Origin of the sequence: Bradyrhizobium sp. SZCCHNS3052, assembly GCF_032484495.1 — a bacterium.
Taxonomy (GTDB): domain Bacteria; phylum Pseudomonadota; class Alphaproteobacteria; order Rhizobiales; family Xanthobacteraceae; genus Bradyrhizobium.
This window is the reverse complement of the sequence record NZ_JAUETB010000016.1, coordinates 1-169,818: the sequence shown is the minus strand read 5'-3', so window position 1 is coordinate 169,818 and position 169,818 is coordinate 1. Positions and strand designations below refer to the sequence as shown.

129 protein-coding genes, 1 tRNA gene and 4 pseudogenes are annotated in these 169,818 nt (G+C 64.4%); 68 read left to right on the top strand and 66 right to left on the bottom strand.

Going from position 1 to position 169,818, the window contains the following annotated elements:
* Positions 1-234: 234 nt before the first annotated feature.
* Together QX073_RS31810 and QX073_RS31805 are read right to left on the bottom strand one after the other, a co-directional pair.
* Positions 235-3,387: an efflux RND transporter permease subunit gene (locus QX073_RS31810; protein WP_316226937.1), complete on the bottom strand. Its 3,153-nt coding sequence runs from the start codon at positions 3,385-3,387 to the stop codon at positions 235-237.
* Positions 3,380-4,387 carry an efflux RND transporter periplasmic adaptor subunit gene (locus tag QX073_RS31805; RefSeq protein ID WP_315828447.1) on the bottom strand — a complete coding sequence of 336 codons (1,008 nt, stop codon included), beginning with the start codon at positions 4,385-4,387 and terminating at the stop codon, positions 3,380-3,382. The genes QX073_RS31810 and QX073_RS31805 overlap by 8 nt, the downstream gene beginning before the upstream one ends.
* Positions 4,388-5,109: 722 nt before the next feature.
* Here QX073_RS31805 and QX073_RS31800 point away from each other — a divergent pair.
* The 8 genes from QX073_RS31800 (at position 5,110) to QX073_RS31765 (ending at position 17,475) form a co-directional block, all read left to right on the top strand.
* Positions 5,110-10,410, top strand: a complete 5,301-nt coding sequence (locus QX073_RS31800) for an AAA family ATPase (protein WP_316226936.1) — start codon at positions 5,110-5,112, stop codon at positions 10,408-10,410.
* A 32-nt stretch (positions 10,411-10,442) separates the two neighbouring features.
* The gene (locus QX073_RS31795; protein WP_316226935.1) at positions 10,443-11,912 is read left to right on the top strand and encodes a formylglycine-generating enzyme family protein; all 1,470 of its coding nucleotides are present in this window, start codon (positions 10,443-10,445) and stop codon (positions 11,910-11,912) included.
* A 9-nt stretch (positions 11,913-11,921) separates the two neighbouring features.
* Positions 11,922-12,530 (top strand): DUF4399 domain-containing protein, encoded by a 609-nt coding sequence (locus tag QX073_RS31790; protein ID WP_315716490.1) that lies wholly within the window; start codon positions 11,922-11,924, stop codon positions 12,528-12,530.
* Positions 12,531-12,801: 271 nt separating this feature from the next.
* The gene (locus QX073_RS31785; RefSeq protein ID WP_315716491.1) at positions 12,802-13,065 is read left to right on the top strand and encodes a hypothetical protein; all 264 of its coding nucleotides are present in this window, start codon (positions 12,802-12,804) and stop codon (positions 13,063-13,065) included.
* A gap of 439 nt (positions 13,066-13,504) precedes the next feature.
* Entirely contained in the window at positions 13,505-13,783 is a 279-nt protein-coding gene (locus QX073_RS31780; RefSeq protein WP_315716492.1) for a PepSY domain-containing protein, read from the top strand.
* 10 nt (positions 13,784-13,793) lie between these two features.
* A complete protein-coding gene (locus QX073_RS31775) occupies positions 13,794-14,573 on the top strand; it encodes a cytochrome b/b6 domain-containing protein (RefSeq protein ID WP_315716493.1) in 780 nt (259 codons plus the stop codon).
* A 615-nt stretch (positions 14,574-15,188) separates the two neighbouring features.
* Entirely contained in the window at positions 15,189-15,530 is a 342-nt protein-coding gene (locus QX073_RS31770) for a cupredoxin domain-containing protein (RefSeq protein ID WP_315716494.1), read from the top strand.
* Between the two features lie 88 nt (positions 15,531-15,618).
* Complete coding sequence (locus QX073_RS31765; RefSeq protein ID WP_316226934.1) at positions 15,619-17,475, top strand: outer membrane beta-barrel protein; 1,857 nt, start codon at positions 15,619-15,621, stop codon at positions 17,473-17,475.
* A gap of 354 nt (positions 17,476-17,829) precedes the next feature.
* Here QX073_RS31765 and QX073_RS31760 read toward each other — a convergent pair whose 3' ends face one another.
* The 6 genes from QX073_RS31760 to QX073_RS31735 form a co-directional block, all read right to left on the bottom strand.
* On the bottom strand, positions 17,830-18,618 hold the full coding sequence (locus tag QX073_RS31760; RefSeq protein ID WP_315753745.1) for a TonB family protein: 789 nt from the start codon (positions 18,616-18,618) through the stop codon (positions 17,830-17,832).
* Between the two features lie 26 nt (positions 18,619-18,644).
* Entirely contained in the window at positions 18,645-19,094 is a 450-nt protein-coding gene (exbD, locus tag QX073_RS31755; RefSeq protein ID WP_315736414.1) for a TonB system transport protein ExbD, read from the bottom strand.
* Between the two features lie 4 nt (positions 19,095-19,098).
* Complete coding sequence (gene exbB / locus QX073_RS31750; RefSeq protein WP_409977998.1) at positions 19,099-20,106, bottom strand: tonB-system energizer ExbB; 1,008 nt, start codon at positions 20,104-20,106, stop codon at positions 19,099-19,101.
* Positions 20,107-21,341: 1,235 nt separating this feature from the next.
* Complete coding sequence (locus QX073_RS31745) at positions 21,342-22,031, bottom strand: Fe2+-dependent dioxygenase (RefSeq protein ID WP_315716500.1); 690 nt, start codon at positions 22,029-22,031, stop codon at positions 21,342-21,344.
* Positions 22,032-22,071: 40 nt separating this feature from the next.
* On the bottom strand, positions 22,072-24,603 hold the full coding sequence (locus QX073_RS31740) for a TonB-dependent receptor (protein ID WP_316186071.1): 2,532 nt from the start codon (positions 24,601-24,603) through the stop codon (positions 22,072-22,074).
* A 564-nt stretch (positions 24,604-25,167) separates the two neighbouring features.
* A complete protein-coding gene (locus QX073_RS31735; protein ID WP_316226933.1) occupies positions 25,168-26,286 on the bottom strand; it encodes a ring-opening amidohydrolase in 1,119 nt (372 codons plus the stop codon).
* Between the two features lie 118 nt (positions 26,287-26,404).
* Here QX073_RS31735 and QX073_RS31730 point away from each other — a divergent pair, with 118 nt between their 5' ends.
* The 4 genes from QX073_RS31730 (at position 26,405) to QX073_RS31715 (ending at position 30,280) form a co-directional block, all read left to right on the top strand.
* On the top strand, positions 26,405-27,208 hold the full coding sequence (locus QX073_RS31730; RefSeq protein ID WP_316226932.1) for an MBL fold metallo-hydrolase: 804 nt from the start codon (positions 26,405-26,407) through the stop codon (positions 27,206-27,208).
* A gap of 127 nt (positions 27,209-27,335) precedes the next feature.
* Positions 27,336-29,036, top strand: a complete 1,701-nt coding sequence (locus tag QX073_RS31725; protein WP_315753734.1) for a hypothetical protein — start codon at positions 27,336-27,338, stop codon at positions 29,034-29,036.
* Positions 29,037-29,156: 120 nt separating this feature from the next.
* The gene (locus QX073_RS31720; RefSeq protein WP_316195311.1) at positions 29,157-29,645 is read left to right on the top strand and encodes a DUF427 domain-containing protein; all 489 of its coding nucleotides are present in this window, start codon (positions 29,157-29,159) and stop codon (positions 29,643-29,645) included.
* A 152-nt stretch (positions 29,646-29,797) separates the two neighbouring features.
* Positions 29,798-30,280: a hypothetical protein gene (locus QX073_RS31715; RefSeq protein ID WP_316226931.1), complete on the top strand. Its 483-nt coding sequence runs from the start codon at positions 29,798-29,800 to the stop codon at positions 30,278-30,280.
* A gap of 25 nt (positions 30,281-30,305) precedes the next feature.
* Here QX073_RS31715 and QX073_RS31710 read toward each other — a convergent pair whose 3' ends face one another.
* The 7 genes from QX073_RS31710 to QX073_RS31680 form a co-directional block, all read right to left on the bottom strand.
* Positions 30,306-30,959, bottom strand: a complete 654-nt coding sequence (locus QX073_RS31710; protein ID WP_315753728.1) for an HAD-IA family hydrolase — start codon at positions 30,957-30,959, stop codon at positions 30,306-30,308.
* 56 nt (positions 30,960-31,015) lie between these two features.
* Positions 31,016-31,450, bottom strand: coding sequence for a VOC family protein (locus QX073_RS31705; RefSeq protein ID WP_315753726.1), 435 nt, complete (start codon positions 31,448-31,450; stop codon positions 31,016-31,018).
* A 750-nt stretch (positions 31,451-32,200) separates the two neighbouring features.
* Complete coding sequence (locus tag QX073_RS31700; RefSeq protein ID WP_315753724.1) at positions 32,201-32,611, bottom strand: hypothetical protein; 411 nt, start codon at positions 32,609-32,611, stop codon at positions 32,201-32,203.
* A 126-nt stretch (positions 32,612-32,737) separates the two neighbouring features.
* On the bottom strand, positions 32,738-33,388 hold the full coding sequence (locus QX073_RS31695; RefSeq protein ID WP_316171297.1) for an Mpo1-like protein: 651 nt from the start codon (positions 33,386-33,388) through the stop codon (positions 32,738-32,740).
* 246 nt (positions 33,389-33,634) lie between these two features.
* Positions 33,635-33,829 (bottom strand): DUF2783 domain-containing protein, encoded by a 195-nt coding sequence (locus QX073_RS31690; RefSeq protein ID WP_315716512.1) that lies wholly within the window; start codon positions 33,827-33,829, stop codon positions 33,635-33,637.
* Positions 33,826-35,463, bottom strand: coding sequence for an FAD-dependent oxidoreductase (locus QX073_RS31685; RefSeq protein ID WP_316226930.1), 1,638 nt, complete (start codon positions 35,461-35,463; stop codon positions 33,826-33,828). The genes QX073_RS31690 and QX073_RS31685 overlap by 4 nt, the downstream gene beginning before the upstream one ends.
* Before the next feature lie 51 nt (positions 35,464-35,514).
* Positions 35,515-36,057, bottom strand: coding sequence for a VOC family protein (locus tag QX073_RS31680; RefSeq protein WP_315716514.1), 543 nt, complete (start codon positions 36,055-36,057; stop codon positions 35,515-35,517).
* A gap of 124 nt (positions 36,058-36,181) precedes the next feature.
* Here QX073_RS31680 and QX073_RS31675 point away from each other — a divergent pair, with 124 nt between their 5' ends.
* Complete coding sequence (locus tag QX073_RS31675; protein ID WP_316167899.1) at positions 36,182-36,700, top strand: MarR family transcriptional regulator; 519 nt, start codon at positions 36,182-36,184, stop codon at positions 36,698-36,700.
* A gap of 68 nt (positions 36,701-36,768) precedes the next feature.
* Complete coding sequence (htpG, locus tag QX073_RS31670; RefSeq protein WP_316226929.1) at positions 36,769-38,640, top strand: molecular chaperone HtpG; 1,872 nt, start codon at positions 36,769-36,771, stop codon at positions 38,638-38,640.
* 26 nt (positions 38,641-38,666) lie between these two features.
* Here the strand turns inward: htpG and QX073_RS31665 are convergent, their stop codons facing one another.
* Positions 38,667-39,653 carry a tripartite tricarboxylate transporter substrate binding protein gene (locus QX073_RS31665; protein ID WP_316226928.1) on the bottom strand — a complete coding sequence of 329 codons (987 nt, stop codon included), beginning with the start codon at positions 39,651-39,653 and terminating at the stop codon, positions 38,667-38,669.
* 176 nt (positions 39,654-39,829) lie between these two features.
* Between QX073_RS31665 and QX073_RS31660 the strand changes: the two genes are divergently transcribed.
* The 5 genes from QX073_RS31660 to QX073_RS31640 all read left to right on the top strand — a co-directional run bounded on the left by QX073_RS31660 (position 39,830) and on the right by QX073_RS31640 (position 46,501).
* Positions 39,830-41,635 carry a long-chain-acyl-CoA synthetase gene (locus tag QX073_RS31660; protein ID WP_316226927.1) on the top strand — a complete coding sequence of 602 codons (1,806 nt, stop codon included), beginning with the start codon at positions 39,830-39,832 and terminating at the stop codon, positions 41,633-41,635.
* 127 nt (positions 41,636-41,762) lie between these two features.
* Entirely contained in the window at positions 41,763-42,008 is a 246-nt protein-coding gene (locus tag QX073_RS31655) for an acyl carrier protein (protein ID WP_315716519.1), read from the top strand.
* Positions 41,995-43,383, top strand: a complete 1,389-nt coding sequence (locus tag QX073_RS31650) for an AMP-binding protein (protein WP_316226926.1) — start codon at positions 41,995-41,997, stop codon at positions 43,381-43,383. Before QX073_RS31655 ends, QX073_RS31650 begins: the two co-directional genes overlap by 14 nt.
* A complete protein-coding gene (locus QX073_RS31645) occupies positions 43,376-44,107 on the top strand; it encodes an SDR family NAD(P)-dependent oxidoreductase (RefSeq protein WP_316226925.1) in 732 nt (243 codons plus the stop codon). Before QX073_RS31650 ends, QX073_RS31645 begins: the two co-directional genes overlap by 8 nt.
* Before the next feature lie 99 nt (positions 44,108-44,206).
* Positions 44,207-46,501 carry a heavy metal translocating P-type ATPase gene (locus tag QX073_RS31640; RefSeq protein WP_315828459.1) on the top strand — a complete coding sequence of 765 codons (2,295 nt, stop codon included), beginning with the start codon at positions 44,207-44,209 and terminating at the stop codon, positions 46,499-46,501.
* Positions 46,502-46,511: 10 nt separating this feature from the next.
* On the opposite strand, the gene QX073_RS31635 is transcribed toward QX073_RS31640, so the two are convergent.
* The gene (locus tag QX073_RS31635; RefSeq protein WP_315716524.1) at positions 46,512-46,919 is read right to left on the bottom strand and encodes a hypothetical protein; all 408 of its coding nucleotides are present in this window, start codon (positions 46,917-46,919) and stop codon (positions 46,512-46,514) included.
* A gap of 156 nt (positions 46,920-47,075) precedes the next feature.
* Between QX073_RS31635 and QX073_RS31630 the strand changes: the two genes are divergently transcribed.
* Positions 47,076-47,792: an MgtC/SapB family protein gene (locus tag QX073_RS31630; protein ID WP_315772367.1), complete on the top strand. Its 717-nt coding sequence runs from the start codon at positions 47,076-47,078 to the stop codon at positions 47,790-47,792.
* Between the two features lie 213 nt (positions 47,793-48,005).
* On the opposite strand, the gene QX073_RS31625 is transcribed toward QX073_RS31630, so the two are convergent.
* A complete protein-coding gene (locus QX073_RS31625) occupies positions 48,006-48,806 on the bottom strand; it encodes an RMD1 family protein (protein ID WP_409977997.1) in 801 nt (266 codons plus the stop codon).
* A gap of 152 nt (positions 48,807-48,958) precedes the next feature.
* On the opposite strand from QX073_RS31625, the gene QX073_RS31620 reads away from it, so the two are divergent.
* The gene (locus tag QX073_RS31620) at positions 48,959-50,107 is read left to right on the top strand and encodes a DUF3095 domain-containing protein (RefSeq protein ID WP_315716526.1); all 1,149 of its coding nucleotides are present in this window, start codon (positions 48,959-48,961) and stop codon (positions 50,105-50,107) included.
* A 6-nt stretch (positions 50,108-50,113) separates the two neighbouring features.
* Here QX073_RS31620 and QX073_RS31615 read toward each other — a convergent pair whose 3' ends face one another.
* Together QX073_RS31615 and QX073_RS31610 are read right to left on the bottom strand one after the other, a co-directional pair.
* The gene (locus QX073_RS31615; protein ID WP_315716527.1) at positions 50,114-50,548 is read right to left on the bottom strand and encodes a DUF2147 domain-containing protein; all 435 of its coding nucleotides are present in this window, start codon (positions 50,546-50,548) and stop codon (positions 50,114-50,116) included.
* Positions 50,549-51,583: 1,035 nt separating this feature from the next.
* Positions 51,584-52,117 (bottom strand): GNAT family N-acetyltransferase, encoded by a 534-nt coding sequence (locus QX073_RS31610; RefSeq protein ID WP_315716528.1) that lies wholly within the window; start codon positions 52,115-52,117, stop codon positions 51,584-51,586.
* Between the two features lie 104 nt (positions 52,118-52,221).
* On the opposite strand from QX073_RS31610, the gene QX073_RS31605 reads away from it, so the two are divergent.
* The 9 genes from QX073_RS31605 (at position 52,222) to QX073_RS31565 (ending at position 58,837) form a co-directional block, all read left to right on the top strand.
* Positions 52,222-52,821, top strand: a complete 600-nt coding sequence (locus QX073_RS31605) for a superoxide dismutase (protein WP_315753699.1) — start codon at positions 52,222-52,224, stop codon at positions 52,819-52,821.
* A gap of 176 nt (positions 52,822-52,997) precedes the next feature.
* Complete coding sequence (gene crcB / locus QX073_RS31600) at positions 52,998-53,384, top strand: fluoride efflux transporter CrcB (RefSeq protein ID WP_315716530.1); 387 nt, start codon at positions 52,998-53,000, stop codon at positions 53,382-53,384.
* 189 nt (positions 53,385-53,573) lie between these two features.
* Complete coding sequence (locus tag QX073_RS31595; protein ID WP_315716531.1) at positions 53,574-53,786, top strand: hypothetical protein; 213 nt, start codon at positions 53,574-53,576, stop codon at positions 53,784-53,786.
* Entirely contained in the window at positions 53,786-54,547 is a 762-nt protein-coding gene (locus QX073_RS31590; protein WP_315753694.1) for an ABC transporter ATP-binding protein, read from the top strand. Before QX073_RS31595 ends, QX073_RS31590 begins: the two co-directional genes overlap by 1 nt.
* Positions 54,544-55,416 carry a metal ABC transporter permease gene (locus QX073_RS31585; RefSeq protein ID WP_409977973.1) on the top strand — a complete coding sequence of 291 codons (873 nt, stop codon included), beginning with the start codon at positions 54,544-54,546 and terminating at the stop codon, positions 55,414-55,416. Before QX073_RS31590 ends, QX073_RS31585 begins: the two co-directional genes overlap by 4 nt.
* An 11-nt stretch (positions 55,417-55,427) precedes the next feature.
* On the top strand, positions 55,428-56,303 hold the full coding sequence (locus tag QX073_RS31580; RefSeq protein WP_316226924.1) for a metal ABC transporter substrate-binding protein: 876 nt from the start codon (positions 55,428-55,430) through the stop codon (positions 56,301-56,303).
* A 70-nt stretch (positions 56,304-56,373) separates the two neighbouring features.
* Positions 56,374-57,414, top strand: coding sequence for a CobW family GTP-binding protein (locus QX073_RS31575; RefSeq protein WP_409977974.1), 1,041 nt, complete (start codon positions 56,374-56,376; stop codon positions 57,412-57,414).
* Positions 57,414-58,433 carry a WD40 repeat domain-containing protein gene (locus tag QX073_RS31570; RefSeq protein WP_315716535.1) on the top strand — a complete coding sequence of 340 codons (1,020 nt, stop codon included), beginning with the start codon at positions 57,414-57,416 and terminating at the stop codon, positions 58,431-58,433. Before QX073_RS31575 ends, QX073_RS31570 begins: the two co-directional genes overlap by 1 nt.
* A gap of 83 nt (positions 58,434-58,516) precedes the next feature.
* Positions 58,517-58,837, top strand: a complete 321-nt coding sequence (locus QX073_RS31565) for a hypothetical protein (RefSeq protein ID WP_315716536.1) — start codon at positions 58,517-58,519, stop codon at positions 58,835-58,837.
* A 158-nt stretch (positions 58,838-58,995) separates the two neighbouring features.
* Here QX073_RS31565 and QX073_RS31560 read toward each other — a convergent pair whose 3' ends face one another.
* The 6 genes from QX073_RS31560 to QX073_RS31535 all read right to left on the bottom strand — a co-directional run bounded on the left by QX073_RS31560 (position 58,996) and on the right by QX073_RS31535 (position 63,978).
* The gene (locus QX073_RS31560; protein ID WP_316226923.1) at positions 58,996-60,420 is read right to left on the bottom strand and encodes a homospermidine synthase; all 1,425 of its coding nucleotides are present in this window, start codon (positions 60,418-60,420) and stop codon (positions 58,996-58,998) included.
* 73 nt (positions 60,421-60,493) lie between these two features.
* Positions 60,494-60,883 (bottom strand): RidA family protein, encoded by a 390-nt coding sequence (locus QX073_RS31555; protein ID WP_315716538.1) that lies wholly within the window; start codon positions 60,881-60,883, stop codon positions 60,494-60,496.
* Between the two features lie 96 nt (positions 60,884-60,979).
* Entirely contained in the window at positions 60,980-61,141 is a 162-nt protein-coding gene (locus QX073_RS31550) for a hypothetical protein (protein ID WP_315753684.1), read from the bottom strand.
* Positions 61,129-61,722 (bottom strand): N-acetyltransferase, encoded by a 594-nt coding sequence (locus QX073_RS31545; protein ID WP_315769277.1) that lies wholly within the window; start codon positions 61,720-61,722, stop codon positions 61,129-61,131. Before QX073_RS31545 ends, QX073_RS31550 begins: the two co-directional genes overlap by 13 nt.
* A 178-nt stretch (positions 61,723-61,900) precedes the next feature.
* Complete coding sequence (locus QX073_RS31540) at positions 61,901-63,043, bottom strand: type III PLP-dependent enzyme (protein WP_316226922.1); 1,143 nt, start codon at positions 63,041-63,043, stop codon at positions 61,901-61,903.
* Between the two features lie 674 nt (positions 63,044-63,717).
* Positions 63,718-63,978, bottom strand: coding sequence for a hypothetical protein (locus QX073_RS31535; RefSeq protein WP_315716541.1), 261 nt, complete (start codon positions 63,976-63,978; stop codon positions 63,718-63,720).
* A gap of 132 nt (positions 63,979-64,110) precedes the next feature.
* On the opposite strand from QX073_RS31535, the gene QX073_RS31530 reads away from it, so the two are divergent.
* From QX073_RS31530 to QX073_RS31520, 3 genes are read left to right on the top strand one after another with little or no spacing between them, the layout of a single operon-like run.
* Positions 64,111-66,192, top strand: a complete 2,082-nt coding sequence (locus QX073_RS31530) for a M3 family metallopeptidase (RefSeq protein ID WP_316171307.1) — start codon at positions 64,111-64,113, stop codon at positions 66,190-66,192.
* A 10-nt stretch (positions 66,193-66,202) separates the two neighbouring features.
* A complete protein-coding gene (locus tag QX073_RS31525; RefSeq protein ID WP_315716708.1) occupies positions 66,203-66,838 on the top strand; it encodes a DUF1007 family protein in 636 nt (211 codons plus the stop codon).
* Positions 66,835-68,028 carry a nickel/cobalt transporter gene (locus QX073_RS31520; RefSeq protein WP_316193589.1) on the top strand — a complete coding sequence of 398 codons (1,194 nt, stop codon included), beginning with the start codon at positions 66,835-66,837 and terminating at the stop codon, positions 68,026-68,028. Before QX073_RS31525 ends, QX073_RS31520 begins: the two co-directional genes overlap by 4 nt.
* 141 nt (positions 68,029-68,169) lie before the next feature.
* On the opposite strand, the gene shc is transcribed toward QX073_RS31520, so the two are convergent.
* Together shc and QX073_RS31510 are read right to left on the bottom strand one after the other, a co-directional pair.
* Complete coding sequence (gene shc, locus QX073_RS31515) at positions 68,170-70,221, bottom strand: squalene--hopene cyclase (RefSeq protein WP_316187071.1); 2,052 nt, start codon at positions 70,219-70,221, stop codon at positions 68,170-68,172.
* A 214-nt stretch (positions 70,222-70,435) separates the two neighbouring features.
* On the bottom strand, positions 70,436-70,843 hold the full coding sequence (locus QX073_RS31510; protein WP_315716545.1) for an MAPEG family protein: 408 nt from the start codon (positions 70,841-70,843) through the stop codon (positions 70,436-70,438).
* A gap of 95 nt (positions 70,844-70,938) precedes the next feature.
* Between QX073_RS31510 and hemH the strand changes: the two genes are divergently transcribed.
* The 3 genes from hemH (at position 70,939) to QX073_RS31495 (ending at position 73,663) form a co-directional block, all read left to right on the top strand.
* Positions 70,939-71,991 (top strand): ferrochelatase, encoded by a 1,053-nt coding sequence (hemH, locus tag QX073_RS31505; protein ID WP_315716546.1) that lies wholly within the window; start codon positions 70,939-70,941, stop codon positions 71,989-71,991.
* A 203-nt stretch (positions 71,992-72,194) separates the two neighbouring features.
* The gene (locus tag QX073_RS31500; RefSeq protein ID WP_316226921.1) at positions 72,195-73,199 is read left to right on the top strand and encodes an SPFH domain-containing protein; all 1,005 of its coding nucleotides are present in this window, start codon (positions 72,195-72,197) and stop codon (positions 73,197-73,199) included.
* A gap of 17 nt (positions 73,200-73,216) precedes the next feature.
* Positions 73,217-73,663, top strand: a complete 447-nt coding sequence (locus QX073_RS31495; protein WP_316167876.1) for an NfeD family protein — start codon at positions 73,217-73,219, stop codon at positions 73,661-73,663.
* 139 nt (positions 73,664-73,802) lie between these two features.
* Here the strand turns inward: QX073_RS31495 and QX073_RS31490 are convergent, their stop codons facing one another.
* Positions 73,803-75,521: an outer membrane beta-barrel protein gene (locus QX073_RS31490; protein WP_316193590.1), complete on the bottom strand. Its 1,719-nt coding sequence runs from the start codon at positions 75,519-75,521 to the stop codon at positions 73,803-73,805.
* Positions 75,522-75,691: 170 nt separating this feature from the next.
* On the opposite strand from QX073_RS31490, the gene QX073_RS31485 reads away from it, so the two are divergent.
* Positions 75,692-76,693 carry a KpsF/GutQ family sugar-phosphate isomerase gene (locus QX073_RS31485; protein ID WP_316174985.1) on the top strand — a complete coding sequence of 334 codons (1,002 nt, stop codon included), beginning with the start codon at positions 75,692-75,694 and terminating at the stop codon, positions 76,691-76,693.
* 51 nt (positions 76,694-76,744) lie between these two features.
* Here the strand turns inward: QX073_RS31485 and QX073_RS31480 are convergent, their stop codons facing one another.
* On the bottom strand, positions 76,745-77,287 hold the full coding sequence (locus tag QX073_RS31480) for a carboxymuconolactone decarboxylase family protein (RefSeq protein ID WP_315769287.1): 543 nt from the start codon (positions 77,285-77,287) through the stop codon (positions 76,745-76,747).
* A 142-nt stretch (positions 77,288-77,429) separates the two neighbouring features.
* Here QX073_RS31480 and QX073_RS31475 point away from each other — a divergent pair, with 142 nt between their 5' ends.
* From QX073_RS31475 to QX073_RS31465, 3 genes are all read left to right on the top strand, one after another.
* The gene (locus tag QX073_RS31475; protein ID WP_315716709.1) at positions 77,430-77,699 is read left to right on the top strand and encodes a winged helix-turn-helix transcriptional regulator; all 270 of its coding nucleotides are present in this window, start codon (positions 77,430-77,432) and stop codon (positions 77,697-77,699) included.
* Between the two features lie 87 nt (positions 77,700-77,786).
* Positions 77,787-78,602: an arylamine N-acetyltransferase gene (locus QX073_RS31470; RefSeq protein ID WP_316226920.1), complete on the top strand. Its 816-nt coding sequence runs from the start codon at positions 77,787-77,789 to the stop codon at positions 78,600-78,602.
* Positions 78,603-78,617: 15 nt separating this feature from the next.
* Positions 78,618-79,433, top strand: a complete 816-nt coding sequence (locus tag QX073_RS31465) for an arylamine N-acetyltransferase (protein WP_316171313.1) — start codon at positions 78,618-78,620, stop codon at positions 79,431-79,433.
* 557 nt (positions 79,434-79,990) lie between these two features.
* Here QX073_RS31465 and QX073_RS31460 read toward each other — a convergent pair.
* Both QX073_RS31460 and gltB read right to left on the bottom strand, forming a co-directional pair.
* Positions 79,991-81,439 (bottom strand): glutamate synthase subunit beta, encoded by a 1,449-nt coding sequence (locus QX073_RS31460; RefSeq protein WP_315716554.1) that lies wholly within the window; start codon positions 81,437-81,439, stop codon positions 79,991-79,993.
* Positions 81,440-81,714: 275 nt separating this feature from the next.
* Positions 81,715-86,451: a glutamate synthase large subunit gene (gene gltB / locus QX073_RS31455; protein WP_316226919.1), complete on the bottom strand. Its 4,737-nt coding sequence runs from the start codon at positions 86,449-86,451 to the stop codon at positions 81,715-81,717.
* Positions 86,452-87,000: 549 nt separating this feature from the next.
* Here gltB and QX073_RS31450 point away from each other — a divergent pair.
* Entirely contained in the window at positions 87,001-87,954 is a 954-nt protein-coding gene (locus QX073_RS31450) for a hypothetical protein (protein ID WP_316226918.1), read from the top strand.
* Between the two features lie 186 nt (positions 87,955-88,140).
* Here QX073_RS31450 and QX073_RS31445 read toward each other — a convergent pair whose 3' ends face one another.
* Positions 88,141-88,905: an alpha/beta hydrolase gene (locus QX073_RS31445; RefSeq protein ID WP_316226917.1), complete on the bottom strand. Its 765-nt coding sequence runs from the start codon at positions 88,903-88,905 to the stop codon at positions 88,141-88,143.
* Between the two features lie 161 nt (positions 88,906-89,066).
* Positions 89,067-89,546 (bottom strand): Hsp20 family protein, encoded by a 480-nt coding sequence (locus QX073_RS31440; protein WP_315716558.1) that lies wholly within the window; start codon positions 89,544-89,546, stop codon positions 89,067-89,069.
* A 193-nt stretch (positions 89,547-89,739) separates the two neighbouring features.
* Here QX073_RS31440 and QX073_RS31435 point away from each other — a divergent pair, with 193 nt between their 5' ends.
* Positions 89,740-90,687, top strand: coding sequence for an alpha/beta hydrolase (locus QX073_RS31435; protein ID WP_315769296.1), 948 nt, complete (start codon positions 89,740-89,742; stop codon positions 90,685-90,687).
* A gap of 82 nt (positions 90,688-90,769) precedes the next feature.
* Positions 90,770-91,618 (top strand): tetratricopeptide repeat protein, encoded by an 849-nt coding sequence (locus tag QX073_RS31430; RefSeq protein ID WP_316226916.1) that lies wholly within the window; start codon positions 90,770-90,772, stop codon positions 91,616-91,618.
* Here the strand turns inward: QX073_RS31430 and QX073_RS31425 are convergent.
* The 3 genes from QX073_RS31425 to QX073_RS31415 all read right to left on the bottom strand — a co-directional run bounded on the left by QX073_RS31425 (position 91,608) and on the right by QX073_RS31415 (position 95,539).
* Positions 91,608-92,318 carry a hypothetical protein gene (locus QX073_RS31425; protein ID WP_316174976.1) on the bottom strand — a complete coding sequence of 237 codons (711 nt, stop codon included), beginning with the start codon at positions 92,316-92,318 and terminating at the stop codon, positions 91,608-91,610. The two genes, QX073_RS31430 and QX073_RS31425, sit on opposite strands and share 11 nt — an antisense overlap.
* A gap of 88 nt (positions 92,319-92,406) precedes the next feature.
* Positions 92,407-93,969 carry a TadE/TadG family type IV pilus assembly protein gene (locus QX073_RS31420; protein WP_316226915.1) on the bottom strand — a complete coding sequence of 521 codons (1,563 nt, stop codon included), beginning with the start codon at positions 93,967-93,969 and terminating at the stop codon, positions 92,407-92,409.
* 367 nt (positions 93,970-94,336) lie between these two features.
* Complete coding sequence (locus QX073_RS31415) at positions 94,337-95,539, bottom strand: ABC transporter substrate-binding protein (RefSeq protein ID WP_316167859.1); 1,203 nt, start codon at positions 95,537-95,539, stop codon at positions 94,337-94,339.
* A 151-nt stretch (positions 95,540-95,690) separates the two neighbouring features.
* Here QX073_RS31415 and QX073_RS31410 point away from each other — a divergent pair, with 151 nt between their 5' ends.
* Positions 95,691-96,365 carry a GntR family transcriptional regulator gene (locus tag QX073_RS31410; protein WP_316226914.1) on the top strand — a complete coding sequence of 225 codons (675 nt, stop codon included), beginning with the start codon at positions 95,691-95,693 and terminating at the stop codon, positions 96,363-96,365.
* Positions 96,366-96,835: 470 nt separating this feature from the next.
* A complete protein-coding gene (locus QX073_RS31405; RefSeq protein ID WP_315716719.1) occupies positions 96,836-96,982 on the top strand; it encodes a hypothetical protein in 147 nt (48 codons plus the stop codon).
* A 129-nt stretch (positions 96,983-97,111) separates the two neighbouring features.
* On the opposite strand, the gene QX073_RS31400 is transcribed toward QX073_RS31405, so the two are convergent.
* Positions 97,112-98,011 (bottom strand): LysR family transcriptional regulator, encoded by a 900-nt coding sequence (locus QX073_RS31400; protein ID WP_316167855.1) that lies wholly within the window; start codon positions 98,009-98,011, stop codon positions 97,112-97,114.
* 116 nt (positions 98,012-98,127) lie between these two features.
* On the opposite strand from QX073_RS31400, the gene QX073_RS31395 reads away from it, so the two are divergent.
* On the top strand, positions 98,128-99,717 hold the full coding sequence (locus QX073_RS31395; protein ID WP_316226913.1) for an NADH-quinone oxidoreductase subunit L: 1,590 nt from the start codon (positions 98,128-98,130) through the stop codon (positions 99,715-99,717).
* A 13-nt stretch (positions 99,718-99,730) separates the two neighbouring features.
* Entirely contained in the window at positions 99,731-102,256 is a 2,526-nt protein-coding gene (locus QX073_RS31390; protein ID WP_316226912.1) for a DUF2309 domain-containing protein, read from the top strand.
* A 47-nt stretch (positions 102,257-102,303) separates the two neighbouring features.
* Here the strand turns inward: QX073_RS31390 and QX073_RS31385 are convergent, their stop codons facing one another.
* The 3 genes from QX073_RS31385 to QX073_RS31375 all read right to left on the bottom strand — a co-directional run bounded on the left by QX073_RS31385 (position 102,304) and on the right by QX073_RS31375 (position 108,930).
* Positions 102,304-105,102 carry a di-heme-cytochrome C peroxidase gene (locus QX073_RS31385; protein ID WP_315825436.1) on the bottom strand — a complete coding sequence of 933 codons (2,799 nt, stop codon included), beginning with the start codon at positions 105,100-105,102 and terminating at the stop codon, positions 102,304-102,306.
* A gap of 174 nt (positions 105,103-105,276) precedes the next feature.
* A complete protein-coding gene (locus tag QX073_RS31380) occupies positions 105,277-107,070 on the bottom strand; it encodes an adenylate/guanylate cyclase domain-containing protein (RefSeq protein WP_315716569.1) in 1,794 nt (597 codons plus the stop codon).
* Positions 107,071-107,184: 114 nt separating this feature from the next.
* Positions 107,185-108,930: an adenylate/guanylate cyclase domain-containing protein gene (locus QX073_RS31375; protein ID WP_315716570.1), complete on the bottom strand. Its 1,746-nt coding sequence runs from the start codon at positions 108,928-108,930 to the stop codon at positions 107,185-107,187.
* A 171-nt stretch (positions 108,931-109,101) separates the two neighbouring features.
* On the opposite strand from QX073_RS31375, the gene QX073_RS31370 reads away from it, so the two are divergent.
* Entirely contained in the window at positions 109,102-109,743 is a 642-nt protein-coding gene (locus tag QX073_RS31370) for a LysE family translocator (RefSeq protein ID WP_316167848.1), read from the top strand.
* Between the two features lies 1 nt (position 109,744).
* On the opposite strand, the gene QX073_RS31365 is transcribed toward QX073_RS31370, so the two are convergent.
* Positions 109,745-110,497, bottom strand: a complete 753-nt coding sequence (locus QX073_RS31365; RefSeq protein ID WP_315825434.1) for a sulfite exporter TauE/SafE family protein — start codon at positions 110,495-110,497, stop codon at positions 109,745-109,747.
* An 85-nt stretch (positions 110,498-110,582) separates the two neighbouring features.
* Here QX073_RS31365 and QX073_RS31360 point away from each other — a divergent pair, with 85 nt between their 5' ends.
* A complete protein-coding gene (locus tag QX073_RS31360) occupies positions 110,583-111,473 on the top strand; it encodes a LysR substrate-binding domain-containing protein (protein ID WP_316226938.1) in 891 nt (296 codons plus the stop codon).
* Positions 111,474-111,543: 70 nt separating this feature from the next.
* On the opposite strand, the gene hisN is transcribed toward QX073_RS31360, so the two are convergent.
* Both hisN and QX073_RS31350 read right to left on the bottom strand, forming a co-directional pair.
* On the bottom strand, positions 111,544-112,329 hold the full coding sequence (hisN, locus tag QX073_RS31355) for a histidinol-phosphatase (RefSeq protein WP_315716573.1): 786 nt from the start codon (positions 112,327-112,329) through the stop codon (positions 111,544-111,546).
* A gap of 483 nt (positions 112,330-112,812) precedes the next feature.
* On the bottom strand, positions 112,813-113,697 hold the full coding sequence (locus tag QX073_RS31350; RefSeq protein ID WP_315716574.1) for an N-formylglutamate amidohydrolase: 885 nt from the start codon (positions 113,695-113,697) through the stop codon (positions 112,813-112,815).
* Between the two features lie 344 nt (positions 113,698-114,041).
* On the opposite strand from QX073_RS31350, the gene cpdR reads away from it, so the two are divergent.
* Positions 114,042-114,401: a cell cycle two-component system response regulator CpdR gene (gene cpdR / locus QX073_RS31345; RefSeq protein ID WP_006610087.1), complete on the top strand. Its 360-nt coding sequence runs from the start codon at positions 114,042-114,044 to the stop codon at positions 114,399-114,401.
* Between the two features lie 117 nt (positions 114,402-114,518).
* Positions 114,519-114,593, top strand: a tRNA-Val gene (locus QX073_RS31340).
* A 209-nt stretch (positions 114,594-114,802) separates the two neighbouring features.
* Here QX073_RS31340 and QX073_RS34505 read toward each other — a convergent pair.
* The 4 genes and pseudogenes from QX073_RS34505 to traA (QX073_RS31320) all read right to left on the bottom strand — a co-directional run.
* Positions 114,803-115,528 (bottom strand): annotated as a pseudogene (locus QX073_RS34505) (tyrosine-type recombinase/integrase); the annotation flags it as partial.
* A 287-nt stretch (positions 115,529-115,815) separates the two neighbouring features.
* The gene (locus tag QX073_RS31330; RefSeq protein ID WP_315716576.1) at positions 115,816-116,001 is read right to left on the bottom strand and encodes a hypothetical protein; all 186 of its coding nucleotides are present in this window, start codon (positions 115,999-116,001) and stop codon (positions 115,816-115,818) included.
* A gap of 187 nt (positions 116,002-116,188) precedes the next feature.
* The gene (locus QX073_RS31325; protein ID WP_315716577.1) at positions 116,189-116,404 is read right to left on the bottom strand and encodes an AlpA family transcriptional regulator; all 216 of its coding nucleotides are present in this window, start codon (positions 116,402-116,404) and stop codon (positions 116,189-116,191) included.
* A gap of 126 nt (positions 116,405-116,530) precedes the next feature.
* On the bottom strand, positions 116,531-119,542 hold the full coding sequence (gene traA, locus QX073_RS31320; protein ID WP_316172818.1) for a Ti-type conjugative transfer relaxase TraA: 3,012 nt from the start codon (positions 119,540-119,542) through the stop codon (positions 116,531-116,533).
* Between the two features lie 171 nt (positions 119,543-119,713).
* Here traA (QX073_RS31320) and QX073_RS31315 point away from each other — a divergent pair, with 171 nt between their 5' ends.
* Positions 119,714-120,040 carry a conjugal transfer protein TraD gene (locus tag QX073_RS31315; RefSeq protein ID WP_315716579.1) on the top strand — a complete coding sequence of 109 codons (327 nt, stop codon included), beginning with the start codon at positions 119,714-119,716 and terminating at the stop codon, positions 120,038-120,040.
* A gap of 1 nt (position 120,041) precedes the next feature.
* A pseudogene (locus QX073_RS31310) lies at positions 120,042-120,315 on the top strand (conjugal transfer protein TraD).
* Between the two features lie 180 nt (positions 120,316-120,495).
* On the opposite strand, the gene QX073_RS31305 reads toward QX073_RS31310, so the two are convergent.
* The 3 genes from QX073_RS31305 to QX073_RS31295 form a co-directional block, all read right to left on the bottom strand.
* Positions 120,496-121,629 carry an acyltransferase gene (locus QX073_RS31305; protein ID WP_315716580.1) on the bottom strand — a complete coding sequence of 378 codons (1,134 nt, stop codon included), beginning with the start codon at positions 121,627-121,629 and terminating at the stop codon, positions 120,496-120,498.
* A gap of 1,094 nt (positions 121,630-122,723) precedes the next feature.
* Complete coding sequence (locus QX073_RS31300) at positions 122,724-122,888, bottom strand: Flp family type IVb pilin (protein WP_315716581.1); 165 nt, start codon at positions 122,886-122,888, stop codon at positions 122,724-122,726.
* Positions 122,889-123,112: 224 nt separating this feature from the next.
* Positions 123,113-124,297 carry a phosphatase PAP2 family protein gene (locus QX073_RS31295; protein ID WP_315810643.1) on the bottom strand — a complete coding sequence of 395 codons (1,185 nt, stop codon included), beginning with the start codon at positions 124,295-124,297 and terminating at the stop codon, positions 123,113-123,115.
* A gap of 693 nt (positions 124,298-124,990) precedes the next feature.
* Between QX073_RS31295 and QX073_RS31290 the strand changes: the two genes are divergently transcribed.
* The 10 genes from QX073_RS31290 to QX073_RS31245 all read left to right on the top strand — a co-directional run bounded on the left by QX073_RS31290 (position 124,991) and on the right by QX073_RS31245 (position 150,310).
* A complete protein-coding gene (locus QX073_RS31290) occupies positions 124,991-127,117 on the top strand; it encodes a type I secretion system permease/ATPase (protein ID WP_315716583.1) in 2,127 nt (708 codons plus the stop codon).
* Positions 127,104-128,558, top strand: coding sequence for an HlyD family type I secretion periplasmic adaptor subunit (locus tag QX073_RS31285; protein WP_315716584.1), 1,455 nt, complete (start codon positions 127,104-127,106; stop codon positions 128,556-128,558). The genes QX073_RS31290 and QX073_RS31285 overlap by 14 nt, the downstream gene beginning before the upstream one ends.
* A gap of 113 nt (positions 128,559-128,671) precedes the next feature.
* Positions 128,672-133,216, top strand: a complete 4,545-nt coding sequence (locus QX073_RS31280) for an RHS repeat-associated core domain-containing protein (protein WP_315716585.1) — start codon at positions 128,672-128,674, stop codon at positions 133,214-133,216.
* The gene (locus tag QX073_RS31275) at positions 133,216-133,581 is read left to right on the top strand and encodes a hypothetical protein (protein WP_315716586.1); all 366 of its coding nucleotides are present in this window, start codon (positions 133,216-133,218) and stop codon (positions 133,579-133,581) included. Before QX073_RS31280 ends, QX073_RS31275 begins: the two co-directional genes overlap by 1 nt.
* Before the next feature lie 244 nt (positions 133,582-133,825).
* On the top strand, positions 133,826-134,050 hold the full coding sequence (locus QX073_RS31270; protein WP_315716587.1) for a hypothetical protein: 225 nt from the start codon (positions 133,826-133,828) through the stop codon (positions 134,048-134,050).
* 231 nt (positions 134,051-134,281) lie between these two features.
* Positions 134,282-143,314: a calcium-binding protein gene (locus tag QX073_RS31265; RefSeq protein ID WP_316172819.1), complete on the top strand. Its 9,033-nt coding sequence runs from the start codon at positions 134,282-134,284 to the stop codon at positions 143,312-143,314.
* A gap of 483 nt (positions 143,315-143,797) precedes the next feature.
* On the top strand, positions 143,798-145,300 hold the full coding sequence (locus QX073_RS31260; RefSeq protein ID WP_315716589.1) for a hypothetical protein: 1,503 nt from the start codon (positions 143,798-143,800) through the stop codon (positions 145,298-145,300).
* Between the two features lie 576 nt (positions 145,301-145,876).
* Positions 145,877-146,875, top strand: coding sequence for a phosphatase PAP2 family protein (locus tag QX073_RS31255; protein WP_315716590.1), 999 nt, complete (start codon positions 145,877-145,879; stop codon positions 146,873-146,875).
* A 146-nt stretch (positions 146,876-147,021) separates the two neighbouring features.
* Entirely contained in the window at positions 147,022-148,878 is a 1,857-nt protein-coding gene (locus QX073_RS31250; protein ID WP_315729359.1) for a hypothetical protein, read from the top strand.
* 1,075 nt (positions 148,879-149,953) lie between these two features.
* Positions 149,954-150,310, top strand: coding sequence for a group II intron maturase-specific domain-containing protein (locus QX073_RS31245; RefSeq protein ID WP_315718070.1), 357 nt, complete (start codon positions 149,954-149,956; stop codon positions 150,308-150,310).
* On the opposite strand, the gene QX073_RS31240 is transcribed toward QX073_RS31245, so the two are convergent.
* From QX073_RS31240 to QX073_RS31185, 13 genes and pseudogenes are all read right to left on the bottom strand, one after another.
* On the bottom strand, positions 150,291-150,554 hold the full coding sequence (locus QX073_RS31240) for a phage integrase N-terminal SAM-like domain-containing protein (RefSeq protein ID WP_315769830.1): 264 nt from the start codon (positions 150,552-150,554) through the stop codon (positions 150,291-150,293). The genes QX073_RS31245 and QX073_RS31240 overlap by 20 nt on opposite strands.
* Positions 150,555-151,036: 482 nt before the next feature.
* Complete coding sequence (locus QX073_RS31235; protein ID WP_315718612.1) at positions 151,037-151,336, bottom strand: helix-turn-helix domain-containing protein; 300 nt, start codon at positions 151,334-151,336, stop codon at positions 151,037-151,039.
* Between the two features lie 97 nt (positions 151,337-151,433).
* Positions 151,434-152,636: a Bcr/CflA family efflux MFS transporter gene (locus tag QX073_RS31230; protein WP_315718613.1), complete on the bottom strand. Its 1,203-nt coding sequence runs from the start codon at positions 152,634-152,636 to the stop codon at positions 151,434-151,436.
* A gap of 29 nt (positions 152,637-152,665) precedes the next feature.
* On the bottom strand, positions 152,666-153,943 hold the full coding sequence (gene ectB / locus QX073_RS31225) for a diaminobutyrate--2-oxoglutarate transaminase (RefSeq protein ID WP_315718614.1): 1,278 nt from the start codon (positions 153,941-153,943) through the stop codon (positions 152,666-152,668).
* A 37-nt stretch (positions 153,944-153,980) separates the two neighbouring features.
* On the bottom strand, positions 153,981-154,706 hold the full coding sequence (locus QX073_RS31220; protein ID WP_315718615.1) for a hypothetical protein: 726 nt from the start codon (positions 154,704-154,706) through the stop codon (positions 153,981-153,983).
* A gap of 28 nt (positions 154,707-154,734) precedes the next feature.
* Positions 154,735-155,922 carry a class I adenylate-forming enzyme family protein gene (locus QX073_RS31215; protein ID WP_315718624.1) on the bottom strand — a complete coding sequence of 396 codons (1,188 nt, stop codon included), beginning with the start codon at positions 155,920-155,922 and terminating at the stop codon, positions 154,735-154,737.
* 28 nt (positions 155,923-155,950) lie between these two features.
* Complete coding sequence (locus QX073_RS31210; RefSeq protein ID WP_315718616.1) at positions 155,951-156,235, bottom strand: acyl carrier protein; 285 nt, start codon at positions 156,233-156,235, stop codon at positions 155,951-155,953.
* Positions 156,213-156,632: a hypothetical protein gene (locus QX073_RS31205; RefSeq protein ID WP_315718617.1), complete on the bottom strand. Its 420-nt coding sequence runs from the start codon at positions 156,630-156,632 to the stop codon at positions 156,213-156,215. Before QX073_RS31205 ends, QX073_RS31210 begins: the two co-directional genes overlap by 23 nt.
* 3 nt (positions 156,633-156,635) lie before the next feature.
* Positions 156,636-157,412, bottom strand: coding sequence for a prenyltransferase/squalene oxidase repeat-containing protein (locus QX073_RS31200; protein WP_316226911.1), 777 nt, complete (start codon positions 157,410-157,412; stop codon positions 156,636-156,638).
* A gap of 195 nt (positions 157,413-157,607) precedes the next feature.
* Positions 157,608-158,096, bottom strand: coding sequence for a prenyltransferase/squalene oxidase repeat-containing protein (locus tag QX073_RS31195; protein WP_316226910.1), 489 nt, complete (start codon positions 158,094-158,096; stop codon positions 157,608-157,610).
* A 45-nt stretch (positions 158,097-158,141) separates the two neighbouring features.
* Positions 158,142-158,408: pseudogene (locus QX073_RS34500) on the bottom strand (hypothetical protein); the annotation flags it as partial.
* Positions 158,392-159,684 carry a phenylacetate--CoA ligase family protein gene (locus QX073_RS31190; RefSeq protein WP_315718619.1) on the bottom strand — a complete coding sequence of 431 codons (1,293 nt, stop codon included), beginning with the start codon at positions 159,682-159,684 and terminating at the stop codon, positions 158,392-158,394. The pseudogene QX073_RS34500 and the gene QX073_RS31190, both read right to left, overlap by 17 nt.
* Positions 159,685-159,736: 52 nt before the next feature.
* On the bottom strand, positions 159,737-160,774 hold the full coding sequence (locus QX073_RS31185; RefSeq protein ID WP_315718620.1) for an AMP-binding protein: 1,038 nt from the start codon (positions 160,772-160,774) through the stop codon (positions 159,737-159,739).
* A gap of 257 nt (positions 160,775-161,031) precedes the next feature.
* Between QX073_RS31185 and QX073_RS31180 the strand changes: the two genes are divergently transcribed.
* The 4 genes and pseudogenes from QX073_RS31180 to QX073_RS31165 all read left to right on the top strand — a co-directional run.
* Positions 161,032-162,009, top strand: coding sequence for a LysR family transcriptional regulator (locus QX073_RS31180; RefSeq protein ID WP_315718621.1), 978 nt, complete (start codon positions 161,032-161,034; stop codon positions 162,007-162,009).
* Positions 162,010-162,389: 380 nt separating this feature from the next.
* On the top strand, positions 162,390-163,520 hold the full coding sequence (locus QX073_RS31175) for an amidase (RefSeq protein ID WP_316172821.1): 1,131 nt from the start codon (positions 162,390-162,392) through the stop codon (positions 163,518-163,520).
* A gap of 53 nt (positions 163,521-163,573) precedes the next feature.
* Positions 163,574-164,335, top strand: a complete 762-nt coding sequence (locus QX073_RS31170; RefSeq protein WP_316226909.1) for an SDR family oxidoreductase — start codon at positions 163,574-163,576, stop codon at positions 164,333-164,335.
* A 633-nt stretch (positions 164,336-164,968) separates the two neighbouring features.
* Positions 164,969-166,036, top strand: a pseudogene (locus tag QX073_RS31165) (IS91 family transposase); the annotation flags it as partial.
* A gap of 655 nt (positions 166,037-166,691) precedes the next feature.
* Here the strand turns inward: QX073_RS31165 and QX073_RS31160 are convergent.
* Positions 166,692-166,958 (bottom strand): conjugal transfer protein TraD, encoded by a 267-nt coding sequence (locus QX073_RS31160; RefSeq protein WP_315718659.1) that lies wholly within the window; start codon positions 166,956-166,958, stop codon positions 166,692-166,694.
* 1 nt (position 166,959) lies between these two features.
* Positions 166,960-167,286 carry a conjugal transfer protein TraD gene (locus QX073_RS31155; protein ID WP_315718660.1) on the bottom strand — a complete coding sequence of 109 codons (327 nt, stop codon included), beginning with the start codon at positions 167,284-167,286 and terminating at the stop codon, positions 166,960-166,962.
* Positions 167,287-167,457: 171 nt separating this feature from the next.
* Between QX073_RS31155 and traA (QX073_RS31150) the strand changes: the two genes are divergently transcribed.
* A partial coding sequence (gene traA, locus QX073_RS31150; RefSeq protein WP_316226908.1) for a Ti-type conjugative transfer relaxase TraA occupies positions 167,458-169,818 on the top strand: 2,361 nt, incomplete at its 3' end.

Here is a 169,818-nt window from a genome sequence, read left to right as displayed (position 1 = left end):
TTCAGTCCTGCCCACTAGACAGACTGAATCACCGATATCTCTGCGTCGCAACTGCTGACTTTTTCAACGAAATCGGCTGAATGCGGACGCCTGTAACTCGGTCGCGAAGGTCTGCAGTTGACCAGTGGCAAGCTCGTCAACACGGGTCGGAATTTAATCCCCTTCATCCGGTCCGCACGGTGAAGCGCCGAGCAGCCACGTGCGGCGAACGTCGCGGACGTCTAACGCCCAAGATCAGCTCGCCGCGACATCTCCGCGGGCGTGCACGCCGCGCGCGAACCGGCCGAAGCGCAGCGCCAGCGTCGGCAGCACCAGCAGGTTGAGCGCCATCGAGGTCAGGAGTCCGCCGAGGATGACCACGGCCATCGGTCCCTCGATCTCGCGGCCCGGCTCGCCGGCGCCAAGCGCGAGCGGCAGCAGGCCGAGGCCGGTCACCAGCGAGGTCATCAGGATCGGCACCAGGCGGTCGGCGGCTCCGGCGATCGCGGTCTCCAGATTCCAGGCGCGGCCTTCGGCGACGACCAGATGCTCATAATGCGAGATCATCAGGATCGAGTTGCGCAGCGCGATCCCGAACAGCGTCACGAAGCCCACCATCGAGCCCAGCGACAGCACGCCGCCGGTCAATGCGACGGCGATGACGCCGCCGACGAAGGCGAACGGCAGGTTGATCAGCACCAGCACCAGGTTGCGCCAGTGCCCGGTGACGAAGGACAGCAGCAGCACGATGCCGATCGTCGCCAGCAGCGAATTCACCAGCAGGTCGCGCCGCGACTTGGCCTGCGCCTCGGCCGCGCCGGTGAACTCGATATGCGCGCCCGGCGGCAGCTTGACCTCCTTGGCGATCTTCCGTTTGGCCGCGGCCACGAAGGATTCGAGATCGCGCTCGGCGACATTGGCGGTGACGGTCTGGACGCGCTGCCCATTGCGATGAAGCACGACGTAGCGCCCCGCGGTGCCGTACACGTCCGCGACCTGCTTCAGGAGAATGTAGGCGCCGCTCGGCGTCCGGATCGGCATGTTGCCGATCTCGGTCGGGCGGGCGCTCGCATCGGGGTCGAGCTTGACGATGACGTTGAAGACCACGTTGCCTTCATAGGCCTGGCCGACCACGTCGCCCTGATAGGCGGTGCGGATCAATTCCAGCACCTCGACCGCGTCCAGGCCCCAGGATTGCAGATCGGTCGGGCGCAGGGTCACGTTGACCTGCGGCATGCCCGGCGGCGACTGCTGCTGGATGTCGATCGCGCCCCAGACCTCGCCGAGCTCGCGCGCGATGTCGCGCGCCGCACGCTCGAGATCGTCGAGATCGGGGCCGAACACGTTGATGACCACGGCGGCGTTGAAGCCGGACAGCGTCTCCTCGATGCGCTCGGTCAGGTAGGTCTTGATCGACAGGTTGATGCCGGCGAAGTTGGCGAGCGCGGCGCGGATGCGCTGTTGCGCCAGCTCCTGCTGTTCGCCGGACAGGCCCGGCTTCAGGTCGACCTCGATCTCGCTCGAATGCGTGCCCGCGGTATCGACGCCGGCTTCGGCGCGGCCGGCATGCTGCGCCACGCTGCGGACCTCCGGCACGCCCTGCAGGGCTCCGGCGATCAGTGTGCCCAGCCGCAGCGATTCGTCGAGCGAGGTGCCCGGCAGCGTCGAGACGTGGAGGATCAGGTGACCTTCCTTCAGGTCGGGCAGGAAGGTGCCGCCGAAGAACGGAACCAGGCTTGCGCCGCCGGCGGTCACCAGCACGGCCGTCAACATGACGGATTTGGGAAAGCGGCCGAGCCGCCGCAACAGCATCTCGTAGGAGCCGCGCGACCAGCGCACCAGCGGCGGCTCGCGTTCCTCGCGCGGCTTCCGGCCGGCCAGCAGCAGCATCGACAGCGCCGGTGTGACCGTCAGCGCGACGATCAGCGAGGCCACCACGGCGAGGATGTAGGCGATGCCGAGCGGTCCGAACAGCCGGCCGGCGAGGCCCGGCAGCGCAAGTATCGGCACGAACACCAGGAGCACGGCGAAAGTCGCATAGGCGACCGCGCTGCGCACCTCGAGCATGGCATCGTAGACCACGCGCGCTTCGCTGCGCGGCGACGGCAGGCCGCGGTTCTCGCGCAGCCGGCGCACCACGTTCTCGACGCCGATGACGGCATCGTCGACGACCTCGCCGATCGCGATGGCGAGGCCGCCAAGGGTCATCGTGTCCAGGCTCTGTCCCATCCACTGCAGGGCCAGCACGGCCGACAACAGCGACAGCGGGATCGCGGTGCAACTGATGACGGAGGTGCGCCAGTCGTAGAGGAACAGCAACAGCACGATGATGACCAGGGCGCCGCCGATCAGCAGGGCGAACAGCACGTTCTCCGTTGCCGCATCGATGAAGGTCGCCGGACGGAACAGATCAGCGTGCAGCCTGACCTTCTCGCTGTCGAGCGCCGGGCGCAGCTCCCGCAGCGCGGCCTCGACGCGCGCCGCGACGGTGCGCGTGTTGGCGCCGAATTGCTGGCTGATCATCATCATGATGCCGGGCCGGCCGTTGATCAGCGCGCCGCCGATCGGCGGCTCCGGCGCGTTCACGACCGTCGCGACGTCGCCGAGCACCACGCTGGCGCCGCCCTGGTGCAGCAGGACGGTGCGCGCCAGCTGCTCGGGTGTGAGCGACTGGCCCTGCGTCTGCAGGATGACCCGTTGATTGGCGGTGTCGACGAAGCCGGCGCCGCGCACGCCGGTGGCCTTGCGCGCGGCGGCGACGACGTCGTTCATGCCGACGCCGAAGCGGACAAGGTCGTCGGATCTCACCTGCACCTGCAGCGACCGGATGTCCCGGCCATAGGTCGTGACCTGCGCCACGCCCGCGACGGCCAGCAGCCGCCGGCTCACGGTCCAATCGGCGATCGTGCGCAGATCCATCAGCGAGCGCTGCTCGGAGGTCAGCCCGATCGCCAGCACGGTGCCGGCCGCCGGCACCAGTGGCGTCATCGATGGCGCCCGCACGCCCTGTGGCAGGCTGCCGGCGACGACCGCGAGTCGCTCGGTCACCAATTGCCGCGCCCGGAACACCTCGGTGCCGGGCTGGAAGATAACCGAAATGACGGACAGGCCCTGGATCGACGACGACCTCATGCTCTCGACGCCGGCGAGACCGTTGATCGCGATTTCGATCGGCTGCGTGACCAGCACCTCGACCTGTTCCGGACTGAGCCCGGGGGCCTCGGTCTGGATCGAGACCTGCGGCGGCGCGAATTCGGGAAACACCGCGTAATTGGCGCTGCCTAGCGAGAAGATGCCGTAGCCGAGAATGGTGCAGGCCACCCCCAGCACGATGCCGCGGAAGCGGATGGCAAACGAGATCAGCGCCGCCTGGGGGCCGGTCGCGGCGCCGCGAACGCCGTCAATCATCGTCGCCGCCGCCGCGCAGCTCGCTCTTGGCCTCCTCCGACAACAGCACCTGCGCGCCGCGCAGGACGATCTCGGAGCCCGACGGAATGTCCTGCACGACATAGTCGTCGTCGGACACTGGCTGGTCGGTGCGGATCGGGTGGCGCTTGAAGATCTCGGGACCGGCGCGCAAATAGACCCACGAGCGGCCCTGCCATTGCACGATCGCGGTGTCCTCGATGAAGACGCCGTCGAACGACTTGCCCGAGGGCACGTAGGCGGTGGTGTTCATCCCCGGCAGCAGCCCGCTGTCGCCGGCGGCGACGAAGTAATAGCTCACTCCCTGGATGCGCGGATCGGTTCGCGGCGCAGCCGACAGATAGCGCAGATCGATGTTGGCGCTGCGGGTGGGCGCCTGCGCCAGCGCGCCGCGCGGCGGCCCGGCCAGAGTCACGCCGGGCGGCAGCGTGACCTGCACCAGCAGCTGCTCGCGTTCGATCAGTTGCACGACCTGCGGCGAGCGCTCGATGATGCCCTTGCCGATGACGGCGCCCCATTCCTGCCGCGCCGTCGCCATCAGGGTCTTCACTTGCGATTCGGCGGCAGCCAGGCTGGCTTGATCGGTCCGGAACGTGCCCTCCGCCGCCTCCGCATCCTTCCGCGGCATCGCCGCCGACTGCACGAGGTCGCGGGCGCGCTCGAATGCGAGTCTTGCGACGTCGAGTTTCGCTTGTGCCGTCTGCAGCTGCGCCTGGGCATTGGCATAGTTGTTGGTCAGGTCGGTCAGCCTGGCGACGTCCAGCACCGTGCCGTAGGCGCGAAACTGCTCGGGATGGGATTCCGCCGCCAGGACGGCGGTCTGGAGTCCGATCTGCTTCTGTTGCGTTGCGGAAAGCTTGACCGTCGCCGGCTCCCGGCCTGCCGCGCCGTCAGACTGCGCCTGCGCGCGCGACGACAGGGAAACCACCGTGAACAGCACGGCACCGCATGCGGCCGCAGCTCTCGTCCGTTGCCTCACCATGCAGTCCCGGCCCCATCGATCGGGGAAACGTCTGGATGACGTTGATGTCTCTACAACAACAGCTACTTCAGCTTCGAGGGTGTTTCAAGCAGCACCGGCTGCGGGGCCATCGCGGACGTCCTGCCCACGCGGCTTCCGTCGGATGCGATCCCGGTACTTGCGGAGGGGAGCGCGCAGCGCGATGCACGCAGGCGCCAATGCTTGTGGCGCCTGCCTTGCAAGCGAGCCGCATCCGCGGCGGGTTCGTGGCCGAACATGGACCGCAGCCGCGCTGCGGCGTGGAGATCGGGCGTTCGGCATGCGTCGGGATATTTCTTCTTGAGTGTTAGAAGTATTCTTAGACACATTCCAGCGTATTCGTCCGCAACCCAAGCTTGTTGCCGGCCACGCGCGCCGCGCTACACAAAAAGCCCAGACTAACAAACTTGTTAGGCACGATTTTCCTCATCGAATGACCCGGGATTTTTTCCCGATTCCCCGACAGGGGCGAGAATCGTCACATTCATCTACCTGTCGGGTCATTGATGTGACCTCACTTCGCCATACCCCTCCGCAACGAGTCGGGAGTTCCGTCGACGTTGCAGCGAGGCAAGCTTGTCCACTCTGAACCCACCCTTCGATCGCCCGGCGCACCGCGATCACGCGCAGGGCCATCCTTGTCGGTCAGCCTCTCGCCGAGCTCCCGCCGACGTCGCGGCCGACTTCAGAGAAGGATCTGTGCGATGAGCCAGCTGGTGAATGTGCGGCCCAACGAGGCCGGCGCGGGCGATCGCAAGGCGCAGAGCAGTGCAGCCGATCACGGCATGCGGCTGCTTGGTGCTATCGGTGCGGCGGCCCTGGAGTCGCAGTCGCCGACCGACGCCTGGGCGTTCTCGACGAGCGAAGCGCTCGGCACGGGATCGGTCGTCGAGCCGTTGCAGGACGTGCTCGGCAGTCTGACCGAGATCATTCGTGCCGAGGGCTCCCCGGCGGAGCGGCAGCCGGATCATCCATTCGCCGACGATCATGGCTTCGCGCTCGACCAGGAGGAGCTGGCGGGTCTGCCGGGCGTGGTGCTCAATACCTTCGATGTTGACGGCCCGGTGTGGCTCGCCGTCGAGGCGCTTGCTGCGACGCAGCCTCCCGCCATCGACTACGATCTCAAGATCTGGGTCGAGCCGTCGTCCGAGCCCGACCGTCGTCCATCGCCGCACGAGAGCATCGTCGTCACGGTCGATGAGATCGAGAAGAACCGCCTCACCTTCGCCCGCCACGCACGGCCCGAGGATTTTTCGCCCGCCCCGGCGCTGGGCGCCTGGACCGGACGGCTGCGTCTGGAGCAGCGTCCTGACCTCGTGCAGCGGATCGAGCGCTATATCAGCGGGCCATGGACCGCCTGGGCCGACACCGAGCGCATGCGCCGCCGGACCATGGCGATCCATCAGCGGCTGCGCGACATGGCGGCCACGGCCCGCGACGATCAGGCGATCGAGGTCATGTGGGGCATCGCGCTGTCATCGTGGCGGCAGGGCGGGCGCGAATTCGAGTTGCCGCTGTTCGAGCGCGCGGTCGAGATCGAGATCATTGCGCGTCCGGATGCCGAGGTCAGGGTCCGGCCGCGCTTCGTCGGCGCAACCGTCAATTTGAGGGCGCTCGATGCCGTGGCGCCGGACGTGGCGCTTGCTGTGCGCGACAAGCCGGATCGCCTGGTCGAGGCGCTCGAGCAGCGCGCAGAGCTGTCGCCGTTCACGCCGATCGGCCTCGATCAGATCCTGAGCGCCGCAGGCGCGCAATCCGGTTACAAGACGTCGCGCAAATTCGCGTCTTCGGACGATGCGCCGGCCATGGAGGCCTCGGAGGCCGCGCTCACGTCGGGACGCTGGGTCATATCCGCGCGGCGGCGGCCGGAGAGCCTCGCCCTGCGCGACATCGACCGTCTCAAGAACGCGATCGAGCATGCGCCGCAGAGTGAGTGCTGCCTGTCGGGAGCCGTGAGCGCGCTGCTCTCGCAGCCGGATGGACGTGGCCACGCCAATGCGCGCCGGCACCTGTCCGGCATCGTCGGCGGCCCGATCGACCTTGCGCCTGCGCCCAAGCCTGCTGCGGTCGAGCAGGGCGATCTGTTCTTCCCGCTGCCCGCTGTCGCGGAGGATGTCGAGGTCGTACGCGAACTGTCGCGGTCGGATGGCCTGATGGTCCAGTCTGTCGAACGCGACGATCGGATTACGGCGCTCGTCAACGTCGTCTGCCATCACCTCGCGCTCGGCTCGCGCGTCCTCGTCGTGTCCAGGGACGAGGCTGCACTTTCGCTGCTGCATCAGAAGCTGCCGCCGGCCATTCGCGAGCTGACCGTCAGCTCGACCGGCTCCGACAAGGACGTGCTCAGGAAGGCCGAAGCCCTGGCGGGCCGGCTGCAATCGATCCTGGATACGCCAAATCTGCGCGATCAGGTCGGTCAGATCGGCCGGCTCGAACGCGACATCATCTCGAAGCGCACGCAGATCGCATCGCTCGACGACGAGATCGCCGAGATCGTCCGGCGCAATCTGCGGCTCGCCGGCGGCTTGCCGGAGCTGCCGTTCGATCTGTTCAAGGCGCTGATCGGCGAGCAGGACGCGCATGCCTGGTTCACCGACCGGCCGAAGCACCTGCTCGCGGCCACCGACTCGCTCGTGACGGCGATCGACAAGGCACGCGAGGCGCGGCTGCGGCTTGCCGCTGATCTCAAGCACATCGATGTCGAGTTGCCGGAGCTCGCGGCGCTTCCCGACACCGCCGCTATCCTGCGTCTGCACGCGGAGCTGCAGCACCAGGCAGGGCTGACGTCGGACGCTGGCCGCGACGAGGATCTCGCGCTCGACGCCATCGCGACCTTCGGGCTCGACGCAACCAACCGTCTGGCGGCCGATCTCGATGCGCTGGTGGCTGGCCATCGCGCCATCGCCGAGGAGACCTGGCTTGCACGGCTGTCGCCGCTCGGCACCGCCAAGGCCGACGCTCCCGCGGGTCTCGACAAGGTCGTGGGGTGGGCGCGTGATGCGTCGTTCCAGCTGTCCCGAAGCGCCGAATTCACGAGGCGCCAGGTGCAGGCGCCGGCCGAGGCGTTCACCAGGAGGGACGCGATCCGCGTGGTCGAGCGGCTTGCGGCCGGCGAGAAGCCGTTCGCGCGGTTCTCGCCTTCGCGCCGCGCGCTGAAGGCCGCCGTCGAGGCCATCACGGTGGAGGGGGCCGAGCCGTCGAAGCCGGCGGATTGGCAATATGTCGGGCGCTTCCTGCTGTGGCGTCACGACCTGCATGCATTGCGCGCGCGCTGGACGTCGATCGCAACGCAGATCGATGCACCCGCGCTTCCATTGGAATCGGCGCGGGCGTTCGATGACCTCGAGCACATCGTCAAGAGCGTCGAGGCCGCCATCGTGACGGCCGCGCTCGCCGTCCGCAACGTGGCCGATGCCTGCTCCAAGCTGTCCATGCCGGACGGTGACGTCAGGGCGATGCTGGCCGATGCACAGCGGCTGGCCGCGTTCGGCGCGGCGATTCGGACCGTCATGACGCGCGTATCGGGACCGCTGATCGAACTCGCTCGCCTCGGCGAATTGTTCGCCCGGGCGGGAGAACTCGCCGTCTCCGTTCAGGATGACGTGCTGTCGCGGGTCGGTGACGCCGAGACGGAGCCGCAGGAGCTCGAAACGCGGTGGACAGGCATTCTCGCGACCATGGAGAAGATCCGCGAGGCCAGCCCGGACTACGAACTCGTCAGGACCGCCTGCCGGATGGTGACTGCAGCGGGCGCGCCGAGTCTGGCGCAGCGGCTGCGGTCCGCGCCGGGCGCGGGCGAGGCGAAGGATGCGGCGACGCTCGCGGAATGGGTGGCGGCCTGGAATTGGGCCGTGCTGATGCGGATCGAAAGTCCGGAGGAGCGGCAGCTGCTGCATGACCTCGCGGCTCAGCGCGCGCGGCTGGAGACGCGGTCGCTGGCCTTGTTCGAAGCGGTGATCGGCGCCCGCATGTCGCTGGGCATCGCGCAGAATGCGGGCGTCGCCGTCAGGCAAGCGGTAAAGCGGTTCAGGGACTCGATGCAGAAGATGGCGTCGGCCTGCTCCGGTCCGACCGCACGCCGACTTCGGCTTGCTGCGCGCAGGTCTCTCGACGGCTGGCTCGAGGAGATTCCCTGTCACGTGATGCCGGCCTGGCGTGTCGCCGAGTTGCTGCCGGCCCGGATCGGCACCTTCGATCTTCTGGTCGTCGACCACGCCTCCCGCTCCGATCTGCGCGAACTGACGGCGATGCTGCGGGCCCGCAAGGTTCTGATCAGCGACGAGCGTCACGACGACGGAGCCTTGGTCGGAGCCGGCCGCAACGATCCTGTTGTCAAACGCACCGAGACGAACACGCTGCGCCGCGTTCCACCAGCGCTGCGGCGGCTGCTGATGCCGGGTGCCTCGCTGCGCGATCTCGCCGCGATCCTGTTTCCCGATCGCATGATCGAGCTGCGCGCGCGCCCTGCCGGCGTCGAGACAGCCTCGGTCACAGCTGCGCTGCTGCCCGCCGATACGTCCAGACCAGCCGATGCACCAGCCGCCGAGCTGCCGCGGCCGGCCCGCGCGGCAGCGCCCGCGCCGAAGCAGCGGCCGCAGCCACGGCAGGTCTTCACGACGCACTCGCTCGAAGAGGAGATCGCCACCGTCGCGAAATATCTCTCGATGGCTCGCCGCTCGGGGACGGACATCGTCACGGCTGCCGCCGGCAAGCCGGGCGCGCCCGCTATAGCGCAGCGTGCCGAGAGCCGCGTGGCTGCGCCCAAGCCCGCGCCGGAGATTCGCGTGCTGCGCCGGCGTCCGCCGCGCCAGCCGGCCGCGGACATCGTGGCGCCGGTTGTGACTGCGGCTCCGCCTGAGCTGCCGACCGTCGCGCAGCCGGCCACGGTCGAGCCGACCCAGCCGAGCGCCGCCGCCGTCACTGAAGCGCCGGTCATCGTCGCCGATCGGTTTGCGGTGCCGCAGCGCCCTGCCGAAAAGATGGTGGTCACGGCGGAGATCGAGGCGGAGTCCACGAGCGCCGCGCCGGCAGAGCCCGTGAAGCCTGGCGTCGTTGCGACACCCGCTGCGGCAGCGGCTTCTGCCACCACTGAGCCCGCCGCCGCTGCTGCGGCTCCAGCCGCTGCTGCGACTTCTGCAGCGCCGGCGACAGAGATCAAGATTCATCCCTCCCTCGTCGAGATGGCGTTCAAGTCGACGGAGAACGCCGCGGCACCACGCCGCCGTCTGCCGAGCCGGCGGGTGATGGCATTTGCCGCGGCCGGACTGCTGGCAGTCGTCGGTGCGGCGGTGTCCTGGGAGCGCGCGTCGGAATGGGTCCAGCTGTCCCTGAGCGGTGCGACGGCAGCGTCGGCTCTGCCGAGCGAACCGGGCGCCCATAAGGTCAATGCGGAGCGGATCATGCCGGAGGCCAAGCCGGTGGTTGTCGCCGCGGCAGAGGAGCATGCCACGGTCGGCATGAGCGTGCCGGTCAGCACGCCGGCGCAGGCGTTCCTCTATCATGAGGATCCGCAGGATCCGAAGGGCAAGCGTTATCCTGGCAAGGTCACCTGGTCGATCGAGCAGACCAAGGGGCCGCGACTCGATACGGCGCCGGCGATCAAGGGTGAGATCGAGATCGAGAACGGCACCAAGGCCACGATCTCGCTGCGGCGGAACGCCGACATGGAGATGCCGGCGAGTCACATCATGGAGCTCAAGTTCGACTGGCCGGATCAGTCGGTCAGCGGCCTGACCAGCCTGAGGGGCATCGGCCTGAAGGGCGAGGAGGCCGAGCGCGGGACGGCGCTGGTGACCCAGACCGCCCGGGTGACACCGAAATACTTCATGGTCGCGCTGTCGGCCAACGAGGTCGATACCAAGCGCAACCTGATGCTTCTCAAGGGCAAGCAGTGGTTCGACATTCCGATCGTCTACGAGGGCGGCAACCGGGCGCTGCTGTCGATCGAGAAGGGATCCGACGGCGACCGCGTGTTCAAGGACGTGTTCGCCAGCTGGGGTCAGTGACGGGGTTGGCGGGCATCACGAGCGAGGACAGCATGAGCGAGAGTTCAGCGTTGCAATGGCTGCGGGCTCCCAAGCTCGCCGAGGATGCGCTGCCGGAGGATTCCCGCGCGGTGGCCTGCCGGCGCTGCGGCCGCACGGTGCAGGTCTCGCTCAGCCCGATGCGTCCGCCGAGCTTCCTGCGCGTCGAGGATCAGGTCGAGTGTCCCGAGGTGCAGGAGCGCTGGACCGGCAAGAGCGAAGGCGGGCTGTTGCTGATGATGTGCGGCGCGCTCGAGCAGTCGCTCGATGCCGAATGGGAGATCGCAGAGCCGGAGAGTGCGGCTCGACGAGAACCTGCACCAGTCTCTCCGGTGCGCCCGTCACCCGCGCCGGCGGCGTCCCTTCCAGACAGATGGGACGACGGCAGCGACGGTGATCAGGAGGAGGCGGGTGAGGGCGGCCGGCTGAAGGCCGTGTTCGCACCGGCGGCAGGTGCGCGCAAGAAGCTGATCCGCGGAGCGCTCGGCGTCGTGGTCCTCGGCATCGTCTTCCTCGGCGGCGTGCTGTTGCCGTTACGCGAGATCAGGCTGCTGATTCAGGCGCCGCCTGGGTCGGCCGGATCGTCGAGCTCGCAGCAGGAGGCGCAGTCCGCCGCGCCGCTGCCTCCGCCGCGCCGGATCCTGCTGGAAGCCGCCGGCGCGCGCCAGGACGCCGCGCGATCGCCGTCCAGCGCCTTCATCGCGCCGCGCCAGGATGCTCCGGCACTCGAGGCGACGCTGGCGCGATCATCCGACACGGCAGCCATTCCGCGGCCCGCGCCGGCGCCGGAAGCCGGGCCGAAGCTGCGCGTTCCTGAGCTGGTTGCGATCGCCGGTGGCAGTTTTGCGATGGGCGGCGACGACGAGTCCGAGCAGCCGGCGCATCAGGTCAGCGTGCGACCGTTCTCGCTCGGCAAGCATCCCGTGACGATCGGCGAGTGGAAGCAGTGTGTCGCCGCGGCAAGCTGCGCCGACATCGCGGCCGGTGCGGATGATCGTCCGGTCACCAACCTGAGCTACGACGACACGCAGGCCTATCTCGCCTGGCTGTCGAAGGCGACCGGCAAGTCGTTCCGGCTGCCGACCGAGGCCGAGTGGGAATATGCCGCGCGCGGCGGCCAGCGCACCCGCTATTGGTGGGGCGATCGCATGCGCCCCGGCATGGCCAGTTGCAAGGGCTGCAACGGCACGGGCGACGCCGAGACCGACCAGCCGCCGAAGATCGGCAGCGTCCAGGCCAATCCTTACGGCCTGTTCGACATGGGCGGCGGCGTCGGCCAGTGGGTCGCCGACAGCTGGCACAAGAACTACAAGGGCGCGCCGGCGGACGGATCGGCCTGGCTCGAGGAAGGTAGCTATGCCCGCGTCATCCGCTCGGGATCGTGGAAGAACGGCGCCGCCGATGCGCGGGCCGGCAGCCGCGACCGCTATGACGGCCGCATCCGGCATCCGACCCTGGGTTTCCGCATCGCGCTCTCACCATAGGGGATTTGCATGCTGCCGAGGTCTGCGCGACTCTGCCTCATCCTGACCGCATCGCTCGTGCTCGCGCCGTCATTGGCGCCGGCCAAGGGGACGAAGGCTGCGAAGGATGCCCGCGTCTATTTCATCTCTCCTGCGGACGGGGAGACGGTGACCGGGCCCTTCATCGCTCGCTTCGGACTGCGCAACATGGGCGTTACCCATGCGGGCGACGATTTCGCCGGCAGTGGCCATCATCATCTTCTGGTCGACGTCGACGAGACGATGCAGGCCGGCGAGGAGATTCCGCGCGACAAGAAACACGTTCATTACGCAGCGGGGGAGACGGAGGCGCGGATCGAATTGTCGCCCGGCAAGCACACGCTGCAGCTCGTGCTGGGCGACACCAGGCATCTCAACTTCGATCCGCCCGTGATCTCCGAGAAGATCATGATCACGGTGAGCAAGCCGAACGGAGGCGAGCAGGAGGCGCGCGCGACGCGCAGCGTCACCGTCCGAAGCCGACCGCAGATCCGATCCGTACCAACCGAGCCGCCGGCCCAGCCCGAGCCGTCGCCGGAGATGACGAAGTCGCCCGAGAGCTCCGACTTCATCAGCCGCGTCTTCTCCGGAACGAAGTGACGAGCCTTCCATTCCCGACGGCCGGGCGCGTGATGCGCGTCGCCTTGCGCGCGACCGTGGGACGCAAGCTCGCTCGCTCCTCGAGGATCCATCGCTGAGGGCGGCGCTTGTCGCGCGATGGCGGCAAGGACGATCCATCATCATCCTGCCCCTGCCGCAGCGATGGAGTGACGCATGTCGAAATCCGCGCCAGGGCTCGCGAGGCATGCGCCGCACTGGGCGGCGCAAGCGCAGCTCACCCGGCAATGGCCGCTCGTCCTGGCGCGCGTCCATGGCAGATCCCGACGCAAGCGGGGACGTCGTTGCCGAGGCATCCGACACGTCGTTTTCCTGCAACGACTCGCCATCCTGGTCGGCAGTCAGTGTCGGCAAGGGCATCGCCCGCGCCCAGGATCAGGATGGCTGCGCCGCTGTCCGCACGGATGTGCGTTTGACGGCCGGACGATGCGTGCGCAAGCAGCCGCATCGTCATCATCCACCATCGATCTCGATCCGGTCGTGCGAACGATGGCGACGCTCAAAAAAAAATTTCTGAGGCTTAAGGTCGCAGCCTTGTAGCTGTCGGTTCCTTTCTCGCCTCACCATGGTCACAGCGGCAATCGGGCAGGAGTGTGGTCCCGCACACAGCGCCGTCCACGCCTTGTGCGGGAGCAAAGCGCATGCGCCTCGCGATGATGCTGCTACATCCTTGCGAATCAATATCAGTTGCAATGCGCGGGGAACCGCGCGCGTTGTCGAGTCCTGAAAAGATCAGCAGTCTGCCGACACGGTTCGATCCTGACGGGACCGCATGTGAGTTCGCATCTCAGCGACATTGCGGCCGGATGCGGAACGTTTCGAACCGCGCCTGCGTGATCGAGGCCATCCGCCGCGGATGATGATGTCCAAGTTTCGTTGAAATCTCCTCCCCTTTGTAGCCTGCGCATCGAGCGCTGTTGGCGCCGATGGCGCAGTCTTCGAGGAGGGATTTGATTATGAAGGTCATCAAGCTGATGGGCGTGGTCTTGGCTGCGGGTCTGGCGTCGGGCTCCGCGGCGCTCGCCGACGGCTACAAGGATTGCACCAAGCTCGACAAGGCGTCGTGGAAGACCACCGCCGAGGCCGAGGCAAAGGCGAAGGCCGCGGGCTACGAGGTTCGGCAGACCAAGATCGAGGGCACCTGCTACGAGGTCTACGGCGTCAAGGGCGGCAAGCTCTATGAGCTGTTCTACAGCCCCGAGGACCTCGCGCTGAAGCACACCAAGGCGAAGTGATCTGATGGTCATGCGTGACGCAGGCCAGGCACAGCGGAGCGTCTTCTCCGAGACGCCGGCGAACTCGGGTTCGGGGACCGTAGCGGTCTGGGATTTTCCGCTGCGCGTCTGGCACTGGTCGCTCGCGGCCTTCGTGCTCGTCGCCTGCGTCACGCCCAACACGTTCGATCGCCTGCATCGCCTGGCGGGCTATGCCGTCATCGGTCTTCTCGCCTTCAGGCTGATCTGGGGACTGATCGGCAGCCGTCATTCGCTGTTTGCGCGGATCAGCCTCAAGCTGCGGGCGGCGCCTCAGTACATCGTGGGCATGTTGCGCGGAGAGACGGGACGCTATCTGGGCCTGAACCCGGCAGGGGCCGCGATGCTGGTCGTGATGCTTGCGCTTCTGATCGTCTCGACCATCAGCGGCGTCATGCAGGTCTCGATCCGGTTCTTCGGCGTCGGCTGGATCGAGCAGGCGCATGCGCTGTCGTCCAATGCCATCATCGCCCTGATCGCCGTGCATGTGCTCGGCACGGTGTGGATGAGCGTGCTGCAGCGGGAGAATTTGATGCGCGCGATGGTGACGGGACGCAAGCGCGTGCCTGGCATCATGCGCGCCGCGCCTGCGGTGGCGCGCAGCGTCGCACGCCAGAGCCCGGAGCCCGAGCCGATGGCGGACGAAGAGCACGTATCCGTTGTACCCGATCTGCCGCCCCTGCGCGTGAATCCGGCCCCCGGCGCCGCGAAGCCTGCGCGTATGCCGCGATCCCTCAGCATTCACGACAGGCGGCTGGGGGTCGGCAGGTGAGACGGCGGGCATCGGTCGTGTGCGCTCGCCGGCGATATGTGCGTGCAGGCCCGCGCCTGATTTCATTTCTAGTGCGCGCAAGGCTTGTCCGCGCACGGCTCGAACTGGATGGACGCACACGCATATTGCGGTCCATGCCGCGTGAGACCAGCACGAGCGTGTCCCTTCGTGCATCTCGCTCGCACTCGTCTCGATGAGCGGGCGCATGAGGATCATGCATGTGCTGTGCGCAGCGTAGGCGGTCGATCGTGAGTCTCGTGTGGTTCGCGGCGCGCGACGGCGCTGCATGACCTGTCGTGTCTCATATCAGCACAGATGCGAACTAAGGCGATTGTGCTGCTACCGACCGCAGTGACCGCCGATTTTCGTCGTTGTCATTCGGCGCTGTGCATCGGCGATGATCGAGCCCACGCGTCTGCGCGGCGACTTGACGCCGTACAACTAATAAATTCGCGCGCTTTGTCGCACACACAGATGTTGTCAAATTTCGACACGGCAAATTGCCGCATTCGGGACTTTATAGTCGTTCTATGAAGTGTCGAAGACTCGTCGAAACAGGCGAGCGCGGGAAGACGTTCGGCACATTCGGGTGAATTCGGGACAGGGACATACAGCATGAATCTCTTTGGGAAGGTACAGGCAGCAGGAGCCGCCGTGCTGTTGATCGCGGCGTTCGCGCTGCCGGCAGGGGCGGCTGAGACGACCATCGAGATATCGGTCAAGGACAACAAGTTTCAGCCGGCGGAGATGAAGGCGCCGGCCAACACGCCGATCGTGTTCAAGGTCAAGAATCTGGATGGCGCGCCGGTCGAGTTCGAGAGCGAGCCCCTGGAGTTCGAGACGGTGATCAAGCCCAACATGGAAGGCGTCGTGAAGGTCAAGGCGCAGAAGCCGGGACGCTACGAATTCTTCGACGACTTCCATCAGGGCAACAAGGGCGCGCTGATCATCGAGTGATCCGACCTTCGACGCCGTGATGCCGGGATGCGTCACGCCGCGGGCGCCGCGCTTCGCGGGTTGCCGAACTCGACGGAGACGAGGCTCTTTGGAACGGGCAGCACGAGAGACGGTCGCTTCCAGACGTGGCATCGGTCGCGACGTCTCACGGTGCCAGCAGGAGACGGTTGCGATCACCGTGCTGCTCGTGACGCTGTTCGGAGTCGCGCCGTCCTACGGTCAGACCGTCACGCCGGGGAGCCAGGTCAGGGCCTATGCAGATCCGGGGACCAACGACGCCGGACCGGTGGTGGTCGTACCCAATCGCCGCCGCCAGCCGGTGAGGCCGGCGAACAGCAATGGACCGCTGGTCATTCCGCAGGTGATCGTTTCGCCGGGCGGGGTCGAGCCGGAGCCGAAGGCGGCCACGCAGGTGGAGGAGGCTCCACCGCCGCGGCCGCGGTCTCCGATCGATGCGGGCGCGGGCGCGCTCCCGCAGGCCGCGCGCCGCGAGCCGGCGCCGCGTCTGGCTCCGGTTCGAAACGGCTTTTTCGGTGCACCGTCCGCCGGCCTCCTGGTCGGCGGCTGCCTGTCGACGCCAGGCCGGCTGTCGGTCACGAACGTGCCCAATCGCTGCCTGGACGCGCTGGCGTTCGCCGTCAGTCCGCCGCCGGCGACGCGTGGCGTGCTGCCGCGTAACCTGCCGCCGATTCCGCGACAGGATGCGCAGCCGATTCCGCCCGTTCTGGCGGACAAGCCCAAGATGCGGCTGCCGCCGGTGAACAAGGGGCAGAAGCCGCAGGAGCAGCCGCAGCCGCCGATGATGGCGGAAGACCCCTATGAGCCCAAGGGCATCACGGTGGGAAACTTCATCCTGAAGCCTGCGTTCGAAATGTCCTCAGGCTTCGACAGCAATCCCGGCCGTGTGCCGCAAGGCAAGGGCTCGGCCTTCGTCAGCGTTGCGCCGGTCCTGCTCGTGCGCTCTCAGTTCGAGCGGCATCTGCTCAACGCCGATGTGCGCGTCGGCTACATCGACTATGCGAAGCTCCGGCAGCTCAGCAGGCCTACCGTCGACGCCAAGGTGAATGGGCGCTACGACATCACCGATACGTTTGCGCTCAACGGCGAGGGCCACGTTGCCGTCGATGCCGATGATCCCGGCACGCCGCGCTTCGCCGGCCGGTTCGCCAGGATTCCGCTCGCCTCCACCGTCGGCGGCTCGGCGGGCGTCACCAAGCGGTTCGAGGAGGTCGAGGTCTCGACCAAGGCCGCCATCGACCGCGTCGCGTTCCAGAACGCGCCGCTCGTCGACGGCCAGATCGTCAGCAATGCCGATCGCAACTTCGTCCAATACGGCTCGCAGAGCCGCATCACCTACAATCTGACGCCGGAGATCCGTCCCTTCGTCGACGTCGCCGTCGATCGCCGCGTTCACGACATCGCGGTCGATGCCGAAGGCTTCCGCCGCGACTCCACCGGGACGGCGGTCGAGGCCGGCGTGACCTTCAACTACGCCGACAAGCTGACAGGCGACGTCGCCGTCGGCTATCTGACGCGCCGCTATCAGGATCCGATGCTCAAGCCGGTCAACGGCTTCATTGCCGACGCCAATCTGACATGGCAGTTCGCCAAGGAGACGGCGATCGCGCTGGGGGCCAAGTCGCAGGTGGTGGAGATCACCGAGCCCGGCATTTCCGGCGTGCTCAAGCGCGACGTCACCGTCGGCATCGAGCATCAGTTCGAGCCCTGGCTCGTCGGCACGTTCCTCGCCGGCTATGGCGAGGACGCGTTCACCGGCACGACGCGGGTCGACAACCGCTATCTGGTCGAGCTCGGCATGCTCTACAAATTCTCACGCCTGCTGCAGCTCAGGGCCAGCGTCCGGCGCGAGGAGACGCGCTCCAACTTCCGCGAGAACAATCTGTCGGCGACCGTGGTGCAGGTCGGCGCGCGGGTACAGTACTAGACGAACGTTTCCATCCAATCGGCACGCGCGGTGGGCTGAGCCCTACAGTCTCCAACGCTGTCATGCTCCGCGAAAGCGGGGCATCCAATACTCCACGGCAGCAGATGCCGAACCGAAACGTCACGGCGTGCTGGATCGTCCGCCTTCGGACGATGACGGCGAGGATACCCGTCTTCGTATGAATATGAGAGGAGACGTTGGAAAAGGTCGTCCCGCGGGAATTCCGGCCGGATATGGAAAGGTCTCGGGTTCCTTCGTCCGCGCGACCTCGGCCCAGCAGACGCAAAAAGCAGCGCTCGCGCCATTGCGAGCGCTGCCAAGTCTTCAAGATACACGCGTCGAACGACGCACGGTCTACTTCTTCTGGTTGAAGTTCACGTCGAGGCTGAAGCTGAACTGATCGTCCGTCAGTCCGGACGGCGGCGCAGGCACAGGGTCGGAGCGGCGGATCATCGCCAGCGCGGCATCGTCGAACATCGAGTCGCCGGACGACTGCATGACGGACGCAGACACCACCTTGCCGGCCCGGCTCAGCACCAGCGCCACCTTGACCGTGCCATTGTGCTTCTTGCCTTCCGGATAGCGCTTGTGCAGCTCGAAATAGGCGCTGATCTTTCGGCCCCAATCGTTGGTCAGCTTCTGCTTGTCCTTGCCCATTCCCGGATTGGGGGCCTTGGCCGTCTCGGCCGGCGGCGCGGCCTCGTCCAGCGCCTTGCGGGCCGATTCTTCCTGCGCAGCAGATGCGACCGACGCCTCGGCCTGCTGGGTCGCCTGCTGCTGTTCCTCCTTCTCCGGCTTCTTGGGATCGTTCTGCGTGACGACCCGATCGGCCTCCTCCTCTGTCTCAGTCGGCTTGTCCTTGACGGCGTCGGACTCCTTGACTTCGGCGGTCTGCTGCATCTGCTCCGGCGCAGCTTCGGCCGCGTCGCTGTCGGGACCCGGCGGAAGATCGTTGTCCTCGACCTGGGGCGAGGCGATCTCGAGCGCGAATTCGGCGCCAGCCGCGCCGAGACCGCCGTCCGCGTCATTGCCGCTGAGATGGACGACCGCGAGCGCGGCGCCGCCACCGTGCAGCATGAGGGCGCCGATCGCGGCTGAGATCCACAAGCGGCGCGACGCTCCCTGATACTTGTGTTCGACCATTCTTCAGTTCCGTCGTTTCACTGGTTTCAATGTGCAGCCTGGGCGGCGGCCTGTGAGACGCCTTCGACAGTCACGAGCTTGATCTTCGGATAGCCGCCGGTCCGCAGCAGCTCCATCACGTCCATCAGCTCTCCATACGCCACGCCCCGGTCGGCGCGCAGGAAGATGAACTTGTCCTTCGCCGCCTCGGGGATGTGCTCGAGCGTGCTCACCAGGCTCGCCCGTTTCACCTGCTCCTCGCCGACGAACAGTGTCAGATCCGGCTTGATGCTGACATAGATCGGCTTGTCCGGCTTCTTCTGCGGCGTGGCCGTCGATGTCGGGAGATCGACCGGCACGTCGACCGTCGACAGCGGCGCCGCCACCATGAAGATGATCAGCAGCACCAGGATCACGTCGATGAAGGGCGTGACGTTGATGTCGCTCGTCTCACCGAGATCATCGTCGCCATCGCCTTCCGAGAGAGAGACGGCCATGGAGCTACTCCGCCGCCAGCGCCATCGGAGGCGCAGAGTGGACGTGGATGGGCTCGAAGCGCTCGCCGTGATGACTGCTGTGGTGGCTCTGGCCGCGATCCAGATCGCGCGACAACATCCGGGCGGTGGCGCCGGAGGACCGGTTCACGAGCTCCATGTAGCCCTTCGTCACCCGTGTGAAGTGATTGTAGATGATCACGGCCGGGATCGCGGCGACGAGGCCGATGGCGGTTGCGAGAAGCGCTTCGGCGATGCCGGGCGCGACGACCGCGAGGTTCGTGGTCTGCGACTTCGAGATGCCGATGAAGCTGTTCATGATGCCCCAGACCGTGCCGAACAGGCCGACGAAGGGCGAGATCGAGCCGATCGTGGCGAGCAGGCCCATGCCGGTCCGGCAACGCCGGCCCTCGGCACGTACGATCTCGGAGAAGCTCGACGCGGCGCGCTCGTTGACGCCGTGAGACGGCAGTTCGGACGACATTCTGATCTCGTGCATGGCGGCGTCGATCAGAGCCGTCAGCACGTTCTGGCGTGATCCCAGCGCGAGCTTGGCTTCCGACAGCCAGCGTACGTCGTCGACCTTGCGCAGCGCGCCGCTCAGCTTCCGGCGCAGGATGGAGAACTCGATGGTCTTGGCGATGAAGACGGTCCAGGTCGCAAGCGAGGCGAGCGCGAGCCCCATCATGACCGACTTCACGAGAATGTCGGCGGCCAGGAACATCGACCATGGCGACAGATCATGCGGCACGTGTGATGCCGCTTGCGCACCGCCTTGTGCCGCGCCCTGGGCCGGCTTCTCTGCCTGGTCCTTCGCCTTGTCGCCCGCTGCCGTGTCCGTGACGGCTTCGGTCGCGGTCGACGGTTGGGTGTCGTTCGTTGCGGCGGCCGGTGCCGGGTTCGTTGCACCAGCTTGCGGCGTGGTCGCGGCCGGAGCCGGCGAAGGCGCGGCCGCCTGCGCCGTGGGCGCGGGCTGGGCAACGGCGGGGGCTGTCTGCGCCTGTCCGACGGTCATCGGCTTCGGAGCCGCGCCCTGAGCTTGAGCTGCGTGCGCGACGGGAGCCGGCGCACTGGCGGCGTTGGCGAGCGCAGCTGCAGGCGCCTGCGTGGCGGCCGCCGTCGTCGGAGCCTGAACGGATTTCGCGCCGGTCGGAGTCGTGGGACTCGGTGCTGTGGTCTGCGGGGCGGTGGCAGCCTGGCCAGGTCTCGGCGACGTGGCCGGCTGCTCGGCATGCGCCATGGCGCCGGCCGAAACGGCTGCGATCACCGCTCCTACATGAAGAACGATCCTGAACATGTTGCTGCGTACCCCTTGGTAGTTATCTTCTCTGTAATGCTTCTAGTCGTAACCCGGCTGTTTTGAGACGGCGCGTTGACTCAAAGCGGGAACATCAATGTCGGCAGTCACTCCGGTGAGTGCGATGCCAGATGAAAAATCGAATCGTGTGATCTGCGTAAGAGCTCGCGATGCTGCCCATCGCGTCATAACTCCCTGAAAGTCCTGACCTGGGGCGCGACGAGCCGTGCACGGTTCCGCCAACGCGGCTGCCTGTCACGCAAATGCCGCCGTTCGGTCTTCCATCAATTCTAATTAGTCGGCGCCGGCGTGATGGTCCCGTTCGGTGGGAGCGAGGGCATCACGCGCGTTCTTCGAGACGTGATGCCGCCGGAAACGGCTCGAAAGCGTCGAGATCCGAATCAGGGTGCGGTGGAATCAGGTTTGTTTGAAAAAACGGGCCCCGCGCGATCTGGTCAAGCCGCGAGCGGTGGCTGAAGTTCGCGAATCGCACACGCTTGCCGGCGTAGAAAGATCGTGCTGCTCGCAAGCGGCGGTCTGCCGGCAGTCAAGGACGTGTGACAGCTCAAGGAAGAGACAGGCGGCCGCTTGTGAGATTGGACGGTGGTCCATCGCGAAGGCTGAGAACGGCTCCGCAGCGATGTGGTCATCGTCCGAACGAATGAGCCGGGCTGCATGTGTGCAACCCGGCTCGTAGACGATCGAAAACAACGTGAGCATGGCGACCGAAGGCGGATATTGAGACGCGCGTTTCCTTGGAAGCAGCGGTCGATGCCGGGTCTATCGCTTGCCATCTCGACCGCTGTCATGCTCCGCGAAGGCAGTGCATCCAGCAATCCGCGAAGATGATGAACCGAGATGTCACGGCGTACCAGATCGTCCGCGCTCGCGGACGATGACAGTGAGGGTCTACATATCTGCATCAATAGGGCTGGAACGTTGAAAACGGTCGTCTAGTTCTCGGCCCAGTAGCGGATCAGGTTGTGATAGAGGCCGGTCAGCCGCACCATCTCCGGATCGTCGCGTCCCATCCGCTGCGACAATCCCTGGATCGTCGTGTCGAGATCGAAGATCATGCTGCGCGCGAGGGGATCGCGGATCATGCTCTGCAGCCAGAAGAACGAGGCGACGCGGACGCCGCGCGTCACCGGGGTGACCATGTGCAGGCTCGAGGCGGGATACAGCACGAGGTCGCCGGCCGGCAGCTTGACCTCGTGCGAGCCGTACAGATCCTCGATGACCAGCTCGCCGCCGTCGTAATCCTCCGGCTCGGACAGAAACAGCGTGACCGAAAGGTCGGTGCGAATGCGCAGGCCGGTGAGCTTGTCGCCGCGGACCGCGTTGTCGACGTGGATGCCGAAATGGTGGCCCGACTCCGCGCTGTAGCGGTTGAACAGCGGCGGGAAGATCTGCTGCGGGATGGCGGCGGCGAGAAAGCGCGGATTGGCGGTCATCGCCGAAATGATGCGGTGGCCGAGCTTGCGCGCCACCTCGCTGTCGGGCGGCAACTGCTCGTTGCGCTTGACCATGGCCGACTGGGCGCCGGCCGTCGAGCGGCCGTCCTCCCAGTCGCTGTCGTCCATGATGTGGCGGAAGTCCGCCACATCGTCTTTGCTCAAAACTCCGGGGACACAGATCAGCATGAACTCATCACTTGATGTATGCCCAGGTTTGGGTGTGCGATCAGAACCGCCCGGACAGGACGATCGACGCGCTTCGTCCCGGACCGACGAGCACGAACGGGGTGGCACTCTGATAGAGAGCGTCGTAGTAGAGCTTGTCGAAGATGTTGGCAACAAACAGCTTCGCCGTCCAGTTCTTGTCGAGCTTGGCTTCCGCGAACGCATCGAAGCGCCAGTAGCTCGGCAGCTCCGTGCCCTGGTTGGCCGCCAGCCAGGTGCCGCCGAAGATCTTCGAGCGGTACACCGCCTGGCCGCCGATCTCCCAGGTGTCGTTGATCTGGTACTTCGTCAGCAGGCTGAACGACTGGTGCGCGGTGTTGGCGAGTTGCAGGCCGACATTGCTGGTGAACAGCGCGGTGTTGGCTGGCGGGATGTTCGACTTCGTCACCTCCGACTGCATCAGCACGATGCCGCCGAAGATGCTCCATTTGTCGGTCAGCTTGCCGCCCGCCTGCAGGTCGATGCCGCGGATGCGGTAGGCGGCACCGGCCGAGAGACACGGCACGGAGCCGATGGTGCCTGCCGGATACGGGCAGTCCGCGGTGGCCTGCGCGGCGCTGGTGATGTTGCGTGACTCGCGGGCGTTCTCCTTCTCGGTCTGGAACAGCGCTCCGGTGACCAGCAGGCGACCGTCGAGCAGCTCCCACTTGGTGCCGATCTCGATCGAGGTGTTCTTCTCGGGCCCGAAGATCTGGTTGGCGCCGCCATTGGTGACCGCCGACAGGCCGCCATATTGCGGGCTGAGGCCGTCGAACTCCGCGCCGACCGGATTCGACGAGGTGGCGTAGGCCGCATAGAAGCTGGCGTAGGGCACCGGCTTCAAGGTCATGCCGACGTTGAAGTTCGGCATGCCGCTGGAGGCCGCCGTCGAACCCGGCGTGTTGGCGACGCCGTTGACGGTGCCGAAGCCGTCGACCCGGACGTCGTATTTGTCGTAGCGCACGCCGCCGTTGAGGATGACGAGATCGCGGTAGTTGACGCTGTCGAGCGCGTAGACGCTCGCCGAGTCGATCTTCACGTTCGTCGGGAATTGTCCCAGCGACGGAATGCCGAACGGTAGGTTGGTGAACTGCGGGTTGAACACGCTCACGCCCGAGAGCGAGCCGCTGCCCGCGAACGCCAGGCCCTGCTGCTCGGATGTCAACCCGGTGTAGCTGTTGATGCGCGCCTTTTCCTGCGAGACTTCGAGCCCCGCGAGCACGGTGTGCCTGAAGTTGCCGGTATCGAACTTGTAGGTCGCCTCGAGCTGGTTGGCGAGCACGTCGGTCTGCTGGAAGCGGCTCTGCGGATTGGCCCGGATCGTCGAATTCGACAGCGGGTTGGTGAGCGTCGGGCCTTCCGGCAGCGTGCCGATGTAGTTCAGGGTCGAGCGCGACACCCGGATCTTGTCGGAGATAGTCAGGTCTGGGGTGACCTTCACCTCGGCATTGAACGTACCGATGTCCTGTCCGACACGCGAGAAGTCGCGGTTGACGAAGCCGTACCAGGCGTTGCGCGGCGAGCCGACCTCGGGGAACGGCGCGCCGGCGGTGAGCGTGCTCGGCCGATAGTAGGGAACGCCGAAGTCCGGACGGCCGGTCACCTCGTTGTGGATGTAGTTGGCGGACAGGGTCACGGTGTCCAGCGGCGTCCACTTGGTGGCGACGAAGCCGCCGTTGCGGTTGTCGGTGACGTAGTCGCGGCCGGCCACGCCGGCATCCTGGAACAGGCCGCCGACGCGGGCAGCGAAGGTCGGCGTGATCTTCTGGTTGACGTCGATCACCACGCGCTTGGTCCTGTCGGTGCCGAGCGTGGTGTCCATGTTGTAGAAGCTGTTCTCGGTCGTGGCCTGCTTGGTCACGATGTTGATCGCGCCGCCGGTGGTGCCGCGGCCGGCGAAGGACGACGCCGGGCCGCGCAGGATCTCGACCTGCTCGGTGAAGAAGTTCTCACGCACGGAGACGCCGGCGTCACGCACGCCGTCGATGAAGACGTCGTTGCGGGCGTCGAAGCCGCGGATGAAGAAGCGGTCGCCGAACGCGTTGCCGCCTTCGCCGGTGCCGAGCGTCACGCCGGCGGTGGAAAGCACCGCGGATTTGAGGCTGGTGGAGTTCTTGTCCGCCAGGATCTCCTTGCTCAGGACGGTGACGGTCTTCGGCGTGTTGAGCAGCTTCTCCGGAAACTTGCCGGAGGCCTGCAGCCGCTCGCCCTTGTAGTCGGAGGCGGGGCTGGAATAGGGGTTGCGGTCGGGCGGCAGATTGCTCTTCGGCGCCGCGGCCTGTTGCTGTTGTTGCTGGCGGGCGGCGCGGCGCATCGCGTCGCGGGCGCGGACCTGGTCCGCGGTCGGGCGCGAGGCGGCCGGCTTGGGGCGCGCCACCGGGGCTTCGACGGTGACGGACGGCAGCGGCGCCTGTTGGGCTTCGGCACCGGAGAACGAGGCAACCGCGATTAGGCTCGCGACTGCCGAGACTTTCACACCGGAAATCTCGGGAGATGGATCCCACTCGTGTCCGCTTGCCCCTCGCAAGCTCCTTGGAAAGACTGCCTTACCCATACTCGACCACCCCATTCGTTACGCAGAACTTTGACTTGGGTTCGTTTCAACGCCCGCAACCGGCGCGCGCTTGTTGCGAATGCAAGTCAAGAAGCGGGGGAAAGCGGCCCAAAGCTGGTTCCGCCGGTGGCCGGAATGCGAAAAGTTTCCATCCATTTCTGAGAATGAGAGTTGTTTGCAGACTGTCGCCCCGTAGCAACAGTTGAAACCTCCTGGTTGAACCGATCTCCGTCATTCAATTGCTGATGAGAGAATTGGTGGTCTTTCACGTCGTCTCGCGAGGTGGATCGTTCGCTTGACGATCACTTCGGTCGATCTTCGGTTCGAGCTGCTCCCCGCCGCGTCGCGAGATGCGGCGGGAATCTGGCGAATCTGTTGCCTGATCGGGACGCGTGTGCGGCTCGGAACTTCGCCGTGGTGATCAGGTAGAACGCGGCGCCCGGAGCGATCTGGGTGAACGGGACGTTGCCGCGGTGGCAGGTGTCGGAATGGAGCGGTCGGTGAGGTTCCGAGCGTAGACCTTCATGCCAGGGGCCGGCATCTGCAGCGGTGTCGACCGTGAGATCAGCGGCGCTCGGCGATGATCGCGACCGGCCCGCCGCCGTCGGGGCCCTGATGCTCGGCGCCGCCCGAGACGAACAGGTCGGTGAAGCCGAACAGCCCGGCCAGCGCGCCGCCGACGAAGGCGCGGGCATGGCGGGTGGAGGAGACGTCGCTGTCATCCAGCATGGTATGCCGCTGGCCGCGCAGCCGGCCGCTCTGCGCCGCCTCCGCCTTCGCGAGCACCGCGGCGATGCGGCTGCGATCGGCCGCCGCCACCTGGCCCGGCACGTTCAGGCCGAGCCGGGCGAGCGCCTGCCGGGCCGGCTCGATGTCGATGGCATCGCCCATGACGGCATGATCGATCGCGAGCGGCCCGCTCCAGGTGGCCGACATGCCGGCCACCATGATCTCGTGGTCGAGCAGCTCGACGCCGCCCGAGGTGGCCGCACGCGCGCTGTAGCGCGAGACGTCGGCGCAGATCGTCGCGTCGGAGACATCGGCGGCGGCGAGCTCGCCGAGCGCGATCGCGACACCCAGCGCCGAGGCGCCGCGCGAGAAGCCCATCGATTTCAGCGTATCGCGCACGGCGGTGCGCTGTCCCCGGGCCTCGACCGCCTCGATGCGCTCCATCGTCAGCAGCGGGCATTTCACCTGCACATAATGGACGTCGGCGGGATCGCTGATGCCGGCGTCGGTCATGGCCGCGCGCACGCCGGCGGCCACGAGCTCGACCTGCGGCATGCGGCCGAGATGCTCGCCCGGCAGCGCCGGCGTGCGCGCGCGCCCGAGCGCCAGCGATGCCGGGAAAGCGCGCGGCGCCGCGGCGTCACCCCCGTCGCGTGCCTCGAACACGATCATGTGCGGCGACAGCGCGCCCTCGGTGCCGCCGGACATCACCATCGCGATCTGCCGCACGGCGTCGGCTGCGAGATATCGGCCGAGCAGCGTCTCCAGCGAGCGCACGGCGAAGGCGCGGGTGAAGTCGTTGACGCAGCCATTGCCTTCGGTCTTGCCGAGAATGGCGACGATGCCGGCGGGATCGATGGCGCTTTGCGCGATTCCGGCCTCGAGCGCGCCGACATCGTCCGGGCTCCGCATCGGCAGGCGGTGAACGTAGGCGCGGCGCAGCGTGGTCGGCATGTCGAGAACTCCTGTCGGGCGTCCGGCGACACTAGGCAATCACGAAGCCGCGCGCGACGGTGTTCCGGGATGGTCCGCGTGCTATCCTTCGCAATCCCATCTCGACGACTGGTGCTCCATGCCTCTCTGGACCTGCTTTCAATGCGGCGCGCAGTTTCCCGATACGGTAGCGCCGCCCGGCCATTGCGTCGTCTGCGAGGACGAGCGGCAATATGTGAATTGGAAGGGACAGAGCTTCCTCAGCCGCGACGACCTTGCTGGCCGGCATCAGGTCATCTGGCGCGAGGATGACGGCCTGACCGGCCTCGCTCTGGACCCGAGCTTTGCGATCGGCCAGCGCGCGCTGCTCGTTCCCGAGCCGGACGGCTGCGTGATGTGGGACTGCATTCCCTTGGCGACCGATGCGGCCATCTCCCGCGTCCGCTCATTGGGCGGCCTGAAGGCCATCGCGGTGTCGCATCCGCACTACTATGGCGCGGTCGCCGATTGGAGCGCAGCGTTCGGCAACGCGCCGGTCTATCTCCATGGCGACGACCGCGCCTTCGTCACCCGGCCGCATCCGGCGATCGTGCCATGGACGGGCGATCGCCTCGCCATCTCGGATGACGTCGTGCTGCTGCGGATCGGCGGGCATTTTGCCGGCGCCACCATCCTGCATTGGCGCAAAGGTGCCGGTGGCAAGGGCGCGCTGTTGACCGGTGACATCGCGATGGTGGCGATGGATCGCCGCCACGTCAGCTTCATGTATTCCTATCCGAACTACATCCCGCTCGGCGCCGCCGCCGTGCGCCGCATCGCCGATGCGGTCGCGCCGCTGGCCTTCGACCGCATCTACGGCGCGTGGTGGCAGAAGAACATCGGCGACGATGCGAAGGCGGCGTTCGATCGCTCGGTGCGGCGTTATCTCCAGGCGATCGCCTGAGCCGCCGGCTTTGCGGAATCCCCGTAAAGTAACGGGGCATTAGGCACAACCAGAAGGTTGTTTCAGGGCATCTTGCAGTCTTTGGTCGGATGGTATCGAAGTATCCCGGGCGGAATGGGGTACCTCAATGCATTTGCCATCGTGCTCGTCGGCGACCGGCGCCATCGTGCCGGCCGGGCTCCTCGTGCATTCAGACCTCCGATCAGCTCCCCATCATCCGGTGTCCGCCTCCAGCGCCGGCGACCTGTCCTGGCGCTGGATTCTGTTGGCGCTGGTGCTCGCCATCGTGCTCGCGGTGCCGTTCCTGCTGGTCGATGTCCCGCCGGTGCTCGACTATCCCAACCACCTCGCGCGGCTGTTCGTGCTGGCGCATCCCGACGATCCCGTGCTGTCGCAGATATACGCGCCGAATTGGCGCATCCTGCCCAATCTCGGCATGGACGTGATCGGCGTCGCGCTGCTGCGCGTCACCGACGTTCATGTCGGCGGCCGCATCCTGCTCGCGCTCAGCCTGTTCGCGCCGCTCGTCGGCGTCATCACCTATCACCGCGCGGTGTTCGGCCGGCTGTCGTTGTGGCCGCTGGCGGCCGGCATCGTCGCCTATGACGGCGTCTTCCTGCTCGGCTTCATGAATTTCCAGCTCTCGCTCGGCCTGGCCCTCGGCGGCGCCGCCGGCTGGGTGGCGCTGCGCCGTCGGGGCGGCTGGCTGCCCGCGATCGCCTGGGGCGCCATCGCCGCGGCGGCCGCCTTCCTCTGCCACATCTTCGGCCTGCTGTTCTTCGCGGTCCTGATCGGCGCCGGAGAGGCCGACCGGCTGTGGCGGCTGCGCCGGTCGCCGGTCCTGGCGCGGGAGTTCGCTGTCGCTGCCTGTGCGCTCGGAGTCACGCTCAGCCCGGCCGTGCTGCTCTATGGGCTCTGTCCGCTGGGCGAGGGTGGATTGCAACTCGGCGACTGGGACGGACCGCCGAAGCTGTGGCGCATCATGACGCCGTTCCTGACAACCAGCGCCGAGCTGACGATCATCACGACGGTCGTGGTGATGTCTGTGTTGGTCCTCGTCCGGCGCCAGCTCGTCGTCGCGCCGGGCGTTCCGCTGGCGCTGGCGGCGCTGTTCGTCGCCTTCGTCGCCGCGCCGTGGACGGCGCTGGGAGGAACGTTGATCGACATGCGCTTTGCCGCGATGTGCGGCCTGCTGCTGTTCGCCGGCTTGCAGCCGGTCGTGTCCGGCAGGAAGGCGGTGCTCGTCGGCATCGTCCTCTCGGGGCTGATGTTGATTCGGACCGCGGATATCGCATCGGCATGGATCGATCACAGGGTGGACCTCGCCGAACTGCGCGCGGCGATCGCGCATGTGCAGCCCGGCGCGCGCGTCATCGCCGCGCATGGCCACGAGCAGCCCGTCTCCAGCCGGCGCGAGCGGATCCTGCCCGGATTCCGCTACGTCGATTCCCATATGGCGGCGCTGCTCGTGATCGAGCGGCGGGCGTTCTGGCCGCTGATGTTCGCCCATCCGAACCAGCAGCCCATCACGGTCCGTCCCTCTTTCGCTCGTCTTGCGCAGCCGCTGGCCGAGCCCGCCGCGTGGCGCTGGCTGCAACCTGACACGCCGCCCGCCGACGTGTTGCCGCTCGCGCGCTATCTGGCCGGCTGGCGGTCGAACTTCGATGCTGTCCTGTTGCTCGACCCGCCAGTCCCTGAGCAGCCGGTCGCCGGACTCACGCCGCTCTATCTCGGCAGCTACATCCAACTGTTCCGCATCGGGCAGGGCACCGGCACCACCGCTGTGCAGGAGCCTCAGCCCGCTCCGCCGGCGGCCTCACCTTCGTGAAGCCGGAACGACGGCCGCCGCTCCCCATCCGTCTCCAGTGATCCCTTGTCTCCGTTCGGCCGTTGCCTTGCGCTGGCCGGGCGCTAGGCGCGCTCGGTGGCGCCACAACGGAGAAGCGACATGCGACGCATCGTGCCGGGGCCGGGCCAGGAATCGGTGTGGGACTATCCGCGGCCGCCGCGGCTGGAGCGCTGCACGGCGCGGCTGCGCGTCGCATTTGCCGGCGTCACCATCGCCGACACGCAGGATGGCCATCGCGTGCTCGAGACCAGCCATCCTCCGGTCTACTACATCCCGCCGCAGCATGTCGCGATGCAGTGGCTGCGGTGCGCGCCCGGCCGGTCGTTCTGCGAGTTCAAGGGCGTCGCCGGCTACTGGACGCTGGAGGTCGGCGGCCGCGTGTCCGAGCAGGCCGCCTGGAGCTACGAGCAGCCGACGGCGCCATTCGCACCGATCGCGGGCCATCTGGCGTTCTATGCCTCGCGGGTCGAGGCCTGCTTCGTCGGCGACGAGCGCGTTGCCGCGCAACAGGGCGATTTCTACGGCGGCTGGATCACCTCTCGTGTCGTCGGACCGTTCAAGGGCGGGCCGGGTACGCGGCACTGGTAGACAGGCTCCCGTCCCGATGCATGATCCGGTCGCCGATCCTGATCGTAGGGATGAATGGTGACGGCAGCCTGCGCATGCAGCGCGGCCTGACTTGGCTGGGGCCGCAATCCCTGCCGGACCAGATCTCATCTTCACGACGCCGGGGGAATGCCATGCGACGGTTGATGAAGTTTCTGCACACGATGGGCGCGATCGGCATGATGGGCGCGATGGCCTGCCTCGTCGTGCTGCTCGGCCTCATCCCGCAGCCGTCGGTGTCGCTTGCGCACTATGCCGAGATGCGCGCGGCGATGGGCGCCATCGTGCGCTACGTGTTCTTCCCCTCGCTCGGCCTGACCCTGGTCGCCGGCCTGCTGGCGATCGCGATCAACCGCGCGCTGCACAGCGCCGGCTGGGCGCTCGCCAAGCTCGCTTCCGGCATCCTCGTCTTCGAATGGGGCTTTGCCGCCGTGCAGGGACCGATGCAGGAAGCCGCCGAGGAGGCCGCGCGCGCCGTCGCCGGCCAGATCGATCCGGCGACGCTTGCGCCCAACTTCGGCACCGAGCAGGGCGCCATCTGGGTCATGCTCGGCGTCGCCACCGTGAACGTCATCCTGGGCGTCTGGCGGCCGACGTTTACCAACCTGCCTGATTGAGGAGACTGGGCGCTGGAGGCTGGTGCTACAGTGCGTCGTCGAGGCAGCGCCGTAGTTCGGCGACCGTGGTCACGACACGGCTTGCACCGGCCGCGGCGAGTTGCTCCGCGGTGTGATAGCCCCAGGTGACGCCGATGCCGGGGACGCCTGCAGCCTTTGCCATCAGCATGTCGAAGCTGGTGTCGCCGATGAAGACGGCATCATCAGCCGCGACGCCGGTCTCAGCCAGCGCCTGCAGCAACATGCCGGGATGCGGCTTCGACGGTGCCTTGTCTGCCGCCTGAATGGTGCTGAACCGATCGCGCCAGCCGAGCATTTCGAGCGCCGGCACGACGGCCTTTGAGGTATGTCCGGTCGCTATCGCAAGCACGGTGCCGGGCCTGCAGCTCAGGGCGCCCAGCAACTCGCCGATTCCATCGAACGGCCGCTCGGCAAAGGCGGCATCGCCGCGTAGTTGCGGCAGCACCCGGCCATAGGCCTGCACCATGCTCATGATTGGAGCGCCGTCGCCGGCGAGCTCGGCGAGCACGAGCTCCAGGGAGCGGCCGATCAGCGCCAAGCTGTCCTGCGCGCTAGGCACCGGCAGCCCGAAGTCCGCGAACACGATGCGATGGCATTCGAGGATCAGGGCCCGGCTGTCGACCAGCGTGCCGTCGAAATCGAAGATGATGAGCTGCACGGAGTGGGCTTTCGGGTGGGCGTTCATGGCGAGAGACTAGACCGCGCGCGGGCCGCCTATTTCAATTCCAGCTCCTGCGCGAAGCGCAGCAGGTAGCCGTCGGGATCCTGCACCAGAAACTGGCGTTGGCCGCGTGCCCGCTCGCCCACCCGATACCAGGCTTCGCGACATTCTTCGAATAGCGGCCAGTTCCCTTGTTCAAGCGCGGCCAGCAACGGCGTGATGTCATCAATGATGATCTGGAAATTGATCCCCCGTCCGAACGGCCGTTCGAGGGGGGCGGTCTCCCAGTTGCCGTTGTGCTGCATCAGCATCACCTGTGCGCCCTGCAACTCGATATACATGAAGCGGTCTTCGGGACGCTGATAGGCGATCCGAAAGCCCAGCAGGTCGCACCAGAAGCTCTTGCTCGCATCGAGGTCACTGACGTCGAGCTCGGGGACGAGAGAAGCGAAGCCACCGGTGGGCAATCTGTCGGATGAAGCGGTCATACTGCTCCATCATAGCCGGCAGCGCGCGCGAGAGCCACGGCGTTTGATCTGTCCAATGGATGCGGTCAGTTGCTTGCTGCGCTCGCTGCTGCACAGCGAAGCGCGGGCCAAAACGCAGGTCTTGATCGCTGCTTCAGCGCGATCGCCCCGTCGAGGCCACCGAGAAGAAGATTTTTGTTGCTATTTTTCCGAAATCATGTTTTTCTCTCCCCATCCCGCCTCGTGCAGAGGGACGTACGCGTCGTCACGAACGTGGAGGTGGGCTGCGATGGACGTGACGGCTGCGCCAGACGAGCGCAGTTCGGCGCGGACGGCGAAGTCGTGTGGTCCTGGCCTCTCGACGCTGAGGTCAAGTTCGCTTTCGATGCTGTGACGGCTCGGGGCGGGCGATGGGGGCAAGAACGCCGATCCCCAGGGAGAGCGCGAAGGACACCGTTAAAACCGATCGCGCGGGGGAGGCCGGTTGTCAGGCCCGACCTGTGGTGACTGCCGCCTGCTTTCTTGTTGCAGGCGGGCCATGGGCCGCGGTCAGCACCCGGCCTTCCCCGCGCCCTCTCATTTTCAGAGGGACGACTGCCGCATCACTCGGGCACCGATCGTGCCGCGGGATCGCGAACACGCATGCAAGATCACATGTTCAGGATGTCATCAGGGGGCGGGCCCGCAGCCTCCGACGACGCGCATTGTCTTCAGCTGGTCATGCCCGACGCCAGCGCCGCCGCGGCGCTGACGCCGGCCATGTCGACGTTTTCAGAGCTGCGTCGCCCGCAGCTCGATCGTGAGCGGTACGGTCGTGCGCTTGGCGGCCGGATCGGCCGGCATCTGCAGCACGCGGGCGCGCTGGCCGGTGGCGAGGTCGGTGACCTTGACGATTCGGCCATTGGAGAATTCGAGCGCATCGTGATGTTCGGTCGGCTTGTTGGTGTCGACCTGCCGGAAGCGGGCGAGATGGGCGCCGACCTTGCGCCGGAAGAAGAAGCCCTTGATGCGGACATCGTCTTCGAAGGCGAGCTCCGTGCCCGGCCGCAGGCAGACGGCGGTCAACGGGTCGTCCTTGGTGCAGAAGCCGCGGGTCTCCGTGCCGGGAAATCGACAGGAGACCAGCACGTCGGCAGTTTTGGCATCGCGGGAAGCAACAGTATGGAGGCTGTAGTCACACATGGGGAGCTCCTGAAGGCCGCCAGCACTGAGGCCGCAACGGCGCAGCAGGAGAGTTGTTCCATGTTGTTGCAGCCCGTCTGCTCAAGGACTCCCGCCGCGGGACCGGCCGGCGGCGGGAACTCGCGATCAGGTGAGATGCGCAGCTTCTTCGGCCTCGTCCTCGGCGGCGCCCCAATGCGAGGCGTCCTTGATGGTTGGATCGATCAGCTCGCCGCGCAGCAGCGCCAGCGGCGACTTCCAATACAGCGCGATGTTGTGGAACGGGTCGGTCAGCACCTTGAAGGCCCAGATCAGGCCCGTCGAGACATCCTGCATTGCAAACAGCTGGATGACGCGAAACAGGCCGCCGCCGATGCCGACCGCGAGCCAGAGCAGGCCGACGTGGCGGACGAAGTCCATCCGGCCGGTCGGCTCGGCGAACAGGCCGAACAGCGTCGGAAACGCGAACAGCGCCACCGGCACCAGGCCCCACACCGTCAGCAGCACGATCTTGCGGGTCTGATTGTAGCCGACCTTGACCGCTTCCTTGTAGTCGTTGCTGACGCCGTTGACGTGGTCATAGCCGTTCGGTTCGAAGAAGAAGTGCCCGGTCTGCCGCGTCAGCATCGCGAGCCAGCCGACCAGGCCGGCCATCGCCGGATCCTTGAACAGGAGCGCATAGCACACGAGGAAGATCACGGCGCTGACCAGGTGCAGCGTCTGATTGATCCGGCTCTGATGATAGTAGCGATAGTCGTCGAAGCGCTGCGTCTGCAGCGTCTTGTAGTAGCGCGACATGCGAATCCCCGTGCCGTTGTGGAACGAGGCGAAGACGTAGAGGGCCTCGGTGAAGGTGGCGTGACATTATGATGTTGTCACAATGAAACCGACCGGGATCGGATCGGGAGCCGCAATGTGCGCAAGCGAGCGGACTCTGCGCCGGCGCACGCTCGCCGGCTGGTCTCTCTGTCTGCCGCAAAATGCGGAGAAACGGCTTTGATCCGGATCAAAGCCGGCTGCCGATGTGACGTGTTGCGGCCTGCGTCAGCCGGCGGGCGACCTTGCCAGCCGGATCGCCTCGCTCAGGATCGCCCGGTCACCGATATGGTTGGCGAGCAGCAGCACCAGCCTGGCGTTCATGCGCAGCGCCTCGTCCTCGCCGAGGTCGCGCTGGCCGCCGATCAGCTCGGCATAGAAGTCGTCGGGATCGCTGATGTTCGGGGTGAGGGTCAGGCTCATGCTGCAAGCTCCTGCTGGACCGCGCCGCGCCTGCCGCAGGCGCGCCGGACCGCGTCCGTGATCGCGTCCCCGTCGAACTGCGGCCAGCGGGCGGTGACATATTGATCGGGACGGAACAGATAGGTCGTGCCGGGCGAGGCGCCGTATCGTGCCGCGAGCAGGCCCGTGGCATCGGCGATGTCGCGACCGACGACGATCACCTGCGCCGTGATGCCGTCGATGGTGAGCTGCTCGGCCGTCACGGCGGGGTCGAACGTGACCACGGTGAAGCTGGAGCCGAGACAGTTCAGCAACCAGCCGGGCTCGCCCGCGATCGTCACCGGTGCATCGGCGGCATTGGTGCCAGGCGTCATCGCGCCGGGGACGTTGCCGCCGTCAGGCGTATTCAACGACGACGCGACATAGGGCGTCGGCGTCGACAGCCGGCCGCTGTTGACCAGCGGCCGCGCAAAGCTGTGGTTCTGTGCGAGGTCGAGCACGGCGTCGCGGTAAAGACGACTGGCTTGCGTCTTCGGCGTGATGAAGTCGGTCGCGCGCGTCGAGTTCAGGATGTTGTCGTCGGCGGCAAAGGCGCGCTCCTCGTGATAGCTGTCGATCAGGCTCTCCGGCGCCTCGCCGCGCAGCACCATTGCCAGCTTCCAGGCGAGGTTGTCGATGTCCTGCACGCCGGTGTTGGCGCCGCGGGCGCCGAACGGCGACACCTGGTGCGCCGCGTCGCCCGCGAAGAGGATGCGGCCGTGACGGAAATTGTCGATCCGGCGGCAGGCGAACTGATAGATCGACACCCATTCGAGCTCAAATTCGGTGCTCTCGCCGAGCATGGCCCGGATGCGTGGGATCACGCGCTCGGGCTTCTTCTCCTCGTCCGGATTGGCGTCCCAGCCGAGCTGGAAGTCGATGCGCCAGATGTTGTCGGACTGGCGATGCAGCAGCACCGACTGCCCCGGATGGAACGGCGGATCGAACCAGAACCAGCGCTCGGTCGGAAACTCCGCCTTCATCCTGACGTCGGCGATCAGGAAGCGGTCCTGAAAGAACTGACCCGTGAACTCGGCGCCGACCATGCGCCGCGTATCGGAATTGGCGCCGTCGCAGGCGATCACCCACTGCGCCTCCATGGTGAAGATGCCGTCCGGCGTCTCCACCGCGAGCTGCGCGAAGTCGTCGGTCTGCTTGAGGCTGACGAGCCGATGCTTCCAGCGCAGATCGATCAGCGGAGTCCTGTTGCAGGCATCGACCAGAATCTCCTCGAGATAGTATTGTTGCAGGTTGATCATTGCCGGCCAGCGATGGTCGGGCTCGGGCAGCAAATCGAATTGATAAGAGAGCTGGTCGCGGAAGAACACCTTGCCGATGTTCCAGCTCACGCCCTTCTCGACCATCGGCGCGGCGCAGCCGAGCCGATCCCAGATCTCGAGCGGGCGTTTGGCGTAGCACACGGCGCGGGAGCCGATGCTGACGGTATCGTTGTCGTCGAGCACGACCACGGGCTGGCCGCGGGCGGCGAGATCGAGCGCCGCTGTCAGGCCGATCGGCCCGGCGCCGATCACGACGATCGGATGGCGGCGGGTCTCGCCGCTGCGCTGCTCCACCGAGCAGACATAGGGAAATCGCGGATAGACATAGTTGCTCATGGCTGCCTCGCCTGGCGCGTTGCGGTCGGGACTGTCGGGACGAGCAATCGCTCAGTCGCTGCCTGCGAATTCCTTCTCGTGCATCCAGGCGGTGTGCCGCGGCGGCTTCTTGGTGGTCGCCCATTCGTCGACCATGGCGTGGGCGACCGACTTCATCCGCGCGATCTGCTCGGGCGTTGCAGTCCAGGCCGCGATCTCCAGCCGATGGCCGCTCGGATCATGGAAATAGATCGACTTGAAGATGGTGTGGTCGGTGATCCCGACGACGTCGAGGCCGGCGGCCTCGGCGCGCGCCTTGGCTTCTTCCAGCTCCTCCATGTCCTTGACCTGGAAGGCGATGTGCTGGGTCCATTCCGGGGTGTTCGGATCGCGCCCCATCGGCGGCGAGTTCGGCAGCTCGAAGAAGGCGAGGATGTTGCCGTTTCCCGCATCCAGGAAGATGTGCATGTACGGATCGGGCGCCTTGGTCGAGGGCACCTTGTCCTCGGCGATGGCGCCGAGCAGGTCCATGTTGAGGACCTTCTTGTAGAACTCGACCGTGGCCTTGGCGTCGACGCAGCGATAGGCGACGTGATGTATCTTCTCGATCTGCATGATTGTCCTCCCGTTGTTGCCAGGATAGTAACGAATGATACGATTGTGCGGCATTGATCCAGATCAACCCGACCGGGATCGGATCGAGGTCGCCAGGGGCTGGAAGGACGAGGACAGAGACGCAATGACGAAGCCGGCCACCGACATGCGCGACCGCAAGCAGGGCGAGGCGGCCACGGAGCGCGAGCTCCGATTGCAGCGCTATTTTCCCTACCGGCTGGCCCGGCTCGCCGAACAGGTGTCGCTGGCGGTGGCGGAGGTCTATGCCGACCGCTTCGCGCTGTCGCGCCAGGAATGGCGGATCCTCGCGGCGCTCGGCGAGCAGCCGCGGCTGCCGACCAAGGAGATCGGCCGGCTGACGACGCTCGACAAGATGAACGTCAGCCGCGCCATGCAGAGCCTGGAGGCACGCGGGATCGTCAGCCGCAGCCGCGATCCGGAGGACGGCCGCGAGCGGATCGTGGCGCTGACGGCCGCCGGGCGGGCTCTGTACCGCAGGATCGTGCCTCATGCGCTGGCGCGCGAGGCCGAGCTGCTGAGCGTGCTTTCGGCCGCCGAGATCGCGACCCTCGACACGGTCATCGACAAGCTGCTCGCGGCCGCCGAACGATCGCTCGATGATCCCCCCGGCCGAAAGGCTTGATCGGTGCCGCCGCCGCGCTATATCGACGGTCTCTCTCCACCCCTGATAGCATGGGCCAACGTACGACGATGACCGACACCGCCACCGTTAGCCATTCCTTCCAGGCCGAAGTCTCCGAGCTGCTCCATCTGATGGTGCATTCGGTCTATTCCGAGACCGATATTTTCCTGCGCGAGCTGATTTCGAACGCCTCGGACGCCTGTGACAAGCTGCGTTACGAGGCGATCGCCAGACCCGATCTGATCGGCGACGGCGAGGCGCCGCAGATCCGCATCATCCCGAACAAGGCCGCTGATACGCTGACCATCGCCGACAGCGGCATCGGCATGGAGCGCCAGGAACTGATCGACCATCTCGGCACCATCGCCCGCTCCGGCACCAAGGCGTTCGTGCAGAAGTTGGCCGAGGCCAAGGACGGCACCGGCCTGATCGGCCAGTTCGGCGTCGGCTTCTACTCGGCCTTCATGGTCGCCGACCGCATCGTCGTGATCAGCCGCCGTGCCGGCGGCAGCGAGGTCTGGACCTGGACCTCGTCGGGCGGCGCGGGCTTCGAGGTGGCGCCCGCGTCCGAGGAGGATGCCAAGCGGGTGACGCGCGGCACCGAGATCGTGCTGCACCTCAAGGACGACGCCAAGAAATATCTCGAAACCTATGAGATCGAGCGCATTGTCACCGCCTATTCCGACAACATCCAGTTTCCGATCATGCTGGTGCCGGAGGAGGGCGAGCCGCGCCAGATCAACTCCGCCAGCGCGCTGTGGCAGCGCTCGAAGTCCGAGCTGACGTCCGACGACTACAGCAAGGCCTACAAGTCGATTGCGCACGCGTTCGACGAGCCGGCGATGACGCTGCACTACCGGGCCGAGGGCCGCTATTCCTACGCGGTGCTGCTGTTCGCGCCGTCGACCAAGCCGTTCGACCTGTTCGAGCCGGCGCGCAAGGGCAAGGTCAAGCTCTATGTCCGCCGCGTCTTCATCACCGATGACGCCGACCTGATGCCGGCCTATCTGCGCTTCATCCGCGGCGTGATCGACAGCGAGGACCTGCCGCTCAATTTGTCGCGCGAGATGCTGCAGAACAATCCGCAGCTGGCGCAGATCCGCAAGGCCGTGACCACGCGCGTGATCGGCGAGCTGGAGCAGCTCGCCGACAAGGATGCCGAAAACTTCGACAAGATCTGGGATTCGTTCGGCGCCGTGATCAAGGAAGGCCTGTACGAGGATTTCGAGCGCCGCGACAAGCTGCTGTCGCTGTCGCGCTTCACCACGACATCGGGCGAGCGGCGCTCGCTGAAGCAATATGTCGAGGGTCTCAAGGAGAACCAGACCGAGATCTATTTCCTGGTTGGTGACAGCATCGAGCGGCTGAAGTCCAATCCGCGGCTCGAGGCCGCCAAGGCGCGCGGCGTCGAGGTGCTGCTGCTCACCGATCCGGTCGATGCGTTCTGGACCTCGGCACGGCTGGAGTTCGACGGCAAGCCGCTGAAGTCGCTGAGCCAGGGCGACATCAATTTCGACCCGATCCCGGTAACCGAGCCGACGCAAGCGGACGAGGCGCAGTCGGCGGCCGACGAAGCCAACACGATCGCGTTGATCAAGGCGAGCCTCGGCGACCACGTCACCGACGTGAAGGTCTCGACCCGGCTTACCACCAGCGCGTCGTGCCTGGTGGCCGGCAGCCATGGTCCGGATCGCGAGCTGGAGCGCATCCTGTCGCAGCAGGCGCGCGGGGCGCGCACCAAGCCGATCCTCGAGATCAATCTGCGCCATCCGCTGGTCGTGGCGGTCGCCAAGGCCGCCGCCGACAAGGCCAAGGTCGACGATCTGTCGTTCCTGCTGCTCGAACAGGCGCAGATCCTCGACGGCGAACTGCCGGAGGATCCGGCCGCCTTCGCGGCCCGTCTCAACCGGCTGGTGCTGCTGGGCGTCGCGGGGGCCTGAGGCAGGCGGGTCGCCGGGCGCGGAGGTCAGTTCTTCGCGCTCACCTGCGGGACCAGCTTGCGCCAGTGCATGATCTCGGCGCGGTAGGTCGCGGCATAGACGCCGACGTCGCCGGTGAGCGGCGTGGCGCCGACCTCCGCGAACTGCCTGCTGATGTCGGGATCGGCCAGCGCGGCGTTGATCTCGCGGTTGAGCAGCTCGACGATGGCTTTCGGCGTGCCGTGCGGCACCGCGACGCCATAGAAGCCGGAGGTTTCGAACGCCGGCAGTACGTCGGCGACCGGCGGCAGATCGGGGAAGGCGGCGGCGTGCTCGCGCGTCGTGACGGCCAGCGCCCGGACCTTGCCGCTGCGCAAAAGGTCGGCGGCGGAAGCGGCGTTGTCGAACATCGCGTGGATATGGCCGGAGGCGAGGTCGGTCAGGGCCGGCCCCGAGCCACGATAATGCACGACGGACCAGGTGATGCCGCCGAGGGTCCGGAACAGCTCGGCCGACAGCAGCTGGACGGTGCCAGGACCGGCGGAGCCGACGCTGAGCTTGCCCGGGTTGGCCTTGGCATAGGCCAGGAATTCGGGCAGCGTCTCGACCGGCAGCTGCCGGCTGACCAGCAGCAGCAGCGGCATGCGCGCCATGCCGGCGACGGGGATGAGATCGCCCTCGGCGCCGGGCGAGCCGTCGGTCGAGGCCGTAATGACGTTGGCGGTCGAGGTCGCAAGGATCGTGTAGCCGTCCGGCGCGGCGCTCGCGACGCTCTTGGTGGCGGTCGTGCCGCCCGCACCCGGCCGGTGATCGAGCACGAAGGGCTGGCCCAGTCGGCGGGTCAGCCGGTCGCAGATCAAGAGCGACAGCCGGCCGGTGGCTCCGCCCGGGGCAAACGGAATGACCCAGGTGACGGGCTGAGCCGGATAGGGCGCATCAACTCCGGCGAACGCCGTGGTCGAAGTCATGGCTGCAACGCTGCTCCAGGCGGCGCAGCGCAGCAATGCGCGTCGTGTCATCGTGTCCTTGGGCATGCCGGCCTTCGCGTTGGCATGTTCTGGGAGCGGTAGGATAACCGGCATTTCCGAGAACTTCGTAAAGGATCGCATTCGCATCAACAGCGACGCACTCTCGGCCGGTTAACCCTCCCGCTTAACGGCCGGTCAGGCCACCCGGCCTATAAGCACGCCGAATTGGGGTGAGGGCGTTCATGAACTCCGGGCAGTCGGATCGATCTGTGGAACTCAGCACGGCCCCTCGGAAGCCGTCGGCGGCGAAGATCTGGCTGAAGGCGATCGAGCTGACCTCGCGCATCGAGGCAGAGCCGGCGCGGCTGTTCGCCGACGTGGTGGACGACTGGGCCGCGAAGCAGCCCGAACGGCCGGCGCTGATCTCCGATCGCGAGACGCTGAGCTATTCCGCCCTGTCTGGGCGCATCAACCGATACGCCCGCTGGGCGCTGGCCAATGGCATCGGGCCTGGCCACACGATCGCTTTGATGATGCCGAGCCGGCCCGACTACCTGGCCGCCTGGCTTGGGATCAGTCGCGTCGGCGGTGTGGTTGCGCTCATCAATGCCAATCTCATCGGACCGTCGCTTGCGCATTGCATCAATGTGGCTCGGCCAGTCCATGTGATCGTCTCCAAGGACTTCCATGAAGCCTATACGGAGGTTGCGCCGTTGATCGCGGGCGGGCCGCGTGTCTGGGTTGCCGACGGCGGCGATCTCGACGTCGCGATCGCCGCGATGGATACGCAGGCGCTCGACGCAACCGAGCGCCGCGCCGTGACGATCAACGACCGCGCGCTGCTGATCTACACCTCCGGCACGACGGGCCTGCCCAAGGCCGCCAGTATCAGCCATCGCCGCATCATGAACTGGGGCGGCTGGTTTGCCGGCCTCACCGGCGCAGGTCCCGACGATCGCCTCTATGACTGTCTGCCGGTCTATCATTCCGTCGGCGGCATCGTCGCGCCCTGTAGCATGCTGCGCGCCGGCGGTGCGGCGGTGCTCGCGGAGAAATTCTCGGCGAGCAATTTCTGGCGCGACATCGTCCGTCACGATTGCACGCTGGTGCAATATATCGGCGAGCTCTGCCGCTATCTGCTGGCCGCCGCGCCATGCGATTTCGACCGCGCCCATCGGCTGCGGCTCGCCTGCGGCAACGGAATGCGCGGCGACGTCTGGGAGGCGTTCCAGGCGCGCTTCGCCATCCCCCAGGTGCTGGAATTCTATGCCGCGACCGAAGGCAACTTCTCGCTCTACAATGTCGAGGGCAGGGTGGGATCGATCGGGCGCGTGCCGTCGCTGCTTGCGCATCGCTTTCCCGCCGAAATCATCAAGCTGGATGCCGACCAGCGCGCACCCTTGCGCGGACCCGACGGGCGGTGCCTGGTCTGCGCGCGCGGCGAGATCGGCGAGGCCATTGGCCGCATCGGTACGGCGGACCAGGGAGGCGGCCGCTTCGAAGGCTATACCGATACGGGCGAGACCGAGAAGAAGATCCTGCGCGACGTCTTCGCCAAGGGCGATGCCTGGTTCCGCACCGGTGACCTGATGCGCCAGGACGACCAGGGCTTCTTCTATTTCGTCGATCGTCTCGGCGACACCTTCCGCTGGAAGGGCGAGAACGTCGCGACCAGCGAGGTGAACGAGGCGATCCTGCAATGTCCCGGCGTGTTGGAAGCATCGACCTATGGTGTCGTCGTGCCCGGCAGGGACGGACGCGCCGGCATGGCTGCGCTCGTCGTCGGCGACAGCTTCGATCTCGATCGCCTCTCTCTAGAACTTGCCCGCCGATTGCCGCCCTATGCTCGGCCGGTGGCGCTCCGCATCACGTCGTCGCTGCAGTCGACCGAAACATTCAAGCAGAAGAAGCAGGCGCTGATGCGCGACGGCTTCGATCCGTCGATCGTGCATGAGCCGCTCTACGTGCGCGACGCCGGGACGGGTGCCTATTGCCTGCTCGATCGGGATCTCCATGCGCGGATCCTCGCCGGCGAGGTTCGTTTGTAGATGATTTTAATCATAGGCCATGATGGGTATTTACCAACGGTCCCGAAAGATGGCTGGCAAGTCCGGCTTCCTTCACCTTCTCGTCCTATGGTCGGTTTCATCGTTTGAACAGTGAGCGGATTGGCCCATGTCGGTACGGTTAAGAATCATTGCAGCGATCAAGCAGATTGCGGACGAGCAGAAGGTCAAGCTGCCGCCGCTGACCGACGAGCTGACGTTGCACGAGACCGGCTTCGACTCGCTCGCTTTCGCCATCCTGGTCGCCCGTCTCGAGGACGATCTCGGCGTCGATCCGTTCACCCTGTCCGAGGATGTGACGTTCCCCAACACGATAGGCGACTTCATCGGGGCCTATGAGAATGTCCCCGCGTGAGATCTTCGCCCTTCGCGACCATCTCGGGGCGGCGCTGACCGAACGGACGATCTCCGATCCGCGTCACGTCATATCGCTCGCCGAGCTGTCGCGCGGAAGCTGCCTCGGCGGCCGCAGCGCAGAGCTCAACGGACGTTCGGTGCTGCTGGCGACGTCCGGTCAGTTGCTCGCCGGCTTGGCGCTGATCGAGATCGACGGCGTCGCACGGCGCCTGTTGTTGTGTCCGCCGGATCTCAAGGGCGAGCATCTCGCCAGCATCATCGCCGATGCTGACATCGACGCCATCGTGACCGACGAGGTCCAGCGTTTCGACGCCTGCGGCGTCGATCTCGTGATCGAGGTCGCCCTGCCGCAGCCTTTCGCCGAGGTGGTGCAAACGGCGCGTGCCACCGAATGGCTGATGCTGACATCAGGCACGTCGGGCGTGCCGAAGATTGTCGGGCATACTCTGGATGGCCTGTGCGGCGCGATCATCGGCGACCGTCCGGGTCCTGGCGAAGCCATGCCGGTGTGGGCGACCTTCTACGACATCCGCCGCTATGGCGGCCTGCAGATCTTCCTGCGCGCCATCGTCGGCGGCGGCTCGATGGTGCTGTCGGATCCCGGCGAGGGGCTCGCGGACCAGATCGCGCGTCTCAACGCGCGCGGCGTCACTCACATGTCCGGAACGCCGTCGCATTGGCGCAAGCTGCTGATGAGCGGATCGGTCGAAGGCTTTGCGCCGCGCTATGTGCGTCTCTCCGGCGAGATCGCCGACCAGGCCGTGCTCGACGGATTGAAGCAGGCATTTCCCGACGCTTCGATCGGTCATGCCTACGCCTCGACGGAGGCCGGCGTCGGCTTCGCGGTCAATGATGGGCTGGAGGGTTTTCCTGCGACGCTGCTCGGCGAGGGCCGCGGGGCCGTCGACATGAAGGTCGTCGACGGCTCGCTGCGCATCCGCTCCAAGCGTGCCGCGCACGCCTATGTCGGACGCTCTGCCGCCGCCCTGACCGACACGGATGGCTATGTCGACACCGGTGACATGGTCGAGCTGCGCGGCGATCGCTACTACTTCGTCGGACGCCGCAACGGCATCATCAATGTCGGCGGGCTCAAGGTCCATCCCGAAGAGATCGAAGCCGTGATCAATGGCCATCCCGAGGTGCGGATGTCGCGCGCCAAGTCGCGGCGCAGCCCGATCACCGGGGGCATCGTCGTCGCCGAGGTCGTGCTGACGGCGGATGCCGATCCGGTACGGAGTGAGACGGTCCGCAATGAGATCCTGGCCGCGTGTCGCGCGCGTCTCGCGGCCCACAAGGTGCCGGCGATGATCCGCGTCGTGCCAGCGCTCGACGTCACTCCGGCCGGCAAGCTGGCGCGCGCCGATGCATAATGTTCTCGTCACCGGCGGCAGCCGTGGCATCGGGCTCGCCATCGCGCGCAGGCTCGCGGGAGCGGGCTATGACGTCATCGCGGTGGCCCGCCGGGAGAGCGACGAGCTGCGCGCCGCGATGGCCGAGTTCAGCGCCAGCAGCGCCGGCATTCATTTCCGCGCCTGCGACCTCAGCATCGTTGATGAACTACCGGCCTTCGTGAAGTCGGTGCGCGACGAGTTCGGTCCGCTCTATGGTCTCGTCAACAATGCCGGTCTCGGCACCGAGGGCCTGCTCGCGACCATGCATAATTCGGAGATCGAGGCACTGGTGCGGCTGAACGTGCTGGCGCCGATGATCCTGACGAAATACGTCGTTCGTCACATGATGGCCGCGGGCGAAGGCCGGGTGATCAACATCTCCTCGATCATCGCCTCTACCGGCTACAAGGGCCTGTCCGTCTACGGAGCGACCAAGGCGGCCGCCAACGGCTTCACGCGCTCGCTGGCGCGCGAGGTCGGCAAGGTCGGCATCACCGTGAACGCGATCGCGCCGGGCTTCATCGCCACCGAGCTGACGCAGAGCATGGACGAGGAGCAGCAGCGACGCATCGCCGGCCGCAGCGCGTTGCGGCGGCTGCCGGAAACGGATGACGTGGCCGCGATGGTTGAATTCCTGCTCGGCGACGGCGGGCGCAATGTCACCGGTACCGTGCTGACGGTCGACGCAGGCAATACCGCCTGAGGCCATTTGCGGCGATCGGTCGCTCTCGCCGTTGATTTCGCTCAAGCGTCCGACGCGCGGCAGCAGCGATAGTGCCGGCGCAATCCGGAACCGGTATCCATGTTCGAGCGCATTCTGCGGTGGACCCTCGTCGTGATCGCAATCGCGGGCCTCGCCGCGGGCGGCCTCGCGCATGTGCTCGGTCGCCCCGATCTTGCCGGGATCGCGTTCACGGCCTCGACCGTTCCTGTCATCCTGGGGCTGATCGTCTCGATCGTCCGCGATTTCCTGGCCGGCCGCATCGGCGTCGACGCGATCGCGCTGGTGTCGATGAGCGCGGCGATCATCCTCGGCGAGCCGCTGGCCGGCGCTGTCGTGGCGCTGATGTATTCCGGCGGCAACGTGCTGGAGGACATTGCCGTCGCCCGCGCCGAGCACGATCTGCGCGCGTTGGTCGATCGCGCGCCGCGCGAGGCGCATCGCCGTCGTGGCGACGAGATCGACAACGTTCCGATCGCCAGCGTCGCGGTCGGTGATCGCCTGATGGTCCGCGCCGGCGAGATCGTCCCGGTCGACGGCATGGTCGAAACAACCATCGCCGTCGTCGACGAGTCGGCGCTCACGGGCGAGCCCATCCCGGTGATGAAGACGCGCGGGATGGCGATCCTGTCGGGATCGGTGAACGCCGGCGACACGTTCGAAATGGCCGTCACGGCGACCGCGGGCGAAAGCACCTATGCCGGCATCGTCAAGCTGGTGACGACGGCCCAGACCGCGAAAGCGCCGTTCGTGCGGCTTGCCGACCGCTACGCGCTGATCTTCCTGCCCGTAAGCCTCGCTATTGCGGGGGCCGCCTATTTGGCCTCGGGCGATCTGATCCGGAGTCTTGCCGTGCTGGTGGCGGCAACGCCGTGCCCGCTGATTCTCGCCGCACCCGTCGCTTTCATTGCGGGCGTGGCGCAGGCGGCCCGAAGCGGCATTCTGGTCAAAGGCGGCGGCAAGCTCGAGGCGCTCGCGCGTGCCCATACCGTGCTGTTCGACAAGACGGGCACGCTGACCGTCGGCGGCGCGCGGCTGCTCTCGGTCGACGCGGCACCGGGCGAGGACGCCGATGCGGTGCTGCTGCTCTGCGCATCGCTCGAGCAGGCCTCGCACCACGTGGTGGCGCACGCGATCGTTCAGGCCGGCCAGGCCCGCGGGCTGAAGCTGAAGGTGCCCGAACAGGTCAGGGAGACGATGGGCTCGGGCCTCGAAGGGCTGATCGATGGCCGCCCTGTGATGGCCGGCTCGCGCGACCTCGTGCTCGGCAGCCGCACGCCGCCGGCTTGGGCGGCGCGCGCGATCCGCCGCGCGTCATGGCGTTCGGCCCTGATCGTCTTCGTCGCCGTCGAGGGGCGCCCGATCGGGGCGCTGCTGCTGGCGGACGAGCTGCGCGCGGATACGCCGCGGGCGATCCGCTGGCTGCGCGAGGCCGGCATCGCGCGCATGGTCATGGTGACCGGGGACCGCGCCGCGGCCGCGCAGGCGATCGGCGCGGCGCTCGACCTCGACGCCGTGCTGGCGGACCGTGTCCCCTCCGACAAGGTGGAGGCGGTCAGGAGCGAGCAGCGGCTGCATCCCACCATCATGGTCGGCGACGGCATCAACGACGCCCCGGCGCTGGCCTGCGCCGACGTCGGCATCGCGCTCGGCGCCCGCGGCGCCAGCGCCTCGTCGGAAGCCGCCGACGTGGTCATTCTGGCCGATCGGCTCGATCGGGTCGGCAAGGCGATCGTGATCGCCCAGCGCGCCCGACGCGTCGCCCTGGAGAGCATCTTCGCCGGCATGGGCCTGTCGTTCGTCGCGATGGGGGCCGCCGCCTTCGGGCTGCTGCAGCCGGTACCTGCGGCCCTGGTCCAGGAGGCCATCGACGTCGCCGTCATCCTGAACGCGCTCCGCGCTCTGTTCCCGGCTGGACGCAGCAAGGCCGGCCGGATCACGGCCGAAGACGGCCGAGGGCTCAGGCATGATCACCAGGCGCTGCTGCGCGGCCTCGACCGCCTGCGCTCGATCGTCGATGCGCTCGACGAAGCCTCGCCGGACGGCGCCGTGGCGCTGATCATGGAGGCAAACGGCTTGGTGCAGGACAAGGTCGTGGCGCATGAGCGCGACGACGAAGGATCGGTCTATCCGAAGCTCGCGCGGCTCCTGCAGGAGAGCCATGGCCTGTCGGCGATGAGCCGGGCGCATCGCGAGATCCTGCATCTGGCGCGCCTGCTCGGCCGGCTGGTCGAGGATCTGCCGTCCGAGCATGTGGACCGCTATCTGATCCGCGATGCGCAACGGGTGATCGAGGCGATCGAAACGCTGGTGCGCATGCACACGGCGCAGGAGGACGACATCTACGAGGCCGTGGTGGCGCGCTCGGCCGCCTGAACCGTTCGCGTCAGCCCGGATGCCGCGGCAGGTCGATCCGTTCGTTGGCAAATTCCGCAGGACCTTCGATCAGGCGGCGGATCCGCCGCTGGCGCTCCTCGGCCGACAGGCTCGGATCGAGCATCCGATCGATCAGCCGGATCGCATTCTGCTCGATGGCGACGGGATCCCGCGACGTGGGCTGCCCGGCTGCTGCCGGCCGCGATGCATGCAGGCCGATCGTGAGCAACTGGCCGATGGCGTCGGAGCGTGTCATCTGGTGAGCCTCCGCCCAGGCGTCGATCTCGGCGGTGAGCTCCTGGGACAGCTTCACCGCACTCACCGCATCATGCCCCAGCCGGACGGCCGGGCTGTGATCCCTGCGGACGTCGGAGAATGGCGTCATGTGTTTGCCGGACGTCATCTGCCTGTTGATCATATCAGCCTAAAGTATGCGGGAGGGACTGGGATTTGATTTCGATCAAGGACGTCCTAAGAAAGCGGCCTCTCGCGGCGGTTCCGCCGCCGGATGCCACGCGTGTCGCTGCTGCCAGGCAGGCCACGGAGCTTAATACTGCAGACAGTCAGCAAGCCCATGCGATTCCTCCACACTTTCCAAGTCTATGATTTCCTCGACACGCTCGTCAGCCTGTTCGCAGCTTTCGTGCTGGGCACGCTGATCGGCGCCGAGCGGCAATACCGGCAGCGCAGCGCCGGCCTGCGCACCAACGTGCTGGTCGCCGTCGGCGCGGCCGCCTTCGTCGATCTCGGCAACCGCCTGACCGGCGCCGACGGCGCGGTGCGGATCATCGCCTATGTGGTGTCGGGCATCGGCTTCCTCGGCGCCGGCACGATCATGAAGGAGGGCATGAACGTCCGCGGGCTCAACACCGCCGCGACGCTGTGGGCGTCCGCCGCGGTCGGCGCCTGCGCCGGCGCCGACCTGATCGCGCAATCCGTGGCGCTGACCGTGTTCGTGCTGGCCGGCAACACCTTGCTGCGGCCGCTGGTCAACGCGATCGATCGCATCCCGCTCAATGCGCAGACGTCGGAGGCGCACTACGAGATCGTCCTGACCACCGACGGGCTGCGTGCCGCCGAGCTGCGCGAGGCGCTCGACGAGCGGCTGGAGGCGGCCAAATACCCGGTGCGGGAGACCGAGGTCGTCTATCGCTCCGAGGACATCGTCGAGATCGTTGCGACGCTGGTGCCGCTCGCGGTCGATACGGTCGATCTCGACCGCGTCGTGTCCGAGCTGGCGAAGCTCGCCGGGGTCCGTCATGCGACCTGGAACGTCAGAGCGCTGGTGTGACGGCATTGCCGGACCAGCATCGCCGCACCGGCGGCGGGGCGCTCGCCACACCTCGTGGCTGCCGGCCGCCGGCGGTCGTGGCAAGCTCCCCACCCGCGTCATGGTTCGATATCCCCTGCATCGCTCATCGCGCCCATGCGAAAGTTCCATGTCGCGCCTGAACCATCGCTGAATGCAGCGCCGTCAGTCGTCAGGCGTGCGGCAGCTCCATCGTCAGTGCCCGCCGCGGGCGAAGATCTCATAGAAGCCGAGCACGATCTCGCAGGCGATCAGGATGACGACGATGACCTCGAGCCGCAGCGAGCGCTTGGTGTCGATGATGTCGGCGAGCGTGGTCGCCGTCTCGGCGATCACCGCGAGCTTGCGGTTGAGGGTGTCCTCGCGCTCTTTCAGCTCATACTCGTCCTCGAGCCGCGCATAGAGCCGCTCCAGATCTGGCCGGTCCCACAACACGTCCGGCTTTTCGCCGACGGCCACGCGGCCGGAGACGCGGTGCTGCACCAGCAGCGCCTCGCCGAGCAGCTTGAGCATCGCCACCCGGCTCTTCGATGTTCGTCCCAGCATCGCCAGCTCGCGCGCGAACGGCTCGATGGTGTCGAACACGTTGGCGATCTCGCGCTCGCTGCGGCCGAGCACGACGCTCTTCGCCAGCGCATCGGCGACGATGAGCAGCCGCTCCAGCGACAATTCCTTGACCAGGACCGGGCCGCCGACCGGGATCGGCTCGTCGGATTCGCGCGCGACCTGGACCTTGGCCGTCTCTTCCTCGTGGGGGGCGATCGGGCCGAACAGCCGCGCGCTCAGCCGGTCGAGGAAGTTGATCTCCTCGGCCACCGACAGGCCGATGAAGACGACGACGCCGTAGCGGAAGACCACGGCGACTCCCGTCTCGCCGATGCGGACCGCAAGCGGCGTCGCCGACAGCACCTGGCCTTCGAAGCCGGCGGTATTGATGCGGTCCGCGATCTGGAGCGCGCGGGCGGCGAGTTGTGGAACGGGGGAGGAGTCGGCCATGATGGTGAAAGGGTAGCACGTCGAGCCCGACAGAACGATAACGCGGCGCAAGCCTGGCGACACGTCCGTTGCCGAATATCGCTGCCTGAACCCGCTTGACAGGAAGGAACGTAGCTCCTCATTGGACGCGCACCCCGGATGGATGCCTCTCGATGTCGAAGACCAGTGCTGCGGACTACTATGCCTCGATCCCGGTGTTTCGCGGCTTCGCGCGCCTGATGGAGCCGCAGCTCTACCAGCCGGTGCCGGACGACTGGCTGATCGGCACGGCCGACATCGTCGAGTCGACCAAGGCGATCGCCGACAGGCGCTACAAGGCGGTCAACATGGCCGGGGCGGCGGTCATCGCCGCGGTCACCAATGCCTTGGAGGGGCGCGAATTCCCGTTCGTGTTCGGCGGTGACGGCGCCAGCTTCGCCGTCAGCCCGGATGACGAAGCGGCCGCGCGCGAAGCCCTTGCCGCCACCGCGACCTGGGTCAGGGAGGATCTCGCTCTCGCGATGCGCGTCGCGCTGGTGCCCGTGACGGCGATCCGCGCGCAGGGGCTCGATGTCCGCGTGGCGCGCTACGGTCCGTCGGCCAATCTGTCCTATGCGATGTTCGCGGGCGGCGGAGTGGGCTGGGCCGAGGCCGCGATGAAGCGGGGCGAGTTCGCGATTCCCCCGGCGCCGTCCGGTGCGCAGCCCGATCTGTCCGGACTCTCGTGCCGCTTCGAGGAGATTCCGGCGGCGCGCGGGGTCATCCTGTCGGTGCTGGTGCTGCCGGCTCCCGGCGCGGATGCGCAGGCCTATCGCAAGGTGATCGAGGAGATCATCACCCTCACCGAGCGCAGCCCCGATGCCGGGCGGCCGGTGCCGGCCGGCGCGCCGGCGTTGCGATGGCCGCCGCAGGGATTTGGCTACGAGGTCCGCGCCGCGCGCGGACCGCTGTTGTCGCGCTGGGCCCGCGTGCTCGGACGTACGCTGTTCGTCTATGCCGTGATGCGGTTCAACATCAGCATCGGCGGCTTCGTGCCGGATCTCTACAAGCAGCAGGTGGTCGAGAATTCCGACTTCCGCAAATATGACGATGCGCTGCGCATGATCCTCGACTGCACCGACGAGCTCGCGCAGGAGCTGGAGCGCCGGCTCGGCGCGGCGGCTTCGCGCGGCATCGTCCGCTACGGGCTGCATCGGCAAGATGCCGCGATGATGACCTGCTTCACGCCGTCCGCGATCCGGCCGGATCACGTCCACTTCATCGACGGCGCGCGAGGCGGCTACGCATCGGCTGCGACCGCGTTGAAGGCCGCGGTCGCCTGAGAGTGATCAGCGCGCGCGGGTCCAGGTCTCGCCGCCGCACAGCGATCCGACGCAGCCTTCCACCTTCAGCGTATCCGGGCCGGAGACGGAGATGTGGCTGGTGTAGCTCTGGCCGTCATCGGCGTTGTAGATCTTGCCGGACCATTTATTCGGCCCCTCCGAGTGAACGCCTTCGAACAATTGCAGGCCGATGATCGGGCGGTTGGCCAGCGCGCGATTGGGATTCTTGTTGTCGACGGCCGGCTTGCCGGTGTCGGTGTCCATCGGCTCCTTCAGCCACACGACGGTGCCGCAGAGATTGGCGCCGCATTTGGCGACCTTGATCCTGGCGTCGCCCGCCTGGGTCAGCCAGGTGCCGGTCGGATCATCGGCGGCCAAAGCGGGCTGCGCCATCACGACGGTCGCCAGCGCAAGACCAGCCAAACGCAATTTCCAAATCATCTTACCCCCCGTTGAAGCCGCGTTTCCATAACAGCAAACGGCGCAGTTGCAATCGCAGAGGAGCGGTTGTCCAAAGCGGGATCATCACGATCAGGTGCATGGCTGCCGAGCCGTCTCAATTCCTTGTTCGGTTGTCTCATGCATGTGCCGGGAAATGGTTTTGATTGCGGCAACAAACTCGGCTGTCGTCCCGGCCCTTGAACCGGGATCCATACCCCCAGGGAGCGGTTCGAAACGCGCCGGCGATTGGCTTTTCGCATCTCGCGTCGCCGCCGCGTATGGGTCCTGGATCGGCGCCATGCCGCGCTGGCGCGCGTCACGGCTTGTCCGGGACGACGACGGCGGGTGAGGCGGTTTCACGGTTCAAACAGCGATGGACATGGCTTTGCAGTCTCGCGGCGCATCGCGCCCGAGGTCTGCGATCAGTCCGTCCCTCTCGAAATGCAGAGGGCGCAGGGAATGCCGGGTGAAGGCCTCACCCATGGCCCGCCTGCGAAAAGAATGCAGGCGGCAGGTACCACAGGCAAAGCCGATTCAACCGGCATTCCCTGCGCGACGGTCTTCACGCTTATACGCAGTCTCCCTGGTGCGCCGGGCTTGTTGGCCACCATCCCCAGCGCCATGCGTGAGCATTGCGCCAGGTTGACACCAGCTTCGGGGTGTCAGGACGCTGCGACTTCACGTCCGCGTGCTACCGTTCGTCCGCACGCCGATAAGCATGCTGCGGCAGCAACGCGGCCATCGCATCCCCACCTCGCGTGTCGTGACGATCGCGCGCTACGCCCCTCTGCGGTGAGGCGGGATGCCGGGATACAAGCATGATTTCTTGAAAAACGCAAGAGAATTATTTTTTTCGGAATACGGGCCATGTGATCCGCTGTCGTCCCGGCCTCGAGCGGGGACCCATCCTCCGCAGCGGACATCATGGGCAAAGTGCCATGACCAGCGTGCCTCAAACGTCTGCCTGGGGGTAGGTCGTCCCGGATCTGCGCGCGCGTACCGCGCGCTTGTCCGGGACGACAGGGGAGAGCGGCCTCACCACGGCAATCCGCAGAGGTCGATGGTGCCGCGGGTCGGCGCAGTGCGCTTGACGTCGTGCACGAGCGCAGACAGCGTGTCGAAGCGGATGCGGCCCTGGTCGGGCTGCTCGGCGTAGACGTCGCCGTCGAACGGGATGAAGCCCCTTGCGCCGTAGAAGGCGATGCGATCCGGCGCGCAGAACAGCACGGCGTAGTTGATCGAGTCTTCGTGCCGCAGGGTCTGGATCGCGGCGTTGAGTCCCACGGTGGCCAGGCCACGATTGCGCACGTCCGCGCGCGTCAAAACGCCGCCGATGCCGCCGATGTTGACGTTCTGCCCGTTCCATTTCACCAGGCGGCGATAGATGCCGACGTGGCAGAGCAGGTCGCCACTCTCGTCTTGCACCAGCACGCGCAGATCGGCATGCGCAAAAGTGATACCTGCCCAGGGTAAGCTCGCGACCACCTCGGGCGGCCAGATCGCGTCGTACAGCGGCTTCACCAGCGGCCAGGAGGCGTCGCCATTCAGGACCTCGATTTCGATGCTCATCAAAACGGCTCGCTTTTTCCAGAATCACAGTGTTTAGGACTGCGGAACCTTCTATAAGAAGGTCCCGTTAAATCCCGTCTTCCACAAGTTGCGGAACCGCCCCCATGACCTTTACGCTTCCCCCCCTGCCTTACGCCTATGAAGCCCTCGGCCCCTACATGTCCAAGGAGACGCTCGAGTACCATCACGACAAGCATCACCAAGCCTATGTGACCAACGGCAACAATGCGATCAAGGGGACCGAATTCGAAGGCAAGTCCCTCGAGGAGATCGTCAAGGGCTCGTTCGGCAAGAACCCCGCCGTGTTCAACAATGCCGGCCAGCATTTCAACCACATCCATTTCTGGTCCTGGATGAAGCCGAACGGCGGCGGCTCCAAGCTGCCCGGCCGGCTCGAGAAGAAGATCGACGAGGATCTCGGCGGCTTCGAGAAGTTCAAGGCCGACTTCGCGGCCGCCGGCGTCGGCCAGTTCGGCTCTGGCTGGTGCTGGCTCTCGGTCAAGAACGGCAAGCTCGAAATCTCCAAGACCCCGAACGGCGAGAACCCGCTGGTGCACGGCGCGACCCCGATCCTCGGCTGCGACGTCTGGGAGCACTCCTACTACATCGACTATCGCAACCGCCGTCCCGACTATCTGAAGGCGTTCGTCGAGAACCTGATCAACTGGGATTACGTCGACGAGCTCTACGGCAAGGCGATCTGATCGCTGACGCAAGCAAGTGACCAGGGCGGCGGCTTCGGCTCGCCGCCCTTTTTCATGGCAAGGCTTTTGACGAGGGCGATCCTTGCAAGAGCGGCGCCCTTGCGGCAAGAGTTTTGCTCCATTCGCGACGAGGGCAGGGCATTCCGTCTCTCGATGCGGTCTGCAGGTAAGGTCCCGTGAATCAACTGATCGGATTCTTTCTCGTCTTCTTCGGCGGCGGCTGCGGCGCCTCGCTACGGCATGCGATCAACGTGGCCAGCGCCAAGGCATTCGGGACGGACTTCCCGTACGGCACCTTCATCATCAACATCACCGGCTCGACCGTGATGGGTCTGATCGCCGGGTATCTCGCCTTCAAGGGCGGCGCGACCCAGCATTGGCGGCTGTTCCTGATGACCGGCATTCTTGGCGGCTACACCACGTTCTCGGCGTTCTCGCTCGACACCGCGCTGCTGTATGAGCGGGGCGCGTTGGGACTGGCTGCGGTCTACGTGCTGGGGTCGGTGGGGATCTCGATCGCCGGCCTGTTCGCCGGCCTGGCGCTGGTGCGGTATTTCAGCTGACGCGCTGGTTGACGGGAGGCGGTCTCTCTCCGCCGTCATTGCGAGCGCAGCGAAGCAATCCAGAATCCCTCCGCTTGGGCAGCCTGGATTGCTTCGCTGCGCTCGCAATGACGGGGTGAGACCACCGATGCCACAAACGCCCCGCCTGCGGTGGACAGCGGTGATGTTATAATGTAACATCATGACGAAATGACGCAGTCTGTCCTCGATAGCCACGGCCATTCGCATGCGCACGGGCACAGCCATGGTCACGGTCATGCCCACAGCCACGGTCCCGCGGCGCCGCATCCGGCGCAGCCGGCGCCGTGGTCGATCCTGCGCATGCCGGTGACGACGCGGCTCGGCGCGGCGCTGGCGGCGAGCGCGGTGCTCTGGCTGATCGTCTGGCTGGCGATGCGATGATGACGGCCATGGTCCAGCTGCAATTCCGCGACGTGACCCTGGGCTACGACCGCCACCCCGCCGTGCATCACCTTACCGGTGAGGTCGCGACAGGGGCGCTGCTCGCCGTGGTCGGCCCCAACGGCGCCGGCAAGTCGACGCTGTTTCGCGGCATCGTCGGCCTGTTGAAGCCGCTCGCCGGCACCATCGCCGCGGCCGGCCTGAAGCCGCGCGAAATCGCCTATCTGCCGCAGATCGCCGATATCGACCGCTCCTTCCCGATCTCGGTGTTCGATTTCGTCAGCACCGGACTGTGGCGCAGCACCGGCATGTTCGGCGGCATCGGCGCGGCCGCGCGCGAGAAGATCGCGCAGGCGATCGCGGCCGTCGGCCTCACCGGCTTCGAGGGTCGCGGCATTGGCACGCTCTCGGGCGGCCAGATGCAGCGCATGCTGTTCGCGCGCGTGCTGCTGCAGGATGCCCGCGTGATCGTGCTCGACGAGCCGTTCAATGCGATGGACACGAAGACCTCGGCCGACCTTCTGCAACTGATCGAGCACTGGCATGGCGAGCGGCGCACCGTGCTGGCGGCGCTGCACGACATGGACATGGTGCGCGCGCATTTCCCGCAGACCCTGCTGCTGGCGCGCGAGGCCGTGGCCTGGGGACCGACGGCGGAGGTGCTGACCGCCGACAATCTGTCGCAGGCGCGTCGGATGTGCGAGGCGTTCGACGATGCCGCCGCGCCCTGCGTGCCGGCGCAAGCCTCCAAGGCGGCATGATGCTGCGCGAGGTGCTGTTCGCTCCGTTCTCGGATTTCGAGTTCATGCGCCGCGCGCTCGCCGCGGTCATCGCGCTGTCGCTCGGCTCCGGACCGATCGGCGTCTTCCTGATGCTCAGGCGCATGAGCCTGGTCGGCGACGCCATGGCACATGCGATTCTTCCCGGCGCGGCGATCGGTTTCCTGCTGTCGGGTCTCAATTTGTTTGCGATGACGACCGGCGGCCTGATCGCCGGCTTTGCCGTGGCGCTGCTATCGGGCCTCGTCTCGCGCTCGACCGGGTTGAAGGAGGACGCGTCGCTCGCGACCTTCTATCTGGCGTCACTGGCGATCGGCGTCACCATCGTCTCGGTCAAGGGCACCAACGTCGATCTCTTGCACGTGCTGTTCGGCAACATCCTGGCGATGGACGACCCGACCTTGCTGATGGTCGCGACCAACGCCACCATCACGCTCGTCGTGCTCGCCGTGATCTACCGCCCGCTGGTCGTCGAGAGCGTCGATCCCTTGTTCCTGCGCACCGTGAGCCGCGCCGGTGCGCCGGCGCATCTGATCTTCCTCGCCCTGATCGTCGTCAACCTCGTCAACGGCTTCCAGGCGCTCGGCACCTTGCTTGCGGTCGGCCTGATGATCCTGCCGGCGGGGATCGCCCGGTTCTGGTCGCGCGACGTCACGCCGATGATCTGCATCGCGGTCGCCTCTGCGATCGTCTCCGGCTATGTCGGGCTGGTGCTGTCGTTCCAGACCCGCATTCCCTCGGGGCCTGCGATCATCCTGGTCGCGTCCTTGCTCTATCTCGCCTCGGTGCTGTTCGGACGCGTGGGCGGCGTGCTTCCGCAACTGTTTCCGGGACGTCACCTCGAAGCCTGAAGTCGATGCCCATGAAACGCCTGTTGCCCACCCTGAGCCTGCTGTTTGGCCTTGTTCTGATCGTCCCCGCATCGGCCGAGACCCGGCTGAAGGTCGTCACCAGCTTCTCGATCCTCGCCGACTTCGTCCGCCAGGTCGGCGGTGACAAGGTCAATGTCGCCTCGCTGGTCGGGCCGGACAGCGACGTGCACGTCTACACGCCGACGCCGCATGATGCGAAGGATGTCGGCGCCGCGCAGCTCCTGATCGTCAACGGCCTCGGGCTGGAGGGCTGGCTGCCGCGGCTGCAGCAGGCCTCCGGCAGCAAGGCGCCGATCGTCGTCGCCACCCAGGGCATCACCCCACGCAAGCGCGGCTCGGATGCCGATCCGCATGCCTGGCAGTCGGTCGGCAATGCCAAGGTCTATGTGAAGAACATCCGCGATGCGCTGGTCGCGGCCGCCCCCGCAGACGCGGAGGTCTTCAAGGCCAATGCGGAACGCTATCTCGGCGAGCTCGATGCACTCGACCGCGAGGTCCGCGCCGAGATCGACAAGATCCCGGCCGAGCGGCGCAAGGTGATCTCGACCCATGACGCCTTCGGTTATTTCGCCGATGCCTATGGCGTCCAGTTCATCGCCCCGCTCGGCGTCTCCACCGAGACCGAGCCGTCGGCCCGCGACGTTGCCGAGATCATCCGCCAAGTGAAAAAAGCCGGGATTCCGGCCGTCTTCCTGGAGAATTTCAACGACGACCGGCTGGTCGGCCGGATCGCCGCCGAGACCGGCGCGAAGATCGGCGGCACGCTGTATTCCGATGCCCTGAGCGAGGAAAAGGGCCCCGTTCCCACTTACATTGCCATGGTCCGGCACAATATAAGGGCTCTGACGAGCGCGCTGGTCCGTTAGGGTTCTCGAGCCCTCGCGGTAGTGCGCTTTTGAGCCATTTTCGACGCGATCTGAGGTTTTCGGAGTGAGCATGTCCGACGCGAGCAAGACACCAGTGACGGTCCTGACCGGCTATCTCGGGGCCGGCAAGACCACGCTTCTGAACCGCATCCTCTCGGAAGACCACGGCAAGAAGTACGCCGTCATCGTCAACGAATTCGGCGAGATCGGCATCGACAACGACCTCATCGTCGGCGCCGACGAGGAAGTGTTCGAGATGAACAATGGCTGCATCTGCTGCACCGTGCGCGGCGATCTCGTGCGCATCATCTCCGGCCTGATGCGCCGCAAGGGCAAGTTCGACGCGATCATCGTCGAGACCACGGGGCTCGCCGATCCGGCGCCGGTGGCGCAGACCTTCTTCGTCGACGAGGACGTGCAGAAGAACGCGCGGCTCGACGCGGTCGTGACGGTGGCCGACGCGAAGTGGCTCTCGGACCGGCTCAAGGATGCGCCGGAGGCGAAGAACCAGATCGCGTTTGCCGACGTCATCGTGCTCAACAAGACAGACCTCGTCACCAAGCCGGAGCTCGCCGAGGTCGAGGCGCGCATCCGCGCCATCAACCCCTACGCAAAGCTGCATCGCACCGAGCGCTGCCAGATCGCGATCGCGGATGTGCTGGAGCGCGGCGCGTTCGATCTCGACCGCATTCTGGAGATCGAGCCGCAATTCCTCGAAGCGGGCGACGATCACGATCATCACCACCATGATCACGACCATGGCCATGATCACCATCATCATCACGATCACGGCCTGAAGCACTATCACGACGAGGAGATGCAGTCGCTGTCGCTGCGCTCCGACAAGCCGCTCGATCCGTCGAAATTCATGCCGTGGCTGCAGAACCTGGTGCAGACCGAGGGCGGCAAGATCTTGCGCTCCAAGGGCATCCTGTCGTTCCAGGACGATGACGACCGCTACGTCTTCCAGGGCGTGCACATGATGCTCGAAGGCGATCATCAGCGGAAGTGGAAGCCCGACGAGGCGCGCCAGAGCCGCGTCGTCTTCATCGGCCGCGAGCTGCCGGAAGACGCCATCCGCGAAGGCTTCGAACGCTGCATCGTGACCTGATGACGTCGTTCGACCAGGGCGGCGAGGCCGCATCGATCGTCTCCGTCACCGACAAGGTGAAGCCGGTCTCGCTCGGCATGGCCGTCACGGCCGTGCACTATCTCGGCGATCGCGCCGCCTTCGTCGGCACCGAGGAGAGTGTCGCTGTCGTCGACGGCGACGGCGAGATCAGCAAGGTGGATGTCACCGGCGGCGGCATCCTGTCGGCGGTGTCGGACGGATCGCGCATCCTGATCGGCGGCGATGACGGCAAGGTCTCGTCGCTCGACAAGGCGGGCAGCGTCAGCGTGCTCGTGACCGATCCGAAGCGGCGCTGGATCGACAACGTCGCCCTTCATCCGGATGGTGCGATCGCCTGGTCGGTGGGCAAGACCGCGTTCGTGCGTCAGCCCAAGGGCGAGGAGAAGTCGCTCGAGGTGCCGTCGACCGCGGGCGGACTTGCGTTCGCGCCGAAGGGCCTGCGGCTTGCGATCGCGCACTACAACGGCGCCACCTTGTGGTTTCCCAACATGGCGGGCGAGCCGGAATTTTTAGGCTGGGCCGGCTCGCATCACGCCGTCACCTTCAGCCCGGACAACAAGTTCCTGGTCACCGCGATGCACGAGCCGGCGCTGCATGGCTGGCGGCTCGCTGATAGCAGGCACATGCGGATGACCGGCTACCCCTCGCGGGTGAAGTCGATGTCCTGGGGCAGCGGCGGCCGTTTCCTGGCGACCTCGGGTGCCGACATGGTCATCCTCTGGCCGTTCGTCGGCAAGGACGGCCCGATGGGCAAGGAGCCCGCGATGCTGGCGCCGATGAAGGCCAAGGTCACCGCGGTCGCCTGCCATCCCAAGCAGGACATCCTGGCCTGCGGCTACGAGGACGGCACCGTGCTGATGGTGCGGATGCAGGACGGCGCCGAGATCCTGGTGCGGCGGAACGAGACGCCGCCGATCGTGGCGCTGGGCTGGAATGCCGCGGGAACGTGGCTCGCTTTCTCCGATGAAAGCGGCGAGGCCGGGCTGCTGCGGCTCTGATGAGGCACTGGGGCGCAGACCCCGATGGAACCTCGCAGGCGCGTGACCGTTGTTCCGCACACATAGGATGCGGATGACAAGCCATGGCCTCGATCAACAGCAAACAGACGTTGCGCCGGGACATGCTGCTGGCGGCGGGCCTGTTCGTCCTCGGCGTGCTCGTGGCCGTGGTCTCGCTGACCGAGATCAAGGCCAATCACCTCGACCAGGTTGCGCAGGCGACGCCCTCGGCCTCGCCTGAACCGTCAGCGACCCCGGCCGAGTCCAAGCCCGGCGGCACGCGCCCGACGACGCCGGCGCCAGAGCCCGCGCGCCCTGACGTGGAAGCTCAAAAGGAAGGCGCCAAGCCGGCGCTGCCGCCGGCCCCGGCCGAGAAGATCGCGCCGACGATGGAGCGGAAGTAGCTCGCTGTAGCAACGGCAGAGCGCGAGAGAGTTCGCGTGCTGCTTCCACGTCGTCATGCCCGGGCTTGTCCCGGGCATCCACGTCGTTCAACTGCGCGTCTTCGTGGATGGCCGGGTCAAGCCCGGCCATGACGGAGGAGAGAGTGCGGCCCAGCCAGTCATCGCACCAGGATGTTCCGGAACTGCCACGGATCGGACGTGTCGATATCCTCCGGGAAAAGCCCCGGGCGGTCGTTCAGCGGCGTCCAATCCGTGTAGTAGCCCTTCACCGGGCCGAGATAGGGCGACTGGATCTCGAGGCAGCGGCGGAAGTCCATCTCATCGGCCTCGACGATGCCGGCGGTCGGGTTTTCCAGCGCCCACACCATGCCGGCGAGCACGGCGGATGACACCTGCATGCCGGTCGCGTTCTGGTACGGCGCGATGCGGCGGGTCTCCTCGATCGAGAGCTGCGAGCCGTACCAATAGGCGTTCTTGCCGTGGCCGTAGAGCAGCACGCCGAGTTCGTCGATGCCGTCGACGATCTCGTTCTCGTCGAGGATGTGCCACTTCCCCTGCATCTTGCCGGTGGCGCCGAAGATCTCGTGCAGCGACAGCACGGCGTCATTGGCCGGGTGATAGGCGTAGTGGCAGGTCGGGCGGTACACCACCTTGTCGCCGTCGCGCACGGTGTAGTAGTCGGCGATCGAGATCGACTCGTTGTGGGTCACCAGGAAGCCGTATTGCGCGCCCGGCGTCGGACACCACGAGCGCACGCGGGTGTTGGCGCCCGGCTGCAGCAGATAGATCGCGGCACCGCAGCCCTCGGTGTGGCGGCGGCCGTTCTCCGGCATCCATGTCTCGTGCGTGCCCCAGCCGAGCTCGGCCGGCTGCATGCCCTCGGAGACGAAGCCCTCGACCGACCAGGTGTTGACGAACACGTCCATCGGCTTCGGATTCCTGGAGCGCTGCGTGTCACGCTCCGCGATGTGGACGCCCTTGACGCCGAGCTTCTGCATCAGCTGCGCCCAGCCCTCGCGGCTCTTCGGCTCGACGATCTCGGTCTTGGTGTCCTTGGCGATGTCGAGCAGCGCCTGCTTGACGAACCAGGACACCATGCCGGGATTGGCGCCGCAGGTCGAGACGGCGGTGGTGCCGCCGGGGGTCTTGCGGCGGGCGGCGAGCAGCGTCTCGCGCAGCGCGTAGTTGGAGCGCTGCTCGACCCCCATCTGCTTGTCGAAATAGAAGCCGGCCCACGGCTCGACGACGGTGTCGATGTAGAGCGCGCCGATCTCGCGGCACATCGTCATGAGGTCGACCGAGGAGGTGTCGACCGACAGGTTCACGCAGAAGCCCTGGCCGCCGCTCGCGGTCAGCAACGGCACCAGCAGCTCGCGGTAATTGTCGCGGGTCACGCCCTGCTGGACGAAGCGGACGCCGTGCTTCTTCGCCAGCGCGCCGTCGTCATGCGGATCGATGATGACGAAGCGGCTCTTGTCGTAGTCGAAATGGCGTTCGATCAGGGGCAGGGTGCCCTTGCCGATCGAGCCGAAGCCGATCATCACGATGGGGCCGGTGATCTTCGCGTGGATCTGCGAGCTCATGAATGGTTCTCCGCGAAAGGTGCGTGGGATGGATGGATTCAGGCGGCGCGCCGCCCTCGGATGCCGCGCCGCGTTAGCGGCTGCGGCGCTTGGCGGTGACTTCGATTTCCACCTTCATCTCCGGCTTGAGCAGCGCCGCGACGACCAGCAGCGTTGCGGCGGGGCGGATGTCGCCGAGGACTTCGCCGCAGACCGCAAAATGGGCATCGGCGTCGTTGACGTCGGTGAGGTAGTAGGTCGCGCGGACGATATCGGCCATCTCGAAGCCGCCCTCCTGCAGGGCAGCGGCGATGGTCTTGAAGCAGTTGCGTGACTGGCTCGTGACATCGGCCGGCATCGTCATGGTGGTGTAGTCATAGCCGGTGGTGCCGGCGACGAAGGCGAAGTCGCCATCGATGACGGCGCGGCTGTAGCCGGCGGTCTTCTCGAACGGTGATCCGGTAGAGATCAGGCGGCGGGACATGGCGGACCTCGTGGGGGGATTTTCGGGGGTTAAAGAGCTTTTGCTGCACCTGCGCAACCCCTGGCGGGGCGGGCAGGACGCGGCCTGCCGGCATGCCTAACGCGGGCGGGTGACGTCAGGTCCGGCGGGCGGCGTGCTGGACCAGCGCCTGACCACGATGTCGCGGACGATCATGATCCCGAGCAGGATCAGCAGGAGCGTCGGTAGCAGTGTCCGCCGCTGCGGCGCAGTCGCCGCCCTGGCCTTCACGCTGCGCATCGCATCGGCCGCTCGCGACGCGAGCGGCGGGCCTTGCGTTCGGCAGCGCCGGTCGCGACGATCATGCCCGACGCGCCGTCCAGCGCGCCTTCGACCAGTTCGAGCCCGAGCAGGCGCTCGCGCGCGAACGCGCCGGGCAGCTCCAGCGCGGCGGTCTGCGCGACCGAGAAGCCGAAGCGGGCGTAATAGGGCGCATCGCCGAGCAGGATCACCGCGCCATGGCCGCGCGACGCCGCGATCATCAGCGCGGCATTCATCAGCGCAGCGCCAACGCCGAGGCTGCGCGCCTCGGCCGCGACCGCCAGCGGCCCCAGCATCAGCGCGTCGCGTCCGCCGGCGCTGACGTGCCACAACCGCAGCGTTCCCACCAGCGCGCCGCCGCGCACCGCCGACAAAGCGAGGCCCGCGGCGGGCGCGCGTCCGTCGCGCAGGCGCTGGCAGGTGCGCTCATGGCGATTCTCGCCAAAGCACAGGTCGAGCAGCGTCTCGCGCGCCGCGACGTCGGAGGCCCGTTCGCTGCGGATCACGAACGGAGCGGCAGTCCGAGAGGGCGCAGTCGAGGGGATGCGAAAAGCGGTCATGGCACGTCAGTCCCCGGCCTGCGCGGCAAGCCTTCGCCCGCGCGCAAACACGTGATGTCAGGTTGAAGGTGACGGTCTATCGCTCCCTCCCCCGCTTGCGGGGGAGGGTCGGGGTGGGGGAACGCCCCACCCGAGGCTCTTAGCCTATCTCACCCGCGCGCGGGCGAGGGCCGCCGGATCAGATGTGATAGGTCTTCAGCGGGGGGATGCCGTTGAAGGCCACCGACGCATAGGTCGACGTATAGGCCCCGGTCCCCTCGATCAGCACCTTGTCGCCGATCGAGAGCGTCACCGGCAGCGGATACGGCAGCTTCTCGTACATCACGTCGGCCGAATCGCAGGTCGGGCCGGCGAGCACGCACGGGGTCATCTCCGCGCCCTCATGCGGGGTGCGGATCGCGTAGCGGATCGACTCGTCCATCGTCTCGGCGAGGCCGCCGAACTTGCCGATGTCGAGATAGACCCAGCGCAGCTCGTCCTCGTCGCTCTTCTTCGAGATCAGCACCACTTCCGACTCGATGATCCCCGCGTTGCCGACCATGCCACGGCCCGGCTCGATGATCGTCTCCGGGATCTGGTTGCCGAAATGCTTGCGCAGCGCGCGGAAGATCGAGCGGCCGTACTGCACGACCGGCGGCACGTCCTTCAGGTACTTGGTCGGGAAGCCCCCGCCCATGTTGACCATGGTCAGGTTGATGCCGCGCTCGGCGCAGTCGCGGAACACCGTCGAGGCCATCGCCAGCGCGCGGTCCCACGCCTTCACCTTGCGCTGCTGCGAGCCGACATGGAACGAGATGCCGCACGGCTCCAGGCCCAGCCGCTTGGCCAGGTCCAGCACTTCCACAGCCATCTCCGGATCGCAGCCGAACTTGCGCGACAGCGGCCATTCGGCGCCGGCGCAATCGTACAGGATGCGGCAGAACACCTTGGCGCCGGGCGCTGCGCGCGCGATCTTCTCGACCTCGGCGGCGCAGTCGACCGCGAACAGGCGGATGCCGAGCGCATAGGCGCGCGCGATGTCCCGCTCCTTCTTGATCGTGTTGCCATAGGAGATGCGGTCCGGCGTCGCGCCGGCGGCCAGCGCCATCTCGATCTCGGCGACCGTCGCCGTGTCGAAGGACGAGCCGAGCGAGGCGAGCAGCGACAGCACTTCCGGCGCCGGGTTGGCCTTGACCGCATAGAACACGCGGCTGTCGGGCAGCGCCTTGGCGAAGTTCATATAGTTGTCGCGCACGATCTCGAGGTCGACGACGAGACAGGGCTCGTGGTCCAGACCTTCCTCGCGGCGGTTGCGCAGGAATTCCCGGATACGTTCGGTCATAGCACCCTCCAAACGGCCCCAGCGACGGAGACCCGTTCAAAATGATCCCGACACGGGTGCCTTGGCGTTGCCGCCCGATGGAAAGGCGACAAAACCTCGAACCCGTAGCCGAATTGTGCTGCCGTGGATTGGTTGGGAATTTCCCGCCCGCACACCTGGCAATGAAGGACAAGCCTTTTCAGTAGCCCGCGCCGGCTTTGGACTGCCGGTAGAGACCAAAAAAGCCCGATCCGTCGTTGCTTTAAGTCGCGTCCCCCGTTGAGAGCGGGGTGCGCCGGTTCGCCTCCGGCTGCCAGTCACGGTTGCAAAAGATGAGGTGACCTTCAGCGGCATCTCTTGAGAGAGATGCTGGGCTCTGGAGCATGACGATCTCGATCATGGTGATCTTGATCGCAACGATCCGAGGGCCCCTCGGTTCCTCATCCCTTGGCGGCTGTCCGGCCTCTTGTCCGGATACCTACCGACTGACACACGACCACAGGCACGTGCGAAATTGGGCAGAAGCGGAAATAAGCGTTTTGAATTTCGTTCGCAAGGAATTTTTGGGCGCCGGGAAAGATTTCCCTAATCTGTGCTTACGCGACACACATGCCGCGCTGATCTCTGAACGAACGTTAAGCGAGCTTAAACTTTCGTAACGCGCTCACGCTTGCAGGACAGTGTTTTTACGCTGTTCACGCGCGCCTGGTGAACGGCTCGATGCGCTGCGCGCCGCGGATGAAGCCGATCATCACGAACACGCCGATCGCGAACAGCACGGCCTGAACGATGTGCGCGCCGCCATCGCCGAGCCCGAACAGAATCGCGAGCGCCCAGCCGCCGGCGAAGGCCGCACCGAACACTTCGGCACCGATCAGGATCGCCGCCGAGATGACGGTGATCACGGTCGGCCAGGCGATCTGGCGGCCGGCTTTGGAGGTGGTCTCTGCGTTCATGGTCCAGGGTCCTGTTGCGGGCCGCAATCTCTCCGAAAAGGCCCGGCCCTTCAAGGGGAAATGACCCAAAAAGAGCCAGCTCCATGATATGAGGGGCGCATCGAACTTCCGGGAGAGGACGGACCCCAGCCGATGTCAGACACCACCGCTGTGATCGACGCCCAGACCAATCCGCTGCTCGTGGCCTGGGAGACCCCGCACCAGACACCGCCCTTCGACGCGATCAAACCCGAGCACTTCCTGCCGGCCTTCGAGCGCGCCTTCGCCGACCACGCCGCCGAAATCACCGCGATTACCCATGATCCGGCCGAGCCGGACTTCGCCAACACCATCACGGCGCTGGAGCGCTCGGGCAAGCTGCTGTCGAAGGTCGCGGCTGTCTTCTACGATCTGGTGTCGGCGCATTCCAACCCGGCGATTCTGGAGATCGACAAGGACGTGTCGCTGCGGATGGCGCGGCACTGGAACCCGATCATGATGAATGCCGTGCTGTTTGGCCGCATCGCGCTGCTCTACGACAATCGCAAGGACCTCAAGCTCACCGGTGAGGAGCAGCGGCTGCTGGAGCGCACCTACACCCGCTTCCGCCGTGCCGGCGCCGGCCTCTCGGACGACGACAAGGTGCGGATGGCCGAGATCAACGAGAAGCTCGCCCAGCTCGGCACCACCTTCAGCCATCACGTGCTCGGCGACGAGCAGGACTGGTACCTCGAGCTCGGCGAGGACGACCGCGCCGGCCTGTCCGAGAGCTTCGTGGCTGCCGCCAAGGCTGCGGCGGATGAGCGCGGCATGCCCGGCAAGGCGATCGTGACCCTGTCGCGCTCGTCGGTCGAGCCGTTCCTGCAGAGCTCAGGCAGGCGCGACCTGCGCGAGAAGGTGTTCAAGGCCTTCACCGCGCGGGGCGACAATGGCAATTCCAACGACAACAACGCCGTCATCGGCGAGATCCTGTCCTTGCGCGAGCAGGCCGCCAGGATCATGGGCTTTCCCAACTTCGCCGCCTATCGCCTCGAGGATTCCATGGCGAAGACGCCGGAGGCCGTGCGCGGGCTGCTGGAGCGCGTCTGGAAGCCGGCGCGCGCCAAGGCGCTGGCCGATCGCGATCAACTGCAGGAGATGATCACGGCGGAGGGCGGCAACTTCAAGCTCGAGGCCTGGGACTGGCGCTATTACGCCGAGAAGCTGCGCCAGGCGAAGGCCAACTTCGACGACGCCGCGATCAAGCCGTATCTCTCGCTCGACAACATGATCGCGGCCGCCTTCGATTGCGCCACCCGGCTGTTCGGCATCACCTTCGCCGAGCGCAAGGACATCCCGGTCTGGCATCCGGACGTCCGGGTCTGGGAGATCAAGGACGCGGGAGGCCGCCACAAGGCGCTGTTCTATGGCGACTACTTTGCCCGCTCGTCGAAGCGCTCCGGCGCCTGGATGACCTCGCTGCGCGACCAGCAGAAGCTCGACGGCGACACCGCGCCCTTGATCATCAACGTCTGCAACTTCGCCAAGGGGGCCGACGGACAGCCGTCGCTGCTGTCGCCGGACGATGCCCGCACGCTGTTCCACGAGTTCGGCCACGGCCTGCACGGCATCCTGTCCAACGTGACCTATCCGTCGCTGTCGGGCACTGCGGTGTTCACCGACTTCGTCGAGCTGCCGTCGCAGCTCTACGAGCACTGGCAGGAGCGTCCCGAGGTGCTGCAAACCTTCGCGCGCCACTACCAGACGGGCGAGCCGCTGCCGCAGGACCTGCTCGACCGCTTCCTGGCCGCGCGCCGCTTCAACCAGGGCTTTGCCACCGTCGAGTTCGTCTCCTCGGCGCTGATCGACCTCGAGTTCCACACCCAGCCGGCGGCGGCCTCCAAGGATGTTCGCGCCTTCGAAAAGGCCGAGATGGAGAAGATCGGCATGCCGCCCGAGATCGCGCTGCGCCACCGGCCGACTCAATTCGGCCATATCTTCTCGGGAGACCATTATGCGGCGGGCTATTACAGCTACATGTGGTCGGAGGTGATGGATGCGGATGCCTTCGGCGCCTTCGAGGAAGCCGGCAACATCTTCGACCCGGCGGTCGCCAAGCGGCTCCACGACAATGTCTACGCCTCCGGCGGCTCGCTCGATCCGGAAGCGGCCTACATCGCCTTCCGCGGCCGCGAGCCCGAGCCCGACGCGCTGCTGCGCCGGCGCGGCCTGCTCGACGTTGCCAAGGCGGCTTGAGATGAAGGGGATGGCGCTGGTCCGGTTCGTCCTCGCTGCGCTGACGCTCGTGCTCGGCGCGAGCGCGGCGAGCGCCCATCCGCATGTCTGGGTCACCGCGACCAGTGAGCTGCTCTATGCGGCCGATGGCTCGGTGACCGGCGTGCGTCACGCCTGGACCTTCGACGACATGTTCGCGACCTATGCGCTGCAGGGCCTCGAGACCAAGCAGAAGGGCGTCTACACCCGCGAGGAGCTGGCGCCGCTGGCGCAGACCAACGCCGAGTCGCTGAAGGAATATGCCTACTTCACCTTCCTCAAGGCCGACGGGCGCAAGCAGAAGCTCGAGGACCCCGTCGACTATTACCTCGAATACAAGGACACCAAGCTGACCCTGCACTTCACCTTGCCGCTGAAGGCGCCGGTGAAGCCGAAGCAGCTCCAGGTCGAGGTGTACGATCCCAGCTATTTCATCGATTTCCAGATGGCGGAGAAGGATCCCGTCACGCTGGTCAGCGCTCCCTCGGGCTGCAAGTTCGGCCTGGTGAGACCGAGCGACGGCGGCTCCGTCGCGCAGACCATGAACGAACAGACATTCCTGAGCGGCGGGGCGAACGCCAATTTCGGAATGAATTTCGCCAACAAGATCTCAGTGGAATGTCCATGACGCCTCGCCCCAGCTCCGCTCGACCGCTCCTGACCTGCGTTGCGATCCTCGCAGCACTCGTTGCCGCCGACGCCGCCTCGCATGTGCTGCTCGCCAAATCGCCGTTCGGCGCGCCGGCCGAGCCGCAGGTCGGCGGCATCGTCGGCTGGCTGCTCACCAAGCAGTCGGAGTTCTACCGGCAGATGTCGGGGGCGATCCGCTCGGCCAAGCAAGATGGCTCGGCGGTGTGGTGGCTGCTGGCGATCTCGTTCGCCTACGGCATCTTTCATGCTGCGGGCCCCGGCCACGGCAAGGCGGTGATCGCGTCCTATCTCGTCGCCAACCAGGAGACGGCGAAGCGCGGCATCGTGCTGTCGTTCGCCTCGGGCCTGATGCAGGCGCTGGTCGCGGTCGTCATCGTCGGCATCGGCGCCGTGGTGCTCAATGCCACCGCGGCCACGATGTGCAGCGCCGAGAAGGTGGTGGAGATCGCGAGCTACGGGCTGATCGCGCTGCTCGGCGCGCGCCTGGTCTGGGTCAAGGGCGCGGCGTTCCTGCGCACCTGGCAGCCGGCGGCGCCGGCATTGGCGCTGGCCGGTGCGCCCGCGGCCGCGGTGGCGCCGTCGACCCATGATCATAGCCATGCGCATGATCACCAGCATCGCGCGCCTCATCATGATCATCACGGTCATGACCATCATGGTCACGACCACCACGGCCACGATCATCATCACCACGATCATGCGCACGCCCATGCTGCGGCGGCGCATGGTTCCGCCGCTCACGATCACGTCCACCACGATCACGTTCACGGCGATGACTGCGGTTGCGGCCATTCCCACGGGCCCGCGCCGAGCGAGCTCGCCGGTCCCGGCGGCTGGCAGCGCGGCTTTCAGGCGATCTTCGCCGCCGGCATCCGCCCGTGCTCGGGCGCAATCCTTGTGCTGGTGTTCGCCTTGGCCCAGGGCATGTTCTGGGCCGGCGTCGCCGCGACCTTCGTGATGGGCATGGGCACGGCGGTGACCGTCGCGACCATCGCGGTGCTCGCCGTCGCCGCCAAGGACGTCGCCCGCCGGCTCAGCGCCGGCCGCGAGGGCGGCGGCGCCCTGATCATGCGCGGCCTGGAATTCGGCGCCGCCGGTCTGGTGCTGCTGTTCGGCGCGGGCTTGTTGCTGGGCTACATCGCGGCGGAACGCACGACCTGCTTCTGAGCGGGCGCGGCTGAGCTGTTCGCTTCCGTCCCCTATGTTTACCCCGATGCCGCGGCCAGTCCCTGCAGCGCGCTGTCCTACATGCCCTCTCCCACAAGGGGGGAGGGCGCATTCACGGGCACGCGCGGAGGCGATGAGTTGTTAGTGCCCCTGCGGCCGCAGCGCGCGGCCCAAGGCCATCAGCGGGAAGTAGTGGCGGTACATGCCGTAGCGGAGCATGAAGGCGCGGGACAGCTCCGGGCCCTGCATCAGCCGCTCCTGCAAAGAGGGATCGGTCAGCTTGATGGTCTGGCCGACGCCATAGCCGGGGAAGCCGGTGCCGGTGAATTCCGGCTCGTCCCAGGTGCCGGCCGACTGGCGCTCGACCAGCCACATGCAGCCGCGCTCGATCGCCTCCTTGTCCTGCGGCCGGTTGGCGGCGAGCAGGGCCATCAGCGCCCACGCCGTCTGTGACGCCGTGGTGGTGCCGCGGCCGACCGCGCTGACATCCATGTAGGAGGCGCAGCTCTCGCCCCAGCCGCCGTCCGGCTGCTGATGCGCGACGAGCCAGTCGCAGGCGCGGCCGATATAGGGTTGCGTCATGTCCTCGCCGATCGCGGCCAGCGCCGGCAGCACCGCGCCGGTGCCGTAGACGTAGTTGACGCCCCAGCGGCCGAACCACGGGCCGCTCGGCTCCTGCTCCCGTCGGATGTAGTCGAGCGCGCGCACCATGGCCGGATGATTGCGCGAGATGCCGAGCTTGCCGAACGCCTCGACGATGTGGGCGGTGACGTCGACCGACGGCGGATCGAGCGCCTCGCCGTAGTCGCAGAACGGGATCCTGGTCAGGATCTTCTGGTTGTTGTCCTTGTCGAACGCGCCCCAGCCGCCGCCCTCGCTCTGCATGCCGATCAGCCAGTCGACGCCGAGCTGAATCGCCTCGTCGATGCCCTTGGCCTGCCACTTCGGATCACGGCGCAGCGGCGCCAGCGCGATCAGCGCCACGGCGGTGTCGTCCGTGTCGGGATAATAGTTGTTGGCGTATTCGAATGCCCAGCCGCCCGGCTTGACGTGCGGCAGCTTCATCGACCAGTCGCCGGGCACGCGCACCTGGCGGTCGAGCACCCAATTGACCGCCTTGTCGACGGCTTCGGGATAATCGCCGAGCACGCCGGCATCGTCGAAGGCGAGCAGGGTCAGGATCGTGTCCCACACTGGACTGTTGGTCGCCTGGATGTAGGTGGCGTCGCCGACATCGACTCGCCAGCCGGGATCGTTCAGGGCATCGAGGCCCTTGGCGAGAACGGGATGATTGAGCGGATAGCCCTCGGCGTAGAGCGCCATCAGGCCGTAGATCCAGGGCGGCTGGATGCCGCCCCAGGCGCCGTCGAAATCCTGGTGGCGGATCATCCATTCCAGCACGCGGCTGGTCGCCGCCGGGCGGAACAGGCCGAGATTGAGCTTGTTGCCGAGGTTCTGCAGGGCATGCAGCACCTTGTCGGCGCCGCGGAAGAACTTGTCCCAGCCGCCGGCATTGGCCTTGACCGGCAGCTCGTAGTCGAACGCGTTGCGCCCATGCGGAAACAACGCGTCCAGCCGGTTCTCGGGCGGCAGCGGCCGGCTCGGCCGCCGCGCCGACAGCACCGCGATCGGCATCAGGGTTGCGCGTGCCCATTGCGCGAAATTGTAGATCGAGAACGGAAACCAGAGCGGAAACCAGATCACCTCGGGCGGGATGTTGGGGGTCTTCTCCCACGGCCATTCGCCGATCAGCGCCAGCCAATAGCGCGTGAACACGCGAATGTTGCGCAGGCCCCCCTTGGCTTCGATCCATTCGCGGGCGCGGCGCACCGGCGGCTCGTCGTCGCGGAAGCCGAGCGAGCGCAGCGCGGCATAGGCCTCGACGGTCGCGTTGATGTCGCCATTGGGGGCGCCGAAATAGACCTGCCAGGCGCCGTCCGGGCGCTGGCTGTCGAGCAGCGACTGGCCCAGGCGCTTGCGCAGCGGATGCTCCTCGAGCCCCATGAACCACAGCGCCAGGCACCATTGCGCCTCCATGCAGGCGTTGGATTCGGCGCGGCCGACCCAATGACCGTCGGGCTTCTGGTTGGCGATCAGCCAGTCCGCGGCCGCCCGCACCGTCGATTGCAGGGCGGTCTGGTAATTTCCCGGGTCGCGCGGCGCGCGCGCGGGGGCCGAGCTGGTCAAAGTCATCACGATCCCTCTGGCGGCCTCACAGCGCCGCTGCGGCAGTCGAATTCACTCCGCCCTATAGGGAATTTCGCCGTTAAATCCAATCAACTGGCCGCAGCAGACCGGATCAAAGGAGAAACAAAAAGCGTACAGACGGACGCCGCATGGCCGTTTTGGTTAGCATCCGGATGGGCATGGAGATGTGACGCTTCTCACGCCCGGAAACTGGGCCCGCTCAAACCGGCAGGTATTGGCGCAGCAGGGGCAGGAAGAAGATCGCGACGGTGATCAGAAACCCGATCGCCCACAGGATCGAGCGCAGCGACGGCCGGTTGCCGACGTAGGTCAGCACATAGGCGGTGCGCACGATCACGAACAGCACCGACAGCTCGTTGATCAGGTTCTGCGGCGCGCCGCGGAACTCGGCCAGCAGCACCGCCGCGGCAAAGAACGGGAACGCCTCGATGCCGTTCTGATGGGCGCCCAGCGCCCGCTCGCGGATGCCGCCGGCGTAGAAGGCGGGATCTCGCGGCCGGGCGTTGTCATAGCGCCCGCCACCGTCGACGCTGATCCATTTCGCCGGCACGATCGTTAAGAGATAGAGCATTACGCTGGCGAAAATGCACAATTCGGCAATCGTCATGGCTCCTCCAGCCCGATGACATCAGTGAAATGGCCCTTATCTTGACAATGTCGAAACAAGCCGCCAAGCCACGCCCTTCAGCAGTCACGGGCATCATGACCGCCGCCATCTCTCTGGACAATGCCAGGCCTGTCGACGTCAGGCCGTTGCCGGCCGCGAGCACGTCCCGCGTCGGCGTGCTGCTGGTCAATCTCGGGACGCCGGATACGGCCGACGCCGCCGGCGTGCGGGTGTACCTGAAGGAGTTCCTGTCCGACCGCCGCGTCATCGAGGACCAGGGCCTGTTGTGGAAGATCATCCTCAACGGGATCATCCTCAATGTCCGGCCGCGCAAGAAGGCGAAAGACTACCAGTCGATCTGGAACACCGAGAGGAACGAATCGCCGCTGAAGACGATCACCCGCGCGCAGAGCGAGAAGCTGGCCGCGAGCCTGGCCGACCGCAGCCACGTCATCGTCGACTGGGCGATGCGCTACGGCAATCCGTCGATCAAGGCTGGCGTCGATGGTCTCATGGCCCAGGGCTGCGACCGCATCCTGGTGGTGCCGCTCTATCCGCAATATTCAGCCGCGACCTCGGCGACCGTGTGCGACGAGGCGTTCCGCGTGCTGACCGAGCTGCGCGCGCAGCCGACGCTGCGGGTGACGCCGCCTTATTACAACGACGACTTCTACATCGAGGCGCTGGCCGTCTCGATCGAGGATCATCTGAAGACGCTGGCGTACAAGCCCGAGCTGATCGTGGCCTCGTTCCACGGCATGCCCAAGGAATATGTCGACAAGGGCGATCCCTATCGCGAGCAGTGCATCGCCACCACCGAGCTGCTGCGCAAGCGGCTCGGGATGGACGACACCAAGCTGCTGCTGACCTTCCAGTCGCGCTTCGGCTTCTCGGAGTGGCTGCAGCCCTATACCGACAAGACCATCGAGAAGCTCGCCAAGGACGGCGTCAAGCGCATCGCCGTGGTGATGCCGGGCTTTGCCGCCGACTGCCTGGAGACGCTGGAGGAGATCTCCGGCGAGAATTGCGAGATCTTCAAGCACAATGGCGGCGAGGAATTCTCCGCCGTGCCGTGCCTGAACGATAGCGCGCCCGGCATGGAGGTGCTGCGGCAGCTCGTGCTGCGCGAGCTGCAGGGCTGGGTGTAAAAGGCTGGCTCTGAGCCGCCGGCGGTATTGCCGGCCCGCTAGGTGAGCCGCCCGCCGGCGCAAGGCGGACGACCGTCCGCCCGTCGAAAATACTTTCCTGAACCGCGCCTAGCGGACCCCCGACCAAATCATGCAGTAATCCCTAGATTGTGATGGCTGCAGAGGCTGGTGAGGGGACGATCGTCTCCTCCCTTGGAGGATCCATGAGCGGTTTCGACATTTTCGCCATAGCGCTGGTGCTGCTGGTCATCTTCACGCTGTATTCCGGCGTGAAGACCGTGCCACAGGGGTTCGACTGGACCGTCGAACGGTTCGGCAAATACACCCGCACCTTGTCGCCGGGCCTCAACATCATCGTGCCCTTCTTCGATCGCATCGGGCGCAAGATCAACATGATGGAGCAGGTGATCGACATCCCCGAGCAGGAGGTCATCACCAAGGACAACGCCACCGTGACGGTCGACGGCGTCGCCTTCTACCAGGTGTTCGACGCCGCCAAGGCGAGCTACGAGGTGTCGAACCTCAACCAGGCGATCGTCACGCTGACCATGACCAACATCCGCTCGGTGATGGGCGCGATGGATCTCGACCAGGTGCTGTCGCATCGCGACGAGATCAACGAGCGGCTGCTGCGCGTCGTGGACGCCGCGGTGTCGCCATGGGGCCTCAAGGTCAACCGCATCGAGATCAAGGACATCGTGCCGCCGGCCGATCTGGTCGAGGCGATGGGCCGGCAGATGAAGGCCGAGCGCGTCAAGCGCGCCGACATCCTGCAGGCCGAGGGCCAGCGGCAGTCGGAGATCCTGCGCGCGGAAGGCGCCAAGCAGAGCCAGATCCTGCAGGCCGAGGGCCGCCGCGAATCGGCCTTTCTCGATGCCCAGGCGCGCGAGCGCGCCGCGGAGGCCGAGGCCAAGGCGACGCAGATGGTGTCGGACGCGATCTCCAAGGGCGACGTCGCCGCGCTCAACTACTTCATCGCCGACAAGTACATCAAGGCGTTCGGTCAGCTCGCCGACTCGCCGAACCAGAAGGTGATCATGCTGCCGCTGGAGGCGACGGGCATGCTGGCCTCGCTCGCCGGCATCGGTGAGATCGCCAAGGCGACGTTCGGCGAGAGCGCGGCTTCGGCCGTGGCGGCCGCGCGCCGCGGCGGTTCGGTGCCGTCAGCGGGGACGCCGCCGAAACCGCCGACGTCGCCGCAGGCTTGACGCAGGGGAGGATACTCATGAGCGACATGTTCGTGACGCTCGGCACCTGGAACTGGCTGATCTTCGGCATCATCCTGATGGCGCTGGAGCTGCTCGCGCCTGGCATCTTCCTGTTCTGGCTGGGCCTCGCGGCGCTGCTGGTCGGGCTGCTGTCGTTTGCGTTTGCGCCGGGATGGCAACTGCAGATCCTGCTGTTCGCGCTGTTCGCGCTTGCCGCCGTGCCGCTGTGGCGGCGCCTCGCGCGGGCGAGCGCGGCGCCGTCGCAGGACAATCCGTTCCTCAACCGCCGCTCGGCGGCCCTGGTCGGCCGCGAGTTCACCCTGGAGAAGCCGATCGTCGGTGGTAACGGCACCGTACGTATCGACGACACGGTGTGGCGCGTGGCGGGCCCGGACACGCCGGCCGGCAGCCGCGTCCGCATCGTGCAGGCGGACGGCGCGCAGCTCACTGTAGCCGTGGCGTAGTGCTGCGGGTGATGCCCTTAGTATGATCCGACGGCCTCACCGCGTCATTGCGAGCGAAGCGAAGCAATCCAGAGTCGCGCGCGGCGCCCTGGATTGCTTCGTCGCTGCGCTGCTCGCAATGACCGGGAAAGAGCGGGACTTAATTCTGCAGTCGCACACCCAGCATCACCACCGTGCCCGATGAGCCGGCGCCGGTGATGTTCGAATCCAGCTTGTCGTAGCGCAGCGTGCCCTTGACCCAGACGTTGCGCGACATCTTGTAGACGAGGTTGCCTTCGGCCGAATAGGTGCGGTCGCTGCGGCCGTAGCCCTGATAGTCGAGCGTGCCGAAGCTGAACTTGCCGATACCGGTCAGCCAGCGGCGGAAATCGTGGTCGACCTGCACCGTGTAGGTGCGCACCAGCACGCCGGAGGCGCCGGCCACCGTGGTTTCTGCGAGCTGCGTGTCGGAGAGAAACCGCGCGGTGGTCAGCGGCGTCGCCGACCACACCAGCGAGGCCGTGGTGAGGAAGCCCTGCAGCCGGTTGAGCCGCGGGTCGACATAGCTGCGCGTGGCATAGCCCATCGAGACCTCGCCGGTGAGGAGCCGGGTGAACTCGAACGAGGTGCCGGCCTTGGCATAGCCGCCCGAGGAGTCGCGCTGATAGCCCGAACGATCGACCCGCTGGTCGTGCACGCGGCTGTCGCCCTGGATCTCGGCGAACGGCTTCAGGCCGGGCATGACCTCGTAGGACACCCGGCCGATGCCGCCGAACTGGTTGTAGTTGCGGTCGTCGTTCGACGTCATCGTGCCGTCGGTCAGCTTGCTCTGCTGATAGCTGGTGCGATCGGCGGTGGCGCCCGCCGAAATCTGCAGCCGGTTGAAGCGCTGGTCGATGCCGACGGTGGTGCCGAGCGTGGTGTAGACCGGATAGCGCGCCAATCCAGCTTGCACGCTGGGACTGCCGGGATTGTCGGTCGCGGCACGCAGCCGGAGCTGGGCGCCGACCGAGGTGTCGCGGCTGACGTCGAGGCGGCCGTCGACATGGCCGGTGAAGTCGGGGCGGTCGAGCGTGGTCGGCGCCGAATTGATGCCGCCATCCATGATAGCCGGCAGGGTGCTGCCATAGCCGGTGAAGGAGCCCCGCAGGTCGGCGACGAGGGCGTGACGCTCCCAGTTCGACACCGCCAGGAATTCCGGCGCGATCACCCAGGCCGGCATGCCGCGCGGCTTGGCGAGGCGGGCCGGGTTGCTGTCATAGCCGGCCGAGAGCTCCACCGCGCCCTTGATCAGGAACGGCCCGGCGTAGTCGCCGACCGCGCCGAACGGGTCGTCGTCGATTCTGAGGCGCTTGCGCGGCGGCTGGCCGGGCACGGTGCCGGCCATGGCAGGCGGGAGCGGCTGCCGGTTGGCGGAGGCCGAGGGCGGCAGGGTCGGGCGCAACTGGCCGGTGAGCTCGCCGGACGGCCGCGTGCCGGGGCCCGGCGCCGGCTTGGGCCGCGCCTGGGCGGGATAGTATCTCGGCTTCTTGCGGGTGCGATTCAGCGAATCATAGCCGACATCGGATGCGCCGCTGGCCGCGGGTACACCGGGCAGGGGGACCAGATTTCGTCGTGCGGCCGAGCTGGTCGGCGCAGGCGTCGCGGGCAGCCCTGGCGTCGGGACGGCATCGGTCAGGCCGCTGACTACGGTCCGCCGCAACGGGGAATCCTGCGGAGCGAGGAAGCCGTCGCGCACCGGCCGGAACACGTCGATGGTCTGGGGGTGGGCCGCATCGGGGCCGAGCGCGCCGAGCAGCAGGCATGCGGCGGAGGCGCCGCGCCACACCGCGCGCCTTCGCGCGCGCCTCGCGCGGCCGCTGTCAGGCCTCCACCCCACGATAAAAATACTCCAACAAAATCAATTGCGTCGTCGGGACACCCGCGCCGCCCGGCAAACCGCGTCGTTAAGGGAGTAAAAACAAATATGGTTAATGGGCTGTTGATGGCGCCTTGCTGCCTTACCCATGCTAAAGAGCGGCGCCTGACTGTTCAGCCTTGGAAGTCCGCATGCCGAGATCGAAGCCGTTGCCCGACACCGCTCCCGCCAACGCAGATATCCAGTCGGCACTGCGCACGCTCGATGCCGGCAGCAACGGCATTGCCGCGATCTCCGCGGCGCTGTCGGGACCTCTGGGAGCGGCCTTCGCCGCCGCCGTCGAACTGATCCGCCAGGCGAAGGGCCGGGCGATCCTCACCGGTCTCGGCAAGTCCGGCCACGTCGCCCGCAAGATGGCCGCTACGCTCGCCTCGACCGGAACGCCCGCGTTCTTCGTGCATTCCGCCGAGGCTGGCCATGGCGATCTCGGCATGATCACCTCCGACGACGTCGTCATCGCGCTGTCGTGGTCCGGCGAGCAGCCGGAGATGAAGACGCTGGTCAACTATACCAAGCGCTTCGCCATCCCGCTGATCGCGGTCACCTCGAATGCGCAATCGTCGCTGGGGCAGGCGGCGCGCATCGTGCTGGAGCTGCCGAAGGCGCGCGAGGCCTGCCCGCACAATCTGGCGCCGACCACCTCGACCCTGATGCAGGCCGCGATCGGCGATGCGCTCGCGATCGCGCTGCTCGAAGGCCGCGGCTTCACCGCGCTGGAGTTCGCCAATTTCCATCCGGGCGGCAAGCTCGGCGCCATGCTCAAGCACATCTCGGACCTGATGCGCTCGGGCGACGCGGTGCCGCTGAAGCCGCTCGGCACCGGCATGCCGGATGCGCTGGCCGAGATGTCGGCCAAGGGGCTCGGCTGCGTGGTCATCGTCGATGCTCGTGGTCACGTCGCCGGCATCATCACCGACGGCGACCTCCGCCGGAAGATGCGCGCCGATCTGTTGTCCGCATCGGTCGAGGAGATCATGACGGCGAACCCGCGCACCGTGCGCCGCGAGGCGCTGGCCTCCGAGGCGCTGGAGATCCTGAACTCCGCCAAGATCACCACGCTGATCGTCACCGACGGCGCCAGGCCGGTCGGCATCCTGCACATGCACGATCTGTTGCGGGCCGGGGTGGCCTAGCTCGAAGCGTCGTTTGCGGGCGCCCGGCTGCCGCGCGCTTGGGAAGACCGGTCAGCCTGCGTTGAATCGTGCCGCATCGGCCTCCAGCGGCAGCTGCAGTGCGTTCGCGACATACGACACGGTGCGATAGAAGCCGCACAGCAGGATGATTTCCAGCACCTGATCCTCATCATGATGCAGGCGGAGGCGGGCGAATTCGTCGTCGCTCAAGGTCGACCGTTGGTGCAAGGCATCGACCGCAGCGATCAGGGCCTGTTCGGGGGCCGACCAGCACGCCGCGTCGGCCGGTGCATTCACGGTGGCGTCGATCTGTTGCGCCGTCAGGCCGGCGTCTGAGCCAAAGATGCGGACGTGCACGCCCCATTCGTACTCGCACGCATTCAGCGCGCAGGTCCGATCGATGACGATCTCGCGCTGACGCAGGGACAGCGGGCCGCGGTCGAGCAGGCTGCCGCCGCGAAATTTGGTCCAGGCGCGCGCATGGCCGGCCATCACCCGGAACAGCATCAAGGGCGGCGCCCCGCGCATGATCTGGTCGAATTGCGCCTGGATGTCGGCCGGGTAGGGCGGCTGCAGCGGGGCGATCCGGGGCATGGCGGTTCCTCCTGTGCGGTGCTACATTTACTGTAGCAGTATGCTACGCTTTCCGTAGCGCTTGGCAAGCTGTTGGAGAGTTTTCGTGCCGAAAGACGTTCAACCGCGCCGGGTGCGCGGCTCGCGCTCGGGCCGGCCGGTCATGGCGCTGCTCGATCTGTTGGGCCGGCGCTGGTGCCTGCGCATCGTCTGGGAGCTGCGCGACGACGCCCTGACCTCCCGGGCGCTGCGCGCGGCCTGCGACGAGGCCTCGCCGACCGTGTTGCAGGCGCGGCTGGACGAGCTGCGCGAGGCGGGCTTCATCGTGCTGGGCGACAGCGGCTACGAGCTGACGCCATTGGGGCGCGAGCTGTTGGAGACCTTCCTGCCGCTGCATCGCTTTGCCGAGCGCTGGAGCCGGCAGACGGGATGAGCCGAGCTTGGGCACGTGCGCGGTCCCGTTCTGGCCGGGCACGGCGGCGTCGTGCTATGGGCTCGTCCGAGACAGGGAGCAGAGCCGATGCCGGGCGCATTCGATCTGGATAAATATCTCGTGCGCATCGGCTATCGCGGGCCGCTGGCGCCGACGCTCGAGACGCTGGCCGGATTGCAGGCCGCCCATGTCGATGCGATCGCCTTCGAAGGCATCGATCCGCTGCTCGGCCGGCCCGTGAACATCGATCTCGCCTCGGTCCAGGCCAAGATCGTCGACGGCCGCCGCGGCGGCTATTGCTTCGAGCAGAATGCGCTGCTGAAAGCGGCGCTGGAGGCGATCGGCTTTGCGGTGACGCCGCTCTCGGCGCGGGTGCGGTGGCGGCTCGATGCCGATGCGCCGCTGACGCCGCGCACGCACATGATGCTGAAGGTGGACCTGCCGGAGGGGCCTCATCTCGCCGATGTCGGTTTCGGCTCCTGCCTGCTCGATACGCCGCTTCAGATGGTTGCCGACATCGAGCAGCCGACCGCGATGGGTACGTTCCGTCTGACGCTGTCTGATGGGCTGTATTGGCTCGCGGCGAAGCAGCCGGCCGGCTGGCGCACGATGTATGTGTTTGATCTGGTGCCGCAGATTCATGCCGACTATGTGCTCGGCAACTGGTTCACCTCGACCAGCCCGTTGACGCCGTTCACCTCGATGCTGATCCTGGAGCGGTTGACGCGTGAGGCGCGCTACAAGCTGGTCAATCGCCGCCTGGTCATCGAAGCGCGCGATGGCGAGGTGAGGAGCGAACAGATCATCGAGACGCCCGAGACGCTGCGCAGCGTCATCGAGGAGGTGTTCGGGCTCACGCTGCCGGTGCCCGTCGATGTGATCTGGAAGCGCATCAAGAGCTGACGGGAAAGCGTTGCGATGGCCGGTGAGCTTCAGCTGGATTCCTATCTCGCCCGCATCGACTATCGCGGGCCGCTCGCGCCCGACCTGTCGACGCTCGCAGCGCTGCAGGCCGCGCATGTCGACGCGCTGCCGTTCGAGGCGCTCGATCCGCTGATGGGCCGTCCCGTCCATGTCGACCTGCGGTCCGTGCAACAGAAGCTCGTGCTCGGCCGCCGCGGCGGCTACTGCTTCGAGCAGAACGTGCTGTTCCAGGCGGTGCTTGAGGCGATCGGATTCAAGACCACCGGCCTGGCCGGCCGGGTGCGCTGGCGCTCGGCGCCGACCGATCCGCTCGGGCCGCGCCAGCACATGATGCTGCTGGTCGAGGTCGATGGCCGCCCGTATCTCGTCGATGTCGGCTTCGGCATCTGCATGATGGATGCGCCCATTCGTCTCGAGCTCGGACCCGAGCAGCAGACGCCGATGGGAACGTTCCGCGTCGGCACGTGGGACGGGCTCTATACAGTCAGCGCGAAGCAGCCGACGGGCTGGCGCATGATGTATGCGTTCGACCTCGCGCCGCAGATCCATGCCGATTATGTGCTCGGCAGCTGGTACACCTCGACCAGCCCGAACGTGCCGGCCACGCATACGCTGATGATGGAGCGTGTCGAGCCCGGCATACGTCACAAGCTGGTCACCCGCCGCTATCAGCGGCAGGCGCGCGATGGCGAAGTCGTCGAGGAGCGTGTGATCGAGAGCGCTGCCGAACTCGGCCGCGTCATCGACGAGATCTTCCGGGTGACGCCGCCGGTGCCGGTCGAAGACATCTGGGCAAGGACCAAGGCCTGATCACTCTCCGATGACGCGAGTCAAAACGCGTATTCGCGTGATCAGCGCGGACATGATCACGCGCGAACTGCATTTGAATGGAATGCCGGCGCGGCCATTGTGCTTATCTTAAGAGCCGCAGCTTTAGGTTGCGGGAACCAAGGGGGCTCGCGGCGTCCTGCCGTCGAACAGTGGGGACCGTCCACATGGCTGACATCGTGATGCTCGCGGTGCGCGCAATCCTCGAAGGCACGCCCGCTGCCGAGCCGGGCCGCTGTCGCTGCACGCGGCCTCATCCCGCCTGACATCGGAGCCGCGCGAGGCGCGGCTCATCCGAGCTGGCCCGATGGCCAGAACGGGTGGGGGCTTCACGGTGACACGTCGACCCTGACGCTTCGACGCTCATCCGATCGATCATGGACCGTCGACCTGACCTGCCACTTCAGGCCGTGCGGAGATTCATGCCGAGGAAGCCCCCACCCCTTTTTTGTTTCACGTTCTGCTGACTGGATGCGATCTTGACCCAACAGTCGGTGCAAGCCCGTCCAGTTAGCGAAACAGGGTGTTCACGCCACGGCTCAGCGCGGCAGCTCGGTCTTGCCCATCAGGAACTTGTCGACGGCCTGGGCGCACAGGCGGCCCTCGCGGATCGCCCATACCACCAGGGACTGGCCGCGGCGCATGTCGCCGGCGGAGAAGACCTTCGGCAGCGAGGTCTGGTAGTCCGTCAGGTTGGCCTTGACGTTGCCGCGCGGGTCGAGATCGACGCCGAGGCTCTTGAGCAGGCCCTCATGCACCGGATGGACGAAGCCCATCGCCAGCAGCACCAGATCGGCCGCGAGCACGAACTCGGTGCCGGGAATCGGCTTGAACTGCGCGTCGACGCGGACGCAATGCAGCTTCTTGACCGCGCCGTTCTCGCCTTCGAACTTCTGGGTCAGCACCGCGAACTCGCGCGCCGCGCCTTCGGCCTGGCTCGACGACGTCCGCATCTTCAGCGGCCAGTTCGGCCAGGTCAGCGCCTTGTTCTCACGCTCCGGCGGCGCCGGCATGATCTCGAGCTGGGTCACCGACAGCGCGCCCTGGCGCAGCGAGGTGCCGATGCAGTCGCTGCCGGTGTCGCCGCCGCCGATCACGACGACATGCTTGCCGCCGGCCAGGATGTCGGTCGCGTTCACGGGCTCGTTGCCGACTCGGCGGTTCTGCTGCGGCAGGAAGTCCATCGCGTAATGGATACCGGTGAGATCGCGGCCGGGAATCGGCAGGTCGCGCGGGGCTTCCGCACCGCCGGTCAGCGCCACCGCGTCGTAATCCTTCAGCAGCGACGTCGCATCGAGGCCGTCCTTGCCGCCGACATTGACGCCATAGTGGAAGGTAACGCCTTCGCCTTCCATCTGGGTGATGCGGCGGTCGATGATGCCCTTCTCCATCTTGAAGTCGGGAATGCCATAGCGCAGCAGGCCGCCGGCCTTGGCGTGCTTCTCAAAGACATGGACGTCGTGACCGGCGCGCGCCAGTTGCTGGGCGCAGGCCATGCCCGCGGGGCCGGCGCCGACGACCGCAATCTTCTTGCCGGTTTTCACAGCGGCGGGCTCCGGCTTCAGCCAGCCGTTCTCCCAGGCCTTGTCGACGATGGCGCATTCGATCGTCTTGATGGTCACCGGATTGTCGTCGATGTTCAGCGTGCACGACGCCTCGCACGGGGCCGGGCAGATGCGGCCCGTGAACTCGGGGAAGTTGTTGGTCGAGTGCAGATTTCGCGACGCCTCTTCCCAATTGCCGTTGTAGACGAGGTCGTTCCAGTCCGGGATCTGGTTGTTGACCGGGCAGCCGGTGGTGCCCGGCGCGGCCGAGCCGGTGCCGTGGCAATAGGGAATGCCGCAATTCATGCAGCGCGCCGCCTGGTCGCGCAGCTCCTTCTCGGAGAGCGGCACCACGAACTCGTTGAAGTTCTTCAGACGCTCGGCAACCGGCGCGTACTTGCGATCGTGCCGCTCGATTTCGAGAAAACCTGTGACCTTGCCCATGACCTACGACGTCCCTTGTCATCGTTTCCGTCATTCCGGGACGGCGCGTTAGCGCCGGCCCCGGAATCTCGAAGTTGTGGGGCGAGATCCCGGGTTCGCGCTTCGCGCGCCCCGGAATGACGCCGTCTCTCATTCGCTCCGTCATTGCGAGGAGTGTCAGCGACGAAGCAATCCAGACTTTCTCCTGGGCCCTGGATTGCTTCCGCCTACGCCCCAAGGGGCTTCGGCGGACAAGTCGCTGCGCTCGCAATGACGCCTTGGTTGTGGCCTGCGCCTCAGGCCCCGATCGCGATCTTGGGCTCGGCGTCGGCGTTGGCGGCGAGCTCCTTCAGGGCACGGCGGTATTCGACCGGCATCACCTTGCGGAACTTCGGCGCATAGTCCTTCCAGTTCGCCAGGATGTCGGCGGCGCGCTTGGAGCCGGTGGCCTTGGCGTGGCGCGAGATCAGCACGTGCAGCCGCTCGACGTCGGACGCCAGCAGGTTCTTGAACACGTCGACCCGGCCATGCGCCTCGAGGTCGCCCATCTGGTGATAGGTGTCCTCTGCGATCATCTCCTCGGACAGCACCGGCTCGAGCTCGACCATCGCCATGTTGCAGTGCTTGTCGAAGTCACCGGCCTCGTCGAGCACATAGGCGACGCCGCCCGACATGCCGGCCGCGAAGTTGCGCCCGGTCTTGCCGAGCACGACGACGATGCCGCCGGTCATGTATTCGCAGCAATGATCGCCCGCGCCCTCGACCACGGCGACCGCGCCCGAGTTACGGACCGCGAAGCGCTCGCCGGCGATGCCGCGGAAGAAGCACTCGCCGGAGATCGCGCCGTACATCACGGTGTTGCCGACGATGATCGATTCCTCGGGCACGATGCCGGAGTTGCGCGGCGGCTTGACGATGATGCGGCCGCCCGACAGGCCCTTGCCGACGTAGTCGTTGCCTTCGCCTTCGAGCTCGAAGGTGACGCCGTTGGCGAGCCAGGCACCGAAGGCCTGACCGGCGGTGCCCTTCAGGCTGACATGGATGGTGTCCTGCGGCAGGCCGGCATGGCCGTAGATCTTGGCCACCGCGCCCGAGAGCATCGCGCCCGCCGAACGGTCGGTGTTGTTGATCTCGGCCTCGATCTTGACCGGCGCGCCGCGGTCGAGCGCGGGCTTGGCCTGCTCGATCAGCTTGCGGTCGAGCACGGCCTCGAGGTGATGGTCCTGCGCCTCGGCGTGATGGATCTTCTGGCCCGGCGCCTCCTTCTGCTTGACGAACAGCTTGGAGAAGTCGAGGCCCTTGGCTTTCCAATGCGCCACCAGGCGGGACTGGTCGAGCATCTGGGTCTGGCCGACCATCTCGTTGAACGAACGGTAGCCGAGGCTCGCCATGATCTCGCGGACTTCCTCGGCGACGAAGAAGAAGAAGTTGATCACGTGCTCGGGCTGGCCGGTGAAGCGCTTGCGCAGCACCGGGTCCTGGGTGGCGACGCCGACCGGGCAGGTGTTGAGATGGCACTTGCGCATCATGATGCAGCCGGCGGCGATCAAGGGGGCGGTGGCGAAGCCGAATTCGTCGGCGCCGAGCAGGGCGCCGATGACGACGTCACGACCGGTGCGGAAGCCGCCGTCGACCTGGACCACGATGCGGCTGCGCAGCCGCTCGCGCACCAGCGTCTGGTGCGTTTCGGCAAGGCCGATCTCCCACGGCGAGCCCGCATGCTTGATCGAGGTGAGGGGAGAGGCACCGGTGCCGCCCTCGAAGCCCGCGATCGTGACATGGTCGGCGCGCGCCTTGGCAACGCCGGCGGCAACCGTGCCGACGCCGACTTCGGAGACGAGCTTGACCGAGACCTGGCCGTCTGGATTGACGTTCTTCAGGTCGTAGATCAGCTGCGCGAGATCCTCGATCGAGTAGATGTCGTGGTGCGGCGGCGGCGAGATCAGGCCGACACCCGGCGTCGAGTGACGCACCTTGGCGATGGTGGCGTCGACCTTGTGGCCGGGCAACTGGCCGCCTTCGCCGGGCTTGGCACCCTGCGCCATCTTGATCTGCATCATGTCGGAGTTGACGAGATATTCCGTCGTCACGCCGAACCGGCCCGAGGCGACCTGCTTGATCGCCGAGCGCATGGAATCGCCGTTCGGCATCGGCTTGAAACGGTCGGCTTCCTCGCCGCCCTCGCCGGTGTTCGACTTGCCGCCGATCCGGTTCATGGCGATCGCGAGCGTGGTGTGCGCCTCGCGCGAGATCGAGCCGAACGACATCGCACCCGTGGCGAAGCGCTTGACGATCTCCTTCGCCGGCTCGACCTCGTCGAGCGGGACCGGCTTGCGCTTGTCGTCCTCGGCCGACTTGATCCGGAACAGACCGCGCAGGGTCAGAAGCCGCTCGGACTGCTCGTTGAGCAGCCTGGCGAACGCCTGGTAGCGCTCCCTGGAATTGCCGCGCACGGCATGCTGCAGCGTCGCGACCGATTCCGCGGTCCAGGCATGGTCCTCGCCACGGGTGCGGAAGGCGTATTCGCCGCCGACGTCGAGCGCGGTCTTGTAGACCAGCGCGTCGCCGAACGCGTCGCGGTGACGGCGCGTGGTCTCCTCGGCGATCTCGGCCAGACCGACGCCTTCGATACGGGTGTGGGTGCCGTAGAAGAACTTCTGCACGAACTCGGCCTTCAGGCCGACCGCGTCGAAGATCTGCGCGCCGCAATAGGACTGGTAGGTCGAGATGCCCATCTTGGACATGACCTTGAGCAAGCCCTTGCCGATCGACTTGATGTAGCGCTTGACGACCTCGTAGTCGCTCAGCGCGCCCGGCAGCTTGTCCTTGAGCGCGATGATGGTCTCGAAGGCGAGATAAGGATTGATCGCCTCTGCGCCGTAGCCGGCCAGGCAGGCGAAGTGATGCACCTCGCGCGGCTCGCCCGACTCCACCACGAGACCGACCGACGTGCGCAGGCCGGTGCGGATCAGGTGATGATGCACGGCGGCGCAGGCGAGCAGCGACGGGATCGGAATCCGGTCGGCCGAGACCATGCGGTCGGACAGGATGATGATGTTGACGCCCTCGCGCACCGCGGCTTCGGCGCGGCCGCAGAGATCGTCGAGCACCTGCTCGAAGCCGGCCGCGCCCAGGCTCGCATCGAAGGTGGTGTCGAGCGTGCGCGAGACGAAGTGGCTGTCCGACACTTGCGAGATCGAGCGGATCTTCTCGAGGTCCGCATCGGTCAGGATCGGCTGATGCACCTCGAGCCGCTTGGTCGAAGCGACGCCTTCGAGGTCGAACAGGTTCGGCCGCGGACCGATGATCGAGACCAGGCTCATCACCAGCTCCTCGCGGATCGGGTCGATCGGCGGGTTGGTGACCTGGGCGAAGTTCTGCTTGAAGTAGGTGAAGAGCAGCTTCGGCTTGTCCGACAGCGCCGAGATCGGCGTGTCGTTGCCCATCGAGCCCGTGGCCTCCTCGCCGGTCGCCGCCATCGGCGTCATCAGGATCGCGATGTCTTCCTGGCTGTAGCCGAACGCCTGCTGCCGGTCCAAGAGCGGCAGGTTGGTGCGCGCGCCCATGGTCGGCGCGTCCGGCAGCTTCTCGACCTGGATCTGTGTGCGCGCGAGCCACTCGGTGTAGGGATGGCTGGCGGCGAGCTGCGCCTTGATCTCGTCGTCCGGGATCAGGCGCCCCTCCTCGAGATCGACGAGCAGCATCTTGCCCGGCTGCAGCCGCCATTTGGTGACGATCTGCTCCTCCGGAATCTTCAAGACGCCCATTTCGGACGCCATCACGATGCGGTCGTCCTTGGTGACGAGGTAGCGCGCCGGCCGCAGGCCGTTGCGGTCGAGCGTGGCGCCGATCTGGCGGCCGTCGGTGAAGGCGATTGCGGCCGGGCCGTCCCACGGCTCCATCAGCGCGGCGTGATATTCGTAGAACGAGCGGCGCTCCTCGCTCATCAGCGGATTGCCGGCCCACGCCTCCGGGATCATCATCATGACCGCGTGCGGCAGCGAGTAGCCGCCCTGCACCAGGAATTCGAGCGCGTTGTCGAAGCAGGCGGTGTCGGACTGGCCTTCATAGGAGATCGGCCAGAGCCGGCTGATGTCCTTGCCGAACAGCTCCGATGACACCGACGCCTGGCGCGCCGCCATCCAGTTGACGTTGCCGCGCAGCGTGTTGATCTCGCCATTATGCGCGATCATCCGGTACGGGTGAGCCAGCGACCAGGTCGGGAAGGTGTTGGTCGAGAAGCGCTGATGCACCAGCGCCAGCGCGCTCTCGAAGTCCGGCTCGTGCAGGTCGGCGTAGTACTTGCCGAGCTGGTCGGCCAGGAACATGCCCTTGTAGATCACGGTCCGGCACGACATCGAGCAGGGGTAATAGCCCGACATGCCGCGGTCGCGGCGCTGATAGATCGCCTGCGAGATCGACTTGCGGAGGATGTAGAGCTTGCGCTCGAACTCGTCCTCGGTCTTGGCGGCGCCGTTGCGGCCGATGAACACCTGCATGCTGCGCGGCTCGGTCGGCTTGACGGTCACCCCCAGCGAGGAGTTGTCGGTCGGCACGTCGCGCCAGCCGAGCAGCACCAGGCCTTCGTCCTCGATCTGGTCGGCGATGATGCTCTTGATGACGTTCCGCCACGCTTCGTCGCGCGGCATGAACAGCGCGCCGATGGCGTATTCTCCCGGAGCCGGCAGCGTGAAGCCGAGCTCCTTCGCCTTGCGCGAGAAGAAGGCGTGCGGGATCTGCACCAGGATGCCGGCGCCGTCGCCGAAGCGCGGGTCGGCGCCGACGGCGCCGCGGTGCTCCAGATTGCAGAGGATGCTGAGCGCGTCCGCGACGATTTGATGCGACTTCTGGCCCTTGATGTTGGCGATGAAGCCGACGCCGCAGGAATCCTTCTCCTGGCTCGGGTCGTACAGACCTTCGGCTTCAGGACGCCACGTATGCAGCTCGCGGGTGATTTCGGCCGGTTTCTCATGCGAATCCACAGCCAGCACCGCGCCGCCCAAAATTCCGTGCTCGACCTTCGATCCGCTCATATCCGTCCCCATAAATTATTGGTCAGGGCCTTCACCACAGTCCGGTACAGTCCGTCCGGCGCACCCCGGGCGCTGCGCGGGCCCCTCTCCGGAGCCAACGCTCGTCCTTCTCAGCGAGCCGCATTTGCAGAATTCAGGCCAGTGTCCGGGGGACCATGTCCCCGCTGGACGACCGCGGCCTGTTCATGTCGCAGCGCCCTCAGGCGCCGTAACATCATTGCAAAGTCTCGGTCACCTTTGCAACGAAATTTTAGACAGCATTTCTGTCCTAAACCGCAAGATGCCAAACTTTAACCTATCACACAAGCACTGCGGAGTCCTGAGGTCCGGGCGCCGCACACGCTCATTCCCCGGCAAATCTTCCGCTTCTGCCACTGACCGATCGATCCGGCCGGGCCGGCGATCACGCGCCGCGCTCGATTTTGAAACCTAACGCCCCGATCCCGCCCTCTCGCCGACCCAGGACCGCCGGAATCACGGCAGAACTTCCGCGGCACTTGAGAAGAAGCGAACAGCTTCACGTGCGGGGGCATGCAGGAGCTTTGAGCCATGAAGTTGCTAGTTGGAGTCGTCTCGGCCGCGTTGATCGCGCCGTTTGCCGCGCAGGCCGAGCCGTTGCCGCCACAGGGCGTCCGTGCGCCCTACACGGTGGTCTCCGATTTCGATACGCCTTATTCGGACCTGCCGCCGCCGGCCGTCGTGCCCGCACCGCCGCCGCGTTACGGCTATCGGCCGGGCCCTGACTACGGCTACCGCGACGAGCGCTATGTGCCGCCGGCGCCGGTCTACCGTCAGGACGGTTACCAGCAGGAGTATGGCTATGCACCGGCGTTCCTGCCGGTGCATGAGGTCTATGCGATTCTGCGCGACAACGGTTTCTCGCCGCTCGGCGCACCGCGCCAGCGCGGCAATGTCTGGGTCGTGGCGGTGCTCGATCGCCAGGGCGAGGACGGCAAGCTCGTGGTCGATGCTCGCTCCGGCCGCATCATCCGCTTCGTGCCGGCGTTCCAATGGGGCGAGGAGTACGAGCGGATGCGCTATGAGCCGAGCCCGCGCGGCGGCCTCGACCGCCTGCCGCCGCCGAGCGTGATCCGGGCCGATCCGCGCCTGGTGCCGCCGATGCCGGCTGCGCCGCGCGTTGCCACCGCGGTGCCGGTCCAGCCGAAGGTGCCGACGCCTGCCGCACGGCCGAGTGCTCCGGCACCGCAGACCGCCGCGCTCAATCCGAAGCCGGCCGAGGCGGTCAAGCCGGTCGCGCCCAGCCCCGCGGACATCAAGCCGGCCGAGGCCAAGCCTTCAGAGGCCAAGCCTTCAGAAGCCAAGCCTTCAGAAGCTAAGGCTTCAGACGCAAAGGCTTCAGACGCAAAACCCTCTGAGCCGAAGCCGGTGCAATCGGCCGCGGCCGCGCCGCAGACGACCGGCTCCGTCGCAGCGCCCACGGCGAAGCCCGTGCCCCAGATCCTGCCGACGGCAAAGATGCCGGCTGTACAGGGTTTGGAATAGAGGCAGTCAGACGGTCTGCCCGGCCGCTTGCCACCACCAAAGCTGTCATCGCCCGGCTCGACCGGGCGATAACGTAACCCCGGCATCTCGGTCAGTCACGACTGCCACGGCGACCTGGATGCCCGCTTTCGCGGGCATGACAGGTCGTTTGGAGCAGCCGATGAGATCCCAGCGCGATCGGTCGCACTACTCGTGCTGACCGGCGGCCTTCAGGATCAGATCAGCGATCTCCTTCGGATGCGACACCAGCGACAGGTGCCCGGCGTCCAGCTCGATCGTGGTCGCCTTCATGCGGTGGGCCAGGAAGCGCTCGAAATCCGGATCGATCGTCTTGTCCTGCTTCGACACCGCATAGAATGACGGCTTGTCGTGCCACGCCGCCTGGGTGGTGCGGTTGCCGAAGATCGTCGCCGCGGTCGGCCATTGCACCGCATAGAGTTCCTTCGCCGTCGTCGCATCGACACCATTGGCGAAGTCCTTCAGGAAGGCGTCCTCGTTGAGCTTGGTCTCGCCGTCGTGGTCGACGATGCCGGCGCGTGCCGGCGGTGTTGGATATTGCCCGGCGAGCTTGACGAAATCCTCGCCCGCATCGGGGGCCCGGGCCGCGACATAGACCAGCGCGCTGACCTTCGGATCGGTGCCGACCTCGCTCACGACCGTGCCACCCCAGGAATGGCCGACCAGCACGGCCGGCCCATCCTGCTCGGCCAGGGCGCGGCGGGTGGCGGCCGCGGAATCCGCGAGCGAGGTCAGCGGATTCTGCACGGCCGTGACCTTGAGGCCGGCCGCCTGCAGATAGGGGATGACCTTGGCCCAGCTCGAGCCATCGGCCCAGGCGCCGTGCACCAGCACGACGTTGTGGACCTTGGGCGGCTGCGCGGGCTCGGCGAGGGCGGGGCCTGCGGAGATCAGCAGCGCGGCGGCGCAGGTGAGGGTGCGAAGAAGGTCCATGTCACGGCTCCAAGCCCGGTTGACGAGGCGATCATTGGCGTCTTCGCGAGCTGAGAGCTGGCCGTTACCAGTGGTCACGATCGTTTGACTGCACTGCAGCGAGACATGAAAAAACGCCCCGGTTGCCCGGGGCGCTCCTATTCCAGAATGAGGATGTGCTGTTAGGCGGCGGCCTTCTCGGCCGAGCCTTCGATCACCGGCTGCTCGGCGGCCTGCGCGCCGGTCGAGATCGGAATCGAGCGGGGCTTCTTCGCTTCCGGAATCTCGCGTACGAGGTCGACGTGGAGCAGGCCGTTTTCGAGACTGGCGTTCTTCACCACCACGTGGTCGGCGAGCTGGAACGAGCGCTCGAAGGCCCGGGCGGCGATGCCGCGATACAGCACCTCGGCCTTTTTGCCGTTCTCGTTGGCGGCCTTCTCGCCCTTGATCGTCAGCGTGTTTTCCTTCGCGACGAGGGAGAGCTCATCCTTGCCAAAGCCGGAGACGGCGACGGTGATGCGGTAAGCGTTCTCACCGGTGCGCTCGATGTTGTAGGGCGGATAGCCGGGGGTGGGCTCGGCGGTGGCCTGGTCGAGCAGCGAGAACAGACGGTCGAAACCGACGGTGGAACGATAGAAGGGGGTGAGGTCGTAGGTACGCATGGTCAAAGTCCTCCATTGAGCGACTGTTGGCTAACCCGCCCGCCATCGGGCCGGGCTGTCGTGCAGCCTGACGCGGCCTGCACGATCTCGATATGGGTCGGACGTTTCGACCTTCAAGGGCGCCCGAGACCTGCTCTTTTTGCCGTTCCACCCCTTGATTCCCGCTGCCTTTCACCTATTCGATGGGCGCCTCATGACGCTCGTCTCGATTCCCGCCAATCCCGTTCCCGAAAACGTCACTGCCGGCACCATCAAGACCCCTGATGGCGCCGAGCTGCGCTTTGCGCGCTGGGCGCCGCCGGCCGGGCGCAAGGGCACGGTGTGCGTGTTCACCGGCCGCAGCGAGATGATCGAGAAGTATTTCGAGACGGTGCGCGATCTGCGCGATCGCGGCTTTGCGGTCGCCATCATCGACTGGCGCGGCCAGGGCCATTCGTCACGGCGCCTGCGCGATTCCCGCAAGGGCTATGTGCGCTCGTTCTCCGACTACGAGACCGACGTGGAGACCTTCGTCACGCAAGTCGTGCTGCCGGATTGTCCGCCGCCTTATTTCGCGCTGGCGCATTCGATGGGCGGCACGGTGCTGCTGCGGCTCGCGCATGCCGGCAAGCGCTGGTTCGATCGCGTCGTGCTGTCGGCGCCGATGATCGACCTTCCGGACAGCCGCACCGCGCTGCCGGCGCGGCTGTTGCTGCGGGCGATGCGCATCGCCGGACAGGGCGGTCGCTACGTGCCGGGCGGCAACGACGAGATCAGCGGGCTGGCGCCGTTCGTCAACAATCCTCTGACGTCCGATCCGGTCCGCTATGCCCGCAACGCCGCGATCCTCGAAGAAGATCCGACGCTCGGCATCGCCTCGCCCACGGTCGCCTGGGCCGACGCGGCCTTCTCGGCGATGATGACCTTCCGCGGCATGACCTATCCCTCCCAGATCCGCCAGCCGATCCTGATGCTGGCGGCGTCCAGCGACACCGTGGTGTCGACCGCGGCGATCGAGGAGTTCGCCTATCATCTGCGCGCCGGCTCGCATCTCGTCATCGCCGGTGCCAAGCACGAGATCCTGCAGGAGCAGGACCGCTACCGCTCGCAGTTCTGGGCCGCGTTCGACGCCTTCGTGCCGGGCACGCCGCTGTTCGGGTGAGCCGTCCTGCCGTCCGCTGGACACCCCTGGGTCCTGCGGGCTAGAGCTACCGGCCAACCCCCTCGCGTTGTGACGGCTGGTCGTGAGCAAGGCGCAGAACAGATTGCAGGCGCAGGCGCTGCAGGAGGCGATCCACGCGCTGCGCGCGCGGCAGTTCGCGCGCGCCGAGCAGATCGCCGCCTCGATTCTGCGCACGGCCAGGACCGACCGCGCCGCGCTGCTCGTCCAGGCCCATGCGCTGCTCGGCCAACAGCGCGCGAGCGAAGCGATCGCGGCGCTCGAGAAGGCGGCGCTCCGCGGCAGCGATCCGGAACTCGAGACACTGCTCGGCGCTGCCTTGTGCGAATCCAGACGCGCCGCCGACGGCATCGCGCAGTTGCGCAAGACTGCGGCGCGGCGGCCGGCTTTTCTGCCGGCGTTCCAGGAGCTGGCGGGGCGGCTTGCCAAGTCGGGACAGCTTGGTGAAGCCATCGCCGTGATCGAGGAGGCGCTGACGCTGTCACCCGACAGCGTCGACCTCCAGCTCGATCTCGGACGCCTCTCTCTTCAGGCCAATGACCGCGTTCGTGCCCGCAACCACCTGTTGGCGGCGCGCGAGGCCGCCCCGGGACGGCCCGACATCCTGATCGAGCTCGCCTGGGTGCAGTTCCTCGACGGCGACTATGCCGAGGCCGCCGGCACCTACCGCCATGCGCTCGGCCTGCGGCCTGAGGACACGCAGACCCGCGCCAACCTCGCTATGTGCCTGATGGAGATGGGCGACCGCGCCGGGGCCGAGGCGGCGCTGCGCACGGTGGTGCGCGGCCGGCCGCATCTGTTGAGCCGCGCGGCCTATACGATGGTCGTTAGCTCGCATGGCCGCTTCTTTTTCCGGCCGAGCGATGCGGCGAAGTTCCTTCAGGTCGACGGCGTGGCCGCCCTCAAGCCCTGAACCGCTTGCGATAGACGCCGGTCTCGCGCTTCAGCGCCTCGCGCACCTCGTGAATCTCCGCGATTTCCTCTTCGGTGAAGGCCGAGGTCTGCATCGTCCACGCCTGCCGCTTCACCGGAATGCATTGCGCGACCGGCGTACCCTTTGGCAGCACGCCGCGGAACGACGTGTCGTGCCAATGCGCCGGAAAATGCACGAAGCTATCGTGAAAGCGGTCGCTGTCGACGAGGCCGGTCACGGTGGTGAAGGGCAGGTCGAAGCGGTTGACGGGATGCGTGAACAGCAATGCCCAGCCCTCCGGCGCCTCGATCGTCCAGAGATTGTGAAACTTGAGCAGGAAGCGGTCGGCCTCGAACAGCGGCGAGCCCGTGACCTGCGCGACGTCGTGGAAGCTGATCGGCGAGCGCGGAAAATCGATCGCACCGCCCGGCGGCAGCTCGTTGTCCCAGCTGATCCCGCCATCCTCGACCGTGAGATCGCAGATCAGCGGAATGAGGAAGCCCGTCGTCATCGCGTCGATGAAGGGCGGGCAGCGCTTGACGGTCTGCTCCTCGGCCTGGTTGAGCGCGCTGAACGCGGTGGCCGGCATCGTCTTGACCCAGTCGGGAACGCCCATCGGCGCCGGCACCGGCTGCGGAATGAGGCCTTCCAGCTCCTTCGGACAGCGAAATTTCAGCGTGAGCGGATCAGTCTCGGACATGGGCGCCGCGGCTCTTTCGTGGTCGACGGTAGAGGTCTACGCCTTCGGCGCCGAAAGTCCAACGGCCGAGCCTGGGCTTGTCTCTGCTCTATCTCGTCAGATGCGCCTCGGACACCGCATGATTGAACATCGCGTTCAGCGCCGACGTGATGTCGGCGGGCGTGTTCGCCGTATAGAAGAATCCCGGCGAGGCGCAGGCCTTCAGGCTCGGCGGAATCGAAGGAATGTTGCTGTTGGCATAGTCGTCTTCGTCACCGGCGAAGGATGCGTTCACCGGATTGATCACCTGATAGGGAATGTAGAGAACTGAGATGACGATGCCGCGGTTCTTCAGCGGTGTGCAGGAGGTGTTCGGATCGATCACGGTGGCATGATTGCTGCCGGACCATGAGCCATTGGGCACGCCCTTCACTTGCGGGTCTTGCGCGCCGTCGGTGACCAGGAACACGTAGGGCAGGGTATTGGTCGAGGCGCTGCCGTTCCCGACATTGACGATCAGGTTGTTGACGCTGGACAGGGCCGTGTCGATATGCGTTCCGCCCGAGCCGAGAGATGCGTTGGTGTTGGTGTCGAGCAGCGTCGCAAGGTTGGCCGCCGCATAGTTGATGGTGGTCGAATCCGTCGTCGAGCCGTTGATGCTGCTGGTGAGCGGAAAGTAGGAATAGAGATATCGGATGAAGGGGTAGAGCCCGATCCGGAACTGGTTGTTGACCTTCTTGGTGTTGTTCGCCGTGACAAACAGCTGGTTCACGGCATAGCCCACGGCATCCAGCCGCAGCTGGATGCACGCATCCGTCCCATCGGTCGGGCAGTTCGCAACGGTCGCCAGGTTCTTGTACAGTGAGTTCGGCAGGCCGGACACGATCGACGACGGCAGTTGAACGCCCATGGGGTAGTTCTTGTTGGTGGTCAGCAGGTTCTTGTAACCGCTCTGGCTGACGCGCGAGATCGCATAGCCCAGGCAATAGTTGTTTGTGGGATATCCCTGGGTCCCTGAATCGGTGCAAGCGCTATTCTGCGGCGAAAAATGGCACGCCAGCGTGCATCCCGTGGGGTATTGCCTGTAGTTGTCCGGGCTGATGGCCTGCATGCGCTGTGCTTCGGACGACGTCGACGGGAGGCCCATCGAGCCCGAGACGTCCAGCGTCAAATAGAAGTCGAGATAGAGTGGCAACGTGACGGAGGAGGACGATTGGCCGCTGACCGTCAGATTCTGATAGCCGATCACCGTCAGGAACGTGGCCGGCACGTTGGCGGTGAATTGCACCTGCGACGTCAGTGTGGACCCGCTCTTCGTGACGGTGCTGGTCTCGGACGTCAATGTGTAGCCTTGAAAGGTAGAGGCGTTGCCCTTGAAGATGTTGTCCGCCTCCGCGACTCCGGCGGTAACGGTTCCGTCCGACGTCATCGCCATCGCCGCTGTATAGCCTGCCGAGTTGACCGAGATCGAGGCGATGCTCGCGGCATCCGCCGCAGACTGGAGCCTGATCTTCATGCGCATGGCCATGGAGTAGTCGGTCGCGCATCCGATCGCCGTGAGAATCGGCAACAGCGCCAGCGCGAATGTGACCGCGATATTGGCCTTGCTGTCGCGGGAGAAGCGCGCGATGGCGGCGCTCGCCCGGCTCGCTGGTCGGCTGATATCCGTCATGCTCTTCCTCAAAAGATCCCGTTGGGGCGGTGAGGACCTGTATTCTTTTCCTTGTTGGCGGTTCCCCCGCGGCGATCATCTCCGCGACTGCTTCAAGGAGACCTGCGGTGAGAACCGGGCAGGAGCCCGCCTCCGCCCGCTCCCCCGGCCGTGAGCAGAGGGTCACGCCGTCGCGCGCGGGACCACATGTGGATGTATGCGGACGCCGATTGCGACTTCGGTTGACCTGCGACGAAACATCGCAGGCGACTGTTGCGATTTTGTTTACGTGGCGAGAGAGAGGCGCCGTCCTCCAATACCGTGCCAGCCCATGCGTGCGCCTGTCGTCAGCGCGGAGCCGCGCCGACGATCCACGGAGCAGCCGCCGCTACTTGGTCGACAGCACCTCGCCGAACCGCTCCCACTGCTTGCCGGTGAAACGCATGAACTGCACCTGCTCGACCGGGAGGTGGTCGGTCTCTGACGTGTTGACCTTGATGCCCGGCAGCAGCATCGGCAGTTCGAGATCCTTGATCGACAGCGCCTGCCGCAAAATGTTCTCGCGCGACAGATCGTTGCCGGCCGCCTTCAGTACTTGCTCCATTACCATGCCGTTGTTGTAGCCGTTGACGTAGTTGGAATCGCGGATGTCGCCGTCGGGCACGTATTTCGCCATATAGTCGCGCCAGCCCTTGACGCCGGCATCGTTGGCCCAGGCGGGATCCAACGGATCCTTGACGTAGGCTGTCGAGATGATGCCGGTGCCGGCCTCCAGTCCCGCCGGCTCCATGACCGATGACATCCACACCGAGACGTTGGTCAGGAACGTCAGCGGCCGCCAGTTGATCTCGAAGGTCTTGCGGATCGCCTGCGCGGCGAATTTCGGCGTCGCGGCGATGATCAGCGCATCGGCGCCGGTCGATTTCAGCTTCACGATCTGCGAGTCGATGGTCGGCTCGGTCGACTCGTAGCTTGCGACGGTCACCGTGCTGTCGAAGCGCTCGCCGAGCACGTCCTTCAGCCCGGCGAGATAGTCGCGGCCGAAATCGTCGTTCTGCGCGAGAATGGCAAAGGTCGAATCCGGCTTCTTCTGCAGCGCGTAGCGCGCATACATCCGCGCTTCGTTGCGGAACGGCGCCATCACGCCCATCAAGGCCAGCGGAAATTGCGCAGGGTCGCCGAACTTCGAGGCGCCCGAGGCCACGAACAGCTGCGGCACCTTCTTGCCCTGGAGATACTTGGCGATCGCGGTGTTGTGCGCGGTGCCCATGGTCGAGAAGATGAACGACACCTCGTCGCTCTCGACCAGCCGTCGCGTCTGCTCCACGGTCTTGGGCGGCACGTAGCTGTCGTCCAGCGAGATCAGGTTGACCTTGCGGCCGTTGATGCCGCCGCGGTCGTTGACCATCTTGAAATAGGCCACCTCGCCCTTGCCGAGGATGCCGAAGGCGGACACTGGCCCGCTATAGGGCATGGTCTGTCCAATGCGGATCTCGCTGGCGGTGATGCCCGGCTGATCCTCCGCCCGAGCGGGTACGGCGAGGACGGACGCGACGACGAGCAATCCTGCCGCTGCGATGGTGCTTCGCATGGATACCTCCCTGATGGGCCGCGCTGCCGGCGGCGTTTTGGCGTTGAGCATAGGGGGATGGCGGAGGCCGTGCAATTAAAATATATTTTTTGATGAAAATATACTTTTAGACTTTGCTAGTGTGAATTGATTGTCCCGCGAGAGTGAGTCGATGTCCGGCAGCGCCACCCAGACCGTCTACGAGCAGTTGCGTGCCAGCCTGCTCGCCGGGCTCTATCGTCCGGAGGAGAAGCTGAAGATCAGCGAGCTCGGATCAGCCTTCTCGGTCAGCACCGGGGCGATCCGCGAGGCGCTGGCGCGGCTCACGGCGGAAGGGCTGGTGACGGCGACGCCGCAGCGCGGCTTCCGCGTGGCGCCGGTCTCGGTGGCCGATCTGCGCGATCTGACCGACATGCGCGTCGAGATCGAGACCAAGTGCCTGCGCCGCGCCATCGCCAACGGTGATCTCGCCTGGGAGACCGCGGTCGTTGCCGCGCATCACCGTCTGGCCGCGACGCCGATCGCGGCCCATGACGGCAGCTTCTCGCCGGCCTGGATGCTGGCGCATGCCGATTTCCATGCCGCGTTGGCCCAGGCCTGTGGCAGCGCCTGGATGATGCGGGTGCGTGATCTCCTGTTTGCACACAACGAGCGCTATCTCGATCTCGCCCGCCAGACCGATCGTGGCAACCGCGATGCCGCGCGTGAGCATCGCGAACTGATGGAGGCGGCGCTGGCGCGCGACACCGAGCGCGCGGTGACGCTCATGATGGCGCATCTCGACAAGACCCGGGACACGATCGAGGCGGCGCTGCTCGCAGCGACGGCGATGAATGAGGCGAAGTAGGATCATATCAGGACGCAGACCGCGAACGTCTTCGCGATCCGTCCCGAGCCGGATGTCACCAGCCGAATGAATGAGGGTCGCCTGACGGCTGCGGCCACTTCATTCGGGGTGACGATGTACTTCGGCTGGGAAACGGGAAACGTCGAATTGCTCGCGCCGCGTATAGATGCGACCGCTCCGCGCGACGCGAACACCGTGCCTCGCGTGCGGCCGTCGTCCACCCTTGTCGTCGACATCGTGCTCCGTTCAGGGCGAGCTAATACGACGATTCAACTTTTTCGAGCGTCGGCGCTTCCCCCGTCTCGATGCAACTGCAAATCCGCCGTCAGTGTTAAGCGGCCTTCATGCCGGGCATGCTGTGCATTCAAGGATGCATTCACCACGCGCCGATCTCTCCAAATTTGGAAACGCCCCGGTAACGCACCGTCCCTCTAGTTAAGTCCACTAACGACATTCAGGAGGAGACATTGATGATGATGATTGTGCGGAAGCTGGTTGGTCCCCATGCGCTCAATTCCGGATTTGGTCTGGTGACCATGTTCTCATTGACGGGCGTGGTCGCTTCTCTCGTGCTGGTCCAGCACGGGGTGAATGTCAGTCCGCCCGCGATGTTCTGATCGGACGGCTCACGACTGCTGACCTTGCCCCAGTTCGGAACGAACTGGGAGTTGGTCCGCAAGACCGGTCCGTCCCGATGTCTTGCGGGCTGCCTGCAACCTATTTCAAGACAAAGTGCCACGGACAGGTCATTCAGGCCGTGAACCGCTCTTCCTGTCGCGTGATCCGATCAGCTCGGCGACGAGCGGATTGGGATAGCGGCGCTGCTGGCTCACGGCGAAGAACTGCTCCTTCAGCGCGCTCAGGCGGGCGCGTTCAACCAGCACGCCGGTACGCAGCTCGTCGATCACGACGATCGACGGCACCAACGTGACGGTGCCGCTCTCGCGGGCCATCAGGCGCAGCATCGCCATGTCGTCGACCTCGGCGGCGATGACCGGACGGATCCCGCTGGATCCGACCAGCGCATCGAAAGCCGAGCGCAGCGCGCTGCCTCGGCCGGGCAGGATCACCGGCGTCGTTGCCAGGTCCTGCGGGAATCGGAATCGCGCGGGCTTGGCCGGCTTGCGGCTAACGAGGCTGACGCGCTGCTCATCGATCAGCGTGTTGTCGAAATTGCTGCGCATGTCTGGCGCCGCCGGATGGTTGGCGAGCACGAGATCGAGCTTGTGGGCGTCGAGCTGCTCCAACAGGTCGCTGAACTGACCGGTGTGGATGATCAGCTCGACGTCGCCGCGCCCGATCAAGGGCTTCAGGAACGCGATCTGGAAGTTGCGCGACAGGTTCGCCGCGGCGCCGACCCGCAGCAGCTGCCGTCCCGGCCGCAGGCCCGACAAGGTCTCGATCAGCTCATGGCCGGACTTGAACACGCTGCCGGCATAGTCGAGCGCGATGCGCCCGGCCTCGGTGAGCTGCAGGGTGCGTCCAATGCGCTCGAACAGCTTCTGCCCGAGCTGCTCCTCCAGCGCCTTCACCTGCACCGACAGCGAGGAGGGCGAGACGTTGAGGCGCTGCGCGGCGCGGCTCATGCTGCCTTCGCCGGCGATGATCCAGAAGTAGCGTAGGTGGTGGTAATTCAGATGCGGCACACAATCATTCTATATTTTATAATGATCAGGTTCAATGATTGAAATTTTAGGAATGAACTGCAGCCCGTAAAGCAAGAGGGAGAGATCGTCCCCTGTGATCAAACGACCGGGCCGCCATGAACCAGCTCCTTCCCTGTCTTGCGGCGCTTGCGCCGCTCACGCTCGCGGTCGTCGCGCTCGCCGGCACCGGCGGCAGCGCCAGAACCGTCGCACGTAACGCGATCGCGACCGCCGCGCTCGCATTCGCCCTTGCCACTGTCGCGAGCCTCGGCGCAGCGGTCATGGGGGCAGGGCGGACGCCACTGCTCGGCGGCTACGGCCTAGGGTTGTCGCTGCAGCTCGATACGCTCGGCGCCATCCTCATCATGCTGGTCAGCTTCATCGGCTTCGTCGTCGTGCGCTACAGCCGCAACTATCTCGACGGCGATCCCGGCCAGGTCAGGTTCACGCGCTGGCTGCTGCTCACCCTGGCCGCGGTGCTGACCTTGCTGATCTCCGGAAACCTGGTTCTGCTGCTGGCGGCCTGGATCGGCACCAGCCTGGCGCTCGGCAAGCTGCTGCTGTTCTACGACACCCGTCCGGCCGCGGTCCGCGCCTCGCGCAAGAAGTTCGTGGCGAGCCGGCTCGGCGATGCCTTCCTCGCGGTCGCGGCGCTGCTTCTCTACCTCCGCTTCGGCACGCTGGAGCTCGCCAGCCTCGCTGCGCAGGCCCGCGGCGGAGAAGGGGCGGGATCGGCGATTGTCACGATCGCCGCGCTGCTGATCGTCGCGACCGCGATGCTGAAATCCGCGCAGCTGCCGCTGCATGGCTGGCTTATCGAGGTGATGGAGACGCCGACCCCGGTGTCGGCCCTGCTGCATGCCGGCATCATCAATGCCGGTGGCTTCCTGGTGCTCAGGCTCAGCGACGTGCTGCTGCTGGCCACGCCCGCGCTCGACGTCCTCGCGGTCGTCGGTGGCGCCACCGCGCTGTTCGGCTCGCTGGTGATGCTGACGCAGACCTCGGTCAAGGTTCAGCTCGCTTATTCGACGGTGGCGCAGATGGGCTTCATGCTGCTGCAATGCGGGCTCGGCGCCTTCTCCGCGGCGCTGCTGCACATCGTGGCGCATTCGCTCTACAAGGCGCACGCCTTCCTGTCGTCGGGCAGCATCATCGATCTCGCCCGCGCGTCATGGACGCCGAGCCCCGGCGGCCAGCCGCACGCCGCAAGGCTGATCCTGGCCTTGGTCGCGGTGATCGGCCTCGCGCTGCTGACGGGGCTCGCCTTCGGCATGACGCTCCGCAGCAACCCGGCGCAGATCGCGCTCGGCTCGGTGCTGCTGATGGGGCTGGTGCACCTGATGGCCAACGCGATCGACGAGCGGCCGAACGCCTTCGTCATCGCCCGCGCCGCGGTGACCGCAGCGGGCGTCGCGATCGTCTACTTCGCGCTGCAGGCCGGCACGGCCTGGCTGGTCGGCGGCAGCATTCCCGCATCGCGGCCGGTCGATGGTGTCGTGCCGATGCTGATCGCGGCGGCCGTGGTGGTCTCGTTCGCGGCGGTGACCGTGTTCCAGAACCAGATGATGCGCCGCGCCGACGCGCCGTTCTGGATCGCGGCTTACGTCCACCTGCGCAACGGCCTCTATCTCAACACGCTCGCCAACCGCCTCGTGCTGACGGTTTGGCCGCGAAGCGCGAGCTCGCACCTTCCGTCCAAGCCGTAAGCCGGAGATGAAGATGACCCAGGCTGCCCTTGCCATGTCCATGACCGACCCGATCGACACCACCGCCGATGCCGGGCTGATGGCCCGCATCGACAGCGCCTGCCAGCGGGTCGCGCCGTTGTGGCCGCTGAAGCACTTCGTCGCCGTCAATCCGTTCCTCGGCTTTACCTCGCAGAGCTTCGCCGCGACCGCCGCGACGTTCGAGCGCGTGGTGCGGACGCGGATGCTGATGCCGCGCGGCTACTACCGGCAGGCGCTCGACGACGGCCGGATCGACGATGAAGCGCTGGCGCAGGCGCTCGCGCTGCATCCCTCGACCGGGCTCGATGTCGACGCGCTCAAGCAGAAGGCGCGCGCCGAGGCCAGGCTGTCGTCGCCGCCCGCCGTCGTGGCGACGGTCGCCGAGGTGCTCGACCGGCTCGCCGAGGGCGATCGCTACGTCTCGCTGGTCGCCTTCATGATCGACGAGATCTCGGCGTTTTGCGCCACCTATTTCGACGAAGGCCAGGCGAGCTGGCCCAGCCCGGTGCGCAAGCTGAAGCCCTATGCCGCGTGGCGGACGATCGCGGCCTATGACCGCAATCCCGAGGTGATGGGGCTCACCGGCTTCCGCAAGGCGATCGCGGAGCTGCCGGCCGATCCGGTGCAGGCGATCGGTCTGATCGTCGACCGGCTCGGCATCCCCGCGCGGGCAGTCGAGGACTATCTGGTGCGGGCACTGTTCGATCTCGGCGGCTGGTCGGCCTATGCCCGCTACATCGGTTGGAACGCGCAGCTCGACGGTCGGCGCGACGAGACGCTGCTGGAGCTGCTGGCGATCCGGCTCGCCTGGGGCTACGCGCTCTATCAGGCGCGCACCGACGACGCCTTCAAGGCGGCCTGGGCGGAGGCCATGGCGGAAGCGGCGAAGCTGCCGGCCGATCAGCGGCTCGACGAGACGCCGGAGCTTGCGATCGATCTCGTGCTGCACGAGGCCTATGAGATCGCCTTCCGGGCGCGGCTGGTCGGGCAGCTTGCCGCGCATGGCGCAGAGGCGGCGATCCCGCGGCTGCCGGCGCGGCCGGCGTTGCAGGCCGCGTTCTGCATCGACGTGCGCTCGGAGATCTTCCGGCGCGCGCTGGAGACCGCTTATCCGGAAGCCGAGACGATCGGCTTCGCCGGATTCTTCGGCTTCCCGATCGAATACGTCCCGATCGGCCATACCAGGGGCGGCGCGCAATGCCCGGTGCTGCTCAAGCCCGCCTTTGTCGTTTGCGAGGCCGTCAAGCATGCCGATGACGTCGAGGCGGCCGAGGTGCTGGGTCTGCGGCTGCTGCGGCGGCGGGCGGCCAAGGCCTGGAAGTCGTTCAAGGTCTCGGCCGTCTCGTCGTTCTCCTTCGTCGAGACCGCCGGCCTCGGCTTCGCCGCCAAGATCGCAACCGACAGCGCAGGTGTCACGCGTCCCGTGCCGTCACCCGTCGTTGATGGTCTCGATCCCGAGATCGCGGCCCGCGTCCAGCCGCGGCTGACACCGGGCGAGCTCGGCGGGCGGGCCACCGGCTTCACCGATCCGCAGCGCGTCGCGATGGCCGAGGCGGTGCTCAAGGCGATGTCGCTGACCGGGCCGTTCGCGCGGCTCGTGCTGCTGGCCGGTCACGGCAGCACCACCGTCAACAATCCGCACGCGTCGGGGTTGGATTGCGGCGCCTGCGGGGGCCATACCGGCGAGGCCAATGCGCGGGTCGCCGCAGCCGTTCTCAACGACTGGCGTGTGCGAGAAGGTCTGCGCGCCAAGGGCATCGACATCCCCGCCGATTGCTGGTTCATCGGAGCGCTGCACGACACCACGACCGATGCCGTGACCTTGTTCGACGAGGACGACGTTCCGGCCGTGCTCGCGCCGGATCTGTCCCGGCTGAAGGCACGGCTCGCGGACGCTGCACGGCTGGCGCGGCAGGAGCGCAGCGCGCTGCTCGGCATCAAGGACGTATCCGACATCGATGACGCGGTGATCGCCCGGAGCCGCGACTGGTCGCAGGTGCGGCCCGAATGGGGGCTCGCCGGCAACGCCGCCTTCATCGCCGCGCCGCGCGCCTTCACCCGCGGCCTCGACCTCGGCGGCCGCGCCTTCCTGCACTCCTACGAGGCCGCCCGTGACGACGGCTATCGCACCCTCGAGCTGATCATGACGGCGCCGATGGTGGTCGCGAGCTGGATCAACCTGCAATATTACGGCTCGACCGTGAACAACGCTGCCTTCGGCAGCGGCAACAAGGTGTTGCACAACATCGTCGGCCAGCTCGGCGTGCTCGAGGGCAACGCCGGCGACTTGCGTGTCGGGCTGCCCTGGCAGTCGGTGCATGACGGCACGCGCTTCATCCACGAACCCATCAGGCTCAACGTCTTCATCGCCGCGCCGGAGAGCGCCATGGACGAGGTCCTGCAGCGTCACCAGGGCGTGCGCGATCTCGTCGTCAACGGCTGGGTGATCTTGCATTCCCTCGGAGAGCAGGGAGCGATCCGGCGTTGCGTGCGTCCGGGCGGCTGGACCGCGGCGTGAAGCCTGCGGTGCGCCCCATGATCAGCAGGCCGCACCGTCGCGTGACCTCACAGCGTCTTCAGGTACTCGATCAGGTCCCAGCGCTCGTCCTCCGAGAAGGCACCGCCGATGATGCCGTTCGGATAATCCTTGTTGGGCTTCGTCGGCCCTTCGAAGGAATGGCCGAGCGTGCTGTTGCCCTTGATCGGCTTGCCGCTGGAATCGCTGGTCACGAACAGCGTCTGTCCGACCTTGCACGTGCTCTCGCCGCCCTTCGGCACTGCGAAGCCGACCGACTTCGGGTCATAGTCGCGCGCGCCCTGGCAGAACGACGTCGGCCGCTCGGCAGCCGGCGTCAGCAGCCAGTACAGCGACGGCACCGAGCCGTTGTGCAGATAGGGTGCGGTCGCCCACACGCCGTTGAGCGGGCGGGCGCGATAGCTCTTGCCGGCCGGGTTGGGGCAGTTCCTGCGATCGCCCCACAATGCGGTCCGCTCCGCCTCGGAGATCTTGCGGTCCTCCATCCATTTGTCGCTGGCCTTCTGCACGACGGCCATCAGCGCCAGCGCATAGGGCATCTCCGTGGTCGAGCCCTGCGGCAGGTTGCAGCCCTTCAGGTCCTTGGCCGGATCGACCTCGAGGAAGCCTGCCACGTTGACCTTGCGGTTGGCCAGAATGCTCGCCTGTCCGGGGTCGGTCTGCATCGCCTCGACGGGCTTCTGCACGAGGTCGAGGATCGGGCCCTTGGCGTTCCAGCCCTTGCTCTCCCAGTCATCGGCTGGCTTGATCTTCCAGAAGCTCTTGTCCGGATAGGTCTTGTCGAACACGGTGTCGGCGACCGGGCCGAGATGGCACTCGACACAGACAGCGGCATAGAGCTTACGGCCGCGTTCGACGCGGACCGGATCGATCTTCCAGGCGTCGTCGCCGGCGAACAGCTTCTCCGGCCATTTCGGCGAGGTCAGCCCGCCGAACGCGGGCGTCGTGGTCGCGAACGGATCGGGACCGCGCAGCATGTTCTCGATGTAGAGCAGGTTATCGATCGCCATCGACGAGCGCCACAGTCTGTCGCTCGCGGTCTTCGGCGAGAAGTTGATCTGTGCGGAGACGCCGAGCGCCTCGCCGGCATTGCGGATCAGGGGCTGCGCGATCGATCCGTCATATTGCGCCCAGGAGAACCACGGAACGGTCCAGATCGGCGGATAGGACACCGGCGCGTCGATGGCCTCCTGGTTGTCGAGCATGTTGGGCAGACCGCTCGAGGCCATGTCGAGGTAGAATACCTGGTTGCCGATGCGGTTCAGCGCGTCGAGCCGGCCGAAGCCTTCCTCCGTCTCGGTCTGGCCCTTGGCTTCGATCGTGGTCTTGTAGTTGTTGGCCTGCATGTTGAGCGCGAAATCGATCGCGGCCTTCAGGCCCTTCTTCAGGCTCGCGCGATCGGCGTCGGACGCATTCGGTCCGAGCACGCGATCGGCAAAGCGCGTGAAGCGGCCGGGCACGTATTGCGTGAAGATCATCGCAAAGCCCATGGCCTCTTCAAGCTTGCGCAGGTCGACCATGCCGGGGCCGCCGTCGAAGCGTACGCTCACACCCTTGTAGTGGATGCTGCCGGAGTGACAGGCCGCGCAGGTCAGGCCGATCTTGTCGGACTGCGCGGCGCCGGTGGCGGGATCGGTCGCGCCGGTGAGCCGGGCAAAGCCGACCGGCAGGCCGCCTTCGTTGCCGGCCGGGGTCGGCTTGAGGCCGGCGGGCAGTGGCGCTGCGGGCTCGGTCTTGGCAGCCGTCGCGGCGTAGCCGAACGGCCGGAGGACGCTTGGGTCGCCGTCGACGCTCTTCGGGCTCGGGATGAAGCCGAAACGTTCGAGATAGGCGCTGTCGGAGATCAGGCCGGGCGTGCCGAACGGCGCCAGATAAGGCTGCTCCATCGCCATGAACCAGGCGTAGGGAATCGGGAAGGTCGCGGTGCCCTGCGTCACGTGGTGAAACCAGTGCCGGTCCTGCGTGGTCCAGCCCTGATCGAGCCAATAGGCCGCCCTGGTCGGCTCGGTCTCGGGCAAAGCGGGCGGGATCAACGCCGCGACCTTCTTCGGCAGAACCTTGCCGAGCTTGTCGCTGACGGCGTCGGGCGCGGCCACCCAGGCGAGCAACACGGCGGCGCCGGCCAGCACTGCCGTGCCGACGAGCGCCTTGCCGATACGCCAGACGATGTTCGCGGGCTTGGGCTTGGCCATCAGCCGCGCGGCGATACGCTGCGGCAGGCGGCGGTCGACGAACAGCGTGCGGACCTCGGCAACGGAGAGATAGCGGCCGTCGCCCTCGCCCTTGCCGAGGATGTTGAGCAGCACCGGCCATTCGCCCTGCATCAGAATGGGGAAGTACCAGCGCGCTCGGTCGCCGTCGCGCGTCAGATTGGCCTTCATGAAAGTCTGGATCTGCGCCTCGTTGAGGCCGCGCTCGGTGCCCCCGTTGGGATCGGGATAGTCGCTGCCGAAGCTCGCGAACCGGTCGATCTCCTCGGGATGAACCTTGGCCTCGGCGTCGAGAATGCGCGATCCGCCGCCATGTTTGTCGAGCGGGCCGTTGCGCAACTGGTCGAGATCGGCGCCGGACCACAGGCTCTTCAGCAGCCGCAGCGGCGACAGGCCGTTGGCGATCAGCGCAACGCCAAAGGTCTCGATGCCGACGAGCCGCTTCTTGAAGCCGGTCTCGCCGCTCGCCGCCTCGACCCGGTCGCCGATGGTCTTCAAGGGGACGCTGTGGCCGTCGACGAAGCCGCCGGCGACGAGCGCGCGCAGGAAGGGACACGGGTTGTCGGACGAGACCGGAAGCTGTCCGGGCAGGGCGTCACGGGCGCTGTCTTCTTGCATCGAAGAACATCCTTGGAAAGCACCTGAGTGATGAAAACGAAATCACGCAAACAAACGAGGACGACGCCGAATTGCGCCGAGGAACGGGCGGATCGGCCGCCGTCTGAACGCTACAATGCAATCGTGAATGATTGGCGCAACCCGCCCAAGTGTCAACCTCAAGTCGCGATCGCGCTATTCGCCCGCGAACTTGGCCTTGGTGTCCACCAGAGTGAGCTTGGTCAACGGGATGCCGGCCTTGGTGAGGCCGTCGCGATAATGCGCGATGTCGGCGGGATTGCGCCAGCGGATGTTGCTCAGGAGGCGCTCGATCGTCATCCACGGATGCTGGCTCAAAAGTGCCGCGACGGCCTCGCCCGCTTCGACCGAGCGTCCGAGCTGCGCCAGCGCGGCGGCGCGGATGGCGAGGCACTGCAGATGGTTCGGGTTCTGATAGTGCGACTCTCGCGCCCAGGACAGCGAGGCGTCGTACTGGCCGAGCATGTAATGGCTGAACGCGCTCAGCACCGACCATTGATAGCGCGGATCGCTGTTGCCGCGCTGGGCCGCCACCGAGAACAGCTCGATCGCCTGGCGGTGCTCGCCGGCGACGAGATGGCAGACGCCGAGCACGCCGCGCGCGCCCATGTCATAGGGATTGAGCTGCAGCGACTTGCGCGCCGCCTCCATCCCGGCCTCGACCCGGCCCTGCATGGCATGGACATAGGCCAGCAGCGAATAGGAGAAGGACGAGCGGGAATCGAGCCGGACGCCGGCCTCGGCCAGCGCCATTGCCTCGTCCCACAGCTCCCGTGAGTTCCTGATCCAGCCGAAATGGATGCCCTGCAGCAGGATGGTGCCGAGATAGGTGTGGGCGATCGCAAGACCTGGGTCGATCCTGATCGCCTCGCGGAACAGCGCGATCGAGCTCTCGTAGTCGGCCTTGGTCGGCTGGTAGTAGTGCGACAGCCCGCGCAGGAAGCGATCCCACGCCGTGAGGTCCGTGGTCTTGGACCGCACCGGCACCGCCGCCTCCGCGCGATAGATCTCGGGGATCAGCGCGGTGCAGAGGTTGGCGGTGATGTCATCCTGCACTGCAAACAGGTCGCCGATGTCGCGGTCGTAGCGGCCGGCCCACAGCTGCTCGCCGTTCTCCGGCGCGACCAGCTCGGCGGTAACCCTGATCTTGTCGCCGGAGCGCCGCACCGAGCCCTGGATGAGATAGGTCGCATCGATCTCGCGCGCGATCAGGCGGGCACTCATGCCGGCATGCTTGAAGGCGAAGGTGGAGTTGCGGCTGAGCACCCGGAAGAACGACTGCAGCGACAGCGCATGGATGAGGTCTTCGGCCAGGCCGTCCGAGAAGTATTCGTCGGTCTCGCCGCTGAGATTGGCGAATGGCAGCACGCCGACGATGGCGGTGCGGTATTGCGCCGGCAGGGTCGTGGCGGACCGCTGCTCGCGGCTCTTCTCCGGCGAGGACGGATCCCAGGTCCAGACGTTGATGGTGTCTTCGATGTTCTTGAAGCGGAACGGCCCGCGGTCGACGAAGGTGACCGTGAGGTGCTTGCTGGCTTCCTGGTAGGCCTTGTGGGAGACGGCAATTCCGCCGGGCGGTGCTGCGGCTTCAAGCCGCACCGCGGTGTTGACGCCGTCGCCGAACACCTCGTCCTCATCGAAGATGACGTCGCCCATGTTGAGGCCGAGGCGAAACTGCATCACCCGGTCGGCCGGCAAATGAGCATTGCGCTCGGCCATCAGCTTCTGCACCTCGACCGAGGCCGCGATGGCGCCGACGACGCTCGGAAATTCCAGGAGAAACCCGTCCCCTGTGTATTTCACGATGCGGCCGCCGTGATTGAGGATGATCGGGTGGATGGCGCCGCGATGGGCCTTGAACGCGGCATGGGTTCCCGCCTCGTCGGCGCCCATCATCCGCGAGTAACCGACCACATCGGCACAGACAATCGCGGCCAGCCGTCTCTCCATTCCGTCTTTGCTCCTACTCAGGGCGATACCACGGCAACAGCGGTCGAATCCAATCAATTTGCGGAAGCAATGTGTAGGCCATGTGGCGGGCCGGCGACATTGGACCCGATTGGCTCAGGTCAGCCCGGCCTTGATCAGTCCGTCGCGGTAGTGGTCGATGTCGTCCCGGCGTTTCCATCGGATGTTCTTGATGTGGCGGTCGAGCGTGAGCCAGGGGTATTGCGCGTGCAGCACGTCGACGGCGTCGCCCGCCTGGTCGGTCGCACCAAGCTGCGCCAGGGTCGCCGCGCGGATCGTCAGCGCCTGCAGATGGTTCGGGTAGAGAAACAGCTCCTCGCGGGCCCAGGACAACGCCGCCTCATAGCGGCCGAGCAGGTAGTGGCTGTAGGCATTCAGCGCCGGCCATTGGTAGCGCGGATCGCTGTTGCCGCGCTGGGCCGCGATCGAGAACAGATCGATCGCCTGCTGGTGCTCGCCGTTGACCATATGGCAGAGCCCGAGCACGCCGCGTGCGCCCATGTCGTAGGCATTGAGCTCGGTCGCCTTGCGCGCCGCCTTCATGCCGTCGTCATGGTCGCCCTGCATGGCCTGCACGAAGGCCAGGATCGCATAGGCGAACGAGGAGCGCCCGTCGAGCCGCACGCTGTCCAAGGCCAGATTCTTCGCCTCCTGCCAGAGCTCGCGCGAGCCCTTGATCCAGCCGAAATTGATGCCCTGCATCAGAATGGTCGCGAGATAAGCGTGCGCGAGACCGAGCGTGGGATCGAGCGCAATGGCTTGCCGAAACAGCGAGATGGAGATCTCGTAGTCGGCCTTGGTCGGTCGGTAGTAGTGCGACAGACCGCGCAGGAAGCGGTCCCATCCGGTCGGGTCGGTCGCCGGCGCGCGGACTGGAATCGAGGCTTCGACACGATAGATCTCCGGCATCAGCGCCGCGCATAGGCTGGTGGTGATCTCGTCCTGCATCGCGAAGAGATCACCGACATCGCCGTCATAGCGACCGGTCCACAATTGAGCGCCGGTCTCGGGCGCGATCAGCTCCGCCGTCACGCGGAGCTTGTGACGAGAGCGCCGCACCGTTCCCTGAATCAGGTAGGTCGCGTCGATCTCGCGTGCGACCAGGCGGGGATTGAGGCCGCGGTCCCTGAAGCGAAACGTCGAGGTGCGGCTCAGGACACGAAAGAACGATTGCAGCGACAGCGCATGGATCAGGTCGTCCGCGAGCCCGTCGGCGAGATAGGCGTCGGCGTCGTCGGAGAGGTTGACGAATGGCAGCACGCCGACGATCGCGGTGCGATATTGCGGCGGCAGGCCGGTGACGCTCGTCCCGGCCCGGATCGCCGCCTCGCTACCCGGCTCCCATGTCCACGCCTGCACCGGCTCCCGCAGGTTCTTGAACTGAAAGCTTCCGGCGCTGGTCAGCTTGACGGGGAGTTGCAGGCCGGCCTCCTCATAAGCCTTGGCCGAGACGGCAACACCGCCCGGGACGGCGATCGATTCCAGATTGACGGCGACATTGATGCCGTCGCCGAAGGCCTCGCCGTCATCGACCGTAAACTCACCCTGATGGATTCCCAGCCGGAAGCGCATGTTGCGGTCGGACGGCAGATCGGCGTTGCGCTCCGCCATCAGGGACTGCATCTCGATCCCGAACTGGATGGCGCTGGCGGCGTTGGCGAATTCCAGCAGAAAGCCGTCGCCGGTGTGTTTGACGATGCGGCCGGCGTGGTTGAGGATGATCGGATGGATGGCGCCGCGATGAGCCTTGAAGGCGGCGTGCGTGCCGTCCTCGTCAATCCCCATCATGCGTGAATAGCCGGCGACGTCGGCGCAAAGGATGGCAGCGAGGCGTCTTTCCATCACATCGTGCTCCCGCCTCGCGCATACCACGGCCGAGGCGGCCAAATCCAACGCTTTTCCAGAACCCATCGCGGCACCTCGCCATGCGGCCCCGCGCCGGCCTCTGCGGCGCGAGACGGCAATGCCGAGGCCAGGTATGGTTAGACCGTTATTGTTAGGAAATGTTCAATCATGCTCGGCATTCACGATCTGCCTTTGTTTCTCGTCTCCGGGCTGCTGCTCAACATCACGCCGGGTCCCGACACCGCCTACATCGTTGGCCGCAGCGCGCAGATGGGCTGGCGCGGCGGGGCCGCTGCCGCCTTCGGCATCAGCACGGGCTGCCTGGTTCACGTGTTCGGAAGTGCGATCGGGCTGTCGGCGCTGCTCACGGCCTCCGCGACGGCCTTCGCGACGGTGAAATGGGCCGGTGCGGCCTATCTGGTCTATCTCGGCATCACGCAGCTTCTGGCGCGGCGGCCGGACGCCGCCAGGGCCAGTGATGCGACGTCGATGCCGGTGGTGACGCTGCGCCAAGCGTTCTGGCAGGGCGCGCTCACCAACATCCTCAATCCGAAGGTCGCGATGTTCTTCCTCGCCTTCCTGCCGCAATTCGTCGCAGCCGAGGCGCCGCACAAGGCGATCGCCTTCCTGCTGCTCGGCACGATCTTCATCGTCAACAGCACGATCTGGTGTCTCGGCGTCGCCGTCGTCGCGGCCCGTGCAGCGCGCCGCGTGCGCGACTCGTCCGCCGCGCTGCTCTGGCTCAACCGCACGATCGGCGGGCTGCTGATCTATCTCGGCGTCCGGATCGCGATGCTCGAGGCGCGCTGACTTACCGGAGCAGCTCGACGACCGCCGTGCCGGCGAGATACAGGCCGAGCAGGATCATGGCGATCAGGAACACACGGCGGAACGCCTCGGCCGGCAGTCGGGATCGCGCCGCTTGGCCCGCGAACATGCCGACAAAGGCGCAGGCCATCGCGACCGCGCCGGGCAGGGCGGTGGCCGTGCTGAGCAGGCCGGAGCTCGTCAAGTTGAAGGCCAGCGTGACCGTGGCGACCGTGAAGAACACGCCGAGGGCCTGGACCAGCTCGTCCTTCTCGAGCCCGATCGCCTGCATGTACGGTACCGAGGGCACGACCTGCACGCCGGTGGCGGCCGAGATCAGCCCGGTGACGAGGCCGACGATGCCGCCGACCCATTTCTCGTGCGGCGGCGCGACCTTGAAGGCGAGCTTGGTGAGACCGAGCAGGGCATAGAGCATCAGCAAGACGCCGAGCGCGACGTTGCCCCAGCGGGTCGAGGCATGGCTGAGCGCGCCGGCGTTGAGGCAGATGCCGATCGCGGTCCCCAGCATCAGCGGCCATAGGCGCCTGGCGATATCGCGCAGATAGGGGCCGGCGAAGGTCTGCCAGATGTTGGTGATCACGGCCGGTACGATGACGATGGCGAGCGCCCGGCCCGGCGGCATGGCGACCGCGAGCAGTCCGACCGAGATGGTCGGCAGGCCGAGGCCGAGCGCGCCCTTGACGAAGCCGGCCAAAGTGAGCGCGAAGGCGATGAAGATGAGGATGGGGTCGATCATGGTCGGCACATTGACCAGACTGCGCCGACGACACAATGTGGAGGTTACGGAGCAAGCCTTCGTCCAAGGCTGAGGCAGGATGACCATGCGTTTCGATCTGGTCGATCTCAGGCTGTTCATTGCCGTGGCCGAGGCCCGCAGCATCACCGGCGGCGCCGACCGGGCGCATCTGGCGCTGGCCTCGGCGAGCGCGCGGATCAAGGGTCTGGAGGACGCGTTTGGCGTCGAGCTGTTCAAGCGCGGCCGGCGCGGCGTGGAGCTGACCGCGGCGGGCGAGAGCCTGCTCGATCACGCCCGCATCATCATGGCCAATGCCGAGGCCATGCAGGGCGAGCTCTCGGGCTTCGCATCCGGCCGTCGCGCCAACGTGCAGCTGCTCGCCAACACGGTCGGCCTCGCCGAGCATCTGCCGAAGGCGCTGGCGGCCTTCCTGCGCGAGCATCCCGACATCAACGTCGATGTCGAGGAGCGCGAGAGCACCGAGATCGCCGAGGCGATCGTGTCCGGCAGAGCGGATCTCGGCTTTGCGGCGGAGCACGCGCTGCCCGAGACGATCGAGCGCTTCGCCTTCGGCGAGGACCGGCTGATCCTGGTGGCCGGACGGCGCAGCCCGTTCGCGGCGCGCCGACAGATCGACTTCAGCGAGACTGCGGGGGAGGATTTCATCGGCCTCACGCAGGGGACGGCGCTCAACGTCCATATCGGCCGGCACGCCGCGCGGCTCGGCATCCGCCAGCACGTGCGGGCCAGGCTGCGCGATTTCGACGCGATCTGCCAGATGGTGGCGGCCGGGATCGGCATTGCCGTGGTGCCGGAAGCGGCGGCGCGGCGTTGCGCGCGGTCGATGCCGATCAGCCTCGTCGCGCTGCGCGACGCCTGGGCCGATCGGCGGCTCGTGATCTGCGCCCGCAGCTTCAAGGCGCTGCCGCGTCCGGCGAAACTGCTCGTCGAGCATTTGCGCCGGGCCGCCGCGTGAGGCGCCCGACGACCGGCCGGATGTCTCCGTTCCGCGCGAGAGGCGGGGAGCCAAGCCGGTGGAGGCGGGCTCAGCCCGCTGCCAGCCGCTTCAGCGCCGCTTCGTGGACGCGCTTGTCGCCGGCGGCGACGATCCGGCCGCCGTTCTGCGCCGGGCCGCCTTCCCAGTCGGTGACGATGCCGCCGGCGCCGTTGATGATCGGGATCAGCGCCGCGATGTCGTAGGGCTTGAGCTCGGTCTCGATGACGAGATCGAGATGGCCGGCGGCCAGCATGCAATAGGAGTAGCAGTCACCGCCATAGCGCGACAGCCGCGTCTCGGCCTCGACCCGGCCAAAGGTGGCGCGATCGGCCTCGTTCATCAGCAGCGGGCTCGTCGTATAGCACACCGCATCCCCGAGACGCTCGCAGCGCCGGACCGAGAGCCGGCGCTCGCCGCCGCCGTTCTTGTAATTGGCGGAGCCGTTGTCGCCGGCGAAGCGCTCGCCGATGAAGGGCTGGTGCATCATGCCGAACACCGGCGTGCCCTTGTGCAGCAACGCGATCAGCGTGCCCCAGGTCGGGAAACCGGCAATGAAGGATTTGGTGCCGTCGATCGGATCGAGCACCCAGACGTAGTCGGCGTCCTCGCGCTCATTGCCGAACTCCTCGCCGACGATGCCGTGCTGAGGAAAGTTCGCCTTGATCAGGCGGCGCATCACGGCCTCGGCGGCGCGGTCGGCCTCGGTCACCGGATCGAAATCGTGCCGGCTGCTCTTGTTGTCGACCAGCAGCGAGGTCCGGAAGAACGGCAGGATGGTTTCGCCCGACGCGGTCGCCAGACGACCGATGAAGGCGGAGAAATCAATGACCGTCACAACGCGTCCTTGGGTGTGGGAATCGGGTGGCACTAAGCCCGGTTATGCCTAGCTCAAAGCGGTCGGGGGCGCATCCGGATATGGAACACCAGCGTGGCATCATGGATACCGTTTGGTGTCCGGCCGCGCTGGCCGGGCGCGGTTGAGCCGTCGTGGGCCCCTGATGTGAAACTGAAAGCGAAACCGGCGTCCCTCTCCGATCGTTTGGAATCTCCAATCAAGCCATTGACTTCTATGATGAAAAGAAGAGCTGTTTCGCGCTGAACGCAACCCGGCCTATGTTTTTTTGCATGGAGAAAGGCGGAAAAACTCTTGCGCTTTGTGCAGCGCGATTGCATATTGTTGCGGTGCGGTAGCGCTTCGCGTTATCGCTGCCCTCCTTGGGCGTTTCCTCCCTAGACTTGGGCCGCTTGTCATTCAAGCGGCCCTTTTTTTTGCGCCGACGCCACCGGCCGAAATCGCTCGGACCGAACGCGCAGTCCTCTATTCCGCCGCCGCCTGGAACGGCCCGAGGTCGCCGAGCGGCACCGTCGCCAGCACCTCGGCGAGCACGGCGAGATCGGAGGCGACCTGGGCGAAGCGCGGTCCGCGCTCCCTGCGGCGCTCGTCCATGTAGATCGCGCGGTTGAGCTCGATCTGGATCGCATGCAAGCCCGTGGCCGGATTGCCGTAATGCTCGGTGATGAAGCCGCCGGCATAGGGCTTGTTGCGGCCGACCGAATAGCCGAGCCGGCCGAGCACGTCCTCGACCAGGTCCGGCAGCAGCGACGCGCAGCTCGTGCCGTAGCGGTCGCCGATCACCATGTCGGGCCGGCGCGGCTCGTCGCGCGAGACGCCGACCGACGGCATCGAATGGCAGTCGACCAGCACCACGGTGCCGAACTGCTGGTGCACGCGGTTGATCAGCCGGCGCAGCGCGCGGTGATACGGCTTGTACAGCGTCTCGATCCGGTGCAGCGCCTCGTCGACGCTCAGCCGGTCGCGATAGATCTCCTGGCCGTCGCCGACCACGCGCGGGATCGTGCCGAGGCCGCCGGCCACCCGCATCGAGCGGGTGTTGGCAAAGCTCGGCAGCCGCCCGGTGAACATCCGCGGATCGAGCTCATAGGGCTCGCGATTGACGTCGACATAGCAGCGCGGGAAATGCACGCGAACGACCGGAAAGCCGCGCAACAGGAGATCGGCGATCAATTCGTCCATGAACGAATCTTCGGAGCGCCGCAGCGCCGGCAGATCGATTCGCGACGCCCTTAGGAAATCGTCGGGGTAGGCCGATCCGGAGTGAGGGGAATTGAAGATGATGGGCGCGCGCCATTCGGTCGGCTCCATGATCTCGAACGGCGGCAATTCGCCATCAAAGTCCGTCATCTCTGGGCGCCGTCCCCTTGGTCACGTGCGTCGATGTCACGTCCGTTGATGCGCCGGTATCCTCCGGCCGATTCGTTCTGGACAACGCAGGCACTGCTCTTGCCAACGCGCATCTTCGATAATCCGAGCCGGTCTGCCAAGCGAAAAGCAATGAAAAAGTTCATCTCGCGTTTGGAACAACTCTGAGCTGGCGTGCTGCTTCGGTCGAAGACCGCACCTTCAGCCCTCAAAATGCCTTGCCGATGTCGGATCAAAAGGCGCAATCTTTCACCCGAAATTTACCGCCCGTCAGGCTTAGTGGCGGCAACGCTCCGCCTCTCACCCGGACCAGACAACCCCTCGCCATGCACAAAATCCTGCTCGCCGAAGACGACAACGACATGCGCCGCTTCCTGGTCAAGGCATTGGAAAATGCCGGGTTCCAGGTCTCGCCCCACGACAACGGCATGTCGGCTTACCAGCGGCTGCGCGAGGAGCCGTTCGAGATGCTCTTGACCGACATCGTGATGCCGGAGATGGACGGCATCGAGCTGGCGCGCCGCGCCTCCGAGCTCGACCCGGACATCAAGATCATGTTCATCACCGGCTTCGCCGCGGTCGCCTTGAACTCCGATTCGGAGGCGCCTAAGAACGCCAAGGTGCTGTCCAAGCCGGTGCACCTGCGCGAACTCGTCAGCGAGGTCAACAAGATGCTGGCGGCCTGAGCCGCCAGGGACAGACCTCCGGAACTGGCGGATTATTCCCAATTTCGGCATTTTGCGTCCTTGCCTGCCTGCGTGGGAGCCGATATAGGGACGCCCACCCGAACGGATATTGGATTAGGGCACGTAGCTCAGCGGGAGAGCACTACCTTGACATGGTAGGGGTCACAGGTTCGATCCCTGTCGTGCCCACCACCCCTCCGGACGTCGGCTGAATTCATTGAGCTTTTTGTTCGATTTCCCGCACCTAGCTTGTCGGTGAGGGAATAGACGTTCGCTCTATGATCCACGGAGCCGATCATTCGCTCGAGCTTGGCGACGCCGCCATACGCCAATTTCTTGCGATTGGCGTTCCGCGTGTAATGGCTTGCCATCCGACGATCGGTCCAACCGAAGATCGCATCCAGCTCGGCTTCCGTTGCTCCGTTTTCGGCGGCGACGGTTGCAGCCGCCTTGCGAAGGCCGTGCGCTGATCGGTTCGCCAACCCAGCTGCGACGCACTTCTCCTTGAACACGTTGCCTAAGCTCTCCTTGGTCATCGGCTTGCCCTGCCGGGTCGCGATGTAGGTCTCGGTTCCGATCGGACCTGCCTCCAACGTCCGGCGCAGGACATCGAGCATCGGGAAGGTGACCTCAATGGTCTCGCTCCCCTTTTCCAGGCGCTTCGTGATGATCGGCACGAAGATCTGCTCGATTTTTCCGTCAGGCCCAATCCGCTCTTGCACCTGTTCGGTCACATCGGCAGGGCCGAACGATGCTGCGTCACCCCGCCGAAAGCCGGTGAAGAGGTAGACGTCTATCATGACGCGCTCTCGCGTGCCGAGCGGCCAGCGCTTGTAGTAACGCCGAACGTCGGCATCAGACCAGGTGACAAAGCCTTCGGTTTTCGCTGGCTTGGGTGTCTTGATCCCTTCGGTTGGATCTGCCGCAAGGATCTTTTGCGCGACCGCCCAGGTGAACATCCGCCTCATGGTGGTGAGAAAGTGCCGGGCCGCGGAGGGGTTCTGAGCGCGACGTCCAAGCCCGTCCAGGATGTGCTGCTTCTGGATGGCGGCGGCTCGTTTGTTGCCGTTGGCCTCCAGAACATGAATCATGAGGCTGTTGCGCTGCTTGTGAGTGCTCGCCTTCATCTCGCGCCAATCAGGCGCTTTTGCCTTGTATTCTTCCCATAGCCATTTGAGGCTACCATCAAAGACCTTCGCCCTGGCTTCGCTTGGATCGATTGCGAGGCGTGGCCGATTGAACATGTCGGCTACAGCGATGTCGTAGTTGCGGTTGAATTCTATGGACCCGTACTCGCCGCGAATGCGAGTGCGTTTGCCGCCTACGTCCTTGTTGCGAACGTACCAGACCGTCCTGCCATGACGGTTGATTTCCTTGTGAAGGTAGGGCCTGCGAGGACGGGGCATGAAGCGAATCAAAGCACGAAATGCTCTTCGGGCTCAACCGTCTCATCGATGCCCCGCTCTTCCTTGTATTTGACCAGGTCGACGATGATCGTGCCGTCCGGCTTAATTCGTATGGATGAAGCACCGGCCGCTTTTGCAGCGCGGATCGCTCGTGCCACTTCGCCTTGGGTAAATCGAGCGGAGCGCCGGCTCATGGAACGCCTTCGGTTGACATCGCGCTCTGCCGTAAGCGCATTTGCAATGTAGCTTGGTCCGAACTCGTCGTCTGCATCTCGCGGGACCGTCCCTGAAGCGGGATGCCGTGGCGTAGAAAAGGATGGGGTCGGATAGTTCAGGAGAGCGCCTCCAGAAACGTCGTCCCTGATCGTTGTGCCATAGAGCTTACAAGATTTCATCGAGGTCGCGCCGCGGACGCCATCTTACGGGATCTGCGATCCACCGGTTGATGTCGGATTCATGCCAACCAGTTCCGTTGCTGCTGATCTTGAGTGGGGTAGGGAACGTACCTTCGGCGATCTTGCGGTAGATGGTGGATCGGGACAGCCCGGTCCTGGCAAGGACGGTTTTCAACCTGATGATACGGTCTGGCTCGCGCATGGCCGTGATGCCCCTCGCTGGTTGCTCCTGACGTCCGGCGAGACCAGAGGCCAAACAGGTGCAGGCGGACAATAGGAGTTCGCGCGTTGCCAGCTGTGGCGTAGAGCCGGCGGCAAACGGGATGGGTCAAATTCCAAGGCCTCGGCCTCTGCCGAGATCGATGCCATGGACGAAGGCCAGATCCTGGCCGAGTCGGCGGCCCGATTCGAATGCAATGCCGAGATCGTTCTTGCGGCCGGCAAGGATGGATTCCAGTTGCGGGTCGCGCTGGAGGCTCTTCGCCATGTCGCCCATCGCCGAGCGCGTGGCCTTGTAGCCGGACAAGTCGCCCGCCTGATATAGGCGCCTGCTGGTCTGGTCGAGCTCCCGCCATCGCTCAACGAAGTGATCGGCGCGGCGGCCCGGATCGCTGCGGAGTTCGGTTTCGAGCTGGAGCGCGCGGATGGCGCGATTGACCCGGCCGTCCGCCGCTTCGCGGGCGAGCTCCGGGTTCTTCTTGTAGGCGGCTTCGGCATCGTGCGAGCCAAACGGGCGCACCGCATTGAAGGCTTGGCGGGCCTTCTGCAGCTCTTTCACCTGCTCGGGACTGGTCCTGTCGTCCGTCTTCTGCGCCTCGAAGATCGCGTCCACCGCGCGGGCGTGGCGCACGAGAGCACGGGTCCGGACGCGACGCGCTTCCACTTCGGGATCTTGCGTCACGTTCCTGGCCGGCACTTCGGCTCCACGCCGGTCGGCTGCGGGATCGTTGCTTTCCCTTTCCGGCGTCGCCCGTTCCGGCCTCTGTCCGCCATCCAGTCTGGGCACATCAGCCGGAGACCGCAGGCCGTCCAACATGTCGCGCAGCTTCTCGGGCACAATCTTGCGCACGATCTCGACCACGCGCTTGCGGAAGGTGATCCCGCGCCGTTCGGCGTAATTCTGTACTGGATCGGCAGCCTCGTAGTCCGAGGCCATATCCTTGGCGCGAACGCGTGACAGGGCACGGGTGAGCCGGTCCTGACCCGCAAAATCATCGCGGCCATAGTGCAGGCCTACCCCGTCGCGGTGCCGAGACAGCGCGACATAGCTGCTGTGGGCGTCCATGCCCGGCGTCGCCAGCACATGGACGCGGTCAACCGTCATGCCCTGCGCCTTGTGGATCGTCGCGGCATATCCATGGTCGATGCGGTTGTAATCCTTGAGGTCAAAGCGCACAGATCGGCCATCGTCGACCTGTACCGTCATGCCCTGCGCGCTGACCTGTTCAACGGTCCCGAGCGTGCCGTTCTTGACGCCAAGGCCGCGCTCGTTCTGCAGAAACATGACGCGATCCCCGCTGGCGAAGGTTCTCGCACCTCGCTCGACCGTCACCCCCACCTCATTGCCCAGATCGCCCGCGGCTCGCATCCGTTCGCGCGCTTCCTCGTTCAGGATGCGGACCTCGTCATTGGTGTGGGTGAGGATAATCCGGCTCCGGTCCGGTGACGCCTGCCGGTCGCGGTCCCAGCGCTCGATCAGATCGCTGCGCGCCTGCTCGCGGGTCTGGGCCTCGTGCACCATGCCGTGAGCGCGGTAGGCTTCGAGCGCATGGCCCACTTTGCCGGCTGCCAGATCGCGTGTGGCGTCCCGCTGCCAGTCTTCCTGCTGACGGCGCACTTCACCGATCTCCGCGCCGCCGTAACGCTCATGGATGGAGCGGAACGCGGCGCCCGCTTCGATGGCCTGCAGCTGCTGCGGATCGCCGACCAGCACCACCTTTGCGCCAGCCTCGGCCGCATGCGACAGCACGCGCTCGAGCTGGCGCGTGCCGACCATCCCCGCCTCGTCGATCACCAGCACATCACTGGATCTGAGCAGATCACGGCCTTGTTTCCAGCCATGCTCCAGGCTGGCGATCGTGCGCGACGCAATGCCCGATCCGCCTTCGAGGTTTTCGGCGGCAATACCGGACAGCGCAACACCCCGGACCTCGAAGCCCGCCGCTTCCCAGGCCTCGCGCGCCACCCCCAACATTGCGCTCTTTCCCGTCCCGGCATGGCCGACCACGACGCTGAGATCGCGTCCGTCCGTAGCATGCGCAACCGCGTCGGCCTGCTCGGACGAGAGGACCAGACCGCGCGCTTCCGCTCCCGCCAAAGCGGCCTGGCGATCCGCGTCGGGTACCTGATGGCGCGCCTGTTCCGCCATCCGTTTAGCAGCCCGGTGCAGCCGCTGTTCCGCTTCGATCATTCCGCGGGTGGTGAACCGATCCTCGCCGCGGGCGTCCTTGCCGAGTTCGACCAGATTCGGCGCTCCCTGCATCGCGCCCATGACCTCGTTGAACTGGTCGAGTCCGTCGCTATGCCGGTGCGCGAACTTTGCCATGTCGCGCCGCGTGAAGGTCGATTGCTGCTGGGTGATGGCATCCAGCCCAAGTGAGGGATCCGTGATGATCCGCACGCCATTATTTCGCGCGATCTCCCGGTGCATCTCGGCCCGGTCGGCCTCAAACCCTTCGCCCGCAATGTCTCGGACCTCGATTCGCTTTGCCGGCGCGCCGATCTGGCTTTGCGGCTCCAGAGCAATGCCCTGGGCCTCCAGGCTGCGATGGTCGATCCGCGCGTCGATGTCGAGCTCGGCCAAGCGCTCGTTGGCAAGCTCGGCCCAGCGCCTCCGCCAGCGCTCGACCATCTCGGTACGATTCCAGTCCCGCACCTTTTGGCCGAACCCGTTCTCGTCGACCGCGCGCATTGTCAGCATCACATGGGCATGAGGTTTGGGCATGCCGTCTTCGGCCCTGTCCCAATGCACATTGAGATCGGCGATCATGCCGAGACCCACGAACTCGCCGCGAACGAAGTCCCGAGCCAGTTCGATGCCCTGCGCCTCAGTCAGTTCTCGCGGAAGGGCGACCTCGACCTCTCGGGCCAGCTGCGCGTCCTTGCGGATTTCGTGTGCTTCGACATTATTCCAAAGCCGTTCGCGGTCTCCCCACGCCTCCGGCGCATTCTCCGGCAGTATCACCTCGGAATGGACGACGCCGCGCTTGGCGGAAAAATCCTGATCGCGGCCAAGCCGCTCGTCACGCAGTCGCGAGGCCGAGCGGTAGGCGGCCGACGCCACCGCACTGCTCCCGGCCTTCCGGCCAATGACCTTGACGTGAAGATGATAGATCGCCATCGCGAGCAGAGCATCTACACAGCAAAGCGTACGTCGGCACGACGTATAAGCGCGCCCTCCCTCGAAAAAATCTCGGGAGGGACTATCCCGTCTCAGCTCGTCCTGATGACCTTACAGCAATGCGCCAGTGGCCAAGCTATCATTTCTCCATTGTCACTCATGGAGACGACGATGCGCAAACCCAGGAACTTTGATGCTGACCTGAAGGCACTCGACGACAAGGCGCGCGAGCTGAAAACCCGCAAGGTACGCCAGCTCGGCGAGCTCGTTATCGCTACGGGAGCTGACGCGCTCAGCGCCGACGAGCTCGCGGGCGCGCTGATCGTGCTGGCCGAGACGAAAGAGGCCGGAAAGAGGGAGGCATGGTCCAAGCGCGGCGTCGCGTTCTTTCAAGGACGGTCGCGGCGAGTTGCGCCAGCAACTGACCGCGACGCTGACGTTGCTCCTACGCAACCGAGCGGCGCGCAACCGGCATCAAGCCGCAAAAGCGCGACGTGACATGCGCGCGTGGCGGGTCGAACACCGCAAGCGCACCCGGTACCTCATCGAACTCGGCGGCCTCGTGGTCAAATCCGGTATCGTGGACCTGACCGGTGATGACCGTTCCGCGATCTTGGGTGCGCTACTTTGGATGGTTGACAAGCTTAAGAGCGGTGAGGGCGAAACGGGCACGTGAGCTTTGGGCCGCAAAGGGAAAACAAGCGTTCGAGATGAACCCTAGGATGCCAACACGCATAGTCGTTTATGTCCGACAATCGCACGTTGGCCAATAGCTGCCGCTTCGACAGCAGCCCTATTGATCAATCGGCATACAAATTGCGATTTGGTTGCCGCCTTACTCCAGCTCCGAGCCGTTCGCTCTTGATAAAGCGGTCACTGTGACTTTCCAAATTGGCCACTGGCGTTGGGTAAGGCACACTAGATCGAGATCTCCGCTTTCATGATGATTGCCTTCATTGAAGCAGGACCGGACTCGCCTGCCGAGTCTCTTGCCTTCGCAGCAGAAGGGTCCGGACTAGCCGCTGAGCAGGCGCTTCAAACCAGCAATAGGTGAGGCGCGCGGTGACGAGCGTGGACAGCACGAAAGCCGCCGAGAACAGAGGATCGAGGTAGGGGATGGGCCGCTGCATCGACGAAAAAGCAAGCGCGATCGCAAGTTGAATTGGAAAGTGCAGCAGATAGCAGGAATAGGTTGTATTGCCGGCTGTCTCCACCAGGGTCTCCAGGCGCCGCGGCAAGACTATGGGCTTCGAGCAGCAGAACAACAGGATCGGCGTATAGATCAGCAGAAGCGGTGCAGTGAGCGCCTCAAGGTCCATGCCGGACATCCAAAATGCCGCGGGCATCGCGATGCTCGCACACGCAGCCAAGGCTTCCAACTTCGGCCGATGCCGAGCCCCGGCGACAGCCTGTCTTGCCATCGCGGCAAGGCCGCCAGCGTAGAAGAAAGCGAAGCATTTTGACATCAGCGTACCGGTCGCGATCGAGATCACGATCACCGCTAGATTGAAGAGCGGGGACGGACGCACGACGCGCAGCGACAGGAAAAACGCCGCATAGACCACGATCTCGATTGAGACTGACCAGATTGGTGCGTTGAAGCTGACGCCGTGCGGCGGAAGCCAGTCGCTGGCCATGAACAGCTGCTTGACGAATTGAGGGATGTCGTTTTGCTGAAAGACGAAGAAGTAGTTGTGCTGAACGAAATACATCAGCTGGAGCATCATGACCAACGGCAACGTCGCGAGATGGAGCGGGTAAAGTCGCGCCAGCCGATAGACGAAGAAGGTCCATCCGCTGATCGTGCGGTCGGCGATGACCGCGCTATACTTCCAGAAGAAGATGAAACCGGAGATGCACCAGAATATCTCGACCCCATTCTTGCCCTTCTCATAAAACGGGAACAGAACGCGGTAGAACGGCAGCTCGCTCCTCACGAGACCGACCGGCTCGTCGCCGACGAAGGCAAAGTGCTGATAGTGCCACAGCAGCACCGCGACGGTAGCGAGGAAGCGCAGCCCTTCCAATCCAAGGAGTTTCTGGGTCTTAGGCCATGTCGACGCTTTCGGAATGATCATCGGGGTCATTGACCTCCTGACGAGGGCGCTGGCCAATTCTAGCCGGAGCAAAGTGAAGGATTCTTTTCGCTCGGCCGAGCCCCGCCCGGAGGCATCCCAGGCGTTCGCCGCAGGCGATCTCGGCGCCGCGCTAGATTGCCTTCTCCAAGGAGCGATACGCTGATCGTCGCGGTCTGCCTTAAGATCTTGCGGATCATAGGCTACGAGCCCGACCCCGGTGACCATTGCGCGCAGTTTTCTCTCCAGTGCCTCGACCTTGCTCTTAGTGAGAGGCGCGACGACGGTGAGGTGGTGGGGACTCAAATCGGCCGTGGGACCGACGAAAAGAGGAGCCAACGCCGAACGAGATAGTGCGGTGCCAGATCGCCAATGATGACAAGAACAAGAGTCGCCGCACCGAGAACTGGGGCTGCCGAGCTGCTCAATCTGACGCTCTGATCGCCAGAGGGGTCGCTCGCGAGATCGAGGATGCAGTCCCTCGGCCAGTGCAGTTCTGCGCCCCGAAACAACTGGGTATATTTGACAGTCACCTAAATCCAGATCTGGCGAGGCGCTCCCGTCGCTCGACAACGTGAGCTGCCCGAGGATAAAAGAGCTGTCGGCTCGCGTTACGATGGGGAGCAGCGGGAGCTTTGATAGAGCCCAAGTCTGCGCGAACCGCACGCGCTTTCGGCTACAGCTGCTTGGTGAAATTGCGGTTCGGTTAGTCGCCGTCTGTCACTTTCGGTTGCATCGACTCCATCGAGCATGGCCGGCAGCGGCGATGCGAATACGGCGCCTGGAACGTTCCAGGGCGCGGGCGGCACGACGGGAATGATCGGAGACGTAGAACTCGACAGCCACAATCCTAACACCAATGGCTAGGGAACTCTTCCGTCAGACGCTTAGGCTGCGGAAATACTTCTATCTCCACAAATATTAAACTCACGCGACTTGTGAAATGCTCGAGCAGGCTGACCGGTACTTGAAGATTGGTGATGTCCACCATGAGACTGTACGACATTAAAAGGCCAGTATTCCGCGGCGCTGCGGTTTTTGAAGCAAGAAACCCGAACGCATTGGTTCGGGCTTCCTGAGAACGCCAACGTGTAGACTGTGCAGAGCTAGTTGATGGAGGAATTGATGTCTACGAACGAGGTGTTGATCTTGCTGCCCAAACCGTTGACTGCTGCGATGATCGCAATTGAAATTCCTGCGGCAATCAATCCGTACTCGATTGCAGTGGCTCCCGATTCGTCACGCAGGAACCTCATCATCTTGACCCGCATTACACCCTCTTTGCTGTTGGCCAGATCGGCGCACCTTCAAGCCACAAAAGGATACCTTATGGCATCTTATAATAGATGAGTCTGAATAAGACAATTTTAGATAGAGTAAATATCTTTAGCGCATGTGATCTAGTGGGGGCGCAAATGGCCGTACGTTTTAGTGTCAGAACGAACGCCTATACGCCATCAAGAGAAATCGCAGAACCGGGCATACAGGGCCGGTGTCAGGATTCGCTGACTTGCGCTCTGGTCATGATTTGGCACATTCCGTGCGTGAGACGGTCGTGTGAAGCGTCGGCTCGCAATCCAGATGATCCCTGCGCCCGTCGCGAGGACAATGACATCAAGGCGACAGCAGTTCCGGTTGCGACCAGCCACACGACCGCGCCGCATGGAAGATCGATCGCATAATGTCCACCGATCGGCACGGTCGATGCGATCACGAGGGAATTCCAGATCAATGAAATCGGGAATAGCCACCTGAGGTGCCGGGACGCGGATATGATCATCAGCGCCAGGCAGCAATGGAACGACGGAAATGTCACAACTCCCTGCAGATTGGCGAATGACAGCAACGGCGAGGCCGAATTGCGGAAGTATTCCAACTTCGACAAGTGATACGTTCCCGCGCCTGTCGGGAGATGCTCAAGCAAGCTGGCTGGGTACCCAAAGAACGCGAAGGCACCTTTCGCTGGCCAGATCACGGAAATGCTCGCGCATGCGACAATCGTGGTGGCGAATACGAACGTCAGTATCCATAAATGATCGAAACGGCGAACGATTGCGAGCAGCACTGAAAGGCCGAAGAGCAGGGGGAATGAGCTGTCGTACGTGACCGACAGGAGCTGGGACCAGGCGGGGTTGTCGGCTGCCCAAGCGATGACAGCAGGCAAGTCGAAACCCGCCGCTCGATCCCATCTTGCAAGATCTGCATCGATGAATGGGGCGTTATTCCGAAGCCCAACAAGGCTGATGATTCCAGCCACTGCGCCCGATAGTAACATTGCTAGGAGCGCTCCGCACAAGTTGCTGAGCACCGGCGATGGTCGCCAACGTCGATAGACAACGTGAACAGTGAGGAGGAAGCCCAGTATCGTCAATGCAACCAAGAGGCTGCCGAGATCAACAATGATAGCCGACCGCTGGGTCAGGAAGGCCGCGAACGTGGTCGCGACAAAGCAAATGGCCCATACGCTCGCTTCCACATATCCGGTCGTATGCGTTCCCTGCGAAGACCAAGCGAAAGCCGTGCGACCCGAAGACTGGGAAGCAGGAGTGATCGAATTACCATCCTGCGATTGCGTGCCGTTAGGTCTGTGTATCTCCCCGATCTGTGTCCTTGCGGATATCAGGAAGCGGAGGCGACGAAAGAATGCGGGCAATAGGGTGTCTGTGGCGGGCTCCAACATGGATGTCCGCTCCCGTGTCAGTCTGTTTCAGATTATTTCGGTCGGTACCTACATACGCAAAAACCGTGAGCCTGAGCAATCTCAACGTGTATTTTAACATGATACCGTGCTGAGATGCTTAACAGATCTCTAGCGCATCGCGAGATGTGCCTTTGGAATCGGTCTGGGATTGCGCTGTCCAAAAGCTACTGGCCATGAGCCTATGATCGCCTGACATCGCAGCTTCGGTGTCAACGGGGGTCCTTATGTAGGCTTGCTCGTTGCGCGGCGATGTTTTGAGTGCGGATTTCACCTTGCTGTCAAAATTGTCAGTTGTTCGGGCGGCCGGATGTTTATCGCCTCGACAATTCGGAATTCACCAGCTCTCGAACATCACGCAGATGCATATGATTCGTGGGGATTGTGTCGTTCTTTGTTTGTAGTGGGGAACATCAGGCGCGCGGGAGTTCAGGCGTTTGCCGTGAGGGAGCTAGCTGAGTAAGTCAAGAATCTTCGTTCCTCAGCCGTCCGGGGCGTTGCGAGGTGCTGTCGGGTTAGTCCAGCAGACGCGCGAAGCCTGCACCCAATGCACGCAATGCATGTAACGTGCGATCCCTCGCAGGTAAAAATATCCTCGGCGGGAACGTGGCAGATCTTGTCCAATCGTTTCTTGTGGTACATCATTCCTGCACGACTTAGGGTAGTGCAGGGGCAATGGACGCGGGGCAGAGGGATACGGGGCTCGACTGCCTGACATTGCTGCTGCGGTTTCATCAGGTCGCTATCGATCCGGCGCAGATTGCACATCAGTTGGCGGGAGAGCCGGTCGGCGTGACGGAGATGCTCCGCTGCGCCAAGCAGTTGAAGCTCAAGGCTCGCGCTGTCAGCCAGAATTGGGACGGCCTTGCCAAGCTGCCGCTGCCGGCCATCGCAGCGCGGGCTGATGGCTCGTTCGTCATTCTCGGCCAGGTCACCGTGGATGCGGCGCTGATCCAAGATCCGCAGGTCAACCGGCCGCAGAGTCTCAAGCGCGCCGAGTTCGAGGCCAACTGGACCGGCACGGTCGTGCTGATGGCGCGCCGCGCCTCGCTGACCGATCTTGCGCGCCGTTTCGACATCACCTGGTTCCTGCAGGCGATGCACAAATATCGCCGGCTGCTCGGCGAGGTGCTGCTGGCCTCGTTCTTCCTGCAGCTGTTCGGACTGGTGACGCCGCTGTTCTTCCAGGTCGTCACCGACAAGGTGCTGACCCATCGCGGCTACACCACGCTCGACGTGCTGGTGTTCGGGCTCGTTACAGTCACCATCTTCGAGACCGTGCTGGGGGGCTTGCGCACCTACGTCTTCTCCCACACCACCAACCGCATCGACGTCGAGCTCGGCGCGCGGCTGTTCCGCCATCTGGTCGCGCTGCCGATCGCCTATTTCGAGGCGCGGCGCGCCGGCGATTCCGTGGCGCGGGTGCGCGAGCTGGAGAACATCAGGAATTTCATTACCAGCTCGGCGCTGACCCTGGTGATCGATCTCGCCTTCACCTTCGTCTTCCTGGGCGTGATGTTCTACTACTCGCCGTTCCTGTCCTGGATCGTGATCGGCTCGTTCCCGTTCTACATCGCGCTGTCGGCCGGGGTGACGCCGATCTTCCGCAAGCGGCTCGACGTCAAGTTCGACCGCGGCGCCGAGAACCAGGCCTTCCTGGTCGAGACCGTCACCGCGATCCAGACCCTGAAGGCCATGGCAATCGAGCCGCAGATGCAGCGGCGCTGGGAGGAGCAGCTCGCCGGCTATGTCGGCGCCAGCTTCGACGTGCTGTCGCTCGGCAACTGGGCGAGCCAGTCGGTGCAGTTCATCAGCAAGATCGTCACCGCGCTGACCTTGTATTTCGGGGCGCATCTGGTGATCGAGGGCAGCTTGAGCGTCGGTGAGCTCATCGCCTTCAACATGCTGGCCGGGCGGGTGGCGCAGCCGGTGCTGCGGCTGGCGCAGCTGTGGCAGGATTTCCACCAGGCGCGGCTGTCGGTGGCGCGGCTCGGCGACATCCTCAACACCACGCCGGAGCCGGCGTTCAATCCCGGCCGCGCGGCGCTGCCGCCAGTGCGCGGCGAGGTCGTGTTCGACCACGTCCATTTCCGCTACCGCGTCGATGGACCGCTGGCGCTGCACGACGTCAGCCTGAAGGTGCCGGTCGGCCAAGTGGTCGGCATCGTCGGCCCCTCCGGCTCTGGCAAGTCGACACTGACCAAGCTGATCCAGCGGCTGTACGTCCCCGAGGCCGGCCGCATCCTGATCGACGGCGTCGATCTCACGGTCGCCGACGTCACCTGGCTGCGGCGGCAGATCGGCGCGGTGCTGCAGGAGAACGTGCTGTTCAACCGCTCGATCCGCGACAACATCGCGCTGGCCGATCCCGGCATGGCGATGGAGCGGGTGATCCAGGCGGCCGAGCTCGCCGGCGCCCATGAGTTCATTCTCGGCCTGCCCGACGGCTATGACACGGTGGTTGGCGAGCGCGGTGCCAGCCTCTCCGGCGGCCAGCGCCAGCGCATCGCGATTGCGCGTGCGCTGGTCACCAATCCGCGCATTCTCATTTTTGACGAGGCGACCTCGGCGCTCGACTATGAGAGCGAGAACATCATCCAGAGCAACATGCGCAAGATCTGCGCCGGGCGCACCGTGTTCATCATCGCGCACCGGCTGTCGGCGGTGCGCAACGCCGACCGCATCCTCACCATCGAGAATGGCCGCCTGGTCGAGGACGGCACCCATGACGAGCTGATCAAGCGCGCTGGGCGCTACGCGACGCTGGACCAGATCCAGGCGGGGCTCCATGTCGTCGGCTGAAGCGCAGAAGCAGGACAACGCGCCGATCTCGCTCGACGCGCGACGGGGCCGCCGCAAAGATGCCCGCGAGTTCCTCCCCGCGGCGCTGGAGATCGTGGAGACGCCGGCCTCGCCCGTGGGCCGAGCCGTGGCCGGGACCATCATGCTGTTCTTCGTCATCGCGATCGGCTGGTCGATCGTGGGCCATGTCGACATCATCGCCTCGGCGCAAGGCAAGATCGTGCCGACCGGCCGCACCAAGACCATCCAGCCGCTGGAAGCGGGCGTCGTCGCCGCGATCCACGTCCAGGACGGCGACAAGGTGCATGCCGGCGACGTGCTGGTCGAGCTCGATCGCACCGTCACCGAGGCCGAGCGCCGCCGCGTCGCGCAGGGCCTGATGCAGGCAAGGCTCGATGTTGCAAGGCTCGGTGTGCTCCGCGACAGCTTCGGCGATCTCGCCGAGCTGCGACCGCTCAACGTGCCCGAAGGCGCCGCACCCGCCGACGTCGCACGTACCCGCGCCGCCCTGCAGGCGCAGGCCGCCGAGCAGCTGTCGAAGCTCGCCTCCAATTTGCAGCAGATCGCACAGAAGCGTGCCGAGGCGCAGTCGATCGAGGCCGCGATCGCCAAGATCGATGCCACGCTCCCATTCCTGCAGGAGACCGCTGACATCCGCCGCAACGCCAAGGAGATCCAATACGGCAACCAGATCGCCTATATCGACGCGCAGTCGCGGCTGATCGACCAGCAGAGCGAGCGCATCGTGCAGACGCGGCGCCTGGTCGAGATCGAGGCGGCGCGGCTGGCGCTGGAGCAGCAGCTGGCGCAGACCCGCTCCGGCTTCGAGCGCCAGGTGCTGTCGGACCTCGCCGATGCCGAGAAGAAGGCCGACGAGCTGACGCAGGACCTCGTCAAGGCCGAGCGCAAGATCGCCGAGCAGGTGCTGCGCGCCCCGATCGACGGCACCGTGCAGCAGCTCGCGCTGCACACTGTCGGCGGCGTCGTCACACCGGCGCAACAGCTGATGCTCATCGTGCCCGCCGACAGCCAGCTCGAGGCGGAAGCCATGATCTCCAACCGCGACATCGGCTTCGTCAATGTCGGGCAATCAGCCGAGATCAAGATCGACACCTTCAACTTCACCCGCTACGGCCTCGTCCATGGCAAGGTGCTGAGCGTCTCCCAAGATTCGATCGTCCGCGAGAAGCCCGCCGATAAGCAGAATGGCGGCAAGGCGGCTGGTGCACTGGCCGAGACCAGCGAGCCGGCAGGCCAGGAGTTCATCTATTCGGCGCGGGTGTCGCTGGATGAGAAGCAAATGCAGATCGAGGACAAGATGGTCGCGCTCGCGCCGGGGATGGCGGTGACGGTGGAGATCAAGACGGGGACGAGACGGATCATCGAGTATGTGATGTCGCCGCTGCTCAGATACAAATCCGAGAGTCTTCGCGAACGATGAAACTACTCCGCGAAGATGCCGCGACTCATCACCGATTTTGTTGGGATGCCGACGTGGAAAGGGTTGTTGTCGAATTGACATCCTAAGGTGATAAAATACCGTGCAGTTGATCTATGATTGATATGTATTTGATTCGTGTTGTTGCAATCGGAAGTTGGGGGCACATGATCCGGGTTGGAAATAGGTTTGCGCAGCTGGCTTGGCTGCGCGGTTCTATCGTCGCAGTCATCTTGTTCTGTGCCTCGTTCATCGTCTGTCTTGCGCCCCAGCCGGTGCATGCGGGCCACTGGGCCAGCTATCACAACGGCAACTGCGGTTCGGATGGTATTGCCTGTGCGCAGGAAGACTTTTGGGCTTACTGGAGCAGCGACCCAAGCGTCATCCTGACGAAGTGCTATCTTAACGGGGCGGGGAGCAGCGGCATTTTCGCCGGTGCGATTTGTGACGGGAATTCGAATGGAGCTTACCGGGGTGGTGTAGCGTTTCTCAACTGCGATAGTGGTGAAGTTCTAACCGGATCGGGGTGTCTCGCTGCTCCCCCGGCGGATCACTGCCCGTCCTGTCGAGACCAGGTCGCCAATCCCGTCGATCTTCGCAGTGGCATGAAGATCGAGGCCTATACCGATTTCTCGACCCAGAGTACGAGCGACGGCGGTGCGTCGCTCAAATTCGAGCGCTTCTATACGAGCGATCAGGCGACGCTGAGCGGACGTCTGCGTCCGTCGCGGCTCGGTAACGGATGGCGGTCGAACTTCGATTCCGGCGCGATCGTCGCTTCCAATAGCGTGACGATTACGCTCCCCAACGGAGAGGTCGTCCTCTTCAGCTATGTCAGCTCGACCGGCCTCTACGCGCAGAGCTATTACGACTGGAGCCTGAAGAGCCTCGTCATTGGCAACCGCGGTCGGGCTGCGACGCTCGTGAAGAATGCGACCACACAGCTCTATACCCTGACGACGGATGACAATATCAGCCGGGTCTACGACGCCGGCGGCGTGCTGCAGTCGATCATATTCCAGAGCGGCTACACCCAGGCACTGACCTATGACAGCGCCGGCAACAACACGCTGGTAACCGACAGTTTCGGTCGGACCCTGCAGTTCACCTATACGCCGCAGGGGCTGCTCGATACGATGACGGTGCCCGGCGGACAAGTCTATCGCTACAAGTTCATTCCGCGCTACGCCATCGTCGGCAGGAGCGGTCCGGATCCGCTGCAGATGGCGGCGGACCTGTTCGCGCTCGAATACGTCATTCAGCCGGATACGACCGCAGACACGGCGGACAATCCGCGCATCCGCTATCATTACGAGAATGCAAGCTTTCCCTACGCGCTGACCGGCGTCACCAACGAGGCCGGCGTGCGCTACGCGACCTGGACCTACGATGCCAAGGGGAGGGTGCTGACATCGGAGCATGCCGGCGGCGTCGAGCGATATTCGATCGCCTACAATGATGTGGCCAACACGGTGACGGTGACCAATCCGCTGTCTAAGGTCGCAGTGTATCACTACAGCAAGGATGCGCGGGGCAACAACATCCTCGCCAGCATCGAGGGGCAGCCGTCCGCCAATTGCGTTGGTTCGAATTCCGTCATCGGCTATGACGTCAACAATTATGTTACGGACGAGACCGACGAGGAGGGGCGGGTCACGCATTACGTCCGCGACAGCCGCGGCAATCCGACGCTCGTCACCCGCGGCTACGGAACGCCGCTCGCGCAGTCGAACAGCTACACTTGGCATCCGACGCTCAACGTGCCGACGCGTGCGGTCGAGCCCGGCGTGACTACCGACTTCACCTGGACCGGCGGTCTTCTCACCCAGCTCACGAAGGCCGATACGACCAGCCAGACGGTGCCGTATGCGACCAACGGCCAGACCCGGACCTGGACTTACGGTTACACGACGGGAGGGTTGCTTGCCTCCGTCGATGGGCCGCTGCCCGGAGCCGGTGACACAGTCCTTTACACTTATGACCAGACGGGATTCGTGGCGACGATCACCAACGAGGTCGGCCACCTCACCAAGGTGATGTCGCATAACGGGCGGGGCCAGCCGACCACGATCCTCGACCCCAATGGCGTCTATACCAACCTGACCTACGATCCCCTGGGCCGGTTGAAGAGCACAATCGTGGATCCCAGCGGGCTGGTCGCGACGACGTCGATCGACTACACCCCGACGGGCGATGTCAGCCGGATCGTCAGGCCGAACGGCGCGTTCCTGCAATATACCTACGATGACGGCCGCCGGCTCATCCGGGTGCAGGACAATACCGGGGCGACGGTCGAGTACGACCGCGACAATCTCGGCAACGTCACCGCGCGGCGGATCAAGGATCCGAGCGGCATCCTGCAAGCGTCGCAGACGGCGACCTATGACGAACTCGGCCGGTTGCTGACGTTCGTCGGCGCGTTCGGGCAGACCTGGACCCACGGCTATGACCGCACCCACAACGAGGTGTCGGTCACAGATCCGCGAGCCAACGTGTTCGGATCGAGCTTTGACGGCCTCAACCGGCTGATCGGGACGACGGACGAGGAGGGCAACTCGGTCGCGGTGGCTCGCAACGGTGCCGACGACATCACCGCCTACAGCGACCCGCGCTCGCTCACCACCAGCTACGTCCGCAACGGTTTCGGTGAGGTGATCCAGCGCGTCAGCCCGGACAGCGGCACGACCACCTACACCTATAACGTCCTGGGCAAGCCGATGCAGATCGTCGATGCCCGCGGCGTCGGCACGAACCTGACCTATGACAATGCCGGGCGGCTGCTGGCCAAGCAGTATCCGGCAGCGCCCAGTGAGAACATCACCTATACCTGGGACGACGCGACCAACGGCAACAAGGGCAAAGGCAGGCTCACCCGGATCCAGGACGCCACCGGCTCGATCGATTGGACCTTCAACGCGCTCGGCCAGGTGATGCAGGAGCGCAAGGCCACGGGCTCGGCCATCTATGTCGTCGGCTATGGCTATGACCTCGCCGGAAACATCATCCGCATGACCTACCCGTCGGGACGGGTGGTCGATTACACTCGGGACACGGTCGGCCGCATTACGGATGTGACTTCGCGGACCACGAACGCGACCGTGCCTCTGGCGTCCAACGTGACGTATGGCGCTGCGGGGCCGTTGCAGTCGCTGACCTATGGCAATGGCCTGACCCTGATCAAGACGTATGATCAGGACTACCTACTGAGTCAGCTCGTCGTCACGGGCACTTCATCCGGAACCGATGTTGTCAATCGCCAATACAGCCGCAACGACGGCGTCAACATCACCGATATCACCGACACGGTCGATACGCTGCGCAGCGAGAATTACTCGTATACGCCGACCGGTCGGCTCGAGAATGCCAGCGGCCCCTGGGGCGTGCTTGGTTATGCCTACGACGCTGTCGGCAATCGGATGTTCGAATCCTATGCCAGCCGTGGAACCGTCACAGAGCAGATCACCCAGTACGAGGCCACGTCGAACCGGTTGGTCGATGTCAGCAGCAACGGAACCAACGTTCGGACATTTACTCACGACGCGGCAGGTAATCTCGTGACCGACAATCGGTCCGGCACGATCTATGGCTATCGCTACAACAACCGCGATCGGCTCGATCAGCTGAGTCTCAACTCGTCCGTCACGGCGGACTACGGCTATGACGGTTTGGAGCGGATGGCCGTCCGCACGCTACGGACGGCCTCGCCGCCCGCTACCATGCATTACGTGTACGATCTCACCGGTCGTCTTATCGCCGAAGCGACGGCCTCCGGCGTCGTGACCCGGGAGTATGTCTGGCTGGACGACATGCCGCTCGCCGTGGCAGCTGATCTCGACACGTCCGCGCCAAACCTCTGGTTCGTCCACGCCGACCATCTCGACCGCCCGATTCGGATGACGGACAGCACGAAGAACGTGGTGTGGAATGCATACTTCTTGCCGTTTGGCGCCGTCGACGTGATCCTAGGGTCTGCCACGAATAATCTGCGGTTTCCGGGGCAGTATTTTTTGTTGGAAGCCGGGCTTCACTACAATTGGTATAGACATTACGATCCCACCCTGGGACGATACACGCAGCCGGATCCTAATGGCGAAGTGCCGGCGTTCTGGTCTGTCACTTCTGGCGAGTCGCCCATTAGCTCTATAATTGACGGCCGGGGCATGTCGGCGCAGGCGTCCGCGTTTGTCCCGTCGTCACTCACTGTAAATTGGTCCTTCGGTCTAGAGCTGCCGGAATTGCTGGATGGACCAAATGTCTACGCCTACGCAGGGTCTGCGCCTGCGCTGAAGCGGGATCATACCGGTCGTTATGTCGACGCAATGGGAATCTGGTATCCGGGAACGGACGAAGAACCTGGTTTCGATTACAATCCTCTTGAGCACCCATATCAAACCGGCGGTATGATGTTGGCGGTGGTCGCTATGCCTTACGCTGGCGCGATCTGTGAGTATGCAGTGCTAGGATGGGAGTATTCGTTCGGCCGCAATTTCCGTTTTGCTCCCTATGGAAACCGCACGGGCCACCCCCTCGGACGTTGGCCGCATTATCACAGGCGAGCTGTCGATCCTGTGACGGGGGAGACTATGCCGGGAGGCGGTATCGGACGTCACCGGCCGTGGGAAACTAAGTCTACCGATCGATCATTTTGGAGCAGATTCTGATGAATGTGGACCTATCGAGTGTTGCTATCATAAACGAGTCTAGCAGCAGCGAAGTAGTTGGTGATGTAACGCTGTTCCGGAATTTTGAGAGCTTAGCTGCATGGACGGAGCCGATCGATGTTGAGAATAACGAGTACTTTGCGTATTCGTTGGCAGGAGATCGCCTCAACCTCAACGTTGAAAGCGACCGAGTGAAGGTTACAAAGGCTAACGACGGAGTTAATCTTTCCGCGCATGTTAGGAAACTTCTTGAAGCGACTGCTGAGCACGTCATTAGAGCAAGCAATCGGGAAAGCGTCACGGGTATTGATCCAAAGCTGATGTCGCTAAGAGAGCTTATCGATGTCATCGGTTTCGCCCGATAAAAGTGTCTATGCGTCTGGAGCGAGAAATATTTTCTTACAGCCGATCACTGTGGCTAACGCTCGATCGTCGGTCTGCTAAGGTTCCCGCGATTGTTCGGAATAAACCGCTTGTTGGACACTGGTTGCGACTTGGCTTGAGGTAGGAATCGCGGAGGTTGATCGTGCTACGAGCGTGCCGATGGTTGTGGACTACACAAGCTTCGGCTGAATGTGAGCCTTGAGACCTGAAGAGACACAGGTATCAGTGGCTACAATCTTCGGTGAATCCGGCGACGACACGCTCACCGGAACATCGGGCGCTGACACGATCTACGGCCTTGCCGGCGACGACATCTCGATTGGTTGGCAGGGCAACGAGACCTACATCTTCGACCGCGGTGATGGTCAGGATACGATCTTCGATAATGACGGTGGCAGTGGCGAAGTCAATACGCTGCAGTTCGGTCAGGAGTTTCGGAATCGCAAGTAACCGTCAAGGAATCTGGGACCGGGGATCTGGTCCTGGGCATCGAGACAAGCCAGAAGTCGTTGGTTGCGCCGCACTAATTTAGTTGGATTTGGTGATGTTGACCGTCGCTGCCGGCGAATGCATGAGTTGGCGGGTACAATTGGGGTTGGAGTTAGTACTTCGGGCGTCTGTGAACAACGGCTAAAGCCTGAGCTAAAGTGAGTTTGACGTACGGGCGACTTGGGGGCATTCATGACCACGATATTCGGCACATCAGGTAACGACACGCTCATCGGCACCTCGTCGGCAGACTCCATCTACGGCCAGACCGGCGACGACACGCTGATTGGTGGGCAGGGCAACGACACGCTGCAGGGCGGACTGGGCAACGACACCTACATCTTCAACCGCGGTGACAGCCAGGATACGATCTTCGACAATGGCGCCGGTAGCGGTGAGGTCAACACGCTGCAGTTCGGGTCCGGGATCACGGCGGGCCAGGACACCGTCAAGGAGTCCGGTACCGGGGATCTGGTGCTGAGCATCACCGGAACGACCGACAAGATCACCTTGCGCAGTCAGCTGCTCTCGGCGGCTGGGGGCGTCGATCAGGTCGTGTTTGCCGATGGCACGATCTGGAATCGGGCCGCGCTGCTGGCGCTCGCGACGGCGCCGACGAGCGGCAACGATACGTTCTATGGCGACTACAACGCCAATACGCTGAGCGGCGGTGCGGGCAATGACACACTGTCGGGCGGTGCCGGCGACGATACCCTGATCGGTGGGACCGGCAATGACACGCTGTCGGGCGGAGCCGGCAACGACACCTATGTGTTCAACGTGGGTGATGGCCAGGACACGATCACGGACAATGGGGCGGCGAGCGGAGAGACCAACACGCTGCAGCTCGGCAGCGGGATCCTGCCTGCGAACGTGGTGGTGACCGAGGCGAATGGCGGCGGCGATCTCGTGCTTACCATCAGCGGCACCACTGACAAGGTTACGTTGAAGAACCAGCTGGTCTCGGCCACCGGCGGCGTCGATCAGGTCGTGTTCGCCGACGGAACGGTGTGGACGCGCGCGGCGCTGCTGGCGCAGGCGACGGCGCCGACGAGCGGAAACGACACGTTCTATGGCGATTATCTCGGCAACACGCTGAACGGCGGCGCTGGGAACGACACGCTGTATGGCGCGGGAGGCGACGACGTTCTGGCTGGTGGCACCGGCAATGATGTGTTGGTCGGTGGCACTGGCAATGATACCTATCTGTTTAATCTCGGCGACGGACAGGACACGATCTTCGACAACGGCAGCTCGAACAGCAGTGAGGTCAATACCCTGCGGCTGGGAACTGGCATTGCCGTCGGCTCTGTGACAGTGACCGAGGCCAATGGCGGGCGCGACCTGCTGCTCTCGATCGGCGGAACGACGGACAGCATTCTGCTGCAGAACCAGCTGGTCGCCAAGACCGGCGGCGTCGACCAGGTCGTATTCGCGGACGGCTCCGTCTGGAGCCGGGCGGACCTGCTGGCACATGCGACACTGCCGACCGCGGCGAACGCCACCCTTTATGGCGACTACGCCGACAATGTCCTGACCGGCGGAACTGGGAATGATACAATCTATGGCGCGGCCGGCAACGACACGCTCGCCGGCGCCGGTGGCAACGACTATCTCGAGGGAGGCGTCGGCAACGATATCTATCTGTTCGGTCGCGGCGGCGGCAACGACCGCATCAACGACAATGGCGCGGCGGCCGATGTGGACCGGCTGCAATTCGCCGCGGATATTGCGCCGGCCGACATCGTGGTGACGCAAGCCAATGGCGGGCAGGATATCGTCCTGAGCATTGCCGGGAGCAGCGACAGCGTGCTGCTGAGCAATCAGCTGATCGGCACCACCGGCGGCGTCGATTTCGTGCAGTTCGCCGACGGCACGGTCTGGGACCGTGCCGCGCTTCTCTCGAAGTCGCTGGTGCCGACCAGCGGCGACGACGTCCTGGGTGGCGACGACGGGGCGAACATCCTGACCGGTGGCGCCGGCAATGACCGGCTGATCGGGCGGGGCGGCGCCGACACCTACGTCTATACGCTTGGGGATGGCGTCGACATCGTCGACGATCAGGCTAGCAGCGACGGCGATACGGTTCTGCTGCATGGCATCGTGCCCAGCCAGGTTCATATCGTGCGCAGCGGCGACAATGCCCTGCTGCTGTTCGAGGCGGATCACAACAGCCGGCTGACATTGGCGGGCCAGTTTGCCGGCACGGGAACGATCGAGCAGATCGTCTTCGACGATGGTACGGTGTGGTCGAGCGCCGACATCCTCGCTGCGGCGATCGGCGGAACCGACAATGTCACGCTCGGCATGAATGCCGCCGAGACGATCGTGGGCTCCGGCGTCAATGACACGATCGAAGGGCTGCGTGGCAACGACGTGCTGCAGGGCGGCGCTGGTGACGACACCTACATCTTCAATGCTGGCGATGGGCAAGACACGATCATCGAGGCCGGGGGGACCGACACTCTGTCTTTCGGCCGCGGCCTTGCCGCGAGCGATGCGATCTTGCAGGCGGTCGGCAACGATCTTTACGTGCGATTCCGGAACTCGACAGACTCTGTTCTGGTCCAATCGGCCTTCGCCAACTCGTCGTCCGTGGTCGAGAACGTCCATTTCGCAGACGGTACGACTTGGAATCTCACGAAGCCGTTGACGTTCACCTATATCGGCACCGATACGAACACGGTGCTGACGGGCAGTTCGTATGGAACCAACATTTTCGAACTCGGACCCGGCGGTGACACGGTCACAGCAGGTTCGGCCAACGATGTCATCATCTTCAAGCGAGGTATTGGCCACGCCACGGTGACACTGACCGGAACCGGAGCCGCGCTCAAACTGGCAGCCGGAATCGCCCAATCCGATGTGAGCGTCCAGACTGCCTCCAACGGTGATGTGACAGTCGCGCTCGCGGGCAGCAATGACAGTGTCACCTTTAACGGGGCGTCCGCCAAAGGCCTGAATACGATCGGGTTCAGCGATGGAACGAACTGGCGCCTGATCTACGGCACGTCCGGCAACGACACTTTGAACGGCGGGTCTGGAGTCGACTTTCTCAATGGCGGCCAAGGCGACGATCAGCTCAGTGGCGGCGCCGGCTCCGACACGTATGTGTATAAGGGCGGTGACGGCAACGATACGATCATCGATGGTGGTACGTCGGACGGCAGCATCGACAAACTCATGCTGGTCGACATCTCGCCGTCGCGGGTCTCGCTGACGCGCAACGGAAGCGACGTGGCCCTGGTGATCGCGCCGAGCACGGCGGGCGGCAATGACGGCGGCTCAGTATTGCTGAAGGCCGAACTCGACTGGCAGAATATTGAGCAGATCGTCTTTGCTGACGGGACTGTCTGGTCGCCGTTGACCCTGTTCCAAATGCTGGTCTCGGTCGGGGGGACTTCGGGCAATGACACGCTCGTCGGGACGAATGGATCAGATATCCTGGCAGGTGGGCTGGGCGATGATCAGCTTGATGGCGGCGCTGGATCGGACAGCTATCTCTACAATGTCGGTGACGGCAATGATACGATCATTGACGGTACCGCGTTCGACGGCTCCAACGACAGGCTGGTTCTGGGGGCGGGGCTGACGGCCTCCAATCTCGTGATCAGCCGCAACGGCAGCGACGTGACGTTGAGCTTCACCGACCAGGCAGGCTCCGTCCGTATGGTGGCGTTTGACAGCGGCGCCAGTGTCGGCCTGGAGCAGGTGGTGCTCGGCGACGGCACGGTGTGGAGCAAGCAGCAGGTTGAGAGCGCCTACATCGCGCAGCAGATCGCGGCCGGCGCGACCACGATCACCGGTTTCGATCAGAACAACGACGTAATCGTCGGCACCAGCGGTAGCGACACCCTGTATGGCCTCGGCGGCAACGACACGCTAACCGGCGGGCGCGGCGACGACACGCTGGATGGCGGCAACGGCTCCGACACCTACGTCTACAATGCCGGCGACGGCAACGATACTATCATGGACGGGACCGCGTTCGACGGCTCCAACGACAGGCTGGTTCTGGGAGCGGGGCTGACGGCCTCGAATCTCGTGATCAGCCGCAATGGTAGCGACGTGACATTGAGCTTCACCGACCAGGCAGGCTCGGTCCGCATGGTGGCCTTCGACAGCGGCGCCAGTGTCGGCCTCGAGCAGGTGGTGCTCGGCGATGGCACGGTATGGAGCAAGCAGCAGCTGGAGAGTGCCTACATCGCGCAGCAGATGGCTGCGGGCGCGACCACGATCACCGGCTTCGATCAGAATAACGACGTGATTGGCGGGACCAGCGGCAACGACACGCTGTACGGCCTCGGTGGCAACGACACACTGTCCGGCGGACGCGGCGACGACACGCTGGATGGTGGCAGTGGCTCCGACACCTACGTTTACAACGCCGGCGATGGCAACGATACGATCATTGACGGGACCGCGTTCGACGGCTCCGACGATCGGCTGGGTCTGGGGGCAGGGCTGACGGCCTCGAACCTTGTGATCAGCCGCAACGGTAGCGACGTGACGTTGAGCTTCACCGACCAGGCGGGCTCGGTCCGCATGGTGGCGTTTGACAGTGGCGCCAGTGTCGGCCTCGAGCAGGTGGTGCTCGGCGACGGCACAGTGTGGAGCAAGCAGCAGCTGGAGAGCGCCTACATCGCGCAGCAGATGGCGGCGGGTGCGACCACGATCACCGGCTTCGACCAGAACAACGACGTGATCGGTGGAACCAGCGGCAACGATACGCTGTATGGCCTCGGTGGCAACGACACACTGACCGGCGGACGCGGCGACGACATGCTGGATGGCGGCAGTGGCTCGGACACCTACGTCTACAACGCCGGCGATGGCAACGACACGATCACGGATGGCACCGCGTTCGATGGATCGAACGACAGGCTGGTTCTGGGGGCGGGGCTGACGGCCTCGAACCTCGTGATCACCCGCAGCGGCAGCGACGTGACGTTGAGCTTCACCGACCAGGCGGGCTCGGTCCGCATGGTGGCGTTTGACAGCGGCGCCAGTGTCGGCCTCGAGCAGGTGGTGCTCGGCGACGGCACGGTATGGAGCAAGCAGCAGCTGGAGAGTGCCTATATCGCGCAGCAGATCGCGGCTGGAGCAACGAACATTACTGGCTTTGACCAGAACGACGACGTGATTGTCGGGACCAGCGGCAACGACACGCTGTATGGCCTCGGCGGCAATGACACGCTGAGTGGGGGCGCCGGAGATGATTACCTGAACGGCGGCAGCGGAACGGATACTTACATCTACAGTTCGGTGGGTGGTAATGATGTCATTGACGACAGTACCAGCGGCAACGCGCTGGTGATGCAAGGCATTGCCTCCAGCGCGGTAGCCTTGAGTCGGCCGGGCAACGGCGCGGATCTGGTCATTCAGAACATCTCCACGGGCAAGACGATCACTGTGAAAGGCCAATTCAGCAACGGGACCCTCTCTACAATCAGCTTCGCCGACGGTGCGAGTTGGAGTCAGGCCCAGGTCCTTGACCTCGTGTCGGGAGGCAGCGACGCAAACGCCTATCTGTTCAACGCTGGAAGCGGCCAAGTAACCGTTGCGAATACGATCACGACCATCCGGATGGGAACCGGGATCTCGTCATCCGATCTCTACTTCCAGGCGAACGGCAATGGCGACCTGACGATCCGGTTCAGGAACAGCAGCGACGTCATCACCGTGCCGCGGGATCTCACCGTGCAGCCCTGGGGCGTTTCCAGCGCCATCATCCGCATCGCCTTCAGCGACGGCACGGTTCTGCCAGTCGGGCAGCCGGGCGCGGGGGTGGGGGCGCCGCTGACCTTCACGTGGATCGGCAACAGCAATGGCTTCGATCTAGGAAACACCAATTTCGGCTCGAACGTCTTCGAGGTCTCCGCGTCCGGCAATCTTGGCTTCGGCAACTACAGCAACGGCGTTGCCGGCACCAATACAATCAAGTTTGCGGCGGGCTCAGGCGCGCTGTCGGTGTGGCCCGGCGCGAGCAAGGGTACGCTGCAGTTCGGCACCGGCGTCACAGCGCAGGACGTGCTGTTGCAGGCCAACGGCAGCGATCTGATCGTCAAGTTCCGCAACAATGCAAGCGACAACATTCTTGTTCACTCGGACCTGACGGTCAGTGGCGGCGTGGCCTCCAGCTCGATCAACAGCCTGGTATTCAGCGACGGTACCTCGATCGCCCTGGGCGGTTCGGCGTCCGTGCCGATCACGTTCACCTGGGTGGGAAAAACCAACGGCTTCGATCTCGGCAATACCAACTTCGGCTCGAACGTGTTCGAGGTCTCCGCATCCGGCAATCTTGGATTTGGCAACTATAGTAACGGGGTGGCCGGCACGAATACGATCAAATATGCGACGGGCTCAGGCGCCCTGTCGGTGTGGCCTGGGGCAAGCAAGGGCACGTTGCAATTCGGCACTGGCGTCACGGCGCAGGACGTGCTGCTGCAGGCTAACGGCAGCGATCTGATCGTCAAGTTCCGCAACAATGCGACTGACAACATTCTCGTTCACTCGGACTTGACGGTCAGCGGCGGCGCCGCCACCAGCTCCATCGACAAACTGGTTTTCAGCGACGGCAGCTCGATCGCCCTGGGTGGTACAGCGTCCGTGCCGATCACGTTTACCTGGCTCGGCAACACCTCGTCGACCACGCTGTCCGGCTCGGCCTACGGTTCGAACGTCTATGAAATCAGCGCTAGTAATGTCTCGGTCAATTTTGCAAATGCGGCGTCGGTGGGAGGCGCCAACACGTTGCTGTACAGCCGCGGCGTCGGACGGACCGACATCAATCTGAACGGCGCGACGGGCACGATCAATTTGGGGGCAGGCATCTCTGCGCAGGATGTTTACGTCCAGGTCGAGAATGGCGCCGACCTGATCCTTCGTATCCGGAACGACGACACCGACAAGATTGATATTCACGGCGATCTGACGAGCACGGGAGGCATCCAGACGCTGCGGTTCGCCGACGGAACAGTGTGGTCGAGGCAACAGCTGCTCGCGCTGGAGACGACAGGTACTGCCGCCAACGACGTTCTCTGGGGTTCGCTGGGAGCCGACATATTCGACGGCAAGGGAGGTAATGATGTCGCGCACGGGCGCGGCGGCAACGACATCTTCGTGTTCAACACCGGATATGGCCAGCTTGAGATCGACGAGACCGACAGCTCGAGCACGGCGGCCAATGTGCTGTCCCTCGGGACCGGAATCCGGCCGTCCGACGTGTCGGTCGCTACATCCTCGAACGGCAACGACTGGATCCTCACGATCGGCAGCAATGGCGATCTGATCAGGATCGACAACATGGTGCAGTCGAGCACCAGCGGCGTCCAGCAAGTCCGGTTTGCCGACGGCACCGTCTGGGACCGAGCGGCGGTCAGGGACGCATCTCAGACCTTTACCTGGAATGGAAGCAGCAGCAATCCAACGCTGGTCGGAAACGCCACGGGATCGAACATCTTCGTGCTTGGTGACGGAGCCGAGACGGCATTCGGCGGCACCCGCACCAACCTGTTCCGGACATCGTCGACAACGGGGCAGGCCACCATCAATCTTTCGGCCACACTTGGTGCGAAGAACCAGGTCGATTTCGGCAGCGGGATTACGGCGCAGAAGCTGTGGTTCACACAATCGGGCAATAATCTCGTGATCGCCGTGCTCGGGACTACGACACGGGTGACGGTCGCGAATTGGTTTACCGGCTCCGCCAGTCAATTGCAGACCATCACTGCAGGAACGACGGTCCTCGATGGCAGCGCGATCGGGACTCTGGTTCAAGCGATGTCGGCCTATGCGGTGGCTCATCCGGGCTTTGATCCGGCGTCGGCCTCGCAGGTCCCGGGCGATTTGGCGGTGCAGAGCGCAATAGCGGGAGCGTGGCACGGTCAACAAGGATTCGTCGCCAAGTTTTTTGCTCTGTCCTCCGGACCGTCGCAACTATCGGACATCAACTGGGGGGCTGCGCCGAGCTTCGTGACGACAGTGTCCCAGATCTCGGGTACCGCAGACGCAGCCTGGCCAGCCTCGTCGCACGTCAATTTCGCGACGGCCTACCAGGCCAACCTCACCATCACGACGGCTGGAACCTATACGTTCAGCCTCGCTTCCGACGACGGCTCCGCACTCTACATCGATGGCGTGCGGGTCGTGAACAATGACGGGCTGCACGGCAATAACACGGTCTCCGGCCAGGTGACACTGGGGATCGGGTCGCATGCGGTCGAGGTTCGCTACTTCCAGAATGGAGGCGGCGAGGTCGTGACGCTGACGGCGCCGGCAGGAGCAAACAGTTTTGCAACTGCGACCGGCAGCCTGATCTTTGCCGGAAGCTACGGCAGCTATCGATTTGCCGCCGATGCCTTCGGCGATGTCTTGATCCTGGACACTCGTGCAGGCGCATCGGGAGCCAATTCCGCGGTCGGCCTGACGCAGCTGATCTTTGCTGACGCAGCGATCGGGGTCGTCTCGGGAACGGCGGGCGTCGATGCGCTGAGCGGCTCCGCGGCCAACGAGATATTCGTCGGATCCGGAGGCAACGATGTGATCGTCGGTGGGGGCGGGGTTGATACGGCCGCATTCTCCGGCAACTTTGCGAACTACACGGTATCTTTGAATTCGGCTAATCAGGTCGTGGTCAGCGACCTGCGCAGCGGCAGTCCGGACGGAACCGACACGCTGTCCGGCATTGCTTCGCTCGGATTTGCCGACCAGCAGGTGCAGCTCGTGGTCGGGACCGGCTCTACCGGCACAGCAGGTTCGGCTACGCTGGCAGGAACAGCTAGCTCTGAAGTTTTTGTTGGCGGCGCCGGCAATGACACGTTTATCGGTGGCGGAGGAAACGATCGGTATCTGTTCGGCGCGGGCCAGGAGACGATCGTGAACGGAACTGCGAGCAGCTCTACCGCCAGCGGACAGCTAGCTTTCGGAACGGGCGTGACGGACAACGATCTCTGGTTCCTGCAGTCCGGCAACGATCTGCAGATCGACCTGCTCGGCACGACTCAGAACGTCACGATCAAGAACTGGTTTTCGGCGCCATCGAACCAGCTGCAGGAGATCACCGCCAGGGGTCTCAAGATTGACAGCCAGATCTCGCAGCTGGTCCAGGCCATGGCGAGCTATTCGTCTAGCCATGCGGGCTTCGATCCGACCAGCGCAGGGAGCCAGGCAGCGTCCAGCGACCCGAGCTTGCAGGCATCGATTGCGGCCGCTTGGCACGCGTAGAGAGTGAGGTACACGGAGACGAAAGCTGGCTCGCTCGACTCGTCGGGCGCACCAGTTCAATCTCAACTCGGCCTGCTTGCCGACGTGCCTCCGGATCCTCTGCTGCCGGCCATGCCAGCAACTAGTGATTCTGCGGGATGGCGAACACCTCAATCTCGGCGCCAAACGAGGGGGAAGTAAGTCCCTCGTCGACTGTCGCGGCAAGCCAGCTACGATCGTTGACAAGACTCACCTTCATCGCGATGACGGCGGCACTTCCTCGCCTCTGGGGACGCCCGTCCAAAACGCCGTTTCCATCAGCCGGCCCGGGCACATCTGTCATTTATAACTTGTTAACCAGCGTCCATTTGTCCGTGCGAGGAGATCGATGCGAACGTGTTTTTTACTCCGCCTTAGACGCCCTCCCGTATTCAGGTACAGGTAGCGCAAAAGTATCGGTATCGAAGTGGGTTGCGCGCGCTGCTCGGAAGGCAGAAGTACAACATGTGCGAGCAGACGTTACCCGGGCGTGAGGTGCTGGCCACGTCGGCTGCGACCGATCAGCCGCCGTCGCACCACTTGGGAACTTACGCGTTCCTGATCTCTCTTTTGAGCGTTTTCTATCTTTCCAACGCATCACTCGTCCTAAGTCATTACGACCTTGGCTGGCATCTTGCCGCTGGCGACTTGATTCGAACCGAAGAGCGCATCCCCTTCCAGGATCCCTGGTCGTTCACCCTCGGGACCCAACAGTGGTTCAACCTCTCGTGGCTATGGGACGTGGTTGCCAGCACAATCTTCAAGTTCAGCGGATACGCAGGTCTTGTTGTCCTCGTCTTGGTGTGCGGAATCCTGATCGCTGGATATCTCACGTCGGCTTGCTTGCGAAGTGGCGCTTCCGCGTTCGCCGCCTGCATCGGGACATTTGCGGTTTGCCTGCTGTATCCCTCCTACGATACGGCGCCTAACAGCTATCTCGCAGCATCTCCCAACATCGCGACCATGGTATTCAGCGTGGTCTTCTACCGGGAGTGTTTGCGGCCGACCAAACTGTTGTTGCTACCCTTGCTGATGGTGCTCTGGGTGAATTTGCACGGTGGATTCGTGCTTGGCTTCATGATCCTCGCTGTCTTCGGTGGCGGGGCCATTCTCCGAGGTGACTGGAACAACTTAAGGGCCATCGTAGTGGCTGGTTGCGGCTGCCTAGCCGCTACCTTCGTCAATCCGCTCGGCTGGAAAATCTACAAAGGCGTGGCCGCTACCTTGGGACACTTTGTTCAGGGACATATTGGAGAGTGGCTTCCCTATTCTCACAATGTCGAAATTCCGGGCAGCCTTCCCGGAATGGCCTACATTATTGTGTTCATCGCGCTGGAACTGCGGTACGGCGTAACGGCGAAAATCCGCGCTGAGCACCGCATTCTGTGTTGGGCATTTCTCGCGCTCGGACTTTCCCAGTTTCGATACATGTCATTCTTTTTCATCTTTTCGACGGTGCCGGTGGCTCTTCATCTCGATCGGCTTCTTCCCACTCGGCTGCCCAAGCCGCAAATTCAGCGCGCGCTTCTGACTGCAGCGCTCGTTGGCGCATGTGTCCTTCCGGTTACTTTTATCCGAGTACAGCCGGCTTTGGCATTGCCAAACATGTTGTCGGAGCAGGACGCCGAATACCTGGAGAAGCATTTTGCGCATGCGCGGGTGCTTAACCATTGGAATGTTGGAGGATATCTGATCTTCCTTACCCATGGATCAGTCCGGCTCTTTGTCGACGGCCGAGCGGCCACGGCTTATCCTGATGAGTTGCTCCGCGACTACTTCAAGCTCGTGCATTGGGAGGTCGATGAAGCCGCCTGGGATGAGGTGCTCGAGAAGTACCATATCGATGCTGTCGTGTGGCTTAAGGGGCATGATGAATTGAGGCAGTTCCTCGTAGGAAAGCGAGGCTGGACTGAGGACCATATCGGGAAGTACGAAAGTGTCTATGTCAGGCCCGCTGTCGCGCGCTGACGTGGCGCCGAGGGATATCGCCAGGTACTGCATCCCCCGGAGCGGCAGAAGCTCATGCGCATTTGCGTAGAAAGTTGACGGCGAGGTTTCCACCAACGCCCGCTCTGCTTCACCGATCTACTCCAGGGCTCTCGCTCACCGGCCAAACGATTGTAAAGCGTGGTTTCGTTGCTGCCGTAGCCTAGAGATCGCGCGGCGTTATATCCCCGCGCAAAAGCCGCGGCACAGGTTCCACAATGGTACGCAACCGGTGAGAGAATTGTGTCCAGCCAGATCTACCAAAATGCCCTCTCATGAATCCGGCCGCTCTGCAAATGGCTTCAGAACGCGCCTCGTTTGTGACTCGTGAATCTCAGGATCTCCCCTTTCACACTACCTTAAGTTTTGTCCCGTAATTTTGCGGGGTGAGAGATCGGGTGATCTGCGGGCCACTGGCCGCCGGGTTAAAGAGCCCTGCTTGAGAGATGTGCCGCGATCAGCTCCCTGGGAATGCGATCCAATGTTCCGTGCTTTCGTCAGATGTTGCGCTCGCGATCGTCAAAAGAGCTTCGTTGAAGGAAACGATGGCCTGCAGGCATGAAAGCCGACGAAGAAAGCCTCGCGTGGCAAACACTCAATCTCAATTGGCTGCCAATCGCTCTGTTTGGCGCGGCGCTGTTGAGTGCCTTGACGTACTCCGACTTTTCCTTGGAGCCAATGGGTTTCGGAGTTCTCGTTGCTATTGCGATTTCGCTTGCGAGTATTGCGTATGGTTATGCCCACATCAGGCAGGCTTCTGCGGATCCTAAACTTGTCTTCTGGTTTGGTGTCACAGCTCAGATCATATTGCTCACGGCGATCGCTGGCCCTCTTAGTTATGTCGCAAACGCGATGAATTGGCCCCTACAGGATCAGAGCCTATTGTGGATCGACCGCGCAATTGGGTTTGATCCCCAGGGGATTGCAGCGTTTTTCAATGCCCACAGCTGGATCGTGCACTACTTGAAAGTTGGATACGGCTTCATCAAGTGGCCCCTGCTCGCGATCCCGATCGTTTTGGCGATGGGATCGCGGTTCTTGCGACTTCAGCAATTCGTGCTGACGTTGAGCGTTGCACTCGCTGTAACGATTGTCGTGTCCGCCTTCATTCCGGCCATAGGGACCTACTATGGTCTGGGATTGTCGCCGGGCGAGCAATTCCCGAAGGTTGACTCGACAAATTACGCGGCGCAGCTTCGGGATATTTTCGCGTTACGAGATGGGTCGTTACGACAGCTCGACGTGCTCAGGCTAGCGGGCATCGTATCATTCCCAAGCTTCCACACGGCGTCGGCAGTTCTTTATATCTGGGCTTTGTGGCCGATCCGAGTTTTGCGGCCGGCGTCGATCGCGCTCAATACCTGGATGGTTGCCGCGACGCCCCTGATCGGTGCGCACTACATCATCGACCTCATCGGAGGCGCCGCTGTGGCTGGCGGGTCTATCGTGATGGTCAAGCACTTCTTGAGATCTGTATTTGTCAGGTCACAGCGCCGCACGCAATGGCCCGCTTATTGGCCGTCCGCTATGCCAAACGCAGGATCTTCGTCGGAGTAAATCCGGGTCACATCTTGGTGGCGCTGCCAGATGGGCCGCGTTGGGGCCGGCGGGAGCGACGAATCGGCTCGATATCTGCAGCTCGCGGACCACTTGAACCCGATGGGCTCAGTGCTGTGCAGACGTTGTGCAGTTCGACGCGGTGCGTGCTGCTCCAGTTAAACTCGGTTGTTGATGCTGCGGAAACCAGTGGGCTCACCATGTCAGACGCCGTTTCGGGTTCAAACTCGGTTGCAAGCCAGGGCAGAGCAAGAGCCGTCGGCGTTCTGATCCTGGTGCTGGGGCTTACTGCGGCGATGGCGTTCAAGCTGCTCTCGATCAGGGGCGGCGTTTTCGACGCCATGTCGACCGATGATGCGATGCGTCTTGTCGAAATCCGGGATTTTCTCGACGGCCAGGCCTGGTGGGATCTCCGGCAATACCGCCTGGGTCCATCCGGCGTGCTTATGCATTGGTCGCGGATTGTCGATCTGCCACTAGCTATATCGATCCTGACCTTGAAACCTTTGATCGGTCCGCTCCATGCGGAAGCGGTAACGCTGTTCGTCTGGCCAATACTTCTGCTTCTCGTGGCTCTCGTGCTCGTCGGGACGATTGCCTACCGTATGAGCGAAGGCGTCGCGGCCTCATCGCTGGGCGCAGCTGTGCTGGCTATGCTGGCAGCGCCAGCATTGATTCACTTCAAGCCGGGCGCGATCGATCATCACAACGTGCAAATCGATCTCTTGCTCCTGATGCTTCTCTTTGCGATCCAGGCCGATCGAAGCGCGACCAGGGCGGCGCTCGCAGCGTTGACCGGATCTGTGTCGCTCGCAATCGGAGTTGAGATCCTGCCGGTGATCGTCACGATATGCGGTGCCATGGCGGGTCTTTTCGTCTGGCGTGGTGGAGAGGTTGCGCGCGAAGTCTCGGCCTTTGCTCTCGCGCTAGCCGCATCATCGGCGGCTCTCGGATTTGCGTTGGTTCCGGCAGAGGAACTAACGTTGCCCGTGCTTGACGCGTTCGGGGGCCCGCTGCTTTTGTTGACCGTGGGCGGGAGCGTTGGCCTGGTGCTAATGGTTGGAATTGAGCGTTACCGATCCTCGCTATGGCTGCGTGTTGGCACTGCGACCGGAACCGTGATCGCCTTGCTCGGTGCGTTCGTCCTGCTTTTTGCGCGATCGCTGGTGTTGCCGTATTCGCAGCTTGATCCGCTGGTCGTTTCTCTATGGCTCGATCATGTTCAGGAGACCGTATCCCTGGCGGAGATGATCCGGATCGGTCCAGAGGAAGTACTCGGCTTTTACGCGTTTCCTCTTATAACAATGGCAATCGCGGCAGCGGCATTTTTGCGAGCCAACCCGGTTGATCGATTTCGGTGGGGTGTTGGTGTCGCTGCCCTCGCGACGTTGATTGCGATCAGCGTGTGGGAAATGCGCGGAACAGGCGGGGCTGCCATGGCGGCAGCGCCAATATTCGCCGCAGCCGCCGTCTTCATCTGGCCATCGCTTGCCCAGACAAGCAGCCTCGTTTTGGTGGCGTTCGTCTTGTCTCCGGTCATGTTCGCGGTACTTGGAAATTGCGCGAAACCACTGATCGATTCGATGGTAGAGCCGACTGAAATGGTATTTGAACCTGACGAGTCCCGATGCCAAAGTGTTTCGGATGCCGAGCCTATGGGGCTATTGGCGAGAGGACGCGTCATGGCGCCGATCGATCTCGGCCCGGCCATATTGGCTGCGACGAAACACGCCGTGTTTGCGGCCCCATACCACCGGAATAACGATGGCAATCTCGCGATGCTCAAGCTCATGCTTGCGCCAGCGCCGGTTGCGCATCAGATGCTACGAGATTACCACGTCGATTATGTGGTCACGTGTCGGACATCTCCAAATCGTAACGTTATTGAGCGCGCTCCGGATGGCTTAGAATCATTGTTGGCTCGAGGCGAAGTTCCTGAATTTCTCGAGCCATTGGGACTCGCATCCTCGTCCAAAATCGCGGTTTGGCGTGTTCGGGGGTGATGGCCCAACTCCGGTAGCTTAGGTTTGGCGCAGATGAAGTCAAGTTGCTCACGCAACTGCCCGTATTCTGATCCGTCCCGTCAATACTGCGTCCACTACCCGGTCCGTGGGTGCGCGCTCTCGATCTCGCGGCCGCATCGGCGCGAACTCGGTAGCAATTGGGTATCCTCTTGAAGCGAGAGGACTCAGGAAGGTTGAGCACCAACTCGCACAATGAAGCTTCGGTCCGCGCGCCTGCGCGCGGTACTGGGGCGCGGACCAAGGACCTTGAGCGGCCCTGGGTATATGAAGAGAACGCGATCGCGGGACATTGCAATGCCAGCTGGCAGCGGGGTGTCGGCACGACGCATGGGTGGATCTCGCGCGTGCGCGAGTCTTGCGCCTCCCCGCAACCACTTCTGTCATAACTCACTCACCGTCCCGGTCTAACCGCTGGGACGGACTCCGGGAATGAGGGATCCCGACGGCCCAGGTTCGGCTGCGCGCAGCCGCTATCTTTGGGGTTCATCGAGAGTGAAGGACAGACGTCCTCTCGACAGCACCTTGCCTTTACTACGAATCGGAGGGGCGGACGTTCGAATCGTTCCCGGCGCGCCATCGACTGCCCTAGGGGAGCGCCAACACCGCTCACCCCCTCTAGAGCGTTGGCCGTCCGAAGTGCCTCCAAGCGGAGGCACAAAACTTGAAAATACAAAGAATTACAGAAAGCCAGCGGCACGCTCGCGGTAGAATTCGGCCGTATCACCCGGACCGATGCCGCCCCGTGCCAGCCAAAGCGTGCAACAAAACGTCCAACAGGACGTCCAACATTTCGTCCAACAGGGGAGGGAATCATTCCTGACTTCCTCACCCGTCGGAATGGTACCTGGCATTCGCTCGGCGCGTGCCGGTCGAGTTTGCGGCACTGGACCCGCGTGGCATCGTCAAGCATTCGACCAGGGTTCGCTGTCTTCTGACCGCACGGGCCGGAGGGCCACGCGCGTTGCCGATCAACTGAACCAGGAACTTGAGAACCATTGGCAGGAGCTTCTTGCCTGCCAGATGGGCATTGCACCGCAGGGATATAACGAGGCCCGTGTCGGGCCCGCTCGCTGGGCTTTTGCGCAAGCTCGATGAGTGGATCAGGCGGCGGTTGCGCGCCATCGTCTGGACCCAATGGAAGCACGGTCGCACTCGCTTCGATGAGCTGCAACGCCGCGGCGTTGGCCGGGAGCTGGCACTCAAGACCGCCGGCAACCCACGTGGCCCTTGGCGGCTCTCGAACAGTGCCGCGCTGACCATGGCTCTGCCGAACGTCTTCTTCGTATCACGCGGCTTGCCTTACGGCACGCTCGTGCAATCAAGTGCCAAGCGTTACAATTTTCCACATAGCACTTTGGCACAAGAACCAGCTGGCCATCGGCAGCCGACGATCACGGAAAACCAATCCTGAAAAAACGTATGACAGCAAAGATGCGCTTCACGAAAACCTTCGGCGCGTGGGCGCCGCTCGACGCCAGATGCAGCCGGAAACCACGCACATCCTCTGGCTCGGCCTGATCGGGAGAGCGGCCGAGCAACGCGGCGAAGTCCTTGACCCTTTGTACGTAGTCATGTTGGGTCTTCGGAGCGAACTTGCGGATCGCCATGTCTTCGATCATGCGCTGGCGCAACGGGCTGATGGCCTGCTTGGTCATTGGGGATGCTCCTGTCTTGAGTGAGGTGTCGAACCCCTCATCTCAAGACAGGACGCCCCGTTGCGCTATCGTCTTGCCTCCGCCGCCAGCCGCGGAGTCCGCGCGAGCGGTTTAGTCCAATGGACCGGGGGCGACGTTCGATCGGGCAAATACGAGGTTCGCTTTCCCGGACGAGCGGGCGCGGCATCGCCGCGCTGGCGGAGTCGCCTGGTGGCCCCATCTTGGACCCTCGGTCATAGCCGGCGATGTCGCTCTCAGGGGGCAACCGAACGTGAGTCGTCGCACAGCCGGAAGGTTGCTATTGACCTAAACGGCCTTCCTACAGATAGTCTACGGCCTGTCCCGGCAACACGTATCCATACACTCGGAAGCCATCGTCCGTTTCATCCGCGGGCAGATGGATCTTTTCGAGTGCACTCCGAATCTTTTGACGGTGAGATCGGTCTGTCGCGAAAGAACAGTTCACAGGTCACGAGGTCAGCTCACAGCTTGGGCAAATCAATAAAACCCAACCGGATCGCTTTCACAATGGCTACGAGCCGGCTCCCCGTCTCCAGCTTTTCCATCGCGTTTCTAAGATGAAAATTAACCGTGTTCGTGCTGATTTGCAAAACGATACTAATATCCCACGAGGATTTGCCCTGGGCTGCCCAATGGAGGCAGTCAATTTCCCGTTTCGATAGCTTCAGCGATCGATCACCTGCCATTGTTTGGATAACCCTTCTTTTGACGCTTGGACGAGGAGCCGCGTGTGCGCTCGGCACCTCCGGAACATTGTCCATCGCTCTCCGACTTCGTCATCGCATGTAGAGCGGTTGGTCAATGGCAGACCCTCGGCAAAACCGGACCTCCCATGACCGGCTTCAATGTCAAGCCTCATTATGAGTTGAGTGCATCGCGCGGTTCGCGTTTCGCTCGGTAGCGATCCGCGATCAGAGTTCCGAAGGCTCCAAGGAAGGTGAGCATCCACGGTCCGAGCGGCTTCCCATCGGAAAAATATCCGACAAGCATGCTGCCTGCCGCAGCAGCCAAAAGTTGCAGCGCGCTGAGCAATGCTGCGGCACTACCGGCGCTCGACGCGTGCTGGGCCAAAGCGCCGACGCTCGCGTTCGGGAATATCACCCCAGTGCATAGCATAACAATTCCGACAGCTAATACGGTAAGCGCGCCAGACTGGGGCTGCAAAAAAGCGACCAAGGGAAGTCCGATCGAGACCAACAGCATTGTAGCCGAAGCGACCCCAAGCACGGCATCTCCGCCGAACCGATGGAATAGATGGGCGTTAATCTGGGCAGAAAGAATATAGCAGACGGACCATATCGCGTACGCGACCGAATACAACCAGGACGAATATCCATAGAACTCGATAAGAATAGCGGGTGAACTCGTGATGTACGCGTATAGTGTGAACATAGCAAAACAACTCATGACGACATTCGTCACGAAGCCGGGCTCGCCTAAGATCCGCAAGTTCAACGCAAGAACGTGCGCCGGCATAACCGTCATGCGCATTTGTTGTGGCAGCGTCTCGGGAACAAACGCAGAGGCAACTGCGCAAGATATTAGTCCATACCCTGTGCAAAACCAAAAAATCGCCCTCCATCCAAATTCATTAAGCAGGAGCGAACCGCCGATTGGCGCTACAATGGGGCCGACGCCCATTACCAGTATCAGTTTGGCGAGCAGATGTCTTGCGACTTGACCGGTCGCGATGTCACGGACCATCGCACGCGGTATGACCGTAGGTGCCGAGCATCCAAGCGCAGCGAAAAAACGCAGCGCGGCCAGCGATTCGATATCGGTGGCCAAAGCACAACCGGCAGAGGCCGCAGTGTAGACGAGAATGCCGCAGATTAAAGGGGTGCGGCGCCCAAACCCATCGGATAGCACGCCTTGGATAGCTTGACCGAGGGCCAAGCCAATAAACCACGCGGCAAGGGTAATTTGAGCGCTGCCCTTCGGGGCGGCGAACGTGGTTTCGATCGCCGGAAAGGCGGGCAGATACATGACGGTTGACACTGAGCTGATCGAAATCAGAACGCCCAGGATAGTCGGTAGGAGAGGAGACGTTTTCACCGTCATGTTCTCGAAAGTTGGATTGGACTTTGAGGCTAGGCTGCGTCGACTTGCGCCGGTCGCCCTAACGTGCTCGCGACGACCTCACGCAGCGTATCGATCGCAAACGACAGATCCGTAGAGGAAATCGTTAAAGGCGGCAGCAGTTTCACGACATGGTCGTGGACGCCACAGGTCTCGGCGATTACGCCATTCTCAAACAAACGTTTAGAGATCTGATCGGCAAGAGCAACGGACCGGAATGACAAACCCGTGATAAGTCCTCGGCCAACCACGCTTGCCTCGCCGTCCGTAGAGTCAGCAATCGCGGTCAGTTCCCTTGTCAACACATTTGCGTGCTCCTGAACCGATCTCGCGAAGTCACCGTTCGTCCAGTAACATCGGATAGCAGCCGTTGCGCCGACAAACGCAAGATTATTTCCGCGGAAGGTTCCATTGTGCTCACCCGGCGACCAAATGTCGAGGTCAGGGCGGATCAATACTACGGATAGCGGCGCTCCGAGGCCGCTCAGCGATTTGGAAAGTACGACCATATCTGGCTGAACCGCGCTACCCTCGAAGCTAAAGAACGATCCGGTCCGCCCACAACCAGCTTGAATGTCGTCGACGATAAGCAACGCTCCGATCTCCCGGCAGAGCCCAGCGATTCTCTCGATCCAAGACATGCGTGCGGCAGCGAGACCACCTTCGCCCTGTACCAGTTCAACGATCACCGCTGCCGGTCGATCAATTCCAGAGCCTGGCGATGTGAGCATCGCTTCGATGTAATCGCAAACGTCGACTGACGGACCGAAATAACCGTCGTACGGAAGGAACGTAACATTTGTAAGTGCGACGCCGGCACCCGCCCTCTTGACGGGATTCGATGTCAAAGCGAGCGCGCCAAGACTCATCCCATGATAGCCGTTTGTGAACGCCACGACATTGGTACGACCAGTGATCTTGCGCGCCAATTTCAATGCCGCTTCAACAGCATTAGTTCCGGTCGGACCTGTAAACTGAATTTTGTACGTAAGTCCGCGTGGAGCGAGGATGCTATCTGAAAAAGCCTGCAAGAATTCGGCCTTCGCTACCGTATGAAGATCTAGCGATTGAACGATGCCGCTTCCATTGAGATACTCGATCACCGGCGCGACGATAAGAGGGTTGTTGTGCCCATAGTTCAAACTTCCAGCACCTGCAAGAAGGTCGAGGTACTTTCGGCCATCTGTGTCCACCATCCAGGCGCCGCTTGCGGACGAAAAGGTAACCGGGAAATGTCTGCAATAGGATCGCACGTTAGATTCCGCGCAGTCGAATATTGTCGTATACATTGCTTAGTCCCTCTCGTTTAAGACGCACTAGGGCAACCTAGGAAGCTGGATGATTGCGCTCCTGGAGCAGCGAGGCCGACCCGAAGCCGCTATGAGTGCGCAGTCGCTCTAGCATTTCGTCGCGGCTTGACCACATCAGATAAAACGGTTCACCCGGAAATGAGGCTGGTGCAGGCGCGACGATGCAAGGAGCGATATGCGAGAAGGCGTTGCTGCCGAGCGGGAGCGTTGATCGCGCAACCCTCTCAAAGCATGTCGCGCAAAGCCATTCGACCCCGAAGTGCTTGATTGAGAGCAAGCGAGTCATCCGTCCGACGCACGCATTGATTCCCTCCTGTCGGAGTTCGGGCGCGACGAAGGCGGCCCCACAATACGCGACTTTGCCGGCCATGAAGGGGAACTCCGGCGTGAGCAATTCTTCCGCAAACGGCGCCAATCGCGGAGCGAGATCCCAAAAGACCTTTCCCACAGCCAGGTCGTAGCGAAAATCGTGGCTATCGATCAACTTGATGGCTGCTGTCGCAACGCAATGGCCCGATCTGCGCGCGATCGCCCAAAAACTATTTGCTGGCGTAAGGTAGCTGTGTTCTGGATCGTACGTGCTGAGAACTACCTCGCCGGAGAGCTCATAGTAGGCAGCCGCAAAGACGGCGAAATCGCTACCGACTTCGAATGTAAGGCCCAGGCCGGCGAGATAGGCGTGCCCTCGACGAACATAATCATTAATGAAGAGCAGCCAATCGGGAACTGGGTAAGAGCGCATGTGTGTGTACCTTATCGTCTCGCGGTGTTCATTGTGCCTCAACTGAGTTTTCGCTGACCAGGCGCCGAATGCGAACTTTTCCGGTATTGGTCGATGGCAGCGTATCGGCATAAACGTAGCGGGCTGGGTACACGTGAGCTCCAAATAGTCGTGTGACCGTCCGACCAATCGTACGCTCATGCTCTGCTCGCATGGCAGGGGAAACGCTACGTGCGAGCGTGATCAAGTAGAAGGTATGCCCACGGACGACGTCCGGCTCGATCACAATTGTCATTGGCCTGTCTGGAAACACCATTTCAAGCTCGGTCGCGAGGAGTCCGAGACGAACGTTAACGCCGTTGACTTTCACCAGATCGTCTCGACGGCCATTGAGCCGGATCTGTCGCCCCGGATGAATTTCTACGTCATCTTCGATGGTGATGCCGTCGAGATTGGGGCCAAGCTCTCCGCTTGGTGAAGCTGTTGCGCAGCGTGGGCTCAATACACGGAGCCGTCCCTCAAGGTCTGGACCGAGCAGAGTGGTGTCGGAACACAGCTGCCAAAAGCTCGCGTCGTCGCGCGCCGATTGTCGATATGCAATTGCGCCAGTTTCCGTCGATCCGAAGATTTCGCGGAGGGCGTAAGAGGACGGGCGGCCAAAGTTCGGCATGTCCCGAGCAACTCGCGGGACCGGGCCAGCAGAATGGAGGATTGTCGTCGATGGATCGTCCAGAACCCCGGTGCGCATCAACATCTGCCAAGTCGAGGGGAGGCTAAGAATAATTCGTCTCCCGGACGATGGAACGCGGAGGATTTCACCTCCCTGAAGCTGGGGGCAATAGGTCAGGCGAGCGCGCTTGTTGCGCGCGAGTGCGATCCCGCACAAGAAGCCGAAGGCGTGGTTTACAGGAGCGAATGAAACCACTTCATCGACTTGCTCGAGTGCGAAAGCCTGCACAATGCAGTTCGCTTCAAGTTCGACCTGCAGCATCGATCGCCACGCTACCTTTGCCGTCCCAGTCGTCCCTGAGGAGCGTAGACCGATACTTGCACAGAGGGGGATAGTCTGGCGAAGCTGGCTAGCCCGCCAAAAATCGATCGACCAGGGGGCGCATGTGAGCGAGCGATCGAGTTCGCTGCGCACCATGCATCGCTCGTCTGATTTAGAATCGAATAGCAGAGCCTGCAGCTCCGGCCAGGACAATTCCTTGGCCGCTGGTCGGGTGGTCGTATCCATCGCGTCCACGTTCGCGCCTCCTCGGCATTCACTCCGCAGCACCTGACACGTGCTTAACGCTCAACTTTCGTTCGACCAATTGGGCTGCCCGTCGAACGGTCGAAAGATTAAAGGAGAGATCGTCAACACCAAAATCGATCTCGATTCCGAATAGTTCTTCAAGGAGTGAGACCATTTCCATAGCTTTCAGGCTGTCGAAGTTCAGTCCAGGAATGCTTGGAAGGGGCGTGTCGATCTGAGCGAGTTTCAGCTCGAACGGAAATAGTTCGCGCGAAGCGGCTAAGATCTTGTCAACAGTCGTCTCGCCCGGCATTGCGCCCCTCCTTTACTGCGCGATCGCGCATTTCGGCCAATATGACATTCCAATGATCGAACGGATCAACCGGGATCAGTCGTATGAAGAGGCGGTCGTGCGGGAATACGTCTTTCGACGCACTGAGCACACCCTCAACAATCTTGTCACGCCAGGAGCGCTCACGTGTTTGGTCTACCTCGATAGCAATAAACGCGACGGAGGCCAGCGATTTCACATTCGAGCGGGCGAGCGGGGCGGGTCCAGAGAATACGGCACTCGGATCAATGACCAGCCAGCGAGTAAGTACGTGCCTGACATCGACTCCCAGCCGTCCGAAGGTGACCGTGACGCGTCGACAGAAGCGGCCCCGCATAGTGGGGTCTTTGAGGTCGGAGTGGATCGTTAAGGTGGGCATGGCTCAAGCGGTCAACGCGAGAACAGGAAGCGAGAACGCGGGATCATCAGCCTTACGCTTCAAAAGCGTAAATAGCGCTACCGCTAATGGATCCTGGCCGCTTTGCTGTAGCGGCGTCCATCCGATCTCACCGGTCTTGGAAACGAGTTTCGCAAGAAAACGGTCCAGCGAAGATGATGACATAGGGAGGCGATCGTTCTGGCCATAGGCAAGCAACGCTTGGTAGGTCGCATAAAGGCTTGGCAGAGAGGCTCTTGTTTCTCGGAAACCGGACATGATAGACAGTTCGCCGAGACAATTGGCGGTCTTCTCGGCCAAATCTCGTTGGCCAAGGCTGTGCAGTATATAGCTAGCCTGGGCAGTCGCACTTCCGCTTGATAAGCCGCGGGGTGTAGCGGCGGCGTCGTCCGGGCGCAAGCATCGCATAACAAAGCCGGTAAGAGAGCGATGATCGATTTCGTTGTTGGCGTCCCTTCCAAGCGAGGTAAGGATGGCAACCGCGGACATCGATGACGTCATATCAGATCCTCGCCCCACCCAATACCCGAAGCCGCCATCTGGGTTTTGCAACTCTCTAATCCATTCGACCAGCCTTCCTTCCTCGCGGAGCCGCCGGCCCGCCAGGCGGAGGGCCGACACGGCCCATAGTGAACAGCGCACCTCTGCGCCGCGCCCCGGCATATACATTACGCCGCCTTCCCATGGGGTATGTGCCGTTTGGAGCCATTCGCACAGCGTCTCGATAGAGGGATGTCGGGGGGAATTGATGCAGGCGATCATCACTGCCGATGCGGTCGTCAGTGCGTCGCTGGCAAGCGCGATTGGGCGATAGTTGAGCCCTCCCGACGGGACGCTTGTCCGTATAACACTTCGGCGTACGACATCCGCTTGGGCCGCCTCCAGCTTCGAGTCGAGCGCCGCGAGTGCTCCGACAGCCGAAAAGTTTGCCCATACATCGGACTGAGCGCTGCCCTCTCAACGAGTAAACCCCTCCGGCGTCAGTTGGCCGAGTATCCACTCGCGGCACGCTTCCGGCTCGGCTGGAGACCATCCCAGAGCTCGAAGAGCGCTTGTGGCCCGAAACGTCGCCCACATGCATGGCGCTGCGTTCGCATGAAAGCAAAACGCGCCGGTTTCCGCCTGTCTGCTCTGCATCCACTTTAGAAGTTCGTGCCCTTGCCAGGGCAGATCCGGACGCTGTTGGAGAGCTTTAAGAGCGTTAACGGCGTAGTAGACCGCCCTTACATCCGATTGTCGGTGGCCTGGACACCAAGTAAGGCCACCGTCTGGCAATTGAAGCGAGCGCAGCCAAGTTAAGAGCTCGGCCTGGGCGGGAATCTTCGCCCGCACGATTTCGTGGAAAAGACGCGCGGCGTAGTAAGTCGCCCATACGTCCGGCTCCTGCCCGGCGATCATTGCAAAGCCGCCGTTGCCGTGTTGGAGGCGAGCCAGCCAGTCGGCCATTCTTGGAATTTCGGGCACGGGCGCGCCCAAGTCCGTCAATGCTTGGCTGCAGTAGTATGTGGCCCACACGTCTGATATCAGTCCCCGTTGCCACGCGAAGCCTCCATCGCGATTTCGTCGTGACAAGAGGTAATGTATCGTTCCGCTGCGCTCGGGCTCGGGCAGCGTGTACTCCAACCACCTCAGGGTTCTCACACCAGCGTAGGTGGCCCAAAGGTCTGCCCCGCCAGTGCCCGCCCCGCCGTCCCGCAACAGATGCAACGAGCCTGACAGGCGCTCGATGGACGGGTCGAGGCTAAGCTGCGACGGCATTGGAGCGCTTCCAGCTCTTTAGCGACGCCCCACTCTTTGTCGTGATGGGAAGCTGAGCTACAATCTCGAGTTCAAAATTCAGTCCATGATCGCGAAATGATCTGGCCGCATTTTTCGAGAGCTCGTCTAGTCTGTCGCTATAGTCCGGGTCGTGTTCCAGAATGATGCCGACAACTTCGTTATTCCGAACCTTTAGTAGGTATCCAGTGACTCCTTTGGTATTGTAGACCATGCTATCGACCTCGGCTGTGAGGTAATTGCGGCTACCAATTCCGAGCGTCTCTTCTTCGCGCCCTAGAATCTCGAGGTATTTTCTCGAGCTGCTCGTGTCACCTAGTATCTTGACTCTGTCGCCTGTGTCGAAGCGCAGCAGTGGCCTTGCGAATGCATTCAACGTAGTGATGACCAGTTGACCGCAATCCCCTGGCTCGGCAGGCTTGATTCCTTCTGGTGTCGATATCTCACAGATATATGCATATTCCAGAAGCCGGAGAGAGTTGTCGCTGCCTGTTGCGGCAATCGTTCCTGTCTCGGTCGACCCGTAGCTCGCAACGTAGACGTCGGCGTCCCACTCGGACGCCAGCATCTGCCGCAATTCCCGGCAGACGACCTCGCCGGAAAGCATGATGGTGTTTACCGAGGCGGCGCAAGAGCGAAAGGTTCCTCGGATCTTGAATACACGCATCATCTGGATCAGCGTGCCGGGTGATGCAAATACTACCGTGGGCTGAAAGCGACTGCAGAGCGCTTCAATCCGATCCCAGGAAACAATGCCTTGGGTGAAGGGAAAGCATCTCGCGACGCAAGCACTTGCCATTTCGCATACGCCGACGATTAGATCGCCGATAGGTGCGATATCGGACGGCAGCAAGGTCAAGCAGCGGTCATTCGGCCGAATGACCTCTCCCCATTGTAGAAACACACTTCCGTAATTCCAGGCGATATCTTCTGCCGTTCTGCGTGTCGGCGTTGCCGTTCCTGTTGTTCCAGTCGATTCATAGTACTTGACTGCTTGTTCGATAAGGCTGCTCTCGAAATCATCGGGACGCGCCTTCAAGGCAGCTTTAGAAGTAACATCGAGTTGTTGAAAGGCGCCGACGCTAAAGCGGCCCAGATGTGAGTATGCCCGCGACGACTTCGCGATATCCCAAACCCGCGCGAGCTTTCTTTCCTGATACGCGCGGAGCAGTGGAGGACATTCGCTTTGCCAAACGCTTCGCATCTCGGCAAGTGCATTGTTGGCCTCCGACGAGGCGCTCGTCGCTTCAATATTCATCGGAAACTCCGTGGATAGGCCGACAGTGTGACGTCGAGCGGCGATGGAGAGGCTAGAAGTCGAGGAACACGTAGTCGGCGCACTTGCCGCTGCGGTCGTTGATGACGAACGGCTCGCTCGAATCCACCGACAATATCTCGCGAAGGACGTCGTTCTGGACGTCGTCCTCGATGAGCGCCTTCAGGACATCATCATGCGATGGCTCCGCCGCACCGAACTGAGGCCTTATCCGGATCTCGATTCGCTTCACAACGCCGTCGCGCTGACGGAGTATGACCTGGGAATCTTCGATGTTGCGAATACGGCGTACCGCCTGCGCGATCGCTCTAGGCGAGACGTTGTTTCCGTCGAAGAATATTCTGTTGTCGGCGCGGCCCAATACTTTAAACTCAAGAATACGTCCGTCAGCGGTCTGATCGACCGCCTCAATGAGATCGGGAACCTTGTATCTCAGCATTGGGTTGATGACGGCCTCATTCAATGACGTTACGACCAGTGAGCCGTCCACCAACTCGACGTATTGATAGTCAAGGGCCCGGAATTGGTTGCGCGGCATCTCTGGCGTTTGGAAGCCGATCACCCATGGTTCAGTCCCACCGTAAACGCTCCAGAGCTCAGCGTTGGGGAATGCGCGCGTTATAGCCCGTTCGTGAAAACCCTTTAGAGGCTCTCCGGTCCAGAGGACTGCTTGGACCGTCGGCATGTCCCGGCCAAGCTTGACCACATAAGAAGCGATGATCTCCAGCAATGTAGGGTTTCCGGAGATTACGCAGGCCTCGGATTGGAGGAGCACGCGGCCCCAGATTGCATCGAGATCGAGGTCGTTTGCGACATTGCCGAGGTGCAGGTATATCATCCCCTTCGAGAGACAAAGCTCTCGGAAGAAGTGGTTTGCTGACCAGGCCTTGCCGCCAGAAGAGAAATCGACGAAGCGCCGACCAGACGTCCGGGACGTCGGATTCCATGATTGCAGTATCTCTGGGATGTGCTGATGCCGTGGTTGTAACCCGATTTTGGGTTGACCGGTTGTCCCAGACGACATGAATAGATAGGCGCCGCTCCCTCGCCAAGCGTCGGAGATCTCGCGCATGGCGTGCAGGTATCCCTGCTCGGTCAGGAGAGGTACGGCGCGTAGGTCGGCAGGACTCCTGATAGGGTCGGCAGATGTGTACGCCTCAGCCAAGTTCGGAAGAGTGCGGAGGTAGCTCAACAGACGATTGGGAACGGTCCAACACACATCCATCACGCAACATCCTTTTGCATCTAACGGTAGTATGGTAGTATCAATTGAACTTCAACGCGTCCAATACGAATGAAATATAGGGCGTCTTCTAAAACAGGTATGACATGCCTCAGTTGCGACGTTTCCGGCAATTCATCGTAGTTGCGGAAGAATTGAGCTTCAGTCGGGCGGCTAAGCGCCTCAATATTGCGCAGCCGCCTTTGACGGCGGCAATCAAGGCTTTAGAGGCCGAGCTGGGGCAGACATTGATTGATCGTGGTACCCGCGTTTTTGGTCTGACCACGGCCGGGAAAGTATTTCTCCGTGAAGCAAAATTGACTGTTGCACAAGCTGATCGAGCCATGTCGCGCGTACGAAGCGCAGAGCAGCCCATCGAGGGGCCTCTACGGATTTCGTTCGTTGGGATGGGCGGAGCATACAACCTTGTTCCTCGGTCGTTGCGGCAATTGCGTGCCGAGCATCCGAAGATGGAGCTCGTCCTTGTCAAGGCAACAACCGCACAACAGATGAAGATGCTGCATACGCGGCAGGTGGACATCGCGATCGTTGCTGGCCCCGTGCTCACAGCCGACCGGCTTTCCACGGAATTGCTATTTTCCAGCCAAATGGTTGCAATAGTTCCCGACAACCATCGCTTCGCGAGCCCTTCTGTGACAACGGTGTCGCTTGTCGACCTCGCGCACGAGAACTGGATTTTATTCCCACCGACCGAGGGGCCAGGGCTTTATGGCAGCATTGTTGCAGCTTGCGCTCAGACGGGCTTCCACCCTTACGTGAGTCATTGCGTACCTGACTTCCAGACCGCGATAGGCTTGGTCGCTGGCGGGCTTGGGATTTCGGTCATTCCTATGTCACTTCGATCGGAGATCCGGCCGGGCGTGGCCGTGCGTCAACTGACCGGATGTGGAACACCTATCAACTATGATCTCCTAATGACCTGGCGGTCCGAACCGGACGCGTCGCCGGCCACTGCGAGCTATATTTCTATCTTGCGGCGGGTCGCGCAACAGGGACCTCAAGAGCCTGATCTGGACGTTCCGGACTTATCGTTGCTGCCAAGTGCACATCCCGAGTTGCCCTAGAACCATCGACGAGCCATTTTCGAATTTTGCACCGCCACTCCCGCGACCCACTAAATCTGGTAGGTCACCCGGGTGAGTTGGTGTGCTTGAGTGGCCGTCGCTCCACGAAGGAGGAGGCGAGAGCAATGATAGCGGTTACAGACAAGGTCACATCGTTCTTCCGCGCATGCAAATTGGAGGACCAATCGGCTACGTCGCCCCTTCCGGAAACGCTCCGCATGTCGCTGGAGGCACGCGTCGAAGCGAGGCAGGATGGAAGCCTTGATGCTGACCGTTGGAGGTCTGAGTGCGGCATCTGGAGCACATGGGCAGATACTCGCTATCGAGCCTGCGCACATCGGAAAGAGTTAGGATCGAACGCACGGGCTATACGCATTGGAGTGAAGGACACGATCAACGTCGTTGGCTTTCCCACGCGTCTTGGTCTGCGGCATCATCGGCACTATCCGGACAGCAGTGCCGCTGCCGTTCGAGCGATAGATACAGAGTTCGCAGAGATAGTCGCCAAGGTTGTCACGACTGAGCTTAACCTCGGTGTTGGCTCCGGCTGTGTCAATCCCTACGTGCCGGACGTTGCTCCCGCCGGCTCGAGTACCGGATCGGCCGTGTCTGTGACAGCCAACATTTGCGACATATCCCTCGGGACGGATGTGCTTGGATCCATCCGCTGGCCAGCGGGAAATTGTGGCGCTGTCGGTCTACGCACGACCTGCGACAGAGCCGACCTTCATGGTATCTTCCCTCTGTCTCCTCAGATGGACGCACTGGGCTGGGTCACACGCAGCGCTGAGGATCTTTTCTTCTTATGGCAACTGTTGCGCCTCGGCGGTCAAGAGAGATCAGCGATTGCGCCTTTAGGCCGCTGCCAAGTCTCGGTTGTTGAGAACGCTTTTGATGGAGGTTGTTGTCATCCTGAAATGCGGGACGCGTTGCATCTTGCATGCCGTCTACTCGAGGACGCCGGGCACCACATTCGATCGGTGCGATTGGACGATCTCTGGGCGCAGCGCGAAGCGGCATGGCAACTCTGTGCTCGCGAGGCTTGGGATGGTTACCGCCTGTGGCAGAAATGGATGAAAACTGAATTGTCGGAATCGACGCAGGCTGCGCTGGAAATCGGAGCTCGCATCGATGATCAATCCTATGGCCGAATACTCGACAGACTTGCAGCGTGCCGCAAAGATATCGAGTCGCGGTTCGACGCGGAGTCTGCCGAGATTTGGTTGCTACCTCTTCACCCGACACCGCCTCGCAGCCTGAGGGACGCTGTGATGCCCAAATCGACCATCCCAGCCTCAGACCAACCCGACTACGAACAACGATTGGGCTACACGCCAATCGCGAGTTTCGCTGGACTTCCTGCAATCACCATGCCGATAAAACGAAGCGAAGTAAGTGGTGCTCCCCTGGCCATTCAAATGCTTGGCCGCCCACACCGAGAAACGCAGCTTATTGCTATAGCCGCCGACTTGGAACGGGTAAGAGGCGATCTCAGATGGAATCCATCTTGAACCGATCAGATCGACGAGAAACTACTTGAGTCCCAGGAGCGAAAGGAAGATCGATGACGGATGCAGTTGTCGTAAGCGGTGGTGCAAGCGGGATTGGCCTTGCGGTCGCCAAGCACTTCCATCAGAGCGCTCACGTAGTCGTTCTTGGGCGTCGCGCAGATCGGTTGGAGAAAGCGGCTGAACACCTGAATCGGAGCGGAGGCGTTCCGGTTCTCCCGATTGCCGTTGATCTCACCCAGGCAGACCAAGTACAGCGCGTCTGCGACGAAATCACACACAGGCATAAGGAAATACGCGTTCTGGTGGCGGCGGCCGGCGGGAATGTTGTGCTGACGTCACCGCCCGGTTCATACGGCCCAGACCTCTCGGGTATTGCGAGGCGCTGGACCGAAAACTTCGCATCTAATGTGTTGAGTGCCGTCCTCCTCATCGAAGGCTTACGCAGGCACCTCAGTGCGCCGGGCGGACGGATCATTCTTATCAGCTCTATTGCGGCATATCGAGGGTCGGGCAACGGCTGTTACGGCGCCGCCAAGGCGGCCTTGCACCCGTATTGTTATGATCTCGGCGCGGAACTCGGACCAAAGGGCATCACGGTGAATGTGGTCGCACCCGGCTATATTGCGGAGACTGAGTTCTTCGGCGATCGCTTATCGCCTGAGCGCCGAGAAATGCTGATCGGTCAGACGATGAATAGGCGAGCGGGTCTGCCCTCTGATATCGCCAGCACGATCGGATGGTTGGCCTCGCGCGAAGCCGGACATATCACGGGCCAGATCGTTCAGGTCAACGGGGGGGCTGAGCGAGGAAGATAAGAACTGCTGCGTGCGGCGGAGCGAAACCGCCTTTGGAGGCGCGCCGCAGTTGGCCCGCGTATCCACAACTGACGCTGACGCCATGCCCAGGCTCTTCTCGCTGATCCTGAAGGCCGCGGGCTATGATCCGGGGCCTGAGCCTCGCTCACGGCAGCGCTCGGCGAACGACCCACAGGTGAGATCCTGGCTGCAAAATTGCAGGGCGAGACGATCAGCTTCGGTCCCAAGCTCACGGATGGTCCGTTCACAATGCGATTCGAGCTCAACGGCCGGATGACCTATCCGCACTGGAAAGAGTCCCTTGGACCTGCAGCCGGGACATGACGGTCGCGGAGGATAAGATCTGTATCCTGAACTCGGGTGCCCGTCGTCGCTGTTACATCCCAGCTTGGCCTCCCGTTCATCTTGCAAGCCGCGTTGCCACGACTTTTCGCGATGCCAAAGCTTCAACCAGAAGAGAGCTTCGGAGGGGCGCATGTCGTGCATCTTATCAAACAAAACGCTTGTGGCTATCTGGTGAGTGCAAACCGGCCCACCATTGATACACAAACAAGGCGCCGTCGATCCGCGGGCATGGACGAGCACAGAATTCCGGTGCAGCGCTTCATGCGCTAAGCCGCTCCGTCCAGAACAGCCCTCGGCGGCCATGTCGCGCGCTGCGAGGACTGCGCCTACACGTCCATCGCCTACAACTCCTGCCGCAACCGGCACCGTCCGAAGTGCCAGGGCGCCGCGGCGAAGCAGTGGCTCGCCGACCCCGAGGCTGAGCTGCTGCCGGTGCCGTATTATCACGTCGTGTTTACGCTGCCGGCCCGGATCGCCGACATCGCCTACCACAACCGGGCCGCCGTCTACGATCTGCTGTTCAAGGCCTCGGCCGAGACCATGCTGACGATCGCCTCGGACCCGAAGCATCTCGGCGCCAGGATCGGCATCATGTCTGTGCTGCACACCTGGGGCTCGGCCATGACCCATCACCCGCATGTGCACATGATCGTGCCGGGCGGCGGGATCGCGCCCGATGGCCGGAGCTGGGTTTCCTGCCGGCCGGGGTTCTTCCTGCCGGTGCGCGTGCTCTCACGCCTGTTCCGGCGGCTGTTCCTGGAGCGTCTTGCCGCCCTCCACCAGGCCGGGCGCCTGAGCTTCTTCGGCAACGACGCTCATCTCGCCGGAGCACAATCGTTCGCCGCATGGCTTGCAGCGTCGCGCAAGACGGAATGGGTCGTCCATGTCAAGCGTCCGTTTGGCGGGCCACAGGCCGTGCTGGCCTATCTGTCGCGCTATACCCACCGCGTCGCCATCTCCAACAGCCGCCTGATCGCCTTCGACCGGCACGGCGTCACCTTCCGGTGGAAGGATTACCGGGTCGACGGCCGCGACCGTCAAAAGCGGATGACGCTCGCGACAGACGAGTTCATCCGCCGCTTCCTCATCCACGTGCTGCCGAAGGGCCTCCACCGCATCCGCCACTACGGCCTGCTGGCGCGGGGCGCCTGCGCCGACAACGTCGCACGCGCGCGCGAACTGCTCGCCGTCAGGGATCGTGAGGATAAGCCGGCCGAGACCATCGTCGACATGGCCAAGTCGCCCTGTCCATGCTGCGGCGGCCGCATGATCGTCATCAAGGTCTTTGAGCGAGGCGCAACGCCGCGTCACCAACCGACCGCACCAACCGGCGCCATCAGGATCGATACCTCATGACCGCGCACCCGCCATTGTGCAAAGTTGCTCGCAGTGCCTGCCGCTCATCGACCGGTCACGGCGGCGTCCGCCCCAACGTTCCTCTGTCCTCGTCAATCCGCAGACGACACGTCGAGACCGGCGCCGTGCACCACCCGTTCAGCGACTGCACCGCCGCCGCGTCGCGCGCTGCACCGGCTCAAACTCAATCGGCCAGCTCACCTGCAGCGCTCAAATCCCCATAGAGCCTGCCGCGCCAGTCCTGCCCATCATGCGCGGTTTCCTCCCTTGGAGGCTTTCGGACGCCGGCCGCCCGAATGTGCCGCGCCGTCAATCATGCGGCCGGCATCCGAAACCCTTCACATTTACAGACATCAACCGTGGCAGCTCTGCCTTTAAATCATCGCGGTTGGCACGAGGTTACTTAGAGCGGCAAGGAGCCGTCACATGATCGTTGACCGCGGAACTTTCATTGCCTGCGCCGTGGTTGCGGTGGTAGCGCTCATCCGGGATTTGCTGGCTCGGCCGTCGGTTCCCCCGCTGCTGGGACGCGCCCCGTTATCTTCCTTGTCGAAGGGTGGAGCGTTCAAAGCGACGAGGAGACCGCCGACCAGATGTGGTTCAGGACCGACCGCGGATGGCGAGCCATCTGGCGGTAGTTTGCAATTGTTGTGCATCAACGACGAACTGCTGAGACAGTTCGATCTATCCCCTTGTGTGTTGCAGTGTCCGCCTCGAGCGCCTGCTTCCCCTTCGCGGCCCACAGCGCTCGTGCCCGTTCGCCTTGATCGCTCTTGAGCTTGGCAGCCATCCAAAGCAACGCGCCAAGGATAGTGGCGCGATCATCGCCAGTTAGGTCCGCGATACCGGCTTTGACGATGAGCCCACCGAGTTCGATGAGATGCCGCGTGCGCTTGCGGCGCTCGACCTGCCACGTGCGCATGTCATGCCGCGCCCTTGCGGACTGATGCCGGTTGAGAGCCACCCGGTTGCGCCGGAGGGCCGTCCACGTCGCGGTCAGTTGCTGGCGCATTTCGCCGCGCTCGTCCTTGAAAGAACGCGGTCCCGCGCCTGGCCCATGCCTCCTTCTTTCCGGCCTCTTCTGTCTCGGCCAGCACGATCAGTGCTCCCGCTAATTCATCGGCACTTAGCGCGTCGGCTCCGGTAGCGATCACCAGTTCGCCGAGCTGTTGCACTTTGCGGCTCTTAAGGCCACGCGCCTTGTCCCCAAGTGCCTTCAGTTCAGCATCAAAGTCCCTAGGCTTGCGCATCGTCGTTTCCATCCGCGTTGATAGAGAAATGATAGCCGAGCGCCCGGCACAATGCTGTAAGGTCGCCGGGACTGGCCGGGACGGGCTGGTCCCTCCCGAGATTTTTTCGAGGGAGGGCGCGCTTATACGTCGTTCCGACGTGCGCTTCGCTGTGCCAGTGATTGGATCGCGATGGCGATCTACCATCTTTACGTCAAGGTCATTGGCCGGAAGGCCGGGAGCAGTGCGGTGGCATCGGCCGCCTATCGCTCGGCTTCGCGGCTGCGCGACGAGCGGCTCGGCCGCGAGCAAGACTTTTCCGGGAAGCGCGGCGTCGTCCATTCCGAGGTGATGCTGCCGGGGAACGCGCCGGAGGCATGGCGCGATCGCGAGCGGCTTTGGAATGATGTCGAAGCGTTCGAAATCCGGAAAGATGCCCAGCTGGCCCGCGAGGTGGAGTTTGCGCTTCCGCGCGAGATGAGTGAGGCGCAGGGCATCGAGCTAGCCCGTGATTTTGTTCGGAGCGAGTTCGTGGACTTTGGCATGATCGCCGATCTCAATGTGCATTGGGACAGGGCCGAGGACGGACTGCCGAAACCTCATGCTCATGTCATGCTGACCCTGCGCGCGGTCGATCAGAACGGCTTTGGCAAGAAGGTACGAGACTGGAATCGCACCGAGATGGTCGAGCGCTGGCGCGAACGCTGGGCGGAGCTCGCCAATGAGCGGCTGGCTGAGCTCGACATCGACGCACGGATCGACCATCGCAGTCTGGAAGCCCAGGGCATCGCGCTGGAGCCGCAAAGCCAGATCGGCGCGCCGGCGAAACGGATTGAGGTTCGGGGCGTCGCTGGAGAAGTCGGTGAGGCCGACCGGGCCGAGATGCACCGCGAGATCGCGCGCGGCAATGGTGCGCGGATCATCGCCGATCCCTTGCTTGGACTGGACGCTATCACCCTGCAGCAATCGACCTTCACCCGTCGCGATATGGCGAGGTTCGCGCACCGGCATAGCGACGGGCTCGACCAGTTCAATGAGGTGGTGGGCGCACTGCAGGGAGCGCCCGATCTGGTCGAACTCGGCAAGGACGCCCGCGGCGAGGATCGGTTCACCACCCGCGGGATGATCGAGGCAGAACAGCGCCTGCACCGGGCCGCTGAACTGATGGCGGAACGGGAGCGCCATGAGGTGCGCGACGCGGATCGCCAGGCCGCTCTGGCGGGTGCGGAAGCGCGCGGCCTGTTGCTGTCATCCGAGCAGGTTGACGCCTTGGCGCACGTCACCGATGGACGCGATCTGGGCGTCGTTATCGGACATGCCGGGACGGGAAAGAGCGCGCTGTTGGGGGTGGCGCGGGAGGCATGGGAAGCGGCCGGCTTCGAGGTCCGGGGCGTGGCGCTGTCCGGCATTGCCGCGGAAAACCTCGAAAGCGGATCGGGTATATCGTCACGCACGATTGCCAGCCTGGAGCATGGCTGGGAACAAGGCCGTGATTTGCTCAAATCGAGCGATGTGGTGGTGATCGACGAGGCCGGCATGGTCGGTACGCGGCAACTTGAGCGCGTGCTGTCCCATGCTGCCGAGGCTGGCGCAAAGGTGGTGCTGGTCGGCGATCCGCAGCAGCTGCAGGCCATCGAGGCGGGCGCTGCGTTCCGGTCAATCCATGAGCGTCACGGCGGCGCCGAGATCGGCGAAGTGCGGCGTCAGCGGGAGGACTGGCAGCGCGACGCCACGCGCGATCTGGCGACCGGCAAAGTAGGCCATGCGCTCGAGGCCTACCGCACCCACGGCATGGTGCATGAGGCCCAGACCCGCGAGCAGGCGCGCAGCGATCTGATTGAGCGCTGGGACCGCGACCGGCAGGCATCACCGGATCGGAGTCGGATCATCCTGACCCACACCAATGACGAAGTGCAGGCGCTGAACGAGGCAGCGCGCGAGCGGATGCGGGCCGCTGGCGATCTCGGCGACGAGGTGCGAGTAGCGGTCGAGCGCGGGGCGAGAGACTTCGCCGGCGGAGACCGCGTCATGTTCCTGCAGAACGAGCGCGGCCTTGGCGTGAAGAACGGCACGCTGGGCACCGTCGAGCAGGTCAGCGTGCGATCCATGACTGTGCAGACCGACGATGGCCGATCCGTGCGTTTCGACCTCAAGGACTACAACCGGATCGACCACGGTTATGCCGCGACGATCCACAAGGCGCAGGGTGTGACGGTCGACCGGGTCCATGTACTGGCAACGCCCGGCATGGACGCCCACAGCAGCTATGTCGCCCTGTCGCGGCATCGCGACAGCGTGGACCTGCATTATGGCCGCGACGATTTTATCGATGCGGATCGGCTCAACCGTGCCCTGTCGCGCGAGCGGTCGAAGGACATGGCCTCGGATTACGACCGTGCCGATCCCGTCCAGAGCTACGCCGCGCGGCGCGGGATCACGTTCCGCGAGCGCGTGGCCGAGATCGTGCGCAAGGCCTTGCCGGAGAAGCTGCGCGGCATGTTCGACGGCCTTAGCGTTCCTGGAGAGGTGCTCGACCGGGATGGCGGACGACGG

Bases quoted from the DNA above. Each gene is read 5' to 3' on its own strand.
- QX073_RS31530 (WP_316171307.1), top strand. From the start codon at position 64,111: ATGTCAGACACCACCGCTGTGATCGACGCCCAGACCAATCCGCTGCTC.
- QX073_RS31260 (WP_315716589.1), top strand. From the start codon at position 143,798: ATGTGCGAGCAGACGTTACCCGGGCGTGAGGTGCTGGCCACGTCGGCT.
- QX073_RS31575 (WP_409977974.1), top strand. From the start codon at position 56,374: ATGTCCGACGCGAGCAAGACACCAGTGACGGTCCTGACCGGCTATCTC.
- QX073_RS31650 (WP_316226926.1), top strand. From the start codon at position 41,995: ATGTCCCCGCGTGAGATCTTCGCCCTTCGCGACCATCTCGGGGCGGCG.
- QX073_RS31800 (WP_316226936.1), top strand. From the start codon at position 5,110: ATGAGCCAGCTGGTGAATGTGCGGCCCAACGAGGCCGGCGCGGGCGAT.
- QX073_RS31500 (WP_316226921.1), top strand. From the start codon at position 72,195: ATGAGCGGTTTCGACATTTTCGCCATAGCGCTGGTGCTGCTGGTCATC.
- QX073_RS31540 (WP_316226922.1), bottom strand. From the start codon at position 63,043: ATGACCGAACGTATCCGGGAATTCCTGCGCAACCGCCGCGAGGAAGGT.
- QX073_RS31780 (WP_315716492.1), top strand. From the start codon at position 13,505: ATGAAGGTCATCAAGCTGATGGGCGTGGTCTTGGCTGCGGGTCTGGCG.
- QX073_RS31170 (WP_316226909.1), top strand. From the start codon at position 163,574: ATGACGGATGCAGTTGTCGTAAGCGGTGGTGCAAGCGGGATTGGCCTT.
- QX073_RS31330 (WP_315716576.1), bottom strand. From the start codon at position 116,001: ATGAGCCGGCGCTCCGCTCGATTTACCCAAGGCGAAGTGGCACGAGCG.
- QX073_RS31625 (WP_409977997.1), bottom strand. From the start codon at position 48,806: ATGGCCGACTCCTCCCCCGTTCCACAACTCGCCGCCCGCGCGCTCCAG.
- QX073_RS31480 (WP_315769287.1), bottom strand. From the start codon at position 77,287: ATGCCCCGGATCGCCCCGCTGCAGCCGCCCTACCCGGCCGACATCCAG.
- QX073_RS31725 (WP_315753734.1), top strand. From the start codon at position 27,336: ATGCATTTGCCATCGTGCTCGTCGGCGACCGGCGCCATCGTGCCGGCC.
- QX073_RS31770 (WP_315716494.1), top strand. From the start codon at position 15,189: ATGAATCTCTTTGGGAAGGTACAGGCAGCAGGAGCCGCCGTGCTGTTG.
- exbD (WP_315736414.1), bottom strand. From the start codon at position 19,094: ATGGCCGTCTCTCTCTCGGAAGGCGATGGCGACGATGATCTCGGTGAG.
- QX073_RS31560 (WP_316226923.1), bottom strand. From the start codon at position 60,420: ATGAGCTCGCAGATCCACGCGAAGATCACCGGCCCCATCGTGATGATC.
- QX073_RS31795 (WP_316226935.1), top strand. From the start codon at position 10,443: ATGAGCGAGAGTTCAGCGTTGCAATGGCTGCGGGCTCCCAAGCTCGCC.
- exbB (WP_409977998.1), bottom strand. From the start codon at position 20,106: ATGACCGTCGGACAGGCGCAGACAGCCCCCGCCGTTGCCCAGCCCGCG.
- QX073_RS31385 (WP_315825436.1), bottom strand. From the start codon at position 105,102: ATGCAAGAAGACAGCGCCCGTGACGCCCTGCCCGGACAGCTTCCGGTC.
- QX073_RS31810 (WP_316226937.1), bottom strand. From the start codon at position 3,387: ATGATTGACGGCGTTCGCGGCGCCGCGACCGGCCCCCAGGCGGCGCTG.
- traA (WP_316172818.1), bottom strand. From the start codon at position 119,542: ATGGCGATCTATCATCTTCACGTCAAGGTCATTGGCCGGAAGGCCGGG.
- QX073_RS31790 (WP_315716490.1), top strand. From the start codon at position 11,922: ATGCTGCCGAGGTCTGCGCGACTCTGCCTCATCCTGACCGCATCGCTC.
- QX073_RS31265 (WP_316172819.1), top strand. From the start codon at position 134,282: ATGACCACGATATTCGGCACATCAGGTAACGACACGCTCATCGGCACC.
- QX073_RS31580 (WP_316226924.1), top strand. From the start codon at position 55,428: ATGAAACGCCTGTTGCCCACCCTGAGCCTGCTGTTTGGCCTTGTTCTG.
- QX073_RS31395 (WP_316226913.1), top strand. From the start codon at position 98,128: ATGAACCAGCTCCTTCCCTGTCTTGCGGCGCTTGCGCCGCTCACGCTC.
- QX073_RS31565 (WP_315716536.1), top strand. From the start codon at position 58,517: ATGGCCTCGATCAACAGCAAACAGACGTTGCGCCGGGACATGCTGCTG.
- QX073_RS31180 (WP_315718621.1), top strand. From the start codon at position 161,032: ATGCCTCAGTTGCGACGTTTCCGGCAATTCATCGTAGTTGCGGAAGAA.
- QX073_RS31630 (WP_315772367.1), top strand. From the start codon at position 47,076: ATGCGATTCCTCCACACTTTCCAAGTCTATGATTTCCTCGACACGCTC.
- QX073_RS31295 (WP_315810643.1), bottom strand. From the start codon at position 124,297: ATGTTGGAGCCCGCCACAGACACCCTATTGCCCGCATTCTTTCGTCGC.
- QX073_RS31655 (WP_315716519.1), top strand. From the start codon at position 41,763: ATGTCGGTACGGTTAAGAATCATTGCAGCGATCAAGCAGATTGCGGAC.
- QX073_RS31620 (WP_315716526.1), top strand. From the start codon at position 48,959: ATGTCGAAGACCAGTGCTGCGGACTACTATGCCTCGATCCCGGTGTTT.
- QX073_RS31525 (WP_315716708.1), top strand. From the start codon at position 66,203: ATGGCGCTGGTCCGGTTCGTCCTCGCTGCGCTGACGCTCGTGCTCGGC.
- QX073_RS31280 (WP_315716585.1), top strand. From the start codon at position 128,672: ATGATTGATATGTATTTGATTCGTGTTGTTGCAATCGGAAGTTGGGGG.
- QX073_RS31325 (WP_315716577.1), bottom strand. From the start codon at position 116,404: ATGCGCGAGCCAGACCGTATCATCAGGTTGAAAACCGTCCTTGCCAGG.
- cpdR (WP_006610087.1), top strand. From the start codon at position 114,042: ATGCACAAAATCCTGCTCGCCGAAGACGACAACGACATGCGCCGCTTC.
- QX073_RS31785 (WP_315716491.1), top strand. From the start codon at position 12,802: ATGGCAGATCCCGACGCAAGCGGGGACGTCGTTGCCGAGGCATCCGAC.
- QX073_RS31410 (WP_316226914.1), top strand. From the start codon at position 95,691: ATGTCCGGCAGCGCCACCCAGACCGTCTACGAGCAGTTGCGTGCCAGC.
- QX073_RS31665 (WP_316226928.1), bottom strand. From the start codon at position 39,653: ATGCCCAAGGACACGATGACACGACGCGCATTGCTGCGCTGCGCCGCC.
- QX073_RS31555 (WP_315716538.1), bottom strand. From the start codon at position 60,883: ATGTCCCGCCGCCTGATCTCTACCGGATCACCGTTCGAGAAGACCGCC.
- QX073_RS31275 (WP_315716586.1), top strand. From the start codon at position 133,216: ATGAATGTGGACCTATCGAGTGTTGCTATCATAAACGAGTCTAGCAGC.
- shc (WP_316187071.1), bottom strand. From the start codon at position 70,221: ATGACTTTGACCAGCTCGGCCCCCGCGCGCGCGCCGCGCGACCCGGGA.
- QX073_RS31585 (WP_409977973.1), top strand. From the start codon at position 54,544: ATGATGCTGCGCGAGGTGCTGTTCGCTCCGTTCTCGGATTTCGAGTTC.
- QX073_RS31185 (WP_315718620.1), bottom strand. From the start codon at position 160,774: ATGCGCGAGATCTCCGACGCTTGGCGAGGGAGCGGCGCCTATCTATTC.
- QX073_RS31235 (WP_315718612.1), bottom strand. From the start codon at position 151,336: ATGGACAATGTTCCGGAGGTGCCGAGCGCACACGCGGCTCCTCGTCCA.
- QX073_RS31255 (WP_315716590.1), top strand. From the start codon at position 145,877: ATGAAAGCCGACGAAGAAAGCCTCGCGTGGCAAACACTCAATCTCAAT.
- QX073_RS31440 (WP_315716558.1), bottom strand. From the start codon at position 89,546: ATGCGTACCTACGACCTCACCCCCTTCTATCGTTCCACCGTCGGTTTC.
- QX073_RS31285 (WP_315716584.1), top strand. From the start codon at position 127,104: ATGTCGTCGGCTGAAGCGCAGAAGCAGGACAACGCGCCGATCTCGCTC.
- QX073_RS31305 (WP_315716580.1), bottom strand. From the start codon at position 121,629: ATGACCCCGATGATCATTCCGAAAGCGTCGACATGGCCTAAGACCCAG.
- QX073_RS31660 (WP_316226927.1), top strand. From the start codon at position 39,830: ATGAACTCCGGGCAGTCGGATCGATCTGTGGAACTCAGCACGGCCCCT.
- QX073_RS31365 (WP_315825434.1), bottom strand. From the start codon at position 110,497: ATGATCGACCCCATCCTCATCTTCATCGCCTTCGCGCTCACTTTGGCC.
- QX073_RS31405 (WP_315716719.1), top strand. From the start codon at position 96,836: ATGATGATGATTGTGCGGAAGCTGGTTGGTCCCCATGCGCTCAATTCC.
- QX073_RS31680 (WP_315716514.1), bottom strand. From the start codon at position 36,057: ATGCAGATCGAGAAGATACATCACGTCGCCTATCGCTGCGTCGACGCC.
- QX073_RS31745 (WP_315716500.1), bottom strand. From the start codon at position 22,031: ATGCTGATCTGTGTCCCCGGAGTTTTGAGCAAAGACGATGTGGCGGAC.
- QX073_RS31370 (WP_316167848.1), top strand. From the start codon at position 109,102: ATGCTCGGCATTCACGATCTGCCTTTGTTTCTCGTCTCCGGGCTGCTG.
- QX073_RS31350 (WP_315716574.1), bottom strand. From the start codon at position 113,697: ATGACGGACTTTGATGGCGAATTGCCGCCGTTCGAGATCATGGAGCCG.
- QX073_RS31460 (WP_315716554.1), bottom strand. From the start codon at position 81,439: ATGGGCAAGGTCACAGGTTTTCTCGAAATCGAGCGGCACGATCGCAAG.
- QX073_RS31615 (WP_315716527.1), bottom strand. From the start codon at position 50,548: ATGATTTGGAAATTGCGTTTGGCTGGTCTTGCGCTGGCGACCGTCGTG.
- QX073_RS31190 (WP_315718619.1), bottom strand. From the start codon at position 159,684: ATGAATATTGAAGCGACGAGCGCCTCGTCGGAGGCCAACAATGCACTT.
- QX073_RS31230 (WP_315718613.1), bottom strand. From the start codon at position 152,636: ATGACGGTGAAAACGTCTCCTCTCCTACCGACTATCCTGGGCGTTCTG.
- QX073_RS31595 (WP_315716531.1), top strand. From the start codon at position 53,574: ATGACGCAGTCTGTCCTCGATAGCCACGGCCATTCGCATGCGCACGGG.
- QX073_RS31160 (WP_315718659.1), bottom strand. From the start codon at position 166,958: ATGCGCACGTGGCAGGTCGAGCGCCGCAAGCGCACGCGGCATCTCATC.
- QX073_RS31200 (WP_316226911.1), bottom strand. From the start codon at position 157,412: ATGATCGCCTGCATCAATTCCCCCCGACATCCCTCTATCGAGACGCTG.
- QX073_RS31605 (WP_315753699.1), top strand. From the start codon at position 52,222: ATGACCTTTACGCTTCCCCCCCTGCCTTACGCCTATGAAGCCCTCGGC.
- QX073_RS31315 (WP_315716579.1), top strand. From the start codon at position 119,714: ATGCGCAAACCCAGGAACTTTGATGCTGACCTGAAGGCACTCGACGAC.
- QX073_RS31155 (WP_315718660.1), bottom strand. From the start codon at position 167,286: ATGCGCAAGCCTAGGGACTTTGATGCTGAACTGAAGGCACTTGGGGAC.
- gltB (WP_316226919.1), bottom strand. From the start codon at position 86,451: ATGAGCGGATCGAAGGTCGAGCACGGAATTTTGGGCGGCGCGGTGCTG.
- QX073_RS31720 (WP_316195311.1), top strand. From the start codon at position 29,157: ATGCGACGCATCGTGCCGGGGCCGGGCCAGGAATCGGTGTGGGACTAT.
- QX073_RS31610 (WP_315716528.1), bottom strand. From the start codon at position 52,117: ATGAGCATCGAAATCGAGGTCCTGAATGGCGACGCCTCCTGGCCGCTG.
- QX073_RS31205 (WP_315718617.1), bottom strand. From the start codon at position 156,632: ATGCCCACCTTAACGATCCACTCCGACCTCAAAGACCCCACTATGCGG.
- QX073_RS31425 (WP_316174976.1), bottom strand. From the start codon at position 92,318: ATGTCCGAGACTGATCCGCTCACGCTGAAATTTCGCTGTCCGAAGGAG.
- QX073_RS31685 (WP_316226930.1), bottom strand. From the start codon at position 35,463: ATGAGCAACTATGTCTATCCGCGATTTCCCTATGTCTGCTCGGTGGAG.
- QX073_RS31290 (WP_315716583.1), top strand. From the start codon at position 124,991: ATGGACGCGGGGCAGAGGGATACGGGGCTCGACTGCCTGACATTGCTG.
- QX073_RS31435 (WP_315769296.1), top strand. From the start codon at position 89,740: ATGACGCTCGTCTCGATTCCCGCCAATCCCGTTCCCGAAAACGTCACT.
- QX073_RS31220 (WP_315718615.1), bottom strand. From the start codon at position 154,706: ATGCGCTCTTACCCAGTTCCCGATTGGCTGCTCTTCATTAATGATTAT.
- QX073_RS31520 (WP_316193589.1), top strand. From the start codon at position 66,835: ATGACGCCTCGCCCCAGCTCCGCTCGACCGCTCCTGACCTGCGTTGCG.
- QX073_RS31775 (WP_315716493.1), top strand. From the start codon at position 13,794: ATGCGTGACGCAGGCCAGGCACAGCGGAGCGTCTTCTCCGAGACGCCG.
- hemH (WP_315716546.1), top strand. From the start codon at position 70,939: ATGACCGCCGCCATCTCTCTGGACAATGCCAGGCCTGTCGACGTCAGG.
- QX073_RS31805 (WP_315828447.1), bottom strand. From the start codon at position 4,387: ATGGTGAGGCAACGGACGAGAGCTGCGGCCGCATGCGGTGCCGTGCTG.
- QX073_RS31375 (WP_315716570.1), bottom strand. From the start codon at position 108,930: ATGGAAAGACGCCTCGCTGCCATCCTTTGCGCCGACGTCGCCGGCTAT.
- QX073_RS31715 (WP_316226931.1), top strand. From the start codon at position 29,798: ATGCGACGGTTGATGAAGTTTCTGCACACGATGGGCGCGATCGGCATG.
- QX073_RS31380 (WP_315716569.1), bottom strand. From the start codon at position 107,070: ATGGAGAGACGGCTGGCCGCGATTGTCTGTGCCGATGTGGTCGGTTAC.
- QX073_RS31635 (WP_315716524.1), bottom strand. From the start codon at position 46,919: ATGATCAACAGGCAGATGACGTCCGGCAAACACATGACGCCATTCTCC.
- QX073_RS31550 (WP_315753684.1), bottom strand. From the start codon at position 61,141: ATGCGCAGCGTGAAGGCCAGGGCGGCGACTGCGCCGCAGCGGCGGACA.
- QX073_RS31590 (WP_315753694.1), top strand. From the start codon at position 53,786: ATGACGGCCATGGTCCAGCTGCAATTCCGCGACGTGACCCTGGGCTAC.
- QX073_RS31390 (WP_316226912.1), top strand. From the start codon at position 99,731: ATGACCCAGGCTGCCCTTGCCATGTCCATGACCGACCCGATCGACACC.
- QX073_RS31570 (WP_315716535.1), top strand. From the start codon at position 57,414: ATGACGTCGTTCGACCAGGGCGGCGAGGCCGCATCGATCGTCTCCGTC.
- QX073_RS31475 (WP_315716709.1), top strand. From the start codon at position 77,430: ATGGCGCTGCTCGATCTGTTGGGCCGGCGCTGGTGCCTGCGCATCGTC.
- QX073_RS31420 (WP_316226915.1), bottom strand. From the start codon at position 93,969: ATGACGGATATCAGCCGACCAGCGAGCCGGGCGAGCGCCGCCATCGCG.
- QX073_RS31700 (WP_315753724.1), bottom strand. From the start codon at position 32,611: ATGTGTGACTACAGCCTCCATACTGTTGCTTCCCGCGATGCCAAAACT.
- QX073_RS31645 (WP_316226925.1), top strand. From the start codon at position 43,376: ATGCATAATGTTCTCGTCACCGGCGGCAGCCGTGGCATCGGGCTCGCC.
- QX073_RS31195 (WP_316226910.1), bottom strand. From the start codon at position 158,096: ATGGCCGACTGGCTGGCTCGCCTCCAACACGGCAACGGCGGCTTTGCA.
- QX073_RS31510 (WP_315716545.1), bottom strand. From the start codon at position 70,843: ATGACGATTGCCGAATTGTGCATTTTCGCCAGCGTAATGCTCTATCTC.
- QX073_RS31675 (WP_316167899.1), top strand. From the start codon at position 36,182: ATGACGAAGCCGGCCACCGACATGCGCGACCGCAAGCAGGGCGAGGCG.
- htpG (WP_316226929.1), top strand. From the start codon at position 36,769: ATGACCGACACCGCCACCGTTAGCCATTCCTTCCAGGCCGAAGTCTCC.
- QX073_RS31465 (WP_316171313.1), top strand. From the start codon at position 78,618: ATGGCCGGTGAGCTTCAGCTGGATTCCTATCTCGCCCGCATCGACTAT.
- ectB (WP_315718614.1), bottom strand. From the start codon at position 153,943: ATGTATACGACAATATTCGACTGCGCGGAATCTAACGTGCGATCCTAT.
- QX073_RS31300 (WP_315716581.1), bottom strand. From the start codon at position 122,888: ATGCGGGTCAAGATGATGAGGTTCCTGCGTGACGAATCGGGAGCCACT.
- QX073_RS31730 (WP_316226932.1), top strand. From the start codon at position 26,405: ATGCCTCTCTGGACCTGCTTTCAATGCGGCGCGCAGTTTCCCGATACG.
- QX073_RS31545 (WP_315769277.1), bottom strand. From the start codon at position 61,722: ATGACCGCTTTTCGCATCCCCTCGACTGCGCCCTCTCGGACTGCCGCT.
- QX073_RS31210 (WP_315718616.1), bottom strand. From the start codon at position 156,235: ATGCCGGGCGAGACGACTGTTGACAAGATCTTAGCCGCTTCGCGCGAA.
- QX073_RS31450 (WP_316226918.1), top strand. From the start codon at position 87,001: ATGAAGTTGCTAGTTGGAGTCGTCTCGGCCGCGTTGATCGCGCCGTTT.
- QX073_RS31640 (WP_315828459.1), top strand. From the start codon at position 44,207: ATGTTCGAGCGCATTCTGCGGTGGACCCTCGTCGTGATCGCAATCGCG.
- QX073_RS31760 (WP_315753745.1), bottom strand. From the start codon at position 18,618: ATGGTCGAACACAAGTATCAGGGAGCGTCGCGCCGCTTGTGGATCTCA.
- QX073_RS31695 (WP_316171297.1), bottom strand. From the start codon at position 33,388: ATGTCGCGCTACTACAAGACGCTGCAGACGCAGCGCTTCGACGACTAT.
- QX073_RS31495 (WP_316167876.1), top strand. From the start codon at position 73,217: ATGAGCGACATGTTCGTGACGCTCGGCACCTGGAACTGGCTGATCTTC.
- QX073_RS31705 (WP_315753726.1), bottom strand. From the start codon at position 31,450: ATGACCGCTTCATCCGACAGATTGCCCACCGGTGGCTTCGCTTCTCTC.
- QX073_RS31470 (WP_316226920.1), top strand. From the start codon at position 77,787: ATGCCGGGCGCATTCGATCTGGATAAATATCTCGTGCGCATCGGCTAT.
- QX073_RS31360 (WP_316226938.1), top strand. From the start codon at position 110,583: ATGCGTTTCGATCTGGTCGATCTCAGGCTGTTCATTGCCGTGGCCGAG.
- QX073_RS31735 (WP_316226933.1), bottom strand. From the start codon at position 26,286: ATGCCGACCACGCTGCGCCGCGCCTACGTTCACCGCCTGCCGATGCGG.
- QX073_RS31215 (WP_315718624.1), bottom strand. From the start codon at position 155,922: ATGGATACGACCACCCGACCAGCGGCCAAGGAATTGTCCTGGCCGGAG.
- QX073_RS31690 (WP_315716512.1), bottom strand. From the start codon at position 33,829: ATGAGCCTGACCCTCACCCCGAACATCAGCGATCCCGACGACTTCTAT.
- QX073_RS31415 (WP_316167859.1), bottom strand. From the start codon at position 95,539: ATGCGAAGCACCATCGCAGCGGCAGGATTGCTCGTCGTCGCGTCCGTC.
- QX073_RS31445 (WP_316226917.1), bottom strand. From the start codon at position 88,905: ATGGACCTTCTTCGCACCCTCACCTGCGCCGCCGCGCTGCTGATCTCC.
- QX073_RS31485 (WP_316174985.1), top strand. From the start codon at position 75,692: ATGCCGAGATCGAAGCCGTTGCCCGACACCGCTCCCGCCAACGCAGAT.
- QX073_RS31535 (WP_315716541.1), bottom strand. From the start codon at position 63,978: ATGAACGCAGAGACCACCTCCAAAGCCGGCCGCCAGATCGCCTGGCCG.
- QX073_RS31240 (WP_315769830.1), bottom strand. From the start codon at position 150,554: ATGACCAAGCAGGCCATCAGCCCGTTGCGCCAGCGCATGATCGAAGAC.
- QX073_RS31740 (WP_316186071.1), bottom strand. From the start codon at position 24,603: ATGGGTAAGGCAGTCTTTCCAAGGAGCTTGCGAGGGGCAAGCGGACAC.